The 230,686-nt window shown below is 38.2% G+C and carries 233 protein-coding genes and 4 riboswitches (2 of these 237 only partly in view); of the genes, 197 read left to right on the top strand and 36 right to left on the bottom strand.

Annotated features, from left to right (window positions below; genetic code table 11):
• The 79 genes from lepB to AC07YC_RS02460 form a co-directional block, all read left to right on the top strand.
• Positions 1 to 35, top strand: partial view of a signal peptidase I gene (gene lepB, locus AC07YC_RS02850; RefSeq protein WP_008181292.1) — the end only. It extends 529 nt beyond the left edge of the window; only the last 35 of its 564 coding nucleotides appear in the window; its start codon lies beyond the left edge, outside the window; its stop codon occupies positions 33 to 35.
• A 57-nt stretch (positions 36 to 92) separates the two neighbouring features.
• Positions 93 to 965: a ribosome biogenesis GTPase YlqF gene (ylqF, locus tag AC07YC_RS02845; RefSeq protein ID WP_494918316.1), complete on the top strand. Its 873-nt coding sequence runs from the start codon at positions 93 to 95 to the stop codon at positions 963 to 965.
• A 154-nt stretch (positions 966 to 1,119) separates the two neighbouring features.
• Entirely contained in the window at positions 1,120 to 1,881 is a 762-nt protein-coding gene (gene rnhB, locus AC07YC_RS02840; protein WP_494918315.1) for a ribonuclease HII, read from the top strand.
• A gap of 49 nt (positions 1,882 to 1,930) precedes the next feature.
• Positions 1,931 to 3,820: a TP0910 N-terminal domain-containing protein gene (locus tag AC07YC_RS02835; protein WP_494918314.1), complete on the top strand. Its 1,890-nt coding sequence runs from the start codon at positions 1,931 to 1,933 to the stop codon at positions 3,818 to 3,820.
• Positions 3,817 to 4,119: an EscU/YscU/HrcU family type III secretion system export apparatus switch protein gene (locus tag AC07YC_RS02830; RefSeq protein ID WP_336634354.1), complete on the top strand. Its 303-nt coding sequence runs from the start codon at positions 3,817 to 3,819 to the stop codon at positions 4,117 to 4,119. Before AC07YC_RS02835 ends, AC07YC_RS02830 begins: the two co-directional genes overlap by 4 nt.
• Before the next feature lie 162 nt (positions 4,120 to 4,281).
• Positions 4,282 to 5,442 carry an ADP-forming succinate--CoA ligase subunit beta gene (sucC, locus tag AC07YC_RS02825; RefSeq protein ID WP_025113922.1) on the top strand — a complete coding sequence of 387 codons (1,161 nt, stop codon included), beginning with the start codon at positions 4,282 to 4,284 and terminating at the stop codon, positions 5,440 to 5,442.
• Positions 5,443 to 5,459: 17 nt separating this feature from the next.
• Entirely contained in the window at positions 5,460 to 6,362 is a 903-nt protein-coding gene (gene sucD, locus AC07YC_RS02820) for a succinate--CoA ligase subunit alpha (RefSeq protein ID WP_025113923.1), read from the top strand.
• A gap of 169 nt (positions 6,363 to 6,531) precedes the next feature.
• The gene (dprA, locus tag AC07YC_RS02815; RefSeq protein ID WP_494918313.1) at positions 6,532 to 7,428 is read left to right on the top strand and encodes a DNA-processing protein DprA; all 897 of its coding nucleotides are present in this window, start codon (positions 6,532 to 6,534) and stop codon (positions 7,426 to 7,428) included.
• 91 nt (positions 7,429 to 7,519) lie between these two features.
• Positions 7,520 to 9,598, top strand: coding sequence for a type I DNA topoisomerase (topA, locus tag AC07YC_RS02810; protein ID WP_336634352.1), 2,079 nt, complete (start codon positions 7,520 to 7,522; stop codon positions 9,596 to 9,598).
• A gap of 18 nt (positions 9,599 to 9,616) precedes the next feature.
• Positions 9,617 to 10,930 (top strand): FADH(2)-oxidizing methylenetetrahydrofolate--tRNA-(uracil(54)-C(5))-methyltransferase TrmFO, encoded by a 1,314-nt coding sequence (gene trmFO / locus AC07YC_RS02805; protein ID WP_036123970.1) that lies wholly within the window; start codon positions 9,617 to 9,619, stop codon positions 10,928 to 10,930.
• 284 nt (positions 10,931 to 11,214) lie between these two features.
• The gene (gene xerC, locus AC07YC_RS02800) at positions 11,215 to 12,114 is read left to right on the top strand and encodes a tyrosine recombinase XerC (protein WP_494918312.1); all 900 of its coding nucleotides are present in this window, start codon (positions 11,215 to 11,217) and stop codon (positions 12,112 to 12,114) included.
• Positions 12,115 to 12,135: 21 nt separating this feature from the next.
• Positions 12,136 to 12,681, top strand: coding sequence for an ATP-dependent protease subunit HslV (gene hslV, locus AC07YC_RS02795; protein ID WP_008181271.1), 546 nt, complete (start codon positions 12,136 to 12,138; stop codon positions 12,679 to 12,681).
• Positions 12,681 to 14,081, top strand: coding sequence for an ATP-dependent protease ATPase subunit HslU (hslU, locus tag AC07YC_RS02790; RefSeq protein ID WP_336634350.1), 1,401 nt, complete (start codon positions 12,681 to 12,683; stop codon positions 14,079 to 14,081). Before hslV ends, hslU begins: the two co-directional genes overlap by 1 nt.
• An 87-nt stretch (positions 14,082 to 14,168) precedes the next feature.
• The gene (gene codY / locus AC07YC_RS02785) at positions 14,169 to 14,948 is read left to right on the top strand and encodes a GTP-sensing pleiotropic transcriptional regulator CodY (protein WP_025113928.1); all 780 of its coding nucleotides are present in this window, start codon (positions 14,169 to 14,171) and stop codon (positions 14,946 to 14,948) included.
• Positions 14,949 to 15,529: 581 nt separating this feature from the next.
• On the top strand, positions 15,530 to 15,922 hold the full coding sequence (gene flgB, locus AC07YC_RS02780; RefSeq protein ID WP_008180790.1) for a flagellar basal body rod protein FlgB: 393 nt from the start codon (positions 15,530 to 15,532) through the stop codon (positions 15,920 to 15,922).
• A 3-nt stretch (positions 15,923 to 15,925) separates the two neighbouring features.
• Positions 15,926 to 16,387: a flagellar basal body rod protein FlgC gene (gene flgC / locus AC07YC_RS02775; protein WP_008180788.1), complete on the top strand. Its 462-nt coding sequence runs from the start codon at positions 15,926 to 15,928 to the stop codon at positions 16,385 to 16,387.
• A 23-nt stretch (positions 16,388 to 16,410) separates the two neighbouring features.
• Positions 16,411 to 16,716: a flagellar hook-basal body complex protein FliE gene (gene fliE / locus AC07YC_RS02770; protein WP_336634349.1), complete on the top strand. Its 306-nt coding sequence runs from the start codon at positions 16,411 to 16,413 to the stop codon at positions 16,714 to 16,716.
• Between the two features lie 120 nt (positions 16,717 to 16,836).
• On the top strand, positions 16,837 to 18,432 hold the full coding sequence (gene fliF / locus AC07YC_RS02765; protein ID WP_336634348.1) for a flagellar basal-body MS-ring/collar protein FliF: 1,596 nt from the start codon (positions 16,837 to 16,839) through the stop codon (positions 18,430 to 18,432).
• Positions 18,433 to 18,447: 15 nt separating this feature from the next.
• Positions 18,448 to 19,461 (top strand): flagellar motor switch protein FliG, encoded by a 1,014-nt coding sequence (gene fliG, locus AC07YC_RS02760; RefSeq protein ID WP_008180783.1) that lies wholly within the window; start codon positions 18,448 to 18,450, stop codon positions 19,459 to 19,461.
• On the top strand, positions 19,454 to 20,245 hold the full coding sequence (fliH, locus tag AC07YC_RS02755; RefSeq protein ID WP_494918310.1) for a flagellar assembly protein FliH: 792 nt from the start codon (positions 19,454 to 19,456) through the stop codon (positions 20,243 to 20,245). The genes fliG and fliH overlap by 8 nt, the downstream gene beginning before the upstream one ends.
• Positions 20,246 to 20,250: 5 nt before the next feature.
• Positions 20,251 to 21,576 (top strand): flagellar protein export ATPase FliI, encoded by a 1,326-nt coding sequence (fliI, locus tag AC07YC_RS02750; protein WP_008180778.1) that lies wholly within the window; start codon positions 20,251 to 20,253, stop codon positions 21,574 to 21,576.
• Positions 21,577 to 22,026, top strand: a complete 450-nt coding sequence (gene fliJ, locus AC07YC_RS02745) for a flagellar export protein FliJ (protein ID WP_008180776.1) — start codon at positions 21,577 to 21,579, stop codon at positions 22,024 to 22,026. It abuts the gene before it with no gap.
• 4 nt (positions 22,027 to 22,030) lie between these two features.
• Positions 22,031 to 22,639 (top strand): MotE family protein, encoded by a 609-nt coding sequence (locus AC07YC_RS02740; RefSeq protein ID WP_008180774.1) that lies wholly within the window; start codon positions 22,031 to 22,033, stop codon positions 22,637 to 22,639.
• A gap of 24 nt (positions 22,640 to 22,663) precedes the next feature.
• The gene (locus tag AC07YC_RS02735) at positions 22,664 to 23,926 is read left to right on the top strand and encodes a flagellar hook-length control protein FliK (RefSeq protein ID WP_336634346.1); all 1,263 of its coding nucleotides are present in this window, start codon (positions 22,664 to 22,666) and stop codon (positions 23,924 to 23,926) included.
• Positions 23,927 to 23,929: 3 nt separating this feature from the next.
• A complete protein-coding gene (flgD, locus tag AC07YC_RS02730) occupies positions 23,930 to 24,610 on the top strand; it encodes a flagellar hook assembly protein FlgD (protein WP_036226426.1) in 681 nt (226 codons plus the stop codon).
• A 15-nt stretch (positions 24,611 to 24,625) separates the two neighbouring features.
• A complete protein-coding gene (locus AC07YC_RS02725) occupies positions 24,626 to 24,994 on the top strand; it encodes a TIGR02530 family flagellar biosynthesis protein (RefSeq protein WP_025113938.1) in 369 nt (122 codons plus the stop codon).
• Positions 24,995 to 25,080: 86 nt separating this feature from the next.
• Positions 25,081 to 26,049, top strand: coding sequence for a flagellar hook-basal body complex protein (locus AC07YC_RS02720; protein WP_494918309.1), 969 nt, complete (start codon positions 25,081 to 25,083; stop codon positions 26,047 to 26,049).
• Between the two features lie 101 nt (positions 26,050 to 26,150).
• Complete coding sequence (locus AC07YC_RS02715) at positions 26,151 to 26,372, top strand: flagellar FlbD family protein (protein WP_008180764.1); 222 nt, start codon at positions 26,151 to 26,153, stop codon at positions 26,370 to 26,372.
• Positions 26,362 to 26,790 (top strand): flagellar basal body-associated protein FliL, encoded by a 429-nt coding sequence (gene fliL, locus AC07YC_RS02710; protein ID WP_008180761.1) that lies wholly within the window; start codon positions 26,362 to 26,364, stop codon positions 26,788 to 26,790. The genes AC07YC_RS02715 and fliL overlap by 11 nt, the downstream gene beginning before the upstream one ends.
• Positions 26,791 to 26,821: 31 nt before the next feature.
• Positions 26,822 to 27,817: a flagellar motor switch protein FliM gene (gene fliM / locus AC07YC_RS02705; RefSeq protein WP_036123990.1), complete on the top strand. Its 996-nt coding sequence runs from the start codon at positions 26,822 to 26,824 to the stop codon at positions 27,815 to 27,817.
• Entirely contained in the window at positions 27,810 to 29,033 is a 1,224-nt protein-coding gene (fliY, locus tag AC07YC_RS02700; protein ID WP_008180757.1) for a flagellar motor switch phosphatase FliY, read from the top strand. Before fliM ends, fliY begins: the two co-directional genes overlap by 8 nt.
• 21 nt (positions 29,034 to 29,054) lie before the next feature.
• The gene (locus AC07YC_RS02695) at positions 29,055 to 29,417 is read left to right on the top strand and encodes a response regulator (protein ID WP_008180756.1); all 363 of its coding nucleotides are present in this window, start codon (positions 29,055 to 29,057) and stop codon (positions 29,415 to 29,417) included.
• A 10-nt stretch (positions 29,418 to 29,427) separates the two neighbouring features.
• Positions 29,428 to 30,102 carry a flagellar biosynthetic protein FliO gene (locus AC07YC_RS02690; protein WP_494918308.1) on the top strand — a complete coding sequence of 225 codons (675 nt, stop codon included), beginning with the start codon at positions 29,428 to 29,430 and terminating at the stop codon, positions 30,100 to 30,102.
• Positions 30,099 to 30,764, top strand: coding sequence for a flagellar type III secretion system pore protein FliP (fliP, locus tag AC07YC_RS02685; RefSeq protein ID WP_008180752.1), 666 nt, complete (start codon positions 30,099 to 30,101; stop codon positions 30,762 to 30,764). The genes AC07YC_RS02690 and fliP overlap by 4 nt, the downstream gene beginning before the upstream one ends.
• Positions 30,765 to 30,777: 13 nt before the next feature.
• Positions 30,778 to 31,047: a flagellar biosynthesis protein FliQ gene (gene fliQ, locus AC07YC_RS02680; protein WP_008180750.1), complete on the top strand. Its 270-nt coding sequence runs from the start codon at positions 30,778 to 30,780 to the stop codon at positions 31,045 to 31,047.
• A gap of 4 nt (positions 31,048 to 31,051) precedes the next feature.
• Complete coding sequence (gene fliR / locus AC07YC_RS02675) at positions 31,052 to 31,825, top strand: flagellar biosynthetic protein FliR (protein WP_008180748.1); 774 nt, start codon at positions 31,052 to 31,054, stop codon at positions 31,823 to 31,825.
• A 1-nt stretch (position 31,826) separates the two neighbouring features.
• Positions 31,827 to 32,915 (top strand): flagellar biosynthesis protein FlhB, encoded by a 1,089-nt coding sequence (gene flhB, locus AC07YC_RS02670; RefSeq protein ID WP_036123995.1) that lies wholly within the window; start codon positions 31,827 to 31,829, stop codon positions 32,913 to 32,915.
• Positions 32,916 to 32,939: 24 nt separating this feature from the next.
• A complete protein-coding gene (gene flhA / locus AC07YC_RS02665; protein ID WP_494918307.1) occupies positions 32,940 to 34,970 on the top strand; it encodes a flagellar biosynthesis protein FlhA in 2,031 nt (676 codons plus the stop codon).
• A complete protein-coding gene (gene flhF / locus AC07YC_RS02660) occupies positions 34,970 to 36,166 on the top strand; it encodes a flagellar biosynthesis GTPase FlhF (RefSeq protein WP_494918306.1) in 1,197 nt (398 codons plus the stop codon). The genes flhA and flhF overlap by 1 nt, the downstream gene beginning before the upstream one ends.
• A complete protein-coding gene (locus AC07YC_RS02655) occupies positions 36,163 to 37,038 on the top strand; it encodes a MinD/ParA family protein (protein WP_336634342.1) in 876 nt (291 codons plus the stop codon). Before flhF ends, AC07YC_RS02655 begins: the two co-directional genes overlap by 4 nt.
• Positions 37,039 to 38,193 carry a protein-glutamate methylesterase/protein-glutamine glutaminase gene (locus AC07YC_RS02650; protein WP_008180738.1) on the top strand — a complete coding sequence of 385 codons (1,155 nt, stop codon included), beginning with the start codon at positions 37,039 to 37,041 and terminating at the stop codon, positions 38,191 to 38,193.
• A gap of 15 nt (positions 38,194 to 38,208) precedes the next feature.
• The gene (locus tag AC07YC_RS02645) at positions 38,209 to 40,281 is read left to right on the top strand and encodes a chemotaxis protein CheW (protein WP_494918305.1); all 2,073 of its coding nucleotides are present in this window, start codon (positions 38,209 to 38,211) and stop codon (positions 40,279 to 40,281) included.
• A 27-nt stretch (positions 40,282 to 40,308) separates the two neighbouring features.
• Positions 40,309 to 40,755, top strand: a complete 447-nt coding sequence (locus AC07YC_RS02640; RefSeq protein ID WP_336634340.1) for a chemotaxis protein CheW — start codon at positions 40,309 to 40,311, stop codon at positions 40,753 to 40,755.
• Positions 40,756 to 40,764: 9 nt separating this feature from the next.
• Positions 40,765 to 41,397 (top strand): chemotaxis protein CheC, encoded by a 633-nt coding sequence (locus AC07YC_RS02635; protein WP_336634339.1) that lies wholly within the window; start codon positions 40,765 to 40,767, stop codon positions 41,395 to 41,397.
• Positions 41,397 to 41,903, top strand: a complete 507-nt coding sequence (locus AC07YC_RS02630; RefSeq protein ID WP_008180730.1) for a chemotaxis protein CheD — start codon at positions 41,397 to 41,399, stop codon at positions 41,901 to 41,903. The genes AC07YC_RS02635 and AC07YC_RS02630 overlap by 1 nt, the downstream gene beginning before the upstream one ends.
• Before the next feature lie 38 nt (positions 41,904 to 41,941).
• Positions 41,942 to 42,274, top strand: coding sequence for a hypothetical protein (locus tag AC07YC_RS02625; protein ID WP_494918304.1), 333 nt, complete (start codon positions 41,942 to 41,944; stop codon positions 42,272 to 42,274).
• Positions 42,275 to 42,705: 431 nt separating this feature from the next.
• Positions 42,706 to 43,104, top strand: coding sequence for a nucleoside deaminase (locus AC07YC_RS02620; RefSeq protein ID WP_494918303.1), 399 nt, complete (start codon positions 42,706 to 42,708; stop codon positions 43,102 to 43,104).
• Between the two features lie 14 nt (positions 43,105 to 43,118).
• Entirely contained in the window at positions 43,119 to 44,342 is a 1,224-nt protein-coding gene (locus tag AC07YC_RS02615; RefSeq protein WP_494918302.1) for an amidohydrolase, read from the top strand.
• Between the two features lie 28 nt (positions 44,343 to 44,370).
• Positions 44,371 to 45,591 carry an amidohydrolase gene (locus AC07YC_RS02610; RefSeq protein ID WP_494918300.1) on the top strand — a complete coding sequence of 407 codons (1,221 nt, stop codon included), beginning with the start codon at positions 44,371 to 44,373 and terminating at the stop codon, positions 45,589 to 45,591.
• A 582-nt stretch (positions 45,592 to 46,173) separates the two neighbouring features.
• The gene (locus AC07YC_RS02605) at positions 46,174 to 46,944 is read left to right on the top strand and encodes a FliA/WhiG family RNA polymerase sigma factor (RefSeq protein WP_008180720.1); all 771 of its coding nucleotides are present in this window, start codon (positions 46,174 to 46,176) and stop codon (positions 46,942 to 46,944) included.
• Between the two features lie 23 nt (positions 46,945 to 46,967).
• Entirely contained in the window at positions 46,968 to 47,276 is a 309-nt protein-coding gene (locus tag AC07YC_RS02600) for a hypothetical protein (protein ID WP_008180718.1), read from the top strand.
• Positions 47,277 to 47,285: 9 nt separating this feature from the next.
• A complete protein-coding gene (locus AC07YC_RS02595; protein WP_494918299.1) occupies positions 47,286 to 47,861 on the top strand; it encodes a hypothetical protein in 576 nt (191 codons plus the stop codon).
• Positions 47,862 to 48,017: 156 nt separating this feature from the next.
• Positions 48,018 to 48,737, top strand: a complete 720-nt coding sequence (gene rpsB / locus AC07YC_RS02590; protein WP_004269262.1) for a 30S ribosomal protein S2 — start codon at positions 48,018 to 48,020, stop codon at positions 48,735 to 48,737.
• A 102-nt stretch (positions 48,738 to 48,839) separates the two neighbouring features.
• Entirely contained in the window at positions 48,840 to 49,727 is an 888-nt protein-coding gene (tsf, locus tag AC07YC_RS02585; RefSeq protein WP_494918298.1) for a translation elongation factor Ts, read from the top strand.
• Between the two features lie 215 nt (positions 49,728 to 49,942).
• Positions 49,943 to 50,668: a UMP kinase gene (gene pyrH / locus AC07YC_RS02580; RefSeq protein WP_008181404.1), complete on the top strand. Its 726-nt coding sequence runs from the start codon at positions 49,943 to 49,945 to the stop codon at positions 50,666 to 50,668.
• Positions 50,668 to 51,225, top strand: coding sequence for a ribosome recycling factor (frr, locus tag AC07YC_RS02575; protein ID WP_025113959.1), 558 nt, complete (start codon positions 50,668 to 50,670; stop codon positions 51,223 to 51,225). Before pyrH ends, frr begins: the two co-directional genes overlap by 1 nt.
• Before the next feature lie 315 nt (positions 51,226 to 51,540).
• On the top strand, positions 51,541 to 52,335 hold the full coding sequence (gene uppS, locus AC07YC_RS02570; RefSeq protein WP_008181400.1) for an undecaprenyl pyrophosphate synthase: 795 nt from the start codon (positions 51,541 to 51,543) through the stop codon (positions 52,333 to 52,335).
• Positions 52,332 to 53,132 carry a phosphatidate cytidylyltransferase gene (locus tag AC07YC_RS02565; protein ID WP_494918297.1) on the top strand — a complete coding sequence of 267 codons (801 nt, stop codon included), beginning with the start codon at positions 52,332 to 52,334 and terminating at the stop codon, positions 53,130 to 53,132. The genes uppS and AC07YC_RS02565 overlap by 4 nt, the downstream gene beginning before the upstream one ends.
• A gap of 50 nt (positions 53,133 to 53,182) precedes the next feature.
• Positions 53,183 to 54,328, top strand: a complete 1,146-nt coding sequence (gene dxr, locus AC07YC_RS02560) for a 1-deoxy-D-xylulose-5-phosphate reductoisomerase (protein WP_336634330.1) — start codon at positions 53,183 to 53,185, stop codon at positions 54,326 to 54,328.
• Between the two features lie 46 nt (positions 54,329 to 54,374).
• Positions 54,375 to 55,637 carry an RIP metalloprotease RseP gene (gene rseP, locus AC07YC_RS02555; RefSeq protein WP_336634329.1) on the top strand — a complete coding sequence of 421 codons (1,263 nt, stop codon included), beginning with the start codon at positions 54,375 to 54,377 and terminating at the stop codon, positions 55,635 to 55,637.
• A gap of 148 nt (positions 55,638 to 55,785) precedes the next feature.
• Positions 55,786 to 57,492: a proline--tRNA ligase gene (locus AC07YC_RS02550; protein WP_494918296.1), complete on the top strand. Its 1,707-nt coding sequence runs from the start codon at positions 55,786 to 55,788 to the stop codon at positions 57,490 to 57,492.
• A gap of 273 nt (positions 57,493 to 57,765) precedes the next feature.
• On the top strand, positions 57,766 to 62,097 hold the full coding sequence (locus tag AC07YC_RS02545) for a PolC-type DNA polymerase III (protein WP_336634327.1): 4,332 nt from the start codon (positions 57,766 to 57,768) through the stop codon (positions 62,095 to 62,097).
• Between the two features lie 341 nt (positions 62,098 to 62,438).
• Positions 62,439 to 62,909: a ribosome maturation factor RimP gene (gene rimP / locus AC07YC_RS02540; protein ID WP_025113965.1), complete on the top strand. Its 471-nt coding sequence runs from the start codon at positions 62,439 to 62,441 to the stop codon at positions 62,907 to 62,909.
• Positions 62,910 to 62,938: 29 nt separating this feature from the next.
• Entirely contained in the window at positions 62,939 to 64,078 is a 1,140-nt protein-coding gene (gene nusA, locus AC07YC_RS02535; protein ID WP_336634326.1) for a transcription termination factor NusA, read from the top strand.
• A gap of 136 nt (positions 64,079 to 64,214) precedes the next feature.
• Positions 64,215 to 64,493 carry an RNase P modulator RnpM gene (rnpM, locus tag AC07YC_RS02530; protein ID WP_025113966.1) on the top strand — a complete coding sequence of 93 codons (279 nt, stop codon included), beginning with the start codon at positions 64,215 to 64,217 and terminating at the stop codon, positions 64,491 to 64,493.
• Complete coding sequence (locus tag AC07YC_RS02525) at positions 64,490 to 64,798, top strand: YlxQ family RNA-binding protein (protein ID WP_008178997.1); 309 nt, start codon at positions 64,490 to 64,492, stop codon at positions 64,796 to 64,798. The genes rnpM and AC07YC_RS02525 overlap by 4 nt, the downstream gene beginning before the upstream one ends.
• 14 nt (positions 64,799 to 64,812) lie before the next feature.
• A complete protein-coding gene (infB, locus tag AC07YC_RS02520) occupies positions 64,813 to 67,095 on the top strand; it encodes a translation initiation factor IF-2 (protein WP_008178989.1) in 2,283 nt (760 codons plus the stop codon).
• A complete protein-coding gene (locus tag AC07YC_RS02515; protein ID WP_008178987.1) occupies positions 67,095 to 67,373 on the top strand; it encodes a DUF503 domain-containing protein in 279 nt (92 codons plus the stop codon). The genes infB and AC07YC_RS02515 overlap by 1 nt, the downstream gene beginning before the upstream one ends.
• Before the next feature lie 77 nt (positions 67,374 to 67,450).
• Positions 67,451 to 67,792 carry a 30S ribosome-binding factor RbfA gene (gene rbfA / locus AC07YC_RS02510; RefSeq protein ID WP_336634325.1) on the top strand — a complete coding sequence of 114 codons (342 nt, stop codon included), beginning with the start codon at positions 67,451 to 67,453 and terminating at the stop codon, positions 67,790 to 67,792.
• Between the two features lie 122 nt (positions 67,793 to 67,914).
• Positions 67,915 to 68,826, top strand: coding sequence for a tRNA pseudouridine(55) synthase TruB (gene truB / locus AC07YC_RS02505; RefSeq protein ID WP_494918295.1), 912 nt, complete (start codon positions 67,915 to 67,917; stop codon positions 68,824 to 68,826).
• 12 nt (positions 68,827 to 68,838) lie between these two features.
• The gene (ribF, locus tag AC07YC_RS02500; protein WP_336634323.1) at positions 68,839 to 69,789 is read left to right on the top strand and encodes a riboflavin biosynthesis protein RibF; all 951 of its coding nucleotides are present in this window, start codon (positions 68,839 to 68,841) and stop codon (positions 69,787 to 69,789) included.
• 153 nt (positions 69,790 to 69,942) lie between these two features.
• Positions 69,943 to 70,212, top strand: coding sequence for a 30S ribosomal protein S15 (gene rpsO, locus AC07YC_RS02495; protein ID WP_336634322.1), 270 nt, complete (start codon positions 69,943 to 69,945; stop codon positions 70,210 to 70,212).
• Positions 70,213 to 70,587: 375 nt separating this feature from the next.
• The gene (locus AC07YC_RS02490) at positions 70,588 to 71,112 is read left to right on the top strand and encodes a DoxX family protein (protein WP_494918294.1); all 525 of its coding nucleotides are present in this window, start codon (positions 70,588 to 70,590) and stop codon (positions 71,110 to 71,112) included.
• A 449-nt stretch (positions 71,113 to 71,561) separates the two neighbouring features.
• Positions 71,562 to 73,676: a polyribonucleotide nucleotidyltransferase gene (gene pnp / locus AC07YC_RS02485; protein WP_494918293.1), complete on the top strand. Its 2,115-nt coding sequence runs from the start codon at positions 71,562 to 71,564 to the stop codon at positions 73,674 to 73,676.
• 82 nt (positions 73,677 to 73,758) lie between these two features.
• Positions 73,759 to 74,982, top strand: a complete 1,224-nt coding sequence (locus AC07YC_RS02480) for a M16 family metallopeptidase (RefSeq protein WP_494918292.1) — start codon at positions 73,759 to 73,761, stop codon at positions 74,980 to 74,982.
• 163 nt (positions 74,983 to 75,145) lie between these two features.
• A complete protein-coding gene (locus AC07YC_RS02475) occupies positions 75,146 to 76,144 on the top strand; it encodes an ABC transporter substrate-binding protein (protein WP_336634318.1) in 999 nt (332 codons plus the stop codon).
• A 17-nt stretch (positions 76,145 to 76,161) separates the two neighbouring features.
• Entirely contained in the window at positions 76,162 to 77,154 is a 993-nt protein-coding gene (locus AC07YC_RS02470; protein WP_336634317.1) for a FecCD family ABC transporter permease, read from the top strand.
• On the top strand, positions 77,154 to 77,936 hold the full coding sequence (locus AC07YC_RS02465) for an ABC transporter ATP-binding protein (protein ID WP_336634316.1): 783 nt from the start codon (positions 77,154 to 77,156) through the stop codon (positions 77,934 to 77,936). The genes AC07YC_RS02470 and AC07YC_RS02465 overlap by 1 nt, the downstream gene beginning before the upstream one ends.
• A gap of 11 nt (positions 77,937 to 77,947) precedes the next feature.
• Positions 77,948 to 78,442, top strand: a complete 495-nt coding sequence (locus AC07YC_RS02460) for a heme iron utilization protein (protein WP_494918291.1) — start codon at positions 77,948 to 77,950, stop codon at positions 78,440 to 78,442.
• Positions 78,443 to 78,475: 33 nt separating this feature from the next.
• Here the strand turns inward: AC07YC_RS02460 and AC07YC_RS02455 are convergent, their stop codons facing one another.
• The 4 genes from AC07YC_RS02455 to AC07YC_RS02440 are packed head-to-tail and all read right to left on the bottom strand — an operon-like array spanning position 78,476 to position 80,951.
• Positions 78,476 to 79,090 (bottom strand): ABC-2 transporter permease, encoded by a 615-nt coding sequence (locus AC07YC_RS02455; RefSeq protein WP_494918290.1) that lies wholly within the window; start codon positions 79,088 to 79,090, stop codon positions 78,476 to 78,478.
• A gap of 10 nt (positions 79,091 to 79,100) precedes the next feature.
• Positions 79,101 to 79,727, bottom strand: coding sequence for an ABC-2 transporter permease (locus tag AC07YC_RS02450; RefSeq protein ID WP_494918289.1), 627 nt, complete (start codon positions 79,725 to 79,727; stop codon positions 79,101 to 79,103).
• A gap of 2 nt (positions 79,728 to 79,729) precedes the next feature.
• Positions 79,730 to 80,572 carry an ABC transporter ATP-binding protein gene (locus AC07YC_RS02445; protein ID WP_494918288.1) on the bottom strand — a complete coding sequence of 281 codons (843 nt, stop codon included), beginning with the start codon at positions 80,570 to 80,572 and terminating at the stop codon, positions 79,730 to 79,732.
• 1 nt (position 80,573) lies between these two features.
• Entirely contained in the window at positions 80,574 to 80,951 is a 378-nt protein-coding gene (locus tag AC07YC_RS02440) for a GntR family transcriptional regulator (RefSeq protein WP_008178959.1), read from the bottom strand.
• Positions 80,952 to 81,092: 141 nt separating this feature from the next.
• On the opposite strand from AC07YC_RS02440, the gene AC07YC_RS02435 reads away from it, so the two are divergent.
• The 54 genes from AC07YC_RS02435 (at position 81,093) to AC07YC_RS02170 (ending at position 140,898) form a co-directional block, all read left to right on the top strand.
• Positions 81,093 to 81,356, top strand: a complete 264-nt coding sequence (locus AC07YC_RS02435; protein ID WP_004224966.1) for a YlmC/YmxH family sporulation protein — start codon at positions 81,093 to 81,095, stop codon at positions 81,354 to 81,356.
• A 9-nt stretch (positions 81,357 to 81,365) separates the two neighbouring features.
• The gene (locus AC07YC_RS02430; RefSeq protein WP_336634309.1) at positions 81,366 to 82,145 is read left to right on the top strand and encodes an NAD(P)-dependent oxidoreductase; all 780 of its coding nucleotides are present in this window, start codon (positions 81,366 to 81,368) and stop codon (positions 82,143 to 82,145) included.
• Complete coding sequence (locus AC07YC_RS02425; protein ID WP_008178956.1) at positions 82,139 to 82,729, top strand: dipicolinate synthase subunit B; 591 nt, start codon at positions 82,139 to 82,141, stop codon at positions 82,727 to 82,729. The genes AC07YC_RS02430 and AC07YC_RS02425 overlap by 7 nt, the downstream gene beginning before the upstream one ends.
• An 82-nt stretch (positions 82,730 to 82,811) precedes the next feature.
• Positions 82,812 to 83,849: an aspartate-semialdehyde dehydrogenase gene (locus tag AC07YC_RS02420; protein ID WP_494918287.1), complete on the top strand. Its 1,038-nt coding sequence runs from the start codon at positions 82,812 to 82,814 to the stop codon at positions 83,847 to 83,849.
• Positions 83,850 to 83,862: 13 nt separating this feature from the next.
• Positions 83,863 to 84,762: a 4-hydroxy-tetrahydrodipicolinate synthase gene (gene dapA, locus AC07YC_RS02415; RefSeq protein ID WP_494918286.1), complete on the top strand. Its 900-nt coding sequence runs from the start codon at positions 83,863 to 83,865 to the stop codon at positions 84,760 to 84,762.
• Positions 84,763 to 85,355: 593 nt separating this feature from the next.
• Positions 85,356 to 87,023, top strand: a complete 1,668-nt coding sequence (locus AC07YC_RS02410) for a ribonuclease J (RefSeq protein ID WP_494918285.1) — start codon at positions 85,356 to 85,358, stop codon at positions 87,021 to 87,023.
• A gap of 153 nt (positions 87,024 to 87,176) precedes the next feature.
• Positions 87,177 to 89,471 (top strand): FtsK/SpoIIIE family DNA translocase, encoded by a 2,295-nt coding sequence (locus tag AC07YC_RS02405; protein ID WP_494918284.1) that lies wholly within the window; start codon positions 87,177 to 87,179, stop codon positions 89,469 to 89,471.
• Between the two features lie 188 nt (positions 89,472 to 89,659).
• Positions 89,660 to 90,388 (top strand): GntR family transcriptional regulator, encoded by a 729-nt coding sequence (locus AC07YC_RS02400; RefSeq protein ID WP_336634305.1) that lies wholly within the window; start codon positions 89,660 to 89,662, stop codon positions 90,386 to 90,388.
• A 54-nt stretch (positions 90,389 to 90,442) separates the two neighbouring features.
• Positions 90,443 to 91,525, top strand: a complete 1,083-nt coding sequence (locus AC07YC_RS02395; protein ID WP_036124090.1) for a BMP family lipoprotein — start codon at positions 90,443 to 90,445, stop codon at positions 91,523 to 91,525.
• A 440-nt stretch (positions 91,526 to 91,965) separates the two neighbouring features.
• Entirely contained in the window at positions 91,966 to 93,513 is a 1,548-nt protein-coding gene (locus AC07YC_RS02390; RefSeq protein WP_336634304.1) for an ABC transporter ATP-binding protein, read from the top strand.
• The gene (locus tag AC07YC_RS02385; protein WP_012293322.1) at positions 93,513 to 94,559 is read left to right on the top strand and encodes an ABC transporter permease; all 1,047 of its coding nucleotides are present in this window, start codon (positions 93,513 to 93,515) and stop codon (positions 94,557 to 94,559) included. The genes AC07YC_RS02390 and AC07YC_RS02385 overlap by 1 nt, the downstream gene beginning before the upstream one ends.
• Before the next feature lies 1 nt (position 94,560).
• Complete coding sequence (locus AC07YC_RS02380) at positions 94,561 to 95,520, top strand: ABC transporter permease (RefSeq protein WP_036124095.1); 960 nt, start codon at positions 94,561 to 94,563, stop codon at positions 95,518 to 95,520.
• 175 nt (positions 95,521 to 95,695) lie between these two features.
• Positions 95,696 to 96,967 carry an EF-P 5-aminopentanol modification-associated protein YfmF gene (gene yfmF, locus AC07YC_RS02375; protein ID WP_025113988.1) on the top strand — a complete coding sequence of 424 codons (1,272 nt, stop codon included), beginning with the start codon at positions 95,696 to 95,698 and terminating at the stop codon, positions 96,965 to 96,967.
• Complete coding sequence (yfmH, locus tag AC07YC_RS02370) at positions 96,964 to 98,262, top strand: EF-P 5-aminopentanol modification-associated protein YfmH (RefSeq protein WP_336634302.1); 1,299 nt, start codon at positions 96,964 to 96,966, stop codon at positions 98,260 to 98,262. Before yfmF ends, yfmH begins: the two co-directional genes overlap by 4 nt.
• On the top strand, positions 98,262 to 98,990 hold the full coding sequence (ymfI, locus tag AC07YC_RS02365) for an elongation factor P 5-aminopentanone reductase (protein ID WP_446935649.1): 729 nt from the start codon (positions 98,262 to 98,264) through the stop codon (positions 98,988 to 98,990). Before yfmH ends, ymfI begins: the two co-directional genes overlap by 1 nt.
• A 44-nt stretch (positions 98,991 to 99,034) precedes the next feature.
• Positions 99,035 to 99,292 (top strand): DUF3243 domain-containing protein, encoded by a 258-nt coding sequence (locus AC07YC_RS02360; RefSeq protein WP_494918283.1) that lies wholly within the window; start codon positions 99,035 to 99,037, stop codon positions 99,290 to 99,292.
• Between the two features lie 226 nt (positions 99,293 to 99,518).
• A complete protein-coding gene (locus tag AC07YC_RS02355) occupies positions 99,519 to 100,304 on the top strand; it encodes a DUF3388 domain-containing protein (protein ID WP_008178931.1) in 786 nt (261 codons plus the stop codon).
• A gap of 16 nt (positions 100,305 to 100,320) precedes the next feature.
• The gene (locus tag AC07YC_RS02350; RefSeq protein WP_175422988.1) at positions 100,321 to 101,250 is read left to right on the top strand and encodes a helix-turn-helix domain-containing protein; all 930 of its coding nucleotides are present in this window, start codon (positions 100,321 to 100,323) and stop codon (positions 101,248 to 101,250) included.
• Between the two features lie 47 nt (positions 101,251 to 101,297).
• Positions 101,298 to 101,876, top strand: coding sequence for a CDP-diacylglycerol--glycerol-3-phosphate 3-phosphatidyltransferase (pgsA, locus tag AC07YC_RS02345; RefSeq protein ID WP_494918282.1), 579 nt, complete (start codon positions 101,298 to 101,300; stop codon positions 101,874 to 101,876).
• Between the two features lie 17 nt (positions 101,877 to 101,893).
• Entirely contained in the window at positions 101,894 to 103,153 is a 1,260-nt protein-coding gene (locus tag AC07YC_RS02340) for a competence/damage-inducible protein A (protein WP_336634299.1), read from the top strand.
• Between the two features lie 161 nt (positions 103,154 to 103,314).
• Positions 103,315 to 104,376 carry a recombinase RecA gene (gene recA, locus AC07YC_RS02335; protein WP_025113994.1) on the top strand — a complete coding sequence of 354 codons (1,062 nt, stop codon included), beginning with the start codon at positions 103,315 to 103,317 and terminating at the stop codon, positions 104,374 to 104,376.
• Positions 104,377 to 104,899: 523 nt separating this feature from the next.
• Positions 104,900 to 106,459 (top strand): ribonuclease Y, encoded by a 1,560-nt coding sequence (gene rny / locus AC07YC_RS02330; protein WP_008178918.1) that lies wholly within the window; start codon positions 104,900 to 104,902, stop codon positions 106,457 to 106,459.
• 146 nt (positions 106,460 to 106,605) lie between these two features.
• Positions 106,606 to 107,370 (top strand): tyrosine-protein phosphatase, encoded by a 765-nt coding sequence (locus tag AC07YC_RS02325; protein ID WP_494918383.1) that lies wholly within the window; start codon positions 106,606 to 106,608, stop codon positions 107,368 to 107,370.
• A 31-nt stretch (positions 107,371 to 107,401) separates the two neighbouring features.
• Positions 107,402 to 108,559 (top strand): O-antigen ligase family protein, encoded by a 1,158-nt coding sequence (locus tag AC07YC_RS02320; RefSeq protein ID WP_494918280.1) that lies wholly within the window; start codon positions 107,402 to 107,404, stop codon positions 108,557 to 108,559.
• A 69-nt stretch (positions 108,560 to 108,628) separates the two neighbouring features.
• The gene (locus AC07YC_RS02315; protein ID WP_336634297.1) at positions 108,629 to 109,345 is read left to right on the top strand and encodes a YveK family protein; all 717 of its coding nucleotides are present in this window, start codon (positions 108,629 to 108,631) and stop codon (positions 109,343 to 109,345) included.
• Positions 109,345 to 110,043, top strand: a complete 699-nt coding sequence (locus AC07YC_RS02310) for a CpsD/CapB family tyrosine-protein kinase (protein WP_036147488.1) — start codon at positions 109,345 to 109,347, stop codon at positions 110,041 to 110,043. Before AC07YC_RS02315 ends, AC07YC_RS02310 begins: the two co-directional genes overlap by 1 nt.
• An 8-nt stretch (positions 110,044 to 110,051) precedes the next feature.
• The gene (locus tag AC07YC_RS02305) at positions 110,052 to 111,137 is read left to right on the top strand and encodes a glycosyltransferase (protein WP_494918279.1); all 1,086 of its coding nucleotides are present in this window, start codon (positions 110,052 to 110,054) and stop codon (positions 111,135 to 111,137) included.
• A gap of 7 nt (positions 111,138 to 111,144) precedes the next feature.
• A complete protein-coding gene (locus AC07YC_RS02300) occupies positions 111,145 to 112,302 on the top strand; it encodes a glycosyltransferase (RefSeq protein ID WP_494918382.1) in 1,158 nt (385 codons plus the stop codon).
• Between the two features lie 15 nt (positions 112,303 to 112,317).
• Positions 112,318 to 113,838, top strand: coding sequence for an oligosaccharide flippase family protein (locus tag AC07YC_RS02295; protein WP_494918278.1), 1,521 nt, complete (start codon positions 112,318 to 112,320; stop codon positions 113,836 to 113,838).
• Positions 113,829 to 114,818: a glycosyltransferase family 2 protein gene (locus tag AC07YC_RS02290; protein ID WP_494918277.1), complete on the top strand. Its 990-nt coding sequence runs from the start codon at positions 113,829 to 113,831 to the stop codon at positions 114,816 to 114,818. Before AC07YC_RS02295 ends, AC07YC_RS02290 begins: the two co-directional genes overlap by 10 nt.
• A 126-nt stretch (positions 114,819 to 114,944) precedes the next feature.
• The gene (locus AC07YC_RS02285) at positions 114,945 to 115,742 is read left to right on the top strand and encodes a TIGR00282 family metallophosphoesterase (protein ID WP_036124138.1); all 798 of its coding nucleotides are present in this window, start codon (positions 114,945 to 114,947) and stop codon (positions 115,740 to 115,742) included.
• 178 nt (positions 115,743 to 115,920) lie between these two features.
• Positions 115,921 to 116,187: a stage V sporulation protein S gene (locus AC07YC_RS02280; protein ID WP_008178903.1), complete on the top strand. Its 267-nt coding sequence runs from the start codon at positions 115,921 to 115,923 to the stop codon at positions 116,185 to 116,187.
• Between the two features lie 263 nt (positions 116,188 to 116,450).
• Positions 116,451 to 118,190: a 2-oxoacid:acceptor oxidoreductase subunit alpha gene (locus AC07YC_RS02275; protein WP_403081747.1), complete on the top strand. Its 1,740-nt coding sequence runs from the start codon at positions 116,451 to 116,453 to the stop codon at positions 118,188 to 118,190.
• The gene (locus tag AC07YC_RS02270; RefSeq protein WP_012293343.1) at positions 118,190 to 119,056 is read left to right on the top strand and encodes a 2-oxoacid:ferredoxin oxidoreductase subunit beta; all 867 of its coding nucleotides are present in this window, start codon (positions 118,190 to 118,192) and stop codon (positions 119,054 to 119,056) included. The genes AC07YC_RS02275 and AC07YC_RS02270 overlap by 1 nt, the downstream gene beginning before the upstream one ends.
• Before the next feature lie 203 nt (positions 119,057 to 119,259).
• Complete coding sequence (locus AC07YC_RS02265) at positions 119,260 to 119,637, top strand: hypothetical protein (RefSeq protein WP_008178900.1); 378 nt, start codon at positions 119,260 to 119,262, stop codon at positions 119,635 to 119,637.
• Between the two features lie 230 nt (positions 119,638 to 119,867).
• Positions 119,868 to 120,956: an ABC transporter substrate-binding protein gene (locus tag AC07YC_RS02260; RefSeq protein ID WP_336634292.1), complete on the top strand. Its 1,089-nt coding sequence runs from the start codon at positions 119,868 to 119,870 to the stop codon at positions 120,954 to 120,956.
• Positions 120,946 to 121,782: an alkaline phosphatase family protein gene (locus AC07YC_RS02255; RefSeq protein ID WP_494918276.1), complete on the top strand. Its 837-nt coding sequence runs from the start codon at positions 120,946 to 120,948 to the stop codon at positions 121,780 to 121,782. The genes AC07YC_RS02260 and AC07YC_RS02255 overlap by 11 nt, the downstream gene beginning before the upstream one ends.
• A 72-nt stretch (positions 121,783 to 121,854) precedes the next feature.
• Complete coding sequence (locus tag AC07YC_RS02250; protein ID WP_494918275.1) at positions 121,855 to 122,700, top strand: ABC transporter permease; 846 nt, start codon at positions 121,855 to 121,857, stop codon at positions 122,698 to 122,700.
• Positions 122,697 to 123,482 carry an ABC transporter permease gene (locus tag AC07YC_RS02245; RefSeq protein WP_494918274.1) on the top strand — a complete coding sequence of 262 codons (786 nt, stop codon included), beginning with the start codon at positions 122,697 to 122,699 and terminating at the stop codon, positions 123,480 to 123,482. The genes AC07YC_RS02250 and AC07YC_RS02245 overlap by 4 nt, the downstream gene beginning before the upstream one ends.
• Positions 123,479 to 124,480, top strand: coding sequence for an ABC transporter ATP-binding protein (locus tag AC07YC_RS02240; protein ID WP_336634288.1), 1,002 nt, complete (start codon positions 123,479 to 123,481; stop codon positions 124,478 to 124,480). Before AC07YC_RS02245 ends, AC07YC_RS02240 begins: the two co-directional genes overlap by 4 nt.
• Positions 124,477 to 125,259, top strand: a complete 783-nt coding sequence (locus AC07YC_RS02235) for a DeoR/GlpR family DNA-binding transcription regulator (RefSeq protein ID WP_008178893.1) — start codon at positions 124,477 to 124,479, stop codon at positions 125,257 to 125,259. Before AC07YC_RS02240 ends, AC07YC_RS02235 begins: the two co-directional genes overlap by 4 nt.
• On the top strand, positions 125,259 to 126,269 hold the full coding sequence (locus tag AC07YC_RS02230) for a histidinol phosphate phosphatase domain-containing protein (RefSeq protein ID WP_494918273.1): 1,011 nt from the start codon (positions 125,259 to 125,261) through the stop codon (positions 126,267 to 126,269). The genes AC07YC_RS02235 and AC07YC_RS02230 overlap by 1 nt, the downstream gene beginning before the upstream one ends.
• Before the next feature lie 79 nt (positions 126,270 to 126,348).
• Complete coding sequence (locus AC07YC_RS02225; RefSeq protein ID WP_494918271.1) at positions 126,349 to 127,653, top strand: carboxylate--amine ligase; 1,305 nt, start codon at positions 126,349 to 126,351, stop codon at positions 127,651 to 127,653.
• Between the two features lie 182 nt (positions 127,654 to 127,835).
• Positions 127,836 to 129,380 carry a tRNA (N6-isopentenyl adenosine(37)-C2)-methylthiotransferase MiaB gene (miaB, locus tag AC07YC_RS02220; RefSeq protein ID WP_144787180.1) on the top strand — a complete coding sequence of 515 codons (1,545 nt, stop codon included), beginning with the start codon at positions 127,836 to 127,838 and terminating at the stop codon, positions 129,378 to 129,380.
• On the top strand, positions 129,381 to 129,818 hold the full coding sequence (locus AC07YC_RS02215) for a YlbF/YmcA family competence regulator (protein ID WP_336634285.1): 438 nt from the start codon (positions 129,381 to 129,383) through the stop codon (positions 129,816 to 129,818).
• Positions 129,819 to 129,950: 132 nt separating this feature from the next.
• Complete coding sequence (gene cotE, locus AC07YC_RS02210; protein WP_225316246.1) at positions 129,951 to 130,607, top strand: outer spore coat protein CotE; 657 nt, start codon at positions 129,951 to 129,953, stop codon at positions 130,605 to 130,607.
• A gap of 127 nt (positions 130,608 to 130,734) precedes the next feature.
• Entirely contained in the window at positions 130,735 to 133,305 is a 2,571-nt protein-coding gene (mutS, locus tag AC07YC_RS02205) for a DNA mismatch repair protein MutS (RefSeq protein ID WP_494918270.1), read from the top strand.
• 15 nt (positions 133,306 to 133,320) lie between these two features.
• Positions 133,321 to 135,183 (top strand): DNA mismatch repair endonuclease MutL, encoded by a 1,863-nt coding sequence (mutL, locus tag AC07YC_RS02200; protein ID WP_494918269.1) that lies wholly within the window; start codon positions 133,321 to 133,323, stop codon positions 135,181 to 135,183.
• Between the two features lie 17 nt (positions 135,184 to 135,200).
• Positions 135,201 to 136,694 (top strand): glycerol kinase GlpK, encoded by a 1,494-nt coding sequence (glpK, locus tag AC07YC_RS02195; RefSeq protein WP_494918268.1) that lies wholly within the window; start codon positions 135,201 to 135,203, stop codon positions 136,692 to 136,694.
• A gap of 19 nt (positions 136,695 to 136,713) precedes the next feature.
• On the top strand, positions 136,714 to 138,360 hold the full coding sequence (locus tag AC07YC_RS02190; protein WP_336634281.1) for a glycerol-3-phosphate dehydrogenase/oxidase: 1,647 nt from the start codon (positions 136,714 to 136,716) through the stop codon (positions 138,358 to 138,360).
• 3 nt (positions 138,361 to 138,363) lie between these two features.
• A complete protein-coding gene (locus AC07YC_RS02185) occupies positions 138,364 to 139,281 on the top strand; it encodes an alpha/beta fold hydrolase (RefSeq protein ID WP_336634280.1) in 918 nt (305 codons plus the stop codon).
• Complete coding sequence (miaA, locus tag AC07YC_RS02180) at positions 139,268 to 140,170, top strand: tRNA (adenosine(37)-N6)-dimethylallyltransferase MiaA (RefSeq protein ID WP_336634279.1); 903 nt, start codon at positions 139,268 to 139,270, stop codon at positions 140,168 to 140,170. Before AC07YC_RS02185 ends, miaA begins: the two co-directional genes overlap by 14 nt.
• Before the next feature lie 97 nt (positions 140,171 to 140,267).
• Entirely contained in the window at positions 140,268 to 140,498 is a 231-nt protein-coding gene (gene hfq, locus AC07YC_RS02175) for an RNA chaperone Hfq (protein ID WP_025114023.1), read from the top strand.
• Between the two features lie 97 nt (positions 140,499 to 140,595).
• Complete coding sequence (locus AC07YC_RS02170; protein ID WP_336634446.1) at positions 140,596 to 140,898, top strand: rhodanese-like domain-containing protein; 303 nt, start codon at positions 140,596 to 140,598, stop codon at positions 140,896 to 140,898.
• 49 nt (positions 140,899 to 140,947) lie between these two features.
• On the opposite strand, the gene AC07YC_RS02165 is transcribed toward AC07YC_RS02170, so the two are convergent.
• The gene (locus AC07YC_RS02165) at positions 140,948 to 141,343 is read right to left on the bottom strand and encodes a hypothetical protein (RefSeq protein WP_336634278.1); all 396 of its coding nucleotides are present in this window, start codon (positions 141,341 to 141,343) and stop codon (positions 140,948 to 140,950) included.
• Positions 141,344 to 141,620: 277 nt separating this feature from the next.
• Here AC07YC_RS02165 and AC07YC_RS02160 point away from each other — a divergent pair, with 277 nt between their 5' ends.
• Positions 141,621 to 142,475 carry a DMT family transporter gene (locus AC07YC_RS02160; RefSeq protein ID WP_336634277.1) on the top strand — a complete coding sequence of 285 codons (855 nt, stop codon included), beginning with the start codon at positions 141,621 to 141,623 and terminating at the stop codon, positions 142,473 to 142,475.
• Between the two features lie 60 nt (positions 142,476 to 142,535).
• A riboswitch (cobalamin riboswitch) is annotated at positions 142,536 to 142,711 on the top strand.
• A 94-nt stretch (positions 142,712 to 142,805) separates the two neighbouring features.
• Positions 142,806 to 143,861, top strand: a complete 1,056-nt coding sequence (gene cobT / locus AC07YC_RS02155) for a nicotinate-nucleotide--dimethylbenzimidazole phosphoribosyltransferase (protein ID WP_336634276.1) — start codon at positions 142,806 to 142,808, stop codon at positions 143,859 to 143,861.
• A gap of 66 nt (positions 143,862 to 143,927) precedes the next feature.
• Here cobT and AC07YC_RS02150 read toward each other — a convergent pair whose 3' ends face one another.
• A complete protein-coding gene (locus AC07YC_RS02150) occupies positions 143,928 to 144,533 on the bottom strand; it encodes a trimeric intracellular cation channel family protein (protein ID WP_336634275.1) in 606 nt (201 codons plus the stop codon).
• Positions 144,534 to 144,876: 343 nt separating this feature from the next.
• Between AC07YC_RS02150 and AC07YC_RS02145 the strand changes: the two genes are divergently transcribed.
• The 3 genes from AC07YC_RS02145 (at position 144,877) to glnA (AC07YC_RS02135) (ending at position 148,051) form a co-directional block, all read left to right on the top strand.
• A complete protein-coding gene (locus tag AC07YC_RS02145; RefSeq protein WP_336634274.1) occupies positions 144,877 to 146,127 on the top strand; it encodes a methionine gamma-lyase family protein in 1,251 nt (416 codons plus the stop codon).
• A gap of 157 nt (positions 146,128 to 146,284) precedes the next feature.
• Positions 146,285 to 146,662, top strand: a complete 378-nt coding sequence (locus tag AC07YC_RS02140) for a MerR family transcriptional regulator (RefSeq protein WP_008174727.1) — start codon at positions 146,285 to 146,287, stop codon at positions 146,660 to 146,662.
• 54 nt (positions 146,663 to 146,716) lie between these two features.
• Entirely contained in the window at positions 146,717 to 148,051 is a 1,335-nt protein-coding gene (gene glnA, locus AC07YC_RS02135) for a type I glutamate--ammonia ligase (RefSeq protein WP_008174724.1), read from the top strand.
• An 87-nt stretch (positions 148,052 to 148,138) separates the two neighbouring features.
• Here glnA (AC07YC_RS02135) and AC07YC_RS02130 read toward each other — a convergent pair whose 3' ends face one another.
• Positions 148,139 to 148,450, bottom strand: a complete 312-nt coding sequence (locus AC07YC_RS02130; RefSeq protein ID WP_336634273.1) for a CotD family spore coat protein — start codon at positions 148,448 to 148,450, stop codon at positions 148,139 to 148,141.
• A 457-nt stretch (positions 148,451 to 148,907) separates the two neighbouring features.
• On the opposite strand from AC07YC_RS02130, the gene AC07YC_RS02125 reads away from it, so the two are divergent.
• The 6 genes from AC07YC_RS02125 (at position 148,908) to AC07YC_RS02100 (ending at position 155,467) form a co-directional block, all read left to right on the top strand.
• Positions 148,908 to 149,915 (top strand): ABC transporter substrate-binding protein, encoded by a 1,008-nt coding sequence (locus AC07YC_RS02125; protein WP_336634272.1) that lies wholly within the window; start codon positions 148,908 to 148,910, stop codon positions 149,913 to 149,915.
• A gap of 112 nt (positions 149,916 to 150,027) precedes the next feature.
• Positions 150,028 to 151,044, top strand: coding sequence for a FecCD family ABC transporter permease (locus AC07YC_RS02120; RefSeq protein ID WP_336634271.1), 1,017 nt, complete (start codon positions 150,028 to 150,030; stop codon positions 151,042 to 151,044).
• On the top strand, positions 151,037 to 152,077 hold the full coding sequence (locus tag AC07YC_RS02115) for a FecCD family ABC transporter permease (RefSeq protein ID WP_494918267.1): 1,041 nt from the start codon (positions 151,037 to 151,039) through the stop codon (positions 152,075 to 152,077). Before AC07YC_RS02120 ends, AC07YC_RS02115 begins: the two co-directional genes overlap by 8 nt.
• Positions 152,078 to 152,127: 50 nt before the next feature.
• Positions 152,128 to 152,955 carry an ABC transporter ATP-binding protein gene (locus tag AC07YC_RS02110; RefSeq protein ID WP_043989814.1) on the top strand — a complete coding sequence of 276 codons (828 nt, stop codon included), beginning with the start codon at positions 152,128 to 152,130 and terminating at the stop codon, positions 152,953 to 152,955.
• The gene (locus tag AC07YC_RS02105) at positions 152,952 to 153,719 is read left to right on the top strand and encodes an IucA/IucC family C-terminal-domain containing protein (RefSeq protein WP_494918265.1); all 768 of its coding nucleotides are present in this window, start codon (positions 152,952 to 152,954) and stop codon (positions 153,717 to 153,719) included. The genes AC07YC_RS02110 and AC07YC_RS02105 overlap by 4 nt, the downstream gene beginning before the upstream one ends.
• A 392-nt stretch (positions 153,720 to 154,111) precedes the next feature.
• Positions 154,112 to 155,467, top strand: a complete 1,356-nt coding sequence (locus AC07YC_RS02100; RefSeq protein ID WP_494918264.1) for a YjiH family protein — start codon at positions 154,112 to 154,114, stop codon at positions 155,465 to 155,467.
• Positions 155,468 to 155,483: 16 nt separating this feature from the next.
• Here AC07YC_RS02100 and AC07YC_RS02095 read toward each other — a convergent pair whose 3' ends face one another.
• Positions 155,484 to 156,215, bottom strand: a complete 732-nt coding sequence (locus AC07YC_RS02095) for a CPBP family intramembrane glutamic endopeptidase (protein WP_494918263.1) — start codon at positions 156,213 to 156,215, stop codon at positions 155,484 to 155,486.
• Between the two features lie 162 nt (positions 156,216 to 156,377).
• Complete coding sequence (locus AC07YC_RS02090; RefSeq protein WP_494918262.1) at positions 156,378 to 157,403, bottom strand: acyltransferase family protein; 1,026 nt, start codon at positions 157,401 to 157,403, stop codon at positions 156,378 to 156,380.
• A gap of 227 nt (positions 157,404 to 157,630) precedes the next feature.
• Here AC07YC_RS02090 and AC07YC_RS02085 point away from each other — a divergent pair, with 227 nt between their 5' ends.
• The 4 genes from AC07YC_RS02085 (at position 157,631) to AC07YC_RS02070 (ending at position 161,830) form a co-directional block, all read left to right on the top strand.
• Positions 157,631 to 157,882: a phage holin gene (locus tag AC07YC_RS02085; protein WP_025114039.1), complete on the top strand. Its 252-nt coding sequence runs from the start codon at positions 157,631 to 157,633 to the stop codon at positions 157,880 to 157,882.
• An 81-nt stretch (positions 157,883 to 157,963) separates the two neighbouring features.
• Positions 157,964 to 160,063 carry a DUF2339 domain-containing protein gene (locus AC07YC_RS02080; RefSeq protein ID WP_494918261.1) on the top strand — a complete coding sequence of 700 codons (2,100 nt, stop codon included), beginning with the start codon at positions 157,964 to 157,966 and terminating at the stop codon, positions 160,061 to 160,063.
• 257 nt (positions 160,064 to 160,320) lie between these two features.
• Positions 160,321 to 161,073, top strand: coding sequence for a prepilin peptidase (locus AC07YC_RS02075; RefSeq protein WP_494918260.1), 753 nt, complete (start codon positions 160,321 to 160,323; stop codon positions 161,071 to 161,073).
• 34 nt (positions 161,074 to 161,107) lie between these two features.
• On the top strand, positions 161,108 to 161,830 hold the full coding sequence (locus AC07YC_RS02070; protein ID WP_494918259.1) for a gamma-glutamyl-gamma-aminobutyrate hydrolase family protein: 723 nt from the start codon (positions 161,108 to 161,110) through the stop codon (positions 161,828 to 161,830).
• A 104-nt stretch (positions 161,831 to 161,934) separates the two neighbouring features.
• On the opposite strand, the gene lexA is transcribed toward AC07YC_RS02070, so the two are convergent.
• Entirely contained in the window at positions 161,935 to 162,552 is a 618-nt protein-coding gene (lexA, locus tag AC07YC_RS02065; RefSeq protein ID WP_008174697.1) for a transcriptional repressor LexA, read from the bottom strand.
• Between the two features lie 118 nt (positions 162,553 to 162,670).
• Between lexA and yneA the strand changes: the two genes are divergently transcribed.
• Complete coding sequence (gene yneA, locus AC07YC_RS02060; protein WP_232540470.1) at positions 162,671 to 163,033, top strand: cell division suppressor protein YneA; 363 nt, start codon at positions 162,671 to 162,673, stop codon at positions 163,031 to 163,033.
• Positions 163,030 to 163,695 (top strand): YneB family resolvase-like protein, encoded by a 666-nt coding sequence (locus AC07YC_RS02055; protein ID WP_336634261.1) that lies wholly within the window; start codon positions 163,030 to 163,032, stop codon positions 163,693 to 163,695. Before yneA ends, AC07YC_RS02055 begins: the two co-directional genes overlap by 4 nt.
• Positions 163,696 to 163,713: 18 nt before the next feature.
• Here the strand turns inward: AC07YC_RS02055 and def are convergent, their stop codons facing one another.
• Both def and AC07YC_RS02045 read right to left on the bottom strand, forming a co-directional pair.
• Positions 163,714 to 164,292 (bottom strand): peptide deformylase, encoded by a 579-nt coding sequence (gene def / locus AC07YC_RS02050; protein WP_494918258.1) that lies wholly within the window; start codon positions 164,290 to 164,292, stop codon positions 163,714 to 163,716.
• Positions 164,293 to 164,421: 129 nt separating this feature from the next.
• Positions 164,422 to 164,949, bottom strand: coding sequence for a GNAT family N-acetyltransferase (locus tag AC07YC_RS02045; protein ID WP_494918257.1), 528 nt, complete (start codon positions 164,947 to 164,949; stop codon positions 164,422 to 164,424).
• Between the two features lie 189 nt (positions 164,950 to 165,138).
• Here AC07YC_RS02045 and AC07YC_RS02040 point away from each other — a divergent pair, with 189 nt between their 5' ends.
• A complete protein-coding gene (locus tag AC07YC_RS02040; RefSeq protein WP_494918256.1) occupies positions 165,139 to 165,372 on the top strand; it encodes a DUF896 domain-containing protein in 234 nt (77 codons plus the stop codon).
• A gap of 125 nt (positions 165,373 to 165,497) precedes the next feature.
• Complete coding sequence (tkt, locus tag AC07YC_RS02035) at positions 165,498 to 167,492, top strand: transketolase (protein ID WP_036147540.1); 1,995 nt, start codon at positions 165,498 to 165,500, stop codon at positions 167,490 to 167,492.
• A 181-nt stretch (positions 167,493 to 167,673) separates the two neighbouring features.
• Here tkt and AC07YC_RS02030 read toward each other — a convergent pair whose 3' ends face one another.
• The 5 genes from AC07YC_RS02030 to AC07YC_RS02010 all read right to left on the bottom strand — a co-directional run bounded on the left by AC07YC_RS02030 (position 167,674) and on the right by AC07YC_RS02010 (position 171,124).
• Complete coding sequence (locus tag AC07YC_RS02030) at positions 167,674 to 168,306, bottom strand: response regulator transcription factor (protein WP_008174684.1); 633 nt, start codon at positions 168,304 to 168,306, stop codon at positions 167,674 to 167,676.
• Complete coding sequence (locus AC07YC_RS02025; RefSeq protein ID WP_494918255.1) at positions 168,281 to 169,321, bottom strand: sensor histidine kinase; 1,041 nt, start codon at positions 169,319 to 169,321, stop codon at positions 168,281 to 168,283. The genes AC07YC_RS02030 and AC07YC_RS02025 overlap by 26 nt, the downstream gene beginning before the upstream one ends.
• The gene (gene liaF, locus AC07YC_RS02020; protein ID WP_237068720.1) at positions 169,318 to 170,010 is read right to left on the bottom strand and encodes a cell wall-active antibiotics response protein LiaF; all 693 of its coding nucleotides are present in this window, start codon (positions 170,008 to 170,010) and stop codon (positions 169,318 to 169,320) included. Before liaF ends, AC07YC_RS02025 begins: the two co-directional genes overlap by 4 nt.
• Positions 170,011 to 170,113: 103 nt before the next feature.
• On the bottom strand, positions 170,114 to 170,752 hold the full coding sequence (locus AC07YC_RS02015; protein ID WP_036124247.1) for a PspA/IM30 family protein: 639 nt from the start codon (positions 170,750 to 170,752) through the stop codon (positions 170,114 to 170,116).
• 15 nt (positions 170,753 to 170,767) lie between these two features.
• Positions 170,768 to 171,124: a lmo0954 family membrane protein gene (locus AC07YC_RS02010; RefSeq protein WP_336634257.1), complete on the bottom strand. Its 357-nt coding sequence runs from the start codon at positions 171,122 to 171,124 to the stop codon at positions 170,768 to 170,770.
• Between the two features lie 342 nt (positions 171,125 to 171,466).
• Between AC07YC_RS02010 and sirA the strand changes: the two genes are divergently transcribed.
• Complete coding sequence (gene sirA / locus AC07YC_RS02005; RefSeq protein WP_025114054.1) at positions 171,467 to 171,892, top strand: sporulation inhibitor of replication protein SirA; 426 nt, start codon at positions 171,467 to 171,469, stop codon at positions 171,890 to 171,892.
• Positions 171,893 to 171,991: 99 nt separating this feature from the next.
• Positions 171,992 to 172,210, top strand: coding sequence for a YneF family protein (locus AC07YC_RS02000; RefSeq protein WP_004232154.1), 219 nt, complete (start codon positions 171,992 to 171,994; stop codon positions 172,208 to 172,210).
• 96 nt (positions 172,211 to 172,306) lie between these two features.
• On the opposite strand, the gene AC07YC_RS01995 is transcribed toward AC07YC_RS02000, so the two are convergent.
• Positions 172,307 to 172,573 carry a hypothetical protein gene (locus AC07YC_RS01995; RefSeq protein ID WP_494918253.1) on the bottom strand — a complete coding sequence of 89 codons (267 nt, stop codon included), beginning with the start codon at positions 172,571 to 172,573 and terminating at the stop codon, positions 172,307 to 172,309.
• A 23-nt stretch (positions 172,574 to 172,596) separates the two neighbouring features.
• A riboswitch (cyclic di-AMP (ydaO/yuaA leader) is annotated at positions 172,597 to 172,743 on the bottom strand.
• Positions 172,744 to 173,015: 272 nt separating this feature from the next.
• Between AC07YC_RS01995 and AC07YC_RS01990 the strand changes: the two genes are divergently transcribed.
• A complete protein-coding gene (locus AC07YC_RS01990; protein ID WP_494918252.1) occupies positions 173,016 to 173,486 on the top strand; it encodes an S-ribosylhomocysteine lyase in 471 nt (156 codons plus the stop codon).
• Positions 173,487 to 173,535: 49 nt separating this feature from the next.
• On the opposite strand, the gene AC07YC_RS01985 is transcribed toward AC07YC_RS01990, so the two are convergent.
• A complete protein-coding gene (locus AC07YC_RS01985; RefSeq protein ID WP_494918251.1) occupies positions 173,536 to 174,507 on the bottom strand; it encodes an alpha/beta hydrolase in 972 nt (323 codons plus the stop codon).
• A 206-nt stretch (positions 174,508 to 174,713) separates the two neighbouring features.
• On the opposite strand from AC07YC_RS01985, the gene AC07YC_RS01980 reads away from it, so the two are divergent.
• The 3 genes from AC07YC_RS01980 (at position 174,714) to AC07YC_RS01970 (ending at position 176,845) form a co-directional block, all read left to right on the top strand.
• Positions 174,714 to 175,898, top strand: a complete 1,185-nt coding sequence (locus AC07YC_RS01980; RefSeq protein WP_494918250.1) for an acetyl-CoA C-acetyltransferase — start codon at positions 174,714 to 174,716, stop codon at positions 175,896 to 175,898.
• 22 nt (positions 175,899 to 175,920) lie between these two features.
• Positions 175,921 to 176,184, top strand: coding sequence for a YqkE family protein (locus AC07YC_RS01975; protein WP_008174653.1), 264 nt, complete (start codon positions 175,921 to 175,923; stop codon positions 176,182 to 176,184).
• A gap of 157 nt (positions 176,185 to 176,341) precedes the next feature.
• Positions 176,342 to 176,845 (top strand): GNAT family N-acetyltransferase, encoded by a 504-nt coding sequence (locus AC07YC_RS01970; protein WP_494918249.1) that lies wholly within the window; start codon positions 176,342 to 176,344, stop codon positions 176,843 to 176,845.
• A 24-nt stretch (positions 176,846 to 176,869) separates the two neighbouring features.
• On the opposite strand, the gene AC07YC_RS01965 is transcribed toward AC07YC_RS01970, so the two are convergent.
• Entirely contained in the window at positions 176,870 to 177,349 is a 480-nt protein-coding gene (locus AC07YC_RS01965) for a VanZ family protein (protein ID WP_494918248.1), read from the bottom strand.
• A complete protein-coding gene (locus AC07YC_RS01960) occupies positions 177,346 to 178,245 on the bottom strand; it encodes an aldo/keto reductase (protein ID WP_494918247.1) in 900 nt (299 codons plus the stop codon). The genes AC07YC_RS01965 and AC07YC_RS01960 overlap by 4 nt, the downstream gene beginning before the upstream one ends.
• 75 nt (positions 178,246 to 178,320) lie before the next feature.
• Between AC07YC_RS01960 and AC07YC_RS01955 the strand changes: the two genes are divergently transcribed.
• The 12 genes from AC07YC_RS01955 to AC07YC_RS01900 all read left to right on the top strand — a co-directional run bounded on the left by AC07YC_RS01955 (position 178,321) and on the right by AC07YC_RS01900 (position 189,082).
• A complete protein-coding gene (locus AC07YC_RS01955; RefSeq protein ID WP_036147545.1) occupies positions 178,321 to 178,872 on the top strand; it encodes an NUDIX domain-containing protein in 552 nt (183 codons plus the stop codon).
• Positions 178,873 to 178,930: 58 nt separating this feature from the next.
• Positions 178,931 to 179,443: a hypothetical protein gene (locus tag AC07YC_RS01950; protein WP_336634249.1), complete on the top strand. Its 513-nt coding sequence runs from the start codon at positions 178,931 to 178,933 to the stop codon at positions 179,441 to 179,443.
• 121 nt (positions 179,444 to 179,564) lie between these two features.
• On the top strand, positions 179,565 to 180,029 hold the full coding sequence (gene fur / locus AC07YC_RS01945) for a ferric iron uptake transcriptional regulator (protein ID WP_008174639.1): 465 nt from the start codon (positions 179,565 to 179,567) through the stop codon (positions 180,027 to 180,029).
• Between the two features lie 172 nt (positions 180,030 to 180,201).
• Positions 180,202 to 181,104, top strand: coding sequence for a site-specific tyrosine recombinase XerD (gene xerD / locus AC07YC_RS01940; protein ID WP_008174638.1), 903 nt, complete (start codon positions 180,202 to 180,204; stop codon positions 181,102 to 181,104).
• Positions 181,105 to 181,196: 92 nt separating this feature from the next.
• Positions 181,197 to 182,378: a phosphopentomutase gene (deoB, locus tag AC07YC_RS01935; RefSeq protein WP_036226618.1), complete on the top strand. Its 1,182-nt coding sequence runs from the start codon at positions 181,197 to 181,199 to the stop codon at positions 182,376 to 182,378.
• A 13-nt stretch (positions 182,379 to 182,391) separates the two neighbouring features.
• Positions 182,392 to 183,642, top strand: coding sequence for a thymidine phosphorylase (locus AC07YC_RS01930; RefSeq protein WP_494918246.1), 1,251 nt, complete (start codon positions 182,392 to 182,394; stop codon positions 183,640 to 183,642).
• Between the two features lie 274 nt (positions 183,643 to 183,916).
• Entirely contained in the window at positions 183,917 to 184,270 is a 354-nt protein-coding gene (gene spoIIAA, locus AC07YC_RS01925; protein WP_025114066.1) for an anti-sigma F factor antagonist, read from the top strand.
• The gene (gene spoIIAB, locus AC07YC_RS01920; RefSeq protein ID WP_336634246.1) at positions 184,263 to 184,703 is read left to right on the top strand and encodes an anti-sigma F factor; all 441 of its coding nucleotides are present in this window, start codon (positions 184,263 to 184,265) and stop codon (positions 184,701 to 184,703) included. The genes spoIIAA and spoIIAB overlap by 8 nt, the downstream gene beginning before the upstream one ends.
• A 58-nt stretch (positions 184,704 to 184,761) precedes the next feature.
• Positions 184,762 to 185,505, top strand: a complete 744-nt coding sequence (gene sigF, locus AC07YC_RS01915; protein ID WP_494918381.1) for an RNA polymerase sporulation sigma factor SigF — start codon at positions 184,762 to 184,764, stop codon at positions 185,503 to 185,505.
• A 15-nt stretch (positions 185,506 to 185,520) separates the two neighbouring features.
• Complete coding sequence (locus AC07YC_RS01910) at positions 185,521 to 186,969, top strand: spore germination protein (protein ID WP_494918245.1); 1,449 nt, start codon at positions 185,521 to 185,523, stop codon at positions 186,967 to 186,969.
• Positions 186,970 to 187,191: 222 nt separating this feature from the next.
• Positions 187,192 to 188,511: a diaminopimelate decarboxylase gene (lysA, locus tag AC07YC_RS01905; protein WP_336634243.1), complete on the top strand. Its 1,320-nt coding sequence runs from the start codon at positions 187,192 to 187,194 to the stop codon at positions 188,509 to 188,511.
• A gap of 199 nt (positions 188,512 to 188,710) precedes the next feature.
• Positions 188,711 to 189,082 (top strand): GNAT family N-acetyltransferase, encoded by a 372-nt coding sequence (locus tag AC07YC_RS01900; protein WP_336634242.1) that lies wholly within the window; start codon positions 188,711 to 188,713, stop codon positions 189,080 to 189,082.
• A 263-nt stretch (positions 189,083 to 189,345) separates the two neighbouring features.
• Here AC07YC_RS01900 and AC07YC_RS01895 read toward each other — a convergent pair whose 3' ends face one another.
• On the bottom strand, positions 189,346 to 189,849 hold the full coding sequence (locus AC07YC_RS01895; protein WP_336634241.1) for a DUF309 domain-containing protein: 504 nt from the start codon (positions 189,847 to 189,849) through the stop codon (positions 189,346 to 189,348).
• A 55-nt stretch (positions 189,850 to 189,904) separates the two neighbouring features.
• Between AC07YC_RS01895 and AC07YC_RS01890 the strand changes: the two genes are divergently transcribed.
• From AC07YC_RS01890 to AC07YC_RS01820, 15 genes are all read left to right on the top strand, one after another.
• A complete protein-coding gene (locus AC07YC_RS01890; RefSeq protein WP_336634240.1) occupies positions 189,905 to 190,684 on the top strand; it encodes a segregation/condensation protein A in 780 nt (259 codons plus the stop codon).
• A complete protein-coding gene (gene scpB, locus AC07YC_RS01885) occupies positions 190,656 to 191,249 on the top strand; it encodes an SMC-Scp complex subunit ScpB (RefSeq protein WP_480204166.1) in 594 nt (197 codons plus the stop codon). The genes AC07YC_RS01890 and scpB overlap by 29 nt, the downstream gene beginning before the upstream one ends.
• 95 nt (positions 191,250 to 191,344) lie before the next feature.
• Positions 191,345 to 192,391, top strand: a complete 1,047-nt coding sequence (locus AC07YC_RS01880) for a D-alanyl-D-alanine carboxypeptidase family protein (protein ID WP_494918244.1) — start codon at positions 191,345 to 191,347, stop codon at positions 192,389 to 192,391.
• Positions 192,392 to 192,740: 349 nt separating this feature from the next.
• Complete coding sequence (locus tag AC07YC_RS01875) at positions 192,741 to 193,472, top strand: pseudouridine synthase (RefSeq protein ID WP_008174614.1); 732 nt, start codon at positions 192,741 to 192,743, stop codon at positions 193,470 to 193,472.
• Positions 193,473 to 193,798: 326 nt separating this feature from the next.
• Positions 193,799 to 194,332: a thiol-disulfide oxidoreductase ResA gene (gene resA, locus AC07YC_RS01870; RefSeq protein ID WP_336634237.1), complete on the top strand. Its 534-nt coding sequence runs from the start codon at positions 193,799 to 193,801 to the stop codon at positions 194,330 to 194,332.
• A gap of 13 nt (positions 194,333 to 194,345) precedes the next feature.
• Positions 194,346 to 196,022, top strand: a complete 1,677-nt coding sequence (gene resB / locus AC07YC_RS01865; protein WP_336634236.1) for a cytochrome c biogenesis protein ResB — start codon at positions 194,346 to 194,348, stop codon at positions 196,020 to 196,022.
• Positions 196,019 to 197,200: a c-type cytochrome biogenesis protein CcsB gene (gene ccsB, locus AC07YC_RS01860; protein WP_336634235.1), complete on the top strand. Its 1,182-nt coding sequence runs from the start codon at positions 196,019 to 196,021 to the stop codon at positions 197,198 to 197,200. The genes resB and ccsB overlap by 4 nt, the downstream gene beginning before the upstream one ends.
• Before the next feature lie 115 nt (positions 197,201 to 197,315).
• Positions 197,316 to 198,032 carry a response regulator transcription factor gene (locus tag AC07YC_RS01855; RefSeq protein ID WP_004232215.1) on the top strand — a complete coding sequence of 239 codons (717 nt, stop codon included), beginning with the start codon at positions 197,316 to 197,318 and terminating at the stop codon, positions 198,030 to 198,032.
• The gene (locus AC07YC_RS01850; protein WP_494918243.1) at positions 198,025 to 199,800 is read left to right on the top strand and encodes an ATP-binding protein; all 1,776 of its coding nucleotides are present in this window, start codon (positions 198,025 to 198,027) and stop codon (positions 199,798 to 199,800) included. Before AC07YC_RS01855 ends, AC07YC_RS01850 begins: the two co-directional genes overlap by 8 nt.
• 78 nt (positions 199,801 to 199,878) lie before the next feature.
• Complete coding sequence (sigX, locus tag AC07YC_RS01845) at positions 199,879 to 200,412, top strand: RNA polymerase sigma factor SigX (protein WP_036124281.1); 534 nt, start codon at positions 199,879 to 199,881, stop codon at positions 200,410 to 200,412.
• Positions 200,409 to 201,692, top strand: coding sequence for an RNA polymerase subunit sigma (locus AC07YC_RS01840; RefSeq protein WP_494918241.1), 1,284 nt, complete (start codon positions 200,409 to 200,411; stop codon positions 201,690 to 201,692). Before sigX ends, AC07YC_RS01840 begins: the two co-directional genes overlap by 4 nt.
• A 154-nt stretch (positions 201,693 to 201,846) precedes the next feature.
• Positions 201,847 to 202,034, top strand: a riboswitch (FMN riboswitch).
• 221 nt (positions 202,035 to 202,255) lie between these two features.
• Complete coding sequence (locus AC07YC_RS01835) at positions 202,256 to 202,843, top strand: ECF transporter S component (protein ID WP_036226635.1); 588 nt, start codon at positions 202,256 to 202,258, stop codon at positions 202,841 to 202,843.
• A gap of 177 nt (positions 202,844 to 203,020) precedes the next feature.
• On the top strand, positions 203,021 to 204,367 hold the full coding sequence (locus AC07YC_RS01830; RefSeq protein ID WP_494918240.1) for a sodium-dependent transporter: 1,347 nt from the start codon (positions 203,021 to 203,023) through the stop codon (positions 204,365 to 204,367).
• A 192-nt stretch (positions 204,368 to 204,559) separates the two neighbouring features.
• Positions 204,560 to 205,894 carry a type I glutamate--ammonia ligase gene (gene glnA / locus AC07YC_RS01825; RefSeq protein WP_494918239.1) on the top strand — a complete coding sequence of 445 codons (1,335 nt, stop codon included), beginning with the start codon at positions 204,560 to 204,562 and terminating at the stop codon, positions 205,892 to 205,894.
• A 77-nt stretch (positions 205,895 to 205,971) separates the two neighbouring features.
• Positions 205,972 to 206,169 (top strand): hypothetical protein, encoded by a 198-nt coding sequence (locus AC07YC_RS01820; RefSeq protein WP_494918238.1) that lies wholly within the window; start codon positions 205,972 to 205,974, stop codon positions 206,167 to 206,169.
• Between the two features lie 45 nt (positions 206,170 to 206,214).
• On the opposite strand, the gene AC07YC_RS01815 is transcribed toward AC07YC_RS01820, so the two are convergent.
• Positions 206,215 to 206,568 (bottom strand): NUDIX hydrolase, encoded by a 354-nt coding sequence (locus AC07YC_RS01815; RefSeq protein WP_494918379.1) that lies wholly within the window; start codon positions 206,566 to 206,568, stop codon positions 206,215 to 206,217.
• 196 nt (positions 206,569 to 206,764) lie between these two features.
• On the opposite strand from AC07YC_RS01815, the gene AC07YC_RS01810 reads away from it, so the two are divergent.
• Positions 206,765 to 208,060, top strand: a complete 1,296-nt coding sequence (locus AC07YC_RS01810) for a helix-turn-helix domain-containing protein (protein WP_336634229.1) — start codon at positions 206,765 to 206,767, stop codon at positions 208,058 to 208,060.
• Between the two features lie 34 nt (positions 208,061 to 208,094).
• Here AC07YC_RS01810 and AC07YC_RS01805 read toward each other — a convergent pair whose 3' ends face one another.
• Both AC07YC_RS01805 and AC07YC_RS01800 read right to left on the bottom strand, forming a co-directional pair.
• Complete coding sequence (locus AC07YC_RS01805; RefSeq protein ID WP_494918237.1) at positions 208,095 to 209,501, bottom strand: M20 family metallopeptidase; 1,407 nt, start codon at positions 209,499 to 209,501, stop codon at positions 208,095 to 208,097.
• 26 nt (positions 209,502 to 209,527) lie between these two features.
• Positions 209,528 to 210,766 (bottom strand): MFS transporter, encoded by a 1,239-nt coding sequence (locus AC07YC_RS01800; RefSeq protein ID WP_494918236.1) that lies wholly within the window; start codon positions 210,764 to 210,766, stop codon positions 209,528 to 209,530.
• Between the two features lie 285 nt (positions 210,767 to 211,051).
• On the opposite strand from AC07YC_RS01800, the gene AC07YC_RS01795 reads away from it, so the two are divergent.
• Positions 211,052 to 211,915: an AraC family transcriptional regulator gene (locus tag AC07YC_RS01795; RefSeq protein ID WP_096363786.1), complete on the top strand. Its 864-nt coding sequence runs from the start codon at positions 211,052 to 211,054 to the stop codon at positions 211,913 to 211,915.
• A 166-nt stretch (positions 211,916 to 212,081) separates the two neighbouring features.
• A complete protein-coding gene (locus AC07YC_RS01790) occupies positions 212,082 to 212,585 on the top strand; it encodes a pyridoxamine 5'-phosphate oxidase family protein (RefSeq protein ID WP_494918235.1) in 504 nt (167 codons plus the stop codon).
• A 45-nt stretch (positions 212,586 to 212,630) separates the two neighbouring features.
• On the opposite strand, the gene AC07YC_RS01785 is transcribed toward AC07YC_RS01790, so the two are convergent.
• A complete protein-coding gene (locus tag AC07YC_RS01785; RefSeq protein ID WP_494918234.1) occupies positions 212,631 to 213,137 on the bottom strand; it encodes a GNAT family N-acetyltransferase in 507 nt (168 codons plus the stop codon).
• 135 nt (positions 213,138 to 213,272) lie between these two features.
• On the opposite strand from AC07YC_RS01785, the gene AC07YC_RS01780 reads away from it, so the two are divergent.
• Positions 213,273 to 214,043, top strand: coding sequence for a GNAT family N-acetyltransferase (locus tag AC07YC_RS01780; RefSeq protein ID WP_494918233.1), 771 nt, complete (start codon positions 213,273 to 213,275; stop codon positions 214,041 to 214,043).
• A 35-nt stretch (positions 214,044 to 214,078) separates the two neighbouring features.
• Here the strand turns inward: AC07YC_RS01780 and AC07YC_RS01775 are convergent, their stop codons facing one another.
• A complete protein-coding gene (locus AC07YC_RS01775) occupies positions 214,079 to 214,342 on the bottom strand; it encodes a Parvovirus coat protein VP1-like protein (RefSeq protein WP_336634223.1) in 264 nt (87 codons plus the stop codon).
• 183 nt (positions 214,343 to 214,525) lie between these two features.
• Between AC07YC_RS01775 and AC07YC_RS01770 the strand changes: the two genes are divergently transcribed.
• On the top strand, positions 214,526 to 215,575 hold the full coding sequence (locus tag AC07YC_RS01770) for a DUF418 domain-containing protein (protein ID WP_494918232.1): 1,050 nt from the start codon (positions 214,526 to 214,528) through the stop codon (positions 215,573 to 215,575).
• 95 nt (positions 215,576 to 215,670) lie between these two features.
• On the opposite strand, the gene AC07YC_RS01765 is transcribed toward AC07YC_RS01770, so the two are convergent.
• Complete coding sequence (locus AC07YC_RS01765) at positions 215,671 to 216,144, bottom strand: YbaK/EbsC family protein (RefSeq protein WP_008174582.1); 474 nt, start codon at positions 216,142 to 216,144, stop codon at positions 215,671 to 215,673.
• Positions 216,145 to 216,339: 195 nt separating this feature from the next.
• Between AC07YC_RS01765 and AC07YC_RS01760 the strand changes: the two genes are divergently transcribed.
• The 3 genes from AC07YC_RS01760 (at position 216,340) to AC07YC_RS01750 (ending at position 218,397) form a co-directional block, all read left to right on the top strand.
• Entirely contained in the window at positions 216,340 to 217,488 is a 1,149-nt protein-coding gene (locus tag AC07YC_RS01760; protein WP_494918230.1) for a PstS family phosphate ABC transporter substrate-binding protein, read from the top strand.
• Positions 217,489 to 217,519: 31 nt separating this feature from the next.
• Positions 217,520 to 217,615, top strand: a riboswitch (guanidine-I (ykkC/yxkD leader).
• A gap of 126 nt (positions 217,616 to 217,741) precedes the next feature.
• Positions 217,742 to 218,083, top strand: coding sequence for a DMT family transporter (locus tag AC07YC_RS01755; protein WP_336634220.1), 342 nt, complete (start codon positions 217,742 to 217,744; stop codon positions 218,081 to 218,083).
• On the top strand, positions 218,083 to 218,397 hold the full coding sequence (locus AC07YC_RS01750; RefSeq protein WP_008174577.1) for a DMT family transporter: 315 nt from the start codon (positions 218,083 to 218,085) through the stop codon (positions 218,395 to 218,397). The genes AC07YC_RS01755 and AC07YC_RS01750 overlap by 1 nt, the downstream gene beginning before the upstream one ends.
• A gap of 56 nt (positions 218,398 to 218,453) precedes the next feature.
• On the opposite strand, the gene AC07YC_RS01745 is transcribed toward AC07YC_RS01750, so the two are convergent.
• The 4 genes from AC07YC_RS01745 to AC07YC_RS01730 form a co-directional block, all read right to left on the bottom strand.
• Positions 218,454 to 219,332 carry a glycine betaine ABC transporter substrate-binding protein gene (locus AC07YC_RS01745; RefSeq protein ID WP_336634219.1) on the bottom strand — a complete coding sequence of 293 codons (879 nt, stop codon included), beginning with the start codon at positions 219,330 to 219,332 and terminating at the stop codon, positions 218,454 to 218,456.
• Positions 219,333 to 219,400: 68 nt separating this feature from the next.
• Positions 219,401 to 220,255, bottom strand: a complete 855-nt coding sequence (locus tag AC07YC_RS01740; protein WP_336634218.1) for an ABC transporter permease — start codon at positions 220,253 to 220,255, stop codon at positions 219,401 to 219,403.
• Positions 220,248 to 221,447, bottom strand: a complete 1,200-nt coding sequence (locus AC07YC_RS01735) for a quaternary amine ABC transporter ATP-binding protein (protein WP_069480485.1) — start codon at positions 221,445 to 221,447, stop codon at positions 220,248 to 220,250. The genes AC07YC_RS01740 and AC07YC_RS01735 overlap by 8 nt, the downstream gene beginning before the upstream one ends.
• Before the next feature lie 158 nt (positions 221,448 to 221,605).
• On the bottom strand, positions 221,606 to 222,241 hold the full coding sequence (locus AC07YC_RS01730; protein WP_036124312.1) for a GntR family transcriptional regulator: 636 nt from the start codon (positions 222,239 to 222,241) through the stop codon (positions 221,606 to 221,608).
• Between the two features lie 271 nt (positions 222,242 to 222,512).
• Here AC07YC_RS01730 and AC07YC_RS01725 point away from each other — a divergent pair, with 271 nt between their 5' ends.
• From AC07YC_RS01725 to AC07YC_RS01710, 4 genes are read left to right on the top strand one after another with little or no spacing between them, the layout of a single operon-like run.
• Complete coding sequence (locus tag AC07YC_RS01725; protein WP_494918229.1) at positions 222,513 to 223,244, top strand: GTP cyclohydrolase II; 732 nt, start codon at positions 222,513 to 222,515, stop codon at positions 223,242 to 223,244.
• 15 nt (positions 223,245 to 223,259) lie between these two features.
• Complete coding sequence (gene ribD, locus AC07YC_RS01720; protein ID WP_494918228.1) at positions 223,260 to 224,372, top strand: bifunctional diaminohydroxyphosphoribosylaminopyrimidine deaminase/5-amino-6-(5-phosphoribosylamino)uracil reductase RibD; 1,113 nt, start codon at positions 223,260 to 223,262, stop codon at positions 224,370 to 224,372.
• Positions 224,369 to 225,454: an FAD-dependent monooxygenase gene (locus AC07YC_RS01715; RefSeq protein WP_494918227.1), complete on the top strand. Its 1,086-nt coding sequence runs from the start codon at positions 224,369 to 224,371 to the stop codon at positions 225,452 to 225,454. The genes ribD and AC07YC_RS01715 overlap by 4 nt, the downstream gene beginning before the upstream one ends.
• Before the next feature lie 16 nt (positions 225,455 to 225,470).
• Positions 225,471 to 226,034, top strand: coding sequence for a 5' nucleotidase, NT5C type (locus AC07YC_RS01710; RefSeq protein ID WP_494918226.1), 564 nt, complete (start codon positions 225,471 to 225,473; stop codon positions 226,032 to 226,034).
• A gap of 203 nt (positions 226,035 to 226,237) precedes the next feature.
• On the opposite strand, the gene solA is transcribed toward AC07YC_RS01710, so the two are convergent.
• The 4 genes from solA to AC07YC_RS01690 all read right to left on the bottom strand — a co-directional run.
• On the bottom strand, positions 226,238 to 227,356 hold the full coding sequence (solA, locus tag AC07YC_RS01705; RefSeq protein WP_494918225.1) for an N-methyl-L-tryptophan oxidase: 1,119 nt from the start codon (positions 227,354 to 227,356) through the stop codon (positions 226,238 to 226,240).
• Between the two features lie 127 nt (positions 227,357 to 227,483).
• Positions 227,484 to 228,836 carry a uracil-xanthine permease family protein gene (locus AC07YC_RS01700; RefSeq protein ID WP_494918223.1) on the bottom strand — a complete coding sequence of 451 codons (1,353 nt, stop codon included), beginning with the start codon at positions 228,834 to 228,836 and terminating at the stop codon, positions 227,484 to 227,486.
• A gap of 51 nt (positions 228,837 to 228,887) precedes the next feature.
• Positions 228,888 to 230,255 (bottom strand): guanine deaminase, encoded by a 1,368-nt coding sequence (guaD, locus tag AC07YC_RS01695; protein WP_494918221.1) that lies wholly within the window; start codon positions 230,253 to 230,255, stop codon positions 228,888 to 228,890.
• 198 nt (positions 230,256 to 230,453) lie between these two features.
• Positions 230,454 to 230,686, bottom strand: the final stretch of a protein-coding gene (locus tag AC07YC_RS01690; protein ID WP_336634210.1) for a LysR family transcriptional regulator. Its footprint extends 658 nt past the window's final position; 233 of the gene's 891 nt are visible here — the last part of the coding sequence; its start codon lies off the right edge, out of view; its stop codon occupies positions 230,454 to 230,456.

Below are 230,686 nucleotides of genomic sequence, written 5' to 3'. Positions count from 1 at the left end.
TCTGGCCGTTTAATGACATAAAAATTGTAAAGTAATGCAAGAAAGGGAGCGTTTATGAACTCCCTTTTTCTTTTAATTTAGGAGGCACAGCAGTGACAATTCAATGGTTTCCCGGGCATATGGCAAAGGCCCGACGTGAAGTAACAGAAAAATTAAAGCTTGTTGATATTATATTTGAGTTAATAGACGCCCGTTTACCTTTATCGTCTCGTAATCCAATGATCGACGAAGTCATTAATCAAAAACCTCGTCTATTAATTTTGAATAAGGCGGATATGGCAGACGAGCAAGAATCACGCAAATGGGTAGATTATTTTGCACAGCGTGGTCATAAAGCAGTAGCTATTAACTCGCTTGAGGGTAAAGGCTTACAACAAGTAACAAAGGCAGCGCAAGAAATATTAAAAGAAAAGTTCGATCGCATGAAAGCAAAAGGGATGAAACCTCGAGCTATTCGTGCAATGATTGTCGGAATTCCAAATGTTGGGAAATCGACACTGATTAATCGCCTGGCGAAAAAAAATATTGCTAAAACGGGAAATACTCCGGGTGTAACAAAGGCACAGCAATGGATTAAGGTCGGGAAAGAACTTGAGCTATTAGATACGCCAGGGATTTTATGGCCAAAATTTGAAGATCAAGAAGTGGGCTTTAAATTAGCTTTAACAGGAGCTATTAAAGATACCATCACAAACATGGAAGACTTAGCAGTATACGGCTTACGTTTCTTATCCGTTCATTATCCAAAGCGTATGGAGGAGCGTTACGGCTTTGAATTCGTCCATGAAGATTTGGTTGAAACTTTTGACCATATTGGGAAACTCCGTCGCGTGTTTGGTGCAGGTGGAGAAATTGATTATGATCAAGTAGCTCAGCTAATCGTTCGAGATATTCGAGGCTTGCATTTAGGTAAATTAACATTTGATTTTGTGGATGAACAACTAGAAAAAGAATCAGAACAATAAAAAGTATTGGAAACTGTCACACCCTCTTTGTGACAGTTTTTCTTTTAGGAATGAATTTTCCTACCGATAATAATTATATAGAGGAAAAATAGGAAGCTACATAATGACTGAAATGAATATAGGTTGAATAAGTAGAGGCAAGAAGGAGTAAGAAATGAGAAGTATTAAAGAAATTACCATTGCATTAAAAGATGCGGAAGAATGGCAAGAGTGGATGTCGGGTATTGCAGAAGATGAACGAGTAGGTGTCCAAAAGGCTTGGCTTTCTTGGCAAAAGAAACAAGAAAAAAGGCGCCAATTACTTCAGGAACATCAAGCAAAAGTGGCATTTGATGTAAGCTATGGTGGAATAGATGCTTTAATTGCAGGTGTCGATGAAGCGGGGCGAGGTCCTCTTGCGGGGCCAGTCGTTACAGCGGCTGTAATTTTGCCAACAAATAGTGAGGCTCTTGTTGGTTTGAATGATTCTAAGCAATTATCGAAGGATAAACGAAATGCCTTTGCTGCTTTAATTAAAGAACATGCTATTAGTTATTTTATTCACTTCCAACCGGCTCAACAAATAGACGAACTCAATATTTATGAGGCGACCAAACAATCTATGAAGGCGAGTGTGGAATCGTTATCGAGAAAACCTGATTATGTTTTAGTAGATGCCATGACATTACCTATGGCTATCCCTCAGGATTCCATCATTAAAGGAGACGCCAAAAGCTTAGCAATAGCAGCAGCCTCCATTCTAGCTAAAACAGCCCGAGATGATTATATGGAACAATTAGATAAAGATTTTCCTATGTATGGTTTTGCACAACATGCCGGCTATGGTACAAAGCAACATTTAAAAGCACTAGAAGAATACGGACCAACGATTCACCATCGTAAATCGTTCGAGCCGATTAAATCCATGTTTGAATAATACGTTAGCGCCAATTACCGAAGGAGTAATTGATGAAAGGAGTAAATATATGACAGCCACATCATTTAATCCAATCCACATGCAACAAAACCCAATAACTGCAAATAATCAGCCACTGGCCTTAAAACAGGGACAAGTATTTCATGGAACGATTAAGAAATTATACCCTGATCAAATGGCTGAGATACAAGTAGGAAATCAAAAATTTATCGCTAAACTTGAAGTTCCATTAAAAGCTGGAGATGCCCATTTTTTTCAGGTAACAGGAACAGATCCACAAGCAGAATTGAAAGTGGTGTCAGGACCGATGACGCCAACTGCTTCACCAAGCCAACAAATTAATCAGCTATTAGAGTCTATGAATTTACCTAAGTCAGCAGAGCTGCAGCAATTATTAGGACATTTTATGAAGGCAGAGCTACCGATCTCAAAGGAACAACTTTTACAAGCTGAAATGTGGTTAAAGGCATTACCAGAGGGTATATCTAAAATAGATGCTTTGCAAACGATTCAAAAAATGATAGAGCTTAAAATGCCCATGACTAATGAAGTGTTTCAAGCGCTAATGAGTGGACAAAAGACTTCTGGTATGGCGACTATTATGGAAAACTTTGCACAGCTTCTAGCAAAAGATATAGTATTGCCTGAACAGCTTAAACAAAATCTAATGCAACAAGTACAAGCAATTGCAAAGCCATTTGAAGTAGAAACAGGTAGTGTGGTTCTTGCAAATGTTCTAGAAAATTTAACAAATAATGCAGCTACAACTAGTGAAAAAATGCAAGCCTTGTCGATCTTAAAGGAGTCAGGGATAATTCCGAATCAGGCGACATTGCAAAATTGGTCAAGTATGAATGAGGGAAAAGCTTCTCAGCAAATGCAGCAAGCGGGTCAAGTCGTTCAGACTATCCTAACAGCGAAGCCTGAAAATGTCGCTCAATTGATCGAACAGCTTAAATCGTGGACAACAAATCAACAATTTTTAACAAATGATCAAAAGCAGCAGATTAATCAGCTAATTGATCGTTTTAATCAGTTACCTGTCACAAAGCAAACAGTAGATATTTTTGCTAAACAGATGCAAGATCAATTATTAAAAGCCTTTTCTCAAAATATGTCCAATCATTTATTTACACAGGACATAAAAGGACTGTCAGTAAAAGATCATTTATTGTCCTTATTGAAGCAAGAGGTTGCTTCTCCCTTACAAAATGAAGCTTTAATGCGTAATCTTATGAAAAATAGCATCGCTTCTTCACAACCCTTCATTCAACAAATAGTGACACAAGCAGACGCTCTTGTACAAAATTCGATGGATAGTAAGGCAATGGAGCATGCGATGAAAACAGTATTAAAAAATTTAGGGATTAGCTATGAGGCGACACTCGGGAACAAATCAGCGGATTTACAAATGATTGCACATCAATTAAAACCACAGCTTCATACATTATTGCAGGAAACTAATATGACACCGCAATTGAAGGAAGCGGCAGAAATGCTAATGATACGAATGAATGGTATGCAGCTATCATCAGGCGAAAATGGACACCAACATCAACTGATTATGCAAGTTCCGCTTGAATTTTTCGGTAAGAGAATGGATGCTACGTTGCAATGGAATGGTCGCATGAAGGATGATGGTAAAATTGATGCCAACTATGCGAGGGTATTATTTTATTTACAAATGGCATCCATGCAAGAAACGGTCATTGATATGCAGGTTCAAAATCGAGTAGTTACAGTAACGGTCTTTAATGAACATTCGGAGATTCAATCCCTTGCAGAACCACTAAAGGCAGCACTAAAAATAGGGTTGGCAGAAAAAAATTATCAACTATCAGGCGTTTTTATGAAACAATTTGACGAGGACCAGGCGGTCAAAAATGGTCCTGTAGTAGAACAGCAAGAGGAACAGAGTGGGGTGGATATCCGCGTATGAGCGAAGAAAAATTCACCCGTAAAGAGGCAATTGCGCTAACTTATAAACTCGGTCAATTCGATAGTCCTACTGTTGTAGCAAAGGGAAAAGGGAAAATTGCTGAGAACATTTTGGCAAGAGCAAATGAGCATAATGTGCCGATTTATGAGGATCCTAACCTAGTGCAGCTGCTTGGTCAATTAGATTTAAATGAGTCCATACCTGAGGAATTATATCAGGCTGTGGCAGAGGTCTTTGCTTTTATATATCGTTTAGATCAAGAACATGAGCGAAAATATAGAAAAAATGAAGTATTCTGATTATTTTTGCAAGCTGTTTTAGTACACAAAATAGAAGAATGCGTCATAATAATAGAGAAAATTCGAACAAAAGACAAAGTGTAGACTTTATCAGAATGTTTCGTTAGAATAGACTATGTTAGTAAAACAATTCTATGCAAATGTTTGATGGGAGGATGTATTATGAATATCCATGAATATCAAGGGAAAGAGATCCTGAGAAAATATGGTGTAGCTGTACCGAACGGAAAAGTTGCTTTTTCCCCTGATGAAGCAGTGAAAGTAGCGAAGGAACTTGGCTCTAATGTAACTGTAGTCAAAGCGCAAATTCATGCAGGTGGACGCGGTAAAGCAGGTGGTGTAAAAATCGCTAAAAACCTTGACGAGGTACGTACGTACGCAAAAGAATTATTAGGGAAAATTTTAGTGACTCATCAAACAGGTCCTGAGGGAAAAGAAGTAAAACGCTTGTACATTGAAGAAGGTTCTGATATCCAAAAAGAATACTATTTAAGTTTAGTTTTAGACCGTGCAACTTCCCGCGTTACAATGATGGGATCTGAAGAAGGCGGTATGGATATTGAAGAGGTAGCGGAAACAAATCCGGAAAAAATCTTCAAAGAAGTAGTTGATCCAGTAGTTGGATTAACAAGTTTCCAAGCACGTCGTATGGCGTTTAATATGAATATTCCAGCAAACCTTGTAGGGAAAGCTGTTAAATTAATGTTAGGTTTATATCAAGCATTTATCGACAAAGATGCATCAATTGTTGAAATTAATCCACTTGTTGTAACTGGACAAGGCGAAGTAGTGGCACTAGATGCTAAGTTCAATTTTGATGCGAATGCATTATACAGACATAAAGATATTGTCGAATTACGCGATTTCGATGAAGAAGATCCAAAAGAAATTGAAGCGTCAAAATATGATTTAAGCTATATTTCTTTAGATGGTAACATTGGCTGTATGGTTAATGGTGCTGGTCTTGCTATGGCGACTATGGACACAATTAGTTACTACGGCGGTAGCCCGGCCAACTTCCTTGATGTAGGGGGCGGTGCAACAGCTGAAAAAGTAACAGAAGCTTTCAAAATTATCCTTTCTGATCCACACGTAAAAGGCATTTTTGTAAACATTTTTGGCGGAATTATGAAATGTAACATTATCGCTGAAGGCGTTGTGACAGCTGCTAAAGAAATCGGTTTAGCTGTGCCATTAGTTGTACGTTTAGAAGGTACAAATGTAGAACTTGGTAAAGAAATTTTAAATGCATCTGGTTTAAACATCGTTGCAGCGGATTCAATGGCTGACGGTGCACAAAAAATTGTGGGACTAGTAGGCTAAGGAAGGCAGGGAGAACAATGGCTGTATTTATTAACAAAGATACGAAGGTAATTGTACAAGGGATTACGGGCGAAACAGCTCTTTTCCATACGAAGCAAATGCTTGAGTATGGTACTAAAATCGTAGCAGGTGTAACACCAGGTAAAGGTGGACTTGAAATCGAAGGAGTTCCTGTTTTCAATACAGTGGCAGAAGCTGTAGCTGCAACAGGCGCGACAACTTCAGTTATCTACGTTCCTGCTCCATTTGCAGCAGATGCAATCTTAGAAGCTGTTGATGCTGAATTAGAATTAACAATCTGTATTACAGAACATATTCCTGTTCTTGATATGGTGAAGGTTAAACGTTACATGGAAGGCAAAAAGACTCGCCTAGTAGGTCCAAACTGTCCGGGTGTTATTACAGCTGATGAATGTAAAATCGGTATTATGCCTGGTTATATCCATACAAAAGGTCATGTAGGAGTTGTATCTCGTTCTGGTACATTAACTTATGAAGCAGTACATCAATTAACGCAAGAAGGTATCGGTCAAACAACAGCTGTTGGGATCGGTGGAGACCCTGTAAATGGTACTAACTTCATCGATGTTCTTGAAGCGTTTAATAATGACCCAGAAACGTATGCAGTAGTTATGATTGGTGAAATCGGTGGTACAGCTGAGGAAGAAGCAGCTGCATGGATTCAAGCGAATATGACGAAACCTGTCGTTGGCTTTATAGGTGGACAAACTGCACCTCCAGGCAAACGTATGGGGCACGCGGGTGCTATCATTTCTGGCGGTAAAGGAACAGCTGCAGAGAAAATTAAAGCTATGAATGCGGCAGGCATTGAAGTAGCAGAAACACCATCTGTTATTGGTGAAACACTGATTAAAGTAATTAAAGAAAAAGGGCTATACGAAAAGTGTAAAACCCATTAAAATGGAAGATGTAGCACATAGTGGCTACATCTTTTTCCTTATTTATACACTGTTTATCTTCCTTCATTAAACAATTTCCTATTTACTGTATGGAAAATTACATCACGAAGTTGTGTTCAAATCATCATGCGGTCATTTACTTTCTTCTATTATAAAGGAGGTTTGTAGAATGATCCTTGCAGTTGATACACAGAGATTACTAGCTTTGCATTATGTATATCCTTTACCTCTTCAAAAACTTCAACGATTATTGTCCCCAGTGAACGTTTTAAACACTTTTGAAGAAGCTCATTATGATGAAATCGCAAAAGTTTTACAAATATCGCCACATAAAGCCTTACAGATTTCTCAAAGCTTTCGACAAATTATGACAATCCCATTTGAAGAGGCCTATGCACGGGCCAATATTTTCCCCATACCTTTTTATCATCCTTATTTCCCGGCGCAATTATTTGAAATATCCAGTCCTCCTACTGTATTGTATGTGAAAGGTCAGTATTCCCTGTTAACAAACAAGAAACAGATAGCTATTATAGGCTCTAGGAAGGCTACAGCGTATTCGAAAAGAGCATTAGACCTAATTGTCCCATCACTTGTTCAATGGGGGTATACGGTCGTAAGCGGGCTAGCTAGAGGCGCTGATACAATGGCACATAGGGCAACAATCGATATGGGTGGGCATACAATGGCTGTGCTTGGGCATGGTTTTAATTATCTCTATCCTAAAGAAAACCAGCTATTGGCTAAGGAAATGGCTAATCAGCAGTTATTAATAACTGAGTATCCTCCATATATGAAGCCTGAAAAATGGCATTTCCCGATGCGTAATCGAATCATTAGTGGTTTAGCTCAAGCTTTAGTTGTGACAGAAGCAGCATTAAAAAGTGGTACGCTTATTACAACAGAACTTGCTTTAGAGCAAGGGAAGGATGTATTTGTAGTACCAGGACCTATTGATGCAACACAGTCCAAGGGGACCAATCAATTACTTGTGGATGGAGCAATTCCAGTAATAAATGGTCATCAAATCGTTGAAACACTGGACCTGTTTTCTAACAAAAATTGAAAAAAAGTTGCATTATCTTAAAATCTGTTATACATTTTGCAACAGGTAACTTAAAAATTTAGTAAAAGACCTCGCTAAGGGGGAGACATAGATGGCGGATTATTTAGTGATTGTAGAATCACCAGCAAAAGCAAAAACAATTGAACGTTATTTAGGCAAAAAATATAAGGTGAAAGCATCAGTTGGACACGTACGAGATCTTCCGCGTAGCCAAATGGGTGTGAGTGCGGAAAATAACTTTGAACCTAAATACATTACGATTCGTGGTAAAGGACCTGTTTTACAGGATTTAAAATCTGCGGCTAAAAAAGTGAAGAAAATTTATCTAGCGGCCGATCCAGACCGCGAGGGAGAAGCGATTGCTTGGCACCTTGCGACTGCATTAAATATCGATATTAACTCGGATTGTCGAGTTGTATTTAACGAAATTACGAAAGATGCGATTATTGAGTCCTTTAAAAACCCACGTCCTATTAACATGGATTTAGTAGATGCACAGCAAACAAGACGTATATTAGATAGACTTGTTGGCTATAACATTAGCCCAATTCTTTGGAAAAAGGTGAAGAAGGGTTTATCAGCAGGCCGTGTACAATCAGTAGCGCTACGCATGATTATCGATCGCGAAAATGAAATTAAAAACTTCCAACCAGAAGAATATTGGACGATTGAAGGTTCTTTTGAAAAAGGTAAAAAATCGTTTGATGCACTTTACTATGGAAATGGCAAAGAAAAAATTAAGCTAACAAATGAGGAACAAGTAAAAACCGTTTTAAAAGGTGTCAAAGGGACAAACTTTAAGGTTGTTAATGTTTCTAAAAAAGAGCGTAAACGAAATGCTGCACCAGCCTTTACAACTTCTTCGTTACAACAAGAAGCAGCGCGAAAATTAAATTTCCGAGCAAAGAAGACGATGATGCTTGCACAGCAATTATATGAAGGTATTGATATTGGTAAAAAAGAGGGAACAGTCGGGTTAATCACTTATATGCGTACCGATTCCACGCGTATTTCTGAAACAGCAAAAACAGAAGCAGTTTCTTTCATCGAGTCAAAGTATGGAAAAGAGTATATTGCAACAGAAATAAAGCAGACAAAAAAGGCTTCAAATGCGCAGGACGCCCATGAGGCAATTCGTCCAACAAGCACGATGAGATCACCAGAGGAATTAAAGGCAGTCCTTAGTCGTGATCAGTTGCGTTTATATCGCTTGATTTGGGAGCGCTTTATTGCAAGTCAAATGGCTCCGGCAATACTTGATACTGTGGCGGTAGATCTTCAAAATGGTGATGTTCTATTCCGTGCGAACGGCTCACAAGTTAAATTTGCAGGTTTTATGAAGCTTTATATCGAAGGTACCGACGATCAAACAGAGGAAACGACAAAGCTTTTACCTGAGATGGAAATTGGTGATCAAGTAAAATCGCTTGAAATTGAACCTAAGCAGCATTTTACACAGCCACCACCACGCTATTCAGAGGCGCGACTTGTTAAAACGATGGAAGAATTAGGTATAGGTCGCCCATCCACATATGCACCGACCCTCGATACAATTCAGCGCCGTGGCTATGTTGTGTTAGATGCAAAACGATTTATGCCAACAGAGCTAGGCGAAATCGTACACCAACTCGTACTAGAATTTTTCCCTGATATCATAAATATCGAATTCACTGCACAGATGGAACAAGATTTAGATGATATTGAAGAAGGTAGTCGTCAATGGAAGAATATTGTGGAAGAGTTTTATAAAGACTTTGAAGTCCATGTCAAACATGCAGATGAGGCAATGGAGAAAGTAGTAATAAAAGATGAGCCAGCTGGAGAAGATTGTGAGCTTTGTGGATCACCAATGGTCTATAAGCTAGGTAGATATGGTAAATTTATGGCTTGCTCGAATTTCCCGGATTGCAGAAATACAAAAGCTATTATGAAACCTATTGGTGTAAAATGTCCATCCTGTGAAACAGGCGAAATTGTGGAGCGTAAAAGTAAAACGAAGCGTCTATTCTACGGTTGTAATCAATATCCGGAATGTGAATTTGTGTCTTGGGACAAACCAATTAGTAGACCATGTCCGAAATGTAGTGCATTATTAGTAGAGAAAAAGATTAAAAAAGGTGTCCAAATTCAATGTACAAAATGTGACTATGAAGAAGCACCAACACAATGATAGGAAGATGGTAAAATCATGACTGAACAAGTAGTAAATGTAATAGGAGCGGGCCTGGCAGGTAGTGAAGCAGCTTGGCAAATAGCAAAACGCGGTGTGAAAGTAAGACTGTATGAAATGCGTCCAGTAAAGCAAACGCCTGCACACCATACAGATAAATTTGCAGAGCTTGTTTGTTCTAACTCGCTACGTGCAAATGGCTTAACAAATGCTGTAGGTGTTATTAAGGAAGAAATGCGGATTTTTGATTCTGTCATTTTAAAGGCAGCAGACCAATGTTCTGTACCAGCTGGAGGAGCATTAGCAGTAGACCGTCATGAGTTTGCAGGTTATGTGACAGAGGCAGTGAAAAATCATCCATTGGTGGAGGTTATTCACGGAGAAGTGACAGAAATTCCTGAAGGTATAACAGTTATTGCTACAGGTCCTTTAACTTCGAAAGCTTTGGCTGAAAAAATTCAAGGTTTAACAGGTCTGGATTATTTATACTTTTATGATGCTGCTGCACCAATTATTGAAAAAGATAGTATAGACATGGATAAGGTTTATTTAAAATCTCGTTATGATAAGGGAGAAGCAGCTTATTTAAACTGCCCAATGACGAAAGAAGAGTTTGATCGTTTCCGTCAAGCATTAATCGAAGCGGAAGTAGTGCCTTTAAAAGAATTCGAGAAAGAAATCTACTTTGAGGGCTGCATGCCAATTGAAGTTATGGCAGCACGTGGAGAGAAAACAATGCTATTTGGCCCAATGAAGCCAGTCGGTCTTGAAGATCCGAAAACAGGGAAACGTCCATATGCCGTAGTACAACTTCGCCAGGATGACGCTGCAGGTACTCTTTATAATATTGTTGGCTTCCAAACACATTTAAAATGGGGTCCACAAAAAGAAGTATTGCAGCTAATTCCAGGATTAGAGAACGTGGAAATTGTACGTTATGGTGTTATGCACCGAAATACCTTTATTAATTCGCCAAAAGTGTTAGAAAAAACATACCAACTTCGTGAACAAAAGAATATTTTCTTTGCCGGTCAAATGACAGGTGTTGAAGGGTATGTTGAATCAGCTGGTAGTGGATTAATAGCTGGAATAAATGCAGCTCGTTTAGCATTGGGACAAGAGCCAATTATTTTCCCATTCGAAACGGCATTAGGAAGTATGGCGCGTTATATAACAGAAGCGCAATCGAAAAACTTCCAGCCAATGAACGTTAACTTTGGTATTTTCCCTGAATTACCACCAGGTCGCCGTTCAAAACCAGAGCGCGCTGAAATGCATGCAACACGCGCAATAAGCACAATTCACAATTTTGTGAATTCACAAACAATTTAATTGCCAAAGGCCTCTAAAAGTTGTTATACTCTTAGAGGCTTTTTCTTTTTGTAGTAAAATGCTTGCTTAGACATGTTTTATTATTTTGTATGGAGATTTTCTCAAAATATAACTAATTACACTTGCTATCTTACAAAGATAGGTATAGTGTCAATATGTATGTTTATTAATGATGGTTTACGATACAAACTTGTAAGAGATGACAAAGAATTATTTATCCGTTATATTACAAGTGTCAGTCATTTGAGAAAATTATTAATAAATTATTGGTGGTGAATCTTTCTATGTTAGTTTCGTCCCAAGATGCACTCGAACAGTTCATGCTTTACATCCAAGTTGAAAAGAACTTCTCTGTTCATACGGTGCGAGAATATGAATCAGACCTGCTGGATTTTTTAGCCTTCTTACAAGGGGAAGGAATTCATGATTTAGCGAGTGTTGAATATATACATGCACGTCTTTATGTAACAAAGTTGTACGACGAAAAAAGAGCAAGGGCTTCTATTTCTAGAAAAATATCCTCAATACGCTCCTTCTTCCGCTTTCTAAATAGACAGTATGGATTTGATGATGGGGCATTTCGTTCTCTTTATCATCCAAAAAAAGAATCTCGTTTACCAAATTTCTTCTATGAAGAAGAATTGCTGCAGTTATTTGATGCGAATACCGGGGATAATTTGAAATCATTGAGAAATATGGCTATATTAGAGCTGTTATATGCGACAGGTATTCGTGTAAGTGAGCTGACTTCCATTCAAATTAAGGATGTAGATTTTCATTATTCCATCATACGAGTTATGGGAAAAGGTCGGAAAGAACGAATTATCCCATTCGGTCAATTTGCGAGTTTAGCAATGCTGGACTACATAGAGCAGGCTCGTCCTAGATTGATGAAAAAGACTAATCATCAGCAATTGTTTGTCAATATGCGAGGTGGGGAACTTACTCCACGAGGGGTACGTCATGTTTTAAACGAAATGATTGACAAGGCCTCACTCCATACGAAAATTTACCCACACATGCTTCGCCATACTTTTGCCACACATTTATTAAACAATGGCGCGGATTTGCGAACGGTGCAGGAGTTATTAGGCCACTCGCATTTATCTTCTACACAGGTTTACACACATGTAACAAAAGAGCACCTACGTCAAACATATATGAATGCTCATCCAAGGGCATAATAGAGTTAAGGAGGAAAGCAGATGGGACAAATTCATGCGACTACGATATTTGCAGTTCATCATAACGGAGGCTGTGCCATGGCTGGTGATGGTCAAGTAACATTAGGAAATGCAGTTGTGATGAAAGGTACAGCGAAGAAGGTCAGACGTCTGTTTAATGGGCAGGTTCTGGCAGGCTTTGCAGGCTCTGTTGCAGATGCATTTACACTATTTGAGATGTTCGAAGGCAAATTGAATGAATATAACGGTAATTTACAACGTGCTGCAGTAGAGGTTGCCAAGCAATGGCGCGGAGATAAAATGCTACGCCAACTAGAAGCAATGCTATTAGTGATGGATAAAACAACTTTGCTACTTGTTTCTGGTACTGGTGAAGTCATTGAACCTGATGATGGAATTTTAGCCATTGGTTCTGGTGGAAATTATGCTTTATCAGCGGGTAGAGCATTAAAAAAGTATGCAGGTGAAACGATGACTGCTCGTGAAATTGCTGAAGCAGCATTAGAAACAGCTGCTGAAATCTGTGTATTTACGAATCATAATATTATCGTGGAGGCGCTGAGCTAATGACGCAAAAAAATTTAACGCCAAGACAAATTACTGAGCATTTAGATCGTTATATTGTTGGGCAAAATGAAGCTAAGCGAGCTGTAGCCATTGCGTTGCGAAACCGCTATCGTCGTTCATTGTTAAATGAAGATATGAAGGCAGAGGTTATTCCTAAAAATATCTTAATGATTGGGCCAACTGGTGTCGGAAAAACGGAAATTGCCAGAAGAATTGCGAAGCTTACAAATGCACCTTTTGTAAAAGTGGAAGCGACAAAATTTACTGAGGTAGGTTATGTAGGTCGTGATGTTGAATCAATGGTACGTGACTTAGTAGAAGCTTCTCACCGTCTTGTGAAAGAAGAAATGATGGAATCTGTTAAGGAACAAGCAGAGCAATTAGCAAATGAAGCAATTGTGAAACTTTTAGTCCCGTCATTGCGTAAGAAACAGAGCATGCAAAATCCATTCGAAATGTTATTTGGTGGGAAAGAACAAACTCCAACGGACGATACGTCGTCTGAGGAAACAGAAGTACGCTCTAAACGTGCACAAATTGCTATTGATTTACGAAATGGTAAATTGGAAAATGAATGGGTTACGGTTGAGGTAACAGAACAAACGCCATCCATTTTCGATGCATTACAAGGCACGGGGATGGATATGTCTGCTAATAATGGTATGCAAGATATGCTATCTAGCTTAATGCCTAAAAAACAGAAAAAACGCCGTGTTCAGGTAAAGGATGCACGTCGTATTTTAACAATAGAAGAAGCAAATAAGTTGATAGATGCAGATGAAGTGGCACAGGAGTCAATTGTTAGAGCGGAGCAAACTGGTATTATTTTTATTGATGAAATCGATAAAATAGCTAGTAAAGAAGGAAATTCTTCTGCGAATGTATCTCGTGAGGGTGTACAACGAGACATTTTACCAATTGTAGAAGGTTCAACTGTAACTACGAAGTATGGTGCTGTGAAAACGGATTACATGCTATTTGTAGCTGCAGGCGCGTTCCATATGTCGAAGCCTTCAGATTTGATTCCGGAATTGCAAGGTCGTTTCCCAATTCGTGTAGAGCTAGAAAAATTAACAAAACAAGATTTTGTCCGTATTTTACAAGAACCAGATCAATCGCTCATTTTGCAGTATAAGGCATTGCTAGAAACGGAAGGTGTGGAAATCAATTTCACATCTGATGCCATTGAACGTATTGCGGAAATAGCCACAGAGGTTAATCAGGAAACAGATAATATCGGAGCTCGCCGTTTGCACACGATTTTAGAACGTTTACTGGAAGAGCTGTCGTTTGAAGCAGCTGAAATTGCACCAGCGAGTATACCGATCAACGCAGCCTATGTAGATCAAAAACTCGCAGGGATTGTAAAAAACAAAGATTTGTCACAGTTTATATTGTAAGATCAAGCTGATCAGTATCATTCAGTAGTAAAAAACTTTAGAATATTAAGTGAATACTCTTCGGATTATTTATAGGAGGAACATATAATGAATTTATTAGGAAAAACACGTAAAATTAACTCAATGCTACAAGCTTCTGCTGGTAAGCCTGTAAACTTTAAGGAAATGGCTGATACACTAGGAGATATTATTGATAGTAATGTCTATATTTTAAGCCGTAAAGGTAAATTATTAGGTATTTCAATTCACCAACAAATTGAAAATGAGCGTATGAAAAAAATGTTTGAAGAGAGACAATTCCCTGAAGAATACACACATAGCTTATTTACAATCTCAGAAACATCTTCTAATTTAGATATCCATAACGAACATACTGCTTTCCCTGTGGAAAACAAAGATCTTTTCCAAAACGCATTAACAACAATTGTACCAATCGTTGGTGGTGGTGAACGTTTAGGAACATTAATCCTTGCACGTTTATCTTCTCAATTTGAAGATGATGATTTGATTCTTGCAGAGTATGGCGCAACAGTAGTTGGCATGGAGATTTTACGTGAGAAGTCTGAAGAAATCGAAGAGGAAGCTCGTAGCAAAGCGGTTGTGCAAATGGCCATTAACTCACTTTCTTACAGTGAATTAGAAGCTATTGAGCATATCTTTGAAGAGCTTGATGGTAACGAAGGTTTACTGGTTGCCTCTAAAATTGCAGACCGAGTGGGAATTACACGCTCAGTGATCGTCAATGCATTACGTAAACTAGAGTCAGCGGGTGTTATTGAATCTCGCTCACTAGGTATGAAAGGAACTTATATTAAAGTGTTAAATGATAAGTTCTTAAATGCATTAGCTGAAATTAAAATGAAATAATTCTTCTTGAAGAAGATAATGAAGGCGTCTAGGTAAAAACTAGGCGCCTTTTTGTATGCATTTCATTAGATATTTAGCGATGTAATGGATTGTTATTTTTTGTATAAATACAAATTTGGAGAATATTGATGTTTTTTGTTTCTTTTAGCCTAATGTCGTTCATAAATTTGTCACTACAATTAGCATATAAAAATGAAATATGTGTTACTTTAGAATAATGGTGAATAAACTGTTAATTGTCTATATTAGAATATTCAGCCATTTGTCGAACTAGTAAAATGGAACCTTAAATTAATTTCATTTTAAAAGGCGATAAAGCTCATAAAAAGGCAAATTTAATACTAAAATCGTAAACACTGTCGAAATAGTGTAAAATAACTAGATGTTAACCAACCTTTTATGAAGCCTAGAGCTACAAGGGATGCGGAAGTATTGTCCCGGTTAGGACGTTAAAAAAATAGGGCGTATATACTATTAAAAAGTGACAAAAGACAATAGACACTAGGTAGCATCTTAATTACAATTGTATTATTGAATATATTAACAAGTACATAGAATTTAATAAATTGAGGTGAACAGTTTTGAATTTATTTGGAGGAACTATTAGTAGCTTGGAAAATGGACTTTCCTATGCGACTTTGAATCATAAAACAATCGCAAACAATATTGCGAATGTCGATACACCTAATTATAAGGCGAAAAATGTTAGTTTTAAGGATATGTTGGCGGAACAAAAGGATATTTCTATTTCTGCCTATCGAACTGACAATAGACATTATGATTTCACAATTCGACAATCTACACCTGGTGTCAATAATATAGAAAATCTACGATACCGAAATAATGGCAACGCAGTAGATATGGATGCTGAACAGGCAAAATTGGCAGAAAATCAAATTTACTACAATGCTTTAATTGATCGTGTAAACGGGAAATTAAACACATTAAACACAGTTATTAAAGGAGGTAAGTAATAGATGTCTATTTTCCATGGGATGAATACCACTGCCTCAGCTTTAACTGCACAACGCTTACGCATGGATGTTATTTCTTCTAATATGGCAAACATGGATACAACTCGAGCTCGTCAAGTTAATGGGGAGTGGGAGCCATATCGTCGGAAGTCCGTAACGTTTACAGCACAAGAAGGACAATTTTCAAAGTTTATGAATGTAGCACTTGGGAAAGACGCCAAAAGCGGTGTTGGTAATGGTGTGAAAGTAACTCGTATTGCAGAAGACCGAGAAACACCTTTCAAACTTGTTTATGATCCAACTCATCCAGATGCAAATGCAGATGGTTATGTCAATTTGCCGAATGTCGACCCATTAAAAGAAATGGTAGATTTAATGTCAGCCACTCGTTCTTACGAGGCAAACGTAACAGTATTTAACGCAAATAAATCTATGCTTACAAAGGCATTAGAGATTGGTAAATAAATAAGAAGAAAGGAAGATACATAATGACAATTTCGTCCGTTTCGCTAATGACACCTACTCAGGTTGTAAATGAAACAAATAAACTTAATACGACACCTTATGAAGCCCAACAAAGCTTCGCGAACTCGTTAAAAGAGGCAATAGCCAAAGTTAATGACCAGCAAATCACATCCGATAATTATACCCAAAAGCTAATTAAAGGTGAAAATGTGGAATTGCATGAGGTAATGATTGCTTCACAAAAGGCGAGCATTACATTAAACGCAACAATTGAAGTTCGCAATAAGGTGATTGAAGCTTACCAAGAAATAATGCGAATGAGCGTTTAATCTTTTATTGAGGGGGGAGTGCCCCCTCTCAATGCAGATTAATGACTACCTAAATGGTGGGCTCTTGAAGTTCGCAAATTATTGATGGCTAGGTTATTCACTATAACCGGAGGATTCATAATGAATGAACGATTGACGAAAATAAAAAACGACACCAGTCAATTTTGGAAAAGTCGAAGTAAAAAGCAAAAAATAGTTATGATTGGCTCCTTGGTAGGCGTCATCGCTCTTGCGGCAATTGTAACGTTTTTCGCTTCAAAAACTACATATGTTCCACTTTATAAAGATTTATCAACAAGAGAAATTGGACAGGTAAAGGAAGCACTGGATTCACAAGGTGTAACATATCAAATTGCGCCAGGCGGAACATCTATTTTAGTGCCTGAGGAGCAAGTTGACTCCTTATTAGTGCAATTAGCATCAGAAGGATATCCACAAACGGGTACGATTGATTACTCATTTGCAAACAGTTCAGGGTTTGGGATGACAGATAACGAATTTAATCTATTAAAAAAAGCAGCTACTGAAACTGAAATTGCTAAGCTTTTTAGAAACCTTGAAGGCGTTAAAGATGCAAAGGTAATGATTACTGTTCCTGAAGAAGGAGTCTTCGTAACAGATGTGAAAGAGGATGCAACTGCATCTATCGTATTAAATACAGATCCAGGATATAAATTTACAGAGCAGCAAATTACAACTATGTATAATTTGGTGTCAAAAAGTATTCCGAATTTAAAAACTGAGAACATCGTAATCTCTAACCAATTCTCAGAGTACTTTGACTTGAATGCAGCCACAACAGATGGAACATCTACAGCAACGGCTGAAGGTCAATTACAAATGAAAAAGTTAGTCGAACGTGATCTACAACGTCAAGTGCAAAATATGCTTGGTACGTTAATGGGACAAGACAAAGTAATGGTTTCTGTCACTACGGATATTGACTTCAAGAAGGAAAATCGTGAAGAAAATCTTGTGACACCTGTTGATGAAGAAAATATGGAAGGAATCGCCATTAGTGCTCAAAGGATTACTGAGCAATATTCTGGAACAGGGGCGGCAGCAGCTACTGGAACACCTGAAGCTGAAACAACTACTGACAACTTTACTACCTATAATGAAGGTACATCGGGTAACGGTGATTATGAACGTACAGAAGAAACGATTAACAATGACGTGAATCGTATACGTAAAGATATTCAAGAAGCTCCTTATAAGGTGCAAGATATTGGAATTCAAGTAATTGTTGAACCACCAACAGCAGCAGACGCAGCGTCATTACCAGACGGTGTTCGCGAAGATATTGAGAAAATTTTAAGCACGATCGTGCGTACAACGATTTCTAAAGACGTAGCAGCTGAGCTTACTCAAGAGCAAATTGATGAGAAAGTAGCCGTATCTGTACAGCCTCTATATGGTAAGGCCACACAGGTTGCTGATGAAAAACCGATGATTCCTTGGTGGGTTTGGGTTATTGGCGGTATCTTATTAGCTGTTATTGTATTGTTAGCATTCTTCATTATCCGTTCTCGTAAACGTGCGCAGGAAGAAGAAGAGCTAAGTATCCTAGAAGAACAAGAAGATTTAATGATTGACGATATTAATGAAGAAATTGAAACGGAAGCTACAATGCGTCGTAAGCAGCTAGAAAAAATGGCAAAAGATAAGCCAGACGATTTTGCGAAGTTACTGCGTAGTTGGATTGCTGAAGACTAACTAGGAGGTTCGGCTGTGTCCAAGAAAGATAAGGAATTAACCGGAAAACAAAAGGCCGCTCTCTTGTTAATTTCATTAGGACCTGAAGTTTCAGCTTCAGTCTATAAACATTTAACAGAGGAAGAAATCGAACGTTTAACATTAGAAATTTCAAGTGTTAAAAAAGTAGAATCAAACGTCAAGGAAGAGATTATAGAAGAATTTCATAATATTGCGCTAGCTCAAGACTATATCACGCAAGGTGGTATTGGTTATGCGAAAACAGTATTAGAAAAAGCGCTTGGTGTAGAACAAGCTCAGACGATTATTAATCGTCTGACATCTTCGTTACAAGTGCGACCGTTTGATTTTGCACGGAGAGCTGATCCGGCACAAATTTTTAACTTTATTCAAAATGAACATCCACAAACAATTGCCCTCATTCTTTCTTATTTAGAAGCAGGGCAAGCGGGAGTGATTTTATCTTCATTACCACAGGAAGTACAGGCTGACATTGCCAAACGTATAGCTGTTATGGAATCGACTTCACCAGAAGTAATTAGTGAAATTGAATCGGTGTTAGAGCGTAAATTATCATCTACCGTTACCCAAGATTACACTGAAACTGGTGGTATTGATGCAGTCGTTGAAGTACTGAATGGTGTTGATCGACAAACTGAGAAAACGATCCTTGATGCACTCGAAATTCAAGATCCAGAGCTTGCAGAAGAAATCAAAAAACGCATGTTTGTATTCGAAGATATCGTTACACTCGACAATCGTTCCATTCAACGTGTTATTCGTGATTGTGAAAACGAAGACTTACTGCTTTCAATGAAAGTGTCAAGCGAAGAAGTAAAAGATATTATTTTCCGCAATATGTCTCAACGTATGGCTGAAACATTTAAAGAAGAAATGGAAATTATGGGACCTGTACGTTTACGTGACGTAGAGGAGGCCCAATCTCGAATTGTTGCTGTTATTCGTCGCCTAGAGGATGCTGGAGAAATCATTATTGCACGTGGTGGAGGAGATGACGTCATTGTCTAGAATCATCCGTTCAATTTACACTCAATCCGATAGCGATAATGTAAAACAGATACAAATTCGCGATATGTTTGAAGGATTTGATTTGGAAGATGGTGATGATGCTTCATCCCAACAGCAATTATCAATAGAAGAAATAATGGCTGAGCGAGATCGTTTGCTTGCAGAGGCTAGAGCTTCTTTACAAGCAGAACGTGAAGCATTTGAGCAAGAAAAGCACATGCACTATCAAGAGATTGAGCATTTGAAGTTAAGTTGGGAAGAAGAAAGACCGAATCGAGTTCAAGAAGCCTATGATGAAGGCTTTGGACAAGGCTATGAAGACGGTGTGAACAAATCCACTGAAGCAATGGCCGAGTCACTTCAAACTGCGAATGAAGTCATTAATCAAGCAAAAGAAAACGCAAGAAAATATATTGATGATCAAGAAGCTGTGGTGCTAGAGCTTGGTCTAACGACAGCAGAACGAATAATTGGCACATCTTTAGAACGTGATCCCGATCTATTTGTGTCGATTGTTCGTAGAGGCTTAAAAGAAGCTAGAGAGATGAAAGAAATTAAAATTTATGTGTCGCCAACCTATCACGCTTTAATTACTGCTAATCGTGATGAATTAGCGGAAATGTTCCCGGTTGACGTACCATTTATGATTTTTGTTAATGAAGATTTGAACAATGAAACAGATTGCTATATCGAAACAAATCATGGACGTATAGTAGTGAGCATCGATGAGCAATTGAACGAACTAAGATTAAAGCTTCATGAAATATTAGAAAGTAGGGAATGATCTAGATGAAGACGGCTCAATTAATCGAACATATTCCTCATATGCCAACTTTTAAAAAGTTTGGTAGAGTCACTAGAGTTGTCGGCTTGATGATTGAGTCGCAAGGTCCAGATAGTTCCATAGGTGATGTTTGTAAAATTCATGTGGAAACTGTAAACAATGGTCACCAAATCATTTTGGCTGAAGTGGTGGGTTTTAAAGATGAAATTGTTGTTTTAATGCCTTTCACTTCTTTAAGAGAAATATCTATTGGCTGTCTTGTTGAAGGGACGGGGGCTCCACTGGAAGTAAAAGTGGGCCCAGAGCTAATAGGAAAAGTGTTGGATTCAATGGGAAATCCTATTGATGGCACCTTATTACCAAAAGGACTAATGACGGTACCGACAGAGCAAGATCCGCCAAATCCACTAACACGTCCGCCAATTAATGAAAGACTTGAGGTCGGCGTTAAAGCTATCGATGGAATGTTAACGGTTGGTAATGGCCAACGGGTCGGGATATTCGCTGGTTCAGGGGTCGGAAAAAGTACGCTTCTTGGAATGATTGCGAGAAATACGCAGGCAGATTTGAATGTAATTGCGCTAATCGGAGAGCGTGGGCGTGAGGTTCGTGAATTTATTGAACGTGATTTGGGTCCTGAAGGTCTAAGTCGCTCTATTGTTGTGGCTGCTACTTCTGACCAACCAGCATTAATGAGGATAAAAGGGGCGTTTACTGCAACAGCAATTGCCGAGTATTTTAGAAATCGTGGTTTAAATGTCATGTTGATGATGGACTCTGTAACACGTGTTGCCATGGCTCAACGTGAAATTGGACTTGCTACAGGTGAACCACCAGCACAGAAGGGGTATACACCATCTGTATTTGCGATTTTACCTAAATTATTAGAACGTACAGGTACTAACGAAAAGGGCTCTATCACTGCATTTTATACGGTCTTGGTAGATGGTGATGATATGAATGAACCAATCGCTGATACAGTGCGAGGGATATTGGATGGTCATATTGTGCTTGATCGAAATTTAGCTAATAAAGGACAATACCCTGCTATAAACGTCTTAAAAAGTGTTAGTCGTTTAATGAATCATGTAGCAGAGCCAGAGCATAAAAAAGCTGCAGAACGATTAAGAGAACTTTATTATACATACGACAAATCTGAGGATTTAATCAATATAGGTGCTTATAAACGAGGGACGTCTAGAGAAATTGATGAAGCTATTCATTATGAACCGCTTATTACTACTTATCTTAAACAGGGCTATTTGGACAAAGTGACCTTGGAAGAAAGTGTAAATGAGCTAATATCCTTATCGAACGGTGGTGTGAACTAGATGGTCAGCTATGTATATCGTTTTGAAAAAGTATTAACAATTCGTGAGCAAGAAAAAAACGAAACTGAAATGGCCTATAAAGAATCTGTCCGATCTTTTGAGGAAGTGGCTACGAAGTTATATGACTTGCTTAAAAAGAAGGAAGATTTAATTGCCTTCCAGCAGGATCGTTTGACGGTTGGTTCATCTATTGATGAAATTCATCACTACGCACGTTTTATTGATAGTCTGGAAAAAACAATTGCAGATGTTCAGCAGAAAGTGATACAAGCTCGTGCAAAAATGAATTGGCACGAAGATAAATTATTAGAAAAAAACTTGGAAGTACGTAAATTTGAAAAAATGAGAGAAAAGGATTTTAAGCTTTTCCAACAAGAGCAGGATCGTATAGAAAGCCTTTTTTTAGATGAAATTTCATTATTAACGTATAACAAGAGAGAAATCAGGTGATTTCATGGTGAGAAAAGACAATCGATTGAAAGCGGAATTAGTAGAACAGCCGCCTAAGAAAAAAACGGGAGGCTTTCTAAAGTTTTTTACTTGGATCGTACTACCACTTATGTTTGTCGTAGCAGTTTTACTTGTTGTGGCAACATTAATGAATACAAATGTTTTTGACTTAGGTAAAAAGGCAATTGGCAGTTTACCTTTTGTTCCGTCAGAAGAACAGCAAGCAAAAGATGCTGTCGTAAACAATGACTCGAAAATAGTTAATTTACAGGCAGAGATTCAAGAAAAAGAAGCAGAAATTACACAGCTGCAAAAAAAGTTAGATACAACAACAACTGAAAAAGAGAAGCTCACGATAGAAAAAGAGCAGCTTCAATTTGAAATTGAAAAATTAAATCGACAGCAAGATGATGTGAAGCGCGATTTCAACGATATTCTATCGACTTTCGATAAAATGTCTCCGAAATCTGCAGCACCTGTATTAATCAATATGAGTGATACAGAAGCATTGCGCATTTTAACTAATTTAAAACCTGATAAACTAGCAGCAATTTTAGAGAAAATGGATGCTAAAGATGCAGCAAAATATACGGAGCTCATGGCTAAACAATAGAGTTCATGAAAGGAGGTGAAAATAGTGGATATAGCGATGATGAAAATGATCACGCAATCAGTACCGACTAAAAATGCGGCAGCTAAGCCAACAACAGCAGCAAGTAGTACTGATGGGAAGATCAACGGAACTTCGAAGCAGGATAATTTATCGAAATTCGGCTCTGTTTTTGGACAAGTCCTATCTTCCTCAACTCAAACCAATCAATCTGCTCAAACTACGCCAAATAATGAGCTAGCTGATTTACAGCAGGTTTTAAATGCTGATTCATTGGAAGAGGTACTCGATTTATTAGGAATCCCCCACGATGATGGTTTGTTAATCCTTCAACTGGGAGAGGACGGTAAAGCAGTGTCTATGGACGAAATGCTGGATCTGGACAATATATTAAATGCATTAGGTATTGATGATGAACAGCTGCAAAAAATAGTCCAGCAGCTATTAGGAGAAGAAAAAGAGGCTAGTGATGTTTGGGAGCTATTATCCTTAGTAGATGCCCAAGCGCCAATACTTCAAGCGCAAATAGGTGCTGCATTACAAGGTGAAGGTCAAGTAACACCAAAAGAAGCAACGCAATTACTTCAAGTGTTAAAGCTAGCACAATTAGTAGGACAAAAATCGGACTTAACAGCTCCACAAGAAAATCTGTTAACAACCGTTAAAAGTCTTTTAACGACCTTACAAACCCAAGTAGAAACAATACAAGTAACAACAACCAAATCTACAGGAACATTGTCATTACAAGGCTTCCAGCAAGTCCAAATGACGAAGCAAAGTGAGACAAGTTCTAATGAAATGGTAACACCACAAACTGTGCAAACCAAACCGGATACGTTCCAAGTAACATTACCGACTGCTAAACCTGCTCAGTCAGAGGCTTTATTAAAAGAAATGCAAGCCATTATCAATAGAGCTCAAATTTCTAATGCACAGGGGATTACACGATTAACGATTAAGTTGTATCCAGAAAATTTAGGAACAATTCGTATAGAGCTTGTGCAAAATGATGGTGTACTGACAGCTCGTCTACTAGCTTCTACAGCTCATGGACGTGAAATGCTTGATAGTCAAGCACATCAGCTAAAGCAGGCGTTTGTGCAGCAGAACATTCAAGTAGACCGTCTTGATATTGCCCAATCATTACAGGATGCAGATCGCCAGCAACGTGATCAAAACTTCTTTAATAATTTCTTTAGACAACAACAGGATGAAGAACAGCAACAAAAAACTGAGAATGACGATGAAGAGATGTCATTTAGTGACTATTTATTAAACGAGGAGGTGTAATTGATGGCGGATGCAACATCTAAAGCAACCAATACATCCATAACGGACGATCTTTACTATTCTAATTATAGAAAACCAACCAAACAAACTGGGAATAGTGAACTTGGTAAAGATGCCTTTCTTCAACTGTTAATTACCCAATTACAGCATCAGGACCCAACAAATCCTATGAATGACCGAGAATTCATTTCTCAAATGGCACAGTTTTCTTCTTTAGAACAAATGCAGAACATGACAAAGGCAGTAGAATCCTTATTAGCATCACAGCAACAAACACAAATGATGAATTATGCAACCTTTGTTGGTAAAGAAGTCAAATGGCATGAAATTACAGATAAAACAGATGAAAAAGGAGATCCAGTTGTCAATGAAGGATCAGGTGTGATCGAATCCTTGAAATTTGTAGATGGTAGTGTTGTCTTCAAATTAGCAGATGGAAAAGAAATAACGCCTGGTAATATTTCTGGAATCCTTGGCTCTGGAACAAATGGAAATAATCCTGTGCCAGAAACGCCACTTGTTCAGGCGAGCAAATTGATAGGTAAAAAAGTTACATATCAAGATGGCGAGCAGGAATTACAAGGGAGAATCGTCTCTGTTTCCAATAAAGATGGCGTTATTTACTACGTATTAGACAATGATAAAAAACTTACGGATAAAGATTTTACAGTTATTAGCGAATAAAGGTGGGGAAAAGTGATGGATAAATTTTCAATTCATCGTGTACCCTTGCATCCATCTATTCGTGCAACTCAACCTACGCCCATTCATTCACAGCAATCCTTTAAAGCCCATTTACAGGAAGCATCAAAGCAAGAGCTGAAGGTGAGCAAACATGCGCATGAACGTATTATGGAGCGTAAAATTGACATCTCTGAACAAGAATGGCAGGTTGTCTCGGATAAGGTATTTGAAGCTCACTCAAAAGGTGTTAAACAGCCATTAGTCTTGATGGATCAAGCAGCTTTAATTGTCAGTGCTAAAAACGCTACTGTCATTACAGCAATGGATCGCACGGAAGCAAAACAACAATTATTTACAAATATTGATGGCACAATCGTGCTTTAAAGGCTGGACCTTCTTATGAAAGGAAGCCTTCGTGATGCTGATTGATAGAAGCACACAAATAAAAAATGAAGGGAGAACGAAAACTTATGTTACGTTCTATGTATTCAGGTATTTCAGGTCTTAAAAATTTCCAAACAAAGCTAGATGTTATTGGTAACAATATTGCAAATGTTAATACTGTTGGCTTTAAAAAAGGACGTGTTCTTTTTAAAGATTTAATGTCTCAAACACAAGCCGGTGCATCTGCAGCAACAGCAACACGAGGTGGTGTGAATCCACAACAAGTTGGGTTGGGTACACAATTAGCTGCCATTGATACGATTCATGGAGGCGGTTCCTTACAAAGTACAGGACGTGGTCTTGACTTAGCAATTGAGGGTGATGGCTTTTTCATGGTAGCGGATGCAAATGGTGCTCCTGATCCAGATAGTGGTTTCATCGACGAAGAGGGCTTCAACAATACTCTATTTACTCGTAATGGTGTTTTCTATATGGATAGCAATGGCTATTTAGTGAATGCTGACGGTAAATATTTAGTAGGTGTTTCTGCTGGTGAGGATATCGTAATGGAAGCGGATGATGATGGTATCAATCCTGAGGATGCACCAATTGCTTCAGGGGATGAAGGCGCAAACTTATTTGATGAGGATGGTGTACTAACACCTGATGATGGAACTGTAGGTCCAATTCGTATCCCTACGACTGCTAAAGAGATTAGCATTGGACCTAATGGTACGGTTGAATATGTAGACCTAAACGGTGAACGCAAATGGGCTGGACAGCTAGTTATGGCTAAATTCCCGAATGCTGGTGGCCTTGCTAAAAATGGTGGAAACTACTATCAACAAACAGCGAACTCTGGTGCTGCATATGCACAAGTAGCAACTGTAGCAGGGATGGGGAAAGTAGTGCCTGGAGCTGTAGAAATGTCGAATGTTGACTTATCAGAAGAGTTTACAGAGATGATTGTTGCTCAACGTGGTTTCCAAGCGAATACTCGTATTATTACAACATCAGATGAAGTGTTACAAGAGCTAGTAAACTTAAAGCGTTAATGATTGAATAGTCCTTTCATTCATAACGGACGTTTTAACAAACATATTTTCATATGAGGGAGGGTCGGGCCGGCTCTCATGCTAGACCCGGCCCTAATTCAATGATTGAACTAACACGTCTTAATGGCAAAGCATTTACATTAAATGCTTTATACATAGAAACAGTCGAATCATTTCCAGATACGACGATTACTTTAACAACTGGAACAAAATTAATTGTTTTAGAGAGTGAAGATGAGGTGCGACAAAAGGTAACTGCCTTTTATAACAATATACAAATACTATCCAACCCGCATCTACGAGGTGAAAAAGATGAAGAATAATAAAATGTTAACAATGATTATTATTTTGCTAGTAGCAGTCATACTGATCGGGGTTATCTTGTTTGTATTGCTTACACAATTTAATAAACCGACAGGAGCTATTGAACCAACCATTGATGAAATTGTAGAGGCAACAGTGGAGATTCCGGAAATCACAACGAATCTTGCAGATAAAAGAGTGGTACGCTTGTCATTAAAAGTTCAAACGACAAGCAAAGATGCTGCTGCAGAATTAACAAAGCGTGTTTTCCAAGTGCAAAACATTGCTATACAAGAGCTTTCTGAAATGGAGCAAAAAGATTTAGAAGGTAAGCAAGGGAAGCAAATTTTCCAAAAATCATTAAAAACTAGAGTAAATGAATTGATGCAAGAGGGAGAAGTCCAGGAAGTATATTTTACCTCCTTCATCACTCAATAAAATAGAAACTGCTTGAAATGGAGGTGGGCAAATGGCAGGAGATGTGTTATCTCAATCCGAGATAGATGCGCTGCTTTCCGCTATATCGACTGGGGAAATGTCAGCAGATGACATAAAAAAGGAGGATGAGGGACGTAAGGTTAAAGTTTATGACTTTAAACGAGCGCTTCGATTCTCAAAAGATCAAATCCGAAGTTTGACCCGAATACACGAAAATTTTGCACGACTATTGACAACCTTTTTCTCTGCACAGCTTAGAAGCTATGTGCAAATTACGGTTGCATCAGTAGACCAAATACCATTTGAAGAGTTCGTTCGTTCGATTCCGAATATGACGCTCATTAATGTGTTTGAAGTGCCACCATTAGATGGTAATATATTGATGGAAATAAATCCGAACATTGCCTATTCCATGCTAGATCGTTTAATGGGCGGTAGTGGGGCGAGTCATAGTAATGTAGATAATCTAACAGAAATTGAAACAAAAATTATGACAAACCTTTTTGAACGCTCATTCGACAATTTACGCGAGGCGTGGGAAAATGTAGCGGAAATTGATCCGATTTTAGTGGAACTTGAAGTTAATCCACAATTTTTACAAATGATCTCACCTAATGAAACAGTGGTTGTCATTTCATTAAATACGATCATTGGTGAAACAAGCGGTATGATCAATATTTGTATTCCGCATGTTGTATTGGAGCCGATTGTTCCCAATCTTTCTGTTCGCTATTGGATGCAAACAAATACGAAAGAAATGTCTCCAGAGCAAACAAAAATGCTTGAAACACGCGTAAAACAAGCAAAATTACCGCTTTCGGTTGAATTAGGGCTAACGGATATCACGATCGAGGATTTCCTTACAATGCAAATTGGTGATGTTATACAGTTAGAGCAAAAAATTAATGATCCACTTCTATTAAAGGTAGGAACATTACCAAAATTCACTGTTCAACCAGGTAAGCAAGGCAAAAAATTAGCAATCCAGATTATCGACCCTTTGAAAGGAGGAGACGAAGATGAGTGATGAAATGCTCTCCCAAGAAGAAATTGAAGCGCTATTAAGGGGCGAGACGTTGGAAGATAAAAACAGCGGCACTGAAGCTTCTTCAATTGATGAAACAAATGATATACGAGTAGAGGATTACCTTGATTCGTTTGCACAAGATGCACTAGGTGAGGTAGGCAATATTTCCTTTGGTAGCTCTGCCACTGCACTTTCAGCATTATTAGGACAAAAAGTAGATATTACTACCCCAAGTATATCAATGATTAATCGAAATAAATTAGAAGAGGAGTTTCCACATCCTTATGTAGCAGTACAAGTGGAATATACGATTGGCTTAACAGGTATGAATTTACTTGTTATTAAACAATCGGATGCAGCAATTATTGCAGACCTTATGTTAGGTGGCGATGGATTAAATCCGAAACCTGACTTAGGAGAAATTCAATTAAGTGCTGTTCAAGAGGCCATGAATCAAATGATGGGCTCAGCAGCTACGTCTATGTCGACAGTATTCAACAAAAAAGTAGATATTTCGCCGCCGACAATTGATTTAATGAATATTTCTCAAAATGAAGGTCGAGAAAATATCCCTGAAGATGATTTACTAGTCAAAGTATCTTTTAGATTAAGAATTGGTAATTTAATTGATTCGAATTTAATGCAATTATTACCGCTTAAATTTAGTCAAAACATCGTAAAATCTCTATTAGGTGAAACTGAATCAATAGAAGAACCTGTGGCTGCAACGATTGCCCCTGAGGCACCGCCAATTGCAGCACCACCTGTTCAACAACAAGCGCCTGTTATGCCACCGCCTGCACAGCCTGTTTATCAGCAGCCGGAAGCAACTATGCAGCAACCGGTTTATCAGGAACCACAGCAGTTTGCGCAACCAGCGAGACCTGCACAGCCAGTGAATGTTCAACAAGCACAATTTGCTAGCTTTGATTCAAATGTAATCTCTCAATCTGAAGCTAGAAATTTAAATATGCTACTTGATATTCCATTGCAAGTTACTGTAGAGTTAGGACGTACGAAACGTTCTGTTAAAGAGATTTTAGAACTATCAAGCGGTTCGATTATTGAGTTAGATAAATTAGCAGGTGAGCCTGTTGATATACTAGTTAATAGTCGTCTAATCGCTAAAGGTGAAGTCGTTGTTATTGATGAAAACTTTGGTGTACGTATTACAGATGTTTTAAGTCAAGCAGAGCGTTTAAATAATTTAAGATAGTTTCAATTGGAGGAGTTAACCATGTCTAAAAGAATTTTGATTGTAGACGACGCTGCATTTATGCGTATGATGATCAAGGATATTTTGTCGAAAAATGGATTTGAGGTTGTTGGAGAAGCGGCAGATGGATTACAGGCTGTTGAAAAGTACAATGAATTAAAACCAGATTTAGTAACAATGGATATCACAATGCCGGAAATGGATGGTATTGCGGCTCTAAAAGCAATTAAGGGGTCAGATCCAAGTGCAACTGTAATCATGTGTTCAGCAATGGGACAACAAGCAATGGTAATCGATGCAATTCAAGCTGGTGCGAAAGACTTTATTGTTAAGCCTTTCCAAGCAGATCGAGTAATTGAAGCGATCCAAAAAGCGCTAGGATGATTGCATGAAAATGTTAAAATCATTTCGTTTCACGATGATTTTTGCATTTCTTGTATCCTTCCTGTTTTTGTACCCGACACCAACTTCGGTTTATGCAGACTCTGATACGAATAGTGTGACAGATTGCATTAAAGACCCAGAAGGTTGTTATGGAGATACTACCGATCCAGCTGCTAAACAAGAACCAAGTGTATCAGCAGCTGGAGATATATCTGCATGGGAATACATAAAAATGGTTTTAGCGCTTATTTTTGTTGTAGCTTTGTTTTATGGTTTAATGAAGTTTTTAAATAAACGAAATTTAAACTTTCAACGTAATCAACTGATACAAAATTTAGGCGGTTTATCGTTAGGTGCACAAAAATCAGTACAGCTTTTACAAGTAGGTAAAACCATGTATTTAGTGGGTGTCGGTGAAGACGTTCAGCTATTACGTGAAATTACTGATCCTGAAGAAATAGAAGCACTGTTAGCACTTTATAACGAAAGGCAAGAACTTGCAGCAACATCACCGTATATCGCAGAAGTATTTTCTAAGTTTAAGAAAAAAGATAGAGTGAATTTGCAAAATGAACAAATGCAAGAGACATTTGGCAAACTCTTTGAAAAAAAGATATCCGAAATTAAACAGGAGCGCAGTGAAGAGATTGAGCGATGGAAGCAAAAGGAGAAGGATGATAAATGAATGATTTAGTCAATATTTTTTCCAATAGCGATCCAACCAACGTCTCAACATCCGTTAAGCTCTTACTACTATTAACCGTTTTATCACTGGCACCAAGTATTTTAATTTTAATGACATCCTTTGCTCGAATTGTCATTGTTTTATCCTTTGTGCGTACGGCACTGGCTACACAACAAATGCCACCTAATCAGGTGATTGTTGGTTTAGCCTTATTTTTAACGTTCTTTATCATGGCCCCAACCTTTCAAGAGGTCAATAAAGAGGCTTTGCAGCCACTATTTTCTGAAGAAATTGGTTTAGATGAAGCTTATGATCGGGCAAGCTTGCCATTTAAAGAATTTATGAGTAAGCATACAAGACAAAAAGATCTGGACTTGTTTTTATCGTACAATCAAGCAGAAAAACCAGCATCAGTGGAAGAAATCCCACTGACAATGCTTGTGCCAGCATTTGCTTTAAGTGAAATTAAAACAGCATTTCAAATAGGTTTTATGATTTTTATTCCATTCCTAGTGATCGATATGATTGTTGCAAGTACATTAATGTCGATGGGGATGATGATGTTACCGCCAGTAATGATTTCATTGCCATTCAAAATCTTATTGTTTGTTTTGGTCGATGGCTGGTATCTCGTCATGAAATCGCTACTACAAAGTTTTTAGGGGATGATACAGTATGACAGGTGAATTGGTTATTTCCGTTGCAGAACGTGCCATTATGATTATCCTTCTAACAAGCGGTCCGTTATTATTAGTAGCTTTAATCACTGGTTTGGCTGTAAGTATTTTTCAAGCTACCACTTCGATTCAAGAGCAAACTTTGGCATTTGTACCGAAAATTATCGCCGTCTTTGTGGCCATTGTGTTCTTTGGCCCATGGATGTTATCTCAAGTTACTAGCTATGCGAGAGACATTTTTGAGAATTTAACACGTTATATAGGGTGAGTCCATGAATGAATTAATTCCGCATTTAACGGTTTTCTTATTGGTGCTTGTGCGTGTTTCAGCATTTTTTGTTACGGTTCCTTTTTTTTCCTATAGAACCATACCACCACAAGTCAAAATTACTCTCGCACTGGTTTTAGCTTGGATGATGTATTATACAATTGATGTTGAGCCATTTGCATTCAATGATGAATACATATTATTAGTGATGAAAGAAGCACTTGTTGGGCTGTTACTCGGTCTAGTAGGTTATATAATCATGTCTGCCATTCAAATTGCAGGGAGCTTTATTGATTTTCAAATGGGTTTTGCCATTGCCAATATTATTGATCCGCAAACAGGAGCTCAAAGTCCATTAATCGGTCAGTTTTTTAATATGTTAGCATTCCTTTTATTGTTAGCAATTAATGGCCATCATATGATTCTTGATGGAATTTACTATAGTTATCAGTTTTTGCCTATGGATCAATTCCCTAGTTTTACAAATGAGGGCTTTCCCCAATTTATCATCACAACATTTACAGCTGTTTTTGCTATTGCATTTCAGATGGCTGCACCTGTTGTGGCTACCTTATTTTTAGTCGATTTAGCTTTAGGAATAACTGCGAAAACAGTACCACAATTAAATATATTTGTTGTTGGTTTTCCTATTAAAATAGCCGTTAGTTTTTTAGTGTTATTTACAATGATGGCTGTAATGATTCAAGTCATTCAAAAGTTAATCACTATTATGATTTACGGCATGCGTGATTTAATGGCCATTTTAGGTGGTGGATAATATGAAACTACTACTGAATTTAGATATCCAGTTTTTTTCTGGTGAAAAGACTGAGAAGGCGACGCCAAAGAAACGTCAAGATGCTCGAAAAAAGGGACAAGTTATTAAGAGTCAAGATGTAACTAGTGCCATCGTTATGCTGATGGTCTTTATCTTCTTAATTTTCTTTGCAGGTTCTTTACGGGATGAGCTATTAGCGTTTTTTAGACAAACCTTTATCCATAACATACGCATTGAAACACTAACGATTGATAGTGTGATGCACTTATTTATAGAAACATTAATACAAATGGCTTTCATTATTGTACCGATTATGGCGATAGCTGTTGTTGGAGCACTTGCAGGTAACTTTTTGCAGTTTGGCTTTTTATTTACTTTGGAGCCAATGAAGTTTGATTTGAAAAAGATGGACCCTATCAAAGGGTTGAAAAGGATTTTTTCGGTTAAGGCAATTGTTGAGTTGCTGAAATCGGTGTTAAAGATTGGCTTTATTGGTAGTGTAACGACAATTATTATCTGGACTAACTTGCCAGAAGTATTAGCTTTATCGTTTAAAAGTCCATGGATGACGCTCATTACTGTCGGAAAGCTAGTCGGCATTATGGGCATAGCGGCATCTTTAGTTTTACTTTGTGTATCCATTTTGGATTGGATGTATCAAAAATTTGATTATGAAAAAAATCTTAAAATGTCTAAGCAAGATATTAAAGATGAATATAAAAATAGTGAGGGTGACCCGCTCATTAAATCGAAAATCAAACAACGTCAGCGCGAAATGGCGATGCGTCGTATGATGTCAGAGATTCCAAGTGCAGATGTGGTAATTACCAACCCTACTCACTATGCGATTGCGCTCAAATATGACGAGGAAAATATGGATGCACCTCGCGTAATTGCAAAGGGTACAGACTTTATCGCTCAAAAAATAAAGCTGATTGCCAAAGAGCATGACGTCATTATGGTGGAAAATAGACCTTTAGCTCGCGCCATGTATGATCAAGTTGAAATTGGTGATCCCGTACCAGAAGAATTTTTCAAAGCAGTAGCAGAAATACTCGCTTATGTTTACCGTATTAAACGTAAAATTTAAAGCTTTTTAGTAGGAGGGACACAAATGAAAGTTCGCGATATTGGGGTTTTAGGTGCGGTTATTTTAATCGTTGCGATGCTCATCATCCCTCTTCCTCCGTGGATGTTAAGTTTCTTAATTGTCATTAATATTACATTAGGATTAATTGTACTGCTAACAGCAATGAGTATGAAGGAAGCATTAGACTTTTCTATTTTTCCTTCGGTTATTTTACTGTTAACCTTATTCCGATTAGGACTGAGTGTTTCCACAACCCGTGCGATCTTAGCAACTGGGGATGCGGGCTCTGTCGTAGAAACGTTTGGTGATTTCGTAGTCGGGGGAAATATTCTCGTAGGTTTAGTTGTCTTTTTAATTCTAGTATTAATTCAGTTTATTGTTATTACAAAGGGTGCAGAGCGGGTAGCTGAAGTAGCAGCTCGTTTCACACTTGATGCGATGCCAGGTAAACAAATGAGTATTGATGCTGATTTAAATGCAGGAGTAATTTCCGAAAAGGAAGCACGCGAACGACGTGAAAAAGTAGCCGGTGAAGCGGACTTCTACGGAGCGATGGATGGTGCCACGAAATTCGTAAAAGGGGATGCCATTGCCTCAATGGTCATGGTTATTATCAACTTATTATTCGGAATCATCATCGGGGTAGTACAAATGGGACTCCCATTTGCTGAAGCAGCAACTCATTTTTCTAAGCTAACCGTTGGGGATGGTATAGTTTCGCAAATTCCTGCCTTGCTTATTTCAACAGCAACAGGGATTGTGGTAACTCGCGCCTCCTCTAAAGGAAGTCTTGGTCAAGATATAACAGGACAATTATTTGCTCAAGCAAAGTTACTCTATGTAGCTGGAGGTACCATAGTATTACTAGGGCTATTTACACCAATCCCTAACTGGGTAACACTTCCAATAGGTCTTTCCCTAATTGTTGGGGCTTATATGATGGAACGTAAGAAACCAGAGGATGAAGAGGAATTACTTGAAATTGAAGAAGAAGTGGCAACAGATGGCATGAAGAGCCCTGAAAATGTTGTGAATTTATTAAATGTGGACCCAATCGAATTTGAATTTGGTTATGGATTAATTCCGTTAGTCGATGCTGCTCAAGGTGGGGACTTATTAGATCGTGTCATTATGATTCGTCGACAGTTAGCACTAGAATTAGGAATTGTCATCCCGGTTGTTCGTATTCGAGATAATATTCAGCTTCAACCAAATGAGTATCGAATAAAAATAAAAGGGAACGAAATGGCAAGAGGCGAGCTTTTACTAGATCATTATTTAGCGATGAGCCCAGGTGATGATGATTCTATTGAAGGAATTGATACAGTGGAGCCATCATTTGGATTACCAGCTAAATGGATTACTGAGCAAGTGAAAGAGGATGCTGAAATTTATGGCTACACGGTTGTAGACCCACCAAGCGTGGTATCCACGCATTTAACTGAAATAATCCGTGCGAATGCTCACGAATTATTAGGTCGTCAAGAGACGAAGCAGTTAATAGATCACTTACGTGAAACCCATCCTATTTTAGTAGAAGAGCTGACACCGGCACCTTTATCAACTGGAGAAATCCAAAAGGTTCTTGGTAAACTACTACGAGAAAATGTTTCTGTTCGTAATTTACCCATTATTTTTGAAACGTTAGCAGACTATGCGAAGGTAACTAGCGATACAGATATTTTAACGGAGTATGTTCGTCAATCATTGGCTCGTCAAATTACTGCCCAATATGTGGGAGATAGTACGGCATTAAAAGTTATTACAGTTTCAGGTAAAGTAGAAAAAATGGTTGCTGATAGTATTCAGCAAACAGATCACGGAAATTATTTAGCAATGGATCCTCAAGATTCTCAAACGGTACTAGAGACAATTGCAGCAGAGATAGAGCGTGTGTCCTTTATGGAACAATCCGCTATTATTTTATGTTCTCCGGGTGTGCGTATGTATTTACGACAACTGACGGAGCGTTATTTCCCGCAGATTCCAGTTCTTTCATATAATGAATTGGATGCTTCTATTGAAATTCAAAGTGTTGGGGTGGTGAATGTTTAATGAAAATGAAAAAATATTATGCATCTTCCATACCAGAGGCTATGAAGCAAGTGCGTGCAGAACTAGGTGAGGACGCTGTTATTTTGAATTCTAAAGTAGTCATCACGAAGAAATTTTTCGGTATGATTAAACAGAAAAGTTTTGAGGTAGTTGCAGGAGTAGATGGAGTGGAGCCAAATCAAGTGGCTCCAGTACCAACGCCTGTAGCATTACCGATCGCCACTAAGGAAAATGCGAGACTACAAGATATTACAAATGCGATTCAAGTGAAAATTCATCAAGATCAATCATCGCATGATGTAGTTAAACACGAGGACACTGGCATTTCTGAAGAATTGAGGAAGGAAATTGCAGATTTAAAATCTTTAATGCAATCGATGCATAAAAAGACTACCCAAGCTCAATATCCCGATGAACTCTTCCCCTTCATTGAATACTTAAGACAGCAAGAGCTAAATGAAGAGCTCATCACAACGATAGGTGATGAGCTTTTTATGCATTTCAAAGAAGCGTCAGAAATCAATTTCTCACAATGTAAAATGGTCACGAAAAATTTACTACGTAAGAGATTAGAAAGCCTTCCTATCGGAGGATTGTCCTATGAAAGAAAATATATCAACGTATTAGGTCCTACAGGCGTGGGTAAAACAACGACGATTGCCAAAATGGCAGCTAGAGCAGTTTTAGAAAAGAAGAAGAAGATCGGATTTATTACGACAGATACGTACCGAATCGCAGCCATTGAACAGCTAAAAACGTATGCGGGCCTTTTACAGGCACCTGTTGAAATTGCTTACAACGCAACAGATTTCGAACAAGCTATCCAAAGATTATCGCATTTAGACTTAGTATTTATCGATACAGCTGGTCGAAATTATAAAGAGGTCAAGTATGTAGATGATCTCCAACGTCTCATAAAATTTGATGATCAAGTAGAATCCTATTTAGTACTCGCGATGACTACAAAAGAAAAGGATATGGCGAACATTATCGACCAATTTAATCAGCTACCAATTGAAAAATTTATCTTCACGAAAATTGATGAAACAAATTCTATTGGCACAATGCTCAATTTAATGATTAAATATAATAAAGGACTTGCTTACTATACGAATGGTCAAGAAGTACCAGAAGATATTGAAGAAGCTGATTTAGAAGCAGTGCTTAATTTGTTTTTTCAAGGTGAAGAGAAATGAGAGACCAAGCTGAAACATTACGCTTGAAAATGATGAGACAGCAAGGCGATTTAGGTCGAGCAATTGCAGTGGTCAGTGGCAAAGGCGGGGTTGGAAAAAGTAACTTCACGATGAATTTTGCCTTGTCTTTGGCCCAAAAGGGAAAAAAAGTTGTCATTGTAGATATGGATATTGGGATGGGAAATATCCATATATTAATTGGGAAAAGTGCTTCCAATAGTTTGAAAGATTACCTAGAAGGAAATAAATTACTAGATGAGGTAATATTTGAGGGACCCCATGATTTAAGGTATATATCTGGTGGGTCGGGTATGACAAATATTTTTAATTGGTCAGAGATGATGTTTGAACAGCTTATTCATGCATTTGAACAGCTTCAGAAAAACTATGATTATATTTTATTTGATATGGGGGCGGGTGCGACAAATTGGTCGCTAGATTTACTCACATCAGTAGACGAAATTATCGTTATTTCAACGGCAGAGCCGACCGCAATTACGGATGCCTATTCGATGATGAAATATATTCATATGCGGGATGCTGATAAGCAATTTTATGTCCTTTGTAACCGTGCATTTAGTAAAGAAGAAGGCATCGAAACAAACGAGCGTTTAAAGTTAGCCATGAAACGTTTTTTAGACAAAGAAGTCACGATACTCGGTTCATTACCCGAAGATTCGATTGTGCGGAAGGCTGTGCGTGAGCAAGTCCCATTTTCACTTGCTTATCCAGACGCACTGATTTCTAAAACATTACAACTCATAGTGATTCGTTTTATGGAGCATCGTGTGGAGGAAATACATGCACATGATCAGACAGCAAAGAAATTTTTAACGAAACTAAGAAGTATTTTTTCGAAAGGGCGTGATTAATTGGACTTTTTACATAAAAGCAAGCTATTAGTTGTGGATGATTCTGCTTTTATGAGAAAGCTAATTAGTGACTTTTTTGTTGGCAACTCGAAGGTGGAAGTAGTTGGAACTGCACGTAACGGAAAAGATGCAATCAAAAAGATACAATCATTGAAGCCATCAGTTGTGACAATGGATATTGAGATGCCTGAAATGAATGGGCTAGATGCATTAAAAGAAATAATGATACAATGTCCAGTTCCTGTAATCATGCTCTCTAGTACCACTCAGCGTGGAACAGAAAATGCTATAGCAGCTATTGAAAGTGGCGCTGTAGATTTTGTCGCAAAGCCAAGCGGAACAATATCTCTTGATTTACATAAAATCCAAAGTGAGCTTGTCCATAAAGTAGAGCAAGCTGCAATGGTGCCAATATCCAAATTGAAAAAACCTTCTGGTAGTAAACGACAACAAGATTCAGTGACAAAAGTGAGTACCGTAATAAAGGATTTACAACAACATGGTCAAATCCCGATTCCTGTTACAGCTACTGCTACTAAAGTAGCTGTAACAAAGGCGCAAACAGAATGGAATAAAGCAGGTAAAAAGATTGTGCTAATAGGTACATCTACAGGAGGACCTCGTGCGCTTCAGGAGGTCATTACCAAAATTCCTAAGTCTATTCAAGCCCCTATTCTCATTGTTCAGCATATGCCTGCTGGATTTACGAAATCACTCGCTACTCGTCTAGATCAGCTAAGTGAAATTGTTGTGAAGGAGGCTGAACAAGGCGATATTTTACAAAATGGGGTAGCCTATATTGCCCCAGGTGGCTATCACTTAAAGCTTAGGAAAGTAGGGACAACTTTTGGTATTGTTCTTGATAATCAAGAAGCACCAAGGTCAGGCCATAGACCATCTGTAGATGTGATGTTTGAAGATGTTAGTCAATATAAGGATTTTGATAAAGTAGCAGTGATTATGACAGGTATGGGGCATGATGGTTCAAATGGACTAAAAGCACTGAAAAAGACCGGTAATGTTATGGCCATAGCTGAGTCAGCAGAAACTTGCATTGTATATGGTATGCCAAAAGCAGCGGTAGAAACGCAACTAATTGATGAAGTTGCCGATGTAGATGATATAGCACTAACAATAATGAAATATTTGCCTTAAAAGGGGTGTCCTCTTATGGAAGTCAATCAATATTTAGAGATGTTTATCGAAGAAAGTAAAGAGCATTTACAAGCATGTAGTGAACATTTATTAGAATTAGAAAAAAATCCAGATGATTTGGCAATTGTTGGGGAAATATTCCGATCTGCCCATACTTTAAAAGGTATGTCTGCCACAATGGGTTTTGAAGATTTAGCCGATTTAACACATAAAATGGAAAATGTGTTAGATGCGATTCGTAATGAAAAAATCCACGTAACACCAGAAATTTTAGATGTGGTCTTTGAATCTGTTGACCATCTGGAAGAAATGGTTATGGATATTGCGAATGGTGGAGATGGCAAGCGTGATGTGTCAGCAACAGTTGCTCAACTTAAGCGCATAGAATTAGGAGAGGAAGCAGTACCTCAGGTGGCTGCAACCGTTGCAGAACCAGCAGGCGTGGAAAGTGTTTTAGAATATGATAGCTTTGAACAAACAGTTATCGCACAATCATCTGAACAAGGTTTCCATGCCTATGAAATTTCAGTGAAATTACGAGAAGATTGTCTTTTAAAGGCTGCTCGTGTATTTATGGTCTTCGAGATTTTAGAAAAAGACGGCGAAGTTATTAAATCGAGCCCATCTGTTGAAAAACTAGAAGACGAACAATTTGATCAACAGTTTTATGTAGCCTATGTGACAAAAGAATCAGCAGAAGATATGCAGAAAAAGATCATGAAAGTTTCTGAGGTTGAAGAAGTTGTTGTCACAACAATAGACCAAAAGAAATTTAGTGAAAGAGAGTATGACTCACAGCAAGAAGTAGCTGCAACTGCATCGGCTGTAGCGGAAGTAGAGTCTACACCTGCTACTGTCCCTTCTAAACCTGAACCAGCCGCACAGCCTGCCAAAACAGCCGCACCTGCAAAGGCTGAAAAAAATCACGCGCCTGTTGGGAATAAAACGATTCGTGTCAATATTGAACGTCTTGATATTTTAATGAACTTGTTTGAAGAACTCGTTATTGACCGTGGACGATTACAATCAATTGCCACAGAAGTAAACCATGGTGAGCTAAACGAAACTGTGGAGCGAATGAGCCGTGTAATGGGTGACCTGCAAACCATTATTTTAACAATGCGCATGGTGCCAGTTGAAACTGTATTCAACCGCTTCCCAAAAATGATTCGTCAGCTATCACGAGATTTAAATAAGAAAATTAATCTTGAAATCATTGGTGCTGAAACAGAACTAGATCGTACAGTGATCGATGAAATTGGTGATCCACTTGTTCACTTAATCCGAAATTCTGTGGACCATGGCATTGAAAACCCAACATCTCGTCGTGCAAAAGGCAAACCGGAAGAAGGAACGGTTGTCCTACGTGCTTACCATAGTGGAAACTATGTCTTTATTGAAATTGAAGACGATGGTGCAGGAATTAATCGTGATAAAGTACTAGCGAAAGCAATTGCAAAAGGCATTGTGACACAAGAACAGTCTTATTCAATGTCTGATAATCAAATCAATGAGCTTATTTTAGCTTCAGGCTTCTCGACTGCAGATGTCATTTCGGATGTATCTGGCCGTGGAGTAGGGTTAGATGTTGTTAAAACAACAATTGAATCACTTGGTGGTAATATTTCAATTGAATCCACACAAGATGTTGGCTCCATCTTTTCTATCCAATTACCACTAACATTATCGATTATTTCTGTCATGCTCGTGGAAATTGAAAAGGAAATTTATGCAATTCCATTATCATCTATTATTGAAACATCAATTATCCGTTCATCGGAGATTATGAATGCGCATAATCAAAAAGTAATCGACTTCCGTGGCAAGGTTGTACCATTGGTATTCTTAGAGGAAATCTTTGAAGTACCTCGTACAGAGTCGCAAGATGAAGAATTCCATTCAGTAGTTATTGTTCGTAAAGGTGAAAAACTTGCTGGTTTAGTGGTGGATTCCTTCATCGGACAACAAGAAATTGTCTTGAAGTCTTTAGGAAATTACTTAACAAATATTTTTGCTATTTCAGGTGCAACTATTTTAGGAAATGGTAAAGTAGCCTTAATTGTAGATTGTAACGCATTAATAAAATAAGGTGAATGAATAAGAGAGGTGTAAAAGATGACAAACGCAGTGGAACAAGAAAGTATTAAAGTAATTGTATTTCAACTAGCGAATAAAGAATATGCTATTCCGGTGTCCCATGTTCAAGGTATAGAAAAGCTAATGCATATTACGCGCGTACCAAAAACGGCGAAGTATGTAAAAGGTGTTATTAATCTTCGTGGTGTCGTAACGCCGATTGTAGATTTACGTGAACGCTTTGAATTACCTGTTTCTGAACATGAGGAAACAACTCGCATTATCATTATCTCACTAGAAGATATGGAAGTAGGCTTTGTTGTTGATTCAGCAAACGATGTAATTGATATTCCTGCAAGTGCGATTGAACCACAACCAGAAGTTGTTGGTTCCCTTGAGGAAGAATTTATTTCAGGTGTTGCTAAAGTAGAAAAACGATTATTAATCTTATTACATTTAGAAAAAGTATTAAATCCACTAAAGTAGGGATCGATCATGACATATAATCAAAAGATTACCTCGCTACATTTAGATGTATTAAAGGAAATTGGCAATATTGGTGCTGCGCATGCCGCGACAGCACTTTCCAATTTACTTGGGAAAAAAATTGATATGCGTGTCCCAAAGGTAGAAATGGTGTCCTTTAACGATATGATGGAATTGGCTGGCGGATCAGAAAATGTCGTTGTTGGTATTTACCTTCGCATTGAAGGTGATGCAGAAGGAAGTATGTTCTTTATACTACCTATTGAACAGGCAAACCGTTTTATCCGTCGTCTCATTTATGATGAAACATTTGATTTTAAAAAACGACCTGTTTCTGAACTAGGATTATCTGCTATGCAAGAAATGGGAAATATTTTATCAGGCTCCTATTTATCTGCCTTATCGGACTTTACTAATTTAAAAATTTATCCAACTGTACCAGGGCTAAGCGTTGATATGTTTGGTGCAATTATAAGTATTGGTTTAATAGAATTATCACATGTAAGTGATAACGTCATTGTTATAAATACATCCATTTTTGAAGAAGGTGTAGAAGACCATGAAACTGTAAGAGGTCATTTCTTCCTATTACCAGATCCCGACTCATTTGATGCTATTTTTAAAGCATTAGGGGTTTCCTAATGATGCTAAGCAGTAGCAGTGGGCAAGTGGTTAAAGTAGGAATTGCACAAATGGATGTAGTAAAGCTACCTAACACGATTCGAACGTCTGGTCTGGGTTCTTGTGTTGGCGTTATTTTATATGATGAGTCAAAAAAAATTGCTGGTTTAATCCATGTGATGTTACCAGATTCAAGCTTGGGAAGATCTGAGTCAATCAATGTAGCAAAATTTGCAGATTCTGGAATAGCAGCAATGATTGATCTATTAAAATTAGAGGGCGTTCAAAAGTTTAAACTAAAGGCAAAAATTGCAGGGGGCGCACAGATGTTTCAATTCACTTCGGACAAAGATTCGATGCGCATCGGTCCTCGTAATGTAGAAGCTGTCAAAAATGAATTGAAAAGGCATGGAATTCCTTTAGTAGCCGAGGATACTGGTGGAAACAGTGGTAGAACGATAGAATTTAATCCTGCCACATCGTCATTACATATTCGAACAGTTAACCAAGGAGTGAGCGAAATCTAATGTTTGGTTCCATATTTTATAATTTATGGGGAGCATTAATGGCTTTTACGATTTATTTTTTTAGTACATTTCTAAAGCCCTACACGCCCCTTCGAATCATTATCGGATCTTTTGTTACAGCAATCATTGTATTCCTTGTAATGTATATTGTACGTTTTTTAATAGCATACATTTTGTATACGCCAGAGGTAGATGAGGAAGCAATTGAAGGTGAACTAGCAGAAAATGAACAAACTACTCCTGAGGGCACGAATCAAGAAGCAGCTTCGGCTCATTCAACCGTTGAATTTCAAGATGAGAACTCAGAGGAGATTGCACAAGTAGTTCGAACGATGATGAATCGAGAAGAAGAACAACAAGTGAATGCTTAAAACAGAGAGTCGCTAGGAGCGGCTCTTTTTTATTTTGCCAGTCAAGCAACTTTAGTATAGGGAAAACCTAAGTGAAATTTACTTTTTTTATATTATTCATATAGTAGTCTTCATGTTAGCATATTTGTATAAGGGAAAAGTAATGAAGGAACTCTTTTATGTGAAATGGCAGTGGGAAACCTAGATTCATTATTCATGTCTCAAAAGGATAGGTAAAAAAGACTGAATCTTCTGGTTATGATATGGTGATGCCACAACGCTAAGTCTAGAAGGCTCGTAATGATTGCTGAAATGACTAGTCGACTAGATCAAAAGTTAGTATAGTCACACTCCGGATATATTGGTTAAAAAGGATTGGGCTACTAGACATCATTCAGTTTATATTACAGCTATTAACTTGATATATCCGCTTTTACTAGGAGGAATAGAATATGAATCAACATGAATTTATGAGAAAAGCGCTTGATTTAGCAAATGAAAATGCACGATCAGGACATGGTGCGCCATTCGGAGCGCTTGTAGTAAAAAATGGGCAAATCATTGGTTCGGGTGTTAATGAGGTAGCCAAAACAAAGGATTTGACGAATCACGCAGAAATTCAAGCGATCCGCCAAGCTTGCCATACTTTGCAAACAATGAATCTCGAAGGCTGTGAAATGTATGCAAGTACAGAACCTTGTCCGATGTGTTTAAGTGCCATCTATTATGCCAAATTAACAACAGTCTATTATTTTCATGCTAGTAATACTAGCCAAGACTATGTCTATCATCAGCTGTCCTTACCACATAGAGAGAGGGATATTCAGATGGTTCAGCTTGAAGAAAAATAAAGGAGGTTCATCTAATGACACCATTAGCATATTGGCTCATTAACGTACGACTAGAAACAGGTTTTCATTACAATCATACTACTGTTATTGGAACACAAACCGAGCTTTTTAATGTACAAATTGAAAAGGGGGTAATACAGCAAATTAAACGTGGAAATCAACCACTAGAGACGGATTTACCTCAATTGGATGCACAAGGCTACCTCATGCTACCATCTTTTAGGGATATGCATATTCATCTTGATAAAACATATTTTGGGGGGCCATGGAAAGCACCTACCATTCCAACAGAGGGTCTTATAACTAGATTAAAAGAGGAAGAATTACTCCTTCCTAGTTTATTACCGGTGACAGAGGAAAGAGCAAAAAAACTAATAGACCTACTATTAAATGCAGGCTCCACACATATTCGTACGCATTGTAATATTGACCCGTTTATCGGTTTGAAAAATTTAGAGGCAGTCTTAAGAGCAAAAGAGGCTTACAAAGATAAAGTTGCTATGGAGATTGTAGCATTCCCGCAGCATGGGTTATTACGTAGTGATTCGGTTTCTTTAGTAAGAGAAGCATTGCGTAACGGGGCATCTCTCGTAGGAGGTGTTGATCCAGCAACAATTGATGAAAATATTGAGAAATCATTACAAACTGTGATGGAATTAGCGGTAGAAGCAAATGCAGATATAGACCTTCATATTCATGATCCTGGCCATCTCGGCATTTTTACGTTTAAACGACTAGCAGCATTAACGGAGGCAGCTGGTTGGCAAGGGAGAGTGACAATTAGTCATGCCATGGCTCTTGCAGATATTTCTACTAGTGAAGCGAGTGAAGTAGCAGAATTACTTGCACATCTTGGCATAGCTATTACTTCTACTGTACCAATTGAGCACACTATCCCTATTCCTCTCTTAGATCATAAAGGGGTAAACATATCACTTGGCGATGATAGTATTACCGACCATTGGTCACCATTCGGCCAAGGGGATAGTCTAGAAAAAGCAGGAACACTTGCAGAACGATTTGGTTTAAGTGATGAGCGTTCACTTGCTCAAAGCCTAAAGTACATTACAGGTGGTATTACACCTCTAAATAAGGATGGTCATCAGATATGGCCGAATGTTGGAGATGAAGCAAATATTGTTTTTGTTAAAGCAACTTGTTCGGCAGAAGCGGTGGCTAGAAGGGCGAAAAGAGTGGCAGTACTCTTTAAAGGAAAAATAGTTTCTGGTGAACTTTAAAATTGAAAATAGAAAGGATACATGTAAAATGCATGCTACTTTTTGGTTAACCAATGTACGACTTGAAACAGGCTATCATGTTGAAAATGGTATGGTTGCACAGACAGGGACGGCCTGCTCACATCTCCTCATAAAGGATGGGATAATTGCAGATATCGTTTCGGCAAAAATGCAATTGAATGATCATTTCCCTAAAAAAGATATGAAGCAACTGTTAGCGCTACCATCTTTCATCGAAAAACATTGTCATTTGGATAAAACACTTTTAGGCGATCAGTGGCGTGCTGTCACACCTGTGAACAATATTTTTGAACGTCTGGAAATAGAAAAAAAGGTTCTTCCTACTTTACATACCACTACACAACAACGCGCAGAAGAGTTGCTTTCACGTTATGTACAGTCTGGGGTTACTCATGTTCGTACCCATGTGGATTTGTATCCCGAGGTGGGCTTAAAAAATTTAGAGGAAGTTCAAAAGGCTTTACAAACTTTTGAAGGAAAGTTGTCATATGAAATCGTAGCCTTTCCACAGCATGGATTATTGCGAACGAAGGCGACCAATATTATCAGAGAAGCCCTTCGTATGGGCGTAGGCTTAGTAGGTGGTGTTGATCCAGCTACTGTGGATGGCGATATTGAGGCATCCTTACAACAAATGGTGGAGCTCGCTGTGGAGGGAAATGCTGGGATTGATTTGCATTTACATGACCCAGATCAATTGGGTACCTTTACAATGAAAAGATTAGCTCAATTAACGAAGGAGGCTGGTCTGCAAGGTAAAGTGGCGATAAGTCATGCATTCGGACTTGGAGATGTTGCACGAGCTGAAGCAGAAGAAATGGCTGACATATTAAGAGATGCAGGGATTACGATAGTGACTAGTGTACCTATTCGCAGAAAGTTTCCTCCAGTTGGATTATTACATAGCAAAGGGGTACCCGTTGCAATAGGTTGTGATAATATTTTTGATGTTTGGTCACCATTTGGAAACGGAAATCTTTTAGAAAGAGCAGGTCGTTTAGCTAATAGTTCAGGGTGGAGAGATGAATATTCATTAGCGCAAACCTTGCAATTTATTACAGGTGGGAAAACAACGCTGAATCAAGCAGGTGAACAAATCTGGCCAAAGGTTGGAGATAGTGCCAATCTAGTTTTAGTGGATGCTTCTTGCGCTGCTGAAGCAATCGCCCGCAAAGGTCAACGTAAGGCAACCATCTTTAATGGTAAAATGGTTTTTAGTTCGATTTAAAGCAATAGCTTCAAGAGGGTGGTACTGTTTGACTTCGGTCAAATAGCCATCCTTTTTTATGCTAAAAAAGATGAAGAAAAAAAGGTCAGATTTGAACTAGTATCAGTTAGTTCGATAGGAGATGATTTGAATTATTGTGGACAAATGGTGAGAATGCAACTTTGTTAGGTGTATTTATACCTAGTTGCCTAGGTGAAGAATGAGCAAAAGCACGCTATATAAGATTCATAATTCCTACAAAAAAACCTACCAAAATTAAAAAGTAAAAGCTTAATAATTTAGACATATTTTAAAACTGTATCCTAGGTTAATGTATAGCTAGGGTACAGTTTTAATTTGTTTGTACAAAATAAAGAGAGACGAACAGAAACAAATGAAATTATAGTCGATTTTTGTTATAATAGTAGGAAAGATGGCAATAGTTTATCCATTTATTTACTCTGTTCGGTAATAGTAAGAGTAAATAGGATATGGATTTTTTAAAAAAACTATGGAGAAATCCTGATGAAAGAAAAGTTTTATGAGCGCAAGTAGTCAGTAGCAAACGGGCGCGTAAAGGCGTTTTTTAGAGAGGTGGATTTCATGACACAACCAATTCTGAACGATGAGCAAAAACTGTGGAATCGCTGGATACATGAGCGTGATCCAGATGCTGGTGATTTACTCATAAAAAAATATATTTCTTTAGTATCTTACCATGTTCAACGTATTAGTGCGGGATTACCAAAGAGTGTATCGCGAGACGATTTAACGAGCTTAGGTATGATAGGGCTTTTTGATGCATTAAATAAATTTGATATTAATAGAGATTTGAAATTCGATACATATGCTTCATTTAGAGTAAGGGGAGCCATTATAGATGGGCTTCGTAAGGAAGATTGGCTACCACGCTCAGCGCGAGAAAAAGCCAAAAAATTGGATGCTCAGATTGAGCAATTAGAGCAAAAATATATGCGTCATGTGACACCTGAGGAACTTGCAAAGCATATGGAAGTACCTGTGGAAGACGTCTATCAGACAGTACAAGAGCATTTTTTTTCCAATGTTCTTTCCATTAATGAACAACAAGACCAAGAAGAGGTAGATGGAAAGTCGTTTGTCATACGAGATGATACGACAAAAACTCCTGAACAATCGGTGGTTAAATCTGAATTACTAGATGATTTAGCAGAAAATATTCAGAAGCTAAATGAAAAGGAACAGTTGGTTCTAAGTTTATTTTACACGGAGGAACTGACGCTGACTGAAATTGGTGAAATGCTTGAATTATCGACATCACGTATTTCTCAAATCCATTCCAAAGCGCTTTTAAAATTACGTAAATTATTATCTAGCGAAATGATGAATGCGTAAATATCCTTGAGGGAGAGATTCCGATGAGTTTAAAAGGGGTTGAATTGCAAATTGCGATTCCTAAAACATTTGAAGCTGGGAAAATGGCTGATCAAGTACAGCAACAAGCTTTAGCTCAACAAGCACATGCGAATGAAGCGTTAAAAAAGGAAATAGAGCGCAAGCAAAAAATTGTAAATACATCAGAAGGTATGGATGAAATAAGTGAGGATGAAGATGCAGGTGGCGAATACTTAACGGATCCTTACAAAAAGAAGAAAAAGCAACAGGATCAACAAGAAAAACAGGCACAACATCCGTTTAAAGGCAATTTCGTGGATTTTAGTGGATAGGAGCTTATAATGACAACCATACTAATAGCGGTACTATTCTTTTTACAGCTACTTACATTTTACTTCCTTATTATTTTAAATACTAAGTTAGCAAAATTTAAGGATTTAGAAAAGAAGCAAGAACGCTTAATGAGTGAAATGGACGATACTATTAGTGTCTATTTAACAGAAATGAAAGATGAAAACGACCGTCTTATTAAGGAGCTACAAAATGTCTCATCATCAGACTTAGCGGCGACTCGCGTTCAAAAAACCGTAAGCAAAGAGCCTCAACAGGAGCAGGCTCCTTCGCCCGCAGAGCAAGTACTGAAAAATGACAGTCCATCAAGCTTAGATAAAGATGCTCGTATCTATGTACCTAAAAATATAGTAGCCAATGCTTATTCGCGTCAGCAACAGACAACGGCGACAGCAGTATCCTCACCAACGCCTTTGAAAGTAGAGCAAAAGGAACAGGTTAAAGAGCTTACAATCGAGCAACAGGCATTAAATTTAGCAAAGCAGGGTAAATCAACTGAAGAAATAGCGAAACAGCTGCAAAAGGGAAAAACAGAAATCGAGCTTTTACTGAAATTTCATCACTAAATTGTTGCTAACCGGCAAAAGCTATGATATAGTTGCAAATGGTGTTATTACTACACACGCATTTTGATGTAGTAAGTGGTGCTCTAAGATTAGGGTAGCTTGTTGCAAGAGATAAATGCGGAGGATAAAAACCAAACATACTAGGAGGAAATTCACATGTCAGTAATTTCTATGAAACAATTACTTGAAGCTGGTGTACATTTCGGTCACCAAACTCGTCGTTGGAACCCAAAAATGAAGAAATATATCTTCGTAGAACGTAACGGGATCTACATCATCGACTTACAAAAAACAGTTAAAAAATTAGAGGAAGCTTATGACTTCATGCGTCAAGTTGGTCAAGACGGTGGTAAAGTTCTTTTCGTTGGTACGAAAAAACAAGCACAAGAAGCGATCAAAGATGAAGCTGAACGTTCAGGCAACTACTACATCAACCAACGTTGGTTAGGTGGTACTCTTACTAACTTCGGTACAATTCAAAAACGTGTTGCACGTATGAAACAAATCGAAAAAATGGAAGAAGAAGGTACTTTCGAAGTTCTTCCTAAAAAAGAAGTAATCCAACTTAAAAAAGAACACGAACGTCTAATCAAATTCTTAGGCGGTATCCGTGATATGCACGATCTTCCAGACGTAATGTTCGTGGTTGACCCACGTAAAGAACGTATTGCGGTTGCTGAAGCTCGTAAATTAAACATCCCTCTAGTAGGTATTGTTGATACAAACTGTGACCCAGATGAAATCGACTACGTAATCCCTGCTAATGATGATGCTATTCGCGCTGTTAAGCTTTTAACTGCTAAAATGGCTGACGCTTTAATCGAGTCAAAACAAGGTGAAGAAGAAGCTCCAGCTGTAGAAGCTGCTGCTGAGTAATTCACGTTTACAAAAAGGTGATAAGTGGCTCAAAACCCTTATCACCTTTTTTAGAACCTATCATTAAAACTATGTTCAAACAATTTGAGGAGGAAACACTAAATGGCAAACATTACTGCACAATTAGTAAAAGAATTACGTGAAAAAACTGGCGCTGGTATGATGGATTGTAAAAAAGCACTAGTACAAACTGATGGTAATCTAGAAGCTGCAATCGATTTCCTACGTGAAAAAGGTCTTTCTTCAGCTGCTAAAAAAGCTGACCGTATCGCTGCGGAAGGTACAACTTACATTTTAGAACAAGGTAATGAAGCAATCATTATTGAAGTTAACGCTGAAACTGACTTCGTTGCAAAAAACGACAAATTCCAAGTATTAGTTTCATCTTTAGCAGAGCAATTACTTACTGCTAAACCAGCATCAGTTGAAGCTGCACTAGAGCTTACAAATGCTGAAGGTGTAAAAATTGAAGATCAAATTTCTACAGCTGTAGCAACAATTGGTGAAAAAATCACACTTCGTCGTTTTGAAATCAAAACAAAAACTGATGCAGATTCATTCGGCGCTTACTTACACATGGGCGGCCGCATTGGAGTATTAGTAACTTTAGAAGGTTCTACTGATGCATCAGCAGCTAAAGATGTAGCAATGCACATTGCTGCTATCAACCCAACTTATGTTTCTCGTGATGAAGTTTCTGCTGAAGAAGTAGAACGTGAGCGTAAAGTATTAACTGAGCAAGCTCTTAACGAAGGTAAACCAGAAAACATCGTTGCTAAAATGGTTGAAGGTCGTCTTGGTAAATATTTCGAAGATGTTTGCCTACTTGATCAATCATTCGTTAAAAACTCTGATCAAAAAGTACGTGATTTCGTAGCTTCTACTGGTGGTTCAGTAAACGGCTTTGTACGTTACGCTGTTGGTGAAGGTATCGAAAAACGTGAAGATAACTTTGCAGAAGAAGTAATGAGCCAAGTTAAAGGTAACTAATTTAGCGGGCATTTGATCCTAATCAAATAATATCTAGATTTTCTAGACAAAAAATGGGGAACACAACATAGCGTGTTCCCTATTTTTCCGAAATGAACGAAAATAGCAATAGAATTTTCTATTCTGCCTTATTCACAACTAGCAATTATGGTTAGATATACTATAATGGAAAAGGGAATAGAGATTTTTTAAATAAAGTCTTACGGAGGTTTACAATGAGTGTACCGCAATATAAACGAGTAGTTATTAAACTAAGTGGTGAAGCGTTAGCTGGAGAAGCGGGCTTCGGTTTATCACCAAAAATAATCAAGTCTGTTGCAGAAGAAGTAAAAGAAGTAGTGGATCTTGATGTAGAAGTTGCTGTTGTTGTAGGTGGCGGTAACATATGGCGTGGAAAAATAGGTAGTGAAATGGGGATGGATCGTGCTGCAGCTGACTATATGGGCATGCTTGCAACAGTCATGAATTCCCTAGCGTTACAAGATGCTCTTGAAAAATTAGGCATTGAAACACGTGTTCAATCTTCTATCGTGATGACTCAAGTAGCGGAGCCATACATTCGTCGTAAAGCAGTTAGACATCTTGAGAAAAAGCGTGTCGTTATCTTTGCAGCAGGGACAGGTAATCCGTTCTTCTCAACTGATACGACAGCGGCATTACGTGCAGCAGAAATTGATGCAGATGCGATTTTAATGGCTAAAAACAATGTTGATGGCGTTTATTCTGCAGATCCAAAAGTGGATCAAACAGCCGTTAAATATGATACACTCACATACTTAGACGTTATCCAACAAGGCTTACAAGTAATGGATTCAACAGCTTCTACCCTATGTATGGATAACGATATTCCACTAATTGTTTTCTCAATTACGGAACAAGGCAATATTAAACGTGCTGTACTAGGCGAAAAAATCGGAACAGTTGTTAGGAGGAATGCATAATGGCAAAACAAGTATTAGAACAAGCAAAAGATAAAATGAACAAAACAATTGCAGCTTTCTCACGTGAACTATCTTCAATTCGTGCAGGTCGTGCAAACGCATCATTATTAGATCGCATTATGGTTGATTATTATGGAGCTCCAACACCAATCAATCAACTTGCGGGTGTTTCTGTACCAGAAGCTCGTTTATTAGTAATTACACCTTACGATAAAACAATTTTAGGTGAAATTGAAAAAGCAATTATGAAATCTGATATCGGTATTACACCAACAAATGATGGCTCTATCATTCGCTTAATGATCCCTGCTCTTACTGAAGAGCGTCGTAAAGATTTAGTGAAGCAAGTGAAAAAAGAAGCAGAAGACGCAAAAATTGCTGTACGTAATGTACGTCGTGATGCGAATGATGATTTGAAAAAACTTGAAAAAGCTGGCGAAATCACAGAAGACGATCTACGTGGCTATGGTGATGATATTCAAAAATTGACAGATGAATTCATTGTCAAAGTGGATCAAGTAACGAAAGATAAAGAAAAAGAAATTTTAGAGGTGTAAAACAAACGTTTTACATGTCTATGATGGAACTTTTTGATGAGATGAAGGCGTCCTATACTTTACAGGACGTCTTTTCTCTTTACCGTTCGAATATGAGCTGAATCAAAGAGAAAAGCTTAGATGAAATATACGATGTTATGCATCACATAAATATTGATACATTTTTTAACAAACTTATTCTTTAAGAATGTGTATAGTTCTAAAATACGCTAGTACATACATAGTCAATTTAGAGGGGAAAAAAAAGACAAAAAGCGCTTTTGTTTGTTATGATAGGTTAGTATACGTCCGATTAGTTGTAGTGGGGGAGTTAGCATGTTTAAAAAGCTATTAGGTAAACAAATAAATATGGATACACTATCATTGGAGGAGCGTGTGGCCCTAACTAAAAGCGAGCCGATTCCTGCCCATGTAGCGATTATTATGGACGGAAATGGACGTTGGGCAAAAAAACGAGCTATGCCACGTGTTGCTGGTCATCATGAGGGAATGAAAACAGTACGTAAAGTCACGAGATTTGCGTCGGATTTAGGCATAAAGGTATTAACCGTATATGCCTTTTCCACTGAAAACTGGAAACGCCCAAAACCTGAAGTAGATTTTCTCATGCGGCTACCAGTCGAGTTTTTAGGTTCCTTTTTACCCGAGATGATGGAACGCAATGTACGTGTCGAAATGATTGGGGATCCATCTTTATTACCTGCCCATACACAAAAAGCGTTGTATGAGGCAATGGAAGAAACGAAGCATAATACAGGCCTTATTTTAAATTTTGCGCTGAATTATGGAAGTCGTTCAGAGATGGTTAATGCCATGAAAATGATGCTTCAAAAAGTGCAGGACGGTCAATTAACAATGCAAGACCTAACAGAAGAATGCTTAACGTCTCATTTAATGACGGCCCATTTGCCTGAACCGGATTTATTAATTCGTACAAGTGGTGAAGTACGCTTAAGTAACTTTATGCTTTGGCAGCTTGCCTATACAGAATTTTGGTTTACAGATACATTGTGGCCAGATTTTAGTGAGGAAACCTTACTGGAAGCGGTGGAAAACTATCAAAAGCGTAATCGCCGTTATGGTGGGTTGAAGGGAGAAGAAACAACTTGAAACAACGAATTATTACCGCAATAATTGCAGCAGCACTTTTCATTCCATTCGTTATTTATGGAAAAGTACCATTTGCCATACTTGTGCTAGCAATGGCTATTGTCGGTTTTTATGAAATACTTAAGATGAAAGGTATTTCGATTTTTTCTGTGCCTGGCTTCTTAGGGTTGGTCACTTTAATTTTACTTGTCATACCGAAGGACTGGAGTGAAAAGGTTGTAGATTTAATAGGCTATTCGTCTAATTTAATGGTAGTCTATGGTCTAATGATGTTACTCCTGATTTACGTCGTTTTAGTAAAAAATAAAATAACCTTTGATGAAGTTGGTTTTATTTTATTAGGTGCATTTTATGTAGGCTTAGGGTTCCATTACTTAATTGAAACAAGGAATGTAGGCTTAGAGTACGTTGTCTATTGTTTATTAGTCGTTTGGACAACGGATTCAGGTGCCTATTTTGTCGGAAGAAAATTTGGTAAGAATAAGTTATGGCCTGAAATCTCACCAAAGAAAACGATTGAGGGCTTCATCGGTGGAATTGTCATTGCTGTCATTTTCGCTATTGGTATGCAACTCATTTACCCATTCGCAAATGGTTATATATCACTTGTAGTCGTAACAATTGTCGCTTCCATTATTGGTCAGATGGGCGACTTGGTAGAATCTGCTATTAAGCGTCATTTTGATGTAAAGGACTCAGGTAATATTTTACCAGGGCATGGCGGGATATTAGATCGCTTCGATAGTCTATTGTTCGTCGTGCCTTTGCTTCATTTTTTACATTTATTTGGTAATTAATCCGAATCTATTCATACATTTGCTTAGATAGAAAAAGGGGACAATGTGTTGTGAAAAAGATTAGTTTATTAGGTGCAACTGGTTCAATCGGTTGGCAAACCTACGATATTTTAAAAGAACAGCGTGAAGCTTTTCAATTAGTAGCTTTCTCTTCAGGGAAAAATATAGAGAAAACGCGAGAAATGATTGATAACTTAAAGCCTGAATTAGTTTCTGTACAGCTAGAAGAAGATGCGCTGCTGCTTGCTAAGGAGTATCCGACAATTCACTTTACATTTGGCGCAAAAGGCTTAGTGGAGGTTGCTACACATCCAGATTCGACGGTTCTTGTCAATGCTGTACTCGGAAGTGTTGGGCTGGAATCCACTTTAGCAGCCATTCGAATGGGCAAGACAATTGCTATTGCTAATAAAGAAACACTTGTGACAGCTGGACATTTAGTAATGGCTGAAGCGAAAAAATACAACGCAACTATTTTGCCTGTTGATAGTGAGCATTCCGCTATCTTCCAATCGATGAATGGTGAAAACCCAAAAAATATGGAACGTTTAATTATTACTGCTTCAGGTGGTAGCTTCCGTGATAAAACGAGGGACCAATTAAAACATGTCACTGTCGCTGACGCACTGAATCATCCGAATTGGTCGATGGGTGCAAAAATTACAATAGATTCTGCCACAATGATGAATAAAGGGTTAGAAGTTATTGAAGCGCATGTTTTATTTGATATGCCATATGAAAAAATAGATGTACTTTTGCATAGAGAAAGTATTATTCACTCTCTAGTTGAGTATCATGATACTAGTGTGATTGCTCAATTAGGTACACCAGATATGCGCGTTCCTATCCAATATGCCTTAAGTTACCCTGATCGAATCCCGTTACATAATGGTCAGCGATTGAATTTAGCGCAAATTGGTCAGCTACATTTTCAAGAAATGGACTTTGAACGTTACCCAGCATTGCGATTAGCATATGAGGCTGGCCGTACTGGTGGTACCATTTTAACTGCCATGAATGCAGCGAACGAAGCAGCAGTTGCAGCTTTTTTACAAGGGAAAATAACATTCCTTCAAATCGATGAGACAATTGAACGTGTGATGCAAGCACACCAAAACATTGCAATACCAGATTTACAAACGATTTTACAGGTGGACAGTGAAACAAGAAAAATAGTGTTAGACATGGTAAAATAACGAGAGCTATATATCGTTAACTAATCGCTTTTAAAGGTGGGGTATTATGCAAACAGCCATTGCATTTATTTTAATATTTGGTTTGCTCGTCTTCTTCCATGAACTTGGACACTTCTTATTCGCCAAACGAGCAGGTATTCTAGTACGTGAGTTTGCCATTGGAATGGGACCCAAAATTTATGGGAGAACACATGGAGAAACAATGTATACTGTTCGTTTATTGCCTATCGGGGGATATGTACGAATGGCTGGCGAAGATATGGATGGCACTGAATTACAGCCAGGCTATCGAATAGGGCTTGTTGTCAATGAAGATAATGTTGTTAAAAAAATCATTTTCAATCAAAATAATAAGCAATTACCAGATTTATTATTTTTAGAAGTTGAACGTGCTGATTTAGAAAAAGATTTGTTTGTAGAGGGCTATGATGAAGAAGAACGATTAGTTCGTTATCAGGTAGCGAGGGATTGTGTCCTTGTGGAAAATGGACGAGAGCTTGTCATTGCACCTCATGATCGTCAATTTAATTCTAAAACGGTTGGCCAACGAGCGATGACTATTTTTGCAGGACCATTTTTTAACTTTATTCTAGCTTTCGTGATTTATTTAGCTATTGGATTAATTCACGGAGTTCCAACATATGAGCCAGTAATCTCTGAAGTAGTAGAAAATAATCCGGCTGCGGAGGCTGGGATGCTTGCAGGAGATAGAGTTACAGCCATTGATGGACAAGCTGTTGAAAAGTGGCAGGATTTAGCTGCAATTATTCAGGATCATCCAAACGAAGAGATTATGGTGACCGTAGATCGAGATGGACAATCTATCAACTTAAATATGACAGTGAAGGAAGTCCAACAGGATGGAGAAAAGTATGGTCAAATTGGTGTGCTTTACGATAGCCCGAGAGAATTTAATCCACTAAAGGCTGTTGTCTATGGGGCACAAGAAACCTATAATATGACTGTCAAAATATTTGAGCTTCTAGGTATGCTGATTACTGGTAAGTTTACAATAGACGCTTTATCGGGTCCTGTAGGTATTTATAAAGCAACCGAGCAAGTAGCTCAATACGGTATTATGAACCTAATGAATTGGGCTGCAATGTTAAGTATAAATCTAGGAATTATGAACTTACTTCCATTACCTGCTTTAGATGGTGGTCGCTTATTATTCTTTGGTTTTGAAGCTTTACGTGGGAAACCAATTGACCGTCAAAAAGAAGGAATTGTTCATTTTGTAGGCATTGTTCTCCTAATGATTTTAATGGTAGTTGTCACATGGAATGATATACAGAGATTTTTCTTTTAATCAATGACTAGCAAATTCTAGCTTTACAATTAAAAGGAATTTTATTTATAGCTTTGGGCGCAATTTCTACGAAACATTGCGCTCAAAGCTAAATTTGTTTATGCTATTGAGAGTATAAACTTATCTATTAAAAAAGGTGGAACACTGAATGAAGCAAAGTAAAACATTTATCCCAACATTACGTGAAGTACCTGCTGATGCTGAGGTAAAGTCACATAAGCAATTACTACGTGCAGGGTTTATTCGTCAAAATACAAGTGGGGTATACTCGTATTTACCGTTTGCAAAACGTGTGTTATCAAAAATTGAAGCAATTATTCGAGAAGAGATGGAGGCCATCAATTCGATTGAGCTATTAATGCCATCTCTACAATCTGCTGAGCTTTGGCAAGAGTCAGGTCGCTGGGAAAAATACGGTCCAGAATTAATGCGCTTAAAAGACCGTCATGACCGTGATTTTGCATTGGGGCCAACACATGAAGAAGTAATTACAACTTTAGTACGTGATGAAATTAAATCTTATAAAAAATTACCGTTAACACTTTATCAAATTCAAACGAAATTCCGTGATGAAAAACGTCCTCGCTTTGGTTTACTACGAGGAAGAGAATTTATTATGAAAGATGCGTATTCCTTCCATGCATCTCGTGAAAGCTTAGATGAAACATATGATGATATGTACAGAGCCTATTCTAATATTTTCTCACGTCTTGGCTTAAACTATCGCGCTGTTATCGCTGATGCAGGTTCTATCGGCGGAAAAGGTACACATGAGTTCATGGTTCTTTCTGAAATTGGAGAAGATACAATTGCCTATTCAGATACATCTGACTATGCAGCAAATATTGAAATGGCTGAAGTCATTGCAGATTACCAGACAAGTGATGAAGCTTTAAAAGAAGTTGAAAAAGTAGCAACACCAGATCAAAAAACAATTGAGGAAGTTTCAGCATTCCTACAAGTAAAGTCTGCTAATGTTATAAAGTCTCTTGTCTTTGATGTAGATGGAGAGCTTGTAGTTGTTCTTGCGCGTGGAGATCATGAAATCAATGATATTAAATTGAAAAATGCTCTTGAAGCGGGTTCTGTAGAGCTTGCAAGTGAAGCAGCGATTCGTGAGCTATTAGGTTGTGGTGTTGGCTCTATTGGGCCAGTGAAGTTACCCGTAGACGTAAAAGTAGTAGCTGATCATGCGATTAAATCTATTCGTAATGGTATTGCAGGTGCGAATGAAGATGGATTCCATCTAGTAAATGTTAATCCTGAGCGTGATTTTGCTGTGAATGACTACTTAGATATTCGTTTTATTCAAGAGGGTGATCCTTCTCCAGATGGACAAGGTACGATTAAATTCGCGGAAGGCATTGAGGTTGGTCATATTTTCAAACTAGGTACTACTTATTCTGCTAAAATGAATGGTACTTTCCTAGATGAGCAAGGAAAATCTCAACCATTTATTATGGGTTGCTATGGTATTGGTGTTTCTCGTATTCTAGCTGCGGTAGCTGAGCATTTCCAAGATGAAAATGGCTTTACATGGCCAACGCAATTAGCTCCGTATGATATCCATGTTGTTCCTGTAAATACGAAAGATGAAGCGCAAGTAGCTTTAGCAGATGAGCTTTACGGCTTATTAAAATCATATCGCTATGATGTACTACTAGATGACCGTGCTGAGCGTGCTGGCGTTAAATTTGCGGACGCTGATTTAATTGGTTTACCTGTCCGCGTAACGGTTGGTAAAAAAGCAACAGAAGGTATTGTAGAAGTGAAGTTCCGACAAACTGGGGAAACATTTGAATGGAAAAAAGAAGAAGTGATTGACCGCTTAAATGAATTTTTCCGTAAAAATTAATAATCTCTTATGATTGGTTTTAAATGGAAGTGAATGCTTCTAATAGAGGCTTTCATGTAATTTTGATAAAATAGGAATAAATAAATTCGCGACAATTCTGCGGGACAGTGAGCCAAGCAAAGAAAAACAGATAGTCTAGACTCTCTGTTAAGCTTGAAGAGCGCCCGCAGTGAGGGAGCGAATTTTTTTCTGGCATTCTTGTCCTATGTTGAAGATGAATTAGAAAATGAGGCTTATACGGAATGCCTCCTTCTGAAAGTAGGTGTCGATAGATTGGAACAGCAACAAGAGGCAAGAACGAGATTTCGGATGCTTTTGCAGCAACTAGAGTTAACAGATGATGTGTACATGTCATTTTTTGAAGAAGGTGAGTTATCACGGCTAACGGTCCATAAAAAGGATAGACTATGGCATTTTACTATTCAATTACGTGATATACTACCATTTCCGCTATACCAGCTTTTCCGTACCCATTTAACAGATAAATTTTCAGCAATCGCACAGGTTTATACAACCATTGAGACACAAGAGAAAACTGTGACAGAGGAACTTGTCCAAGCTTATTGGCTAAATGTTGTTGAGCAAATTGATGAGATGGCACCAACATTGAAAAATTGCCTTATCTCTCAAGTGCCGATGTGGAATGGTCAGAAAATCACATTAGCCTGTATGCAGGAAATGGAATTTATGATGTTAAAAACGAAGTATGCTGACAAGCTAGCAGAAAGCTATTGTCAATTCGGTTTTCCAAAAATGGCGATAGATTTTGTGCTTCAAGAACAAACGGAAGAAATGATTGCTGCTCAGGAAGCGTTTATGGAACAAAAGCGTATGGAAGAAGCAGCTCTTTCTCAGCAAGCGATGCAGGATTTCCAAAAACGAGAGCAAGAGAAGAAGGACAATCCAGCTCTTGCGAACCTTGGTGATCGTCCATTCCAGCTTGGTATGCTTATTAAAGACGATGAAATTATGGAAATTAAACGCATTGTTGAAGAGGAGCGCCGTGTGATTGTTGAGGGCTTTGTCTTTGATGCAGAAATTAAAGTACTGAAAAGTGGACGTTCTTTATTACAAATTAAAATTACTGACTATACGGACTCTATCATCGTCAAAATGTTCTCACGTGATAATGACGATGCTGAATTGATGCAGCACCTAAAAAAGGGAATGTGGGTTAAAGTTCGAGGCTCCGTCCAAACAGATACATTTATTCGTGATTTAATCGTCATGGCTAATGATATTAATGAAATAAAAAAAGAAACACGTCAGGATCTAGCACCAGAGGGTGAAAAGCGAGTAGAGCTACATTTGCATACACCAATGAGCCAAATGGACGCTGTGACGCCCGTTGATCGACTAGTTGCACAGGCAGCAAAATGGGGTCATCCAGCAATAGCTATTACAGATCATGCTGTTGTACAATCCTTCCCTGAAGCCTATGCAGCAGGGAAAAAGCATGGTATTAAAGTAATTTATGGCTTGGAGGCTAATTTAGTGGATGATGGTGTCCCTATAGCTTATGCGCCAGAGCACCGCTTATTAGAAGAAGCCACTTATGTTGTCTTTGACGTGGAAACGACCGGGTTATCAACTGCTTACGATACAATTATTGAGCTGGCAGCAGTAAAAATTAAAGATGGCCAAGTTATTGATAAATATGAAAGCTTTGCAAACCCACATCATCCTCTTTCAGCAACGACTATTGAATTAACAGGTATTACGGATGATATGGTTCGTCATGCACCGGAAGTAGAGCAAGTGATAAAAGAGTTTCATGCATTTATTGGTGATGGGATTGTTGTCGCTCATAATGCGTCATTTGATATTGGTTTCTTGTATACAGGCTATAAAAAATTTGGTCTTGAAGGAACAACACATCCAGTCATCGATACATTAGAGCTAGCTAGATTGCTGTACCCAACAATGAAAAATCACCGTTTAAATACACTTTGTAAAAAATTCAATATTGAATTAACACAACATCACCGAGCGATATACGATACAGAGGCGACAGGCTATTTACTATTACAATTATTAAAAGATGCCGATGAATTAGTCATTAAATACCATGATGATTTTAATAAGCATATTGGTGGTGGGGACGCTTATAAAAAAGGTCGACCTATGCATTGTACTATTTTAGCTGTTGATAATGCGGGCTTAAAGAATTTGTTTAAAATTGTTTCACATGCCCATACAAAAACATTCTATCGAGTTCCTCGTGTGACAAGAGCTGTTTTAGAGCAATATCGAGAAGGTTTACTAGTCGGTTCTGGTTGTAGTAATGGTGAATTATTTGAAACGATGATGAATAAATCACCTGAGGAAGCCGAACAGGTAGCTAAATTCTATGATTATATTGAGGTACAACCGAAAGCGGTCTATGCTCCATTAATTGAGCGTAATGTCGTACGTGATGAATGGACATTAGAGGATATCATTCGAAAGCTCGTTAAGTTAGGGAAGAAGCTCGATAAACCAGTTGTGGCAACGGGAAATGTTCATTATTTAGACCCAACTGATGCTATGTTTAGACAAATACTTGTTGGCTCTCAAGGTGGTGCAAACATCTTAAATCGATCCAAGCTACCTGAGGTGCATTTTAGAACAACGGATGAAATGCTAAAAGAATTTGATTTCTTAGGACCAGATCTGGCTAAAGAAGTTGTTGTGACGAATGCACAAAAAGTAGCTGATAGCATTGGAGATGTTAAACCGATTAAGGATGATTTATATACACCCAAAATTGAAGGCTCTGATGATGAAGTAACCAACTTAACGTATGAAATGGCTCATCATATTTACGGTGAGGAGCTACCCGAAATTGTAAAAGCGCGCATTGAAAAAGAACTAAAATCTATATTAGGACATGGTTTTGGTGTAATTTATTTAATTTCTGCGAAGCTGGTGAAGAAATCATTAGCTGACGGTTATTTAGTAGGTTCTCGTGGTTCCGTAGGCTCTTCATTAGTGGCAACCTTTATGGAAATTACGGAGGTTAACCCATTGCCTCCGCATTATATCTGTCCAAATTGTAAGCATTCCGAGTTTTTTGATGATGGTTCGGTTAGCTCAGGCTTTGACTTACCAAATAAAGACTGCTCAGAATGTGGAACACCTTATAAAAAAGATGGACAAGATATCCCATTCGAAACCTTCCTTGGTTTTAAAGGGGATAAGGTACCCGATATCGATTTAAACTTTTCTGGTGAATACCAGCCGAAAGCCCATAACTATACCAAGGTATTGTTTGGTGAGGATTATGTGTACCGTGCAGGAACAATCGGTACGGTGGCTGAGAAAACAGCATATGGTTATGTCAAAGGCTATGCGAATGATCACAACTTACATTTCCGTGGAGCTGAGGTGGATCGTTTAGTGCAAGGATGTACAGGGGTCAAGCGAACTAGTGGGCAACACCCAGGGGGAATTATCGTAGTACCTGATTATATGGATATTTATGATTTCTCGCCAGTACAGTTCCCAGCAGATGCTCAGGATGCAGAATGGCGCACAACCCATTTCGACTTCCACTCGATTCATGATAATATTTTAAAACTAGATATACTTGGACACGATGATCCGACGGTTATTAGAATGCTACAGGATTTATCAGGAATAGATCCGAAAACGATTCCTACTGATGATCCTGTCGTCATGCAAATTTTTAGTTCACCTGAAACGTTAGGTGTCACTGAAAAACAAATTGGCTGTAAGACGGGAACATTGGGTATTCCTGAATTCGGTACTCGCTTCGTACGGCAAATGTTAGAGGATACAAAGCCTTCTACATTCTCAGAGCTTGTGCAAATTTCCGGATTATCTCATGGAACAGACGTATGGCTAGGTAACGCACAAGAATTAATTCATAACGGGACATGTGTCCTGAAAGAAGTAATTGGTTGTCGTGACGATATTATGGTGTATTTAATTTACCAAGGTCTAGAGCCATCGTTAGCATTTAAAATCATGGAGTCTGTACGTAAAGGGAAAGGCTTATCAGAGGAATTTGAAGCAGAGATGCTCGCCAATAAAGTACCAGGCTGGTATATCGAGTCCTGTAAAAAGATAAAATACATGTTCCCAAAAGCCCATGCTGCCGCATACGTATTAATGGCGGTTCGTATCGCTTGGTTTAAGGTCCATTTCCCAATCCTGTACTATGCAGCATATTTCACAGTACGTGCGGATGACTTTGATTTAATTTCTATGGTTCAAGGTTCACAAATGATTCGTGCACGTATTGACGAAATCAATTTAAAGGGTCTAGATGCTTCTACAAAAGAGAAGAACTTATTAACAGTAATGGAGCTAGCACTGGAAATGTGTGAACGAGGCATGAGCTTCCAGAAAGTTGACTTATACCGTTCGCAGGCAAGTGAATTTGTCATTGAAGGCAATACACTAATTCCTCCTTTTGATGCGATCCCAGGACTTGGTACGAACGTGGCCAAAACGATAGTGGCTGCTCGAGAAGATGGGGAGTTTTTATCGAAGGAGGATTTACAGCAACGAGGCCGTGTTTCGAAGACACTAATCGAATACATGGATCAGCTTGGCTGTTTAGAAGGTATGCCTGATGCCAATCAGTTATCACTCTTTTAAGATTGAATGAGCTGTTGATTCTTTCAAAGTCTAATCTGTAAAACCATTGCTATTTCAAAATCCTGTCACAATATGGTTATCTTGAATGAAGGAAATTTGCATTATACCAAGAACTATGCTATTCTAATGGTAATAATTTGTTGATATTTTTCCAGCAAAAGAGTGGGGCTTACCCGCTCTTTTCTGTTGTTATACCGTAGCAAACAAATTTTGACTAACAGCAGGTAAGACCGTAAAATTTCACCAAAGCAACTGGTGGAATTTCTGTTTTATTATGGTTCATTCCACTACGAATACTGTAATGAATGGTTGACACGCTAGAATAGATACAGGAGGAAATAATGAGCAAAGTACCATCTTTAATTGAAGAGCTCGCTAAACCAATAGTAGATGAGTTAAATCTGGAGTTAGTGGATATTGAGTTCGTAAAAGAAGGGCGTAACTGGTTTTTACGCGTCTATGTTGATACACCAGAAGGTAGCATCGACATTGACCAATGTGCTCAAGTCAGCGAACGACTAAGTTTGTTATTGGATGAAAAAGATCCAATTACACAAAACTATTATTTAGAAGTTTCATCACCTGGAGCGGAGCGTCCCTTAAAAAAGGATGCTGATTTTGAAAAGGCAATTGGTAAGTTTATTTATGTAAAAACCTATAAGCCCATTAACGACATGAAGGAATTCCAAGGCTACTTAACATCCTACGATGAACATACATTAGTGATGGAAGTGCGCATTAAAACGCGTAAAATTACAGTAACAATAGAACAAGAAAAAATCGCATTGGCACGATTAGCCATCGATTTTTAGCATAATGCATATTTAGGAGTGAAAACAAAATGAGTAGTGATTTGTTAGATGCGCTGAATGCGCTAGAAGAACAAAAGGGAATTTCAAGAGATGTGTTAATTGAAGCAATTGAGGCGGCATTAGTCACAGCTTACAAACGCAACTTCAACCAAGCACAAAATGTTCGAGTGGACTTAAATTTAGATAAGGGCTCTATTCGCGTGTTTTCACGTAAAGATGTTGTGGAAGAAGTAGAAGACGATCGTCTACAAATTTCTTTAGAGGACGCAAAGGTTATTAACCCAGCTTATCAATTAGAAGATATCGTGGAACAAGAAGTAACGCCACGTAACTTCGGCCGTATTGCTGCTCAAACAGCTAAACAGGTCGTAACACAACGCGTACGTGAAGCGGAACGTGGTTTAATCTACGAGCAATATGTCGATCGTGAAGATGATATCGTAACAGGTGTTGTGGAACGTTTAGATGCGCGAAATATTTATGTAGGTTTAGGTAAAGTAGAAGCGGCATTGCCAGTTAATGAGCAAATCCAAGGCGAAACTTATCGTCCGCATGATCGCATCAAAGTATATATTACAAAAGTAGAACGTACAACACGCGGTCCACAAGTGATTGTATCTCGAACACATCCTGGTTTATTACGCCGATTATTTGAGATGGAAGTACCTGAAATTTACGAAGGAATTGTAGAGATTAAATCGATTGCTCGTGAAGCAGGAGATCGCTCAAAAATTTCTGTCTATGCACATAACGAAGAAGTAGATCCAGTAGGTTCTTGTGTTGGAGCTAAAGGTGCTCGTGTACAAACAATTGTTAACGAATTAAACGGCGAAAAAATCGATATCGTAGAATGGTCGGAAGATCCTGTTGTATTCGTTGCCAATGCACTTAGCCCATCGAAAGTTTTAGATGTTCAAGTAAACGAAGAAGAAAAATCTACAACAGTTGTTGTACCAGACTATCAATTATCGCTAGCTATTGGTAAACGTGGCCAAAATGCCCGTTTAGCTGCGAAACTTACTGGCTGGAAAATTGATATTAAGAGTGAGACAGATGCTCGTGAATTAGGTATCTATCCATCTGCTACAAGCACTTTCGTACCTGCTGAAGATGAAGAAAGTGATCTTGATGAAGTGGCAGTAGATTTATATCAAGACGACGAAGAATAAGTAAGAAAGCCCGTGTGACGAGTTACCTGACAGTATTCAGTGGGCCCCCTACGCCGACTGAATACTGTCAGAGCGTCAAGTAGAGCACGACTTGTCCACCTCTTACGACAAGCTTCAGAGAGGAATGGTGATTCTTATGGCTGTTAACAAAAAAATACCTCTTCGTAAATGCGTAGCAACTGGAGAAATGCTGGCAAAGAAAGAAATGATACGTGTTGTTCGTTCAAAAGAGGGCGAAGTAAGTGTAGATATCTCCGGGAAAAAACCTGGGCGTGGTGCCTATGTCTCTAAATCAGAGAAGGCAATTGATATCGCTCGTAAGAAAAATGTATTGGGGCACCAACTTGATGTGAAAATTCCTGAAGAAATTTACGAGGAGCTTATTTTGCTAATTCGTAGGGAGTCAATTTTATGATTAATCAAGCAATATTTAATTTGCTTGGAATTGCGGCAAGAGCCCGTAAAGTGATTTCAGGAGAAGAGTTAGTAGTAAAGGAAGTCCGTAATGGCAATGCTAAGTTAGTACTGCTTGCAAACGATGCTTCTAAAAACTCAAGTAAGAAGATTCAAGATAAGTGCACGTACTACAACGTTGAGTATCATGTAATTGGAGATCGTTACGATCTAGGACATGCTACAGGTAAGGAGGCCCGAGTGGCTTTAGCGATTACCGATAAAGGTTTTGCAAGTAAATTGTCTAGTCTACTCAACGAAAAATAATCGGGGGTGAGCAGATGACCAAAATCAGAGTTCATGAATATGCGAAACAAGTGAATAAAACGAGTAAAGAGGTTATTGAAGCACTTAGTAAATTAAATGTGAGTGTAACTAATCATATGTCTATGTTAGAGAAAGACATCGTGTCAAAGTTAAACCAAACATTTAAAGCAACACCTGAGAAAAATGTAGGAAAACAAGCAACTCAAAACATATCACAAAAACCTCAATCGAACGGTCAACAAAACCATTCGGTGAAAAAGCAAGAAGGTCAAAGGCAGCAATCTGCTACTTCTAAGCCTAAAGCAAATAATCAGCAACACACACAGCAACACTCAAATTCGTCTAACGAAAAATCTAAGAATGCAAAAGGTAATCAAAACAGAAATATGACACAAAATAATAATAATAACAATAATAATAATAATCGTAGAGGTGGCGGTGGTTACAACCAACGTCCAAAACCAGGGATTCATGGAGGCAAACGTCGCCATCCAAAAACGCATCAACCATCAATACCGCTTAAACAAAAGGAACTTCCAGAAAAAATTACTTTTGTTGAATCATTATCAGTAGCAGAATTAGCAAAAAAATTACACCGTGAGCCATCTGAAATTATCAAAAAATTATTCATGCTTGGGGTAATGGCAACAATTAACCAAGAATTAGATAAGGATGCAATTGAATTAATTTGCGCAGACTATGGTGTAGAAGTGGAAGAAGAGATTCGTGTAGATATTACGGACTTAGAAACACACTTCGAGCAAACAGAAGAAGTAAATGAAGCTGAATTATCAGAACGTCCGCCAGTTGTGACAATCATGGGTCACGTTGACCACGGTAAAACAACATTATTAGATTCAATTCGTAATACTAAAGTGACTGCAGGTGAAGCTGGAGGCATTACGCAGCATATCGGTGCCTACCAAGTAACAGAAGGTGACAAGAAAATCACTTTCCTTGATACACCAGGACACGCTGCTTTCACAACAATGCGTGCACGTGGTGCAAAAATAACGGATTTAACTATTTTAGTTGTAGCTGCTGATGATGGTGTAATGCCACAAACAGTAGAAGCAATCAATCACGCTAAAGCTGCAGAAGTACCAATTATTGTAGCTGTGAATAAAATGGATAAACCGTCTGCAAATCCAGATCGTGTGATGCAAGAATTAACTGAACATGGCTTAGTTCCTGAAGCATGGGGTGGCGAAACAATTTTCGTACCAATTTCTGCATTAAAAGGTGAAGGCATTGACACATTACTAGAAATGATTTTACTTGTAGCAGAAGTAGGAGAACTAAAAGCAAATCCTGACCGTTTAGCTCTTGGAACAGTAATTGAAGCGCAGCTAGACAAAGGACGCGGTTCAGTTGCTACGCTGTTAGTACAAGATGGTACATTAAAAGTGGGTGACCCAATCGTTGTCGGTCATACATTTGGTCGAGTTCGTGCAATGGTGAATGATAAAGGCCGTCGTGTGAAAGAAGCTGGACCATCAACACCAGTAGAAATTACAGGTTTAAATGATGTACCTCAAGCAGGGGACCGTTTTGTTGTCTTTGAAGATGAAAAAACAGCTCGTCAAGTTGGGGAAACTCGTGCAATGTCAGCTATCCAAGCACAACGTTCTGAAAAACAACGTGTAACGCTTGATAACTTATTTGAGCAAATGAGCCAAGGCGAAATGAAAGAGCTGAACTTAATCGTTAAGGCAGACGTACAAGGTACTGTAGAAGCAATGGCTGCTTCATTAATGAAAATTGATGTAGAAGGCGTAAATGTGAAAATTATTCACACGGGTGCAGGTGCCATTACGGAATCTGATATTTCTCTTGCTGCCGCTTCCAATGCGATTGTTATTGGTTTCAATGTACGTCCAGATGTCAATGCAAAACGTGCTGCCGAAGAAGAAGGCGTAGATATTCGTTTACACCGTATCATTTACAAAGTAATTGAAGAGATTGAGCAAGCAATGAAAGGTATGCTTGATCCTGAGTTTGAAGAAAAAATTATTGGTCAAGCAGAAGTTCGCCAAACAATTAAAGTATCAAAAGTTGGTACAATTGCTGGTTCGTATATCATTGAAGGAAAAGTAACACGCGATTCAGGCGTTCGTGTAATTCGTGATAACGTAGTTATTTTTGAAGGTGAATTAGATACGCTTAAGCGTTTCAAAGACGAAGTAAAAGAAGTAGCAAGAGGATACGAATGTGGTATTACGATTACAAACTTCAACGATATTAGAGAAGGCGACATTATTGAAGCCTACATTATGGAAGAAGTTAAACGAGTATAATGATTGTATACGCAGAGGTTGAATTTATCATTCAAACTGCCCATTCGTTAAAAGAAAAACGTGCTGTCTTACAGCGTATGATTACCCGCACTAAACAGAAGTTTAATGTTTCTATTGCGGAAATTGACCATCAAAACGTATGGCAGCGCACAAAATTAGCACTTGTAGCTGTTTCTTCATCGAAGGAAGCAGCTGAACGAGAAATTAATCACGCGCTCCACTATTTAGAGTCAAATCCGTCATGGGAACAGCTTAATGTGTGGCGAGACTATTTATAAGCAATAGGAGGTAGTTGAGATAGCTAAGTAGCATGAAAAGATCAACTACCTGTACATCGAAATAGAGGTGACAAATTATGTCTCTACGTTCAAACCGTGTTGCTGAGCAAATGAAAAAAGAGCTTGGCGATATTATTGGCCGTAAAATTAAAGATCCGCGTGTTGGTTTTGTTACTGTTACAGGTGTTGAGGTAACGGGTGATTTACAGCAAGCGACTATTTATATTACATCTTTAGGCAATGAACGTGAACGCGAGGAAACGATTAAAGCTTTAGTAAAAGCTTCCGGTTTCATTCGATCAGAAATTGGTTCACGTATCCGTTTACGACGCACACCAGAATTAATCTTTGAATTCGATTCATCGATTGAGTACGGAAACCGTATTGATACATTGCTAAGAGGTTTACACAAAGAATAAGCTGAAAAAGTCTGCCACTTGCATGTTCATGCAGGCAGGCTTTTTATCTTCATAAAGAAGTTTTTTGATCTGGTAATAATGCAAGATAAATTTTATTTATAAGGCAATTTGGGAGGATGTATATGAACGGTATTTTACCGCTTTGGAAAGAAAGAGGCATGACAAGCCATGATTGTGTCTTTAAGCTGCGTAAAATTTTACGCACAAAAAAGGTTGGGCATACAGGGACTTTAGATCCGGGTGTGGAAGGTGTACTACCAATTTGTATTGGCCAAGCCACTCGAATTGCAGAATATTTAACAGATGCAGGAAAAACCTATGAAGCTATTATTTCCATTGGTCGCACAACGACAACGGAGGATGCAGAGGGCGAAACGGTTGCAGAGGATCCTTCAGTTAAGAAGGTTTCTCGTGAGCAGTTGCAAGAGGTTTTAGCTTCATTAACAGGTGTTATTGAGCAAACTCCACCAATGTTTTCAGCGGTCAAGGTAAATGGTAAACGTCTCTATGAATATGCTCGAAAAGGTGAAACAGTTGAAAGACCTACTCGTCAAGTTACCATTTATGCTTTAGAGCTTCTCGATGACCGTGAATCCTACGAGGGGCAGGAGATAACATTCCCAGTTCGTATCGATTGTAGTAAAGGGACTTATATCCGTACATTAGCTGTCCAAATTGGGGAGGCTCTTGGTTATCCAGCACATATGAAAGAGCTCGTACGTACTGCTTCAGGTACCTTTACACGCGATAACTGTTTTACGCTAGCACAGGTGGCGGAGCTTATGGATGCAGAGCAGGTGACTACTTGTATTTTACCTGTTGAGTATGCATTAACAGACTATCCATATATTGAGATTACCTCTGCCATTGAAAAAGAAATTTTCAATGGACAGGTGCTTCCAGCAGATACATTGTTAGAGATACATGATAAAATTGTCTTTGGAATCAATGGAAAGGCAGTTGCGGTTTATCAAGCTCACCCTACAAAGGCAGGTTTGATGAAACCACACAAGATGTTTCCGACGATAGAGTAGGAGGATTTTTCAATGGAGGTCATTCATTTAAAATACCCACATCAATTACAGCAAAGAGAAAGCATGCAGCCCTATTCATTAGCGCTTGGCTTTTTTGATGGTGTACATAGAGGGCATCAGGCTGTTATCAAGGCGGCAAAGGAAGAAGGAGAAAAGCGTCAAATTCCAAGTGCAGTAATGACATTTGACCCGCATCCATCATTAGTCCTTGGAGGGCGTAACGAAAAGGTTTTTTATATTACCCTCTTACAGCAGAAATTACAGCTTTTTGAAGAACAAGGCGTGGATACAGTATTTGTTGTCCATTTCACTTCTGATTTTGCTAAGCTATCTCCAGCCGCATTTATTGATACATTTATTCGTGGATTAAATATTCAACATGTGACGGCTGGCTTCGATTATTCATTTGGGGCATTTGGTAAAGGGACAATGGAAGATATGCGTGCATTAAGTGATGGTGATTATGGTGTGACAATTGTTGAGAAGAGAACGGATGATGTAGAGAAAATCAGTTCAACCCGTATTCGCCAACTTTTACAAGAGGGTGATATGGAAGCGGCGAGAACATTATTAGGACGGCCATTTGAAATTAACGGAATGGTTGTACATGGTGATAAACGTGGTCGAACAATTGGCTTCCCAACTGCAAATGTCCAAGCTTTAGAAGGCACCTTTATTCCGGCAAGTGGGGTCTATGCAGTTCGTCTACTAGTCCAAAATGCTTGGTATGATGGTGTCTGCAATGTAGGGTACAAACCAACGTTTAAAGATCCAAACGATAAGCAATTGTCCATTGAGGTTCATATTTTAAATTTTGATAAAAATATTTATGGCGAAGAAGTACATGTAGCTTGGTATAAACGTATTCGAAGCGAAAGAAAATTTGACGGTATTGATGCTTTAAAAACGCAAATCGAAAAAGATAAACAAGAAGCTATACAATATTTTAACAATCTACAATAGAGTCAACGAAGTAACTGTTTTTACTTGCTTGACCCAATCATTTATGGTAACATTCATAAGTGCATAATGCTCAACCTTAGCTCGGTATATCGAAGACTCCAACGTTTACTGTGCTAGTGGGGATAAATAATTTTTCTTAGGAGGTCCATACAAATGGCTATTACAAAAGAACGTAAAAATGAAATTATCGCTGAGTACCGTACTCACGAAAGTGACACTGGTTCACCAGAAGTACAAGTTGCAGTATTAACAGCAGAAATCAATGCTCTAAATACTCACTTACGTACGCACAAAAAAGATTTCCACTCTGAGCGTGGTCTTCTTAAAATGGTAGGTCGTCGTCGTCACTTATTAAAATATCTTCGTGAAAATGACGTACAACGTTACCGTGAACTAATCAACCGTTTAGGCTTACGTCGCTAATTACAGCGGACTGTAGACAAACTTATGTTTTGTCTACAGTCTTTTTTTATTGAAAAAAATAGAAATGACCTTCTAAGGTAGTTCACTTCTCGTCTCCATTTTTATTTTGTTCGATAATAAGCCATAACTTTTTTACGCTCCGGTGAACGAGCTAGAAAAAACATGTTCTAGCCAATAAAAGGGTGATATATTCTAATCACATTTCGCAACCAAATTCAACCAGTCCTATATGAATCTAGCTTTAGTGTCCAATCAAGTTGAATCAAGAACGAATTGAATAGTAGTTGTTTTTATTTAGCCATGAATGGCCTATAACAGCTTACTTCAGCTTGTGAAATGTGAAAACAAAATTTTATGGTGAGAAGGTGCAGTTGGATGTTTAATAAAATATTAAGAGAGAATAATATTGTTGCAGGGATTTTGACAATTATTCGCATCTATCTAGGTTGGCATTGGCTAACAGCCGGTTGGGGAAAATTGATGAATGGATTTGATGCATCCGGTTTTTTAGCAAATGCAATAGAAAATCCAGTAACTAGCGGCGAGGATGTAGCATACCCACTATATGTAAAGTTTATTGAAACTTTTGCTTTACCTAATGCTGAAATTATTAATTTCCTTATTCCTTGGGGAGAGTTTTTAGTTGGCCTAGGATTAATACTTGGATGTTTAACAACGTATGCTGCATTTTTTGGGATGGTTATGAATTTTGCATTTTTAATGGCAGGTACTATATCAAGTAATCCTTGGGATATTTTACTCGCTATCTTTATAGCAGTAGCTGGTTTCAATGCCGGTAAGTTTGGATTGGATCGTTTCGTCATTCCAGCTATCAGCAATAAGATCCAAACAGCAAAAAACAAAGATAAAATAGCTAGACCGCTGTCTAAAACTACATAATTTACATATAGAAGACATTAAATGCCCCGTGAATGCTAGTTTGACGGGGCATTTATATTAAATTTCTCCTCTTGACACACTTAAACTTTACTACATACTTAACTTTCTTTATACTAGTAGGATGTTGTATGACAAGTACCGTGGTATAATAAATCTATTGTGTATAGCCTGCACTTGAAATAATAATGTGAAGAAGCATTTATATCTATTTACATACATTACTTTTCGTCAGGAAGGATCAATTTAAGTCAATTCCATATAACAAAAGTATAAAAATGTTTTTTCAATAAAATATAGAAATAAATCTTAAATAAATTGGCAATAACTGAATTTAAATGTATGATTATTTCAAGAAATATTTTTGAGCATAGAACAAGCATTTTTGGTACACTTACAATTAGTACATACAGACGAAGTAAGTGTTTTTATAATAGAGAGGGGTTCATTGAATGAACGAAAAGAAAGTCTATTCCTACGAATGGGCTGGCCGTCCACTTGTAATTGAAGTAGGACAGTTAGCAAAACAAGCAAACGGAGCTGTATTAGTACGCTATGGCGATACTTCCGTATTATCTACAGCCACAATGTCAAAATCACCAAAACCACTTGATTTCTTCCCATTAACAGTAAACTATGAAGAACGTCTATATGCTGCGGGTAAAATTCCTGGCGGCTTTATTAAGCGTGAAGGGCGTCCATCTGAAAAAGCTATATTGGCGAGCCGTTTAATCGACCGTCCAATCCGTCCGATGTTCCCAGATGGTTTCCGTAACGAAGTTCAAGTAATCTCTATGGTTATGTCAAATGATTCTGACTGTACGTCTGAAATGGCAGCAATGGTTGGTTCTTCATTAGCATTAGCTATTTCTGACATTCCATTTGATGGACCGATCGCAGGTGTACAAGTTGGTTATATTGATGGGGAGTTCATTGTTAATCCAACAGTGGAACAATCCAACCAATCGACAATTCATTTATCTGTAGCAGGGAATAAGGACGCTATCAACATGGTTGAAGCTGGCGCACTTGAAGTTCCAGAAGAAGTGATGTTAGAAGCGATTATGTTTGGACATGAAGAAATTAAAAAAATTATCGCATTCCAAGAGCAAATTGTGGCTGAGGTAGGAAAAGAAAAGAAACCAGTTACATTATTTGAAATTGATGAAGCAATCCAAGCGGATATAAAGGCTGCTTGTGAGACTGATATGCATGATGCTATTCAAACTGCTGAGAAACATGCTCGTGACGAAGCGATTCAAGCTGTAAAAGATCGTATTATTGCTTCCTATGAAGAGCAAGAAGCAGATGATGATACGATGAAGCAGGTTTATACAATACTTGATAAGATGGTAAAAGATGAAGTACGTCGTCAAATCACTGAAGATAAAATTCGTCCAGATGGTCGTAAACTAGACGAGATTCGACAACTTTCCTCTGAAACAGGAATATTACAACGTACTCACGGCTCAGGTCTATTTACACGTGGACAAACTCAAGCACTTTCTATTTGTACGTTAGGTGCGCTTGGTGATGTACAAATTATTGACGGTTTAGGTGTCGAAGAATCAAAACGCTTCATGCACCACTATAATTTCCCTCAATTCTCGGTTGGTGAGACAGGTCCAATTCGTGGACCAGGTCGTCGTGAAATTGGACATGGAGCTTTAGGAGAACGTGCACTGGAAGCAGTAATTCCTGATGAGTCTGTTTTCCCATATACAATCCGTTGTGTATCAGAAGTACTTGAATCAAATGGTTCAACGTCTCAAGCTTCTATTTGTGCATCTACATTAGCTATGATGGATGCTGGTGTTCCTTTAAAAGCACCAGTTGCAGGTATTGCAATGGGCCTTATTAAAAAAGATGAACATTATTCTATTTTAACGGATATTCAAGGTATGGAAGATCATCTAGGGGATATGGACTTTAAAGTGGCTGGTACAGCTAAAGGTGTAACAGCTCTACAAATGGACATTAAAATCGATGGCCTATCACGCAATATTTTAGAAGAAGCATTGACACAAGCTAAAGTAGGACGTATGCATATTTTAGAATCAATGCTTGCGACACTTGCAGAGCCACGTGAACACTTGTCTGAATTTGCACCAAAAATCGTGATTGTTAAAATCAATCCAGATAAAATTCGCGATGTTATTGGACCTGGCGGAAAACAAATTAACAAAATTATTGAAGAAACGGGCGTTAAGATTGATACAGAACAAGATGGTACAATCTATATCTCTTCTGCTAATGAAGAAATGAATGCACGCGCAAAACAAATTATTGAAGATATCGTACGTGAAGCTAAAGTAGGGGAATACTACTTATCGACAGTGAAGCGTATTGAAAAATTCGGTGCGTTTTGTGAAATCTTCCCAGGTAAAGATGGCTTGCTTCACATTTCAGAAATTCAAGAGGAACGTACAAAGCAAGTGGAAGACGTGTTAAAACTTGGCGATCAATTACTAGTAAAAGTAATTGAAATTGACAAACAAGGTCGTGTGAATTTATCTCGTAAAGTAGTACTACAAGAGGAAAAAGAACGCGCTGAACAACAAAAATAATAAAGATAAAAGGCTGCGTCTAATGCGCAGCCTTTTTAAATAGGTTATCATCATAAAGAAATAGATAGTTGGGGGAGATTTTTTGGTTCAAGTACATACATGTCAGAACGGTGTTCGTATCGTGTCAGAGCAAATTAACCATGTAAGATCTGTTGCTTTAGGTATTTTTGTTAATGCGGGCTCACGCTATGAACTGCCTGAAGAGAACGGTATTACACATTTTATAGAGCATATGCTGTTTAAAGGAACAGCAACTCGTTCAGCTCGTCAAATTGCGGAAGAGTTTGATCGGATAGGTGGAGAATTAAATGCTTTCACATCTAAGGAAAATACGTGTTATTATGCAAAAGTTTTAGATCATCATGCAGAGCTAGCAGTCTCTATTTTGGCTGATATGTTTTTTAATTCTACATTTGCAGAAGAAGAACTAGAAAAAGAACGACAAGTCGTATTAGAGGAAATATTAATGAGCGAAGATGCTCCGGACGATGATGTGCATGAAAAGCTGTGGAGTGTCATGTATCCCAATGATGCACTGGGCCGTCCGATATTGGGCAGTGCAGCTACATTAAAGACATTTACTGCTGAGGCGATTCGCCATTATATGGCCAAACATTATGGTCCAGAGTCAGTGGTAATTTCCATTGCGGGCAATATTTCACCTCAGCTCATGGCTACGATTGAACGGTTATTTGGACAATATCAGCCTTCCGCAGTTGCGATTGCGCCTGTGCTGACAAATCCTTCATTTCATCCTGGAGAAATTTCCAAAACCCGAGATACTGAGCAAGCACATTTAGCTATATCTTATCCAGCTATTGGTGTTAAGGACCCTGATATGTATAGCTTTATTGCGTTAAATAATATTATCGGTGGCAATATGAGCTCACGATTGTTCCAAGAGGTACGTGAAGAAAGAGGTCTAGCTTATTCTATTTTCTCTTACCAATCCTGTTATGCAGATGTTGGGGCGTTCACCATTTATGGCAGTACTAGCCGTCAGCAATTATCACAGCTACAACATACTATTGATGCTACTCTACTCGATATTGTCGCAGGTGGTGTCACGGGAGAAGAGCTTGATAATGCAAAAGAGCAGCTGAAAGGTAGCTTTGTTCTAGGGTTAGAGGGAACTGGCGCACGTATGAATCGGAATGGTACGAGTGAGCTTGTTCATCGTAAACATCGTACAGTAGATGAGGTTTTAGCGTCTATAGATGCTGTATCCATGGACTCAGTGGATCGATTGATTGCTAAAATTTTGAAAGCAGAGCCGGCTATTTCAATTATTGGACCAAGCGAATAAAATAGCTACCTCCTAGTATATTCTTAAAGTAGGTGTCTCAAATGATTATTGAGACACCTACTTTTTATTTATATTATCAATTAGGCATTGTAATTATCAATTAACTCTGATAGTATGATTGATATTGAAAATCATTTTCATTTACACGGAGGAAATAATAGATATGAAAAAATGGCTATATGTTAGTACACTTGCATTATCATTAGCACTAGTTGGATGTGCAGAACAAGAAGAGAAAGGTGCAGACAAAGAAATTCAAAAGGAAGAAGTAGCAAAGCAAGATGAAGCTGCTGATACTTCGGCTGTCAAAAAAGATGAATTTCAAGATGGTGTTGATGAAGAAGCCTTTCAGAAGGCATTAGCAAGCTTTCCTACAACAGTTCCAGAAAAAATTGTAACGACATCAGTTCCTTTAACAGAAATGCTACATCTTTTGGAAATCACACCAGTGGGGGTACCAACATCGACAAACCCGATACCATCTGACTTTGATTCGATTACAAAAATTGGTTCACCAATGTCACCAGATTTAGAAGTTATTTCGAGTTTACAAACCGATTTGATTCTTGGTGCTTCTTCTCTACAAAGCTCATTAGATCAAGCACTACAGGGAATGAATCTCCCAACAGCTTATTTACCAACAGATTCGTATGATGACTTAAAATTGAGTTTTAAGGTGCTAGGTACATACTTTGGTAAAGAAGAAAAAGCAAATGAAATCTTACAAAACCTTGTAGCAAAAGAAAAAGAGCTGGAAGAGCAAGCACAAGGAAAAGAATTACCATCTGTTATGCTCGTTATCGGAACATCTGATTCCTTTATGGTAATGAATGACAAATCCTACTTAGGAAGCTTAGTCGAAAGATTGGGAGCAGATAATATTGCGAAATCAGTATTAAAAGCAGAGTCTACTTATTCACCAATGAATTTAGAAGATATTGTTGTAGCGGATCCAGATATTGTCTTTGTCTTAGCGTCTGGCGATCACGGAGCGAATGAAGATAAATTTAAACAAGAAATTGAAAAAAATAGTGCTTGGCAACAATTATCAGCATATAAAAATGACAAAATCTATATGCTTGATTACAGTATTTTCGGTGTCACATCTATTACAAATGCTGAGACAGCACTAACAACGATTGCAGATTATTTCTATAAATAAGTTCGTGAGGTAGAGGTATGATTCATACAGCAAGAAGTCGCATGATTATTATCACGACCTTTGTGGTAACCATGTTAGCAGCAGTAATAGCAATTGGATTAGGTAGTGTCCATATTTCAATTCCTGATATATTATCGACCCTTATCAATGGTCGTGGTCAAGAGGGTGTGTATACAACCATTATATGGGATATCCGTCTTCCGCGCGTGTTACTAGCTTTAATCATTGGCGCAAGTATAGCTATATCTGGGGCGTTACTACAGGCAGTCATGGGAAATCCGTTAGCAGACCCAGGTTTAACAGGGGTAACAAGTGGTGCTGCAGCATTTGTATTGATAATCCTTTTAGCAAATCCAGAATTAACCCATTTGATTCCTATCGCGGCCTTTGTTGGTGGTTTAATTGCAGCAGCAATTGTCTATGCACTCGCCTGGAGACGGACAGGCATTACCCCCATCACCATTATTTTATCAGGGGTTGCAGTAAATGCTTTATGTGGGGGCGTCATTGGCTTTTTGTCGATACTATATAGTGATCGTCTACCATCGGCAGTACAATGGATGAATGGTAGTCTCGCTGCAAAAGGAAATGCATCGCTGCATATGATTTATTTGTACGCCATTATAGGCTGGATACTATCCATTTTTGCGATTCGCAAAGCTAACATTATCCGTTTGGGCGATCAGGTCGCTACTAATTTAGGGGAAAGTGTAACACGTATTCGTATTATGCTATCAATTTTAGCTGTCTTTTTAGCAGCAATATCTGTTGCTGCAGTAGGGATGATCAGCTTTGTTGGATTAATAGTACCTCATATGGCGAGATTATTAGTGGGTTCTGATTATAAATACATGTTGCCTATGAGTATGGCCTTGGGGGCGATTGTTTTATTGGTTGCCGATACGGGCGGACGGACACTATTTGCACCACTTGATATTCCGGCAGGTATTTTAATGGCGGTAATCGGTGGACCTTACTTCTTATACTTAATGAGAAAGAGGGCGTTTTAATGTTAAAAATTGAACAGCTATCCATCAGCTATGAACAAAAGGAAGTTGTCCATAATTTTTCATTTGAAGTGGAACAAGGTGAGATTCTATCGATTATTGGACCGAATGGCTCTGGTAAATCAACGATATTAAAGGCGATTGCACGGATGCAGCCGTACAGTGGTGGAAATATCCTGTTTGAAGGAGAAAATATGCGTCGACTATCCTCAAAGGAAATCGCACGTAAAATGTGTATGCTGAGTCAGCAAAACCAAGCTCCGAGCGATATTTCTGTCAAAAGTTTAGTGGCCTATGGTCGATATCCGCATAAAAAATGGTTTGAACGCCTGAATGCAGAGGATGAGGCAATTATTGATTGGGCATTAGAAAAAACCTATCTCTCTCATTATAAAGAAAAACCAATAGCCGCTTTGTCTGGTGGTGAGGCACAGCGAGCATGGATTGCAATGGCTTTGGCACAACGACCACAAGTCTTATTATTGGATGAGCCCACGACCTTTTTAGATATTGCTCATCAGCATGAAGTGCTAGAATTAGTACGGGAGCTTAATCGTGATATGGGTATGACAGTTGTGATGGTGCTTCATGATTTGAACCAAGCTTCTAGCTACAGCGATAAAATCGTCGTTGTAAAGGATGGTAACCGAGCACAAATAGGGACACCGGATGAAGTTATGACTGAACAAATGATCCAACAAATATATCGTATGGAAGCTGAAATTCAATATGTATCTTGGGATAATGCTCCGAGAATTCAATTAAAAAATACGGTTAGAGTATAGGGGGAAATAATATGCCAAAAGCAATTGATATTGAACAAGTAAAACATGATTATGAAAGCTTTATACAAAATAAAAAAAACTGTGTGTTAAGCTTCGTGAATGGGGAAGGTAAGCCTTTTAGTAGTACTACGCCCTTTGTGCGACTCAACGGAAAGTTTTATGTTTATATTAGCCGAGTAGCAGAGCATTACCAACTCATGGATCAATCGGAAGTGGTTGATTTAATATGTGTAGCAGATGAGGCCGTAACAGCCAATCCATTTGCTCCAGAGCGAGCACGTTGGCAATGTGTACCGAAAAAATTAGGGAATGAAGGTCATGAGGACATATTTGAGACATTCGATCAACTGTTTAATGCAAAAATGATGGAGTTGTTGCGCTCACTTGATTTTTCTTTATTCGAACTAACGCCAATAGAGGGGCGTTATGTTGTTGGATTTGGCAAAGCCTTTACGATTGATATTGCTAATGATACATTAATTCATGTAGTTGTAGATAAAAAATAGGTTGCCTGAAGGGCAGCCTATTTTCTTTTACGCTTATAATATTTCTCGTGCCATCAATAAATGAAGACATTTTTGAAAAACTAACCAGCTACTAAAAATACTTATAAGCGTTGGTATGAACAGGATGAAAAGATTCCCTGCTACTAGAGATAAATAAAAATGAACAACCGCATTAAGAGCTATAATTAGCACTGTAGCTGTAAGCATCCGTAAAGATCGCATTTTCTCCGTTTCCTCGAGCTGTTGAATATAAAATTGACTAGAAAGTAGAGAAAAAGAGCTACTGATAAAACCAACATACATAGCAAAATGCGCAATAAAGTTTGTAGAAGCTTCAGTCTGTGAAAAGTACAATGGTGCAATTAAAATATAAAGACTAGCAACAAAGGCATAGCAAAAAAGGAAATCCGACTGTAATTGGACTTTCTTTGAGATTGGCAAGCTATTAACATAAACTCCCCATTTTACTTGACGATCCCCTTTATATAAATTTTCAACGAGGCTAGCGGAAACAATTACAACAAATAAACAAATGAATGGACTATCTAAATAAGGAGAGCGTATGAAATAAAGAATGAAACAGATAGTGATTGCAAAAAAGATAGTCCATCTTTGTACGATAAATCTTTGTATTAATAAGGCACGCATGGAATCCCCCCTAGAATTCTTTTCGTTTATAGATTTCTGTAGAAATGAGTGAGGATAGCCATAGTAACAGAAGTCCAGCGAAAGGTGTAAAATAGATGAAGTGCTTTAAATCTAAAATTGTCATAATCATTGAGGGTATAGCGCCTTTAAGCATCCCCACTAAAAAGCCAGGGATAAAACAAAGTGCAATCAGAACCATTCTTCCTTTGAGAGAGCCATATTTAATATAAATAGGTAAAAAAACGGCTAACAGACAAAGGGCCGATGTTACAATCATCATAAACGTGAGGAAAAATTGAGCAGTCATCTCATTACTGCTCAATCGATGAATAAGAAAAATAATCGGTAGAGCAATGACAAGACCGATCAGCATTAATAACACACTTAGTAAGTATTTACTAAGCACAATATCAGCTTTTGTAATTGGAAAGGTATTAGCGTATTTATCCCAATTGCATTGTTCATCATACGCAAGGGCAGTGATGGCTTGAATGGTAACAATAAAGACAATAACAGCTAAAAGCATAGAAGCTTCTCGCATAAGAATAGCCATAATAAGGAGAAAAAGTATGACAAATAATTGTGACTTCATTTGACGCTGAATGGTCATAAAATCTTTTACTAGTAATCCAATCATAATCAAACACACCCTTTCACGAAAAATAGCATAATATCTTCGATAGAGGGTCTTTCAAGTTTAAAAACCTCATTTACTTCCTTTTTAAGTACTAATGCGTCGATTCCAAATACGCCATTGCGCTTTCTTAAAATCGCATGCTCAGGTAATTCGTTTACCTCCTCAAGACTTCCTTTGAAAATGCCATACTCATATAAAAGGGCATCTTTACTTTCACTCAATAAAATTTCCCCATTATGAATAAGGGTGATATGGTCTGCTATTTTTTCTAAATCACTTGTAATATGGGAAGAAAAAAGAATACTGTGTGTTTCATCCTGCATAAATGCTAAAAATAAATCTAAAATTTCATCGCGAATAATGGGGTCCAGACCACTTGTTGGTTCATCTAAAATTAAGAGCTTCGGATGATGGGACAATGCTAAAGCAATTGATAGCTTCATTCTCATGCCTCGCGAAAGTTCCTTGATTTTTTTCTTCTTTGGCACGTTAAATTGAGCTAATCGCTCGAAGTAGTAATCTGTATCCCATGTTTTAAATACCTTTTTCATAATTTTGTCGAGCTGAGTCGCCGTCAGCGTTTCGGGTACGTGTAATTCATCAAAAACCACGCCAATGTCATTTTTTATCGATTGTTCATGCTCGACATGATCTTTATTAAAAAGTAATATATCGCCGTATTCTTTTTTGACTAAATTAAGCATGCACTTAATCGTTGTTGATTTTCCAGCACCATTTTCTCCAACAAAGCCCATTACGGTTCCTTGAGGTACTGAAAAACTTACATCTTTTAGTGAAAATCCTTCAAACCCTTTATGTAAGTCATGAATTTCGATGGCATTCATCTTAATGATCCCCCTCTAACATCAAAGTGACTAAATCTTGTAACTCTTCATTTGATAAACCAGCTGTTTTCGCTAATTTTACGGCTTTCAGTACATGTTCCTCTACTTGTCGCAAGAGCTCCTCACGCAGGAAATCCTGGTTACGTTCCGTTACAAAGCTTCCCTTCCCAGCGACTGTTTCAATAAAGCCATCCCGTTCTAAATCGGCATAGGCGCGTTTAGTAGTCATTACGCTTATTTTTAAATCTTTAGCTAAAGCACGAATGGATGGTAGGGCATCACCTGCTTGCAATTTATTAGCTAGAATGGCTTCTTTGAGCTGGATGGTGATTTGCTCATAGATAGGCTTATCACTGGCATTGCTTAAATGGATATGCAAAATCCTCACCTCTTATAACTGTATATATACACTATATACAGATTGGAGCGGAAATGCAATATATTCCTACTTTTGGTAGGGGGCACGATTTACAAAAACTCGGCATATATTGAGGTAACGGCTCAAGGAGGGAGATGAGGAATGCTACTATCTGAGATGGTGGATAAAGAGTTAATTCAAATTGAGGGTGGTGTACATTTTGGCATCCTGGCTCATACAGAATGCCTATTAGATGTGCAAACAGGAAAAATACATGGCTTTGAGATTGTCAAAGATAAATTACCTTTCCAAAAAAAGAAAATGAAGGTTAGTGAAATGATACCTTGGCACGAAATTATATTAATTGGTGAAGATCGAATTTTATTTAACAAGACATCTACAGTACAGTCAGAATATTTACAGTGAGGTGAGCTTTTGGAAAACGAAAAATGGCTCGTTATCGGTGAGGACTCCAGATTAAAAGAACTAGCAACAATGTTAAGAAGTCCATCGAGAACAGTGTTTTATAAAAGAACGACAGTTTGGAACGAGGAGTTAAATAAACTTGTTTTAGAATTTCAACCAAATAAAATTATTCTACCTATCCTGCCTTTAAAAATAGAAGTAGAACAGCTATATGGTATATCACAGGTTAAATTTTATACAGGTCGTTTAACTATGCACTGGAAGCATCTGCTAGAAAAAAATGAATCCCTTTGCTATTTGCAACAAGAATCGTTTATTTGGCAAAATGCTAGATTAACAGCAGAGGGGTTTATCGCCACGTTTTACGGACTCGAGCAAAAATGTATTTACGGACAAAACTTTACAATCGCAGGTTTCGGACGTATCGCAAAAATGCTCGCTTCTTTATTAGTTAAGATGGGGGCAAATGTTCATATTGTTGCACGTTCGGTTGTACAAGTGAGTGAAGCTAAAGCATATGGCTATAAAGCTACGGACTTAGATGATCGTTTATGGTCAATTAATGAAGGTACATTTATTAATACCATTCCAGCTAAATGGATTACAGAATCGTTTAAAGATCATGTTCCAGCAGTTTTATATGATTTAGCCTCAGAGCCAGGCTGTTTGGATATAGATGCTGAGCAACTTCAAACATATGTACTGTTGCCATCATTGCCTGGGAAATACTTTGCACATGATGCTGCTGAAATTCTGTGCAAGGCCATAGAGGAGGAAGAAGATTGTTAACGGGGAAACGAATTGGCCTAGGTATTACAGCCTCTCATTGTACGTATGAAGATGTCATACCTAAAATTCAAAATTTTATGGATGTTGGTGCAACAGTTATACCAATCATTACCCATTCCGTTTTACATGCAGCTACACGCTTTGGTACAGGGGAGGAATGGATTGCTAAAATAGAAGCTTTAACTGGAGAAAAGGTTATTTCTTCTATAAAAGAAGCGGAGCCATTTGGTCCATCCAATCCACTGGATGCAATGGTAATCGCTCCAATGACAGGTAATAGTATTAGTAAGTTTGCCAATGCGGCAACAGATAGCCCTGTTCTTATGGCAGCAAAGGCAACTTTACGTAATGGATCACCTGTAGTGTTAGGAATTTCAACAAATGATGCACTCGGCTTAAATGGAATAAATATAATGAAGTTGTTAAATGCCAAAAATATTTATTTTATCCCATTTGGTCAGGACTCTCCTCACTCCAAACCAAATTCTCTCATTGCTGATTTTGACCAAATGGTAGATACTGTTCATGCAGCAATTACGCAGAAAAAGCAATTACAACCGCTGTTGATACAATATTTCAAATAAATCATAGATTACACACAATTTTCAGTATTTTTGTGATACAATAGCACACATTATGGAACTTGTATTCAAGGAGAGATGACAGATGACAAAGCAGTTAACAGTTGCGGTTGTTGGAGCAACAGGAGCAGTAGGATCAAAAATGATGGAGCAATTAATCAAACGTAAATTTCCAATAGGAAACATTAAATTTCTAGCATCTGCACGTTCAGCAGGAAAATCAATCGAGTTTAATGGTCAAACATATACAATTGAAGAAGCGACACCTGAAGCTTTTGAAGGCGTCAATGTCGCTTTATTCTCAGCTGGTGGTTCAGTATCAGCTGTGCTTGCACCCGAAGCAGCAAAGCGTGGTGCGGTAGTTATTGATAATACGAGCCATTTCCGAATGGATCCAGAGGTACCACTTGTTGTACCTGAAGTGAATCGAGAAGACCTGGCGAAGCATAAAGGGATTATTGCAAATCCAAACTGCTCGACAATTCAAATGGTAGCTGCACTTGAGCCAATTCGTAAAGCATTTGGATTAACAAAAGTGCTTGTTTCAACGTATCAGGCGGTTTCAGGTGCAGGTATTTCGGCTATTGAAGAATTAAAAACACAAAGCGCAAACTGGGAAGCAGGTAGGGATGTAGAAGCAAATATTTTACCATCTGGTAGTGATAAGCGCCATTACCCAATCGCTCGTAATGTCATTCCACAAATTGATAAATTCACAGATAACGGATTTACATACGAAGAAATGAAAATGATTAATGAGACGAAAAAAATTATGCATGCACCAGAGCTAAAAGTTGCTGCTACTTGCGTTCGTGTGCCGGTCGTTTCAGGTCACTCAGAGTCTGTTTATATTGAGGTAGAGAAAGAAACATCAATCCAAGAGATTTTTGACGTATTACGCAATGCACCAGGTTTAGTATTACAAGATGATATTGCAACACAAACTTACCCAATGCCTATTTATGCAGAAGGGGAAGACGCTACTTTTGTAGGACGTATCCGTCAAGATTTAGACAACAAAAAAGGATTCCATCTATGGATCGTTTCTGACAATCTATTAAAAGGCGCTGCATTAAACTCTATCCAAATTGCAGAAGCAATGCTTGAGGATAACTTACTATAAGAGGGGTGTAAGGATGAATTTAGGTCGAATTGGAACGGCTATGATTACGCCGTTTACAGATGATGGCACGATAAATTATCCAGAATTAGAACGTATTATTAATCATTTGATCGACAATGGTACAGATTGTATTGTTGCTTGTGGTACGACTTCTGAAAATCCAACAATGTCTACTGAAGAAAAAATAGAGGTTGTTCGTTTTACAGTAGAAAAGGTAGCTGGTCGTGTGCCAGTTATTGCTGGTACAGGGGACAATGAAACAGCATACTCTATAGCCATGACCCATAAAGCAGAAGAAAATGGAGCAGATGGCATCATGCTTGTAGCTCCTTACTACAATAAACCAAATCAACGTGGGATTTTTGCTCACTTTGAAACGATTGCTAAACAAACGAGTCTACCAGTTATGCTCTATAATGTCCCAGGGCGTACTGGTGTGAATGTGGCCTATGAAACTTCTGTTGCATTAAGTAAGATTCCTAACATCGCTTGGATTAAAGAAGCAAGCGGCAATTTGGATCAGATGGGTGATGTTATTGAAAATGTTGATCCAGATGATGATTTCTTAGTGTATAGCGGAGATGATGGCCTAACATTGCCACTAATGGCGATTGGCGGGGCAGGCATTATTTCTGTCGCAGCTCATGTAGTAGGCAATGACATGCAATTAATGATTAAAGCGTTTGAAGAAGGAAATCATAAGCTAGCAGCTAAAATTCACCGAGCATTATTACCTCTTGTACGCGCGTTGTTCGCTCAACCGAACCCTTCACCTATTAAATATGCAATGACAAAACTAGGCTTTGATACACTCAATGTTCGTTTGCCAATGATGGAAATGACGGATGAAGAGAAGGCTAACTTTGATAACATTTGGGATACGTATCAAGAAAAAGCGAAAAGTTTTAGATAAATAAAAACGAGGCTGATCATACAAATCAGTCTCGCGGACTGTAGTCGACTCAATGAATTTTGAGTTGGCTACAGTCTTTTTTCTTTACGGGGTCGACCCCGCTACCCTCACTTTGTTGCTGCCACTTTGCTTTCGCACAGAAAACATCCACTCAGCCCAGAATCTCGACTTTCTCGCCCTTCGTTCCAATCAACCTCTACATAAAGAACTTCCTATTCATTTAGATTTTCGAGGTGGTCAACCATGATGACGCAAGATCAAATCCATGAACGTGAACAATTTGAAATGTTAATTATTGATCCATGAAATCCCAAAGATCATTTCGTGCGAAAACTAAAAGCAGCTATAAATTTTTTATTTAGATATCCTCTTTATTTCAGAAATCCATAACTTCTCATCCTCAAAAATACTTTAATGACTCTATTTCGATAAGGCTTCCAATATCTGTCTTTCCATCTACTAGCAATAAGGAAAAGATAAGAAAATATATTTCTGCTGTGAAACATGTATTTTTAATTTGTGCAAAAGCTTAGCAAACCGTATAATAAATGTTAAGTGGTTGCTGTTCGGGATATTTTTTAGGAGGAAATAAATTGACAAAAAAGAAAAATGAACTGATTCGAATCATCCCTCTTGGGGGTGTGGGCGAAATTGGAAAAGCAATGTACGTAGTAGAAATTGATGAAGAGCTATTTGTAGTAGATAGCGGCTTAATGTTCCCAGAGGACGAGATGCTAGGCATCGATATCGTGATCCCTGACATTACGTACTTAGAAGAAAATAAAGAGCGTGTGAAAGGTATATTCTTAACACACGGACATGAAGATGCAATTGGCTCGATTGCCTATGTATTGCAAAAAATAAAGGCACCAGTGTACGGCTCAAAATTAACAATTGCTCTAGCAAAGGAACATCTGAAAGAATTACCTGCACCACATCAGGTAAAGTTTTTTGAAGTAACAAACCGTAGTCGTATGAATTTCAACTCAACGTATGTAACATTCTTCCACACAACACATAGTATTCCCGATTCGTTAGGGGTAGTGTTCCATACATCTGAAGGCGCGATTGTTCATACAGGAGAGTTCAAATTCGATCAATCGGCGACAGGTAAATTTAAACCTGATTTAGCGAAAATGGCCCAGTTAGGGGAAGACGGCGTCTTTATTCTATTATCTGAGTCTTGTGAAGCTGAACGACCAGGTTATACAACATCGGAAATTGTCATTGAAGAACAATTATCAAAAACATTCCATTCAGCACCAGGTCGTATTTTAGTAGCTGTTTATGCATCGAATTTTATCCGAATTCAACAAGTATTTGCTCAAGCTCAAAAATCTTTCCGTAAAGTAGTGATTGTCGGGAAGCCATTAGAGAAGGCTGTAGATTTAGGTGTACAGCTGGGCTATTTAACAGTCGAAGAAGATACGATTATTCCAATTTCAGACATGCAAAAATATCAAGACGATGAAATTATCATTATTACAACAGGTAATAAAGGGGAGCCTTTAGATGCTCTAGAAAAAATCGTACGTAAGCATCATCGTGACATTAAAATTAAGCAAGGTGATACAGTTTTAATTACATTTACACCTTCTCCTGGTATGGAAGTGCAAATGGCTAATACGATGAACTCCATTTCTAAAGCTGGGGCTGAAATTCTAACTTCTAGCAAAAATGTGCACGTATCAGGTCATGGTAGTCAAGAAGATTTAAAGCTTATGTTAAATTTAATGCAGCCAAAGTATTTTATTCCTGTACAAGGGGAATATCGTATGCTAATTGCTCACTCTAAATTAGCTCAACAGCTAGGCATGCAAAAATCCCAAATATTTATCGCTGATAAAGGGGATATTGTTGAATATAAAAATAATAAGATGCGCATGAGTGGACGTGTACAAGCTGGTAACGTTTTAATTGATGGGATCGGTGTTGGCGATGTGGGGAATATTGTTCTTCGTGATCGTAAATTATTATCACAAGATGGTATTTTCATTGTGGTCGTGACATTAAATCGTGCACAAAAGAAAATTGCGTCTGGTCCAGAAATTTTATCACGCGGCTTTGTATATGTTCGTGAATCAGAAGAGTTAATGGTTGAGGCATCGGACATCGCAAGGACTGTTATTGAAAAATATGTAGGGAAAGATACATTTGAATGGACGAATATTAAGCAAGAAATTCGTGATACATTAAATACGTACCTATTCCAGAAAACAAAGCGTCGTCCAATGATTATTCCAATTATTATGGAATATTAATACAAATGACTCATCGTCAAGGCTTTGAGGAAAAATAAATGGAAAAGGATTTTCTCCCAATTGCGGTGGAAAATCCTTTTTTTGAAATGTTCGAGTTCTACATGGTATGATTCGCTACATATATAAAATGGATTGCAGAAGAAGGTGATAGAAATGGCGGTTAGTAAAAGAAAAAAAGCTACTAAAAGCAAAGCAACAACAGAAAAAAAAGAAATGTCTCCACTTATGTATGAAATTCTAGGACTGCTCTTAATTGCGCTTGCGGTCATCATGATTTTTGAATACGGTATGATCGGGCGTACGCTACAAACATTCGCAATGTTTCTATTAGGAAATTTACATTTTGCGGTTCCATTTATGCTAATATTTGTTGCGTTATTAATGATGATTGGTCGAAAAAAAGTCGGTATGAAAGACCGCTTAATTCTAGGTATGCTCCTCATTATTATGAGCTTAACCATCTTTAGTCATGGCATATTATTTGAACAATTATCAAAATCAGGTGGCTTATTATCTGATTCGGTTCTCCGTGAATCATGGCGAATTCTCATCAATACCGAGGGGATTATTCATCGCAGTAATGCACTAGGTGGTGGAATGATTGGTGCTCTTTTATTTAGTGGTCTTCACGTTCTATTTGAAGCATCAGGGGCAAGGGTCGTTGCTTGGGTTATTTTCTTTATCGGCTTGATTTTGGTTACTGGAAAAGCATTAGTGCCATATTTGGCAGAGAAAATGCCAGATTTATTTGGTAAATGGAAAAAGAAACATCGAGATAAGAAAAAAAATGCACCTAAAAAGCCAAGTAATCGCCGTTCTAGAGCAGAAAGTGTGGACGAGATTGCGGCGGTCAATCAAACTGCGGATATGCCTGAGCAAGAAGAAGAAGAAATACATCATGAGCCCATTATTTCTGCATTTACCCAAAATGTATCTCAGGAAAGAACTATATTTGATCAGGCAGAAATAGTGGACAATGAACACGATGAAGCTATGGATGAGGTCCATATTCAAGGGACAGATACTGTAGAAAATGCAGACTACCAGCTTCCATCCTATAATCTATTACAATTACCACCACAACATGATCAAAGTGGAGAATATTCTGTCATCCAGGCGAATGCCAAAAAGCTTGAACAAACATTGCAAAGCTTTGGCGTAAAGGCAAAGGTCACACAAGTTCATTTAGGACCAGCCGTTACGAAATATGAAATTTTACCTGATATTGGTGTCAAGGTAAGTAAAATTGTCAATCTGCAAGATGATCTAGCATTAGCGCTGGCTGCCAAGGATATTCGTATGGAGGCACCAATCCCTGGGAAATCGGCCATTGGTATTGAAGTGCCAAATAGTGAGGTTGCCATTGTTACTTTACGAGAGGTATTAGAATCGAAGGATGGCGCTAAGCCAGAGGCGTTGTTGCAGGTAGCATTTGGACGAGATATTACGGGACAAGCAGTACTAGCAGAGCTCAATAAAATGCCGCATTTACTAGTAGCGGGTTCAACAGGTAGTGGGAAAAGTGTCTGTATAAACGGCATAGTAGTATCCATACTAATGCGTACAAAACCACATGAAGTAAAGCTTATGATGATTGACCCGAAAATGGTGGAGTTAAACGTCTATAACGGTATTCCCCATTTATTGGCGCCTGTTGTGACCGATGCACGAAAAGCTTCTCAAGCCCTGAAAAAAGTTGTTTCTGAAATGGAGCGTCGATATGACCTGTTTTCACATACTGGAACACGAAATATTGAAGGCTACAATAATCATGTTCAAAAGGTCAATGAACAGACAGAAGAAAAGCATCCTAAGCTACCTTATATTGTAGTCATTGTAGATGAGTTAGCAGATTTGATGATGGTCGCATCTAGTGATGTGGAGGATTCAATTACCCGCTTAGCCCAAATGGCACGTGCAGCGGGAATCCATTTGATTATTGCAACGCAAAGACCAAGTGTAGATGTTTTAACAGGTGTCATTAAAGCTAATATTCCATCCCGAATTGCTTTTGCAGTTTCTTCAGCTATTGATTCGAGAACGATTTTAGATATGGGCGGAGCAGAACGATTACTGGGTCGCGGCGATATGTTATTTTTACCAGCCGGTGCCTCGAAACCAAAACGGGTACAAGGAGCCTTTTTATCGGATCAAGAGGTTGAGGCTGTTGTGAATTTTGTTATAGAACAGCAAAAGGCTCAGTATCAAGAGGAGATGATTCCTACTGAAGAAGAAACGATTTTAGAGGAAACCGATGAATTATATGACGAAGCAGTGCAATTAGTGGTCAGTATGCAAACAGCATCTGTCTCCATGCTTCAGCGTCGCTTCCGAATAGGCTATTCAAGAGCAGCACGTATTGTTGATCAGATGGAACAACGCGGTATTGTCGGGCCTCCTGAGGGCAGTAAGCCTCGTCAGGTGCTTATTCATCAATACGACAATTAAACATTAAATGGATGGCCCTTTCTGTATATTTGTCCATTTATTTGCAACGAATTTGAAGAAAGAATGAATTCTATAACAGATTTTATTTAAAACTGTTTATTTCATTCTGCAAAAATGTTATATTTATGAACGATTAGTAGGAATGTTGTACATCAGATGTCTGATCTCTGATTTTGGTGGTGATATATGTGACTATTAAAGCAGATCATCGTCATCTCTATCTTCAAGTAATCGATCGTTTAAAATCTGACATTGAGGCTGGCATTTTTAAAGAAAATGAAAAGCTGCCTTCAGAATTTGAATTATCGAAATCACTCGGAGTCAGTCGAGCAACACTTAGAGAGGCACTTCGACTGTTGGAAGAGGAAAATGTGATTGTGCGCCGACACGGGGTTGGGACTTTTGTCAACCCTAAGCCGTTGTTTACATCAGGCATCGAGCATTTATCGAGCATTTCTTCTATGATCGAGGCAGCGGGTATGGAGCCTGGTTCGCGTTTTTTAAAAGCGGCCGAGCACATTCCTTCTGAGGAAGATTTAAAACGCTTCCAATGTGATGACGACGATAAAATACTCACAATTGAACGTGTCAGAACAGCGGACGGTGAGCCCGTAGTTTACTGTATAGACAAGCTACCCGCAAGCTTCCTGCCTACTGACTTTGTCGAAAAAAAAGAAGTTTCACTGTTCTCTGCTCTTGAGCAATCTGGGAAAATCCATGTGGCCTATGCGGTTACGTACATTGATCCAGTTGGGTATCATGAACAAGCTTCACCGATTTTAAACTGTGGACGTGAAACAGCTCTTTTAGTGTTAAAGCAGTTGCATTACGATGACCATGATCAAGTAGTGCTCTATTCAAAAAATTATTTCCGAGCTGATAAATTCAGCTTCCATGTAGTTCGTAAACGGGTGTAGAACATTTCTAAATTTTTTTCCTGCTAATTACAATACCTTTGGGGGGTTAATTAAATGAAAAAACGTAAATTTGGTTTAGTATTAACATCAGTATTAGCGGCAAGTGCAATTTTAGGTGCTTGTGGTACAAAAGACGAAAAGCCTGCAAAAGAAAATGATAACGCTTCAGGTGGAGAAACATCAGAAGAATCATTTTCAGTAGCAATGGTTACTGACGTAGGTGGCGTTGATGACAAATCATTCAACCAATCTGCATGGGAAGGTGTTCAAGCTTACGGAAAAGAACACGGTCTTAAAAAAGGTGATGGTGGTTTCGACTATCTACAATCAGCTTCAGATGCTGACTATGAAACAAACTTAAACAACTTAGTGCGTCGTGACTTTAACTTAGTTTATGGTATCGGTTTCATGATGGCTGATGCAATCGATGCAGTAGCAGCTGAAAACCCAGACAATCACTTTGCGTTAATTGATGCTGAAGTGAAAGCAGACAACGTAGTAAACGTACTGTTCAAAGAGCAAGAAGGTGCTTTCTTAGCGGGTGTTGCTGCAGCTAAAATGTCTAAATCAGGTAAAATCGGCTTCGTAGGTGGCGTAGATATTCCAGTTATTAACCGCTTCCACGCTGGTTTTGTTGAAGGCGCTAAAGCAGTAAATCCAGATATCGACATCCAAGTAAAATACACTGGTGCATTTGATAAAGCAGATCTAGGAAAAATCACTGCTAACAGCATGTACTCTTCAGGTGTAGATGTCATCTTCCACGCTGCTGGTGCAACTGGTAATGGTGTATTCTCTGAAGCAAAAGAACGTAAAGCAAAAGATCCAAATGCAGATGTATGGGTAATCGGTGTAGATGCTGACCAGTACGAAGAAGGTAAAGTAGACGATAAAACAAACGTAACTTTAACTTCTATGTTAAAAGGTGTTAACACAGCAGTAGTAGATATTTCAAACAGAGCGAAAAACGGTGACTTCCCTGGTGGAGAAACACTTGTTTATGGTTTAGCTGAAGATGGAGTTAAACTTGCGGATTCTCGCGGTGCAATTCCAGAAGATGTACAAAAAGTAATCGATGAATATAAAGAAAAAATTGCTAAGGGTGAAATCGAAGTTCCAGAAAAAGTGGAAAAATAATTCATCTTTTGATCATCATAAGGGACTTTTAAGAAGGACCTTATGATGATTTTTCAATCTATCGTTATATTTAGATTATTCGCAATTCTCTATTTAACTAGATTTATATGAACCTTTTAGAGGTAGTATTAAGATTTGCATAATGATGGTAACAAGTTAATAGAAGAAAGGTTTCTAACGATGACCTTTCCTGTATTAATTTAGCAAAACACCTACCTCTATAGGTGGGATTATATCAGTAAATAAAAGATAGCCTTTGGTAACGAAAGCGGTCTAAAGAATTAGAGAACTGTAGCAAAAAAGCTCTAACGGTCATCTAGTTTTGTACATTTCGAATACTGGATGTATTGCTAATCTGTGCCATCAGTCATAGTAGAGGCAGATACTAAACGCTAAGGCGGAATTACTTTATAAAAGTGCCTATTAAGGGAGTGACAATATTGGAATATGTGATTGAAATGCTAGGAATCCGGAAAGAATTCGGTAATTTCGTGGCGAATAATAATATCACCCTCCAACTGAAACAAGGCGAAATCCATGCATTGCTTGGAGAGAATGGTGCAGGTAAATCGACTTTGATGAACGTCCTTTTTGGTTTGTATCAACCAGAGGGTGGCGAAATTCGCGTTCGTGGGAATGCTGTAAAAATTACAAACCCAAATGTTGCCAATGATTTAGGGATTGGTATGGTGCATCAGCACTTTATGTTGGTAGAGAATTTTACGGTAACAGAAAATATTATTTTAGGCTCCGAGCCAACTAAAATGGGTATTGTCAATATAAAAGATGCATCTAAAAAAGTACAAGCCCTTTCTGAGAAATATGGTTTGGATGTTGATCCTAATGCCAAAATTGAAGACATCACTGTTGGTATGCAACAACGTGTTGAAATATTAAAAACATTATACCGTGGTGCTGAAATTTTAATTTTTGATGAACCAACAGCCTCTTTAACACCACAAGAGATTACGGAATTAATTCAAATTATGCGTCGTCTTATTGCTGAAGGGAAATCGATTATTTTAATTACCCATAAGCTAAAAGAAATTATGGAAGTGTCCGATCGTGTAACGATTATCCGTAAAGGTGAAGGAATTGGCACTGTTGTAACCGCTGACACAAATCCTGATCAGCTAGCTGAAATGATGGTTGGCCGACAAGTTGAATTTAAAACAGAAAAAACGGATGCGAATCCAACTGAAGAAGTACTTGCTATCCATGACTTAGTCGTAACGGATTACCGTGATATCGATAAAGTAAAAGGTCTGAACTTAAAGGTTCGCAAAGGTGAAATCGTCGGTATAGCAGGTATTGATGGAAACGGTCAATCAGAATTGATCGAGGCGATTACAGGTCTTCGTAAAATTAAAAGTGGTACTGTTGAACTAAATGGTAAAAACATTACAAATTTGAAGCCTCGTAGAATAACAGAAGAAGGCGTTGGGCATATTCCGCAAGACCGTCATAAGCATGGTTTAGTACTAGATTTCCCGATTGGTCATAATATTGCGCTACAAACGTATTACCAATCTCCTATAGCTAAAGGCTTTGTAATGGACTATAAAAAAGTGTCGGAGAAAGCCAATCAAATTATTAAAGAATACGACGTACGTACAGGTAATGGTGAAATGACACCTGCTCGTGCATTATCTGGTGGTAACCAACAAAAGGCTATTATTGGTCGTGAAATTGATCGTAATCCAGATTTATTAATTGCCGCTCTACCAACACGAGGTCTTGACGTAGGGGCGATTGAATTTATTCACTCGCGTCTTATTGAGCAACGTGATAAAGGGAAAGCTGTTCTGTTAATTTCCTTTGAATTAGATGAGGTTATGAATGTATCGGATCGCATTGCCGTTATTTATGATGGTCAAATTGTGGACGAATTAAATCCTAAACAAACAACAGAACAAGAGCTTGGGTTATTAATGGCAGGTCAAAGTAAAAAAAATAACAAGCATGATGCGAAGGAGGGGAACGACTAATGTCAAATCGTGTCATTAATATACTCGTTCCTATCATCTCTATCATTATCGGTTTAATTGTAGGGGCTATCGTCATGGTAGTCAGTGGCTATGACCCAGTACAAGGTTATATCGCTCTTTGGACAGGTATTTTTGGAGATTCATATTCAATAGGGAACACAATTCGTCAAATTACACCATATATATTAGCAGGTCTTGCAGTAGCATTCGCCTTCCGTACAGGGCTGTTTAATATTGGTGTTGAAGGTCAGCTTATTTTAGGTTGGTTAGCAGCGGCTTGGGTAGGTTATGCATTTGAGCTACCTAAAGTTATACACTTACCATTGGCATTACTTGCAGCAGCAGCAGCAGGTGCATTTTGGGCCTTTATTGCAGGTTTCTTAAAAGCGAAATTTAAAGTGCATGAAGTAATTGCGACAATTATGCTTAACTATACGGCGTTATATATTGCAAACGCGGTCATTAAAAAATTGTCAGATGGTAGCTTTAAAACAGAACGTATCCATGAATCAGCTTCATTACGTTCTCCGTTTTTAAGAGAGCTTACAGACAACTCAAGTCTTCACTATGGGATCATTGTTGCACTATTAATGGTTGTTGTGATGTGGTTTATTTTAGAAAAAACAACGCGTGGATATGAGCTGAAAGCTGTAGGGTTCAACAAAAACGCTGCAGATTATGCTGGTATGAGCGTTAACAAAAACATTATTTTAGCGATGACTATTTCAGGTATGTTTGCAGGTCTTGGCGGAGCGATGGAAGCTCTAGGTACGTTCCAAAACGCATCCATTAAACCTGGCTTCACTGGAATTGGTTTCGATGGTATCGCCGTAGCCTTACTTGGTGCAAATACACCGCTTGGCGTAGTATTCGGGGCATCACTCTTTGGTTCATTAAAATATGGTGCTTTAAATATGCCAAATGCTGCTGGTATACCGGAAGAAATTGTATCGATTATCATCGCGTTAATTATCTTCTTCGTAGCATCAGGCTATATTATTCGAGTAGGCTTACAGAAGCTGAGCAAGAAAAAGGAGGGACAATAACATGAGCTTTTTAGAAATGTTATATTTCATCATCCCTTCAGCGATTCTATATGCAACACCTTTGATTTTTACAGCCATCGGTGGGGTATTCTCTGAACGCTCTGGTGTTGTCAACATCGGGCTAGAGGGCTTAATGATTGTTGGTGCTTTTGTTGGTATATTTATCAATTTAGAATTTGCTTCATCATTAGGTGCGGCAACTGTTTGGGTAGCTATGCTAGCGGCTGTTGTAATTGGTGCGATTTTCTCACTTTTCCATGCCGTTGCTTCTATTTCATTCCGTGCCGATCAAACAGTATCAGGGGTAGCTATTAACTTATTAGGCTTAGCTGCTACTGTATTCTTAGTAAAAATGATTTATGATAAAGGTCAAACAGATATGATTGACCAACCGATTCGCCGTTTTGGTATTCCTTATTTAGAGGACATTCCATTCTTTGGCCGTTTATTGTTCCATGATGTTTACAGTACGTCTATTCTGGCGTTTGTGGTAGCATTTGGTGCTTGGTTTATTATTTATAAAACACCATTTGGCTTACGCCTTCGTGCTGTAGGTGAACACCCAATGGCGGCAGATACAATGGGGATTAACGTCAATAAAATGCGTTATATTGCTGTTATGATTTCTGGAGCTCTAGGTGGTCTTGGTGGTGCTGTCTACGCACAAACAATTACGCACGACTTCTCACATGCGACAATTGCTGGTCAAGGTTTCATGGCGATTGCTGCCATGATTTTCGGGAAATGGCATCCAATTGGTGCGTTAGGTGCAGCCTTATTCTTTGGTTTAGCACAAACATTAAGTATTGCAGGGAACCAAATTCCACTCATCGAAAATGTTCCAGCCGTTTATCTACAAATCTTACCATATGTATTAACAATCCTTGCTTTAGCAGGCTTTATTGGTAAAGCGAATGCTCCTAAGGCAAGTGGTCAACCATATATTAAAGGTAAGCGTTAAAATAAGTCATGATCAAAGACTGAGTGAAATATGCTCAGTCTTTTTTTCCATGTTGAATACATATAATTTATAGTTTTTCCCATACATACTTTGGATTCTTTTTGCAATTATAGACAGTAGACATGTATAGTATGTGTAGTACATCGTTATATTAAGAAGGATAGGAGGGTTTCATATGTTTAAAACTATACCTTTTGCCAAAGGTGTCAATTTGCATATCCGACAAACGACCCAATTTAAAACCGTAAATTTTTCAATTAAATGGAGAAGAGCATTAACAGCTAAAAGTGCATCAGAACGTACTGTGTTAACTAATGTGCTTCAGCATAGTAATGCTAAATATAAAACAACTGCTGCTTTCAGAAGCTTCTTAGATGATCTATATGGCACTGTTTTATATTTTGATACGTCTAAACGAGGTAATGAACATACAGTGCTCATGAATGTGGAGACGGTAAATGATCATTATTTAGCCAATACAAGTGTGTTAAATGACATGCTTGGTTTATTACACACGGCTATTTTTGAGCCAAATTTAGAAAATGGAGTTTTTAAGGAATCCATTGTGGAACGTGAAAAGAAGACAGTTATACAACGTATTGAATCTATTTTTGATGATAAATCTCGCTTTGCACAATTCCGCTTACAACAAATCCTAAGACCAAACGAACCAGCGTCTATTTCGGCAAATGGTAGTGTTGAGGAAATTCAAAAAATTACCCCTTCCTCCTTATTTGAGGCATATCAATCGATGCTAGCTAACGATAAAATAGATATTTATGTTGCTGGGGATATTAATGAAGAGGAAATTGTAGCGAAATTAAAAAAAGCGCTACCATTTAACGATCGTACACCTGAGGAAGTACCAGCTGTTCTTCCGCAACAACATCCTCAAAACGATTATGTTCGAGAACAGCACGAGATGAAGCAAGGGAAGCTTCACATTGGCTTTAGTACGCCAGTAAGATTTGGTAGTCCGGACTTTGCTAAAATGCAGATTTTCAATGGTATTTTCGGCGGCTATCCCCATGCTAAATTGTTTATGAATGTTCGTGAAAAAGAAAGTTTGGCTTATTATGCTTCTAGCTCCTATGCTTCTCATTATGGTCTCGTATTTGTAGTTTCTGGTATCGAGGCTAAAAATGAGGAAAAAGCGTTATCACTCATTAAAGAACAGCTTGCGACAATGCAGTCTGGCAACATTACTGATTTAGAGCTAGAACAAACAAAAGCAATGCTCACGAATCAATTAAAAGAGTCCTTGGATTCTGCCCGTGGACAAATTGAAATTTTCGATCAATATAAAGATTTACCAGAGGAATTTTCTGTGGAATCTTGGGCTAATAAGTGGAAAGCTGTGACGAAGGAAGATGTTATGGATATGGCGAAGCAAGTGCAGCTTGAAGCGGTCTATTTCTTATGTGGAAAGGAGCAAGCCGCACAATGAAAACAATTGAATTTAAGCAATTAGATGAAACTCTTTATTATGAAAAGCTTGAAAATGGATTAGATGTATATATCTTGCCGAAAAAAGGTTTTTCTAAAACATTTGTTACATTTACAACGAAGTACGGTTCTATTGATCGCACTTTTGTACCAATAGGTCAAACAGAAAGCATGACGGTGCCGGATGGAATCGCTCACTTCTTAGAGCATAAAATGTTTGAAAAAGAAGATGGCGACGTCTTCCAAAAGTTCAGCGAATATGGAGCTTCTGCTAACGCCTTTACATCATTTACGCGTACGGCATACTTATTCTCCTCAACTGATAATATTTACAAAAGTACCGAAACATTATTGAATTTCGTGCAAGAGCCTTACTTTACAGAAGCGACCGTCAACAAAGAAAAAGGAATTATTGGGCAAGAAATTACCATGTATGATGATCAACCAGATTGGCGTCTATATTTCGGAACGATTGAAAATATGTATCATCATCACCCAGTAAAAATTGATATTGCTGGTACAATTGAATCGATTGATGGCATTACAGCCGATCATTTATATACGTGCTACAATACGTTTTATCACCCATCTAATATGCTATTATTTGTGATTGGTGCAGTGGACCCTGAGGAAATGATGACTTTTATTCGTGATAATCAAGGGAAAAAAGAGTTCTCAGAACCGGTATCCATTCAACGTTTCTTTGATGAAGAACCAACAGAGGTAGCGATAAATGAACGAACATTAAACATGGATGTACAAAAGCCTAAAGTTTATGTTGGATTGAAGGCAAAAGAAACCAATTTGTCAGGACGAGAAATGTTAAAGCATGAGCTCTCTGTTCAAATTGCACTAGAACTTATTTTTGGACGTACATCTAATTTTTATGAACGTGTTTACGAAGAAGGTTTAATTGATGAAACGTATGCATTTGATTTTACATTAGAAAATGGTTTTGGATTTGCTATGATCGGTTCTGATTCTTCAGAGCCTGATAAATTAACATCTGCAATAAAAGAAGAATTGGCTAAATTTGAAGGGAATTCACACTTTGAAGGTGCTGATTTAGAACGTATTAAACGTAAAAAAATTGGTTTCTTCTTACGCGCTTTGAATTCTATTGAGTTTATCGCCAATCAATTTACTCGTTACTCCTTTAATGACATGAATCTATTTGATGTTGTCCCAGTTCTTGAGGAATTAACAGTTGATGATTTATACAAAGCATTTGCCTCCATACAAGGTGAATCTCAACAAACCGTGTTTAAAATTTTACCAAGTAAGCAGGATGCCTAGTGAAAAAGTTTGCTCTTGTACTAGGTGCATCAGGTGAGATTGGTCACGCTATTTGTCATAGCTTAGCTGAAGAAGGCTGGTCCATCTATTTACATTATTCAACTAATAAAAATGCTGCAGAAACTTTATGTCATACACTTTCTAAAACTTTCCCTGCGCAAGAATTTATGCTTGTACAGGGGGATTTTTCAATTGAAACAGGAGCAGAAATGGTAGCCGCACAGATTTTTAATGTGCAGGCTATTATTTTCGCAAATGGACAAGCACATTATTCGCTGCTAGAGGATACAACAGTAAAAGATATGGACGCACTATGGCGAGTCCATGTTCAAAATCCGATGAGGCTGACGGCTTTACTATCTGAAAAGCTTCGCCAGCATGATGTAAGCTATGTTTTATTTATAGGCTCTATATGGGGCGAAGCTGGGTCAGCTGGTGAGGCGCTGTACGCAACTGTAAAAGGAGCACAACATGCATTTGTTAAATCCTATGCAAAGGAAGCGGCATTATCTCGTATTCGAGTAAATGCCATTGCTCCAGGTTTCATTAATACATCCATGAACAGTCATTTAAGTAAAGAGGAGCTTAATTATATTTTGGAAGATATTCCTTTAGGGTCAATTGGGCAAACAAAAGACGTGGCTGAGATGGTTCGCTTTTATTTATCTGGGAAAGCCGATTATGTAACAGGACAAATCATTCGATTAAATGGTGGCTGGTACATATAATATTCTTTTTTACACATACTACATGTGTAAAGGAGGAGAAACATATGACCATTTTAGAAAACTGGCAAAAATGGACATCGTTTTTAGGACAAAACGTTATACAAGCTGAATCAAGTGGTATGCCTAAGAAAATGATTCAAGCAGCTGCTGTCCAAATTGGTGAATATTTAGCTTCAAATGTAGATCCTAAAAACGAGCAAGAGCGAGTGCTATCAGATTTATGGGGCGTTGCCTCTGAAGATGAAAAGCATGCTTTGGCGAATTGTGTCGTTAAGCTTGTCCAAAATAAGCATGTGCAATAAAAAAAGGGGAGAGCTTATCTCCTCTTTTTTTTATATAAAAAATTTATTTTTTAGTGAAAAAGGGAACGTATGTAAGCCTTATTTCTATGCATTCAAAAAAATTAGTAAGTTTTTAAAAATAACGCCGTAATTCCATGTATTCTAACTTTCCATTACATAAAAAATCAGCTATGATGGAACTTATAAAGGATTTTTTACGTTAACTAATAGGAAGGGAACGAGTGTGTTGAGCGATTGGTACTTTGAATATGAGATTCAGGTGAATCGCCCTGGATTATTAGGAGATATTGCTTCACTTTTAGGGATGCTACGTGTCAATATTATTTCAATTAATGGTGTCGATGAGGATCGACGTGGTATGTTAGTGCATACAGACAATGATGAGGCAATTGAACGTTTTCGTACAATTGTTTCGACAATGGAACATATTAACGTGACCAAATTTCGACAACCGAAACTTCGAGACCGCTTAGCTATTAGACACGGTCGTTATATTCCTCGAGATGCAGATGAAAAAAACACTTTCCACTTTGTAAGAGATGAACTTGGTATTTTAGTCGATTTTATGGCCGAACTCTTTAAAAAAGAGGGACATAAGCTGATTGGTATTCGTGGCATGCCACGCGTTGGTAAAACGGAGTCTATAGTAGCAGCAAGTGTTTGTGCCAATAAAAAGTGGATTTTTCTATCGTCCACAATGATAAAACAAACCGTTCGTAATAAACTAGTGGGGGATGAATTTAGTCGTAATAATATTTTTATTTTAGATGGTATTGTGACTCGTCGCTCGTCTGATGAGCGACATTTACAATTAGTGCGTGAAATGATGAATATGCCATGCATTAAGGTTGTAGAGCATCCTGATATGTTTGTTCAGCATTCCGAATATAAAATAGAGGATTTTGATTATATTATTGAATTACGTCATCACACAGATGAAGAAATTACTTATGAAATAATGGAAAAAAATCATATGTCCGAATCCGATTCATTTGGTGGATTTAATTTTTAATTTGATGTTAAAGTAGGTGTTATTAGTGGCAGAATTAGGGACTCGACTGAAAGAGGCGAGACTGTCTAAAGGCTACAGCTTAGACGATTTACAAGAAATAACGAAAATTCAAAAGCGTTATTTAGTAGGAATTGAAGAGGGCAATTATTCCATTATGCCTGGCTCGTTTTATGTACGAGCTTTTATTAAACAATATGCAGATGCTGTTGGTTTAAATGCGGAAGAAATTTTAGAGACTTATAAAAAAGAACTACCGAGTACTCCAAATGATCAAGTAAGTCAATCCATAACGAATAGTCCAAGCAGAAGAAAGGTCACAAAAGGCCCTTCCAATAAAATGATGGAGGCAATGCCGAAAATCATTGTTGGGTTATTTATTGTTGTGATCATCGTGGTAATATGGGTGCTATGGCAATCCAAAAACAGTCCAGGGACAAGCGAGGGCAACACAACATCCCCTGAAATTGAATATGATACAAATGCCAAGCCTATCGATAGTGCCAAAGATAAGAAAGAAAAAGAAGAAAAAGATGCTCTGAAAAATGACCAAAAAGATACAGACTCTAAAGAAGAAACACCAACTGATGAAGATCAAACTGATCAAACTGAAGAGATCAAGCAAACCATTTCCGCAGGTACTGTTGAAGCAGATGGAGCAACAACTTCTTACACGTTAACAGGTACAGATACATTGAAACTTAAAATCGAAGTTTCAGGTCCTACATTTGTTGGTATTCGTAATCAGCAGCAACAAGAATTATTAACGGATACTCGTGTTTATAATGCTGGTGAAGTGGTAGAATTCGACGCGACGACTGAAAATTATGTTCGTATCCGTCTTGGTAATTCTACGCAAGCTAAAATCTATATTAATGACGAGCTTCTCACGTATGCACAGCAAGTTGTAACTCAAAATATCGTCATCAATTTCAATAAAGAACAGTAGTCATCATGTGATGACTACTTTCTTTCATCATGAAAGGTGTTAGAAAAATGAACATACCAAATAAAATTACCATCTCACGAATTTTACTTATTCCATTTTTTGTCATTGTTATGATGTTTGATTTTGGCTGGGGAACATTGACTCTATTTGGGGCAGAGATGCCAATCCATCATTTTATAGGTGCACTTATTTTTATTTTAGCTTCGACAACTGATTGGGTAGATGGTTTTTATGCACGTAAGTATAATCTTGTGACTACATTTGGGAAATTTTTAGATCCCTTAGCTGATAAATTACTTGTGTCAGCAGCTTTCATTTTAATGGTAGAGCTTGAAATGGCACCAGCCTGGGTGATTATCATTATTATTAGCCGTGAATTCGCTGTGACGGGTTTACGCCTTATTTTGGCAGGTGGCGGAGAGGTCGTTGCGGCCAATCAGCTTGGCAAAATTAAAACTTGGGCACAAATTGTAGCAATCGCTGCAGCTCTTCTACACAACACAATTTTCACACTCATTGGTATTCCTTTTGATATGATTATGCTATATGTAGCATTATTCTTTACGCTTTGGTCTGGGTGGGATTACTTCTACCTTAATCGACGTGTTTTACTTGAGTCTAAATAAGAAAGGTCTTGTGAATCATGAATGCTGAAATTCTTGCGGTTGGCTCAGAGCTATTATTAGGTCAAATTACGAATTCGAATGCGAGATTTATCTCGAACCAGTTATCCGAACTAGGCATTAATGTTTTCTACCATACAGTAGTTGGTGATAATGCAAAACGTTTAGAACAAGCTATTGAAGTGGCAGAATCTCGTGCAGATTTAATTATTTTTTCGGGAGGACTAGGACCTACGAAAGATGATTTAACAAAGGAAACGATTGCTCGCCATCTCGGTGTTTCTCTAGAATTTGACGAAGTTGCATTAACATATATTGAGCAGTTTTTTGCCAAGCGAGGACGTCCTATGACGGAGAATAACCGGAAACAGGCTTTAATTCTAGCTGGGAGCGAAATATTAGCCAATCATCACGGAATGGCGCCTGGTATGATTTTTAAAAACAATAATCGTACGTATATTTTACTACCAGGGCCACCAAAAGAGCTTGAGCCTATGTTTCAATTTGAGGCGAAACCTAAGCTTGCCGCGATGCTTAATGATGGAGGGATCATTGCCTCTCATGTGATGCGTTTTTATGGGATTGGTGAGGCCGAGCTTGAAGTTCAGGTACAGGATATTTTAGATGCCCAAACAAATCCAACTGTCGCTCCACTTGCATCGGATGGTGAGGTAACATTACGCGTCACAGCTAAAGCAGATACCGAACAGCAAGCCCAACAACTTATTGCCGCCAAAGTAGCAGAAATACAAGCCCTTGTTGGTGACTATCAATATGGTGTGGATGATGACTCACTTGTTTCAAAGACAGTTGAAATGCTAGTAGATAATAATCTAACTATTTCTGCTGCAGAAAGTTTAACGGCAGGGTTGTTTCAATCAGAGCTTGCGGAAATTCCAGGGGTAGGGAATGCACTCATTGGAGGCGTAGTGACCTATGCGGCAGAAGCAAAAGTAAAGCATCTTGGTATTTCACAAGAATTAATAGATACACACGGCGTTGTGAGCGGTGAATGTGCTGCTGCAATGGCAAGTGCAATTCGAAAACAATTTGGGACAAATATCGGCATTGGGTTAACAGGAGAAGCAGGGCCTACAGCACATGACCATCAGCCAGTAGGAACGGTTTGGATTGGTATTGCCATCAATGATGAGGAGCCACTTACATACTTACTTCATTTATCTGGTATGCGTAATACAAATCGACTCCGTGCAGTGAAATTTACATGCCATTATTTAATGCAGCGTTTGGAAGAACGCGGCTATACAAAACGATATTAATATAGAGTGAAGAATAGGAATTTGGGTAGAGGAAAACTATCCAAATTTTTATTTTGTAGAAAAAACGAATAAATGTTCGCTTTTTTCTTGCGTGTTTTCTCAAAAACAAGTATAGTAGAGATAGACAAAAACAGTGAACAGTTTTCGAAGGAGGAAAATGAATGAGTGATCGTAAAGCAGCCTTAGAACAGGCTTTAAAACAAATTGAAAAGAATTTTGGTAAAGGTTCAATCATGAAACTCGGTGAAAAAACCGACTTAGAAATTGCGACATCATCAAGTGGATCACTAGCACTTGATGCGGCATTAGGCGTAGGTGGCTATCCACGTGGACGTATTATTGAAGTATATGGTCCTGAATCATCAGGTAAAACAACAGTTGCTTTACATGCTATTGCTGAAGTACAAGCAAAAGGTGGACAAGCGGCATTTATCGATGCAGAACATGCATTGGACCCAATCTATGCTCAAAAATTAGGTGTCAACATTGATGAGTTATTATTATCACAGCCAGATACAGGAGAACAAGCACTTGAAATCGCAGAAGCACTAGTTCGTAGTGGTGCAATTGAGATCATTGTAATAGACTCCGTTGCAGCATTAGTACCAAAAGCTGAAATTGAAGGGGATATGGGTGATTCTCATGTCGGCTTACAAGCCCGCTTAATGTCACAGGCATTACGTAAACTTTCAGGTTCTATTAACAAATCAAAAACGATTGCTATTTTCATTAACCAAATTCGTGAAAAAATTGGGGTAATGTTCGGAAATCCGGAAACAACACCAGGTGGTCGTGCCCTTAAATTCTACAGCTCTGTACGTTTAGAAGTTCGCCGTGCAGAAGCTATTAAGCAAGGTAATGATATTGTTGGTAACCGTACGAAAATTAAAATTGTGAAAAATAAAGTAGCGCCGCCTTTCCGTACAGCTGAAGTTGATATTATGTATGGAGAAGGTATTTCTAAAGAAGGCGAAACAGTTGATTTAGGTGTAGAATTAGACATCGTGCAAAAAAGTGGATCTTGGTATGCATATGGCGATGAGCGTCTAGGTCAAGGACGAGAAAATGCAAAACAATATTTAAAAGAAAACCCTGCTGTTTTGGAAGAAATCTCAAACAAAATTCGATCTTCTTATGGTATTGCCGCTAATTCTTATACAATTGCTGCACATGAAGAAGACGAGATGGATGAAGAATTAATGTCACTTCTTGATGAAGAATAATCAAACGATTGCATTGTTCCCAATTTATTACGGGAACAATGCTTTTTTTGTCTATAATCTAAAATTTTTACACATAATAAGATAGAAGCTATATGCCTCAGAAATTATTTCTTATGTACTGGGTTAATGTAAAAGGTGTAAAAGGAGAATTTTTTCCTAGTGTAAAAGTAACAGGGAAAAAATTCACTGAATGGATAGGACTTACTTTTTTTCTTCTCAAAGGGCGAACAGATGCCCGACTATCCTTGACAGAGCTGATGGCTAGTTATACAATTAAATATGTATAATTTCTGAATTATGACTTTAAATAGGCAGTACATTTTATCTTCATTTAGCAAAAGTTTTATAGTTACATGTCCTTTTCGAAGGATGTCAAAACGCCTACTGAATGCAGATAATACCTTTGGCCAATGAAACAAGTTTTGTGTGAAGACTAACAAAATATTGCGCAATTTGCCAAGGCGACATAGATGTATGCGCCGACTGAAACTGTAATACCCAAATAGCAAGAGGAGGTGTTCATATGGATGGAATTACTATCATCTCCGCTTTGCTTGGACTCATCGTTGGTGCCGCTGTTAGCTATATCTACATGAAAAAAGTGAATGACTCAAAAATCACTGGTGCTAAACATGTCGCTGAAACAATCGTTGAAGAAGGAAAACGAGAAGCGGAGGCATTAAAGAAAGAAGCACTACTTGAAGCCAAAGATGAAACTCACAAATTTCGTACTGAAGCCGAAAATGACATTCGTGAACGTCGTTTAGAACTTCAAAAACAAGAGAACCGTTTATTGCAAAGAGAAGAGAATCTTGATCGCAAGGATGATGCTCTAAATAAGAGAGAAGCAAGCTTAGAGCGTAAAGAACAAGCTCTAGCTGAAAGACAACAGCATATTGAACAGATGGAGAGCAAAGTGGACGAGCTCGTTGCATCACAAAAAACAGAGCTAGAACGTATTTCTGCTTTAACGAGAGAAGAAGCAAAATCAATTATCTTAAATGAAGTAGAAAAAGAGCTAGCAACTGATATTGCTGTGATGACGAAGGAAGCTGAAACACGTGCAAAAGAAGACTCAGATAAAAAGGCGCGTGAAATTTTATCATTGGCACTACAACGATTTGCTGCAGATCATGTAGCTGAAACAACCGTATCTGTTGTAAACTTGCCAAATGATGAAATGAAAGGTCGAATCATTGGTCGTGAGGGCCGTAATATTCGTACATTGGAAACGTTAACAGGCATTGATTTAATTATTGATGATACTCCAGAAGCGGTTATTTTATCAGGCTTTGATCCAATCCGTCGTGAAACGGCTCGACTTGCACTTGAAAAACTTGTACAGGATGGCCGCATTCACCCAGCACGTATTGAAGAAATGGTGGAAAAATCTCGCCGTGAAGTGGACGAACAAATCCGCGAAACTGGTGAGCAAACTACATTTGAAATTGGCATTCATAACTTACATCCAGATTTAATGAAAATTTTAGGCCGCATGAAATATCGTACAAGCTATGGACAAAACGTCCTAAAACATTCAATTGAAGTCGCGCATTTGGCAGGTTTACTGGCAGCTGAATTAGGTGAAGATGTGGCGTTAGCTCGTCGCGCAGGATTATTACATGATATTGGTAAAGCCATTGACCATGAAGTAGAAGGTAGCCATGTTGAGATTGGCGTGGAATTAGCAACAAAATACAAAGAACATCCAGTCGTTATTAATAGTATTGCTTCGCATCATGGTGATACAGAAGCAACGTCTGTGATCGCGGTATTAGTCGCGGCAGCTGACGCTTTGTCAGCAGCTCGTCCAGGTGCACGAAGTGAAACACTTGAAAACTATATCCGCAGACTTGAAAAGTTAGAGGAAATTTCAGAAAGCTATGATGGCGTAGAGAAATCTTATGCAATTCAAGCTGGACGTGAAATCCGAATAATCGTACAACCTGAAAAAATTGATGATTTAGCTTCTCATCGTCTTGCTCGTGATATTCGCAAACGTATTGAGGAAGAATTAGATTATCCAGGTCATATAAAAGTAACAGTCATTCGCGAAACTCGTGCTGTTGAGTACGCGAAATAATATTGAAAGTTAGAGGTTTCTCTAGATTCATATCTAGAGAGCCTCTTTTTTAATTTAGCCAGAGTCATGTTTGAGGAGCAGCCATCATAAAAAAGAAAAAGGCTAGATTTTTTGCAGATGGATTAAAGAGGAAAGTTGTGATTAAAATGATAGATCTTCATGCCCATATATTATTTGATGTGGATGATGGGCCTAAAGACAAAACAGAATCCTTAAACATGTTGGAGCAAGCTGCACGGGAGGGGATAACAGATATTGTCTGTACCTCACATGCTATGCATCCACAATATCATGTCCAATATAGCAAGGTTCAAGCGCTAGTACATGATTTGCAACAGCTACTGCTACAACACCAAATTCCAATCACCCTCCACACAGGACATGAAGTTCGTTTAAATGATGAGCTTTTGGCACATCTACAGCAAAAGCAACTCCATACATTAGCCCACACTAACTATATTCTATTAGAACTTCCTTCAAATACGATTCCTGCCTACACGAAAGAGATGATTAGACATTTAAAATGTGCTGGATATACACCAATTTTGGCACACCCTGAACGAAATCTTGCCATTAGAGAAAATCCCAAAAGACTCGATGTCCTTATCCAAGAAGGTGCGTTTACACAAATAACAACAGGTAGTTTAACAGGTTTGTTTGGTAAGGAGGTACAGCGTTTATCATTAGCTTTAGTAAGAGCAAATTACATTCATACGATAGGCTCTGACGCCCATAATGTAAGTACAAGAAAATTCTGCTACCAAGAGGCACTCCAATATCTAGAGAAAAAGAATGAAATAGAGATGGTTGAGCGGCTCCTCATGAATAATGCAAATGTTTTAGCTAACAAGCCTATCATGCGATTTGAACTAGAGGATCTTGTCGTGAAGAAGCGATGGCTTATATTTTAATCTCCTATGTAGAATTGAGTGTGAGTATAATATGAAACTATTCATCACATTAGTGTTTAGCGCACTTATTTTTATGAGCCTTATGCAGCCCGTCGATGGCATTTACCATAAAGTATCTTTAATTATTAGCCTTTTCATTATAATAATCTCTATGCTTCAGCATAAAAAAATTAGTATTCAAAATGTACAAGCTAGTGTTTTTTTTAGTATGTATACGTTTTTTTGTGTCATCGCAGCAGGGGTAAACCAAGATATGAATTTATTGAAAAATAGTCTTCAATTATTTTGCATGTTTTTAGCCGTTTCTATTTTCTTTAATGATCTTGTGAGAGAGCATGTGATGGAGATTGTTGTGAATAGTGTTTTACTAGCCTACGTCCCATTTATTAGTTTATGTTTCCTACAAGCACGCTATATGTTTGGGGGCTTTGCAGGTGTTTTTGAAAATCCCAATACAATGGGGTTTTCTATGATTGGATTACTGGTTGTCGTACTTATAAGGCTATATCAGCTAACTATGAAAATGTTACATGAGCGACAACAGCCAAAATTAATTTTATTATTTGTTTTTTATACGACCATTTATTTAATGTGCTTGTATATTATACTACTTTCAAATGCTCGTACTTCATTGTTAACCGCTGCATTAGTGACGATTGTAGTGATTGTTTCCAGTATTAAAAACTTGAATAAAACCTTTCTGCCATTCCTAAAGTTCAGTACTCTTTTTGCGGCCACCGTTTTAGTTGTATTCATAGCCTTTCTGAAAATGGGTAGGATGCAAGATGCCGTACAAAGTATTGTATTGAAAATGGAAAAAAAATCTACGAACATAACAGATGGTCGTCTTGAAATTTGGCAATATGTTTTTGAGCATGTTCAATTTTGGGGACATGGTGTGGAATCATTATGGTCTATAGGAGTATCTCATGCTCATAATACATTGATTAATATTTTACAGGAGGCAGGTTTTCTGGCATTGGTTAGCTATTGCTGCTTTTTGCTAGCCATTGCCAAGGGCTATCGTCACATGAATGACCAACTTGCCGTTTTGATGGCGTTAATTATAGTTGCGATGCTAGGGGTTTCCACATTTGAAATTCTTTATTTTAACGTGCTCCATATTCTTGTGTTTGTTGTCAGTGGTAGCTTGAGAGATACAGGCAAAAAGACAATATTGACCGAATAAGAACTTGGCTTGTTTAATATACTTTATTAGCATTGCCGTTATCTGCCTATATTAGGAGGGATCCATTTTGTGAATGAAGAAATGACAATCCAAAGTCTAGTAAAAGTATTGCAAAAGCGCTGGTTCCTCATCCTAATACTGATGATGCTGTCGATCGGCATTGCCGTGTTCATTAGCTATTTTCTTCAAACGCCTATTTATGAGGCAGAAACTCAATTATTGGTCAATCAAAAAAGCTACGAGAATCAGCAACTAATTGGGGCGCAAAATGTGGATACGGACCTTCGTTTAATAAATACGTACAATGTCATTATTAAAAGTCCTGTTATTTTAACAAAGGTCATCGATGTTCTGGCACTAGATACATCTCCAGAAATTTTAATGAAGCAAATCGAGGTTTCAAGCGCCAATAATTCCCAAGTAGTTAATATTCGAGTACAGGATGAGAATGAGGCAAGGGCAGTGAAGATAGCCAATACGATTGCAGAGATTTTTAAAGAGGAAATTCCTGTTTTAATGCATGTGGACAATATTAATATTCTCTTTATTGCCCAATCCAGTGAACATACAGTACCAGTGAAACCAAATAAATTGTTGAACCTCCTAATAGCAGCTATTAGTGGTTTCAGTTTAGCACTCGTACTCGCCTATTTTTTAGAAACGCTTGATAGGACTGTTAAAACAGAGCAGGATATCGAGGAGATATTATCATTACCAGTGATTGGGGTAGTCAGTAATATAGAATTACTCCATAGTAAAAAATCAAGAGCTAGGGGGTCCTCCTAATGCTGTTCAAAAGAAAAACAAAACGAATCCCAATGGCTCGCAAGCTGATTACCGTTTCTGATATGATGTCTATTCCTTCAGAGCAATATCGTACCATTCGCGCGAATATTAAATTTTCACAACCCAATCAAGATGTCAAAACTATTCTAGTAACCTCCTCTATCGCCGGTGAAGGAAAATCGACAAATGCCGCGAATATCGGAGTCGTATTTTCACAGGAGGGGAAACGTGTTCTCATTATTGATGCGGATATGCGTAAGCCTACACTTCATCATACATTTTATCTTGATAATATATTTGGCTTATCATCTGTGTTATCACGCCAAGCAACCTTACAAGAGGTGATTCAAGAAACCTTTGTAGAAGGTGTGGATATTATTTCGAGTGGTGCTATTCCTCCTAATCCAACAGAATTATTAGCCTCTGAAACAATGACCTTCTTGCTACACGAAGTGAAAGAACAATACGATATTGTGATGATTGATGCCCCACCATTGCTTTTTTTATCGGATGCACAAATTTTATCGAATAAATGTGATGGTACTCTTTTAGTTGTTAATACGGGGACTGTAGGAAAAGCAGCTGTCGTAAAATCAAAATCCATCTTAACCATTTCCAAGGCCAATATATTAGGTGTCATCTTGAATAATTATAAAATGAAGGGCAGTACGTACGAGCAGTATTATGGAAAGGAATAAAATGGAGAATGACAGTGAAAAAGATTTTGCATATTATCCCCACTACTGATTTTGGTGGTATAACGACTATGATCGTAGATACTTGGTTGAATGTTAATAAATCGTTGTACCATTTTGATTTTGTGTCATTTAATAAAGGTACTTACCATGATATTATCTTACAGCAAGGTTCGAAAATATTTTACGAAACGTATATTACGGAACAAGGTCCACTTTCATATATGCGGAACATTTACCGGATCATCAAACAATATCAATATGATGCCGTTCATGATCATACAGGCTACCGAGCAGTTTTTACCATGCTAGCAGCTCGTTTGGCTGGTGTATCTTGCCGTGTCTTACATAGCCATACGAATGTCGCTGAAGAATGGAACAATAAAGCTCTGTTAGCCTTGCTGAAAAAACTGAGTGTTGGAAATGCAACGAGACTGGTAGCGTGTAGTCAAAAAGCAGGTGAGTTTTGCTTTGATAAAAAATCCTATGAGGTTGTCGCTAATCCAATCGATATGCAGAAGATAGAGCGGTTATCATCAGCGGAGAAAAAGAGCTTAGCAGAAGGTCTAGGGATTCAAGATGGAGATTTAGTCATAGGGCATATTGGTCGTTTTGTACCTGTGAAAAATCATCCGTTTTTAATTGAGCTTGCTGCTAGATTAAAGCACAAAGGAATTCCATTCAAATTACTTTTGATAGGGGATGGTCCCTTAGAGCAGGAAGTTCGCCATCTCGTCAAGCAACGAAAAATAGAGGATTGTGTTCGATTTTTAGGCCCGCGTGCGGATATTATTAAGCTCCTTCAGCTCATGGATAAGTTTATTTTACCGTCTTATTTTGAGGGTTTTGGCATTGTATTATTAGAAGCTCAAATTTGTGGTACACCAGCCATCGTTTCTTCCACACTGCCAAAAGAGGTAGACCTGAATGTTGGATTACTACAATATATAGATCTACAGGGAGAGGTCGATCATTGGCTGCAAGCTATTTCGGAAAATAATGAAAAGATAGATCCGCAAATTATTAAAAAGAGTCTTAAAAATAAAGGTTTTGATGCACAAGAAATAGCAACTAGATTATGTGCTCTTTACACTTAACTAGCAAATTAATTCAAAGGATGAGACTATCCAAAAGAAAATTAAAATTACTCATATAATCACTACGATAGGTCTTGGTGGAGCAGAAGCGATGCTGTATCGTCTCTTACAAAACGTCGATAGGGACTTATATGAGATAGAGGTTATTTGTCTAACAGAGATGGGAACTTATGGTGAGTTTATCGAACAGCAATTAAACATCAACGTCACTATATGTGATATGCGAAGGAATATGGGTAGTGCCTTTATTCAATGTTATAAAGGATGTCGAGAGAGTGATATTATTCAAACTTGGATGTATCATGCTAATTTCCTTGGATACATTCTTTCAAAATTACTGAAAAAGAAATTAATTTGGGGTATCCATCATAGTAATTTAAATAAGCATGACAATAAACGAAGGACAATTTTTATTGCAAAGCTTTGTGCTAGATTGTCTAAACATGTAGATGCTATTATTTCTTGTGGTCCAAAGGTGAAAGAAATCCATGAAGAGATTGGGTACAAAAATAAGCAACACCGAATTATTGTAAATGGTGTAAATACTGATTTTTATAAGCCTAGTAAAAAGCGCGAATATTATATGGAACGATTCAACATCCTAAACCAACCTATTTTATTGCATGTTGGTAGATGGGACCCTTTAAAGGATTATGAAAATTTGTTGGCAAGTTTGAAGCGATTAAGGCAGAAACGACAAGATTTTTATATATTTTTAGTAGGCTATGAAATAGATGGCTCCAATAAGGTATTGCGGCAAATGATTGAGAACGCACAATTAGAGCCGTTCACTTTCCTATTAGGTAGTAGAGATGATATTCCACAATTAATGGCAGCTGCAGATCTATTCATTTTATCCTCCTCAGGGGAGGGACTACCGAATGTGTTGGTAGAGGCACTTGCCAGTGGCACTTGCTGTGTGACTACAAATGTTGGGGATTGTGAATATTTAGTTGGGGATTACGGGGAGGTTGTACCAGCCAAAGATGCAATAGCTTTATCGCAGGCCATCAATAGGGCATTAAATTACGATTCAAAGCAATACGAACAAAAAGCTAGTCTTGGTCGTGCACATGTTTTAGCAAACTTTGAAATTAAGCATGTTGTAGCGCAATATCAATCTTTATATCCAGCTATTATTGATAGGAAAGACAATCCTTACTAACAGAAAGGTGTGCTCATGAAAGAAATTAAGATGGGAGCCATTCTTTCGTATCTGACAATCGGTTGCACGATGATTTCTTCCCTTCTTTTTACCCCCTTTATGATTTCGCTTCTTGGACAGAAAGAATTTGGATTATATTCCTTACTGATTGTCCTTGTTGGCTATCTTTCTATTTTAGATTTAGGGTTGGGCAATGCGATTGTACGCTATATTGCTAGAAATAGAGCAATAGCAGATAAGGCATTAGAAGCATCATTAAACGGATTTTTTTTGAAATTATTTATGGGTATTGGCTGTCTTACATTATTGATAGGCTTTTTCCTATTTTCGCAAGTACATATTATTTTTGGACAAAGCTTATCTGGAGACCAATTAGCCAAAGCCAAAGTAATGGGCTATATCATGACGATTAGTGTAGCGGTGCAATTTCCACTAGGTGTTTTCACCTCCATCTTACAAGCATATGAAAAATTTATTTTTATTAAATTAACAACATTACTACAGGTGATTGTACAGCCTTTGACAATGTTGTTTTTTCTGTTACAGGGAACCGATGCGGTAACATTAATCTATATTATTGCTATTTATAATATTCTCTTTTTAGTGTTGGATGCCGTTTATTGTATGAAAGTCCTATCCATCCAATTTACATTTACTTTAAAAAACACAAAGCTTATGAAGGAAATTTTTATCTATTCTTTTTTCATTTTCATTACAGTCATTGTCGATAAAATCTATTGGCAAACGGATCAGGTGCTATTAGGCATATTCAAAGGGACTGAGGATGTGGCAATTTATGCGGTAGCTATGCAAATAGTGCTCATATTTATGTCACTTGCGTTAGCCATAAGTGGTTTATTTCTACCTCGTATTTCTATGCTTGTCACAAAAGAAGATGGCTTATTAGAAATTAACCAATTATTCATTAAAGTGGGCGCCATTCAATTTTTAGTAGTTGGCTATATACTAGGTGGTTTTTTTCTGTTTGGAAAAGAATTTTTATTACTGTGGTTAGGCAAGGATTTTATGGCCATCTATGCAATTGTTCTTATTATTATGGTGCCATTTAGTATTGATCTCATACAAAATTTAGGTATTAATGTGTTGAAGGCGAAGAATCTTTTTAAATTTAGAACCATTTTGCTAATGATAGTGGCGGTCGTCAATATCATTGTATCCATACCGGCTATCTATTTTTATGGAAAAATAGGCACAGCAATTATTACGGCATGTTCTTTATTAATTGGAAATGTAGTGATCATGAATATTTATTACTATAAAAAAATTGGATTAGATATTTTGGGTTTTTGGCGGACAATTAGCAGGCTCGGTCTAGCATTTATATTGGCTATTTGCTGTAGTCAGCTTTTATGGGATTTAACGAAACCTCCGATTACTTGGGTTTCTATCATCCTTTATATTTTTTATTATACAGTCCTGGCTGGTGGGAGCCTTTTCTTTATTGGCATGACAAAAGAGCACAGAAGAACGTGGATAGAGTTATTACGTGAAGGAGGGGCAAAATTTTGGTCTTAGTAAGTGTGATTGTCCCTATTTATAATGCCGAGAATTATTTGCACAAATGTCTTACGAGTATTTGTCATCAAAGTTTAAAGGACATTGAAATTATTACGATTAATGATGGTAGCGAAGATCAATCCTTGACGGTTTTACAAAATTTCGCACAGATGGATGCTCGTATAACTGTTTTAGATATTGACAATGGTGGTGTTAGTAAGGCAAGAAATTTAGGGATGGAACAAGCCAAGGGACAATATATTACTTTTGTTGATGCGGATGATTGGCTAGAGCTAACTATGCTGGAAGAACTGTTTCAAGCCTGTAGGCTAACAGGTAGCAATATTGCTAAATGCGATTTATTTTGGCAGGAGGAAATGGGAAGTAGGCAGCTATATTATCCCTCAAAGTCATACTTTACTTATAGCGCAACCGCTTGTTTAAATAAATTATTTACAGAACTGGGTGAAAAGCATTTTGGTTTTGCCAGCTGTAAACTATATAAAAAATCCTTTATAGATTTGCATAAACTAAAATTTGATGAAACGATGAGTTTTGCAGAAGACACAGTGTTTCTAACGAGAGCTGTTATAAAGAATCAATCCATCTGCTATGTCCCAAAACAGCTTTATTACTATAATGTAGGCAATCAAAATTCTCTCACAAGTAGAGCAATGAGCAATGTAAGAAATAATTATGATTTGTTGTATAAAAAGCTTTTTGAGGAATTACAGAGTGGAGAGGTTTATGAGAAAGTAAAAAATAGCTTTTTAAATTACCAATTTGAAGGGCTCCTTGTTATTCTTCATCAATGCCCAGCTAAACCACGGGCCATTAAAAATGCTCTTCAATCCTTTTTACAAACGTATCCAGAAGTATTGAAGGTGAAATTAATGAACCGTAAACTACAACAATTTATTTTTTTAAAGCTCATAAAAATGAATTGGCTTACTGTATCCTCTACATTAATTTACATGAAGGTGAAAAGAGCAAAGTGATATAATGCCCAGATATTTATTTTATTTTGCTTAATCCTCCACCTAGCGTTACAATTAATGATGTTATTCAAGGTACGTAAAGTCTGTTTTTTAGAGACGTAATGGAAAGAAAGAGTGGTTGAAAAAATGAAAGTTTTATTTATTGGCGATATTGTTGGTTCAATTGGTCGGGATGCGGTAGAGAAATATTTACCTCGCTTAAAAAAGAAATATAATGTGGATGTTGTCATTGCCAATGGTGAAAATGCTGCGGCAGGACGCGGAATTACACATAATATTTATAATGACCTGCTACAAATGGGTGTAGACGTTATTACGATGGGTAATCATACATGGGATAATAAAGATATATTTGATTTTATTGATGATGCTGATTATTTAATACGTCCAGCCAATTTTTCCGAAGAAGCGCCAGGTAAAGGCATGGTGCAAATTTCTAAAAATGGTGTGACATTATCTGTCATTAATTTACATGGTCGTGTATTTTTACCACCTCATGAGGATCCATTTGCGATGGCAGAAAAATTGATTGAAGAAGCTCGTCAAACGTCACCGCTTGTATTTGTAGATTTCCATGCGGAGGCAACTAGTGAAAAGATCGCTCTGGGCTGGCACTTAGATGGAAAGGCTTCTGCAGTTGTTGGGACGCATACACATGTACAAACAGCAGATGCACGCATTTATCCCAATGGAACAGCCTATATTACAGATGTTGGTATGACAGGTCCATATGATGAGATTTTAGGAATGACGAAGGAAAGTGTTATTTATAAATTCCAAACAAATATGCCGTCTCGTTTTGAAGTACCGAAAAAAGGCCGAGAAGTATTAAGTGGTTTCTTTGTAGAGATTGATAATCAAACAGGGAAGGCTAAATCCTGTGAACGCATTTATATAAATGAGGATTATCCATTCCAAGGATAAAAAAGTCGAAGAATGTTGATTTACAGCGCTTTTACCGAGGAAACAGGATTCTTTGTGAAACTAGTCTATTTCCGTTTTGCGGAGCATAAAATGTGCTACGGACAATAACTTGAGGTCCAAAAAGGGGGACATGAGTTGTTGAGCGTAAACACTATTCGCGAAACGGGGAGGAATAATTGTGGATTCATTAAAAGTATCATCACGCTCTAATCCAAATTCAGTTGCAGGTGCATTAGTCGCGGTAATCAGAGAAAAAGGGCAAGCAGAAATGCAAGCAGTTGGGGCAGGTGCACTTAACCAAGCCGTGAAAGCAGTGGCCATCGCACGCGGATTTGTAGCGCCAAGTGGCACAGATTTAATTTGCGCGCCGGCGTTTGCCGATATTTTAATTGCTGGTGAAGAACGTACAGCCTTGAAGCTGCTAGTGGAAAAACGTAATCGATAAAAAAGTGTAATAAGTAAAATGCCTAGTCACATAATAAAGTGGCCAGGCATTTTTTCGTTTTCCTGTTTACATATGATAGATGTCACTTGAAATAGGTACGTTATTTTGCTTAGATTTGAAAATTACAACTTTATGAACAGGATTTTCAGTCAAAGGTCTGATTTTCGCCTAAATCGTTGAGAAACAATAGTGCAGAAGGTTTCTTCGTGTTAAACTTATGAAGGAAAAATAATAGTACACATTGGATTTAAGGAGTTGTTGACATGTTACATCAGCTTTCATGGAAAGTCGGTGGGCAACAGGGTGAAGGGATTGAGAGTACAGGTGAGATTTTCTCAATGGCAATGAATCGTCTAGGCTATTTCCTATACGGTTATCGTCACTTCTCTTCTCGAATTAAAGGTGGCCATACGAATAATAAAATTACAGTTCGTCCAACAGAAGTACGTGCAATTGCGGATGATTTAGATATTTTAGTGGCGTTCGATCAGGAAACAATCGATGTCAATTATAAAGAACTTACAGAAAACGGTGTTATTTTAGCGGATGCCAAATTCGATCCTGTTAAACCAGAAGATTCAAAGGCACCATTATTTGTTGTACCGTTTACGGAAATAGCAGCAGAGCTTGGGACGTCTTTGATGAAAAACATGGTAGCAATCGGAGCAACAGCGTCATTGCTAAATCTAGAAGATGCAGTGTTCCAAAATGTTGTCGATGATATTTTTGGGAAAAAGGGCGAAGAGGTCGTTCAAAAAAATATGGAAGCCATTACTCGTGGTCGTCAAATCATGAATGAGCTATTAGGTGATCGTGTAGGTGCATGGGAAATTTCTCCTGCGGATGGCAAGCGTCGTATGTTTATGATTGGTAACGATGCAGTGGCACTTGGTGCATTAGCTGCTGGGACACGCTTTATGGCAGCCTACCCAATTACGCCTGCTTCAGAAATTATGGAATACTTAATTAAAAAGTTACCGAAATTTGGTGGGACAGTTATCCAAACAGAGGATGAGATTGCCGCAGCAACAATGGCGATTGGCGCTAACTTTGGTGGTGTTCGTTCCTTTACAGCATCAGCTGGACCTGGTCTTTCTCTGATGATGGAAGCAATTGGTCTTTCAGGTATGACAGAGCAGCCATTAGTGGTCGTGGATACACAACGTGGAGGTCCTTCAACTGGGCTACCAACAAAGCAAGAACAATCGGACTTAATGGCAATGCTTTACGGAACACATGGAGAAATCCCTAAAGTAGTTATTGCACCTTCTACAATGGAGGAAGCATTCTTCGATACAATCCAAGCATTTAATATTGCAGAGGAATTGCAATTACCAGTTATCTTAATGACAGATTTACAATTATCGCTAGGGAAACAATCTGTAGAACCATTTGATTACAGTAAGATTGAAATTCGTCGCGGTAAAATTGTGATCGATGATCTTGAAGAAGCCACTGATAAAGCCTACTTCAAACGTTATGAAGATACTGAAGATGGGGTTTCACCTCGAGTATTACCTGGTACATTACATGGTATTCACCACGTTACTGGTGTTGAACATGATGAAACAGGAAAGCCATCTGAAGCAACAGGTAATCGTCAAACACAAATGGATAAACGTTTCCGTAAATTAGAAAGTTTGAAATTTGATAACCCTGTATTTGTAAATGCACCGCATGAGGAAGCCGAGATTTTATTAGTAGGCTTTAACTCAACAAGAGGAGCTATTGAAGAAGTGCAAGAACGACTAAATGCTCAAGGTATGAAAGTGAATCATGCACATATTCGTTTAGTTCACCCATTCCCATCTGCGGAAATGGCACCTCTTGTAGCACAGGCGAAAAAAGTGATCGTTGTAGAAAATAACTATACAGGTCAATTAGCTAATATTATGAAAATGAACATAGGTGGTCACGATAAAATCGCGACAATCACTAAATATAATGGTACACCATTCTTGCCAGGTGAATTAGAAAATCGTGTGAAGGAGTTGACTCACTAATGGCAACATTTAAGGATTTTCGTAATGCAGTAAAGCCAAACTGGTGCCCAGGTTGTGGTGACTTCTCTGTACAGGCGGCTATTCAACGTGCTGCTGCCAATGTTGGAATTGAACCAAATGAACTTGCAGTAATTTCTGGAATCGGTTGTTCAGGTCGTATTTCAGGTTATATTAATTCTTACGGATTCCATGGTATTCATGGTCGTGCACTTCCGATTGCACAAGGGTTAAAAATGGCTAATCGTGATTTACATGTCATCGCTTCTGGTGGTGATGGTGATGGATTTGCGATCGGTATGGGGCACACAATTCATGCGATTCGCCGTAACATTGATATTACGTATATTGTCATGGATAACCAAATTTATGGTTTAACAAAAGGTCAAACATCGCCACGTTCTGCTGCTGGATTTATTACTAAATCCACACCAGGTGGGGCAATTGAACCATCATTAAAACCACTAGAGGTAGCATTAACAAGTGGTGCAACATTTGTAGCACAAGGTTTCTCGACTGACATTAAAGAGTTAACAGCTTTAATCGAAGCAGGTATCAACCATAAAGGCTTCTCATTCATCAATGTCTTTTCACCTTGTGTCACATATAACAAAGTGAACACATACGATTGGTTTAAAGAGAACCTAACAAAGCTAGCGGATGTCGAAGGCTATGATCACACTGATCGCGGTATGGCAATGCGTACAGTAATGGAGAACGAGGGCTTAGTAACAGGCGTTATTTATCATGATACTGAAACAACGTCTTATCAAGAAAAAGTACCTGGTTACTCCGAGTTACCATTAACAGATATCGATATTAAAATGAGTGAAAATGAATTCAATGAGCTAGTAAAAGAATTTATGTAAAATGATAGAGTCAAAGCATTTGGACTGGTAAAAGTCCAAATGCTTTTTTTGTATGAATGTATTGCATGTAGAGTTAGAAAACAGCGGTAATGATAAAAAAATATGTGAAATCATATTCAAGCTGTGCAACTAAAACAAATACAAGGGGCTAGTAGAGGTAAAAATCTCCCCGAAAATGCTACAATAAAAGAAAAAAAGAGGCGATGCACGTGAATAACGTCATTGATTTTATTGCAAAGAAAAAAGAACGTGAAGAAAGGCAGCGTGCACAGGATTTAGAGCGTTATGTGGCGACACACTGCAATTTTGAACAACCAGAAAATATTGATGCACTCGTTGAGGGCAAACTGATAGAAGTCAAAGACCACTCATTATTTCTGGGCTTTCTGTCCATTTTAAAGGATGAGCAAATAGAGCCGATGACTATATTTCAGGATGTCTTTACGTTAGAACCCGCTCGTTTTGAAATGTCTTACAATATGAGATGGTGGTCTGTTGTTCAACTTGCGTTTACATTTTTAACAATTTTAAAGGAAAATGAGCCGCATACATATGCTGATTTTTTAGGTCTCTCCAAATAATCTAAGTATGTGTACGTCTGGTCAATCACACGTACACATACAACACCCCTATGTACTTCAATTAATTTTTAACTCTCTATCCATCTTTCTATTCATTCATAGATATTTATAATTTCTCAATAATTTTTACTAAATATTTTAACGACCTCCATACTTGCTTAATGTTTGTTTTATACCATTACAGGTGTAAGCAAATAAAAATAAACAAAAACAAATGGAGGGTCCAACACATGGCAATTCAAAAGTTGTGGAAAAAAGGCTTAATTGGTGCATTAGCTATTTCCATGTTGGCAGCTTGTTCAGACAGTTCATCAGGTGCAAATGAGGTAAATGAAGATGTAACGCTTGAAGAAATTACTACAAAAGCAAAGGAAGAGGGAACTGTCAACTCTGTTGGTATGCCTGATACATGGGCGAACTGGGTAGAAACTTGGGAGGAGCTAGGAACTGAATATAGCATTAAACACAAAGATACAGATATGTCGAGTGCTGAAGAGCTAGCGAAGTTTGAAGCGGAGAAAGATGATGCTACAGCAGATATCGGTGATGTAGGGATTGCTTTTGGTCCAATTGCCAAGGACAAGGGTCTCACATTACCATACAAAACTTCTTATTGGGATGAGATACCTGATTGGGCTAAAGACGATGAAGGCCATTGGATCGTAGGCTATACAGGAACTATTTCATTTTTAACAGATAATAATAATGTAAAAGATGCCCCTAAATCATGGGAGGATTTAAAAAATGGCGATTATACAGTCAGCATTGGGGATGCATTAACAGCTAACCAAGCACAGTTTGCTATTTTAGCAGCTGCTATGGCATTTGGTGGGGATGAATCTAATATTCAACCAGGGATTGATTTTTTTGCTGAGTTAGCGAAGCAAGGTAGATTACAGGGTGATCCATCGGTCGCAAACTTAGAAAAAGGAGAAATTGATGTCGCGATTTTATGGGATTTTAATGCCTTAGGCTATCGTCACCAAATTGATGAGGACCGTTTTGATGTAGTGATACCAACTGAGGGGTCTGTTACTTCAGGCTATGCAACGATCATTAACAAGTATGCGAAAAACCCACATGCGGCCATGCTAGCACGTGAATATATTTTATCTGATGCAGGTCAAGAAAATTTAGCAAAAGGCTATGCAAGACCAATTCGAGACAAAGTAGACCTACCACAGGATGTTAAAGATTTATTATTACCGGCTGATATGTATAACAATGCTCAGCCAGTAAACGATCAAAAGAAATGGGAAGAAACAACGAAGCAAATTCCACAATTATTTCAGGAGCAGGTGTTAATCCATGCAAAATAAGAAACTAGTTCTTATTGTCATTGATGCACTTCGCTTTGATACTGCTTGTAGCCATATGGGATTTTTACACCATTTAGTAGAGCGAAAGGTAGCAGCTCGCTATAAAATTTGTTCGGAGGTTCCAGCGTTATCCAGACCCTTGTATGAAACCATTTTAACAGGGACACCCCCCATCGTTCATGGTGTCACAAGCAATATGACCGTCCGTTTATCGACTCAACAAAGTGTCTTTCATGTTGCGAAGGAACACGGATTGACTACTGCAGCCTCAGCCTATTATTGGGTAAGTGAGCTTTATAACAGAGCACCATTTAATCATATGGCTGACAGAATTCAACTGGATACATCCTTACCAATTGACAATGGATTGTTCTATTTTGAGGATCATTATCCGGATAGTCATGTATTTGCAGATGCAGCATGGCTAATGGATGAAAAGCAGCCTGATTTCCTTTATATTCATCCGATGAATGTTGATGATGATGGTCATAAATTTACTGCGGATTCCGCCCAATATCGCAATCGTGTTTTAGCGATGGATGCCTTAATATCATTATTCATCCCAAAATGTATGGCGCAAGGGTATGAGGTCATTGTTACAGCGGATCATGGCATGACGAGTGATGGCAATCATGGAGGAACAACGGATGAGGATCGATATGTTCCACTGTTTGTAATAGCCGATTCTGTTAAGGCAGGGATAAATGAGGGTGTCGTTTCACAATTACAAATTGCACCACTTTGCTGTCATTTATTGAATATGGAGCCTACTGATGAGATGGTGCCACTTTTGCTTGAAGGTGTGTATGCAGCAAAAGAGGTTTAACTAATAATAGTCGCTCCTTAGACTGACTGGAGCGACTATTATCTCCTTGAGCAGCAGTAATTATAGAAAGAAGTGATTGTGTTGATATCGAAGCGGCAATCCATTGCCTGGCTTTCTCCTTTTCTTGTATTACTATTATTATTTTTCCTTGTCCCTTTATTGTATATGCTCATAACTAGCTTTCAAAATAGTGATGGCTTTACGCTGGCGCAATACAAGGCTGTCTTTACAAACGGCTATATTCTACAGGGCTTTAAAAATAGTATTACCTTATCCGTCATTTCAGCTCTTATCGCGTTGATGGTTACATTGTTCGCGGTCTATGCCATGATGAAGTTTTCGGAGCCAGTAAGGGAGAAAATTTTAATACTAACAAATTTAACATCTAATTTTTCGGGTATTCCGTTAGCATTTGCTTTTATTGTGTTACTTGGCAACAGTGGTTTATTTACACTGTTATTTGAAAAATGGGACATCGATGCACTATCATCATTTTCACTTTATAGTTGGGGTGGCCTTTTATTAATATATATTTACTTTCAGCTTCCGCTATCGCTTATGCTGTTATATCCGATTTATGATGGAATCCAGCAGCAGTGGAAGGAGGCAGCTGCACTTTTAGGGGCATCCAGTTGGCAATTTTGGATGAAAATTGGTTTACCAGTTATGCTACCAGGGATTGTCGGAACTTTTAGTGTGTTATTTGCTAATGCGATGGGGGCGTATGCCTCTGCCTATGCGCTGACGAGCAGTAATTATAACTTAGTGGCGATTCGTATTGGCTCATTAATTAAGGGTGATATCTTTGCCCAACCAGAGCTAGCAAGTGCGATAGCGGTCATTTTAGCCGTATCCATGGTAACGGCTATGTTAATTAGTGAGTGGAGCATCTCAAAAACAAGGAGGAAACTTAAATGAAGAAGAGGGGCTTGGCCGATTTATTTTTCCTCCTATTAGTTGGTTATCTTATATTGCCCGTTCTAGCAACGATGCTCTATGCTTTTGCATCAAAATGGAATAAAACGATATTACCTGAAGGATTTACATTAAAATGGTTTGCCACATTGTTTCAGGATAGTGATTTTATTCAAGCATTTGGACGTTCAGTATTATTAGCAGGAGGTGCTGTTAGTATTGCACTCCTTATTATTGTGCCAGCCATCTTCGTTATTGTTTTGTACTTCCCTACGTATGAAAAGTGGATACAGATGGCCGTTGTCATGGTTTATTCTTTTCCAGGAATCATTTTAGCGGTAGGACTTATCCGCGTTTATAGTCAAATAGGGATACCGATGATTTTCGTTGTTTTAGGGGCCTATGTTGTTGGCATTTTACCTTATATCTATCAGGGCACACGAAATAGTTTGCGAAATATAGATGCAAGGCAACTTCTTGATGCAGCTCAATTGCTGGGCGCTTCTAAAAGGCAAGCATTCACAAAAATTTTACTGCCTACAGTTTATCCCGGCTTATTTGCAGGTGCGCTACTATCTTTCTCTGTTTTATTTGGCGAATTTGTCTTAATTAATCTTGTTGTGGGCTCTCGCTTTGAAACCGTTCAAATTTATTTAATGAAAAAACTTAGTACAAGTGGACATATTGCTAGCGCAGTAGTTTTCATTTATATCGTGCTGATGGGTTTATTAACATTTGTCATTGCAATAGTAACGAAACGATCGAAAGGTGCTACAAATCTATGAGTTATCTTGTTATTGAAGGGCTTCATAAAAACTATGGGTCATCCACTGTTTTATCGAATATTAATATGAAAATTGACAAAGGTGAATTTATTACTTTATTAGGACCGAGCGGCTGTGGAAAAAGTACAATTCTTCGTATTGTTGCAGGCTTAACGCATGCAACGACAGGCAAAATTTCCATTGAAGGCAAAGATATGAATGGTGTACAGCCGAAGGATCGTCAAGTGGGGATGGTTTTTCAATCCTATGCACTTTTCCCGAATATGACTGTGCAAGAAAATGTCGCCTTTGGTTTGCATATGCAAAAAGAGAATTCAGTTGAGCTAGAAAAGCGCGTTCAAGACATGTTGGAGCTTGTTCATTTAAGCGAAAAAGCGCACGCTTATCCGAAAGAACTATCGGGAGGTCAACAGCAACGTGTTGCACTAGCGCGAGCGTTAATTGTCCGTCCTAAAGTGTTGTTATTAGACGAGCCACTTAGTGCGCTTGATGCTCAAATACGTAAGAAGCTTCAGGCAGATTTACGGGCCATTCAACGGAAGCTCAATATGACGATGATTTTAGTAACGCATGATCAGGAAGAGGCCATGGCTGTTTCAGATAGAATATTTGTAATGAATAATGGCAGTATTGCGCAAAGTGGGACACCAACTGAGATTTATACAAAACCTGATAATGAATTTATTGCTAATTTTATTGGGCATTATAATGTTTTTTCTCGACAGGCTTTACAGCAAATGCTCGGAGAACCTTTACCAGAGCCATACCGTAAATTTGCGATTCGTCCTGAAGCTTTGCATTTCGATAAAAGAAATGGTGATCTGTGTTTAACAGGAATAGCGAAACAATCGTTAATGAGTGGCAATATCATTCGAACAATGTTTGAGGGAGAGGTCTTATTTACAATGGAGCAGCTGCATCAACAGGGCTATTCAATTGAAATGGGAGCAACCTATAAGTGTTATGTCGCACAAGAAGATGTGATTGCATTATCATGACTTACGCAAAACTAGAAAGATTCGAATTCATATTAAAACAATTAGAGTGGGAAGGGAAAATTATTGTTGCGAATATTGCTGATGCGCTTCAAGTAGCCCCTGAAACAATACGAAGAGACTTTGATGAATTAGAGCAACAGCGTTTATTAACAAGAGTGCATGGAGGAGCTATTAAATATACGAACGTACGCAATGAGCCTGCCTTTTTGCGTAAGCTACAAATGCAGAAAGAGGCTAAGCGTCAAATTGCTCGTATGGCCGCTAAACGCATTAGTGATGGAGATACGATAGCAATTGATACGGGCACAACAACGGTTCATATTGCAGATTTTCTACTAGCTGTTGACGATATAACAGTTGTTACAAACTCGATTGCAGCAGCTGTCCAGTTTAATTTAGCGATAGAGGAAAGACGCATGACTGGGAAGGTTATTTTACTAGGCGGTACGGCGAATCCTCGGCAATCCTCTGTCGCAGGAGCAATGACTTTGGAAATGTTAGATAATATGAATTTTGATAAAGCATTTATTTCATGTGGTGGCATTAGTGATGGTGTTGTTTACGATTATGATTTAGATGAATCTCTCATTTCAAAAAAAATGCAAAAGCATAGTAAGGTTAATTATTTATTAGCAGATGCATCCAAAATTAATGGAAAATCATTTTTTCAAATCTGTCATCTTGAAGAATGTACGGAAATTTTTTGTGAAAATACCTGTCCATTAGAATGGCAGGCTTATGAGGAAAAATGGACGGTATGTAATGGAGGGAAAAGTTGATGACAATTGATTATCATGTACATTTAGAAGAGGGGCCTTATTCATCGCGCTGGCTAGAGCGTACATCACAGGCGCTTGAGTTCTTTCAACATGTGGATACTACTGCACAAGGTTCAAAGGAGCAGATGACCTTTCAACTACAGAGGTTAACAAAGAGGGTTCAAAATGGCTGCTATAGTGAGGAATGGTTGGATTTATATCTTCAGCAAGCAAAGCAGCTTGGTTTACGAGAGGTTGGCATTGTTGATCACTTATATCGTTTTAAGGAGACACGTGCTTACTTCGAGCGCTTTATGAAATTGGACGATAGTGAGATTGGTCAATTACAGCGATATTGGCTAGATCGTGTCATGACAGAAAATATCGATACCTTTGTCTCTACCATTCAGCAGGCGAAGGAAAAATGGCACCGAGAAGGCATTGCCCTGAAGCTAGGTATAGAGGCAGATTATTTTATAGGTGGGGAAATGGAGCTAACTTCTTTATTAGCCGAACATCCGTGGGATTATGTAATTGGCTCAGTCCATTTTGTAGATGGCTGGGGCTTTGATAATCCCCAAACAGAATATCTATTTAAGCAAATGAGTTCGCAAGCCTTACAAGAAAACTATGAGCGCTTCTTTATAACAGTTGAAAACATGATTCAGTCCAAACTATTTGATTTTGTGGCCCATTTGGACAACTTTAAAGTATTTAATTATCAGGTAGAGGATCAGGCATTTCTAAAAGTGTGGTATGAACGTATCGCACAAGCTTTAACGTCAACTGAAACTGCCACGGAGATCAATGCCGGGTTGTATTATCGTTATCCTGTAAAAGAAATGTGCCCTGGCCCTCGCTTTTTACAAACCTTACTTGATTATGGGGTTATTTTTACAGTTTCCTCGGATGCCCATTTCCCTGATGATTTAGGAAAGTATACATTTGCCAATACAGGCTTGCTAAAGAGCCATGGGGTTCAATCCATCGTCTCTTTTGAACAACGCATTAAAAAATTTATAGAAATATAGATACGGGAGAAGGCACTAAAGTTTTATATATTAGTGTCTTTTATTTGTGCTACATAAGTCCAATCTAGTTCGCATAAAAATGTATAAATTCATTTTTACAAGAGAGGCGATCGAATTGTCATACCTACATGTACAACCATTTTTGCCTATTGTTATACAATCAGGACAGCATGCCTATGGGGTAGCCCGTTCATTTTATGAGGCCTATACTATGAAGAGCCTTGTCATCGAGCCAGCTAGAAAGCGGGGGAATTTCCAATCATTTTTCTCCAGTGGTACGCGGGGAATCGCCACGCAAAATAGTGGTATCCTTGACTTTCAATATGTAGAGAATTTAGATGACCCTAACCATTTTGTACAAGCGCTGTTGACGCTGGCAAAGCAGTTTCAGCATCAACGATTAATTTTATTAGTTTGCGACTGCTTTTACGCAGAGCTGATTATTAAAAATAAAAAGCAGCTAGAAAAATATTTTATTTTACCCTATATCGATCAAGTTTTGCTCAAGAAGGTTCAAACGAAGGAAAAATTTTATCAACTTTGTGACTTGTATAAGTTAAAATACCCCCAAACAGTGACTGTAACAAAGGAACAACAGACAAACTGCTTCATACCATTCCATTACCCAATCATTATTAAACCTTCCAATTCTGTGGCGTACTCTAGCTGCTTCTTTCCTGAGAAGAAAAAAATTTATCTAGTCCATAATGACAGCGAGATGCAACAGATTGTTCGTAGTATTTATCGCTCAAGCTATCAGGATACTTTAATTTTACAGGAGTTTATCCCCGGTGATGATTCGTTCATTCGCGTATTAGACGTGTATGTAGGGAGAGATAAAAAAGTGAAATTGATGTGTTTAAGCAATAAGCTTTATGAGGACCCCTCCCCGCAAAACAAAGGTATCTCTTTAGCTGTCATGATCGATTATGATGAGCAATTGATGGATACAATCCGGCATCTGTTAGAGGACATCGGTTATACGGGCTTTGCCAATTTTGATATGAAATATGATCCGCGTGATGGGGAGTATAAGTTATTTGAGCTCAATTTACGAGCCGGTTCTTCCAGCTATTATGTTACAGCGAGCGGCCATAACTTCATGCAATATGTAGTGGATGATCATCTATTCCACATCCCGCTTGAACGAACATATGTCCAATCTAAGCATTTGTGGTCACTACTACCTCCCAAAACTTTATATAAATGTATGGGAAATGAAAAATTAAAAATTGAAGCCAAACGATTAGTGAAACAAGGCCAATATACAAATGCTTTATTTTATAAAGAGGATATGAGTATGAAGCGTTGGGTCAAGCTGAAAATATACAATGGATACTTATATATAAAGCATAGGAAGTATTTTATTGATCGTAACGTTTAGCTCTTTTATTAGATAAGATAAAACTTGAAATTGGACGGATTTATCCTTTCAGCTACTTGTAATTAAGTCGAAACCACGACATTTGAAGCGCAAGCCTTGTAGGAAGTATCAACTATTCAGTATAATAGTAAGATGGAAATTCAAGTGCATGGATTTCGTTTGAAAGGAGTTACCTGATTGCGATGAATGAGGAACAACGCTTAGCTAATCAACAGGTCAATCAACCAAAAAAAGAAGACAAGCCTGAAAAGGATTACAGTAAATATTTTGAGAAGGTCTTTACGGCACCTTCCTTAAAAGATGCAAAAAAACGTGGTAAAGAAGATGTGAAATACCATAAGGATTTTAGCATTGACGAACAATTTGCAGGAATGGGTAAAGATCGTACTTTCTACATTCGTACTTATGGCTGCCAAATGAATGAGCATGACACAGAGGTAATGGCTGGTATTTTTATGCAGCTGGGTTACACACCAACTGAAATAATTGAAGAGGCTGACGTCGTCTTGCTGAATACATGTGCCATTCGAGAAAATGCAGAAAACAAAGTATTTGGAGAACTTGGTTTCCTGTTGAAATATAAACGAAAAAACCCAGAGATGCTAATCGGGGTTTGTGGCTGTATGTCGCAAGAGGAATCGGTTGTAAATAAAATTTTAAGAAGCTATCCACATGTCGATATGGTTTTTGGAACGCATAATATTCACCGCCTTCCAAACATTCTTAAAGAAGCGTATATGTCGAAAGAAATGGTCGTAGAGGTTTGGTCTAAAGAAGGCGATGTGATTGAAAATCTGCCGAAGAAACGTCTTGGTTCCATTAAAGCATGGGTTAATATTATGTATGGTTGCGATAAATTCTGTACGTATTGTATCGTACCGTATACACGTGGAAAAGAGCGGAGTCGTCGTCCAGAGGAGATCATTGCTGAGGTCCGAGAGCTAGCGGCAGCAGGCTATCAGGAGATTATGCTGCTTGGTCAAAATGTCAACGCTTACGGGAAAGACTTTGAGGATATCGAATATCGTCTTGGAGATTTAATGGATGCTTTAAGAAAAATTGATATTCCACGTATTCGTTTTACAACGAGTCACCCTCGAGATTTCGATGATCAACTAATCGAAGTACTTGCAAAACGTGGTAATTTAGTAGAACATATTCATTTGCCAGTACAATCTGGCTCTAATGACATTTTAAAAATTATGGCTCGAAAATATACACGCGAGCATTTCCTGACATTAGTAGAAAAAATTAAAGCTGCAATTCCTGAAGTAACATTAACGACAGATATTATCGTTGGCTACCCAAACGAGACGGAGGAACAATTTGAGGAAACGCTTTCCTTATATCGTGAAGTTGGCTTTGAGGCAGCATTTACGTATATTTATTCTCCTCGTGAAGGGACACCGGCTGCAAAAATGGTCGATAATGTACCTGAAGAAGTGAAAAAGGAACGACTTCAACGTTTAAATGAAGTGGTAGGTGAGTATTCTCGCAAAGCCTTAGAGCGTTTAAATGGTGAAGTTGTCGAAGTATTAGTTGAAGGAACAAGTAAACGACGAGATGATGTGCTAGCAGGCTATACGCGAAAAAATCGTCTGGTCAACTTTAAAGCACCAGCAGAAGTAATTGGTCAATTAGTAAAAGTAAAAATTATAGAGACTACATCCTATTCACTTACTGGTGAGTTTTTGGAAGTCGTAAAAAATGAAAAGGTGGAAGCGTAAATGACACAAATCTTATTCACAAAAGAAGATTTAATTAAAAAATCACATGAAATTGCACATATGATTGCAAATACACCAGAGGTTGAATTTTTCAAAAAGGCAGAAGCTCAAATCAATGAAAATCAACAAGTACGTGAACGAATTGCTAGTCTAAAAAGTTTACAAAAACAAGCGGTTAATTTCCAACACTTAGGAAAAGAAAAAGCGCTAAAAATGATTGAAGATAAAATCGCCAAAATCGAAGAAGAAATTAATGGCATCCCAGTTGTTCAACAATTTAAAGAATCACAAGGCGATGTAAATGATTTATTGCAATTAGTTTCAAATACGATCGCAAATAATGTAACAAATGAAATTATCCGCTCAACAGGTGGCGATGTGCTACGTGGTGAAACGGGTTCATATGTAGACAATTCTCAACCAGGTAGCTGTTCTTAACAGATTATAGAAGTAAAGCTCGAATGACAGCATTCGAGCTTTTTTATGTTCATTTCTATGAGGGAATGCTCACGCTAGAGCAGTCATCTTTCGAAAAGTGTTGTGGAGGAATCATTTAATTCTCTAAAATATATGTTCACCCAATGGGCGCTACCTGCATATGATGGAGTGAAAAGAGTCGAAGGAGGAATTGCGCTGAAACGTTTACGACAAATCGTGACGAAAGCAGTAGTTGCCAAAGGGAAGAAGAGAACGGAAGAGCGTGTAACATTATCACCAACAAATAAACCGACAAGTATTTTAGGATGCTGGGTAATTAACCATACTTGCTCTGCTAAAAGAGTCGGGAAATTTGTAGAAGTAACAGGGAAATTTGATGTCAATGTATGGTATGCCTATAGTAATCATTCAAAGACAGCTGTGTTTTCGGAAACAATTCACTATAAAGACAAAGTGAAGCTTCACTATCGAGAAGGGGAAATTAGCGTTGGTGATGATGTTCGTGTACGGGTAATACAAGAACCGAATTGTATTGAAGCAGTAATTTCTTCATGTGGGACGAAATTTGAAATTGTAGTAGAACGTGAAGTGGTTGTGGAAGTAATGGGTGAAACAACAATTTGTATTAGTGTACATCCGCTAGATTATGAAGAAGACTGGAGCCTTAATGATGAGAGTTCATCTTCATCGTCCTCATCTAGCTCAAGCTCAAGCTCATCGTCAAGCTCTGATGGAGAAGGTAGGTATGTATTAGAGTCATCATCGTTTCCTGATGAACGACCAAGATAATTTTAGAAACCATCATTTTTCGATACATGCGAAACGCTAGCATCTTAAAAAAGGTGAATGAAGCGTTTCGCATGTATCTTTTGTTATAATAAAACTATCTATAGGTAAGAGCGAGGTAAATATTTATATGACAACATATACACCAATGATGCAACAGTATCTACAGGTTAAAGAAGATTACAAGGACGCCTTTTTATTTTTTAGATTAGGTGACTTTTACGAAATGTTTTTTGAGGACGCCATTAATGCCTCACAAATTCTAGAAATAACGTTAACGAGCCGGGATGCTGGCGCAAAAGAACGAATTCCAATGTGTGGTGTGCCGCATCATTCGGCTAAAAATTATATTGAAACACTTGTGCAAAAAGGCTATAAAGTGGCTATTTGTGAACAAACAGAAGATCCAAAGCAAGCAAAAGGCGTGGTCAAACGTGAAGTGGTTCAACTCATCACACCCGGTACAATTATGGAAGGGAAGACACTTGAAGGGAAATCCAATCATTTTATTGGAGCAGCCGAACAACTAGATGACACAACATTTGGCTATGCATATCTAGATTTATCAACAGGTGAAGCTGTGGCTTCGTCCCTTGAAGGAGATGGCAAAGCATTATTAATGCAAATGCAGGCCTATGGTATTCGGGAACTTATTGTAACGGATGGTTTACAGCTATTGTTAGCAGAACATGCTGCAAATGCCGCCATTGTACTGTCAGTGGAAGCCGATGAAATGATGGTGGATAAAGCAGCAAGCTATGTAGAAGCTGTTCCACCAGCCCTACAAATTTCATGTCTTCGATTATTGGCCTATATAGATAAAACACAAATGCGTTCGTTATCACATATTCAAGCATTTACGTTTAATGAAATGAAACATTATTTACGCATTGATTCTAGCTCAAAGCGAAATTTAGAGCTCATTCAATCCATTCGCGGTGGAGATCAAAAAGGGACACTGTTATGGTTGCTCGATGATACTGTCACGGCAATGGGGGGTCGTAAATTAAAACAATGGCTACATCAGCCGCTTGCAACACGCTCAGCTATTGAGTCTAGACTAGCAATTGTGACTGATTTATTAGAAGAATATTTTGTCCGAACAGAGTTACAAACTGCCTTAAAACAGGTATATGATTTAGAGCGGCTAGCTGGTCGCGTTGCTTTTGGCAATGTCGGTGGCCGTGATTTAGCGCAATTACGTGATTCGTTGCGCCAAGTGCCAGCTATTCAGCAGCAGTTAATAGGTGCGGGAAAGGAGACACTCCAACAATTAGGGACAGCTCTCGATACATGTACAGTTGTTGAGGAGCTTTTAGCAAATGCTATAACAGATAATCCACCAATTACCATTAAAGAAGGAGATGTGATTCGAGACGGCTATCATGAACGATTAGACGAGCTTCGATATGCCGCTCGTAATGGTAAGGATTGGATTGCCAAGCTCGAGCAAGAAGAGCGTTTGAAAACAGGCATTAAAAACTTAAAAATTGGCTATAATCGCATCTTTGGTTATTATATTGAAATTACAAAATCTAATATCCATTTAGCGGATTTAACTCGTTATGAGCGCAAACAGACGCTAGCTAATGCAGAGCGCTATATTACACAGGAATTAAAAGAAAAAGAAGCATTGATTTTAAATGCTGAAGAAGAAAGCCTTACACTAGAATACAACCTATTTGTAGAAATTCGAGATGCATTAAAGGAATTTATTCCACGTGTACAAGCACTGGCAGCGAGCATAAGTGAATTAGATGTTTTGCTAAGCTTTGCGAGCATCTCAGAAAAATATCGTTTTACAAAACCACAATTCCATAATGGACGAGCGCTTGAAATCATTGAAGGTCGCCATCCTGTTGTAGAAAAAATGTTGAATAAGCAAATGTATGTACCAAACGATTGTGTGCTAGAAGAACAGAATAATATGATGCTTATTACTGGGCCGAATATGTCTGGTAAAAGTACCTATATGCGTCAGGTAGCATTAATTGTTGTCATGGCACAAATGGGCTGCTATGTACCTGCTGAAAAGGCGAAGCTACCCATTACTGACCAAATTTTCACTCGCATCGGTGCAGCGGATGATTTAGCAGCAGGGCAATCTACATTTATGGTAGAAATGCTTGAATCTCAACACGCCATTATGCATGCTACAAAAAACAGTTTAATGTTATTTGATGAAATAGGGCGGGGTACCTCTACTTATGATGGGATGAGCTTAGCTCAATCCATGATGGAATATATTCATGACAAGATTGGTGCCAATACATTGTTTTCTACGCATTATCATGAATTAACAGCTCTAGAAAAGGATTTACCACGCTTACAAAATGTACATGTCGCAGCGACCGAAAAAAATGGCATGGTTGTGTTCCTGCATAAGGTGAAAAAAGGTGCTGCTGATAAATCATATGGTATTCATGTGGCACAATTAGCGCAATTACCAGAAGAAATTTTGGCAAGAGCGCGTGTGCTATTGGAAAACTTTGAGGCTGGGAACGAAGTAGTGGCTGAAACACCAAAAATAGCAGAACCGCCACTGCAAATGTCTTTATTTACTGAGGAAGAGCCAATTGCACCAGCTGGGGCAGAGGTGCTAAAAAAATTAGAGAAAGTTAATATTTTAGGAACTTCACCGATGCAGGCAATGAATATTTTATATGAGTTACAGCAAGAGTTATTAAATATGAAAAAATAAAGGAGTGATTCGTTAGTGGGAAACATACAAATTATGGACGAATGGCTCTCCAATAAAATTGCAGCAGGAGAAGTAGTTGAAAGACCAGCTTCAGTTGTCAAAGAGCTAGTAGAAAATGCGATTGATGCGGGAAGTACGTCCATTGATGTTTTTTTACTAGAAGCGGGTCTCACTTCCATTCAAGTAATTGATAATGGTAGCGGTATGGATGAAGAGGATGCCATCATGTCATTCTCTCGCCATGCAACAAGTAAAATCCATCAAGAACATGATTTATTTCGTATTCGGACACTGGGCTTCCGTGGTGAGGCATTAGCATCAATAGCTTCTGTTTCAAAAATGACTTTAATTACATCGAACGGTGAATCAGGTACACATTTAGAGCTGGAGGGTGGTCATATGTTGACGCATAAGCCCGGCCCTTTACGTAAAGGGACAGATCTGACGGTATCACAATTATTCTTTAACACACCTGCTCGCTTAAAATATATGAAAACTATTCAAACTGAACTTGGGCACACAATAGACTTAATGAATCGTCTTGCGCTGAGTAAACCTCAAATTGCGTTTCGATTATTGCATAATGGTCAACTATTACTCCAAACAAATGGACGAGGAGATGTGCAACAAGTGCTTGCTGCCATTTATGGAGTACATAATGCGAAGAAAATGGTGTCATTCCAAGGGGAATCACACGATTATCGCATTTCTGGCTATGTGACCCTACCAGAGGTGACGCGGGCTTCAAAAAATTATATGTCTCTATTCGTCAATGGTCGCTGGGTTAAGCATTATTTAGTACAGAAAGCTATTGTTGATGCCTACCATACGTATTTACCGATTGAACGTTTTCCGATTGTGGTTCTTTATATAGAGGGAGATCCATTTTTGACAGATGTTAATGTGCATCCTGCGAAACATCAAATTCGTTTAAGTAAGGAGCCAGAGCTTTTAAAATTAATCGAAGAAACTATCCGTGAAAGAATACGTAGCGTTATTCGTGTACCACAAATGGAGAAAAAAGAAAAAATTGTCAATCCAGCTACAGAGCAATTAAATATTTGGAAGCCTGCACCTCAGATAGATGTGGAGAAAATGAACGCAATTGTAGAGAAGTTATATGATGTGCAAACCGTTCAAGAAAACAATCGAGAAACTACAATAGAGCCAGAGTCTGTTTCTACTATTGTGGAGAATTACGCGCAGCCTACTCCGCCATTACAGGCTGAAGAAATAGAAGAAGTAACTGTTGTGGAGCAACATGAGGAATTAGTAAATGAGACGGTTAAGGAACCGTTCCCTGAGCTAGAGGTAGTCGGGCAAATCCATGGCACATACATTGTCGCCCAAATGGAGGATGGTTTTTATTTAATTGATCAACATGCTGCACAAGAGCGCATTAAATATGAATTTTTCCGAGAAAAGGTCGGTCAAGTTAATCCACATGAGCGTCAGGCATTACTGCTTCCACTAACATTCCACTATGCGGCCGATGAGGCACTTATATTACGAGAACACAAACATGAATTAGAAGCAGTAGGCGTATTTTTAGAGGAATTTGGACAATCTTCCTTTGTTGTACGCGAGCATCCTAGCTGGTTCCCTAAAGGGGAGGAACAGGAAATCGTTGAAGATTTAATTGAACAGGTGCTAACGACTAAAAAGGCAGATGTAAAGAAATTACGTGAAGCCGCTGCGATTATGATGAGCTGTAAAAAATCTATTAAGGCCAATTATTATTTAACGAAAGAACAAATGGAAATATTGCTGAGAGATTTACGCAAAGCTGATAATCCATTTACATGTCCACATGGACGTCCAGTGCTCATTCATTTTACATCGTATGAAGTGGAGAAAATGTTCAAACGGGTCATGTAGTGAAAAGGGGGAACATAATGGGCGAATTTATTTTAGCAATTGATCAAGGCACAACAAGCTCAAGAGCTATCTTATTTAATAAAAAAGGTGAAATTGTTCATGTAGCACAAAAGGAGTTTCAGCAAATTTTTCCTAAGGCTGGCTGGGTAGAACATAATGCCAATGAAATTTGGGGTTCGGTCCTTTCAGTAATTGCAACTGTCTTAACAGAAAGTGGGCAAGATGCTAGTGAGGTCCATGCTATTGGAATAACGAATCAGCGAGAAACAACCGTAGTGTGGGATAAGCATACAGGAAAGCCTATTTACAACGCCATTGTCTGGCAGTCGCGTCAAACGCAAGAAATCGTGAATGACCTGAAAGAACAAGGGCATGAAGAGCTTTTTCAACAAAAAACGGGATTACGACTAGATGCTTATTTTTCAGCCACAAAAATTAAATGGATGTTAGAACATGTAGAGGGTGCCCGTGAAATGGCTGACAATGGAGATTTATTATTTGGCACGATTGATTCTTGGATTGTTTGGCGATTATCAAAGGGAAAGGCTCATGTTACCGATTATTCAAATGCGGCTCGAACGTTACTATACAATATTCATGAATTACAATGGGATGCGGAACTTTGTCAGCTATTAGATATTCCGATGTCGATGCTTCCTGAAGTGAAAAATTCATCAGAAATTTACACTGAAACGGCAGCAAGTATTTTCTTTGGCGAAAAAATTCCGATTGCCGGTATTGCGGGTGATCAGCAGGCGGCACTTTTTGGTCAAACTTGTTTTACAAAAGGAATGGCTAAAAACACTTATGGTACTGGCTGCTTTATGTTATTGAATACAGGGCAACAGGCAGTAAAGTCGGAAAATGGGTTATTGACGACAATTGCTTGGGGAATAGATGGTAAGGTGACCTATGCATTAGAGGGAAGTGTTTTCGTAGCAGGCTCAGCGATCCAATGGCTACGAGACGGACTACGTATGATTCGGACTGCTGAGGATTCAGAAACCTATGCTAAAAAAGTAGTTAACACGGATGGTGTCTATGTTGTACCTGCCTTCGTTGGGCTAGGTACACCTTACTGGGATACAGATGCTCGTGGTGCCATTTTTGGTTTAACGCGTGGCACGTCTAAAGAACATTTCATCCGTGCAACACTTGAATCATTAGCCTATCAAACGAAGGATGTACTCGATGCGATGGAGGAAGCAGCCGGTGCACCTATTGAAATACTCCGTGTAGATGGTGGTGCTGTAAAAAATGAGTTATTAATGCAATTCCAAAGTGATGTTTTACAGTTGCATGTAGAACTGGCAAAGCTCAATGAATCAACAGCACTAGGTGCGGCTTATTTAGCAGGACTTGCTACAAATTTTTGGCCAAATCAAGAGGTTTTATCAGCACTGTGGGTAAATGGTCAAACCTACCAGCCGAAAATGGAAAAAGACCAAGCGACAGCTCTTTATGCTGGCTGGCAAAGAGCTGTAGAGGCAACACGAATTTTTAAATCTTAGCTATTGGGGGAAAAAAGGTATGTTTTCATATGAGCATCGTCCAAAAATTTTATATTACTTAGAGCACTATAGTTTTGACGTTTTAGTCATTGGTGGAGGCATTACGGGTGCAGGTATTGCCCTGGATGCTGCCTCAAGGGGATTGTCCGTCGCATGTATCGACATGCAGGATTTCTCTGCTGGAACATCGAGTCGATCGACTAAACTCATCCATGGTGGACTACGATATTTAAAGCAATTTGATGTAGGAGTTGTAGCAGAGGTGGGACGTGAGCGAGAAATCGTCTATGACAATGCTGTTCATGTGACAACACCAGAAAAAATGCTTTTGCCTTTATATAAAAAGGGTTCCCTTAGCCCAATGACAACATCTCTAGCCTTAAAAGTTTATGACCGTTTAGCAGGTGTCAAAAAACAGGAACGTAGAACGATGCTAAATGTGCAAGAAACCTTAGCATTGGAGCCTTTACTCAATCAAGAAGGACTTGTTGGTGGAGGCTATTATGTTGAATATCGTACAGATGATTCACGTCTTACAATTGAAGTATTAAAAAAAGCTGTTGAATATGGGGCACTTTGTCTTAATTATGCGGAGATGAAGGAGTTTATCTACGACAAGAAAAAGCTTGTTGGCATTAAAGTAGAAGATCATTTAACAGGACGCATATTGAATGTACATGCTGCTCAAATTGTTAATGCTACAGGTCCTTGGGTGGATAATGTACGACAAAGGGATAAAGTAGCTGATAATAAGCAATTAAGATTGACGAAGGGTGTTCATATTGTCCTGAATCAAAAGGATTTTCCATTAAAGCAAGCAGTTTATTTCGATATTGCTGATGGACGTATGGCATTTGCAATCCCGCGTGATGGTAAAACCTATGTAGGTACAACGGATACTGTCTTTGAGGGCAATCCAGTACATCCTGTTGCAACACAGCAAGATGTGGACTATTTAGTTGAGGCGGCAAAGAAAGTTTTTCCTACCGCCAATATTACAAGAGCTACAATTGAATCATCGTGGGCAGGCGTTCGTCCATTAATTTATGAAAAAGGAAAGAATCCTTCAGAAATTTCAAGGAAAGATGAAATTTGGACGGCTCCGAGTGGTTTAATGACGATAGCAGGTGGCAAGCTAACAGGCTACCGCCAAATGGCAGAAACGATTGTAGATAAAATCGTAAAAACCCGTCGTTATAAGCATGCGAGTGCATCCATCACTCGAGAATTATCACTGTCAGGAGCAAAGGGTATTAACGCCATCAATTTCCCTGATTATATTGCCTATAAAGCTCGAGAGGGTGTTCAGTACGGTTTAAATTATGATGAAGCCAAGCAACTTGTCCAAAAATATGGCACGAATGTGGATGCTTTATTTGATCGTGTAAAATACTTACATGAGCATGGTAGTACAATGCCACTTACTTTACATGCGATGCTATTATATGGCTTAGAAGCTGAAATGGTCTATACTCCAAGTGACTTCTTTATTCGTCGTACTGGCATGCTATATTTTGACATTGAAGCAGTCAAGCTCTATAAGCAACAAGTGCTTCAAGTGATGCAACAACACTTGAATTATACGGAGGAACAACGAAATGCTTATATGGCTGAATTAGATCAAGCCATCATGGATGCCACTATTTTCGTGAAAGAAGGGGAATAAGCGATGGAGCGTTATATTCAAATGTCGGATGGACATTTTGTATTCACACGAACACTAGAATCTAAAAGGCGATGTATTGGACATATCCATATTTTACACGGCATGGCAGAGCATAGTGGTCGTTATTTAAAATTTGCTCACACGCTTCAAAATGCCGGCTATGTAGTGACGATGCACGATCATCGTGGACATGGTGAAACAGCTGCTTATAATGGAACTTTAGGCTTTTTTGCTGAAAATAACGGCTTTGAACGTGTTGTAGAAGATGCACATGAAGTCATCACTCAATTACATGCAACAGTTGCCGACAAACCGCTCATTATTTTTGGTCATAGTATGGGCTCATTCATTACGAGACGCTATATCCAACGGTATGGGGGACAGGTAGACAATGTTGTGCTCTGTGGAACTGGCAATGTTACAGCTTTACATGCAATTGGTAATATCGTATCCAAGGCTCTAGCAAAAGGGCTTGGTAAAGAGACAGAAAGCAGGCTTCTCAATCAATTAAGTTTTGGTAGTTTTAATAAGCAGTTCCCAAATCCGAAGACTGCCTATGATTGGCTATGCTCCGTACAGGGAGAAGTTCAAAAGTATATAGATGATCCATATTGTGGCTTTATTCCGACCAATCAATTTTTTGTCGATTTAACAACAGGCTTTTCAACCTTGAATCGCAAAAAGGAGATTGCCAAAGTAAGAAAGGATCTTCCAATACTTTTGATAAGTGGCAGTCAAGATCCAGTCGGTGAACAGGGACTAGGCGTGTACGCAGTTGCAGAACAATTAGCAACTGCTGGTGTGGAGGATGTCACTGTTTATTTATTTGAAGATAAGAGACATGAAATTTTAAATGAAGACAATCAAGAAGCAGTCTTCCAAGTATTATTACGGTGGTTAGAAAAATATGATAGAAAATAAATTACAGCAGGCAGAGGTCGTAGCAATAGTGGGACCAACTGCTTCTGGAAAAACAGCATTAAGTATCGAACTTGCCAAAAAGTATAATGGAGAGATCATTAACGGTGACTCCATGCAAGTTTATAAAGGATTAGATATAGGTACGGCGAAAATTACGGAAGAAGAGATGGAGGGAGTCCCTCATCATTTACTAAGTTTTCTGGAGCCGACAGAATCATTTTCAGTGGCCGATTATCAAAAGCTAGTAAGAGCGAAAATTGCTGACATACAAGCTCGTCATAAGCTACCAATTATAGTAGGTGGCTCAGGCTTATATGTACAAGCTGTTCTGTTTGATTTTCAATTTACTGATGAAAAAGTGGACGAGGCAGCACGCCAAGCCTATTATGATGAATTAGCGAAGCTTGGTCCTGAGGCCATGCACGAAAAATTAAAACAACTAGACCCTCAAACTGCCGAGGCCATTCATCCAAATAATACACGTCGAGTCATTCGCGCACTAGAGATGCTAGAATTAAGCGGTGTATCGAAGGCAGCTGAAGCTCAAAATCGAGGTGAAGTGCCTCTCTATAATCACTTGATCTTAGGGCTAGGTCAAAATATGTCGCGAGACATGCTTTATGACCGTATTAACCGCCGTGTCGATTTGATGATGGAGAATGGTCTTTTAGAAGAGGTCAGAGGGCTATGGCAACAAAATATCCGAGGTGTGCAGTCTATACAAGCCATTGGTTATAAGGAATTATATGATTATTTAGATGGGAAATGTTCGCTAGAAGGCGCTCTTGACAGCTTAAAACAAAACTCTCGTCGCTATGCGAAAAGGCAACTTACTTATTTCCGCAATAAAATGGATGTCCATTTTGTGATGACAGATGAGCAATTATAAAATTAAAGAAAAATTTCTAAAAATTACTAATTGATAAATTGGTAGAACGTGCTACTATAGGAATGAAGAGGTAGAAAGTTAGTAGGGAGGCTATTTGATGAAATCAATCAACTTGCAAGATACGTTCTTGAACCAACTACGTAAAAACAGTGTTTTTGTAACTGTATTTCTATTAAACGGATTTCAGTTAAAAGGGACTGTGAAATCATATGATAATTTTACAGTTTTATTATTGGATGCTGAAAATAAGCAGCACCTGATTTACAAGCACGCCATTTCTACATTCGTTCCAGCTAAACAAATAGAATTTTTAGAGACAGAAGCTTAAAAAAATTGTTAAACAGTTAGTGTGTTCTTCACACTGGCTGTTTTTTTTTCTACAGGCTATAATGATAGAGGAAATAGATATTTGGAGGACGAGTTTGATGAAATCATTGGAAACAACACAATTATTAGAACTATTAGATGCAAATGAAGACCTATATATTATTGATGTACGTGAAGAGGATGAAGTTGCACATGGCATGATTCCTGGTGCTCAGCACATTGCTCTTGGGACAATCCCAGAACGTCTAGAGGAATTAGATGAAACTAAGCCATATATTATCGTTTGTAAGGCTGGTGGCCGTTCAGCTAATGCTTGTTCTTATTTAGAGGCACAAGGATTTGATGTAACAAACCTTGAAGGCGGCATGTTAGCTTATGATGGCGAATTAGAATTTAAATAATGACATAATGAAAAAAGAAAGAGCGTATACTCTTTCTTTTTTCATATGCTTATTTTTGGAGTGAGTCCATGATGAGGCTAAAGTTTTTTTCAAAGTTCATGTACGGGTTCACATTTTTTTGGCCGCGAACCTTTGAGGCATAGCTGGCAAAATTTAAACCAGCACCGTATATTTGTAAAGCGCCATTCGCAAGATCTCCCTTTTGTAAAAGCTCAATGCCATCCTTTAAGAAATTTTCACTCTCATCGAAATGACATTCCGCCATGTATTTATCTCCACTATAAAATAATTTCAAATTTTCCATAATGACATACGCTGTTTCCTCACTGATGGAAGCATCAACATTCATTAATAACTGATTAATCGGTTTCACTAACTGAGCGTAATGACTATCATAATTTTCACAAGTCTCTGCAATAGCGTTTCTTAATTCTCTTGCATTCATTCTAACTCCTCCTTAAAAGAAAATTTTGTTCTTACCTATGAAGTAATTTGCGTTTCCTTTTCCCTTTTCCCTTTATCTATAAATCGTACTCTATAATTTTCAGAAATATGTTACAATTATATCGATGAAGGAGGGATTTTGTATGTTTCGTTCAATAGCACCCCCAACAATGTCTTTTCAGTAGAATCTACTGTTAAGGCATACAATAACAGTTTGCTCATTTTCACTAGATTCTACTGTGTAGGTTAATACTTATACGTAGAAAGTAGGAATTGTAATGAGCGGAAAATTAGCGTTTGTATTATCCATGATTATTTTTGGCGCAGTTGGTGTTTTTGCCAAGTATATCCCTTTGTCTTCAAGTGAAATCGCTTTTTGGATGAGCTTAATTGGTGCTTGTTTTTTGATAGTGATTTTTATTTATAAAAAGGAAAGTTTAACGAAAATAAGTATTCTCAAAAATAAGTGGAAATTAATTCTTTCTAGTGGTGCCTTATGTGGGAATTGGATTTTCTTATTTCAGGCTTATAAAGAAACAACAATTGCTAATGCTGCACTCAGTTATTATTTTGCACCAGTACTAGTTATCTGTTTATCTCCAATGATCTTAAGGGAGAAGCTAGTTGGCAGAAAAATTCTGTATGTCTGTGTGGCCATTATCGGGCTATTTTTGATTGTCCAAAGTCAAGGCATGGGAGACAGTAAACATTTTATGGGCATTGTCTACGGTCTTATCGCTGCATGCTTTTATACAGCTCTAACATTTACAAATAAATGTATATGTGGCTTAAAAGAACCGGAAAATACAATTATTCAACTATCTTTAGCAGCTTTTTTCCTTTGTTTTTATATACTTGGAACAACAGAGTTTCAGGTTATGACACTCAGTGTTAAGTCAGTCCTATTATTAATGACATTAGGTATTGTCCATGCAGGGGTAGGATTTTTATTGTTCTTTTGGGGCATGTCAAAGCTGAAAGGGCAAAGTATAGCCATTCTTAGCTATATAGATCCACTGACATCATTAGTTATTTCAACGATGATTATTGGAGAAAAAATGACGCTTCTACAAATAATAGGAGCGGTCCTATTATTAGGGTCAACATTGCTAAGTGAGCTAGAAAAAGAATAGACATACAAGTATCACATTCAAATATTGACAGAAGAAATATACTGTCGTAGATTAAAAATAGTTTAATATAAGCATTAGGTGCCCATTAAGGGAGAATAGGGAATAAAGTGAAAAGCTTTAGCGGACCCGCCACTGTAAAAGGGAGTTTAATAGTGAAAACCACTAGCTCATTGCTGGGAAGGTACTATGAAATGTTGAACTTAAGCCAGGAGACCTGCCTATTTGCTTGAAGAGGATATAGATGATGGAAAAGTCTGTAGTTTATTTGTCATGACAATAAACTACAGGCTTTTTATTTTGTCTTCATGAAGAACGAGAGGAGAAATGACAATGCAATTATTACATGACACAATTCAAAACATTCAAGGCGCTAATAAAAATAGTAGGGAGCAAGCAAGGAAGCGAATAGATATTCTTTGTAAGCCGCCAGGTAGCCTAGGTAAATTAGAGTCCATTGCTGTGCAACTTTCTGGGATTACAGGACAATTATATCCGGTGATTGATCAAAAGGTGATGATTGTCTGTGCAGCAGATCATGGAGTTTGTAAGGAAGGTGTGACGACGAACCCACAAGATGTTACTTTATTTCAAACATTAAATTTTCCAAAAGGAGGTACAGGTGTTTGTGCGATTGCAAGTGTGACGAATACGAAGGTTGTAACGGTAGATGTTGGCGTAAGGGATGATCTTCCACTCAATGCGGGCGTAATCGTTCAAAAAGTAAAATATGGTACAGATAACATGGCACAAGGCCCTGCTATGTCTAGAGAGGAGGCCATTCAATCTATTGAAGTGGGGATTCGTGTGGCAACAGATGAAATCATAAAAGGAGCCAATCTACTTGGAACAGGTGAGATGGGCATTGGTAATACAACGCCAAGTACTGCGATTTTAGCTGTTTTGACTGGCTATGACCCAATTGAAATAACAGGGTTTGGAGCAGGCGTTGGTCAAGGAGGAATTGCTCATAAAGCAGCGGTCATTGAAAAAGCAATTACGCTCAACAAACCCAATCCTAACGATATTATTGATGTTCTAGCTAAAGTTGGAGGGCTAGAGATTGGAGCTATGGCTGGTATAATCCTTGCAGCCGCAAGTCACCGAAAACCTGTTGTGATTGATGGATTTATTTCAACTATTGCTGCACTTATTGCTTATCACATTGAACCGAAAGTAAAGGACTTTATTATACCGTCTCATGCATCGGAGGAGCCAGGGGCTAAAATTGCTGCTGAATTACTAGGAGTAGAGCCCATGCTGCACATGAATATGCGGCTAGGAGAAGGTTCCGGTGCAGCCTTAGCCTTTCCTCTATTAGATGCTGCTTGCTCAATGATGAAAAATATGGTGACGCTGGAAGAAGCAATGAATCTTTTGGCTAAATAGTTACTGAAAAAAAATAAGCGCAAATAGTTAAGAAACCATTTGCGCTTATATAAACAATGATAGACTCTATGCCCGATTCAACCTTCGCAAAGGTAAACGCCATTTCATCATATAGGAAAGAATACGTAAGGCTGTTATTACCGCAAATAAAATATAAAGGAAGATATCTCCTGTAAAAACTTCAAATCCAATAACGAGCCCTGCGAGAGCAGCCCAAACACCATAGACTTCGTCACGAAGAACAAGTGGTTTTCGTCGAGCTAATAAATCACGCACGATACCACCACCTGACCCAGTTAAGACCGCAGCAACAATGACAGCGCTAATCGGCATATTTAGCTTTACGGCGTAGAGTGCGCCTTGAATAGCAAATGCTGATAAGCCAATTGCATCTGTAAAATTGCCCCAACGATGCCAGTGTTGAATCAAATGATGAGGAAAAATAAAAAATATGGTAATGGCAGCAAGTGCAATTTGAAACATCATATCCTGTCCCCATAATGTCGTGACAGGTAGCCCGATAAGTAAATTTCGAATAGCCCCTCCGCCAAAAGCAGTGACGATACCGAGTATATAAACACCGAATAAATCGTATTCCTCTTCCATTGCAATAATTGCCCCAGAAATAGCAAAGGCAATTGTACCAATAATACTAAAAACTTCCCAAGCCATCCCTTTCACCCCTTCTATAAATAAATGAATCTCATTCCTAAAGCAGAAAGATCCTGTAAGTAACAAAATCTATGAATTTAATAGCCAAAATTCATCATTAAATACTCTTCTTGAAATAAGTCCGCACATTAGCTTAGCGTAAATTTCGCTGAGAAACAATAGGCAAGTTTTACAGGGACCTATACAAATTGATAAGATGTTAATGAAATAAAGAAAAACATCTGTCATAAGCGTTCATTACAAGTAGACGATGAGGGAATTCTAGGAATATCGAGGTTCATTTAGATATGGAATCAAGTTTACGGAATATATGCATGACAATTGTGAAATGGAGAAGAAAAGAATGACGTTTACATCTAATTTATCAGCATCGACGCTATCTTTAGCGGCAACAATAGAAGAGAGAGTGAGACCTTTTCATGCTCAGGTGGAAGAGATGGCGTTTTACAACCAGCAAAAAGTGCTAGCGGCATTTCGAAAACATCAAGTTAGTGATTATCATTTACACCCATCCAATGGCTACGGCTATGACGATGAGGGACGCGATAATTTAGAGCGTGTCTATGCAGAGGTGTTTGGAGCAGAAGCTGCCATTGTTCGACCGCAAATAATTTCAGGGACACATGCAATTACGCTTAGTCTATTCGGTGTGCTACGTCCTGGTGATGAGCTGCTTTATATTTCTGGTCAGCCCTATGATACGTTACAATCCATTGTTGATGGTGGTGACAAAGATACAGGCTCCCTTAAAGATTATCAAATCGGTTATTCACATGTTGATTTACTGGATAATCAAACCATCGATTGGGCCGGTGTGAAAGGGGCCATAACAGCAAAGACGAAAATGATTGCCATTCAACGATCAAAAGGGTATGCAACACGTCCATCCTTTTCGATCGCAGAAATTGCTAATATGTGTGCAAACATTCGTGAGCTAGCACCAGAGGCCATTATTTTTGTTGATAATTGCTATGGTGAATTTGTAGAAAAGCAAGAGCCTACAGAGATTGGTGCTGATTTAATGGCGGGCTCCCTCATTAAAAATCCTGGTGGAGGATTAGCGAAAATTGGTGGCTATATTGCAGGCAGAGCAGATTTAGTGGAGAAATGTGCGTACCGGATGACATCACCAGGAATTGGGGCAGAAGCAGGAGCGACATTAAATACATTAGGTGATTTTTATCAAGGATTTTTCCTAGCTCCGCATGTTGTATCACAAGCGTTAAAGGGGGCCATTTTTACGGCAGCTATGCTAGAGGAAATCGGGATGAATACATCTCCAAGTTACCAGGCACATCGGACAGATTTAATACAATCGGTTTCCTTCCAAACCGCACAGCAAATGATCGCCTTTTGTCGGGAAATACAAGCCAACTCGCCAATTAATGCTCATTACGCACCAGAACCAGCCTATATGCCAGGCTATGAAGATGATGTCATTATGGCAGCGGGAACATTTATTCAAGGCTCTAGCATAGAGCTTACAGCAGATGGTCCAATACGTCCGCCTTTTACAGCCTTTATACAAGGTGGACTAACATATGAGCATGTAAAATTTGCTATTTGTAGTGCGGTACAAGCTATTCAAAAATAGAGAGGAGGAAATGGACAAACCGTAAATTTGAATAGTTTTTTACAATTTTCTCTCGGATTGAAAAAAATAGTGCCAACCATGTTAGGAAACCTTACATGGTTGGTTGACAGTGAAAAAATTTCGTTATATGATAAGCGGGTATTGGAGGAGGACTTAAATGAGTCGTGAAATTAGACGAACTATGCCGTTATTATCAATGAGTATTGTAATGCAATTAACTGAGCTCTCGGCACGACAAATTCGTTATTATGAAGAACACCATTTAATTGAGCCGCACCGAACAGAAGGCAACCGTCGAATGTTTTCATTAAATGACGTCGACACATTGCTTGAAATTAAAGACTACTTAGAACAGGGTATGAATATGGCGAAGATTAAAAAAATATTTGCTAAAAGGAAAGATCCTGTTGCTACAATTGAAGAACAAGATTTAAGTGATTCTGAATTACGTCAAATTATGCGCGAAGAAATGCGACAAGCACAGCGCATGCAAAAATCATCCATCCGACGAGGGGATTTATCTCGATTCTATTAAAAATAGGGTAGGGTAAACATAAAAGCTAGACAAATTATAGGAGTGTGGAAAACTGTGGGTAAATACACAAAAGAGGACATTAAACGTCTCATCGAAGAAAAGAACGTAAGCTTTATTCGTTTACAATTTACAGATATTCTTGGCACAATCAAAAACGTTGAGATTCCTGTAAGTCAATTAGACAAAGCAATGGAAAATAAAATGATGTTTGATGGCTCATCTATTGAAGGCTTCGTTCGAATCGAAGAATCAGATATGTATTTATATCCTGATCTTGATACTTTCGTAGTATTCCCTTGGACTTCCGAAAAAGGGAAAGTAGCACGTCTTATCTGTGATGTATACACTGCGAAAGGCGAACCGTTTGCTGGTGACCCACGTAACAACCTAAAACGTATTCTTAAAAAAATGGAAGATATGGGCTTCTCAAGCTTCAATTTAGGGCCAGAGCCTGAATTCTTCTTATTCAAATTAGATGCAAAAGGCGAACCAACATTAGAAGTAAATGACCATGGTGGTTACTTCGACTTAGCGCCAACAGATCTAGGTGAAAACTGCCGTCGTGATATCGTATTAGAGCTAGAAGAAATGGGCTTTGAAATCGAAGCTTCTCACCATGAGGTTGCTCCTGGACAACATGAAATCGACTTTAAATATGCGGACGCTGTTACAGCTTGTGATAACATCCAAACATTTAAATTAGTAGTGAAAACAATTGCTCGTAAACACGGTTTACACGCTACATTTATGCCAAAGCCATTATTTGGTGAAGCAGGTTCTGGTATGCACTTTAACGTGTCACTATTTAAAGGTAAAGAAAATGCATTTTATGATGAATCTACAGAATTAGGACTATCTAGTACAGCTATGCAATTTATGGCTGGTGTCCTTGCACACGTACAAGGTTTCACAGCGGTTACAAATCCAACAGTTAACTCTTATAAACGTCTAGTACCAGGTTATGAAGCACCATGTTATGTAGCATGGTCAGCACAAAACCGTTCACCACTTATTCGTATTCCTTCAGCACGTGGCCTTTCAACTCGTGTAGAAGTTCGTTCAGTGGACCCTTCTGCCAACCCATATTTAGCAATGGCTGTTATTTTAGAGGCAGGTCTAGAAGGTATCCGTCAAAACTTGACGCCACCAGCAGCTATTAACCGCAACATCTACGTGATGTCAGAAGAAGAGCGTCAAGCAAATGGTATTGAAAATCTACCAGCGGCACTTGATGATGCTTTAACTTTATTGGCTAAAGACCAAGTAGCACAAGCTGCTTTAGGTGAGCATATTTACGCTAACTTTAAAGAAGCAAAAGAAATCGAGTTCGATATGTATCGTACAACTGTACATCAATGGGAACGCGATCAATATTTAAAAATGTATTAATAACGCATAAAACCGAGTACCTCTGAGAGAGGCTACTCGGTTTTTTTTGAAATAGGGAGGGGGCATTACTCGCCCCCTCCTTAACTATTAATGGCCCATATGTTTATGGGGATGATGCGGCATATGACAAGGGTTAGGTGGCATACCGCACATTGTATGTGTTTCACAGCATTCATTAACAACTGATTCTGTGCATGGGAAATAGTATTGATGATCGATCATATGTTTATTCACTGTTGTGACATGTGCTGGTTGTACATGTGGAACAACTGTATGGATATAATTTGTACGGACATATTGCTCGGGTGGTAAAAATTGTGGTGGATCAAATTGCATTGGCATTGTTTGTGGCGGACAGCAGTGTGGACCTTTTGCCGGATGGCGTCTTCGTTGAAACATGTTATAACCTCCTGTTTTGATAAGTTGTCGTTCATTATTAAGATATGAGATAGACGTCAATAGGGACTATTTATTTGCCTATTATTGAATAGGTAAATCTAACAATTCGCTGAAATGGTAGAAAATCTAATGTTGATTCGCCTACAAATTAGATGAAAGAATGAACTACCAAAAGTTTTTTTCACATTTTATTGCTGTCATCATGATAGTGAATCGACCTAATGTTGAAATAATATTCCCCAGCATCTTGGCATAAATGTGTCGAAATTTTCACAAGTAAACAACAAACCTAATGCTTCTAAACTATAGATAATCGCGCTGGAAGTTAAATGAGCATAAAAAATTAATAAAAAAGTATATTTTTTGAAAAAATAGATATTGTCAATAAAACAGTCATACAGTATACTTTTTAATTGATAATGATTATCGTTATTGATTATAACTTAGGAGGAAATGTATGTCGAAATTATCACTACGCAATAAAAATATTTTTATTCTTTTTGCTTTATTATCAATAGTATCTCTCTTGATGGTTGGATGTGGAGATAAAGCTACAAACACTAGTAGTAGTTCACAAGAAACGGATAAAGCTGAAGAAGGTAATACGGAGTCTTCTAGCCGTGACATCACCCACGCTATGGGCACTACGACAATTGAAGGAACACCTACAAAAATCGTTACACTATACCAAGGGGCTACTGATGTAGCAGTAGCAATGGGCATTAAGCCAGTAGGAGCAGTAGAATCTTGGGCTGAAGCACCTTTTTATAATTATTTGAAGAAAGATTTAGATGGTGTTGCGGTTGTTGGACAAGAAACACAACCAAATCTTGAAGAAATTGCAAAGCTTAAACCAGATCTAATCATTGCATCGAAAGTTCGTCATGAGGAAATTTATGATCAGCTATCACAAATTGCACCAACTGTTGCTCATGAAACGGTATTTGATTTCAAAGGTACAGCTGAAATGATGGGTCAAGCAATGAATCAAGAAGAAAAGGTTAAAGAGTTATTTGGAGAATGGGATACGCGAGTTGCTGATTTCCAAACAAAAATTAAAGAGAAGCTTGGCGATAAATGGCCGTTCCATGTTTCGGTTGTCAATTTCAGAGCAGACCATGCACGTATTTATGTAACTGGATATGCAGGTTCTATATTGTCTGAGCTTGGCTTCCAAGGTCCTAAAAATTTAACAGATGACTCATTGGAGATCGTCAAGCTAACGGATAAAGAAAGTATTACGCAAATGAATGCCGATGTCATTTATATGTTCATGGAAAATGATGAGGCAGTGAAAAAGAATTATGAAGAATGGACAAATCATCCACTATGGAAAGAGCTTGATGCTGTGAAGGCAAATCAAGTGTATCAAGTAGATGAAATCAATTGGAATCTAGCTGGTGGATTTATTAGTGCTAATTTAATGCTAGATGATATTTATGACAAATTTGAATTAGATAAATAGAGAAAGTGATTAGGGCTGTTTAAATGACAGCCCTCTCCTTGTAGTGTTTAACCTATAAAAACCTGCAACTTTTCTCATAAGTTAAAATGTGGATCAAGAAAGTTGGCGCAAAATGAGAATTTTTCTTTCTACTACCTCGATGAAACAAATAGGGTTGTTCATCAGTTGTTTGATCCTTTTGCTGACGTTTATGTTCAGCATAACTATTGGTCAAACGTCCATTCCCTTCTCGTCAATCTATGATGCCATTTTTCATTATGATGCTGCTAATAAGGAGCATGTCATTATTCGAACATCTAGATTTACAAGAGCTGTGATCGCTACAGTAGTTGGCGCAAGCCTAGCTATTTCGGGAGCACTAATGCGGGCATTAACTAGAAACCCTTTAGCAGCTCCTGATATTTTAGGTATTAATGCAGGGGCAATATTTTTTATTGTCAGTGCCATTACTCTTTTTTCTGTTAATTCCCTAATGAGTTATATGTGGATTGCCTTTTTAGGTGCTGGTGCAGCGGGAGCTATGGTGTTTTTCCTTGGATCATTAGGGAGAGATGGTTTAACACCAATTAAAATAGTGTTAGCTGGTGCAGCGATTACAGCTCTATTTGTCTCGTTTACGCAGGGGCTTTTAGTGATTGATGAGCAAGGTTTACAAAGTGTACTCTTTTGGTTAGCGGGGTCAGTATCCGGTCGAAGCATTGATATGCTCATACCTGTCCTACCGTTTATTTTAGGGGGCACAGTCGTGGCAATAGGTATGGGCCGTTCAATAAATATTTTACAATCAGGTGATGATATTGCAAAAGGCTTAGGCCAACGAACGATGCTGACGAAACTCACACTCGGTATCATCGTTATTATTCTTGCAGGTAGCTCAGTTGCTGTAGCAGGTTCCATTGGCTTTATTGGTTTAATTGTCCCTCATATTGCGATTCATCTTGTTGGTATGGATTATCGTTGGATTATACCGTACAGTGCGGTATTAGGAGCTATCTTGCTGCTCCTTGCAGATATAGCAGCAAGATACGTAATTATGCCATTAGAAATGCCGATTGGTGTAATGACTGCATTAATTGGTGCTCCTTTCTTTATTTATATTGCACGAAAGGGGTTAGCAAAAAATGTCTAATTATAGGACGTTTCGAACGAAATCCGATCGCATATCTTTTCAAATCGCCAAGAGAACTTGTTGGATTATACTACTATTAAGCTTATTATTAGTCATCATTACGATTATGGGCTTATCTGCAGGTAGCGATTTTATTCATCCTTTCATAGTAGTGAAGGAGTTATTAGGCTACGGGAATGGAGAGTATGATTTTGTCTTACATACATTAAGGCTCCCACGTATATTGATGGCCTTACTAGTTGGTGCTGCGCTAGGAGTTGCTGGTTTAATATTACAAGGAATCATACGCAATCCGCTAGCTGCTCCAGATATTATTGGTGTAACGAGTGGGGCATCTATGGGTGCAATTATTTTTATCGTGTACTTTATGGGATCAGTCGGCATTCAATTTTTACCGTTAGCGGCCATTTCAGGTGCGGCCATTATCTCCTTTATCATTTACTTGCTGTCATGGAGAAAAGGTGTCACACCTATTCGCATGGTGCTTATTGGAATTGGGATTTCCGCATTAGCAAAGGCAGTTGTAACTATGCTGCTGGTCATCAGCGAGGTAGCTGCAACTACGAAGGCCTATCTATGGCTGACTGGAAGCTTGTATGGGGCGAATATGACAGATGTCTATTTGCTTTTACCATGGGTGGCTGTTTTAGTACCTTTAACATTTGTTTTAGCGAGAACAGTCAATGTGAAGGAATTAGGGGATGACATTGCGACAGGGCTGGGCGTAAAGGTTCAAGTGTACCGTTTGCTTTTTTTACTCATTAGTGTCATGCTAGCTGGTTCTGCGGTTGCTTTTGCAGGAGGAATTGCCTTTATTGGATTAGTAGCCCCTCATATGAGTAGACTGCTTGTAGGGCGTTCTTTTGCAGGATTAATACCCGTTACTGCTATAATTGGTGGCATTATTGTCATCGTAGCTGACATTGTTGCTCGAACAGCCTTTTTACCAAAGGATTTACCAACAGGTGTCTTTACGGCTGCTATTGGAGCACCATTCTTTATTTATTTACTATTTAGAACGCGCAATCAATAATGCCTAATGATAAATGTGTTAAAAGCGTGAGAGAAGAAGGTGAAGGGATTTTGAAAAACGTTTTAGAAGTACAAAATCTAGATGTTAGCTATGGTGAAAATCTTATTTTGGAAGATTTGAATCTTCAAATACCAAAAGGGAAAATTACGGTACTAGTAGGTGCCAATGGTTGTGGAAAATCTACGCTCCTAAGAACATTTGCCCGACTGCAAAAACCAAAGTCGGGTGAAATTTTTTTAGAAGATCATCCACTAGATGCGATTTCAACTAAAGAGGTGGCAAAACGTTTAGCCATTCTCCCACAGGGACCTGTTGCGCCAGAAGGATTAACTGTTCAACAATTGATTAAACAAGGTCGTTATCCTCATCAAAGCTGGTTAAAGCAATGGTCTACAGAGGATGAAAATATTGTGAACAATGCTCTTGAGGTGACACAGATGACCGAATTTGCAGATCGCCCAGTAGATGCATTATCCGGAGGTCAGCGCCAGCGTGTGTGGATTGCTATGACATTAGCTCAAAAAACAGATCTTATTTTACTTGATGAACCTACAACTTATTTAGATATGGCTCATCAAGTAGAAATTTTGGATTTACTATTTGATTTAAATGAAAATGAAGGCCGAACAGTTGTTATGGTATTGCACGATTTAAACTTAGCCTGTCGTTATGCTCATCATATTGTAGCCGTGCAAAATAAACAGGTGTACGCACAAGGTAAGCCAGAGGAAGTGGTGACACCTGAGATGGTACAAGCTGTCTTTCGGATGGACTGTACCATAATGAGAGATCCTCTATTTGGAACGCCATTATGTGTTCCGCATGGTAAGGGACGAACAGTTCAGATGGAAGCATTTGAGGAGGTAGCGGCTACTTGAGCAACAAACTGTCAGCTGAAGATCCAATATTATTAAGCGATTATCGATTGACGTTTGAGCCAGCAATAGACGCCACTTACTCCATAAGTGCCGAAAATTTATTGGACGCTGAACAGGCTCTAGTCTATTTACAAACAATCGCTCCTTTTTTTCAATCACCCTCTTTATTAGTGACGGCATCGTTATTTGGAAAGCGCTATAGTGTGTTGACGATGGCTGCAGCATTTTATGCCATGTCGAGATATGATAAAGGGCTACAAGTTGCTATCAAAAATATTTGGGTAGAAGCAGAAGGTCATGCGAAACCATGGCTGCCTAACGTTCGGTTTATTGATCATACGGTGTCAGTACCAACAACAGATCGTAACGCATGGCGTGACGAGGTGCTTAAAGGGATTTTTGCGGATAATCTAGCAAAAGTGTGGCAGTCATTAGCGAAGATAAGTAAAATCCCAAAAACAATTTTATGGAAAAATACTGCTATTTATGTCAATTGGCTATACGAAACGAAAATAAGAGAAGGGGCCAATGAGCAAGAAATCATTCGCCTACAAGAGGACTATGACTACATTGTAAATCAGGCACCAGGTGCTCTCTTTGGTGAGAAGAAAAATCCGTTGACGAATTATTGTGGACCGAAAGTAGCGATAAAGGAATCCGAGCACCCGATACGCTTAAGAAAAACATGTTGTTTTTATTATCATACATCTGACGAAGCAAATGACTATTGTATCTCCTGTCCTAAAATCAAAAGACTCGTTTAACCTCATAAAGTATATCATTCCCCAAAGTGAATAAATGTCATGTTTATTCACTTTTTTCCTGAAAAATTTCTGTTTGTTATGTTGAAATATTGTTATACTAGATTGAAGTGTCAGTAGTTTGTTTGTATAAAAATTCAATCATCTGTAAATTTTAACCAATTTAATTGTGGCTTTTAACTAGTTTTATAACAAAGTAATGTTATAAAAGCATGAATGATGTAAGTGTTTTTCTGTTTAAAGCTTAAAACTCAATTGTTTTTGTAATAGTATTATAACAAGTTGTGAGGGGAGGTTTTGAATGGACACAACATGTAGAGCTCATAGAATAGTAGATTGGAAAATAGATCAAATTGCAATTTCATGCTTAATAGAAATGAGGTTTTAATCAAAAAATGAAAAAGTATGCGGTTTCTACATATGTTTATTTTATTATCCCTTCTTTAATTGGTATTTTTCTATTTATGACACCTGTCTTAACAGAAGAAGGCTGGAAGGTACCGATTGCGATTTTAGCAAATGTTTTAGCAACTATTGTTGCTCCTATCATTAGTTATTTTACAATTCTTATGTTTGCCATTTCAGCAATTGGCGCACTTATGGCTAAATTTATACCACGTAAAAACGTGAAAAAGCCAAGTATTTTAGATACATTGTTTTATGTTAATTGGTTTTGGACAATTACCCGCTGTATCGGCTTAGTTTTTGCTTCGATGGTTGTCTTTAACTATGGTCCTTTTGCCATCAATAACGAAAATACTGGTGGACTACTGATGGACCCTAATGGGGGTCTAGTGACATTTTTATTTACCATCTTCTTGTTTGCTGGATTCCTTCTGCCCTTTTTGACTAATTTTGGGCTTCTTGAATTTTTCGGTACAATGATGGTGAGAATTATGCGCCCCTTATTTAAAAGTCCAGGACGTTCTTCCATTGATGCCCTTACTTCATGGGTCGGTGATGGAACGATTGGTGTGTTAATGACAAGTAAACAATATGAAATGGGGAACTACACCAAAAAAGAAGCAGCGATTATTGCAACAAGCTTCTCTGTAGTATCTATTACATTTTGTATCGTAGTATTGGATACGGTTCATTTGGCACGCTATTTTATCCCTTACTATTTAACAGTGGTCTTTTGTGGAATTGTATTAGCGATTATTATGCCTCGTATCTATCCACTTGCTCAAAAGGAAGATACCTATATAGATGGTACGCCTGTAGACTATTCACGTGAGCAATTACCAAAGGGCTATAATTCAGTCTCACATGGCTTAGAAAATGCACTAGCTGTTGCCCATGCCAATCGTGATCCACGCAAATTTATAAAAGATGGATCTAGAAATGTCATTGATTTATGGATAGGTGTTGCGCCTATTGTAATGGCTTTTGGCACGGTTGCTCTGATGCTGGCTGAATTTACAAGTATCTTTGTGATTTTAGGCAAACCCTTCGAGCCTATTTTAACAGTACTTGGCTTACCAGAAGCGGCAGAAGCTGCCCAAACAATGGTAGTGGGCTTTGCAGATATGTTTTTACCTTCTATTTTAGGTGCGGGTATTGAATCGGATACCACTAGATTCGTTATAGCAGTTGTTTCTGTCACGCAGTTAATTTATATGTCTGAGGTGGGTGGACTTATTTTAGGTACGAAAATTCCATTGAAATTTTTCGATTTAGTAGTGATATTTATATTACGTACACTTATCTCACTTCCAATTGCTGTATTAGTGGGACACCTTTTATTCTAATTCAAAATGCCAAGTCCTAGATGGACTTGGCATTTTTCATGAAATGAATAGCATAGGATTTCTTTACTCGCTTCCATAAAACAAGCATATAGACAAATAATACTAAAATAATAAGATAACCACTAAGCGTAGAGCTCTCTACATTTCCCATAAAGTTAAAGAAATTATTCAAGCCATGGAAAAGAATAGTAATAATAATCGATTGCCCATCTAAAATAAGTAAAGAAAGAACAAGGCCCACTAAAAGGGCATAGATGATTTGAATAATAGTATCTTCTAGCGATTGCCCACCAAGTAATTGTAAAGCATGTGTAATGCCAAACAATAAACTAGAGATGAATACCGCTGTAAATACACCTTTGGCAAGAAGCATTCGCAGCATAAGGCCCCTAAATACGGTCTCTTCTATAAACGCGACAATAAGCACTTGCATTAAAAACATAAAAATAAGATCGCTAATCGATGTGAGATTTAATCCCTTTGTACTTACAAGGATGATTCCTAAAACGAAAAGTAGCGGCAAAATTATTAATAAATGATTCTTTTGAATGGGATGAAAGAAATACATTTGCCAGTTTTTTTTCAGGGCAATATAAAAGAAGAGTCCCAATGCTAGCGGAACTAACATAACAAACTGTAACAAAGGGCTTGATGGTTGTTTAATAGAAACAAAAGCTCCGTTACCAACATAGAAAAGTATGATAAGAAACTCTAAGCCAATTATTTTGGCAATCACTTTTTGTTTCATTCTGTACATTTCCTCCTAATCATGCTAGCAGTAATTAATAGGAAGTCACTTATAAAGAGAGTGCTTCCGAAAAGAATAGGGAAATACATTCTAAAATGATGTTAAAATTCTCAACACGCAATAAATGTACTTGTCATAATTAATGAACTATTATCCATTGTATCAAATTTTTTCCTCAATTTTGAATTGGCTTTTTTGGTATGATTTGCCGATCAAATAAGCACTAAAGGGGAGAAAGGAAATGATTTTTATGAGTAGTATACAGACGATTAAACTAGCTAGAAAAAGTGAAGTCACTTGTAAAGAAGTAGTAGGGAGTAATGCGCTATAGGGTGCTAAATATTCTTGAATAAGCCAGTGAATTAAGAAAATACCAAAGGAATAACGACTGATGATATGGATGAAGGACAGCTTAGGCAAAATTTGAGCAAACGCTAAAATAAAAATCGTCATCGCCAACACAAATAGCATCATATCGATTCTTCGTGATGTAAGTTGCTGGTCGCCTAAATAATAATTTATATAGATTATGACTGTTGCAAGTATGACCGATAAAACGGTAAAGAACTTATATTTAACGATATAATACGTGAATCTTTCATAATAACGACCAATGAAATAGGCAAATACAAAATAAGGAAGCCAGCCTATGAAGAGCAGTCGCATAAAATGATCATTTTCTACGAAGGTATTTAGATTTAATTTTGCTAGTGTCATATAAAAAATCCCCAGTAAGAACATAATAGGTGCAAACCATATACTGGATAGCTGATATTTTTTCACAATAAAAAAGAGAATATAGAGCTGAAAAATGGTCATGACAAACCACCCAGAAAAATCCCCTAAAATAATGTGACGATATAAGGCATCCCAAAAATTTTCGTGATAATGAAAGGCTGCATTAGCCGCATATAAAATACCAGCAGCTACAAACGGCATGACGATAAACTGAAATCGATGCCATAAAAAATGGGAAGGTAGCTGGTGCTGATAGCGATTAGCTAATAGGAGAATAGATAATAAAATGAAAATGGGTGTAGCAGCACATAGTAATAGTCTAAAAAATTGATAGAATGGTTGATCAATAAAGCCATTAATAATTTCAATATTTGTCGTCGCGTGCAATAGCACAATACTTAAACAAGCAATAGCTCTCAATGCGTTCCACTCGTATACGATCTCAATCACCCTCGATTTCAGTAAATTGGCGGGCATCTCCTGCCAGGATGCAACCTAACTAACTATATGAATTTGGCATTCTGGTTACAACCGGCCTGTCTTGTCACTCGAAAATAGTTTAGTTCGCAAATTATTATTAAAAACACCTAGTAAACTTGTTAAAAGCTCCATTTTTGCATATGTGTCACATAACCTCCCTGCATATACTGGGTCAAGAGGGGGGGAGGTGAGCTTTTATGAGAATTAACTGGAAGGTTCGTCTTCAACATATACCATTTTTACTAGGGCTATTTTCATTGTTACTCTTACTCGCACAACAAGTAGGGGCGATTTTCGGCTTTGATTTGACAGCTGCAATGAGTGAACAAATTGCTTCTATTTTAAATACAGTCCTATCTATCCTTGTATTAATGGGTGTCATAGTGGACCCAACGACAAAGGGAACAAGTGATAGTGAAAAGGCATTAATGTATAGGAGACCACGATAAAGTATTCGAAAAGTGTAATTTTACAATAAGGATAAATATGTTATAATGTTAGAAAATTGATAAAGTGGGGAGGATGATTGAATGTCCCTTGAAATGGAACGAAGAGTGGCTAAACTTGAGGAGGAAATGGCAGATTTACGTCAGGAGTTAATTGATTTAAGGCGAATTCAAAGCAATGAAAAAATAAATACTCTTGATGCAAGACAGTCCATGATCGAGCAATCGGTTCCAATACAACCAACACCAAAACCGACACCAAAACCGACAGTGGAGCAGAAGTCTACCCCAGTCAAAACAGCACAAAAAGAGGTGCAACCACAGCCATCGATGGAGGAACGTGTTATGTGGGCACTTCCAAAAGTATTCATGGTTATTTTAGTAATGGGGGTACTTTGGGGTCTCAAACTTGTTAGTGACTATGGTTATTTATCGAATGGCGTGAAAATCATCCTTGCCTATTCATTATCGGTAGGAATGGCGATTATCGCTTATATTCTGGAGAGTAGAAAAGTAGGCTCACCTGCTATTACGGTCTCATTATATGGTGGAGCATTCATTGTTGGGATATTAACGACTGCAGCTAGTGCCATTTTGTATGAAATCATCCATCTTACACCAGCGCTTGGTATTACGGTTCTTTATATTGGCTATGGTATTGCCATAAGTTACTTAAAGAAAAATGAGGCATTAACTATTTTTGTTGCTTTTACCTCGTTATTACTACCTTATTTATTAGAATATATGGACTTTAGTGCCGTCATTATTTTACTTTTTGTTACCGTTTTATTTGCCATGTTGCAATTGGTTGTCCAACAGCACAAGCAAAAGCTTGCTCTTTATATTTCAACCTTTTTCTCAGTGCTGGCAATTGGTGTTGTAGCATTTATGAATCATGACAAGCAAGTTGTCTTTGCATTTGGTTTACTTGCCATACTAGCAATCTTTTTTGTAAGCTGGTGCCGATTATATAATGCACAATCTAAATGGAAACCTCTTCATATTGGTCTCCAATTTTCGTTAGGGTCATTTAGTTTATTGCTGATGAACCTGATCATACGTTCACTCGAATATGGAGAAGCGGTGCTACTTATTTTCGTTGGTTTATTAATAGCATTAGCGTTTTATAGTCATCGTCAAAAATGGCAGGAAGTATTTGATAGTGCTATAACACTCGCATTTATTGCCGTATGTAATACGATACTTATTATGAATATCCCTGATAAAGTGGATGATTTACTATATCCATTGATCGCTTTTGCAGGTGTAATGATGAGCTTACGATTACGTGCCAGTATGATGAAGGTAGTCACATCGTTTTTCCTTGTGATTACATTGTTGCTAAACTTCATTTTCCATGAACCGACACCATTTATTAGCTTTGAGCATTTAAGTCTGTTCATGCCAATTATTTATCTAGTAGTCATTTACTTGTATGCTAGACGCCCAAAAGAAACGTTATTACCTTTTGAGAAAGTCATGAAGGATTTATATGCCATAGATATTTTAGCAGTAATCGCCACAGGCTACTTCATAGCTTATATAAGCAAACTAGATTCAGCCTATTTCGAGGCAACAAATGGCATTCAGTATTTGATGTGTATTGCGCTAGCTGCTTTGTTTGCAGGATCTCTGCTCGTGTCAGAGAAATTTAAAGGGCGTGCTTTAACACCTGTCCTTGGAGCATTCTTTATCGTATTATCTTTGATGATCAGCACAAAGCCTTCTATGATGGATAGCTTAAATATGATGACCAGAATAGTTTATATAGCAGTAATTATGGCGATTATTGTAGACGTTCTAGTAAAGGGCCGTATTTATCAGCTGTATGAAGAGCGAATGGGGAAATATGTAGACACTATTGTTAGCTCAGGTGTCGTACTCACAATGATCTCAATCTGGGGGCTTGTTCATCAATTTACGTATAGTCATCTACTTGATTGGAAGCTAAGTATAGCACTTACAACGATTACATTATTCCTCACAGCGAGCATTTCGCTATGGCTTAGTTCCACACAACATTTAAAAACGCTTCGTACTACAGGTTTTGTTATTTTAGTCATGGCGTTTATCAAGCTTATTTTCTTTGACTTATCAGCCCTTGATTTATTAATTAGAGCTGTTCTATTTATAACAATTGGTGGCATTGGCATGTTGTTGTCAGGTAGGTTGCTGAGGAAATAAATTGAAGAGGTTCCAATAATTTTGGAATCTCTTTTATATTGTGCTAAACTGATACTACTCTTACTCTACTCTTTCTTTCTTCGTACCGTATGACTTCAAACCTTTTATGAAATATTCTTCAAACACATCTCTCATTATCAATGTCCATTGTTGAATAACAGTCGATAGGTGAATTACTGAGCAAGACTACAATAATTATATGAATAGGCGCATCATACTTATTGTATGGGCGCCTATTGGTTTAGGAGGACATAAATTTGGAAATGGCTTATACAATTATCATTTTTTTAGTGGGTCTAGTCTTTGGCTCTTTTTATAATGTAGTTGGCTTACGTGTGCCGCGGAAGGAGTCTCTTGTATATCCTTCCTCCCATTGTACGAGCTGTCAGAGACAATTGACGGCTCTTGATTTAGTGCCAGTATTGTCTTATCTGTTTTTAAGAGGTACATGTCGAGGCTGTGGCCTTAAAATTTCTTGGCTATATCCAGCGATAGAATTGTTAACTGGAGGATTATTCGCCTTTGCGTATTTGGAGCTAAACTGGAGCTTAGAATTTATAGTAGCTTTATCGTTCATCTCATTGTTAGTCATTATAGTTGTTTCGGATTTTACCTATCTGTTAATTCCAGATAAGATTCTATTATTCTTTTTGCCCTTTTTGGTCATAGGACGTGTACTGTCACCTTTAACACCTTGGTGGGACAGTCTGTTGGGTGCACTCGTTGGTTTTGGCATATTATACAGTATTGCGGTTTTATCGAAAGGTGGAATGGGAGGGGGAGATATTAAATTCTTTTTTTTAATTGGTCTCGTTCTCGGTACTATTCATACGCTGTTGACTTTATTTTTTGCCGCTATCATTGGTATGATAATTGGAATAGTTGTCTTATTAAAGCGTAAACAAGGAAGACAAACACCTATTCCCTTTGGTCCATCTATTGCATTAGCCGCTATGATTGTTTATTTCTACGGAGATTCGTTCATCAATTGGTATTTAGGTTATTGGTAAGTGTTAAATCTTCAATTTTGTGGAGGGGAATCAAGTGAAGCCGATTATTGGAATAACAGCTTTTGTAGAAGATGATTTATCAGCTCATTTAAATGCTGCTTACAGCAAAAGTATTATTGAGGCGGGCGGTATCCCCCTTATTATTCCGTTAGGTGTAGAGGAAGATGCTGCTCAAATTTTAGCCCTTACAGATGGCTTATTGCTATCAGGAGGCTATGATGTACATCCTTTTCTATTTGGAGCGGAGCCTTCACCAAGGCTAGGTAAAATTCATCCAGCTAGAGATGCCGTGGAATTAGCATTAATTGAGGCTGCATTTGTACGGAAAATGCCTATTTTCGGCATTTGTCGAGGTATCCAAATAGTAAATGTTGCATTAGGTGGTACGTTATATCAGGACATTGATAGTGACCATTATAGTACGAAGCTAATCAAACATATGCAACAAGCTAGTAGGTCAGTAGCAACGCATTATGTACAAATTATTGCGGAGAATTTATTAGCGACTATTCTTGAACAAGAGAAAATTGCCGTCAATTCTTTTCATCATCAGTCAGTGAATGTACTAGCGGAGAATTTAAAAGTTGCAGCGAAATCAAGTGATGGCATTATTGAAGCAGTGGTGCATGAGGAATTACCATTCTGTTTGGCTGTCCAGTGGCACCCAGAGGAATTGGCTATAGCGGGAGATCAGCATGCACAAAAGTTATTTGCAGCGTTTGTTGAAGCAAGCTTGAAATTTAAAAAAGAGGCATAGAGAGGTCATTGTAAAAAGAATCCAATAGTTTGTGGATTCTTTTTTTGCGTAAAAAAGAGGATGTATGCTCAGTGAAGGAACACAATCCTCAAACCCTCATTTAATTAATGTACACGGCGATAAAGTCCGACAACTTGTCCCAAAATTGATACTTGATCGACGATAATCGGTTCCATCGATGAATTTTCAGGCTGTAAACGGAAATGGTTTTTTTCCTTAAAGAAGCGTTTTACAGTAGCTTCATCCTCAGCTGTCATGGCTACAACAATGTCTCCGTTAATGGCTGTTGACTTTTGCTTTACGATCACTAAGTCACCATCTAAAATTCCTGCTTCAATCATCGATTCACCCATAATTTCTAGCATGAATAACTGATCCTCACTCGTGCCATATGTATCTGGCAGTGGGAAATACTCTTCAATATTTTCGATAGCTGTAATAGGAGAACCTGCTGTCACCTTCCCTACAAGTGGTACATGGATGACATGTTGCTTTTGGATAGATTCCTCAGGCTCAAGAATTTCAATAGCACGTGGCTTTGTTGGATCTCGACGAATAAAACCCTTTTGTTCTAATCGAGCCAAATGACCATGAACAGTTGAACTTGAAGCAAGTCCAACAGCTTCCCCGATTTCACGGACTGATGGCGGATACCCTTTAGCTCGTACCTCGTCTTTAATGAACGCTAATATGTCCTCTTGTCTTTTCGATACTTTTTTCATGATTGCTCACCTCTTTTTTCTAATATCAATCTTCTTATTTGATAGTATAACAGAATGCGAACACGTATGCAAACATAGGTTCGAAAAGTGTTTGACAAAAACGTTTGTTCGCTTTATTATGAGAACATACATTCCGAACAAACATTCTAGAAATGAGGTTATAATGATGACATGGTTAAAGAAAAATACACATATCACTATATTATTAGGTGCTTGTTTACTCTTCGCAAGTTACCTTTACATCACTGATCCGGGGGATGTTAATTACGCTGAAATTCAAATCGAACATGGGGATAGCTTGTGGTCGTTAGCAGAACAATACCGTGGTAAAATGAGTAAAGAAGATTGGATTAAGCTTGTCAAATCAGAAAATGAGTTAGCAGACATTAAAATCGTGGCAGGTAAATCTCTAGTCATTCCAGTTTTGAGTGATCAAGCCAGTCCCATCAAAACTATTGAAATTGCGAGAAACGAACAATGAAAAATAATCAAATGACGGCTGTTGTCTATTGCCGAGTAAGTACTGAAAAAGAAACGCAAAGCTCCTCATTAGAGCGCCAACAAGAAGAATTAGTGCGCTATGCTAAAGAGCAAGGCTATGAAGTAAAGGGTGTTTTTAAAGATAAGCATAGCGGTTATGATGTAGAACGCGAAGGCTTACTGGAAATGCTTGATTTTATAAAAGAGAAAGAAATAAAAGCTCTTTTTGTACAAGATGAAACTCGTTTAGGTCGTGGAAATGCAAGAATGGCAGTATTGCATTTATTACAAAAATCAGCAACAGATGTTTTTTCCATGCGTGATGCAGGACCAGTCCAATTAAACGAAATGGATACGATGCTACTAGAAATTTTAGCAATTGTAGAGGAATATCAACGTAGAATACATAATGCAAAAATCCGCAGAGGCATGCGACGTGCTGTTGAAAATGGTTATCGCCCTGAAAATAATCTATCCAATCGTGGCAATCCACATGGTCAGGAGCGGAAAGAACTCCCTGTTGATGAAATTGTGAAGCTACGGAATCGTGGTTTTACCTTTGAGGAAATTTCCATTACGCTTAGAGGACTAGGCTTTGAGGTAAGTAAAGCAACCGTACATCGTCGATTCCAAGAGCATCAAGAAAGATTAGCAGGCAAATAATATTGCCCGCTAATTTTTTTAATACAAGCTTTCGATAATAACATTTTGGGGTAGTTGAAAAGGGTTATCTTTATTAATTCGATCATAAAACATAATGCCGTTTAAATGATCGATTTCATGCTGTACAACGATAGATTCATAGCCTTTTAAAGACATCATAAATTCCTGTCCATCAATATTATAGGCTTTTACTTTAATTCGTTCATATCTTGGTACAAAACCGTGAACAGGTCGATTAACAGACAGACACCCTTCACCCTCAGGCAAATAGATCATATTCAAAGAATGACTCATTATTTTTGGGTTAATGAACATCATTTCGTGTATTTGGTCGTGATCCTCAAAAAGTACAGCAAACATTCTCTTATCTACGCCAATTTGATTGGCAGAGAGGCCACTACCAGGACGGAGTTTATACTTTTTTATTAAATTCGGATCTTGGCTGTTTTTTAAATATTGAAGCATAGATAATAATAGATGTCGGTCCTCTAAGGGAACTGGTATGGCAACGTCTTGCGTTTGTTTTCGTAATAAGACTGAATGTTCTTTTACAAAATCTTTCATAGTAATCATGTAAGCAGGATGAAATTTTGCCATCGAAACATACCTCCACAATAGGGCTTATTCAGAAGTTCATCAGGCTAAATTGTATGGTCGGATCATACATCATTGATGCAGCCCAACAACGCTTATAGTCGCGCATTTTCACAAGTGTTTAACGTTCTTCTAATCTTCTAATAAATTATTCCAATCTTCACGTAAAACTGCGTAATAGTATTCGTCCCACCATTCCTTCCCATATGGTATACACTTTTTAAAATATCCTTCACGCCTCATTCCGATCTTTTCCATAACTTTATAGGAAGCGATATTTTCGGGCTGACAGGTTGCAATAATTCTATGAAGTTTCTTTTCATTAAATCCATAGTCTAATACAGCATGGGCAGCTTCAGAAGCAAAGCCTTGATTTTGATAAGCTGGATTTAGTACCCAACCGATTTCATAAGTATGATCGCCGAAACAAGGATGGAAAACGATATGACCAATCACTTGCTCGCAATTATTTGAAACAATAGCAAAATGTTTTGCTTTGTCGTTGCTATTTTCTGCAATAAATTTCTTTGCCTGTTCTTCATTGAAAACACCTTCAGGCATATAGTGCATCACTTTTTCATCTGAAGTATAGCTATAAACAGCTTCCCAGTCCTGCTCTTGAAATGTTCGAATGAGTAATCGCTTAGTTGTCACGTTCACATGTATATCCTCCAATATATAGTTAAATTTTTCCTTCCATATAATATTTATACACTTCAAACATCTGGAAGTCATGTGTTTTTTAATTTCAACAGCTTGAATAAGGGCTGGTATAACTGCATTTAATGGGAAACCGTGCTATACTTTGCATACTGAGTTCAATAAGGTAGGTACTGAAAGGGTGTAACGATGTTATCAAAAGAAAAAATAAACCGTATAAATGAACTTTCTGCTAAAGCGAAAAGTGGTCAACTAACGGATGAAGAGGCAAAGGAGCGAACAGCGCTTCGTAAGGAATACTTAGAGACATTTAGAGCAACAATGCGTGATACGATTGAAAACGTAAAAGTGGTTGATGCAGAAGGAAATGATGTCACGCCTGAAAAGGTAAGACAAGCGAAAAAAAATAAATTTCTAAATTAATGTGACACAATTTAATAAAGTATGTATGAAAATACAAATAGTATTACAAAAGCATTGTTTTCTAAAGCAATGTTGACTAAACTGTAGAAGAACAATTATAGGACGAGAAAGGATGTCACAATATAATGACTCAACATGCGGATTTATTAGCAATTAATGCTATCCGAACTTTGTCAATCGATGCTATTGAAAAAGCAAATTCTGGTCACCCAGGTTTACCAATGGGGGCAGCGCCAATGGCTTATACGCTTTGGACAAAACAATTACGCCATAACCCAGCGAACCCAAAATGGTATAATCGCGATCGTTTTGTATTATCAGCTGGTCATGGTTCCATGCTTCTATACAGCCTACTTCATCTAGGCGGCTATGGTTTACCAATGGAAGAAATTCAAAACTTCCGCCAATGGGATTCATTAACACCAGGACATCCTGAATATGGTCATACAGTAGGTGTGGAAGCGACAACTGGTCCTCTAGGACAAGGTATTGCCATGACTGTAGGTATGGCAATGGCTGAGCGTCATTTAGCAGCTACTTACAATAAACCAGGTCATGACATCGTTGACCACTATACATTTGCATTATGTGGTGATGGTGACTTAATGGAAGGCGTTGCAGCAGAGGCTATTTCATTAGCTGGTCACTTAAAACTTGAAAAATTAATCGTGCTTTACGATTCTAATGATATTTCTTTAGATGGTGACTTAGAAAAGTCATTCTCAGAAAATGTACAAAAACGTTTTGAATCTTATGGTTGGAATTATTTAAAAGTTGCAGATGGCACAGATGTTGATGCGATTAATGCAACTATTGAAGAAGCTAAAAAATCAACTGGCAAACCAACATTGATTGAAGTGAAAACAGTGATTGGTTTTGGTTCTCCAAATAAATCAGGTAAAGCTGATTCACATGGTGCACCACTTGGTACAGATGAAGTGGTATTAACAAAAGCTGCTTATGAGTGGGCACACGAGCCTTTCCAAATTCCTGCTGAAGTATATGATACGTTTAATGCTGCAGCTGAAGTGCAAGGAGCTCAGTCTGAAGAAGCTTGGAATACGAAATTTACTGCTTATAAACAAGAATTCCCAGAGTTAGCTGCTCAATTTGAACATGCTATGAATGGTGAATTACCAGCAGACTTCGCTTCTGAATTACCAGTGTATGAAGCTGGTAAATCTGTTGCAACACGTTCTTCTTCTGGTGATGCGATTAACGCTATCGCTAAGAAAACACCATCATTCTTTGGTGGCTCTGCTGACCTTGCTGGCTCAAATAAAACAACGATGAAGGGTGCAGGCGATTTCTCTGCAGACGATTATGCTGGTCGCAACATCTGGTTTGGTGTTCGTGAATTTGCAATGGGCGCTGCTTTAAACGGTATGGCTCTTCACGGTGGTTTAAATGTATTTGGTGGAACATTCTTCGTGTTCTCAGATTATGTTCGTCCGGCAGTTCGTCTTTCAGCATTAATGGGTCTTCCTGTAACGTATGTATTTACACATGACTCGATTGCGGTAGGAGAAGATGGTCCAACCCATGAACCAATTGAACACCTTGCATCATTACGTGCAATGCCTAATTTATCTGTTGTTCGTCCTGCGGATGCAAATGAATCAGCTGTTGCGTGGGAGCTTGCCGTTGCATCAGAAAATACGCCAACAGTATTAGTATTGTCTCGTCAAAACTTACCTGTTCTTAACGCTTCTATTGAAACAGTACGTGAAGGTGTGACGAAGGGTGCTTACACAGTATCTCCTGCTACTAAAGAAATAGCGGATGCGATTTTAATTGCAACAGGCTCAGAGGTTTCACTTGCTGTTGAGGCACAAAAAGCATTAAAAGCTGAAGGCATGGATGTAGCTGTCGTTTCAATGCCATCTATGGACCGCTTTGAAAAACAAGATGCTGCTTACAAAGAATCTGTTTTACCAAAAGCTGTCACTAAACGTCTTGCGATTGAAATGGGTGCATCATTCGGCTGGCATAAATATACCGGCTTTGAAGGTGATGTGCTTGCAATCGATAAATTTGGCGCATCAGCTCCAGGTGAAATTGTAATGGAAAAATACGGATTCACTGTAGAGAATGTAGTTGCAAAAGTAAAAGCACTATAAGAATTTAAATAAAATACCGCAACACTCAGCGTACGTATGAATTCGCAGGGTGTTACGGTATTTTTTTGCTATAGGATGACGTATCACTAAAGGAATGAACAAATACATCCGGTGGAAAGGGTCTTCTAAAATAAGTCTAATTAAAAAAATGCATATGGTTATGCAGTTTTTTATGTAGAAATTACTTCGCAAGCCCATTTTGAAAGGCATAGACAACGGCTTGTGTGCGATCTTGAACCTCAAGCTTTGCTAGAATATTGCTTACATGTGTTTTCACAGTTTTTAAAGCAATATATAGCTCGTCAGCAATTTCCTGATTGGCTTTGCCCTGTGCCATCAGCAATAAAACTTCCATTTCACGGTCAGTAAGGTGGTCGTAAAGGGGTGTATTATTGCCGTGGCGCATACGGTGCATCATTTTAGATGTAACTTCTGGCTCTAATACCGTTTCGCCACCCATTGTTTTACGAATGGCTTCTGCAATTTGTTTTGCATTAGATGTTTTTAATATATAACTCACTGCCCCTGCCTCTAAAGCAGGGTAGACTTTGTCATCATCTAAAAAGCTAGTCACCATCATGATTTTTGCCTCTGGCCATGCGGCTAAAATTTCTGCTGTTGCCTCAGCACCAGTCATAATGGGCATAACATTATCCATTAAAATAATATCTGGCTTTAGGGCAAGGGCACGCTCAACTGCTTCTTGCCCGTTTTCAGCCTCTCCCACAACTGTAATATCTGGCTGTGCGGATAAGTATGCCGAAACGCCGATACGCACCATTTCATGATCATCCACTATGAGCACTTGTATCATTGTCATTGACCTCCTCTTTATGTAGTGGAATTTTAACTTCGACAATCGTTCCTTCTTCAGGGACTGACACAATTTTATATGTGCAGCCAATTTCAACAGCTCGTTCAGCAATATTTTGCAAGCCGTAAGAAGTGGATTTATCTGCCTCTACATCAAAACCTAAACCATTATCTTGAATGCGTAAAATGGCTAAGTCATCTCGTGCAACAAGCAACAATTCAACCTCACTTGCTTTGGCATGTCGAAGTGTATTAGAGAGGGCTTCCTGGGCAATGCGGAATAGGTGATCTTCTTCTGCTTTCGTTAATGCCATTTCTTCTAGCTCATATTCAATATGGAAGTAAACCTTTTGCTGAAGCTCGATAATTAATTCCTCTAAGCCTTGGGCAAGTGTTTTATTGCGAAGTGCAACAGGTCGCAAGTGTAATAATAATGCACGCATTTCGAGCTGTGCTTGCTGAACTATTTTTTCCACTTGTTTTAAGCTAGTCGTATTTTCGTCATTTTCCGTTAAAGCAGAAAGCAACATGGAGGCCGCAAATAATTGCTGGGACACAGAATCATGTAATTCTCTAGCCAGACGTTGACGTTCAGCAATGATGCGTTCCTGTATAATTTTGTCATGAGCTTCTGCACGTTCATTGGATAAGCGCTGTAGACTTTTACGCTGTGTATCTATTAATTCACTTGTTTGCACAAGTGCTTTTTTTAATGGTTTCGGAAGGGCTTGCTTTTTAGAAAGCACAAAATCAGGTTCGATTAACTGCTTTACAATTTTCGTTGCTTGAGCTTCTCGGGCACGAGCAGTCATACTAATCCAACTGGCAAAGAGGAAGCTAAGAGCAAATAGGCTGACTACAATAATTCCGCCGAGAGGAAAATTATCATAATTTTGTCGCCATAAAGGTTCCCAAGTTTTCTCATCAGGATTTCCCCATACTGCAACAAGCAAACCGAATGTAGCACTCATTAAAATGAATAATAAGGTAAATAATCTTGAGATAAAGGCAATCATTTACGCAGCACCTCCAAATCTCCAAGCCATGTAGCAACATGAATAATTAAAATGCGTTTTGCATCCTCAGGATTTCCATCAGAAAAGCTAACACTTTCATTTAAAATACGTTGTGGACCCACATGTAAGCAAGTAAGCTCACCAAATAGGGTCGTATAGTGTATACGAAAAGGTATTTCATATGGGATATAGATTTGAACTTTACCAATCCCTTGACGAATCGTAATTAGACTTGTGCCAGCAGGCAAAATCGTTTGAGTCGTATCAACTGTGATATCTCCTGCTAAACGTTGAATTTGTACATCTTGCCATTTGTATGCTTCTGTTGGTGCTGGTATGGTGCCAATTAAGTCATTTTTCGAGGTAGATAGTTTTTCAAAAAGCTCAGCACCAACTATTTTTGGTTCATTTTCTCGTTGTAAGTATTGATAAAGCATATATAAGAGCATAATTACAATGAATAGACGGAGGCTCCACATTGTGAATAATGCAATCGCAATGAAGAATATGCCGGTCCATTTAAAAAAGCGAACTTTTTTAGAAAAGCTTAAATAAAGCAGTACGGCCCCAATCAATAAACAAAAGGCGCCACCATTATTAAAAATAGTAAGCTCCACAAAAACGAGTAAAAAGAAGCATAGTACCCAAAATGTGAGCTTATTTGTAGTGAAATTTTGCAAGAGGGTCACCCTTCTTTCTACTAATAGTATAAAAGAGGGAATGGGACCCTCTGTTTTAAAACGTGAAAGAATGCGCCGGTTAGTGTTGGCGCATTGCTTCCATTATAACATGTTATTTATTTTCAATTAGCAGTGGAGAGCTTTCCTCTGAAGCTTTTTTTTCTAATTGTGCCAATCTTGCTTCAAATGTTGTAACTTCATGATCTTTGTCAATTTGATAAGCCAATTTATCAATATAAGCTTCCAAATCTTCAAAATTGGTTTTATTGTTTTTGGCAATCATACCATCCATTTGATGATGGGCACGAGTAACGTTTTCTTTGCCCATTAACTGTAATTGACGAACTTTCATGTCTTTAATTTTATGTTTCATTGTTTCAAATTTACGCTCTAGCTCAAAATATTCACGTGTACTTGCTTCGATACTCGCCTGTAACGTATGATTACGGGCAGTGTAAGCTGTCACTTCATCTGTTGCAAAATCAATTAAATCTTGCTCGCCACTAGTTTGCGCTAATGTCAGTTGAGATTCACGTTTAGCAAGTAAATCTGCATTTTGTTGATATTCTTGCTCAAGCTTTTCTTTTAATTGTCCTTGACGTTCTAATAATTTACCGGTTTCTTCTGTTTGTTTTTCAGCTTCACGGATGTACTGGTTTAACATAGCAATTGGATTTTTTTGTTCCTTCTTATCAAATAGCTGATGTAAGTCTGCCTCTACTGTATATCTAAAACGTTGAAATAAATTCATATTCATTCTCTCCTTTTATTTTGTTAAATTTGACCATTCTTTTTCGAAGTTTGTAAATGGATCTTCTTCTTTTTTACTTTCAATTGTTGGGATTTTTACATCTTCGCCATTCCATTTTTTATAAATGACATAGACTATTGCGATTGCTGCAAGACCAATCATTGCAGGAATGTTTGATACTGCTGATAGGATACCGATTAGACCAACCGCGAACCAAAAGATTTTACCGAAATTAGACTTGCTCCCCATGTAAAAATGCATCCCTAGTGCTACAAATAATCCGGAGAATAGTAAGCCTGCCAATGGTCCGATTAAGGCTAGTGCAACACATGCTGCGATAACGCCTCCAGTTAATAAAAGAAATTTTCTCATTTGTTTTAGCTCCTTTCGTTTGTACCTTTATGTTACCTATTTACAAGATTGTCTAAAACGGACTCGAAATTGATTTTCTACTAGGTCTTGAGGCTGAGAACTATCTAGGCTGCAACAAAAGTGGGTTTTTGGCGTACACAATGAGTGCATCTTGCTTGTTTTCATTGAAAAATAGCAGTTCATTTTAAGTGCTAATTATCATCTGCCATAAAGTAATTTTTAGATCCTAAACTAGAAGCTTTTCGACAAAAATAGAAGATGAAACCTTCCTCCGTTTGACAAATTAACAAGATGGGATGAGCTATACTTATGGAAAATAAACTGAGCGAAGGAGGATTTCTGGTGAGAACCTATTCCATATATAAGATAAAAGAAGAGCATTTAACGTTTATTTTTGGCAGAGAGCGAAAGTTGTTAGAGATGATGCAAGGCTGTGAAGACGCCAATGAGAAATCCTTAAAAGAGCTTGCGTATATATGTGAATCCGTTCGATTTGATGAAATAGCAGCAATGTTGGAGCATCAACTTGATTCCAAATATGCACATTTAGAAAGAGCTCGTAATGCTTTGTTTTTAGAACATCCGATAAAAGGAAAAATGGCTATTTATTTAGTGGATCGCAAGATTTGTGTTTATTGTGAAGGTTCACGAATGCTAGATTTAGATTTATTTCAAATGCTTGCCAAGATGAGTGAACGATTCATTGCTTTCAATAAACAAGATAATGAATGTGGGTGGTTGAAACCTATGAAGTATACAATGCACTAGGAAATTTCACTACAATATATAGAAACATGCTATCATTTGGTGTATAATGGAGCGTGGAGAGTTTTTTCTCGGTATATTGTAGTGGAGGAGGTTGGTTGTATGCCTACATGGGGCTGGATTATTATCGTAATTATCGCATTAGCAGCGGGAGCGGCACTTGGTTTCTATTTCGCTCGTCAAGCTATGATGAAATATTTAAAAGAAAACCCACCTATTAATGAGCAAATGATTCGTATGATGATGGCACAAATGGGTCGTACGCCGTCTGAAAAGCAAGTACGTCAAATGATGGCACAAATGAATAAATTCCAAAAATAATTGGGATTTTTAAGGAGCAGCTGGTTAAGGTAACTGGTTGCTTTTTTCATGGACTCATAATAAAAGGGGATGTCTCAAAATGGTTGAGACATCCCCTTATTTATAGTGATGAGAAGCGTTCAGCCAGTTAATTGCACTATGTACAACAACTGCTACACCTAATGGTAGAACACCCTCATCTAAAATAATATGTGGATTATGAAGTGGATAGTTTTGATTTCCTAAACTGTTTGATCCAGCCCACATAAACATCGTTGTTACACGCTGGCTAGTATAAGAGAAATCTTCTGTTCCAGCTAAAGGTTCTTCGTCTATCTGTAAGTTTTCCTCACCAAAGTCATTGTGATCGACTTGAAATGACACTTTTTCGATGTTACAAGCCCCATTTTCCATCTCATATAACGCTTACGAGGTTAGCTGTCCGATTCGGCCCTTTGAGTAGCCCTACCTAAAAAGGATTTACTCCTTGGATATTCTACTGATCCGTAAATATTTGGTTCCCCCGTCTCCACTGGTTTCAGCGATTTAGAAATTTGAAACTAATTATGATATTACAAGCCATCTATATGGAAGTAAATCCAGAAAAATTCTTTAACAAAAGGCTGTAAAAAATTTTTCACAAAGAATTTTCTTATATTAGTAAGATGTGTAGCAGTCTTTTAGAAACAAGAATGAAAAAAATTTAACTCTAATCGTTTGAAATATTCTATGAAAACATAAAAAAACTAGCAATTTAAAATATTCCCACTAATTTTGGGAAAACTAGCTATAATAAATAGTATTCATAGAAAAGGAGCTGTTAAATATGGAACGCGAAAAGACAAATGTCGAAAGCTTTGATCTAGATCATACAAAAGTAAAAGCCCCGTATGTTCGGTTAGCGGGAGTTAAAGCAGGGAGAAACGGCGATGAAGTGTACAAATATGATATTCGCTTGAAGCAACCTAATAAAGAGAATATGGAAATGCCAGCTTTGCATTCCTTAGAGCATTTATCTGCGGATATCATTCGTAATTATTCTGACCATATCGTTGATTTCAGTCCAATGGGTTGCCAAACAGGCTTCTATGTATCCCTTATTAATCATCAAGATTATGAGGACCTTTTAACTATTTTAGAAAAAACATTTACTGATGTGACGAAGGCGACAGCAGTCCCTGCATGTAATGAGGTACAATGTGGATGGGCTGCGAGTCATAGCTTAGAAGGAGCACAAGCATTAGCGAGGGAATTTTTAGCGAAACGAGAAGAATGGCATATTGTTTTTGAAGAATAAATATGGAAAAAACCTTGCGGGAATAATATAAGCAAGGTTTTTATTTGCGTTAAAAATGGAATGGGATGACATTGGAGGAGGAGGAATCACGATTTATTTTTTGGTAAATAAAACTTTCTAAAAAATCATGAATTAAATCTTCGTATTCATCCATATTTTCATTAAAGGATTGGGCATGTGCCCCAGTATCAAAAAGCTTTAATTTTTTTGGACCTACTTTTTTATTGTAAAGATCTAGTGACATGGACGCTGGAATAAATGAATCAGGGATACTATGGATAAAAAGTACAGGTTTTTCAATATGGGTCACTGCTTCGGCGGGGGTCACACTTTTGAAGGAGTAGCCGTCCCGGAGGCGGACAAAGAAATCGGCAAAACGGATGGGAATGATAGAGCCATATTTAAATTCAGTTTTGGCAATTTGCTTGAGCAACATGGAAAAATCGGAGAATGCACAATCAGATATATAAAAATCAGCACCATCTTCAACCGTACCTGCATAAAGTAGCATTGTTGCTGCACCCATAGATTCTCCATGAATACCTAGTATTGCATCTTCACCAATCATGGCTTTCACTGTATTGACTACAGCATCAAGGTCATTTTTTTCATAGTGGCCATAGCTGGTTGTTTTGCCACCAGATTCGCCATGACGGCGATGGTCAAAGATGACCGAATTATAGCCAAGCCTTTCAAATAGCCGAGCGTATTTAACGGAATTTATTTTATTTTCGGTAACGCCGTGACATATGATAATCGTATTATTGGTTTGCAAAGGCTGAAGCATAATTCCTCGAATCGAATAACCATTAGGAGAATCAATATTTAATTCGCATTTCAAATTTTTATTGTACCAAGCCTCATCAAAGCGCTTGGCTGTCGTTTCACGTTCACGAACAAATTCAGGATCTTTTTGTTGAATATACATTAATTTATTGGAAAGCGCGAAGCCGAACAGACCAGTAGCTGCTGCGGCAAGCGTTGTTGTAATACCAGAGAATAAAAGCATCTTCTTTTTCATCATAAAACACCTCCACATGCTGTTTCTTATTTGTAATGTTCCCAACTAAGATTGTTTAAAACACGTCAACATTTTACAATAACTTTGGCAAAACTGCGATTATTTCTATTATCGAAAATCGTCAAAATATTTGTTAAAATATACGTATCTGCTAGTAGCATATGCAGCAGTGTTGATTTTTGAACGGGGAAAAGGGGAGAATGGACATGATAAATGAGGTAGTAATCGTGAGTGCTGTACGAACAGCTATAGGCTCATTTCAGGGGACATTAAAAGACGTACCAGCTGTAACTTTAGGTAGCATTGTTATTAAGGACGCCTTAGCGCGTGCAGGAATAGCAGGGGAACAAGTCGATGAGGTCATTATGGGGAATGTGTTATCGGCTGGTCTTGGACAAAATCCAGCTCGTCAGGCAGCGATAAAGGCTGGCTTACCACATGAGGTATCAGCATTAACAATTAATAAAGTATGTGGATCAGGCTTAAAGGCTGTACATTTAGCAACGCAAGCTATTTTGGCAGGTGATGCTGATATTATCGTGGCTGGTGGCTTTGAAAATATGAGCCAGGCACCTTATGTTTTAAAAAATGCGCGTGAAGGCTTCCGAATGGGCGATCAAAAGGTAGTGGATACTATGATCACTGATGGTCTATGGTGTGCTTTTAATGATTATCATATGGGAATGACAGCTGAAAATTTATGTGATATGTATGAAATTTCAAGAGAAGAACAGGATGCTTTTGCAGCTCGTTCTCAGCAACGCGCAGAGGCAGCAATTGCAGCAGGCAAGTTTGAAAATGAAATCGTCGCTGTAGAGATTCCACAGCGTAAGGGAGAGCCTATTGTTTTCGCCAGGGATGAATTTCCACGTGCAGGTGTAACAGAGGAATCACTAGGTAAGCTACGTCCCGCATTTAAAAAAGATGGCTCCGTAACAGCGGCGAATGCTTCAGGCATTAACGATGGGGCAGCGGCAGTTGTTGTGATGTCGAAGAAAAAGGCACAAGAGCTTGGTATTCAACCAATGGCGATTATTTCAGCCAATGCAAGCGCAGGAGTAGATCCTGCAATTATGGGAACTGGTCCCGTTAAAGCAGTCCAAAAAGCACTGGCAAAGGCAGCAGCAACATTAGATGAAATAGATGTAATTGAAGCAAATGAAGCATTTGCAGCACAATCAATTGCAGTTGATCGTGAATTACGCTTTAATCATGATAAACTAAATGTCAACGGGGGCGCGATTGCGCTTGGTCATCCGATTGGTGCAAGTGGTGCTCGTATTTTGGTCACACTCTTACATGAGATGGAAAAGCGTGATGCGAAAATGGGCTTAGCTACATTATGTATCGGTGGTGGTCAAGGGGTAGCTACTGTAGTAAAGCGTCCTTGATGTCTATAAGAAGGTGAATGAAATGGGAAAGAAACGAAAACAACAACAAACAAGCAATAGCATGACAGCAAGCTTGCCAAAGCAGGAGGCAGTCACATTAGCAGACCAGCTAGGTGGCGATGTGTTAGCTAAATTAAAAGCGGCAAAGCAAGATTTAACCGTGAAAGAACAGGCCGCAGAAGAAGAGCGCCAAGCAAAACTTGCTTTTGAACGTAAGCAACGAGAAAAAAATAAATCGTTTGAAGAATTATTAAACGAGTATGGCGATAAAGGCACGAAATATTAATAAGGAAGCAGTGAAATCACGCATGTGGGTTCACTGTTTTTGGAACAAAAAAAGTCGGTATTCTATAAGTAACAAATCATGATGTGGGAGACGCTGCCAATAACATATACCTTATTATAGTTTAGTAAATAGATTAAATTATGATAGGAGAACAATGATGTTTGAATTATATTCTAATAGATTAAGATTAATTCCTTTAAATGCTAAGTATTTACAATTGCTAATAGAGCATGAGAATGATTTAGCAATTGAATTCTCTTTACATAAGCTAGAGGGGATTATTGATGATGAGCTAAAACAGGCATTGGACTATAGACGCTCCAAAGTTTTGGAAGATGAAGAAAATTATATTTGGCATACGAATTGGTTGATTGTATGTAAAGAACAGAATTGTGCTGTTGGAGGCATTATGCTAAAAGGGATGCCAAATGAGAGGCAGGAAGTGGTGATTGGTTATTATACCTTTTCTAGTTTTCAAGGACGGGGTTATATGACAGAAACCATTATAACAATGATAAACTGGCTACATCATCAACCAAATGTTCAGTATATTATTGCAGATACAGAAAAAGATAATTTCGCTTCCCATCGAGTTTTAGAAAAGGCAGGGGCTACCTTATATAAAGAAACTGAGTCTCTTTATTATTGGAGATTCCTATAAGGATTATAGAGGTAAGACAAAAGGCTAGTATTGTGCCTTTTGTCTTTTATTTTTCAACAATTTCCTGAAGACCACAACGACACCAACAAAAATAATGGCTCCAGCTGTATCAACAAGCACATCTTGGCCGCTCATTGTACGACCTGGTGTAAAGCTTTGACGAAATTCATCAAGCATAGCAATAAAAGCCGTTCCAGCAATAGCAATAGTCGCTGCAAAACGGCGTCTTCCCCATGCAAAGTACAAACCGAGCGCAATGCATCCAAAACCGATAAAATGTGTTAGTTTACGAATTAAAAATTCAACAAATGGAAAATAACCACGTTCTTCAACTGATACGACAGTGTCCCAATAAGGGATTTTTAAAACGGATAGTTGTTTTTCAAAAGGTTTATTAGCTAATAAATCTTTAAGCTCTGGTAAAATACTTTGTTGTTCGTAAGTCATGCTCGAGGAAATGATAAGCACAACTAGACAGATGATGAAGATGAACCACTTTTTCATCGATGTTCTACATATTGTTCATTTTTTGTTAACGTATTTGCTGCTTCAAAATGGGTTATAGCAGCCATATTTTCATAGGCAGAGAGGGTCTGTGCTAGTTGCTCCTGTGAGCTTGCTCCAATCACTGTAGAAGCGATTGCAGACTCTTTTAAATTAAAGGCTAGTGCCAATGCATGTAAATCATTATACTGCGAAGCTAAGTTTGTTAATGTTGTTGTTAACTCTTCTGAAGAATAGTTGTTAAAACCGTTTGCTCGTTGAAGACGTTGCTGCCAGCTATTTGTTAATAAGCCCTTTGCCACTGTGCCACGAGTTACGACAGAAGCACCTTCGTTCGCAATAAAGTCAAACCACTCTTCAGGGCGACGATCTAATGCACTATATTGCATCATGACACTTTTAGCAGAGCTTGTAGGTAAAAAACGTTGTAACACATTTGGACGAATCGAGGAAATGCCATATTCACGGATAAGTCCTTCTTTTTTCAAGCTCTCAAAAGTGTCGATAATACCATCCCAGCCATCTTCGATTGTACCACCGTGTAACTGATAAACATCGATGTAGTCCGTTCCTAACCGTTTCAAACTAGCATGAAGAGCTTGTTTTATATAAGATGGCGAAGCATCCCATTGCCAGCCCTTCACACCTTCAGTCCAACGATTACCTACCTTCGTGGCAAGGATAATCTCTTGACGACGCTTTCCTAATGCCGCGCCAATAATCTCCTCATTAGCCCCTAAATCATATAAATCGGCAGTATCTATATAATTTATGCCCGCATCTATTGCCATATCGACAATAGTAGCTGCTTGCTCTTTATCTGTCGAAAGTGACATGCCTCCTAAACTAATTTCAGAAATGAATAATTCACTAGTGCCAAGCTTCCTCTTTTTCATGAAACGACCTCCTTCGATTTCTTTACTTGTAATGGTACAATGAACATATCTGAAGGACAAGCGAGGTTATCGTCTATGAAAAAGTTTGAGGAAAAAACGACAAAAACGACACCAATCTATGACGGAAGAATTGTAAAACTACAAGTTGATGATGTCATGTTGCCAAATGGTCAGGTTGCAAAGCGCGAAATTATTAAGCATCCTGGAGCGGTTGCGGTAATTGCTGTGACAGATGAGGGTAAATTAGTGTTAGTGGAACAATATCGTAAGGCACTTGAACGTTCTATTGTTGAAATTCCAGCAGGGAAACTTGAACCTGGTGAAGAACCAGCAATGACAGCTCGCCGTGAATTAGAGGAAGAGACAGGCTACGGCGCGCACAGCCTTACATATTTACAAACATTTGCAACGTCGCCGGGATTTGCAGACGAGGTCATTCATCTATATGTAGCGAAGGATTTGTATATCATCGACAATAAAGCAGCATTAGATGAGGATGAGTTTGTCGAACTTTTAGAAGTTTCGTTGGAAGTAGCACAATCAATGGTCGCAGATCAACGTATATTTGATGCTAAAACTGCATTTGCTGTACTTTGGCTTGCTGCCCATTTAGAAAATAATCTTTAGCATAATAGAGACGGACGAGCATAAGCTGTACAAACCTTGATAGAAAAGGAGCATGTTTATGTCTCGTACGGTGTCTATATTTTATCACGCTTCCATCATTGCCGTTAGCTTTGTTTGTGGCGTTATTTTCTTTCATATTTTTGGTGGACCGAAAGCGGAACCATTTATTTTATTTATAGAACCTCGTTTAGCCGATGGGGACAGGCATTCGATTTTTCGTTTAGTGCTTCCTGTCGTCATTTCCATAGGTCTTGTATTATTACTAGCAACTCACAGTGTTTTAAAAGTTTTAGTACGTGTAACTGTAGCGATGCGTGCCACTTTTTTTGGCTTTAGTTCTGTTTTTTTATTACAAAAACTTGAAGCTTTTTGGCTTTATACGATTTGGTGGTTTCCATTTCAGCTTATCTATTGTATATTGTTGCTAGTCCTATGCAATTTACTTGTACCTGCTTGGTCAAAGCGAAAAATCGGGAAACAAGTATCTGGTCGGACAATTTTGTTGAATTTTATCGCATTTTTCATCATAATAGTTGCTGAGTTTATTGTTGTTTCTTATGTGTTAAAATGATGGGTTTAATAGACAGACATTGTGATCAGATAAAAAAGTAGAACATGTTAGAAATCTATTCACTATCTTGTAATAGGATTTACTCCTTTGGTATAATGGAAAGAGTTTAGGGGGGCGTCACATGGAGAGCCGAATTGATCGTATAAAAAAACAGTTGCATAGTGCTAGTTACAAGCTGACGCCGCAGCGAGAAGCAACAGTTGCTGTCTTGCTTGAGCACGAAGAAGACCACCTAAGTGCTGAGGATGTATATCTTTTAGTAAAAGAAAAAGCACCAGAGATCGGTCTAGCTACTGTTTATAGAACGTTAGAATTATTAACTGAGCTCAAAATTGTCGACAAAATCAACTTTGGCGATGGCGTGTCGCGCTATGACCTACGCCAAGAGGGAGCTGCCCATTTCCACCATCATCTAGTTTGTATTGAATGTGGAGCTGTTGATGAAATTCAAGAAGATTTACTTGAAGATGTGGAAGCCGTTGTTGAAAAGCGTTGGAACTTTATCATAAAGGATCACCGACTAACTTTCCACGGCATATGCTGGCGCTGTCATGATAAAAACGACGAATCGAATGAAGAAAATTAACGAAAAGCTGTCTGTTTTAATCTTTGTTATAGATTAAATCGGGCAGTTTTTTGTTTTTTTATGAAATAATAAATCTTTATTTACGTTGGTTTATGTCGAATGGAGGAGGCTTTAGCACATTTCTAATAGCCATGCTAAAATAGAAAATAATTGACAGTAAGGGGGCGTTGTGATGAATGAATTTCAATATGCAGTAGAGGATTATATCCATTTTATCCAAGTGGAACGGCAATTATCTGTTAATACATTAGCATCCTATCGCCGAGATTTAGAAAGCTATGTGAATTTTTTGCAAAATGCAGAAGGCATGGCTGATTTTAATCGTGTAGAAAGAACGACCATACTACGGCATTTAGAGCAACTACGTGCACAAGGGAAGACAAGCCGTACGATTGCTCGCCATATTTCATCTATTCGTAGTTTCCACCAATTTTTACTCCGAGAAAAGCGTGCTGAATCAGATCCAACAGTACACTTAGAAATGCCGACAATTGAGCAAAAATTACCGAATATTTTATCTATAGAAGAAATTGAAGCCTTATTGACGGCTCCGAATCGAAGTAAGCCACAAGGTATCCGTGATTTAGCGATGCTCGAATTATTATATGGCTCAGGTATGCGAATCAGTGAGCTTATTGCTTTAGATTTAGCAGATATTCATTTAACAATGGGCTTTGTGCGGGTGTTTGGGAAGGGTGGAAAAGAAAGAATCATTCCTCTTGGCAAAAGCGCGTTATCAGCCATAAGCACCTATTTAAACAATGCTCGTGGTCAATTACAGGGAAAATATCCAAAAACTGATGCGTTTTTTATTAACCAAAGAGGGAAACGTTTAACAAGACAAGGTTGTTGGAAATTAATGAAGGAGCATGCTTTAAAAGCTGGCATTCAACATGAGTTAACACCACATACATTGCGTCACTCTTTTGCTACTCATTTAGTCGAAAATGGGGCTGATTTACGCGCCGTACAAGAGATGCTAGGTCATGCAGATATTTCAACAACGCAAATATATACACATATTAGCAAAACAAGATTATCGGAAGTTTATAAGCAATTTCATCCCCGTGCTTAAAAATTTCAGAAAATTTTTTTCGGTCGGATGTCTGACCTTTATTTTTCGCATTTTTTTGGTAAAATAGAGTCATGAGATTGGAGGCAATAAGAATGAATAAACCATTTAACAAAATCCATGTAGTTGTGATGGACTCTGTAGGAATTGGTGAAGCGCCAGATGCTGCAAATTTTGGTGATGTAGGATCACATACATTAGGACACATCGCTGAAAAAATGAATGGGCTTACAATGCCAGTAATGGAGTCAATGGGTTTGGCAAATATTGAGCCGCTGCAAGGTATGCAAGCGACAAATGAGCCGAAAGCATACTATGGAAAAATGCAAGAAGCTTCTGTCGGAAAAGATACGATGACAGGGCATTGGGAAATTATGGGATTGAATATTGATAAGCCTTTTAAAGTATATCCGGATGGATTTCCTGCAGAGTTGATTGCTGAGCTAGAAAAACGTACGGGACGTAAAGTACTTTGCAATCAACCAGCAAGTGGTACGCAGGTTATAGAAGACTTCGGTAAAGAGCATATGGAAACGGGAGCAATTATTGTCTATACATCAGCTGATCCAGTTTTACAAATTGCTGCTCACGAGGAAATCATCCCATTAGATGAATTATATAAAATTTGTGAAATTGCACGTGAATTAACATTGCAGCCTGAATATTTAGTGGGTCGCGTAATCGCACGTCCATTTATAGGTACTCCAGGGGACTTCTCTCGTACTTCAAATCGACACGACTATGCGTTAAAGCCATTCGGTCGTACAACGATGAATGTTTTGAAAGACGCAGGCTTAGATGTCATTGCAATTGGTAAAATCTCTGATATTTTCAACGGTGAAGGTGTCACAGATGCTGTACGTACTAAAAATAATACGGATGGAATGGACAAATTTGCTGAAGTTGTCCGCCGTGATTTCCATGGAATGAGCTTCTTAAACTTAGTAGACTTTGATGCTAATTTTGGACACCGCCGTGATCCACTAGGCTACGGACAAGCTCTAGAAGAATTCGATGCACGACTACCAGAAATTACGAGTGCAATGTCAGAGGATGATTTATTAATTATTACAGCAGACCACGGGAATGACCCAACCTTCCATGGCACAGATCATACACGTGAATATGTACCGTTAATTGTCTATTCTCCACGTTTTAATGGTGGAGCTGAATTAGAGCTTCGTGACACTTTTGCAGATATTGCAGCTACAGTGGCTGAGAACTTCCAAGTTGAGGCCCCAGCATTCGGCAAAAGTTTCTTACAAGAATTGAAATAAGGGGGATTTTCGAATGAATATGGTGCAATTGTTTGAAAAGAAAAAACAAGGATTAGAGCTCTCACAGGCTGACATTCAGTATTTTGTAGATGGCTATACAACAGGTTCGATTCCAGATTATCAAGCAAGCTCACTGTTAATGGCGATTCGACTATTAGGAATGTCTGATGATGAAACGTTTTATTTAACAAAAGCAATGATTGAATCAGGAGATGTCATTGATTTAACGTCTATTGATGGTTTTAAAATTGATAAACACTCAACAGGTGGCGTTGGAGATAAAGTAACACTTGTGGTCACACCTATTATTGCAGCTCTTGGAATTCCAGTAGCTAAGTTTAGTGGTAAAGGTCTAGGTATTACAGGTGGTACAATCGATAAATTAGAGTCAATCCAAGGCTTCAAAACAGAGCTTTCCTCACAGGAATTCATTGACAATGTCAATCGACATAAAATTGCAGTGGCTGGGCAAACAGGCAATCTTGTACCAGCCGACAAAAAGTTGTATGCATTAAGAGATGTGACAGGAACGGTCGATTCGATTCCATTAATTGCGGCATCCATTATGAGTAAAAAAATCGCTAGTGGTGCGGATGGTATTGTGCTAGATGTTAAATGTGGGTCAGGTGCGTTTATGAAAACGCAAGAAGAAGCTCAGCGATTAGCTGATACGATGACTGCTATTGGGGAAAAACTTGGGCGTAGAGTTGTTGCTCATATTAGTGATATGGATAATCCACTAGGTAAAATGATTGGCAACAAGCTTGAAGTATTGGAAGCCTATGCATTATTAAGTGGTCGTATGGAAGAAACACATGAGGATTTACTAGATGAATGTATAGTTATTTCTTCTTTAATGTATCAAGTTGCCGCAGGTGTTGATGAAACGGAAGCGACTGCCGCTGTTAAGCGCGTACTGGCAGATGGTTCTGCCGCTGCTAAGTTTGAGGAATTTATTGTTGCTCAAGGTGGGGACGTAACAGATATCGTACAAAATGAAACAGCCCATAAAGTTTCAGTAACGGCAGTGACAGAGGGTACTGTGGAAACAATTAATGCCCTTTTAGTTGGTGAAGCTAGTGTTAGTCTAGGTGCTGGACGTTTAACGAAGGAATCCGCGCTGGATTACGATGCAGGCATTCAGCTGATTGCTAAAAAAGGTGATCGTGTAAAAAATGGGGATATTATTGCTTATTTATATTCCAATAATCCAATCGATCAAGATACGATTCATAAAATACAGCAAGCTTATACAATTGCATAACATTTTATTTGCGAGAGCTCTCACATACGAGGGTTCTCGCTTTTTTTATCGTTCCACCATGAAACCTATGAAATGTTTACATTTTCGTAGAAATTTCATAATGAGATAGCAGCAGCTTGTTTAAAACACGTTCACTTATCCCATACTGCTCTTAAACCTAAAAAGCTATAAGTATGTCGATTTGACACTATTTCAGAAGACTTTGCACTAGTTCTGTCAGCCGCAAGGAATCAGCGTATTAAATGTGGAATTGCACGAGGAGGAGGCGATGTTCATGCATTTTCAATTAGAAATGGTCACAAGAGAGACAGTCGTTATACGTTTATTTGGGGAGCTCGATCATCATGCAGTAGAGCAAATTCGAGCGAAAATTTCTGCAGCAATTTTCCAAGGCACTGTGACGACCATCATATGGAACTTAGAAGGGCTATCTTTTATGGATAGTTCGGGAGTAGGCTTGGTGCTTGGTCGTATGCGTGAGTTAGAGGCAGTTGCTGGGCGAACTATTTTATTGAATCCATCGCCAACCATGCGGAAAGTTTTTCAATTTTCAGGTTTAGGGCCTTGGATGATGGATGCAACAGAGGAACAAGCGATTGATCGCGTAAGGGGGATTGTAAATGGATAACGAAATGACATTAACTTTTTTAGCACTTAGTGAAAATGAAGCCTTAGCCCGTGTAGCAGTCACTGGCTTTATTGCTCAATTAGACCCAACTATTGATGAGCTATCTGAATTTAAAACAATTGTCTCAGAAGCAGTTTCCAATGCCATTATTCATGGCTATGAAGAGGACGGCAGAGGTGTTGTTACTGTTCATGCTAAACGTGAAGATGACATTGTAACGGTGTCTGTGATGGATAAAGGGGTAGGCATTGAAGACGTGAGTCAAGCAATGGAGCCGTTATTTACTACAAAAAGTGTAATGGAGCGCTCAGGTATGGGCTTTACGATTATGGACAGTTTTTCTGATCAGCTTACAGTTATGTCCAAGTGGCGTGAAGGAACAACTGTAACATTTACGAAGAAATTTTACACAGTTCGCACAGCGGTCATGTGAGGGTATCATCGTGAAGCCGTTAGAACAGTCGTCCGAAAAGCTTTTGTCTCAGGAGGAAATGCGTGATTTAATAGCACGCGCACAGAAGGGCGATCATGAGGCTCGTAAACGAATGGTAGAAGGCAATACGAGGCTTGTGTGGTCCATTGTTCAACGTTTTACAACGAGAGGTGTTGAGCTCGAGGATTTATTCCAGATAGGCTGCATAGGACTCATGAAATCAGTAGATAAGTTTGATTTATCGTATGATGTTAAATTTTCAACCTATGCAGTACCTATGATTATTGGGGAGATTCAACGCTTTTTAAGGGATGATGGCATGGTGAAGGTGAGTCGCTCTATCCGGGAGCTGAACTTTAAAATCCGACATGCTACAGACGAATTTATTAAAAAGAATGAACATCCGCCAACGATACAGGAGCTGGCTCAAGTACTTGGTGTGACAACTGAGGAAATTGTGACAGCGTCGGATGCATTAAGAGATCCAGCATCTCTCCATGAGCAATTGTATGAAAGTGAAGGAGATTCCATCACATTGATGGATCAAATGAAGGATGAAAAATCTGAGCAGCCATTTGATTATATCCCTCTTAAAGAAGTGCTTACAAGGCTTGAACCGAGAGAACAGTCTATCATTTATTTACGCTATTTTTCAGATTGTACGCAAACTGAAATTGCAAATAGGTTAGGCATATCACAGGTGCAAGTATCCCGTTTGGAGAAAAAAATTCTTGCTCAATTAAAAAGTTGGATGGCTATAAGCGCAACTGTAGAGCAAGAAGCAATAAAAAAAGACATCTAAGAAAATGGTGACAGCATGACAAATAAATTATTTAGCAACTTAGAAGCAGCCGAAGATTTTCTTAAGGAGCAATTTGGTGACGGCGAATCATTTGACGTTGGGATTAAGCATTTATTTGTCAAAGATTTGCCGGTTCTTTGCGCCTATATTAGTGGACTTGTGGATGGGGAAGCCCTAACACAATTACTTTCAAGTATGCTCCCAGATGAGGGCTATGAAATTGATGTGGAGGATGAGAAGGAGTATTTCGAGTCCTATTTTAACTTTCACGGACGTTCAGAGGAAACTGAGCGTAAAGCTTATTTATTAGCCATTTTAAGCGGGCAAGTAACCTTTATTACTAAAAGTGGCTATTGCTACGTTGCCGAGCTCAGAAACTATCCAGGACGTTCCCCTGAGGAGCCTGACAATGAAAAGGTTATACGTGGCTCACGGGATGGTTTTACAGAAGGCATATCTCAAAATACAGCTTTAATTCGTAGGCGGATTCGCAATAGTAATTTACGTTTCGAGCTACATAAAATATCCAAAATCGGCCAAACCGACGTCGCCATAGCGTATATGAAGGATGTTGCCAATGAAGATATGCTCGAAAAATTACGACAGCGCCTTGACCAGATTAACCATGATGGTTTGACAATGGCCGATAAATCATTAGAAGAATGGCTGTTTAAGCAAAAATTCCATCCAGTTCCGTTTGTCCGTTACACGGAAAGGCCAGATATTGCTGCAGCGCATTTACTGGAAGGGCATATCGCCATAATGGTAGATACTTCACCGTCTGTTATTCTTGTGCCAATTACGATTTTCCATTTACTACAGCATGCGGAGGAATATAGACAGGCGCCACTAGTTGGTACATTTGTACGTTTTATGCGGTATTTCGGCGCCATTATGGGTTTACTTTTATTACCTTTGTGGTATGTATTTGCAACAAATGAATCATTGCTTCCCGAAGCTCTTTCTTTTTTAGGGACTCAGGAGAAATCGCATGTACCCTTATTACTGCAAATACTTATTGCAGATATTGGTATCGAATTTTTGAGGATGGCCGCCATTCATACTCCAACACCACTGTCTACTGCGATGGGCTTGGTTGCGGGGGTAATTATTGGTCAAATTGCGATCGATGTGGGACTGTTCTCAGCAGAGGTTGTACTCTATACAGCGGTTGCAGCTATTCTCATCTTTATTATCCCGTCCTATGAGCTAAGTATCTCCATAAAAATATTTAGGTTATTCTTATTGCTTATGGTAGGTATTTGGGGCGTTAATGGTTTATTCATTGGCATATTCTTAGTGTTTACGTATTTATGTTCATTACGACCAATGCAGGCACCCTATTTTTGGCCGCTTGTTCCATTCTTCCCAATGGCGATGCTACGTGTCCTTATTCGTTTCCCAATGACGGCGGATGCATTAAGACCTTATGTAGTCGCTTCCAAACAGCGAAAAAGATCATAGGAGCCGTTGCACTCGTTTTTTTCATGTGATAAAGTTCACATATAGTATTTTGTGATTTTTGCAAAAATTATTTTCATTCAGCAAAAGGGAGGTTTTATACATACACCTCTTGAAGCTGGATGAAATTAATTTTTGATGGGATATCTCTATTTCCAATGGTAGATCCTATCATATTTCTGTAAAAGTGACAGAATGGAACGAAGTGAAAAGGGAGAGATGCACATGCATTTATATGGAACACAAGCGATTTCTGAAAATGGTCATTTAACAATTGGACAGGTAGACACACTAGAGCTTGCCAAAGAGTACGGTACACCACTTTTTGTGTATGATACTGCACTTATTCGTAAGCGTGCTCGCAGCTTTATCGATACGTTTAAAAAACTAGGCGTAAAAGCAGAAGTAGCTTATGCTTCAAAGGCATTTGCATGTGTAGCTGTGTATCAATTAGCAGCAGAAGAAAACTTATCTTTGGATGTTGTATCAGGTGGAGAATTATTTACAGCTATAAAAGCAGGTTTCCCAGCTGAGCGCATTCATTTCCATGGCAATAATAAAAGCATTTCAGAATTAGAGCTAGCTTTTGACTCCAACATCGGTTGTATTGTTGTAGATAATTTCTATGAGATTCAGCTTTTAAAAGAAATATCTGAACGTCGTCAACAAAAAATGCGTATATTATTACGTGTTACACCAGGGGTTGAAGCACATACGCATGATTTCATTACGACAGGTCAAGCTGATTCTAAATTTGGTTTTGACTTAAACAATGGTCAAGCGGATGAGGCATTCCAACAAACATTTAACCATGAATTCCTAGAGCTATTGGGCTTACATTGTCACATTGGCTCACAAATTTTTGACACTGCTGGCTTTGGGTTAGCAGGAGAAAAATTGATTGACAAAATTTCTGATTGGAACAAGGCTCACGGATTTACATGTACTGTGTTAAACTTAGGTGGGGGCTTTGGTATTCGTTATACTGAAGAAGATGCACCGCTTGAACCACAAGTATATGTAGAAGACATGATTACAGTAGTGAAAAACAAAGCAACTGTACTTGGACTAAAAATGCCAGAAATTTGGATTGAACCAGGTCGATCACTTGTCGGTGATGCAGGAACTTCTCTTTATACAATCGGATCACAAAAAACAGTACCAGATGTGCGAAAATATATTGCTGTAGATGGTGGGATGAGTGATAATATCCGCCCAGCATTATACGACGCTAAGTATGAGGCAATCATTGCAAGTAAAGCGAATGAGCCAAAAAATGAAATTTATACGGTTGCTGGTAAATTATGTGAATCTGGCGATAAATTAATTATTGATGCTAAACTACAAGACGCAGCTTCAGGTGATATTTTAGCTATTTTCTGTACAGGCGCATATGGTTATTCTATGGCAAGTAACTATAACCGTGTTCCTAGACCTGCTGTTGTATTTGTAGAGAATGGACAGCATCAATTAGCTATTCGCCGCGAAAGTTATGAAGATATTGTGCAAAACGATCTCCCGCTAACTTTAAAAAAGGGTGAGTAAATTTGAGAAAGAATAAATGGGTTTTACTAGCATCCATTTCAACTTTTATTGTGTTGTGGGGTATTGTCTATTGGGTGTTGGCGTCTAAAGGAATTCTCGGACCTGGTTCGTAAGACAGAAATTGGCTTGCGGTAAAAGTACAAATCGTGTAGGATAGTCAAAGATTATGTACAGCTAGAAAAAGAGGGAATAGACAAATATGTTAATTCGATATAAAAAAGCTTTAGAGAAAATAGCAATGGGGCTACTTTCGTTTATGCCGAACGAAAAAGACGTAAAAAAGCTTACCGAGACCATCCACTCCTATGAAAATGATGATAATTGGGTTTTATACTTATGGAAAAAAAATGATGAATATGTAGGCATTGTTGGGCTTGTAACAGATGAGAATAACACTGCTACGATCCAACATGTATCTGTTGTGCCTTCCTATAGAGGCGAGGGTGTTGCGAAGGAAATGCTTCAGGAAATAGGAGAGCTAGGCCAATATGAAAATGTACGTGCGACAGATGAAACACGTCAACTAGTTCAAAAATGTATCAATTGCATCGATAAAGAAGCAGACGAGTAACATCGACTGCACATACTGTAGACAAAAACCATCGAGAGTGAACTCTTATCGATGGTTTTTGACGTTCTATATGTGGTCAATTACTAATTGACCACGCTCATTCACTACTCGGCTTATTGGTTAGCATCGCCAAAGTTAAGTTGAAAAAGCTGGCGACACCTGCGGGGAAAGCGAAGAAATCAAGATTCTGGTCAGAGTGAAGCTAGGGAAGCGATGACATCAGCTCATTTCCATAGGCTAAAAACGTCTGTCTATAGTGGAAATTAACGTTTACTTTTTCTTTGTTTGCTTTCTTGTCGCTCTGCAAGTATATGTGAGCGATCCCGTAGCATATGCTTATGAAGAAGATAGTTTGAGTTACTAGGTGGCATAATTTCTATACGTGCTAGTGCTAATTCCAGCAACTTGGGTGAAAGGGGGAGCTGGAATGCAAGGAAGGACTTGCCTGCTTGGATCGCGGCGAGACAATTTTTTAATTCTGTCAGGAGTTGATAATAACTAATTTCATGGAAAAAGATATGACCTTCATTTTGTTGAAAATTATGAAGTGCTTTTTCTAAAATTCGTATAGCGCCAGTATCATTACCACGCCGCCAATGGTATAAGCCTGTTGCGAGCTGTACATAGCCAACCAATGGGTGCATTTTATCACCAGGCGCGATTTCCTTCCAATATTCCTCAAGCACTTCATGGCATTCAAAAAAATCCTGATTGCCATTAAAATAAGCACAGTATTCGATAAATAAAGTATGATGCTGTGGATGCATTTTGAACTCCTTTCCACTATACTATAAGAACATAGAATCTCAGGGTGGTAAAATAATGTCTTATGAAGTAAAATTAGATGCCTTTTCAGGGCCTCTTGATCTATTATTGCATTTAATTCACAGGTTGGAAATTGATATCTATGATATCCCAATGGCTGAAATCACACAACAATATATCGACCATATACATGCCATGCAAGTATTGGAATTAAATGAAGCAAGTGAATATTTAGTAATGGCCGCAACACTGCTGGCGATTAAAAGCCGTATGCTATTACCTATTCATGAGGGTGAAATGGATGATGCCGAATTGGAAGTAGATGGCCCAGACCCGCGTGAAGAGCTGGTGCAGCGATTAATCGAGTATAAGAAATACAAGGAAGCTGCTAGCAATCTGCAAGAGCTTGAAACAGATCGAGCGCAAGTATTTACAAGGCCGCCAGCTGATTTAACAGGTTTAGCATCAGATGAACAAATGGCCTTGTTTGATTTGAATGTAAATATTTATGATATGCTTGGAGCATTTCAAAAATTGATGCGTCGAAAAAAATTAAAGAAGCCTCTAAAAACGACAGTAACGAGGCAAGAACGGTCAGTGAAGGATCAAATGCGTTCGGTTGTAGATACTTTACGATCAACAGGTGGACGTGCATCATTTTTCGAGCTTTTTCCCTATGAAGATAAGCCGACACTTATTTTGACGTTTGTATCCCTTCTTGAATTGATGAAACGTCAAGTCGTCATCGTAGAGCAAGATGGTAACTTTGAAGAATTAACGGTTACCCTACAGAAGGAGGAATGGGAAGATGACGAAAACATCGATGTTACAGAGTAGAATTGAAGCCTTATTGTTCGTTGTCGGAGATGATGGCTTAACGATTAAACAACTTTCTCAGCTGTTAGGTGAACAAGATGAGATTATTATACAGGCAATGGATGCCTTGCGAAAAGTCTATGATGAAGATTTAGCTAGAGGAATAACTGTGAAAGAAATGGCAGGCGTTTTTCAGCTTATTACAAAATCCGATTTAGCGGATACTATTCAAAGATTAGTAGAAAACCCTACTGCACAATCATTATCCCAAGCCTCTCTTGAGGTATTAGCAATTGTAGCGTATAAACAGCCAATTACTAGGGTAGCTATAGAAGATTTACGAGGTGTTAAATGCGAAAGACCTATTCAGACTTTAGTGTCTAGAGGGTTGATTAAAGAGGTAGGACGTTCAGAGGGAACTGGACGTGCTATCCTATATGGAACAACTAAAGAATTTTTACATTATTTTGGTTTAAACAGTGTAGAGGAAATGCCACCTCTGCCTGAGGAAGAGCTTGCAGAAAATGAACAAGAAACCGATTTATTTATGACTAAATTCCAAGAAGCGTTTAATGGTGCAAAGTAATGTATAGGAATAAAGCATAACGACCAATATAAATCTATACTTTCCTATCATATTGAATAAGGAGTGGCTCGTTGCTTCGGTTATTTCGAATAATAATGTTGATGATCATTGTGTTAATGGTAATACTTCCGCAAACAAGCTTTGCGAGAGGTGGAAGTGGCTACGCGGTTTTAGATGGAGATACAGGTCGCGTATTAATAGGTTCAAATAGTAATGAACGGCTACCAATTGCTAGCTTAACGAAGATTTGGACGGCCCTAGTGGCCATCGAAAATAGTGATTTGCAAGAGGAAGTTGTCATTTCACCTAAGGCTGCCATGGCTGAAGGGAGTTCCATTTATTTGCAGGCAGGCGAAACGGTGACCGTAGAAACGTTATTATATGGTTTAATGCTGCGTTCAGGCAATGATGCTGCGACTGCTTTGGCAGAGCATGTAGGTGGCTCTGTAGAAGGCTTTGTCAAATTAATGAATGAAAGAGCTGTTATTGCGGGTCTTACCAATACGGTTTTTATGAACCCATCTGGCTTACATCATGAAGAGCACTTATCTTCTGCAAGAGATACAGCGGAGATGCTAAGAGTTGCCTTGCAAAACAAAACCTTTGAAAAAATCGCTTCCACGGTTCTTTATCGAGCGAATACGGTGAACGGCATGCTATGGGAAAATAAGCATCGATTATTAAGAGAAGGCTCAGGAATGGCCGCGGAAATTGACGATGAGACAGAGCAGCCTGTGAGTTCTTTAAAATCTGCTACTGGTGTTGCTTATGCAGGTAAAACAGGTTTTACAAAGGTAGCTGGTCGTACTCTTGCAACAGCCTTTCAAAAGGATGGGCAAACCTGTATAGTTGTCACGTTAAATGTATCGGATGATTGGAATGTTCATCGAAGCTTTTCTAATCAAGTGTGGGCAGATTATGATCTTGAAACAGTGGTGAAGAAGGGTAAATACAACGTCAATAAAAAGTTGGCTATTCGATTAGAAGAGCCAGTTCGCCTGCAGTTAAATAAAGAGGAAAAAGCGCAAGTGCGGCAAGTTTTACATGTTTCAAGAAAACGTCAGGAAGCTGTCTTGTCCATCTTTCTAGGAGAAGAACGCATTTATGCAATACCAGTAAAAGTTGAATCAGCGGATCGTTGAAAAACGATTGGCTGATTTTTTTGTTCTACAAGATTTCCACCATATCGGAGTGCAAACAGGAAATATAAACATTTTTTTAAAACGATTTGCTTTTTGGTAAAAAGAGTATACTACTAGCATGGTGCAAGGAAAATTCTATTCCTACTATTGATCAATATAGTGTTCAATGCGCTAATGAAAAAGTATTACGAATACTCCAACAATGAATGTGAAATTTGTTTTTCTTTAATATTACGCTAAAGTATGACATAATTTTCACAGATTAGCGGGAAAATTAACCCTATTCAATTGAACGAGAAATCAATTTTCGACGAAATTGTTAATGTGAAAGAAAACTAGAGGTGAAGAAATGGAAAGATTACAGAAAGTCATTGCCTATGCGGGGATTGCTTCAAGGCGAAAAGCAGAGCAATTGATACTAGAAGGTAAAGTGAAAGTGAACGGTAAAGTTATCCGTGAATTAGGAACAAAGGTGTCTAACTCAGATACAATTGAAGTGGAAGGCGTAAAGCTTGAAAAAGAAGATAAAGTTTATTTCTTACTGTATAAACCACGCGGAACTATTTCGGCCGTGACGGATGATAAAGGACGCAAAACTGTCACAGATTTATTTCATCATATTCCGCAACGTATTTTCCCAGTTGGTCGTCTTGATTATGATACATCTGGATTATTGCTATTAACAAATGATGGGGAATTTTCCTATATGTTGACGCATCCGAAATTTAAAATTGACAAAACGTATATCGCTCGTGTCAAAGGTATTCCAACAATTGAAGGTCTGAAAAAACTTCAACGTGGTATTAAATTAGAGGATGGCAAAACTGCACCTGCCAAAGTAAGTATGACGTCCTTTGACGAAAAAGCTGGCAAGGCAATTTGCGAAATTACTATTCATGAAGGCCGAAATCGCCAAGTTCGACGTATGTTTGAAGCAATTGGTACACCGGTTGTCAAATTAAAACGTGAACGATTTGCCTTTTTAGATTTATTTGGCCTTGCGCCAGGTGAGTTCCGTGAATTGTCGAAGCACGAAGTCAAGCAATTACGCGTGTTAGCAGAAACAGGGAAACTGGATTAAATAATTTGCCAGAAGAAAGTGATAGTACCTTAAAAGGTAATAAAAACTATTTTCACTTTCTTTTTGGTGAAATCGTTCATAAATCATTCATAATTAATAGCTAAGTGTTTTTGTATCATTTTGCTATAATAGGTGAGAATAGTACACCTAGTTACATTTTAGCCAGAAGAACTTCGTACATCGTTAACGTACAATTTTCATAGATGTTTGTACATACGTAAAGACGTTTATAAAATGAAAAAGTTCTAGGCTAAAGTCTTTATAATGTAAAAGCTTCATGTCTACAATGTTTACGCAAAGTCGTAAATGATAGGGGGTTTATTAACTTGGAGAAAAAGAAAAAGCGTCTCGTACTACGGACTGTCATTTTAGCAGTATTAGCATTGGCAATCGGGTACACGGTATATGGAACAGCAACAAAGGAAAAAGTAGAGTTAGTAGCAGTTGGCTCAGAAGCACCTGACTTCACGTTAGTAGATTTAAACGGTGAAAAACATAAATTGTCGGATTATAAAGGACAAGGGGTATTTTTAAATTTCTGGGGAACTTGGTGTAAGCCATGTGAAAAGGAAATGCCTGCGATGGACAGACAGTATCAACTATTTAAAGATCAAGGTGTACAAACTTTAGCGGTCAATATCGCTCAAACAGATTTTGAAGTTCAGAATTTTGTTGATCGATATAAATTGTCTTTCCCAGTTGTCATTGATAAAACAAAAAGTGTTATGACTGCTTATAATGTAGGTCAATTACCTGCTACAGTGTTAATTGATCCAGAAGGAAAAGTGGCAAAAATTATTACTGGTGAAATGACAGATGCAAATATTGCTTCGTACATGGAATTAGTGAAGCCGAAATAAGGAGTAAATGACGATGGAAAAAATCATTTGTGCTTGTGGTCATAGTAACCCTTACGGCACGAAGCTCTGTGAGAAATGTGGTCGTCCTTTAACGGAAGAAGAGAAGCAAAATAAAGTTGTCGATATGCGCTATGATGGTACCGCCATTCGTTCTAAGACTTATAATAAATCGATTATCGACAAAATTTGGAATTTCTTCTCGAGTGTTAAAGTTGGTATATCTTTAATTATTATCACATTAATTGCTGCTTCAATCGGAACATTACTACCACAAGAGTTTTACGTAAAAGCCTCTGATATGGAGAAGGGAGCTTATTACGCTGACGTATATGGTACGTTCGGTAAAATTTATTACACGCTAGGACTCTCAGACTTATATAGTTCATGGTGGTTCCAAATTTTAGTTGGCATGTTAGCTGTGTCAATTATTGTAGCCAGTCTGGACCGAGGAATCCCGCTCTATAAATCTCTAAAGAATCAACGTGTTAAAAGACATGAAAGCTTTATGAAGCGTCAACGCATTTTTGGTGAGGGTCAAATAACGGCTGACGCTGAGGAAACGCTTGATAAAGTGGCTCAAAAGATGACTGAAATGAGATACTCTGTCCGTCGAGATGGTAGCGCTCTCTTAGCTGAAAAAGGTCGCTTTTCTCGTTACGGTCCGTACATAAACCATGTCGGGCTCATTATCTTCATAAGTGGGGTTATGTTACGTCTTGTACCAGGCTTCTATGTGGATGAGTCGATATGGGTCCGCGAGGGAGAAACACGTGCTATTACTGGCATGGACGGTTATTTCATTGAAAACAGAGATTTTATTTTAGAAACTCATGATAATGAACCCCAAGGAGAGCAAGTAAAGCAAAATGTTAATGTAGTTGCAAAAAACTTCCAAACTGACATTACGCTTTACAAACAGCCTGAAGATGCGATTCCGGGTGATACAGAAAATCTGGAAAAAGTTAAAGATTATTCGATTCGTGTCAATCACCCATTAAAAGAAGATGGCTATGCTCTTTATCAAATGGATTATCGTCTGAATGAATTAAAACAAATGAATTTTGAATTAATTAATAAGGCGAGTGAAAAATCACTTGGTAAAGTGGAAATTGATTTAACAAATCCTAAAAAAGAATATGATTTAGGTAATGGGTCTTCCGTACAAATTCTAGTGTATACACCAGATTTTGATGGCTTTGAAAATGGGGAACCCCAAACAAAAACATCGATTCCAAATAATCCAGCATTTTTATTTAAAATGACAACGCCAGAAACACCAGAAGGCGAAGTAAGTTTTGTGGAAATTATGCAGCCACCACTAGAACCGCTGGGTGAAAATCAATACAGAATGAAATTTGCTGCAGCAGAGATGCGTGATATGTCTGGTATTACGGTTCGAAAAGATAGTACAATTCCTATCTTATTTGTTGGTGGCGTTATCTTTATGATTGGTGTTGTAATTGGATCTTACTGGAATCACCGTCGTTTATGGCTTCAAGTTGAGCCGGATGGCCGTGTTTTAATGGCTGCCCATGTTAATAAAAATATGTTCAGCATGAAAAAGGATTTAGATGCTGTTACAGCATTTGCAGCATTGCCTCCATACAAAGATCAGTTAGAGAAAGAAGAGGCTGGCGAAGAGTCCACGGATGGTGGCATTAAAGAAAAGGAAGGTGACAACACCTTATGAGTTTGATTGACATAAGTGGAAACCTGTTATTTGTAGCTTTTATTGCTTATTTAGTTGCGACGTTATTATTTGGTGGTTCCATTAAACAAGCGAATGCTACAGGTAAAAACACTGGTAAATGGGGTAAGCTTGCCATTGTGGTAACAATTATTGGATTTGTCTCACAGCTTGCCTACTTTATTACACGATGGATTTATACTGGACATGCGCCAGTAAGTAATATGTTTGAATTTACAACTGCCTTTGGTATGTTCATTGTTGGTGCGTTTATTTTAATTTACTTTATTTATCGTTTATCTGCGCTTGGATTAGTAGCATTACCAGTAGCACTTTTAATTATCGCTTATGCTTCAATGTTCCCGAAAGAAGTAAGTCCGTTAGTGCCCTCATTACAAAGCCATTGGTTAACAATTCACGTGATTACAGCGGCATTAGGGCAATCTATTTTAGCAATCAGTGCTGTGGCTGGACTTATTTACTTATTAAAGGTTGTGGATTTAACGAAGCCTTCTAAACAACGATTTTGGTTAGAGGCCGTTATGTACTGTCTTGTAGTAGTTATAGGGTTTGTCGCTGTGACATCTACATTCAGTGCAATGGATTATGAATCTAGCTACAATTATGTGGACAAAGAAGGAACTACGCGTAAAATTATTTACAATTTACCACCAGTTTTCGGTATGAATGAGTATGAGGCAGTTGAAGAGCATGGCATGTCACCAATGGTAGAAATGCCAGCATTAATTAATGCGAAGAAATTAACAACTGTCTTTTGGTCATTATTAGTAGGGTCAGTGTTGTATTTATTAATTCGCTTAATTGCACGTCGTCGAATAAGTGCTATTTTCCAGCCACTTGTGAAGCGTGTTAATTTACAATTACTTGATGAAATTGGCTATCGTTCAGTGCTAATTGGTTTCCCTGTATTCTCCCTAGGTGCTTTAATCTTTGCGATGATTTGGGCGCAAATTGCTTGGAGTCGCTTCTGGGGATGGGATCCTAAGGAAGTATGGGCTCTTATTACATGGTTATTCTATGCGGCATTCCTACATTTACGTTTATCAAAAGGCTGGGAAGGTCAAAAATCTGCTTGGTTAGCATTAATTGGTTTCGGTATTATATTATTTAACCTAATTGCTGTTAACTTAATTCTTGCAGGTTTACACTCCTACGCATAACCTGTGAAACAACAAGCCTTTTCGCTCTAGCGAAGAGGCTTTCTTTTCTTTTCAATATGTGTCACACCATGTACAATAGAAGTTAGAGAAAGATTGGAAGAGAGGGATCGTGAAAGTGTCAGAAAATATTTCAGTATTAGTAGTAGATGACGAGGATCGAATTCGCCGCTTATTAAAAATGTATCTGGAGCGAGAAGGATACCTTGTTGACGAGGCAGAAAATGGTGAACAAGCGATCGAAAAATCTTTAGAAAAAGAATATCACTGTATTTTACTTGATATTATGATGCCTGAAAAAGATGGGCTAGAAGTGTGTGCAGAAATTCGTGAACGCGCTGCAACTCCTATTATTTTATTAACTGCTAAAGGCGAGGAAGCTAATCGTGTTCAAGGCTTCGAGCTAGGAGCAGATGATTATATTGTAAAACCATTTAGTCCTCGTGAGGTAGTGTTACGTGTGAAGGCCATTTTACGTCGTTCACAGGCATTCTCACCAACGACAAATGCATCCTCTTCAAAAGATTTAGTGGTGTTCCAGCATTTGATGATCGATCATGATGCACACCGTGTAACAGCAGAGGGCATTGAGGTGAATTTAACGCCAAAAGAGTATGAATTACTTTACTTCTTAGCGAAATCGCCAGACAAAGTATTTGACCGTGAACAATTACTAAAAGAGGTTTGGCATTACGATTTCTTTGGTGATTTACGTACAGTTGACACACACGTAAAACGTTTACGTGAAAAGCTCAACCGTGTTTCTGAAAACGCTGCTAAAATGATCGTGACGGTTTGGGGCGTTGGTTACAAATTTGAGGTTGTCAATGAATAGAATATGGAATAGTGTTGTCGGGAAGCTATGGGTAACCATATTGCTTCTCGTTTCATTTGTATTATTTGTTTTCACGGTATTAATGCTTGAATTTCTTCAAAACTACCATATGCAGCAAGCGGAAATATCTTTACGTCAAACCGCTGCCACTGTGGCAAGTATAGTGGATGACAATGAAACAGCTGAATCGACTTCGGAATTATTAAAAGATATTTTACCTAAAGGCACCAACGCACTCATCGCAATTAGCCATGTAGAGGTATCCTTTGCCATGCAAGAGGGACTCAATAAAAAGGAAATTCAAGATACTATTTTGGCAAATAAATCTTTCCGTGAGGTTTTTCAATCAGATGAACCAATTACTAAAGAAATGATGATGCCCTCCTCTACAGATCAAGAGAAAATGGAATCTTATGTTGTACTTGGTTTCCCATTAAATGTAGAAAATGCTGTACATGGAGCAGTTTTCATCTATCAAAGCCCCGATGCCCTACATAAAACGTCCAAGGAAACGACGAAAATTGTCTTTTTGGCAGCTTTCATAGCATTTGTCTTGACTACATTTTTTGCGTTCTTCTTGTCTTCACGTATTACATCTCCACTAAGAAAAATGCGTGAGCTGGCATTTGAAATTGCAAAAGGGAATTTTGAAGCGAAAATGCCTACGACTCAAAATGATGAAATTGGACAGCTGGCAGTTGCTTTCAATCAAATGGGCCGTCAATTAAAGCATAATTTAGAGGTCATCAATCAAGAGAATGAACAGCTATCCAATATTTTGACATCTATGACAGATGCAGTGATCACATTTAATCGCGACCGTACAATATTATTAAGTAATCCACCAGCGGAACGTCTGATGCAAAAATGGTTTGTAAACAAAGGCTCACAAAGTGCGAAGCCAATACCGCCAGAGCTGTATCATATGCTGGATCATGTACTCATGTTTGAGGATAAGCTAGAAGAGGAAATTGAAATGGATGGTAATTACTATACGTTTACCATTAGTCCTCTTTATAGTGGAGAAATCATTCGTGGTGCAGTCGCTGTTATTCGTGATATGACTGAACAACATCGCCTAGAAAAACTTCGATCCGATTTTATTGCGAACGTCTCTCATGAATTGCGGACGCCAATCGCCATGCTACAAGGCTATTCTGAGGCTTTAATGGATGATGATTTTATTCAAGATCAGGAAGAGCGTAATGAAATAACAAAAATTATTTATGATGAATCCAAACGAATGGGTCGCCTTGTCACGGATTTATTAGATTTAGCACGCATGGAATCGGGGCATATGACGCTTTATAAAGATGAATTACCCATTAATTCTACATTCGAGCGTATTACCCAAAAATTTGCACAGGTGGCAAAAGAAAAGCATATTCGTCTATTATTTGATAGTGAATTTAATGACGATACAATGATTAATATAGATGAGGATCGCATCGAGCAAGTACTCACAAATTTAGTCGACAATGCACTAAGACATACGGACGAGGGATCTGTCACAGTAAAAGTGGAGCAGGAGCCAACATTCGCTAAAATTTCTGTTCAAGATACAGGACATGGTATTCCTCAAGATGATTTACCTTATGTCTTTGAACGCTTTTATAAAGCAGATAAGGCACGTACTCGATCTAAGGGTGGTACGGGACTTGGCTTAGCCATTGCACGAAATATTATAAAGGCGCACTCAGGAAATATTATGGTAGATAGTGTGCTTAAGGAAGGTACTACCTTCACATTTTATTTACCGTTCGATTAATAACATGGTTTGTTATTAATTGACTGTAACTTCTCCGAATGTAAGACGACAAATAATATAGAACGGGGGTGGAGTGCATTGAATGACTCCGTGTTCCATCGACTATACGATGCCTATCATCAAGACGTGTTCCAGTTTCTAATCTACCTAGTAAAAAATCGTACACTTGCTGAAGATTTAGCGCATGAAGTTTATGTAAGAGTATTGCGCTCATACGATCAATTTGCAGGCAATAGTAGTGAGAAAACATGGCTTTTTGCAATAGCCAAAAATGTTGCGATTGATCATTTTAGAAAACAGGCAGTGCGTCAGAAGCATTCGCTTGATTTCTTTGACTGGGAAACGGAACAGCTCCATTCAAACACACCATCACCGGAGGAAATGCTACAGGCCAGTGATGAATTTATGCAAGTAGAGTCAGCATTAGAAAACTGTACTGGCGATCAAAAAATGGTCATTATTATGCGCTATTTCCAGGATTTATCGATTGCAGAAACGGCGCAAATACTTGATTGGACAGAAGCGAAGGTAAAAACAACCCAGCATCGAGCCATTAAATTTTTAAGGCAACAGCTACAGCCGATCAGAGAACAGGAGGCGAAACGGCAATGACACATAAGCCATTTGATGATGAGCAGCTTGAACATGTACTGAACAATGCCCCTAAGCTTTCTGACCACCGTTCGAAAGAAGATATATTAAATCGGTTAATGGCAGATGCTCGCTTGCAAGATAATATCCACCTTCAAGATGCTATGCAAGAACCTATAGAAGATGAACCATTTCAACAGGAAGATGCTGCCATTATAAAACCTGCGACGAAATCAAAAGTACGTAATATGCAGATTTATATGAGTGTAGCCGCAGTTTTTGTGCTAACAATACTAGTTGGCACAATATTGAAGAACAATCAAGGTGAGCAAAAAGATCAAGCGAGTATGCCTGAAACGGCTCAGTTTTCGACGATGCAAGAGGATTCAGCAGCAAAGGAAGCAGCCACGCAAGATGAAATGCTGGATTCCAAAAGTATTGTTGCGGAACATGAGCGCATTTTATCTTTACGTACATCTGTCTATGAGGAGGATGTAAAAGATGCTGTCGTATTCCGTATTGGTTTGGCAGGGCGTGATGCGGAAAGTGTTCCTATGACGTATGTGATTCCAAATGAACGTGTGGCAACTGATTTTGGAGAGGAGAAGCCTTCTACCTTACGGATATATGAAAAGTATGCTCCTCAAATTGACGAGGAGGCTAAAGGATTTACAGAGTATCATCCTTATAAAGGTGAGCTGAAGGAAAAGGATGATAAGCTTATCCATGTCTTGCCAAAGGGAAATGACTATGATGTTGCCTCTGCTGCAGTAAATGAATATAAAGGCACAATGGAAGACACATTCTCAGACTCTGAATACACCGAAGTGGAAATCCAAAATGAAGATGGAACCCCGTATGAGTTTTCGCAAGAAGGTGAGCCAAGTCAAGGAATGTCCTTAACGAATGCAAAGCACTATAATTATTACTTGTACCATGATTCCAATGGTGCAGAATATTTATCACCAGATTTCCGTCAATCTTTTGAGACAGTCACAGAGGCACTTACACTGATGAAAAATAAAAATGATGATGTCTATACATCGGTAGTGCCTGAAAATGTAACATACACAGTCGCTGAACAAGCGGAAGGTGTAGTTGTGACTTTTGATATTCCGCTTGATTTAACATCTATGGAACCAATACGAGCTACTCAATTAATTGAGGCCATGATGTTAACGGCTGCTAGCTTTAATCAACTGCTCCTTTTAGATAATGTTGTGCAAGAAAGCTGGGAAGGCTTTGATTTAAAGGGTTATTTACCAAAGCCAGTGGGACCGAATAAACAGTTTTTACCATAGTCGAAGGAAGAAAAAAACAAGAGAGGCATTCCTGCATGGCGGGAGTGCCTTTTCTATTTATAAAACATAGCGATTTAATCGGATTTTTTTGAGCAGAACTATTTACTTTTACTTCGTAATTCATTATAGTAAAGCTGTAGTATAAAATAATATGATTCATCTTCGGGGCAGGGTGAAAATCCCGACCGGCGGTAATAGAGTCATAAATCGCTAGTGAATATATTCATTAGCTCGCTTGATTTATGTTAAACTCTTCAGCCCGCGACCTGTGCGAATTTTCGCATGGCTGACTTGGTGAAATTCCAAGGCCGACAGTTAAAGTCTGGATGGGAGAAGATGGAGGTACGATCGTCATTCATTGTCATGAAATGAACTATGACCGAGCGCTTTTTTTTGTATGTTTTATTAAAATGTGCTCAAAAATTAGTTGATGAGGACGCTTATTCGTTATGCCTTTCTCCCTTATGCTTTATTAAACGCATAAGGGTTTTTTCATGAAACAATTGAAAGATCGTCACCTTTCTTCTTGCGAGATTGAATCAGCAAAGAGGAGAGAGTTTTCTATGAAGAAAAATGTCAAACTTCAATCGTTTATTACGATTGGCATGCTGAGCAGTATTTCATTTTTATTAATGCTTTTTAATTTCCCAATTCCGCCATTCCCAGCATTTCTGGAAGTGGACTTCAGTGATATGCCTGCCTTACTTGCAGCAATCACAATGGGACCTGTAGCTGGTATTTTAGTAGAGTTATTTAAAAATGTGTTGGATTGGATTTTCTCAGGCACTCCAACAGGCGTTCCGGTAGGACATATGGCTAATTTTGTAACAGGTATTTTATTCATCTTGCCAGTAAGCTTTATTTTTAATCGCTTTAAAACAATCGCTGGTCTTGTTGGAGGTTTAGCGATGGGAACAGTTGTGATGGCAGTAGGAATGAGTGTTTTAAACTATGCTGTATTTTTACCAATGTACACTTACTTCTTAGGAATGGAGCCTGTTGTAGGTGATTCACTTTATAAAATGATTATCGCTGGTATTTTACCATTTAATATTGTCAAAGGGATTTTATTAACGGGTATTATGGCGTTATTATTTACGACAATGCGTAAATGGATTGACCGCCAGCGTTCTATGTATATAACAAAATAACATGTACTAAGCCTCGAGGGATGAACTCGAGGTTTTTTTATGGCGAAATGTAGAAAAAAAGAAAAAGGTAATGGGTTGTCAAAGTATAACTAGTTCTTTTTTAGTAATACCTAGTCGAAAACTATATTTTCATGTAAAATTAGAGAAGAGTTTAGAAAGTTAGAGGAGTATGAAGAGATGAGTGGAAAAAAAGGACAGTGGTCTAGTAAGTTAGGATTTATTTTAGCATCAGCAGGTGCTGCGATTGGACTAGGAGCGATTTGGAAGCTCCCGTATGTAACCGGACAAAGTGGCGGAGGGGCGTTTTTCTTAATCTTTGTATTGTTTACATTGTTAATTGGGCTCCCGATGCTATTATCTGAATATATTTTAGGACGAGGTACACAGTCAGAGGCGATTACTGCCTATAAAAAAATGGCTCCTACGAAAAAGGGATGGGCATGGATTGGCCGCATGGGTGTTCTCGGATGTTTTTTATTACTAACATTTTATAGCGTTGTCGGTGGCTGGATTTTTATTTATAGTGGGCTAGGCGTAGCGGGTGCTGTCATTGATCCGGCTATTGATCCTGGTGAACTATTTGGAAAGATAATTGGTACACCTTGGATTACAATTGTAGGTTTGGCTTTGTTTACATTAGCAAACGTACTTGTTATTTCGTTAGGTGTCCAAAATGGTATTGAAAAGGCGAATAAATGGATGATGCCATTGCTCTTTATTATGTTCATTGTCCTAGTGATACGTGCTGTCACATTAGATGGCGCCGTGGAAGGGGTAAAATTCTTTTTATGGCCTGATTTTTCAAATATTACAGGAAAAGCCTTATTAGAAGCTTTAGGGCAATCTTTCTTTGGGTTAGCCGTTGGATTTTCTTGCCTTGTTACATATAGTTCCTACCTCAAAAAAGATGTGAGTTTACCGAATTCAGCAGGCTCCGTCGTTATGCTAACGGTACTTGTTTCATTTTTAGCTGGACTAGCTATCTTCCCGGTCGTTTTTGCTTTTGATTTAGAGCCGGCAGCTGGGCCAGGCTTGTTATTTATGGTGTTACCGACAGCATTTAGCCAAATGCCATTTGGGGAAGTATTTTTAGCGATGTTTTTATTATTATTTTTATTTGCCACATTAACGTCCTCGTTTAGTTTATACGAAATTATTGTTGCGGCGTTTATGGAAAATAGTCAGAAGTCTCGTCTCGTATGGACTTCGTCCCTAGGTATAGTCGTCTTTCTTGCGGCCATCCCAGCATCCCTTTCCTCTAGCCTGCTAGCGGATGTATCGGTTTTTGGGAAGAATATTTTTGATGCAACTGACTTTTTAGTATCAAACTTAATGCTGCCATTGGGGAACTTGTCCATTGCGATTTTTATTGCATATGTAGTGGATAAGGAATTTGTGAAAAGAGAACTGCTAATGGGAAGCCAGATGGGGCAGGGGTATTATACGATTTACAGGATGTTGATGTTAATCATAGTACCTGCTGTCATACTCGTAGTATTCGTTAATATGCTATTTCAATTTTAAAAATATATATAAGGTGTATCCATTTAGTAAATGGGTACGCCTTTTTTTATGTATCGAAATTCAAGATAAATATATTCTAAAAAAACGATGTTATAAAACCTTACGTACATATTGCTAATAACAATAAAATGATGTATTTTAAAAGCAGTTATAAAAAATGTGTTAACTAAATTTACATTGGAGTGGTGGAAAATGAAACATTATACAAAAGAAGGTATTATACGCCGAGTAAAGGAAGAAAATGTGAAGTTTATTCGCCTACAATTTACTGATATATTAGGAACGATTAAAAATGTAGAAGTACCTGTGAGTCAATTAGAAAAAGCTTTAGACAATAAGGTTATGTTTGATGGCTCTTCGATTGAAGGCTTTGTACGTATAGAGGAATCTGATATGTATTTAAGACCAGATTTCAATACATTTGTCATTTTTCCTTGGACAGCTGAAAAAGGTAAGGTGGCACGCCTTATATGTGATATTGCAAGGCCAGATGGGTCCCCATTTGAAGGAGACCCACGCTCCAATTTAAAGCGCGTTTTAAAGGAAATGGAGGAGTTAGGTTTCACTTCCTTTAACTTGGGCCCAGAGCCAGAATTTTTCCTTTTTAAGCTGGATGAAAAGGGGCATCCGACACTTGAGCTAAATGACAGCGGAGGTTATTTTGACTTAGCTCCGACAGATTTAGGGGAGAATTGTCGTCGGGATATTGTTTTAGAGCTAGAAGGGATGGGCTTTGAAATTGAGGCTTCTCACCATGAAGTAGCACCTGGACAGCATGAAATTGATTTTAAATATGCTAGTGCCATTGAAGCATGCGACAATATTCAAACTTTTAAATTAGTCGTAAAAACAATTGCTGCACAGCATGGGCTACATGCAACATTTATGCCGAAGCCACTATTCGGAGTTAACGGCTCTGGTATGCATTTTAATCTATCATTATTTGAAGGGGATAAAAATGCATTTTATGATGAACACGCAGAACTTCAATTAAGTGCAACAGCTCGTAGCTTTATGGCAGGAATCATCCAACATGTACACGGATTTACGGCCATTACGAATCCGCTTGTTAATTCTTATAAACGATTAGTCCCAGGCTATGAGGCTCCATGCTATGTTGCGTGGTCTGCTCAAAACCGTTCACCACTTATTCGTATACCGGCAGCTCGAGGATTATCAACTCGTGTTGAATTACGTTCAGTTGATCCAGCAGCGAATCCTTATTTAGCAATGGCTGTAATCTTGGCTTCGGGGCTTGATGGCATACGCAAGGATTTAACGCCTCCAGCAGCGGTAGATCGCAATATTTATAAAATGACAGGTCCAGAGCGTGAATTAAATGGCATTGATAGCTTACCTTCTTCATTAGAGCATGCGTTAATTGAATTAGAAATGGATTCAGTTGTACGAGATGCACTAGGTGATCATATTTATGAAAAGTTTAATGCTGCCAAAGAAATTGAATGGGATATATACCGCACACGGGTCCATAACTGGGAGCGTGAGGAATATTTAACGATGTACTAAAAAATATTGGAGCTAAAAAGCTCCAATATTTTTATATTGACTTTCATACCCTTTATTAAAGAAAAGGGGTGTGGGCAATGACACAAATGACTCAAGTTGTGACAATTCAAAACAACGATATTGTGCAATTTGAACATGATATTAATCGGGCTTTATTAGATTTAAGTTACTTCTTCATACTTGATATCAAATACAATACTCTCTATATCGGAGAACAAACGGTCATCCATTCTGCCTTAATTATTTATCAACATCCAGACGAGAATAGCCATTAATTTTATATGTAAAAGGATGGTCATGTCGAGAAGACGTGACTTTTTTTATGGAAATAGAGATAAGAGAAATGGTCGATCTTCTGGGAATGTCAATGCTAGTCGTGCGACATCATCTTTAGATTGCCATGCGATATCATAAATTAATTCGTCAGGATCATGAATGGTCATTTGTCCGCCAATGACGACGGCTTCAAAGTAATGGACTTCTACATCTGCCTTATTTTTTCTATACATTTCCTTTAGGATAGTAACTGTATAGCCTGTTTCTTCGTATACTTCGCGAATACAGCATGACTGAAAATTTTCCATTGCCTCCTTTCCACCAGAAGGTACAGCCCAAGTTTTTTCTTCCTCCTTTGTACCTTGCAAAACCATTAATAGACGATTTTCTGCGTTCATACAAATAGCGGCAGAGCCTTGCCATTTAACCAAATGAATAACCTCCCAACTAGCTTGTCAATTTTATGTTTACTTAAAATGGTATTGTTGTAAATCATGTAATAGCTTCTATATGAAATGTATATGCATTCTATATTGTTTTGATATAATATAATTATCAAATTTTTCATGTGGATTGAACAGAGGAGGGGTATTCTTGAAAATACGATTAGGTCTTTTAGGTCCTTCAGACTCAATTGAATTTGTTGAATCTGTCCTGAAAAATTGGCCAGAATTTATCTGTACATCGATAGAATGTCTAACAGAAGAGCATTTAGAGGAGAAAATAACTCCGCTACTTATGGAAGAAATGGATATGTGGTTATGTACAGGGCTAATTACATATAATATTGTACAAAGCTGGAATCAGCTAGAAACACCTATTTTTTATGTTGTTTATAAAGGCTCATCCTTATACAAAACGGTATTAAGAGTATTATATGAACGTAAAATTGAGGTCAATGAAATTAGCTTCGATGCTGGTAATAGTGTTACATGGGAGCAAGCTTTAGTAGAGGCGGGTATCGAGGAAAAACCAAAGTTTGTTGAGTCAGACACGATTTCGTTAAATGAACTTGTCCAATACCATTTTAAACTGTGGGAAAGTGGTCAAACAAAGGCAGCCATTACAGGGCATCCTATACATCATGAATTACAACGTCTTGGTGTACCAACTTATCGTTTGTTTCCATCCTCTATGGCAGTAGAGGCGGTTATTACAAATATGCTACGGACATATGAAATGCTTCGGTATAAGGCTACACAAATTGCTGTTCAAATTATTGAGATTGATCCTTTTTTAGAGATGGCTAAGGATAACTTCTCAACGAATGAGCTATTTAGAATTGAGCTAAAGATGATGGAGCATTTACTGAGCTATACAAAAAGTATTCATGGCTCCATTAAGTCCACAAGTTTTGGGCGTTATATCATATTTACGACTAGAGGATTAATGGAAGACATTACGAGGAATTTTAGCCAAATGCCTGATATGGAAGATTTCACAATGCTAGATCAAGAGGCGATGACTTGTGGAATTGGCATTGGACAAACGGTTTATGATGCAGAGATAAATGCGGGTAATGCCCTCCTTCGTGCCAAGGAATGTGGAAAGGGTTCATGGATGGTTTGTTTTGATAATAAAAAAATAGCGGGACCATTAGGCAAGCCAGAGCAGCTTACCTATTCTTATACGTCAGAACAATTAGAAACACTTAGTCAAGAAACTACACTTAGTGTCATGACCTTAAATAAATTGAAGTCCTCGTTGAAAAAATTAGCCAGTGATGAACTGAATGCCAATGAACTTGCCACCTATATGCAAATTCCTGCAAGAAGTGCCCGTAGAATATTAACGACACTTGAGGAAAAGGGGTTCGCTGAAGTAGTTGCTGAGGAAAAACCTCATACAAGAGGACGTCCACGCAAGGTTTATAAAATTTTTCCATTGTAAAAGAGAGTCCTTGTAACAGGGACTCTCTTTATGTTTAAGAACGAATTTTGTATTGCTTAACATCTGATGGAAGAGGGCTTGTATACACCTCGCCAGCACGGCGATCAACCAATTCCGCTTGCGCTTGATCAATCAGCTCAGGCTGCTGAAGAATATCTAGTGCGGTGGCAGCCAAAATTTTTCCCGCGTGAAGCATGCCTTTATGTGCCAATGAAGTTGTCCCTGTAGCTACAATTTGCCAAGTATGAAGCGGTGTTCCTAGTGGTTCACATGCCGTCATACATTGAGCAGTTGGGACAATCCAGCTAACATCACCAACATCTGTAGAGCCAGCCATAAACGCATCGGACATAAACGGATCGATGACATCAGCTATTGCTTTCCCAGCAAGCTTTTGATTTCTCTGAACATCCATTTTCTTTTCCTCTTCAGATAATGTTTCGCGAATAGCCTCCGCAAAATGAAGCTCCGCATCTGTATAGGATGGTGTGCCTAATTTTACAAAGTTATCATACATAACTTGTTCCAATGTTGTATTAGGAATTACATTCGAGAGAGCTGAGGCAAGATCAATGTCTAGCTCTGTGCCCGTCATAAGGGCTGCACCACGAGCAATATCACAGATACGCTGATAAATATCGTCTGTTTGAGATACTCTTGGAGCTCGAACAAAATACAATACTTCTGCCTCTGCTTGTACGACATTTGGAGAAGAACCACCTGTATTCGTAATGGCGTAATGTACACGTGCCTCTGGAATAATATGTTCGCGTAAATAATTAACGCCAATATTCATAAGCTCTACAGCATCAAGAGCACTTCTACCTAAGTGTGGACTAGCAGCTGCGTGAGCACTTTTTCCTTTAAATTTAAAATACACCTCGTAACAGGCAAGGGTCGCAACAGACATAATATTATTCGTCGTACCTGGATGCCAAGATAGGGCAATATCTACATCATTAAACATGCCTTCTCTGGCCATAAATGTTTTGCCACCACCAATTTCCTCACCAGGACATCCGTAATAGCGTACTGTTCCAGTTATATTATTTTCTTGCATATAATCACGGAGTGCTATGGCTGCCGCTAGAGAGCCAGTACCTAATAAATTATGACCACAGCCATGCCCATTGCCGCCAATTTGTTGTGGATTAGGCTGCGCTATTCCACCATTTTGGCTTAAACCAGTAAGAGCATCAAACTCGCCTAAAAATGCAATGACGGGTTTTCCACTACCAAAAGAACCAATGAAGGCGGTTTCAATATTGGCCACACCTTGTTCCACCTCAAATCCTTCCTCTGCTAATGTTTGACATAATAGCTTGGCCGACTTAAATTCTTCAAAACCTGTTTCAGCATATTCCCAGATTTGATTACTGACTTCAATTAACTTTTCTCGTTTATCCTCAATAATTTGCGATAATCTACTTTGACTAGTCAAAGAAACTCACCCCTATTTACCATATTTTAAGATTGATCAATTAAACTACTATTCTTAGACGGAATTTTATATAATGCAGCACAAATTATAACGATCACCAAGGCTCCAATAAGGAAGAAGAATGCGGCTTGGAATGATCCGCCGAAACCATCAATTAGAGCACCCATAGCTGTTGGTGCAATAAAGCCTGCCATACCACTAGCAAAATACATCATTCCTAAAAACGAACCAATAATTCGTTGTGCAACATACTTAAGAGGAATGGCTAGTATGGCCATTGAAATTGCTGAATCACCAATGGAGAAAAGGCTCTGATAGGAAATAGCTACTTGAATACTAGATGCATTAAACATCAAATATAAGCAAATGCCAGACACTATCGCACCAACTAAAACGATTATTTTTTCTTTTCCAGCCAAAGCTTTATCAATTAAGAACCCTGTGACAATTGCAGCTATTAATCCACAGGCTTGTGGAATCATGGCAAGTGATCCTACTTCTCGTAAATTTAAATGTTGAGTTTGCTCCAAATAGGAAGGTAACCAAGAGGAGAAGCCCCAATGGACAGTACTTGAGCAAAAATACATGATGACTAGAATCCATAAAAATGAACTTTTATAAAGTTCTTTTATTGGACGATCAGGCGAATTACCCACAGCTGCGTCCTGTTGCTTGTCAAGCTTTGGTGGATTGTAATACTTAAAGAGTAAAAGAGTGACGATTAAACCCACACCACCAATAAGGTAAAACATAGTGCGCCATCCCCAAGTATCTGCAATTAAACCAGCTAAATATAAAGCAAGGACACCACCGATTAATTGAGCCGCTAGTAGCATCGACTTTGCCCGAGCCCGAACATCTTTTTTAAATATCTCCGTAATGGCCACGCCGCTACCTGTTGGTAAACCGCCATCCCCTAGACCTAGAATAAAGCGAATAACTAAAATACCCATAAAAGAGCCAATCATCCCAGTCAGTAGGGAGAAGAGGGAAATCATGAACACTGCAATTACAATGATCTTCCTTGACCCGAACTTGTCAGATACCCATCCAGCAACCAATGTCATTAGTGCGCTGCTGAGCCAAAAGCTACTGATGACCATGCCGCTTTGTGTTTGTGTTAAATGTAATTCTTTACTGATTGGAATAATCGCCACGTTCATGCCGAACAATGTTAATGAATCGACTAACCATGCTAGAAACAGTAATGAAAAGATAAAATTACGTTTACTAGCACTCATTTGCGTATGTAAAACATTCATCATATTTCTTCCTCCTTTGGAAAGATCCCAGCATTACCCTCCTTTTATTTAAGGATAATAAAGGTCTTGTCCGTTATTATAAATATATTATTGTTATTTTTCAATATATTTCGATATTTAGTACAATGGAATTTAGAGGAGAAAGAGTAAAAAGCGTATGTAAAGTACGAAATTAAGAATTATGATCGTGATGAAAAACTGCTTCTAAATGTACCTGTCCAAAGTTAGCATAAAAAGACAGGCTGGAAAGCATGAACTATTTTAAGATGTTATCAGGGAGTGAGAGCAATGAGTTGGATTGAGTCGATTCAAAAAGCCATTAATTTTATGGAAGATCATTTATTAGAAAACATAACCATTGAACAAATTGCACAGGAGGTTAATTCATCTGTCTTTCATTTTCAGCGAACATTTGCAATTTTAACGGATATGTCGATTGCGGATTATTTAAGACGGAGGAGATTAACATTAGCAGCTCAGGAATTAATGGATACAGATCAAAAAATAATCGATCTCGCCTACAAATATGGCTATGAAACTCCTGAAGCCTTTACAAAAGCGTTTCGTAAACAGCATTATGTAACGCCGAGTGAAGCGAGAAAGAGGCAAGGACCATTACAATCATACAATCGCCTGGTTATTCAGGTAAGCTTGAAGGGAGCAGAACCAATGAAGTATAAAATCGTAGAAAAAGACAAGTTTCAAGTTGTTGGGGTAAAAAGAACGTACAATTGCCAAGATGGAGAGAATACTCGAGAAATTCCATTATTCTGGCAGGAAATCAATGAGAGTGCCTTCGATCAGCAGCTATATCAATTAAATAATGGCAATATCAATGGGGTACTGGGCGTTTGTGTACCAAATACAAGCCAAGGACAACAGGGTTTCATTGATTACTGGATTGCTACGAACCATGAAGGGGATGTAGGAGAAGATCTATTAACAATGGAAGTGCCTGCATCAAAATGGGTTGTATTTGAGGTACATGGCCCTATGCCAGATGCCATGCAAAATACGTGGAAACAAATATATTCAGAATGGTTCCCATCCAATCCATATGAGCCAGCAGGAACAGCGGAGCTTGAGGTGTACCCTGAAGAAGATGCATATAGTCCTGATTCATACTCAGAAATTTGGATTCCAATTAAATAACGATAAAATAAAGCCGAGAATGCTAAACAAATGCATTCTTGGCTTTACTTATTGTCGAAAGAAAAAATATCTTTTTTAGGTATCATAAAGATGTAAAATATATATATGTTTTAGTGTAAACGATTTTATTTAAATCGATCCATATTTTGGTGAGGGGGGTTAAAGTATGATAAGAGGTATGATACAAAATAAACGGGTAGAAATTTCTAATGATGAAGCACAGCAATTTTTAAAGATGGGGAAAGTAGCACATGTTGCGACGGTTGATGAGGAAGGATACCCTTATGTAATTCCATTTATTTATGTGTATGAAGGAAATGATACACTTTATTTGCATATCGGTAATATCCGAGAAAGCCATTTTTGGTCCAATATTAAACAAAACCCCAAAATCAGTATAGAAGTAAGTGAAATGGGCGATTTACACCCAGGGAAAAAATACGCTTGTCAATCTGCACTTGTCTACCAAAGTGTAGTGCTATTTGGACAAGTTGTAAGAATTGAAGAGGAATCAAGGAAGGAATGGTTCTTTGATGCGCTTTTAGAGAAGTATGGTAATCCTGAATGGACATTTGAAAAAGAGGGCTATCCAATTATGCCTAAAATAGAGTTATTCGAGGTACAAATAGAAAAGGTGACGGGGAAAATTAATCACGGCATGTATCATTAAGCAAAAGGCTAAGAATGGTTATATATCCATTATTAGCCTTCTATATTACCCTTTACATAGTGTGTATACTTGTAAATGCTCTTCAGTGCTATCATAGCCCTGTAAAATAAAATTCAATTTCTGTAAAACTTTGATGGAATTACTATTCGCGGCATCGACCTTTGCTACAATTGTCGTCATCTCCAAATGTGTAAAAGCAACGTCGATTAAAGCGATAATAGCTTCTGTGGCGTAGCCCTTACCCCACTGAGTCTTCGCCAAGTCATAGCCGATTTCTGCGGTAGCTTTATCGAAATCTACGTTATTAAACCCACAGGAGCCAATGATACAATTGCCTATCTTTTTAATGATAGAATAGCGAATGGCCCTATGTTCATTAGCTAATTGATTGAGTAAGTCAATCATCTCTAGCGCTTGCTCTTCGTGTGTAAAGCTTGAGATATTCATAAATTTGGTCACAGCAGGATCTGACCAAATCGCCCATAAACTTTTAGCGTCAGCACTAGCCACTTTGCGTAATAATAATCTTTCCGTGTCCATACATTCAATCAATACTTTTACCTCCAAGATTTTAATGATGTTGGATGAAAAATATTGCTATCTGTGCATCATTCAGTCCCTTCAACTAGATCTATATTTTATTATAAAATATAAGGTACTTAATGCCAATAAAAGGGGGAAAACGTCGTGATAAAAGTTACAGCGAATCATTATCCAATTATTAAACAAAACATTCTAAGGGCTCCAACATTTGTTTATAGTATTCTTGATCAATTAATAGAAGGGACAGTCTATGCAGATACAGCTACTTTTCAAACACTCCTAATACACACAAAATCAGGAATTTATTTTGTATATGGTGATTCAACTACAACTGAGATTGACCGTCAGCTTGCCATTTGCCTCGAGCAATCTGTAGAGCAAGGGAAACGCTTTACCTTATTTTCTTATTCAGAGCAATGGAATACTAAAATTGAACAACTTTTAAATGGGCAGCTTAGAAAATTAGAACGCTATACCTTTACATTTGATAAAAGCTTGTATGGTGGGACGGACAAGCAAGAAGTATCCAATTTTGAGGTCATGCCAATTACTCAACATCATATAAATAACGCAATGGAGTTTACATCTGCTTACTATGATGAATATTGGGATTCTACGGCTCATTTCCTGACAAATGGTTTTGGCTTTTGTCTCATACATAATGAGCAAATCGTCAGTGAAGCCGTCTCTATTTTTAAATCAAATGACTATGCGGAAATTGATATTATGACAGATTCGAAGTATAGAGGTCAGGGATTGGCTAGTTTGATCGCAACAACATTTATCAATCATTGTTTGGCCAATGAGCTAAAGCCTTGCTGGGATTGTGATATCTCCAATACGGCATCCATTTATTTAGGGACAAAGCTCGGCTTTACAGCTCCACAGAAATATGCGATTTATACAAAAAAGTAGCCCACGCTGTTTTCAACAGAACGTGAGCTTCATTGTTAAAAGAATCGATTACGTAGTTCGAATACCCGATTGAATAGTCTTGCATCTCTCGCCATCTTATTGGGTGCCTGCATGTGAGGTCTGAGGCATTGCTGAAATAGTTCATCACAATATCTTATGCTACCGTAACGATCATAGCATTCATCATGTTGTTTACAGCAACTATCCACAGCATTTGTGGGCTGACCTGGTCCCGAGCAACCAGGTCCACAGTATCGATAGCCCGGGTAACAAAAACCAAATTTGCGATTTCTTTTCATCGGAGAAACCTCTTTTCTACTATGTTCTTACTATAAAGTATGTTATTTTTTTCGGGAGAATCGGATAAAAAACTATAAAGTTAATCTTTTGATTTGTAAGGTTCCTGTAAGCTTAAAAAAAAATAGTTGTAAGGATGAAGAGTTATGCTAGCTATAGCATAAAAGATAAGGAGTTATTTGAACATGAATCCATCCGTTACACAAAAAGAACGAATTCTTTCCTTGGACATTATTCGAGGATTAGCGTTATTTGGCATTTTATTTATTAATGTAGGCGCCTATCAGGTCATAATAGAGGGCGGCCCTATGCCTGATTATAGTGGCATCAATGGTGTGATTGATTCACTTATTGATATCTTTATTGAAAAAAAATTCTTTTCAATCTTTTCATTCCTTTTTGGTGTTGGTTTTTATATTTTTGCATCTCGGGCAGAAGCTCGCGGGGATAAACCAAAACGACGCTTTGCAAGACGTTTAGTTGCATTATTGATTATTGGTATCATTCATATTTTCCTGTTTTGGGGTTCAATCTTAGCTATCTATGCAGTTATTGGTTTTTTATTGCTACCATTTTACTCTGCGAAAATTTCAACAATTTGTAAATGGCTTTTTACAATCATTACACTTCATATTCTTGCTATAGTAGGTCAAATGTATATGCCAACTAGTTCGATAATGGCCACTATTTTAGGTCTTTTAGGGAATGATGCTATCGCTATATTTATCATGTTTTTAAGTGGATTTTTAGTAGCGAAAGTTGGTTGGATTGGTCATATTGGCGCTCATATCCAAAAAATAAAATGGCTGCTTCTTGTTACAGGCCCATTCTTTATTGGTTTTTCACTATGGATATGGTTTGCCTCACAAGCTGATGACCAACAGTTACAATCTATTATTGGTTTAGGAGTAGTTCCGACAACATATTTTTATTTAGCTTGTTTATTTACTATCTTAGAGAATCGACAAATAGCGAAAATTTTTCAGCCAATCGGACGAGTGGGACAAATGGCATTTACCAACTATTTAGCCCAAAGCTTTATTGGTATGGCCATCATCTCGATTATGGGCTTAGAAGTCGTTTCACCTTCAGATATTGTAGTAATCGCAAGCATTATTTTTATCATCCAAATTATCTTTAGCATGATTTGGTTCAAATTCTTTTCCATTGGTCCATTTGAAAAGCTTTGGCGCTATATGACATATGGTAAAAAGATTGTGACAAAGCAATCATAAAAGCTCTATGATTTTTTCATTGATGAAAGAGAATAGGAGAAATAACGAACAAAAATCGGTGAGACTGTTGAAAAGTTTCACCGATTTTTGTTCGTCTAATCATGCCAGCCCTTACAGACATCAATCCATTCTTCATAGGGCGTATAGGTTTCAAGCTCAGAAATAGTAACCTCAATCGCAGAATTACTACTGCCACATGCAGGAAATACCGTTGTAAACCGTTTAAGGGATTCATCTAAATAAATAACAACACCTTCATTCACACCAAAGGGACAAACTCCGCCAACATCATGACCAATCATAGCTTCCACATCATCTTTGCCTAACATCTTTGCTTTTGTCCCAAACACTGCTTTATATTTGGCATTATCGATTTTTGCATCACCGGCTGCCACAATTAATATAGCACCATCATTGACAAGAAAGGATAAAGATTTTGCTATGCGAGCAGGCTCACAGCCAAGTGCCTGAGCTGCTAATTCAACAGTTGCAGAGCTCTCCTCTAACTCTTGTATTTTGTGTTCCACATGCCATTGGGCTAAATGGCTGCGTACTTTTTCTATTGCCATATGTACATTCCTCCTAATCATCCAGTTATGCCTTGGCTATTTTTTCCATAATAGTAGGCGTGATCTTGTTTCAAACAGATGTCGAATCAAGATAAATTTAATCTTAACATAATTTTCAGAATATATTATTGCGAATGCCTGCTTTTTCTAGTACGATTAAATTGAAAGTGTAAAATTACACTGGAGGGTTGCGTCTTGATTAAATTTTTACAAATCGTGAGCATTATGATTGGTTTATCAGTAGTGACAGTAATGGTAGCACTTATTGTCATTCTGAATGGTCATTTGCACTTTCTACCACTAGTTTATACAGTCCCCGTTTGTTTATTTGTGTTGCTTGTTGGTGGAATATTTAATTGGATACATACAAAAAAGAAAAGGAGATGGTTAATGAGTGTATTAGGTGTAGCAATAGTAATTGCTTTAATACCTCCTATTCAACATTATTATAAGCTGACTATTCCCACTGTAGATGCAGAAATTGATGTATCTGCCTATCAACCATTTACGCAGGGCAATCAAGTAGTAAAGCCTGACGAAAAAGCCTCCTTACAATTGACAGAGTCATTACCGCGTTTAGATGGAGCCACGGCTATGTATCCTTTATATGCAGCTTTTGTAGAGGCTACTTATCCTAAAGGAGACTACCAGCCATATAATAGTAGGGTCCAAGTGAGCCGTACGCCAGAAGCCTATCAAAATTTAATAGCGGGAAATGTGGATCTTATTTTTGTGGCAGCACCTTCTGCCTCCCAAGAATGGCAAGCAGAAAAAGGAGGACTGACATTTGATATGACACCAATAGGGCGAGAGGCATTTGTTTTTTTTGTCCATCATAAAAACAGTGTAGATAATGTTACATTGGAACAGGTGAAGAAAATATATGCTGGTGAAATAACCAATTGGCGTGATGTAGGCGGTGATGATGAAGCCATCCGTGCTTTCCAGCGTCCGGCGGATAGTGGAAGTCAAACGGCACTAGAAAAATTAATGGGCAACATGTCGATTATGAAAGCACCTTCTGAAAATATTGCCTCAGGAATGGGTGGCATTATCCATGAAGTATCACAATATCGAAATTATAAAAATGCGATGGGTTATACGTTTAGATATTATTCGACAGAAATGGTTCAAAATAAAAAAATCAAATTACTATCCATTGATGGAGTAGCTCCAACTAAAGAGAATATTCGAAATGGAACATATCCATTAGTATCCGAGTTCTATGCGGTCACTACAGGGGCAGAAAATGAAAATGTTCAAAAGCTAATGGATTGGATACTTACCGATGAAGGTCAAGCATTAGTAGAAAAAGTCGGCTATGTCCCAGTGGAAAATTATTAAATAGTTTGCTATACTAAGGTTAATAAAATATTGTAAAGTTTTCTAGGGTTCCGTAGCCGATGCTAGTCTGGTCCGAGAGAAAACCACAATTTTTTTTGTGACACGGAGGGATAAAAGCCTGGGAGATACTGTCGATGGACAGTTTCTTCTAGGCTTTTTTGTTTGGCTAAAATCAGGTAATTTGGCGAAAGCTGAAAAAGGATAGTCATCAAGGTAGTCATTCATCGTGTCCTATAAAATGGAGGGATTTTTTATGAATAAGCATTGGTTAAGTGTCATTATCGCTGCTTGCTTTGAAGTAGGCTGGGTCATTGGTTTAAAGCATGCTTCATCTGTATGGGAATGGATAGGCACTGCAATTGCAATCTATGTTAGTTTTTATTTGCTTATTAAAGCGGGAGAGCACTTACCAGTTGGTACGGTATATGCGATTTTTGTAGGCTTAGGGACAGCAGGCACTGTATGCGCGGATAGTTTGCTGTTTGGAGAGCCATGGAAGCTAGCAAAAATACTATGTATTGTTGTTTTATTGGCAGGGGTTGTAGGCTTAAAGCTTGTGACAGGAGAGCCGAAGGAAAAAGAGGTGACTGAATAATGGCATGGATGGCATTAATAATTGCTGGCCTATGTGAGATGATGGGCGTCTATATGATTAGTAAATATAATAACGAAAAGAATAAAAAAAACTTGGGGTTATTGATATTTGCATTTACATTAAGCTTTGCAGGTCTTGCATATGCTATGGAAACCTTACCAATGGGTACGGCTTATGCAATTTGGACAGGAATTGGTGCGGCTGGAGGAGCCTTGCTAGGAATGTTCTTCTTTAATGAATCAAAGGATTGGAGAAGAGTTGTTTGTATCGTGCTTGTTTTAGGAGCAGCCGTCATGTTGAAAATATTGTCATAAAAGAAGCCTATAAAAAATGCACTTCCAGTTGAAAAAAGGAAGTGCATTTTTTTACATTATTTTTTTACATCTTTTGTCCATTCAGCTACTTTTTCTGGATTTGCTTCAATCCATTCTTTAGCAGCGTCTTTTGGATCCTTACCATCCATTACTTCTAGCATAACGCTTTCTAAATCTTCAGCTGTCCAGTGAAAGTTATCTAATACGGAATACACTTCAGGTAAATCCTCTTTTAACCCTTTACGAACAAAAGTATTGATTGTTTCTTCGCCACCGAAAACACCTTTTGGATCTTCTAAATATTTAAGATCATATTTAGCAAACTTCCAGTGTGGTGACCAACCAGTAACAATAATTTCTTCCTTTTCTTTCAACGCTTTTGCTAAGGAAGTAGTCATTGCACCGGAAGAAGACGTAACAAAATTCCAATCTGCTAAACTATCATATTCATCTAATGCTTTTTCTGTTGCTGCTGTTATACCAGCGCCAGGCTCGATACCAGTAATTGTACGATCAGCCTCATCTGTTAAATCTTCAATAGAGTTTGCTTTCATATAGCTTGGTACAACTAAGCCGATTTTTGCGCCAGCAAGGTTTTCGCCCAGCTCATCTAATTTATCTTTATATTTTTCATATTGTGATTCATGTGTATGTGGTAACCATGCAGCAACCATGCCGTCTGCCTCGCCTTTAGAAACTGCTTCCCACATAATGGCATTATCTAAAGGTGTTAATGTCACATCATAGCCTAAATCTTCAAGGACTTGCCCCACTACATTCGTAGAGGCGATTTCAGTATCCCACTCTACATAGGCTAAGTTTACCTCCTTAGAATCACTATTCTTTCCAGAACCAGAGTCTCCTCCGCTACATGCAGCGAGCATGAAGCCTAAACCTAAAGCCATTCCTAATTTCGATAGTGTTTTCAGTTTCATCTAATCTCCCTTTCTGTCCATCATTTCTATCTATTAAACTGCCTTCATGGCAAGAAAATAAACTAATTTTATAAGGCTTTCTTTTTATTAAAGCTTTGTGTTAAACGGTCAATAATAATAGCAAAAATAACTAAACCTAAACCTGCAACGAAACCATTCCCAACCTGTGTACGTTGTAGGGCTGTTAAGACTTCACGTCCTAAACCTGGAGCACCAATCATCGAGGCGATAACTACCATAGAAAGGGACAGCATTACAGTTTGGTTAATACCTGCCATAATCGTTGATTTAGCAAGTGGGATTTCTACTTTAAATAGTTTTTGACTAGCTGTACTACCATAAGAGTCTGCGGCTTCCACTAATTCTTTAGGCACCTGACGAATACCTAGGTTAGTCATACGTACAGTTGGTGGCAAAGCAAAGATAACGGATGCGAAGACACCAGGTACAATTCCTATGCCGAAAAAGGCAACGGCAGGGATGAGGTAGACAAAGCCAGGCATTGTTTGCATGAAATCGAGTATTGGTTTAATAATACTTTCAGCGATTGTAGACTTCGACATTAGAATCCCTAGTGGAATACCGATGATGATGGAAATAATACTTGAAAAGATGACGAGCGTGGTTGTTTCCATCAGGTTTGTCCAAAGACCTTGATTATAAATAAACAACAAGCCTATTAATGAAAATGAGGCAAGCCCGAATTTTTTACCAGTTGCATAAAAGGCAAAAACAACGACAAGTAATATTAAAATAATGGCTGGGATACTATTTAACAAATCAGTGACCTGATTCATGAGTAGTTTTCCTAATTGTTGAATCGAGTTAAAGAACGCTGAAAAATTACTCGTCAACCAGTCCATAGCTGATTCTACCCATGGAGCTAGTGGTATTGTTGGAATATTATCTAAAAAATTATTCATGTACATCGGCCTCCTCGTCACTCGTTGAAAGTGCTTGAATGACAACGCCTCTAATCAGCACACCAAGCAAGCGACCATCTTTTACGACGGCAATAGGAGTAGGTGAATTATAAATCATCCCTAATATATCCTGTAATAGCATGTCTGGTGGAACGGTTAGCACCTCTGATTGCACAATGGAATGGACAGTTTGCTCTTGCTTCTTAGCTGAAGCTAATGCGTCGTCTGCTGTAATAAAGCCCTTTAAATGTCTGTTTTTGTCCACAGCCATTAATAAACTAACAGCTTCTTGTCGCATACGTTTTAGTGCTACTTTAGGGCCGTCTAAATCTACGTTGACATAAACCGGTCGCACCATGACATTTTCAGCCGTCAATACTTTAGAGCGGTCCACATCTTCCACGAATGTTTTGACATAATCATTCGCTGGGTTGGTTAATATTTCTTCTCCCGTACCAATCTGAATGATAGAGCCATCCTTCATAATAGCGATGCGATCTCCAATGCGTAAGGCTTCATTCAGATCATGAGTGATAAATAAAATTGTTTTTTTGACCTTTTGTTGTAGATCGAGTAGCTCATCTTGCATTTCTTTACGAATTAATGGGTCTAATGCTGAAAAAGCTTCATCCATTAATAAAATTTCAGGATCATTGGCAAGAGCACGCGCTAATCCAACACGTTGCTGCATACCACCTGATAATTGACTTGGGTATTGATCTTTATAAGCGAGTAATCCAGCATTTTCAAGAGCTTGTTCTGCTTTTGCTTGGCGTTCTTCCTTTGAAATGCCTCGGATTTCAAGTCCGTATTCGGTGTTTTGAAGTAATGTGCGATGAGGGAATAAACCGAAGTTTTGGAAAACCATGCTCATTTTGTTTCTTCTTACAGTCCGTAAACTTTCTTTACCCATTTTAGAAATATTTTCTCCATCGATATATATATTTCCGCTCGTTGGTTCAATAAGGCGGTTTAAGAGCCGTATTAATGTTGATTTACCGCTTCCTGACAATCCCATGATAACGAAGATTTCTCCTTCGTTCACTGTAAAGCTAGCATCGTATACACCAACAGTTGCACCTGTTTCTTTTAAGATATCAGTCTTACTTTTTTGTTTCTTGACGAGTTCTAGTGCTTGGGGAATATGTTTGCCAAACACTTTTGATACGTGTTCTACTTTTAATTTTTCCATAGAAGCACTCCTTTCGTAGATTATTACTATTTGAGGATAGTGATACCCAAAAATAAACAAGTAACAACCTTACTGTAACAAAGGGTTGTTACTTTTGTCAAACCGACCAATAAGAAAAAAACCGCTTAAACGCTGTGATACCAGCGCTTAAACGGTTTTTAATTTGGGTATAAAAAGCTTTGTACTCTAGCGAAACTTTCATCATTTCCAACAAAATAAATAATATCACCTTCTTCGAATGATACATAAGGACCAGGTGATAGTAATAATTCATTACCACGACGAATACCGACGATGGTACTTGATGTATTTTGCCAAAAATTTAAGGCTTGTACAGTTTGATGAATGCCTGGACTTTCAGCCGTCATTTCTAATTGATAAGGGATAAATGGATTTACTGAACGGAAATGCTCGGTACGACTAATTAGCTGCTTTGCCTTGTCTTGTAAATTAATTAATTCATGCTGTTGCTTTTGAATACTTGTCAGAAGTTCATTTTGTATTTCATGAATGGATTGAACGTCATGAAATTGTCGGACAAAATGCGCTGCTTTTTCATACGACTTAATAATTACACCGCTGCCTTTCGATGCCTCTACAATTTCTAAGTCTTGTAAAACAGCGATTGCTCTTCTCGCAGTCTCAGCAGACACATTATATTGACTTGCAAGAGAAGATCTTGCATATATTTTATCGCCGATGCGGTATTTTCTTTCTACGATCTTGGAGGCAAGGTCGATAGCGATTTGTTGATATTTAGGCTGCTTCAGTTGCACAGTTTTTTCTAAGTTCATTTTAAACTTCCTTTCGTCATTACAGGTACCACAGCTTATTATAGACTAGCCTGCACAGAAAAAATAGCATCTCCATAAGCTAGTAGTATATGATGAAAAAGTAATGCTAAAATTTTTGTATATACTATTAAAAATAATAGGATAGTAGCCGTTGTTTGACACTTTTTAGTTATTATTATAAACTAAGTTACGTTATGTAAGTGTTGTGAAAATACATGTGCTCAGTTGGTGTTTTTAACCAACTGTTTCCTATAGAAGGTTGGAGATTAATATGACAATTACTACTAAAATTATGGACATAGTGAAAGATAAAATGACAGTTATAAAGCACACGAATACAGAAAATATTTGCCTAGTTGGTCCTGTGAATTTGCCCGTTCAACAAGGTGACTTTTCTGCTACATTTCAGTGGTATAACTGGCTTACAGTAGATGTGAATGTATCAAAAGAAGAAATCATTGATGGCTTAGCTACAGCCAATTTGGCTTTTTTACAGCAATCATCAGTTCTTGTATATGGTGATTTTACCCATTCAGAAGATGCTTTAATCCGCATGCATAGTATTTGTCACACTGGTGACATATTTGGTAGTCAGCGCTGTGATTGTGGCTATCAATTGCATGAATCTATGAAAATGATTGTAGAGCACGGCTGTGGAGCTATTTTTTATTTAGCTGATCATGAAGGGCGAGGCATCGGACTATTCTCTAAATCACTCGCTTATTTATTACAAGAAGAAGGGCTAGATACAGTAGAGGCAAACCATGCACTTGGCTTCCCTGACGATACGCGTTCATATGAAGAAGCACTCGCAGTTTTAACTACTCTACGTGCAAAGCCTGTGACGCTTATTACAAATAATCCTAAAAAATTGGCTGCTTTACAGGCTCGAGGCTTAGCAGCAGAAGGGCATGTTCCTTTATGGGGCGGCTTAACAGAAACGAATCGTTTTTATTTGGAAACGAAGGTTGAGAAATCTGGACATTTACGAGAAAAACAATAAGTGGAGGTGGCGACCATGACTAATAAAGACGAAAAATACATGCAACTAGCTCTAGATCTAGCGGCTAGTGCAAAAGGTAATACAAACCCTAATCCACTTGTCGGGGCGGTAATTGTCAAAAATGACATTATTGTAGGTACTGGTTTACACAGAAAAGCAGGCGAACCACATGCAGAAGTTCATGCTTTTCGTATGGCTGGCGAACATGCAAAGAATGCTACATTATATGTCACACTTGAACCTTGTTCACATTTTGGTAAAACGCCTCCTTGTGCGAATTTAGTGAAGGAATCTGGTGTTAGTCGAGTGGTGGTTGCCATGCAAGATCCTAATCCTACTGTTGCAGGTCGTGGCATTCAATTGCTACGCGATGCAGGTATAGCAGTGGAGGTCGGTGTTTTGGAGCAACAAGCACGCCGTTTAAATGAACGCTTTATCCATAACATGCTCACTAAAAGACCGTTTGTTATTTCGAAATTTGCTATGACTGTAGATGGGAAAATTGCTACGCATACAGGGCACTCTAAATGGGTAACGGGTGATGCTGCACGTGAGGATGTCCACCATATTCGCCATGAGGTAGATGGCATTCTAGTTGGTGTTGGTACAGTTATCGCTGACAATCCATCTTTAACAACAAGATTAAGTAATGGCTATGGGAAAAACCCAACACGCATTATTATGGATAGTTTATTACGCACACCGCTTAATGCGAATGTGATCAATACGGAAGAAGCCTCAACAATTCTTGTTTGTAGCAATGAGGTAAGCCAAGAAAAGGTCGATTCATTTACTAATAAAGGCCTCACAGTTTTATCTATTGAGACGAACGAACATGGGCTAAATATTGATGAAATGCTTGCAGGACTTTATGAACACGGCATTACAGATATTTTGCTAGAGGGTGGTAGTAAAGTGAATGCTTCATTTTTACAGCAAGGTGCCATTGATAAGTATGTAATTTATATAGCGCCAAAGGTTTTAGGAGGAAATTTATCCTTAACGCCATTTGCGGGTTATAACCCCTCTTTCATGAATGAGGCATGGGATATTGAATTTGCCTCATTTGATAAGGTAGGCGAGGATTTACGTATTATCGCATATCCAAAGCAAGGTGAAGGAAATTGAACTATGAAGCGGATGTTTGTATAGTAGGGGCTGGACCAGCTGGTGCACTTTTATCTTATTTACTAGTCAAAAAAGGGCTATCGGTCATTCTACTAGAGCAAAATGCGGCCCTAGGTAAGTCTTTTCGTGGCGAACATTTAAATGAAGAAGGCGAGGCTGTTTTAAAAAGTCATCAACTTTTCGAAGCAGTCGAGTCGCTCGGCTTATTACGTATGGAAAAGCTAGAATATTATGCAGATGGTAATGCCTTTAAAACAATTTTTCCTAATGACTCTGTCGGGCATCTAGGAATTCATGTTCCTCAAGCTAATCTATTAAAAGGTATTTTACAAAAAACACTGCTATTTTCTCACTTTACTTGTCTGCTACATACGAAGGTAACGGAGCTCATCCAGGACGCATCAGGTAATTATAAAGGCGTAATTGCCATAAAGGATGGAACAACTATAACGATCAATAGCCAACTAATAATCGGTGCTGATGGACGCTACTCCACGATTCGTAAGGCAGCACATATAGATGTTCAAAAACAAAAACATGGCTTTGACTTATTATGGGCTAAAATTCCAGCTCCTTCAGACTGGGAGCCCTCTATTAAAATGGCATTAATCGGAGATAAGCAACTATCATTGTTCACGCAAGTTGGTGGCTTTATTCAAATTGGGTGGAATATTGAACAGGGGAGCTATCCACAGCTCCGAAAACAATCATTTACACCTTTTATTCAACAGCTTACGATGCAATTTCCTGCATTATCTGAGCCAGTGAAGGAGCATATTCAGTCTTGGAAAGATTTTGTGCTGTTAGATGTTTTCAGCTGTCACTGTAACTGTTGGGGTACGCAAGGTCTTGTGCTATTAGGCGATGCGGTTCATACGATGACACCGACCGGAGCATTTGGCCTGAACAGTGCGTTAAAAGATGCTGATTGTTTGGCGTCTCTATTAAATAAGGAATCATTAGCGCATTTTAATGTTCAAGATTTTCAGCATATGCGAAAGCAAGCTATTGAGGATGTTTTAGCCGTACAAATAGAGAGGGAACAAACGTTTTCTGCTCATTTTGTCAATAGAGCATCATGAAAGGAAGTAACACCTAATGAAATTTGGTTTTGACATTGATGATACACTAATAGATTTACGGGCACATGCCTTTGCCATTTACAATAAAAAAATGGAGAAAAATATTCCAATTGATATTTTTCATACGCTAAAAAGAGTTGAAATTCATGAGCCATTTGGCTTATCGGATGAAGAGGGAGCAGCGATGTGGAACAGTTCATTAGAAGAAATTTATTTTACGAACTGTCCTTCTTTTGAAGGGTCATTAGCAGTTCTGCAAGCTTTAGCGGATCACGGCCATGATATTTACTACATTACCTCTCGTCCGAAGCAATTTTGTGCGCAAACAAAAGAATGGATGGGTGCACAAAGATTTCCGATAAAAGAGGGCCATTTTTTCTGTGGTATGCAAGATGCAGAGAAGGTAGCGATTATAAAAGATCTTGCTTTAGATGTTTATGTAGATGATAAACCAGCAGTGCTGGGGACACTTCATAATATACAGACAAAAGTAGTGTTAAAAAATCAATCCTATAATCAGCATGTTGAGTTACCAAGATTGCATCATTGGCAGGATTTTTTAGCACTTATTGAAGCGTAAGATATGGATGAACCCCCAAATTATAGTGACTCATAAAGTTACTATAATTTGGGGTTCTTTTTAGACTAATAAAAATGAAATAATAAATTGAATTAGAATGAACAAAAGTAACGTCGCTTATTTCCAAGAATGAAATTGCCGCCTTACGATCTGCTTTTATGATGAAGCATCCAATTAATGTCGTTCCCCACATGTATCCAAAATTAATGGAATCGACTAAGGTGGAAGCGTGTTAGATCCTGCTGACATTCACCATATAACGTTAATTCTGCGAGAGCTTCTCCAACGGCACTGCTAAATTTAAAGCCATGACCTGAAAAACCTGCCGCGATTATAATATTTTGATGAGTAGGTAGGAAATCAATGATGAAGTCTTCATCTGGCGTCATGGAATATTTGCACGTTTTCCCGTATTTTAACGCGCCATGCCGAGGCATAAATTGCTGAATGAAATGTTGTAAATCTGCACGATCCTTGTCATTGAATGGATGAAGAGGCCTATTTGGATTGATTTCTTCGCCACCATCATGTCGACCTAGCTTTAGTCCTGCACCATCAATGCTAGGGAAGCCATAGTAAGAGGAATCGGCGAATTCAAAGCAATAGGCTGGAAAGACCTCTTCACTATAAAGCTCGTCATCCGCTTCGAACCATGCAAAGGTTTTTCGCGTTGGTGTAACAGGAAGGGAGATGTCTAGCGTTTGCAGTAGCTCAGTTGCCCATGCCCCTGCAGTGACAATTAAATGCTTTGCCTTATATTCTTGATTGGCCGTTTGCACTTGCACCAATTCTCCAGCTTGGATGCTAACAACTTTTTCATTTGTTTGTAAGCGTGCCCCAGCTTCCACAGCTAGTTTTTTATAGGCTCGAATACATGCTTCAACTCGAAGGACACCGGCAGTCGGCTCAAAGCATGCCACCAAATTAGCTGGTAAAGATAATCCAGGCCACTTGTTCATTGCTTCAGCTGCTGAATAGTGTTCGAGTGCTAATTCATGAAGTGTTGCACTGGCTTTTACATTTTGAATAAAACTACAGGTTGGTTCTCCAATATTTACTACACCAGTTTGTAAAAATAAGTTTTCATCTGCTAAAGATTCGAGGTCCTGCCATAGCTCCCCAGCTCTTTTCACGAAAGGTACATAGCTAGCTCCCTCCCCGTAGGCAAAGCGAATAATTCTTGTTTCTCCATGATGGCTACCTTCCTCATGTGGGGGATTAAAAGCATCCAGCATTAATACATTTTTGCCTGCCTTCGCTAAATAATAACCTGCCGCCATCCCCATAGAACCTGCCCCAACTATAATGACATCATATACCATACTAATCCCTACTTTTTTGCTCAAGTATAACAGATTGCTAGAAAATGAAACAGAAATATTTGAAAAATTAAAAAAGCACACCCCTCGCTCACCAATAGTGAAAGAGGGTTGTGCATGAAATTGTTAATTATTTTGAGCGTGGTAATATTTTATTGAGGATAATGGCTACAAGTGCAGCTGTGGCAATAGGTGAACCGAATAAATATTGAACAGTTGTCGGTAATGAATACAAGAAATCATCTGGCAATAATGTCAGTGCTAACGTTAAAATGATTGGAATAGCAATTACATACATTTCCTTTTCGCCAATATGTTCATTTTTCATGACCTGTAAACCACTAATAGCAATGATGCCGCATACAATGACAAATACTCCTCCAATGACAGCCGAAGGAATGGCTGAAATGAGAGCGGCTAATTTACCAGAGAAGCCAAAAACAATGAACCAAATACCCGCAGCGATAAATACACGACGACTAGCAATTCCTGTAATGGAAATTACCCCTGCATTTGTTGAGTAACCAGTTACTGGTGTAGAACCTAGTAAGGAAGCAATAAAACAGCCGATCCCTTCACCGACAACACCTCGATTAATTTGCTTATCCGTTAAAGGTTTGTCGATGACATTACTAATAGCAAACCATGTGCCAGTTGTTTCCGCCATTAAGACAATATATATAATGACCATTGTAATAATAGCAGAAATATTAAAGCTAAAGCTGAAATCAACGAATGGAATTTGAGGCATACTAAACCATTTTGCTTGTGATACAGCTGATAGATCTAAAACGCCCATCATATTTGCAGCAATACTACCAACTATTAAAGCAATAATAACGGAGCCAATACGGAATAGGCGCCCCTTTTGATGAAAGACTGTACCTAACATCACACAAATCATTAGGATTACTGCTGAAATCAGCGCTAAATAAATATTTTGTTGAATGGATGCACCTGCTCCATTAAAAATATTATCGCTTAAACCGACAGGCATTAACGATAGCCCAACAACAAAAATGATTGTTCCCCCTACAATTGGCGGAATAAAGATTTGTACAATTTTATTGAAGATACCTGTGTAGCCTAAAATAATTACTAAAATGGCACCAACTAAGCTTGCGCCTAATATTGTGCTCCAACCTAAATCCCCACTGCCACTGGCTGCGTAAATACCAACGATGGCTCCTAGCGGAACATAGGAAGGGCCTTGTGCCATTGGTAATTTCATACAGAAATGTGTTTGTATTATAGTTGCAAGCCCTGCAGCAATAAAGGTGGATTGGATTAATGCACTGGCTTGACCAGTTTGTAAGCCAATTAGCATGGCGATTAAAAATGGGACAACGTAAACGTCCATTGCCATGACATGCTGTAAACCTAGTAACGCCGATTGACCAATCGAAACTTTTTCATCTGGTAGTACGGTTAATTTGGTTGTTTTTCTCGTTGTATTAGTTAGTTTACTTTGTTGCGTTTCCACGAAAATGTGCACCTCATATTGATAAATTTTTAATAGACAGTTGGTGAATCATTAGTCCCTTGAATGAACTTTATTCCCTTGGACCCAAACCTCACGGATATTTTCAGGGCGGACAAGATACATCATTTTTTGGAAAATATCGTGTAATGCTTCTTGGCTATCGAAAATCGGAAGCTTTGCAGAATGGGTCTTTGTATCAATGATTTGTACATCCCATGTATAGTTTTCCTGTAAACGACCAATTGGAAGGCTTAAGCTTTCGCCGCCGCCAGCTGTTGCTAGATAAAAGGCTTCATTAATCGTAATACGTGAATTTGGAACACCGCGTTTATTGGCTGGGATTGCTGTATCTACACCATCCTCAAGCATTCTCGAAGACATGACAGCTTGTCTTGCATTCTCGAAAAGGCTAGGGGAAAATCCGCCTGATATATCTGAACCTAATCCAATATCAACGCCGAGTGCATGGAAACGGGCAATGGGAATAACGCTATTTGCAAAATAGGCATTAGATATTGGGCAATGACCGATAGCTGTGCCTGTCTCAGCAAATAGACGTGCATCATCATCGCTTAGGAAATTACAATGGGCCATAACAGATTTTTCGCCTAATAAACCAAAATCATGGAGAGCCTCAGCATCATTTTTATGGAATCTTTCCTTGACGTAGCCATGTTCCCAGTCACTTTCGCTACAGTGAGATTGGATATGTGTATTGTATTTTGCTGCTAATTCCCCTAATCCCTTTAAAGCATTGTCGGTACAACTTGGAATGAAGCGAGGAGTGACAACAGGATATACACCTTGCTTAGTTGTCTTTGCTAAATCCTTTACAGCTAAAATGAATTCTTCTGTATCAGCAAGAGCTGTTTGTGTAGTAGCATCTCGGTAAAAATGAGGATTTTGTTCAGGATCATCCATCACCACTTTTCCGACTAATCCTCGTTGGCCTTTTTCAGCACAAATTTTTGCTAAAAGAATACTAGCCTCTTTATGAACCGTCGCGAAATATAAGGATGTTGTAGTGCCGTTAGCAAGGAGTGTGCTCACTAAATCTTCGTAAACCTCTTGAGCAAATACTAAATCCGAAAATTTTGATTCGATAGGGAAGGTATATGTGTTCAGCCAATCATAAAGTGGAATGTCTAAAGCTGTACCAGATTGCGCCCATTGTGGAGCATGTACATGCAAGTCGACAAATCCTGGTAATAAATATTGACCTTCATCTAATGGATGAAAATGTTTATGGTGTTGGTATGTAGTTAATAGTTGTTGGTAATCAGCATGTTCAGGAGAGACTGTTTTTTCAATCATGCCATCTGCATTAATGAAAAATAAATAATCTTTCAAAATCTGAACTTCAGTAGCAGACTTACTAGTAAAAGCTGTTCCTTTGAAAATTTGCGTATATTCAGCCATAAAAACCACCTTAATGTTCGTTTATTGATAATAACACGGATTATTATAGGCTATTTAAACTATTAAGTCTATAAAAAAACGAATAATAATAAAAAGTGGTTAGAGGTGAATAAATGACTCAGCCTACAATTTTACAGCTTTGACAGACGCTGAAAGATAGAAAAAAGCACTCTTTTTTAAAGCCAGAGTGCCTTTTTTCTAAGAGATTGTTTCATGAATGATATGAAGAAAATTATTAAAAGAAGAAGAATGAGGTTGTTCATTTTTCCGTGTACAAAGATAAATCGGGCGCTGAATGTCAATGTTTTTAATAAACACTCGTGCTATTTGTTGCTGCTGGATAAAGCTGGATGCTGCTATAGATGGGGCAAGCATCGTCCCGAAACCAGCTGCAATTGCATGAATGGACTCATTGATTCCATCCAGTTGTA

The organism is Lysinibacillus sp. GW247-5R2A, from assembly GCF_059424475.1.
Note: the sequence above shows the minus strand (reverse complement) of the source record. Positions and strands in the feature narration are given on the sequence as shown.

Excerpts from the sequence above, each read along its gene's own strand:
- rnhB (WP_494918315.1), top strand. The coding sequence starts at position 1,120 with ATGAGAAGTATTAAAGAAATTACCATTGCATTAAAAGATGCGGAAGAA.
- AC07YC_RS02835 (WP_494918314.1), top strand. The coding sequence starts at position 1,931 with ATGACAGCCACATCATTTAATCCAATCCACATGCAACAAAACCCAATA.
- AC07YC_RS02830 (WP_336634354.1), top strand. The coding sequence starts at position 3,817 with ATGAGCGAAGAAAAATTCACCCGTAAAGAGGCAATTGCGCTAACTTAT.
- sucC (WP_025113922.1), top strand. The coding sequence starts at position 4,282 with ATGAATATCCATGAATATCAAGGGAAAGAGATCCTGAGAAAATATGGT.
- sucD (WP_025113923.1), top strand. The coding sequence starts at position 5,460 with ATGGCTGTATTTATTAACAAAGATACGAAGGTAATTGTACAAGGGATT.
- dprA (WP_494918313.1), top strand. The coding sequence starts at position 6,532 with ATGATCCTTGCAGTTGATACACAGAGATTACTAGCTTTGCATTATGTA.
- topA (WP_336634352.1), top strand. The coding sequence starts at position 7,520 with ATGGCGGATTATTTAGTGATTGTAGAATCACCAGCAAAAGCAAAAACA.
- trmFO (WP_036123970.1), top strand. The coding sequence starts at position 9,617 with ATGACTGAACAAGTAGTAAATGTAATAGGAGCGGGCCTGGCAGGTAGT.
- xerC (WP_494918312.1), top strand. The coding sequence starts at position 11,215 with ATGTTAGTTTCGTCCCAAGATGCACTCGAACAGTTCATGCTTTACATC.
- hslV (WP_008181271.1), top strand. The coding sequence starts at position 12,136 with ATGGGACAAATTCATGCGACTACGATATTTGCAGTTCATCATAACGGA.
- hslU (WP_336634350.1), top strand. The coding sequence starts at position 12,681 with ATGACGCAAAAAAATTTAACGCCAAGACAAATTACTGAGCATTTAGAT.
- codY (WP_025113928.1), top strand. The coding sequence starts at position 14,169 with ATGAATTTATTAGGAAAAACACGTAAAATTAACTCAATGCTACAAGCT.
- flgC (WP_008180788.1), top strand. The coding sequence starts at position 15,926 with ATGTCTATTTTCCATGGGATGAATACCACTGCCTCAGCTTTAACTGCA.
- fliE (WP_336634349.1), top strand. The coding sequence starts at position 16,411 with ATGACAATTTCGTCCGTTTCGCTAATGACACCTACTCAGGTTGTAAAT.
- fliF (WP_336634348.1), top strand. The coding sequence starts at position 16,837 with ATGAATGAACGATTGACGAAAATAAAAAACGACACCAGTCAATTTTGG.
- fliI (WP_008180778.1), top strand. The coding sequence starts at position 20,251 with ATGAAGACGGCTCAATTAATCGAACATATTCCTCATATGCCAACTTTT.
- fliJ (WP_008180776.1), top strand. The coding sequence starts at position 21,577 with ATGGTCAGCTATGTATATCGTTTTGAAAAAGTATTAACAATTCGTGAG.
- AC07YC_RS02740 (WP_008180774.1), top strand. The coding sequence starts at position 22,031 with ATGGTGAGAAAAGACAATCGATTGAAAGCGGAATTAGTAGAACAGCCG.
- flgD (WP_036226426.1), top strand. The coding sequence starts at position 23,930 with ATGGCGGATGCAACATCTAAAGCAACCAATACATCCATAACGGACGAT.
- AC07YC_RS02725 (WP_025113938.1), top strand. The coding sequence starts at position 24,626 with ATGGATAAATTTTCAATTCATCGTGTACCCTTGCATCCATCTATTCGT.
- AC07YC_RS02720 (WP_494918309.1), top strand. The coding sequence starts at position 25,081 with ATGTTACGTTCTATGTATTCAGGTATTTCAGGTCTTAAAAATTTCCAA.
- AC07YC_RS02715 (WP_008180764.1), top strand. The coding sequence starts at position 26,151 with ATGATTGAACTAACACGTCTTAATGGCAAAGCATTTACATTAAATGCT.
- fliL (WP_008180761.1), top strand. The coding sequence starts at position 26,362 with ATGAAGAATAATAAAATGTTAACAATGATTATTATTTTGCTAGTAGCA.
- fliM (WP_036123990.1), top strand. The coding sequence starts at position 26,822 with ATGGCAGGAGATGTGTTATCTCAATCCGAGATAGATGCGCTGCTTTCC.
- fliY (WP_008180757.1), top strand. The coding sequence starts at position 27,810 with ATGAGTGATGAAATGCTCTCCCAAGAAGAAATTGAAGCGCTATTAAGG.
- AC07YC_RS02695 (WP_008180756.1), top strand. The coding sequence starts at position 29,055 with ATGTCTAAAAGAATTTTGATTGTAGACGACGCTGCATTTATGCGTATG.
- AC07YC_RS02690 (WP_494918308.1), top strand. The coding sequence starts at position 29,428 with ATGTTAAAATCATTTCGTTTCACGATGATTTTTGCATTTCTTGTATCC.
- fliP (WP_008180752.1), top strand. The coding sequence starts at position 30,099 with ATGAATGATTTAGTCAATATTTTTTCCAATAGCGATCCAACCAACGTC.
- fliQ (WP_008180750.1), top strand. The coding sequence starts at position 30,778 with ATGACAGGTGAATTGGTTATTTCCGTTGCAGAACGTGCCATTATGATT.
- fliR (WP_008180748.1), top strand. The coding sequence starts at position 31,052 with ATGAATGAATTAATTCCGCATTTAACGGTTTTCTTATTGGTGCTTGTG.
- flhB (WP_036123995.1), top strand. The coding sequence starts at position 31,827 with ATGAAACTACTACTGAATTTAGATATCCAGTTTTTTTCTGGTGAAAAG.
- flhA (WP_494918307.1), top strand. The coding sequence starts at position 32,940 with ATGAAAGTTCGCGATATTGGGGTTTTAGGTGCGGTTATTTTAATCGTT.
- flhF (WP_494918306.1), top strand. The coding sequence starts at position 34,970 with ATGAAAATGAAAAAATATTATGCATCTTCCATACCAGAGGCTATGAAG.
- AC07YC_RS02655 (WP_336634342.1), top strand. The coding sequence starts at position 36,163 with ATGAGAGACCAAGCTGAAACATTACGCTTGAAAATGATGAGACAGCAA.
- AC07YC_RS02645 (WP_494918305.1), top strand. The coding sequence starts at position 38,209 with ATGGAAGTCAATCAATATTTAGAGATGTTTATCGAAGAAAGTAAAGAG.
- AC07YC_RS02640 (WP_336634340.1), top strand. The coding sequence starts at position 40,309 with ATGACAAACGCAGTGGAACAAGAAAGTATTAAAGTAATTGTATTTCAA.
- AC07YC_RS02635 (WP_336634339.1), top strand. The coding sequence starts at position 40,765 with ATGACATATAATCAAAAGATTACCTCGCTACATTTAGATGTATTAAAG.
- AC07YC_RS02630 (WP_008180730.1), top strand. The coding sequence starts at position 41,397 with ATGATGCTAAGCAGTAGCAGTGGGCAAGTGGTTAAAGTAGGAATTGCA.
- AC07YC_RS02625 (WP_494918304.1), top strand. The coding sequence starts at position 41,942 with ATGGCTTTTACGATTTATTTTTTTAGTACATTTCTAAAGCCCTACACG.
- AC07YC_RS02620 (WP_494918303.1), top strand. The coding sequence starts at position 42,706 with ATGAATCAACATGAATTTATGAGAAAAGCGCTTGATTTAGCAAATGAA.
- AC07YC_RS02615 (WP_494918302.1), top strand. The coding sequence starts at position 43,119 with ATGACACCATTAGCATATTGGCTCATTAACGTACGACTAGAAACAGGT.
- AC07YC_RS02610 (WP_494918300.1), top strand. The coding sequence starts at position 44,371 with ATGCATGCTACTTTTTGGTTAACCAATGTACGACTTGAAACAGGCTAT.
- AC07YC_RS02605 (WP_008180720.1), top strand. The coding sequence starts at position 46,174 with ATGACACAACCAATTCTGAACGATGAGCAAAAACTGTGGAATCGCTGG.
- AC07YC_RS02600 (WP_008180718.1), top strand. The coding sequence starts at position 46,968 with ATGAGTTTAAAAGGGGTTGAATTGCAAATTGCGATTCCTAAAACATTT.
- AC07YC_RS02595 (WP_494918299.1), top strand. The coding sequence starts at position 47,286 with ATGACAACCATACTAATAGCGGTACTATTCTTTTTACAGCTACTTACA.
- rpsB (WP_004269262.1), top strand. The coding sequence starts at position 48,018 with ATGTCAGTAATTTCTATGAAACAATTACTTGAAGCTGGTGTACATTTC.
- tsf (WP_494918298.1), top strand. The coding sequence starts at position 48,840 with ATGGCAAACATTACTGCACAATTAGTAAAAGAATTACGTGAAAAAACT.
- pyrH (WP_008181404.1), top strand. The coding sequence starts at position 49,943 with ATGAGTGTACCGCAATATAAACGAGTAGTTATTAAACTAAGTGGTGAA.
- frr (WP_025113959.1), top strand. The coding sequence starts at position 50,668 with ATGGCAAAACAAGTATTAGAACAAGCAAAAGATAAAATGAACAAAACA.
- uppS (WP_008181400.1), top strand. The coding sequence starts at position 51,541 with ATGTTTAAAAAGCTATTAGGTAAACAAATAAATATGGATACACTATCA.
- rseP (WP_336634329.1), top strand. The coding sequence starts at position 54,375 with ATGCAAACAGCCATTGCATTTATTTTAATATTTGGTTTGCTCGTCTTC.
- AC07YC_RS02550 (WP_494918296.1), top strand. The coding sequence starts at position 55,786 with ATGAAGCAAAGTAAAACATTTATCCCAACATTACGTGAAGTACCTGCT.
- rimP (WP_025113965.1), top strand. The coding sequence starts at position 62,439 with ATGAGCAAAGTACCATCTTTAATTGAAGAGCTCGCTAAACCAATAGTA.
- nusA (WP_336634326.1), top strand. The coding sequence starts at position 62,939 with ATGAGTAGTGATTTGTTAGATGCGCTGAATGCGCTAGAAGAACAAAAG.
- rnpM (WP_025113966.1), top strand. The coding sequence starts at position 64,215 with ATGGCTGTTAACAAAAAAATACCTCTTCGTAAATGCGTAGCAACTGGA.
- AC07YC_RS02525 (WP_008178997.1), top strand. The coding sequence starts at position 64,490 with ATGATTAATCAAGCAATATTTAATTTGCTTGGAATTGCGGCAAGAGCC.
- infB (WP_008178989.1), top strand. The coding sequence starts at position 64,813 with ATGACCAAAATCAGAGTTCATGAATATGCGAAACAAGTGAATAAAACG.
- AC07YC_RS02515 (WP_008178987.1), top strand. The coding sequence starts at position 67,095 with ATGATTGTATACGCAGAGGTTGAATTTATCATTCAAACTGCCCATTCG.
- rbfA (WP_336634325.1), top strand. The coding sequence starts at position 67,451 with ATGTCTCTACGTTCAAACCGTGTTGCTGAGCAAATGAAAAAAGAGCTT.
- truB (WP_494918295.1), top strand. The coding sequence starts at position 67,915 with ATGAACGGTATTTTACCGCTTTGGAAAGAAAGAGGCATGACAAGCCAT.
- ribF (WP_336634323.1), top strand. The coding sequence starts at position 68,839 with ATGGAGGTCATTCATTTAAAATACCCACATCAATTACAGCAAAGAGAA.
- rpsO (WP_336634322.1), top strand. The coding sequence starts at position 69,943 with ATGGCTATTACAAAAGAACGTAAAAATGAAATTATCGCTGAGTACCGT.
- AC07YC_RS02490 (WP_494918294.1), top strand. The coding sequence starts at position 70,588 with ATGTTTAATAAAATATTAAGAGAGAATAATATTGTTGCAGGGATTTTG.
- pnp (WP_494918293.1), top strand. The coding sequence starts at position 71,562 with ATGAACGAAAAGAAAGTCTATTCCTACGAATGGGCTGGCCGTCCACTT.
- AC07YC_RS02475 (WP_336634318.1), top strand. The coding sequence starts at position 75,146 with ATGAAAAAATGGCTATATGTTAGTACACTTGCATTATCATTAGCACTA.
- AC07YC_RS02470 (WP_336634317.1), top strand. The coding sequence starts at position 76,162 with ATGATTCATACAGCAAGAAGTCGCATGATTATTATCACGACCTTTGTG.
- AC07YC_RS02465 (WP_336634316.1), top strand. The coding sequence starts at position 77,154 with ATGTTAAAAATTGAACAGCTATCCATCAGCTATGAACAAAAGGAAGTT.
- AC07YC_RS02460 (WP_494918291.1), top strand. The coding sequence starts at position 77,948 with ATGCCAAAAGCAATTGATATTGAACAAGTAAAACATGATTATGAAAGC.
- AC07YC_RS02455 (WP_494918290.1), bottom strand. The coding sequence starts at position 79,090 with ATGCGTGCCTTATTAATACAAAGATTTATCGTACAAAGATGGACTATC.
- AC07YC_RS02450 (WP_494918289.1), bottom strand. The coding sequence starts at position 79,727 with ATGATTGGATTACTAGTAAAAGATTTTATGACCATTCAGCGTCAAATG.
- AC07YC_RS02445 (WP_494918288.1), bottom strand. The coding sequence starts at position 80,572 with ATGAATGCCATCGAAATTCATGACTTACATAAAGGGTTTGAAGGATTT.
- AC07YC_RS02435 (WP_004224966.1), top strand. The coding sequence starts at position 81,093 with ATGCTACTATCTGAGATGGTGGATAAAGAGTTAATTCAAATTGAGGGT.
- AC07YC_RS02420 (WP_494918287.1), top strand. The coding sequence starts at position 82,812 with ATGACAAAGCAGTTAACAGTTGCGGTTGTTGGAGCAACAGGAGCAGTA.
- dapA (WP_494918286.1), top strand. The coding sequence starts at position 83,863 with ATGAATTTAGGTCGAATTGGAACGGCTATGATTACGCCGTTTACAGAT.
- AC07YC_RS02405 (WP_494918284.1), top strand. The coding sequence starts at position 87,177 with ATGGCGGTTAGTAAAAGAAAAAAAGCTACTAAAAGCAAAGCAACAACA.
- AC07YC_RS02395 (WP_036124090.1), top strand. The coding sequence starts at position 90,443 with ATGAAAAAACGTAAATTTGGTTTAGTATTAACATCAGTATTAGCGGCA.
- AC07YC_RS02385 (WP_012293322.1), top strand. The coding sequence starts at position 93,513 with ATGTCAAATCGTGTCATTAATATACTCGTTCCTATCATCTCTATCATT.
- AC07YC_RS02380 (WP_036124095.1), top strand. The coding sequence starts at position 94,561 with ATGAGCTTTTTAGAAATGTTATATTTCATCATCCCTTCAGCGATTCTA.
- yfmF (WP_025113988.1), top strand. The coding sequence starts at position 95,696 with ATGTTTAAAACTATACCTTTTGCCAAAGGTGTCAATTTGCATATCCGA.
- yfmH (WP_336634302.1), top strand. The coding sequence starts at position 96,964 with ATGAAAACAATTGAATTTAAGCAATTAGATGAAACTCTTTATTATGAA.
- AC07YC_RS02360 (WP_494918283.1), top strand. The coding sequence starts at position 99,035 with ATGACCATTTTAGAAAACTGGCAAAAATGGACATCGTTTTTAGGACAA.
- pgsA (WP_494918282.1), top strand. The coding sequence starts at position 101,298 with ATGAACATACCAAATAAAATTACCATCTCACGAATTTTACTTATTCCA.
- AC07YC_RS02340 (WP_336634299.1), top strand. The coding sequence starts at position 101,894 with ATGAATGCTGAAATTCTTGCGGTTGGCTCAGAGCTATTATTAGGTCAA.
- recA (WP_025113994.1), top strand. The coding sequence starts at position 103,315 with ATGAGTGATCGTAAAGCAGCCTTAGAACAGGCTTTAAAACAAATTGAA.
- rny (WP_008178918.1), top strand. The coding sequence starts at position 104,900 with ATGGATGGAATTACTATCATCTCCGCTTTGCTTGGACTCATCGTTGGT.
- AC07YC_RS02325 (WP_494918383.1), top strand. The coding sequence starts at position 106,606 with ATGATAGATCTTCATGCCCATATATTATTTGATGTGGATGATGGGCCT.
- AC07YC_RS02320 (WP_494918280.1), top strand. The coding sequence starts at position 107,402 with ATGAAACTATTCATCACATTAGTGTTTAGCGCACTTATTTTTATGAGC.
- AC07YC_RS02310 (WP_036147488.1), top strand. The coding sequence starts at position 109,345 with ATGCTGTTCAAAAGAAAAACAAAACGAATCCCAATGGCTCGCAAGCTG.
- AC07YC_RS02305 (WP_494918279.1), top strand. The coding sequence starts at position 110,052 with ATGACAGTGAAAAAGATTTTGCATATTATCCCCACTACTGATTTTGGT.
- AC07YC_RS02295 (WP_494918278.1), top strand. The coding sequence starts at position 112,318 with ATGAAAGAAATTAAGATGGGAGCCATTCTTTCGTATCTGACAATCGGT.
- AC07YC_RS02285 (WP_036124138.1), top strand. The coding sequence starts at position 114,945 with ATGAAAGTTTTATTTATTGGCGATATTGTTGGTTCAATTGGTCGGGAT.
- AC07YC_RS02275 (WP_403081747.1), top strand. The coding sequence starts at position 116,451 with ATGTTACATCAGCTTTCATGGAAAGTCGGTGGGCAACAGGGTGAAGGG.
- AC07YC_RS02270 (WP_012293343.1), top strand. The coding sequence starts at position 118,190 with ATGGCAACATTTAAGGATTTTCGTAATGCAGTAAAGCCAAACTGGTGC.
- AC07YC_RS02265 (WP_008178900.1), top strand. The coding sequence starts at position 119,260 with ATGCACGTGAATAACGTCATTGATTTTATTGCAAAGAAAAAAGAACGT.
- AC07YC_RS02260 (WP_336634292.1), top strand. The coding sequence starts at position 119,868 with ATGGCAATTCAAAAGTTGTGGAAAAAAGGCTTAATTGGTGCATTAGCT.
- AC07YC_RS02255 (WP_494918276.1), top strand. The coding sequence starts at position 120,946 with ATGCAAAATAAGAAACTAGTTCTTATTGTCATTGATGCACTTCGCTTT.
- AC07YC_RS02245 (WP_494918274.1), top strand. The coding sequence starts at position 122,697 with ATGAAGAAGAGGGGCTTGGCCGATTTATTTTTCCTCCTATTAGTTGGT.
- AC07YC_RS02240 (WP_336634288.1), top strand. The coding sequence starts at position 123,479 with ATGAGTTATCTTGTTATTGAAGGGCTTCATAAAAACTATGGGTCATCC.
- AC07YC_RS02235 (WP_008178893.1), top strand. The coding sequence starts at position 124,477 with ATGACTTACGCAAAACTAGAAAGATTCGAATTCATATTAAAACAATTA.
- AC07YC_RS02230 (WP_494918273.1), top strand. The coding sequence starts at position 125,259 with ATGACAATTGATTATCATGTACATTTAGAAGAGGGGCCTTATTCATCG.
- AC07YC_RS02225 (WP_494918271.1), top strand. The coding sequence starts at position 126,349 with ATGTATAAATTCATTTTTACAAGAGAGGCGATCGAATTGTCATACCTA.
- miaB (WP_144787180.1), top strand. The coding sequence starts at position 127,836 with ATGAATGAGGAACAACGCTTAGCTAATCAACAGGTCAATCAACCAAAA.
- AC07YC_RS02215 (WP_336634285.1), top strand. The coding sequence starts at position 129,381 with ATGACACAAATCTTATTCACAAAAGAAGATTTAATTAAAAAATCACAT.
- cotE (WP_225316246.1), top strand. The coding sequence starts at position 129,951 with ATGTTCACCCAATGGGCGCTACCTGCATATGATGGAGTGAAAAGAGTC.
- mutS (WP_494918270.1), top strand. The coding sequence starts at position 130,735 with ATGACAACATATACACCAATGATGCAACAGTATCTACAGGTTAAAGAA.
- glpK (WP_494918268.1), top strand. The coding sequence starts at position 135,201 with ATGGGCGAATTTATTTTAGCAATTGATCAAGGCACAACAAGCTCAAGA.
- AC07YC_RS02190 (WP_336634281.1), top strand. The coding sequence starts at position 136,714 with ATGTTTTCATATGAGCATCGTCCAAAAATTTTATATTACTTAGAGCAC.
- AC07YC_RS02185 (WP_336634280.1), top strand. The coding sequence starts at position 138,364 with ATGGAGCGTTATATTCAAATGTCGGATGGACATTTTGTATTCACACGA.
- miaA (WP_336634279.1), top strand. The coding sequence starts at position 139,268 with ATGATAGAAAATAAATTACAGCAGGCAGAGGTCGTAGCAATAGTGGGA.
- hfq (WP_025114023.1), top strand. The coding sequence starts at position 140,268 with ATGAAATCAATCAACTTGCAAGATACGTTCTTGAACCAACTACGTAAA.
- AC07YC_RS02170 (WP_336634446.1), top strand. The coding sequence starts at position 140,596 with ATGAAATCATTGGAAACAACACAATTATTAGAACTATTAGATGCAAAT.
- AC07YC_RS02165 (WP_336634278.1), bottom strand. The coding sequence starts at position 141,343 with ATGAATGCAAGAGAATTAAGAAACGCTATTGCAGAGACTTGTGAAAAT.
- AC07YC_RS02160 (WP_336634277.1), top strand. The coding sequence starts at position 141,621 with ATGAGCGGAAAATTAGCGTTTGTATTATCCATGATTATTTTTGGCGCA.
- cobT (WP_336634276.1), top strand. The coding sequence starts at position 142,806 with ATGCAATTATTACATGACACAATTCAAAACATTCAAGGCGCTAATAAA.
- AC07YC_RS02150 (WP_336634275.1), bottom strand. The coding sequence starts at position 144,533 with ATGGCTTGGGAAGTTTTTAGTATTATTGGTACAATTGCCTTTGCTATT.
- AC07YC_RS02145 (WP_336634274.1), top strand. The coding sequence starts at position 144,877 with ATGACGTTTACATCTAATTTATCAGCATCGACGCTATCTTTAGCGGCA.
- AC07YC_RS02140 (WP_008174727.1), top strand. The coding sequence starts at position 146,285 with ATGAGTCGTGAAATTAGACGAACTATGCCGTTATTATCAATGAGTATT.
- AC07YC_RS02130 (WP_336634273.1), bottom strand. The coding sequence starts at position 148,450 with ATGTTTCAACGAAGACGCCATCCGGCAAAAGGTCCACACTGCTGTCCG.
- AC07YC_RS02125 (WP_336634272.1), top strand. The coding sequence starts at position 148,908 with ATGTCGAAATTATCACTACGCAATAAAAATATTTTTATTCTTTTTGCT.
- AC07YC_RS02120 (WP_336634271.1), top strand. The coding sequence starts at position 150,028 with ATGAGAATTTTTCTTTCTACTACCTCGATGAAACAAATAGGGTTGTTC.
- AC07YC_RS02115 (WP_494918267.1), top strand. The coding sequence starts at position 151,037 with ATGTCTAATTATAGGACGTTTCGAACGAAATCCGATCGCATATCTTTT.
- AC07YC_RS02100 (WP_494918264.1), top strand. The coding sequence starts at position 154,112 with ATGAAAAAGTATGCGGTTTCTACATATGTTTATTTTATTATCCCTTCT.
- AC07YC_RS02095 (WP_494918263.1), bottom strand. The coding sequence starts at position 156,215 with ATGAAACAAAAAGTGATTGCCAAAATAATTGGCTTAGAGTTTCTTATC.
- AC07YC_RS02085 (WP_025114039.1), top strand. The coding sequence starts at position 157,631 with ATGAGAATTAACTGGAAGGTTCGTCTTCAACATATACCATTTTTACTA.
- AC07YC_RS02080 (WP_494918261.1), top strand. The coding sequence starts at position 157,964 with ATGTCCCTTGAAATGGAACGAAGAGTGGCTAAACTTGAGGAGGAAATG.
- lexA (WP_008174697.1), bottom strand. The coding sequence starts at position 162,552 with ATGAAAAAAGTATCGAAAAGACAAGAGGACATATTAGCGTTCATTAAA.
- yneA (WP_232540470.1), top strand. The coding sequence starts at position 162,671 with ATGAGAACATACATTCCGAACAAACATTCTAGAAATGAGGTTATAATG.
- AC07YC_RS02055 (WP_336634261.1), top strand. The coding sequence starts at position 163,030 with ATGAAAAATAATCAAATGACGGCTGTTGTCTATTGCCGAGTAAGTACT.
- def (WP_494918258.1), bottom strand. The coding sequence starts at position 164,292 with ATGGCAAAATTTCATCCTGCTTACATGATTACTATGAAAGATTTTGTA.
- AC07YC_RS02040 (WP_494918256.1), top strand. The coding sequence starts at position 165,139 with ATGTTATCAAAAGAAAAAATAAACCGTATAAATGAACTTTCTGCTAAA.
- tkt (WP_036147540.1), top strand. The coding sequence starts at position 165,498 with ATGACTCAACATGCGGATTTATTAGCAATTAATGCTATCCGAACTTTG.
- AC07YC_RS02030 (WP_008174684.1), bottom strand. The coding sequence starts at position 168,306 with ATGATACAAGTGCTCATAGTGGATGATCATGAAATGGTGCGTATCGGC.
- AC07YC_RS02025 (WP_494918255.1), bottom strand. The coding sequence starts at position 169,321 with ATGATTGCCTTTATCTCAAGATTATTTACCTTATTATTCATTTTAATG.
- AC07YC_RS02015 (WP_036124247.1), bottom strand. The coding sequence starts at position 170,752 with ATGAATTTATTTCAACGTTTTAGATATACAGTAGAGGCAGACTTACAT.
- AC07YC_RS02010 (WP_336634257.1), bottom strand. The coding sequence starts at position 171,124 with ATGAGAAAATTTCTTTTATTAACTGGAGGCGTTATCGCAGCATGTGTT.
- AC07YC_RS02000 (WP_004232154.1), top strand. The coding sequence starts at position 171,992 with ATGCCTACATGGGGCTGGATTATTATCGTAATTATCGCATTAGCAGCG.
- AC07YC_RS01990 (WP_494918252.1), top strand. The coding sequence starts at position 173,016 with ATGGAACGCGAAAAGACAAATGTCGAAAGCTTTGATCTAGATCATACA.
- AC07YC_RS01985 (WP_494918251.1), bottom strand. The coding sequence starts at position 174,507 with ATGAAAAAGAAGATGCTTTTATTCTCTGGTATTACAACAACGCTTGCC.
- AC07YC_RS01980 (WP_494918250.1), top strand. The coding sequence starts at position 174,714 with ATGATAAATGAGGTAGTAATCGTGAGTGCTGTACGAACAGCTATAGGC.
- AC07YC_RS01975 (WP_008174653.1), top strand. The coding sequence starts at position 175,921 with ATGGGAAAGAAACGAAAACAACAACAAACAAGCAATAGCATGACAGCA.
- AC07YC_RS01970 (WP_494918249.1), top strand. The coding sequence starts at position 176,342 with ATGTTTGAATTATATTCTAATAGATTAAGATTAATTCCTTTAAATGCT.
- AC07YC_RS01965 (WP_494918248.1), bottom strand. The coding sequence starts at position 177,349 with ATGAAAAAGTGGTTCATCTTCATCATCTGTCTAGTTGTGCTTATCATT.
- AC07YC_RS01960 (WP_494918247.1), bottom strand. The coding sequence starts at position 178,245 with ATGAAAAAGAGGAAGCTTGGCACTAGTGAATTATTCATTTCTGAAATT.
- AC07YC_RS01955 (WP_036147545.1), top strand. The coding sequence starts at position 178,321 with ATGAAAAAGTTTGAGGAAAAAACGACAAAAACGACACCAATCTATGAC.
- AC07YC_RS01950 (WP_336634249.1), top strand. The coding sequence starts at position 178,931 with ATGTCTCGTACGGTGTCTATATTTTATCACGCTTCCATCATTGCCGTT.
- fur (WP_008174639.1), top strand. The coding sequence starts at position 179,565 with ATGGAGAGCCGAATTGATCGTATAAAAAAACAGTTGCATAGTGCTAGT.
- xerD (WP_008174638.1), top strand. The coding sequence starts at position 180,202 with ATGAATGAATTTCAATATGCAGTAGAGGATTATATCCATTTTATCCAA.
- deoB (WP_036226618.1), top strand. The coding sequence starts at position 181,197 with ATGAATAAACCATTTAACAAAATCCATGTAGTTGTGATGGACTCTGTA.
- AC07YC_RS01930 (WP_494918246.1), top strand. The coding sequence starts at position 182,392 with ATGAATATGGTGCAATTGTTTGAAAAGAAAAAACAAGGATTAGAGCTC.
- spoIIAA (WP_025114066.1), top strand. The coding sequence starts at position 183,917 with ATGCATTTTCAATTAGAAATGGTCACAAGAGAGACAGTCGTTATACGT.
- spoIIAB (WP_336634246.1), top strand. The coding sequence starts at position 184,263 with ATGGATAACGAAATGACATTAACTTTTTTAGCACTTAGTGAAAATGAA.
- sigF (WP_494918381.1), top strand. The coding sequence starts at position 184,762 with ATGCGTGATTTAATAGCACGCGCACAGAAGGGCGATCATGAGGCTCGT.
- AC07YC_RS01910 (WP_494918245.1), top strand. The coding sequence starts at position 185,521 with ATGACAAATAAATTATTTAGCAACTTAGAAGCAGCCGAAGATTTTCTT.
- lysA (WP_336634243.1), top strand. The coding sequence starts at position 187,192 with ATGCATTTATATGGAACACAAGCGATTTCTGAAAATGGTCATTTAACA.
- AC07YC_RS01900 (WP_336634242.1), top strand. The coding sequence starts at position 188,711 with ATGTTAATTCGATATAAAAAAGCTTTAGAGAAAATAGCAATGGGGCTA.
- AC07YC_RS01895 (WP_336634241.1), bottom strand. The coding sequence starts at position 189,849 with ATGCATCCACAGCATCATACTTTATTTATCGAATACTGTGCTTATTTT.
- AC07YC_RS01890 (WP_336634240.1), top strand. The coding sequence starts at position 189,905 with ATGTCTTATGAAGTAAAATTAGATGCCTTTTCAGGGCCTCTTGATCTA.
- scpB (WP_480204166.1), top strand. The coding sequence starts at position 190,656 with ATGACGAAAACATCGATGTTACAGAGTAGAATTGAAGCCTTATTGTTC.
- AC07YC_RS01880 (WP_494918244.1), top strand. The coding sequence starts at position 191,345 with ATGTTGATGATCATTGTGTTAATGGTAATACTTCCGCAAACAAGCTTT.
- AC07YC_RS01875 (WP_008174614.1), top strand. The coding sequence starts at position 192,741 with ATGGAAAGATTACAGAAAGTCATTGCCTATGCGGGGATTGCTTCAAGG.
- resB (WP_336634236.1), top strand. The coding sequence starts at position 194,346 with ATGGAAAAAATCATTTGTGCTTGTGGTCATAGTAACCCTTACGGCACG.
- ccsB (WP_336634235.1), top strand. The coding sequence starts at position 196,019 with ATGAGTTTGATTGACATAAGTGGAAACCTGTTATTTGTAGCTTTTATT.
- AC07YC_RS01850 (WP_494918243.1), top strand. The coding sequence starts at position 198,025 with ATGAATAGAATATGGAATAGTGTTGTCGGGAAGCTATGGGTAACCATA.
- AC07YC_RS01840 (WP_494918241.1), top strand. The coding sequence starts at position 200,409 with ATGACACATAAGCCATTTGATGATGAGCAGCTTGAACATGTACTGAAC.
- AC07YC_RS01835 (WP_036226635.1), top strand. The coding sequence starts at position 202,256 with ATGAAGAAAAATGTCAAACTTCAATCGTTTATTACGATTGGCATGCTG.
- AC07YC_RS01830 (WP_494918240.1), top strand. The coding sequence starts at position 203,021 with ATGAGTGGAAAAAAAGGACAGTGGTCTAGTAAGTTAGGATTTATTTTA.
- glnA (WP_494918239.1), top strand. The coding sequence starts at position 204,560 with ATGAAACATTATACAAAAGAAGGTATTATACGCCGAGTAAAGGAAGAA.
- AC07YC_RS01820 (WP_494918238.1), top strand. The coding sequence starts at position 205,972 with ATGACACAAATGACTCAAGTTGTGACAATTCAAAACAACGATATTGTG.
- AC07YC_RS01815 (WP_494918379.1), bottom strand. The coding sequence starts at position 206,568 with ATGAACGCAGAAAATCGTCTATTAATGGTTTTGCAAGGTACAAAGGAG.
- AC07YC_RS01800 (WP_494918236.1), bottom strand. The coding sequence starts at position 210,766 with ATGATGAATGTTTTACATACGCAAATGAGTGCTAGTAAACGTAATTTT.
- AC07YC_RS01795 (WP_096363786.1), top strand. The coding sequence starts at position 211,052 with ATGAGTTGGATTGAGTCGATTCAAAAAGCCATTAATTTTATGGAAGAT.
- AC07YC_RS01790 (WP_494918235.1), top strand. The coding sequence starts at position 212,082 with ATGATAAGAGGTATGATACAAAATAAACGGGTAGAAATTTCTAATGAT.
- AC07YC_RS01775 (WP_336634223.1), bottom strand. The coding sequence starts at position 214,342 with ATGAAAAGAAATCGCAAATTTGGTTTTTGTTACCCGGGCTATCGATAC.
- AC07YC_RS01770 (WP_494918232.1), top strand. The coding sequence starts at position 214,526 with ATGAATCCATCCGTTACACAAAAAGAACGAATTCTTTCCTTGGACATT.
- AC07YC_RS01765 (WP_008174582.1), bottom strand. The coding sequence starts at position 216,144 with ATGGCAATAGAAAAAGTACGCAGCCATTTAGCCCAATGGCATGTGGAA.
- AC07YC_RS01755 (WP_336634220.1), top strand. The coding sequence starts at position 217,742 with ATGAATAAGCATTGGTTAAGTGTCATTATCGCTGCTTGCTTTGAAGTA.
- AC07YC_RS01750 (WP_008174577.1), top strand. The coding sequence starts at position 218,083 with ATGGCATGGATGGCATTAATAATTGCTGGCCTATGTGAGATGATGGGC.
- AC07YC_RS01745 (WP_336634219.1), bottom strand. The coding sequence starts at position 219,332 with ATGAAACTGAAAACACTATCGAAATTAGGAATGGCTTTAGGTTTAGGC.
- AC07YC_RS01740 (WP_336634218.1), bottom strand. The coding sequence starts at position 220,255 with ATGAATAATTTTTTAGATAATATTCCAACAATACCACTAGCTCCATGG.
- AC07YC_RS01735 (WP_069480485.1), bottom strand. The coding sequence starts at position 221,447 with ATGGAAAAATTAAAAGTAGAACACGTATCAAAAGTGTTTGGCAAACAT.
- AC07YC_RS01730 (WP_036124312.1), bottom strand. The coding sequence starts at position 222,241 with ATGAACTTAGAAAAAACTGTGCAACTGAAGCAGCCTAAATATCAACAA.
- AC07YC_RS01725 (WP_494918229.1), top strand. The coding sequence starts at position 222,513 with ATGACAATTACTACTAAAATTATGGACATAGTGAAAGATAAAATGACA.
- ribD (WP_494918228.1), top strand. The coding sequence starts at position 223,260 with ATGACTAATAAAGACGAAAAATACATGCAACTAGCTCTAGATCTAGCG.
- AC07YC_RS01710 (WP_494918226.1), top strand. The coding sequence starts at position 225,471 with ATGAAATTTGGTTTTGACATTGATGATACACTAATAGATTTACGGGCA.
- solA (WP_494918225.1), bottom strand. The coding sequence starts at position 227,356 with ATGGTATATGATGTCATTATAGTTGGGGCAGGTTCTATGGGGATGGCG.
- guaD (WP_494918221.1), bottom strand. The coding sequence starts at position 230,255 with ATGGCTGAATATACGCAAATTTTCAAAGGAACAGCTTTTACTAGTAAG.